The sequence below is a fragment of the Pseudochelatococcus contaminans genome, from assembly GCF_014195635.1.
Classification (GTDB): Bacteria; Pseudomonadota; Alphaproteobacteria; order Rhizobiales; family Beijerinckiaceae; genus Pseudochelatococcus; species Pseudochelatococcus contaminans.
In genome coordinates, this window is record NZ_JACICC010000005.1 from 1 (window position 1) to 230,686 (window position 230,686).

Genomic DNA, 230,686 nt, shown 5'->3' on the forward strand with positions numbered 1-230,686 from the left:
CAGTTCACAAACATGGAACCACATCTATGCGCGCAAGCCATTGTTCGGACTCATGTCCGCTCTCACGCCGATTCACGAAACCTGGAAAAACGACAAACTCGGCAGAAGGAGCCCCAAAAAGCCTGATCGCGGATGCCGATCCGGCTCCGAAACAGCCCCCGAGTGGCCAGTCAGCTCCTTCCCCGAAACGGGGGCGGCCATGATCGCCACCATCCTTAGGGCTTGTGGAGAAATAAATGAATCGGGTTTTCCGGCGGGAGCCCGTCGGATGCTCAGATTCCGGCTCCGATCTGGAGCATTTATTCTCCCACGGACCCTTAACGATTCCATTCAAACCGAGTGGCTCACCTTGGATATCGAGCGGCCAGGCACCGGGAGGATCGCGCCATGACGATCCTCACCGGCGACTGCCGCGATATCATGCCCTGGCACGCGCCCTTCGACATGATCCTCGCCGATCCACCCTACGGCGACACTTCGCTCGCATGGGACCGACGTGTCGAGGGTTGGGTGGCGCTCGCGCGCTCGGCCGTCAAGCCGACCGGCTCGCTGTGGGTCTTCGGCTCGCTGCGCAGCTTCATGGCGACCGCCGACCGGTTCGCCGATGCCGGCCTGCGCATTGCCCAGGAGATCGTCTGGGAGAAGCAGAACGGCACCGGCTTTCATGCCGACCGCTTCAAGCGAGTGCATGAGCTGGCGGCCCAGTTCTATCGCGTCGAGACGCCATGGCGCGACATCTACAACGATGTCCAGACCACTCCTGATGCGACGGCACGCACTGTGCGCCGCAAACAGCGGCCTCCCCATACCGGGCATATCGATGCCGGACACTATCTCAGCCGTGACGGTGGCCCGCGCCTCATGCGCTCGGTCATCTATGTGCGCAATTGCCACGGCCGGGCGATCCACCCGACCGAAAAGCCGTCGGCACTCACCGAAATCCTGATCCGCACGAGTTGCCCTCCGGGCGGCCTCGTCGGCGACTGGTTCGCCGGTTCCGGCGCGGCCGGGAAAGCCTGCCGGCTGTCTGGCCGGCGCTACATCGGCTGCGAGATCGATCCCGAGATGACTGAGCGCGCCCGCGCTCGTCTGGCCATGGTTCTGCCATTTCACGACGGAGGCCGACCATGACCATCCCATCCGACCTGCGCGTCCTGCTCACGCGTGAGTTTCCGCCCTATGACGGAGCAGTGCAATGAACGACGGATTTTCCAGCCGTCATCTGGACGGCCATGCGCTTCCCGATGACGCACCACCTTTCACCACGCTGGTCCATCTGACCTGGCAGGAAGGCAGGATCGAGCATTGGATTCGATTCGGACGCCAAAGTTATCAACGCAACCTCGACCGCCACAGCCGCATCGTCGGATTTGCGCCGGGCAGCATCTTTGCCTTCGTCAGATGGGCCGCCAACGACTACGGCACGATCATCTCCCGCATCGATATCCTGCGGACCATCGGGCGCGGCGAGCCGTTCCAGACGCTTCCATTCGTGCGCCCCGGCGGCGACATCCTGCTCAAGCTCAATGGCTGGCCAAAGGTCGAGCGCGTGCTCCAGTTCGTCGATGCTATCGAGGCGCTCGACATCCATCCAGTTGACGCAGCTCCCGATTACTGGCGGCATGTCCATAACCGCCTGACCGTCGGGACAGAGCCACGCTTCTATTCGCTCGACCAGCATCGCGCCTGGCTCGCGCGGCGGACCATCCTGTCATGAGCACGCGCCGTCTCACGCTCGTCGCGATGCTCACCGGCCTCACGCTGATCGCCGCTCCCGCTGTCACCGGCCACGCCCCGCGGTTGATCTGGAATGCCTCAGCCAGCGTTCCAATCGGACTCTATTCTCTCGCACCTGTCGAGGCGGTCGAGACCGGCGATCTGGTCGCCGTTCGCCCGCCCGAGGCTCTCGCAGCCTTTCTCGACGCACGCGGATATCTGCCGCGCGGCGTGCCGCTCATCAAACGCGTTCTGGCGCTGCCCGGCACCAAGGTCTGCCGGCGCGGTGCGACCGTCATCGCCTATGACCACGCCTATGGCGAGGCACAGATGCGCGACCGTTTGGGCCGTGATCTGCCGCAATGGCAGGGCTGCCGCGTTATCGCCCGCGATGAACTCTTTCTCATGAATTGGGACGCGGCCGACAGCCTCGACGGGCGGTATTTCGGGCCGCTGCCGCTCTCCTCCATCACTGCCCGCGTGACACCGATCTGGGCCGATGAGGCCGGCGACGGGCGCTTCGAATGGCGGGCGTCGATGCGGTGAGCGCCCCCCCCCTCGTCGGTCAGCGCACTGCATGCCGGCCGACACCGTCACCGCTTTTGAAAGGACCAGACCATGCCCCAGATTGGCGAATTCACCCGCGAAGAAACCGGCTTCTCCGGCCGCATTCAAAGCCTCACGCTCGACCGTGAGATCGTCATCGTCCCGGTCGAACCTTCGGATGCCGAGAATGCACCCGACCATCGCGTTCATCTCGGCTCGGACGCCGACGGACCGGAGATCGGTGCGGCCTGGACGCGCACTGGCGAGAAGGCCGGCGAGTATCTTTCGGTGCTGATCGACGATCCGGTCATGCCGCATCCGTTGCGCGCCAATCTATTCCAGAACGGCAATGACGCAACCGCCTGGTCGCTGCATTGGAACCGTCCGCCCAAGCGCAACGGAAAGGACTGAACGATGCCGTTTTCATGCAGCCGGCAGCATCATTCGCATGCGTTCGGGCAGCCTCGCGCCGCCCGGCGCATCACCTTCCTTCTCCTTTCCGGCCTTTGCCTCGCCGCCGTGCCGACCGTCGCTGCTCATGCTCAGGAGATGCAGCAGGTCGGACAGGCCGCACGCGATCCTCTTGCGGCCCATGTGACGGCAGCCGCGCAACGCTTCGGCATTCCCGAACACTGGATACGCACCGTGATGCAGGCCGAAAGCGCGGGTGATCGCACCGCCGTGTCCTCGGCTGGCGCCATGGGCCTGATGCAGGTCATGCCCGACACCTGGGCAGAGCTGCGCATCCGCCACCGGCTCGGTGGCGATCCATTCGAGCCGCGCGACAACATTCTTGCCGGCACCGCCTATCTGCGCGAGATGCTCGACCGCTACGGCAACATTGGCGCGATGCTCGCAGCCTATAATGCCGGGCCGGGACGCTACGACGAACACCTCTCCGTGGCGCGCGAACTGCCAGCCGAAACACGCGTCTATGTCGCCACGCTCGTCCCTCTTCTCGGCGGCGACCCGCTCCCGCCTGGCGCTCTCTCCGGCACCGCGCGCATCACCGATTGGCGCGAAGCTCCGCTCTTCGTCACGGTCGCCGGCCGCGCAAATCCTGCATCGGAAACGCATGACGAACACACCGCGAGCGCCTCGCTAAATGCACTTGCCGCGCAGGCGAATCCGCTCGCGCCAGCCTCTTCGGAAGCGCTGTTTGTAGGCCGTTCCCCCTCGGGAGACGCGCCATGATGGGTATCGCGGGGTGTCGCAGCTTGGCGGGAAACTGGAAAGGAAGGGCGGAGGGACAGGCCAAGGCTGGAGAAACGACGGGATTACGGCAAGATAAAAGCGCCAGCGCCAAACACCCGCAAGCCATTGGAATGGCTTGGTGTTTTGCGCATATGGCGATCGGTCGTGCATACGCATCAGTGATTTTCTCTGCAAAATCAACAGAGTTTTGTATGGGCAGCGCCATCGCACCCATCCGGAGGCGGTCATGAGCGGTGACGAGAACGAATTCCGCATCCGCCCCGGCAAACCCGGTTCCACGCGTGCCCCGCGCACAAAGACCTTCATCAATCAGGTGCTGCGCGCAGCCAAACACGCCCGCACAGTGGATGGCGGCGGGCTTTCACCGCGAACACGCGGCGGTTCCAAGTCGGGAGGCGGATCGACCTTCGGGCGCGGCCGCAATGTCTTTTCGCGCAACAGGCTCTTCGGGTCGCAGCGCCGCGTTATCGTCGCGGCGCGCATCGCCCGTCACAAGGGCCGCGCCTTCCGGGCCGCACCGGTATCGGCGCATCTTTCCTATCTCAAACGCGAGGGTGTCAGCCGGGAGGGAGAGAAAGGCATCATGTTCGATGCCGAGACCGATCGCGCTGACGATCTCGGCTTTTCCGAACGCTGCCGGGACGACCGGCATCATTTCCGCTTCATCATCTCACCCGAGGACGCCGCCGAGATGGAAGACCTCAAGGGCTTTACCCGCGATCTGGTCCGCCAGATGGAAGCCGATCTCGGCACCAGGCTCGACTGGGTGGCCGTCGATCACTGGAACACCGACAACCCGCATATCCATCTGCTCGTGCGCGGTGTCGATCAGACCGGCGCCGATCTGGTCATCGCACGCGACTATATCAGCAACGGTTTGCGATCCCGCGCCGAGGAGTTCGTCGAAATCGAGCTTGGCCCCAAGCCCGAACACGAGATCCGTCACGGGCTCGAACGCGAGATCACGGCCGAACGCTGGACGCGGCTCGATCGCGAGATCCAGTACCGCGCCGATGATGTCGGCTATATCGACCTGCGCGCACAAGCGAAAGGACCGGCCGACCCGGAAATCCGCCGGCTGATGATCGGCCGCCTCCAGCATCTGCGCAGGATGGACCTCGCCGCCGAGGGCAATCCTGGCGAATGGGTGATGGGCCAAGATGCCGAACGATCGCTGCGCGATCTGGGCCAGCGCGGCGACATCATCAAAACCATGCACCGCGCCTTTGCCGGACGTGGTGAGGATCGCGGATTCTCCGACTTCGTGATCGATGGTGGAAAAGACGGACCGCCCATCATCGGACGGCTGATCGACAAGGGCCTGCATAATGAACTGACTGGCGAAGCCTATGCCGTGGTCGACGGCGCCGATGGCCGCGCCCATCATGTTCGCCTGCGTGGCATCGAGGCGTTCGAGCACGCACCTCCCGTCGGCGGGATCGTCGAGGTTCGGCGTTTCGGAGGACCGGAAGAAACTCGTCCGACGCTGGTTCTCGCCAACCGCTCCGACCTCGATCTTCAAAGCCAGATCACCGCGCCCGGCGCGACCTGGCTCGACCATCGACTGGTCGAACGCGAACCGATGCCGCTCGCCATGGGTGGCTTCGGGCGTGAGGTTCGCGACGCAATGGACACGCGCGCCGAGCATCTCGCCGAAGAGGGTCTCGCGCGGCGTGAGGGCCAGCGCATCGTCCTGCAACGCAATCTTCTGACGACGCTCCGCCGCCGCGAACTCGATATGGTCGGCGATCAGCTTTCGACCGAGACCGGCCTGCCGCATGTGACGGCGAAAGTCGGCGAGCATGTCGCCGGCGCCTATCGCCGCCAGCTCACCCTTACATCCGGCCGCTTTGCCATGATCGAGGGGCCCGGACCCGACGGGGGCCTTGGTTTCCAACTCGTGCCCTGGTCGCGCGAGATCGACGACAAGCTCGGTCAGCACGTCTCCGGTGTCGCCAGATCAGGCGGCGGCATCGACTGGTCGCTGGGTCGCAAACGCGACCTTGGCCTCTGAAGAAAGGAACCTGCGATGTCCGGCACGAAAATTCTCTGGGGCCAGATCACAATCGTCTTTCTGATCGTGCTGATCGCGGTCTGGAGCGGCACCCAATGGGTGGCCTGGCGGCTCGGCTTCCAGCCTCAGCTCGGGCATCCCTGGTTCGAGCTGTTCGGATGGCCGGTCTATTATCCGCCGTCGCTTTTCTGGTGGTGGTATTTCTTCGAAGCCTATGCGCCGCGCATTTTCTGGGAGGGCGGCATCATCGCGGCCTCGGGCGGATTCCTCGCCATTGCCGTGGCCATCACGCTTTCGGTCATGCGCGCGCGGGAGGCGAGCGACATCGACACCTATGGCTCAGCCCGATGGGCCGCCAGGAAAGAGGTGCAGGCGGCGGGACTGCTTGGTCCTGATGGCGTGGTGCTCGGCAAGCTCGATCGCGAATATCTGCGCCATGACGGGCCGGAGCATGTGCTGTGCTTCGCGCCCACCCGATCCGGCAAGGGCGTCGGCCTTGTCGTACCTTCTCTCCTGACCTGGCCAGGTTCGGCCATCGTCCATGACATCAAGGGCGAGAATTGGCAACTCACTGCCGGCTTCCGGGCAAGGCACGGCCGCGTGCTGCTCTTCGATCCGACCAATGCGAAATCCGCCGCCTACAATCCGCTGCTCGAGGTCCGTCGCGGCGAATGGGAAGTCCGTGACGTCCAGAACGTCGCCGACGTGCTGGTCGATCCCGAAGGTTCGCTGGAAAAGCGCAATCATTGGGAGAAGACCTCGCACTCCCTGCTCGTCGGCGCGATCCTCCATGTCCTCTATGCCGAACAGGACAAGACGTTGGCCGGGGTCGCGGCCTTCCTTTCCGATCCACGCCATCCGATCGAGTCGACGTTGAAGGCGATGATGACGACGCCGCATCTTGGGCCGAGCGGGCCACATCCGGTCGTCGCCTCGACGGCGCGGGAACTGCTGAACAAGTCGGACAACGAACGTTCGGGCGTTCTTTCGACCGCCATGTCCTTCCTCGGCCTCTACCGCGATCCTGTCGTGGCGGCGGTGACCTCGCGCTGCGACTGGCGCATCGCCGATCTGATCGCGGACGAAAAACCCTCGACGCTCTATCTGGTGGTGCCGCCCTCCGACATCTCGCGGACCAAACCGCTGATCCGGCTCGTGCTCAACCAGATCGGCCGGCGCCTCACTGAGGATCTGCATATGAAGGACCGCCGACATCGCGTCCTGATGCTGCTCGACGAGTTTCCGGCGCTTGGGCGGCTCGACTTTTTCGAGAGCGCGCTCGCCTTCATGGCGGGCTACGGGATCAAATCCTTCTTGATTTCGCAGTCCCTGAACCAGATCGAGAAAGCCTACGGCCAGAACAATTCGATCCTCGACAATTGCCATGTCCGGGTCAGCTTCGCCACCAATGACGAGCGCACCGCCAAACGTGTCTCCGACGCCCTCGGCACCGCCACCGAAATGAAGGCCATGCAGAACTATGCCGGCAGCCGCCTTGCGCCCTGGCTCGGGCATATCATGGTCTCGCGCTCCGAGACGGCCCGCCAGCTCCTTACCCCCGGCGAGATCATGCAGCTTCCACCCGACGACGAGATCGTCATGGTTGCGGGCACGCCGCCGATCCGGGCGAAGAAGGCACGCTATTACGAAGATCCTCGCCTCAACGAACGCATCTTGACGCCGCCCGATCCCGCCAAGGTCACGGTCACGATCCGCCCCGATGGGTGGTCGGCGCTGAAACCCGTTCAACCGGATGCGACACTCGTCACAGCCGCCGAACAGGCTGGGAAGAGGAGCGAGGACAAAGCCAATTCCAGCCTGCGACGCGAACCGGAACTGCCCGAGCATGTCGAGATCGTCCACGAAAAGAAGGAGCTGTCCCCGGAAGGTGAATTCGCGATGATGCTCGACGAGACGCCCGAAGACACCGCCCGCCAGCGCCAGGCGCTCCGCCGGCAGATGGGCCGCGTCGCCCGGCAAGCATCCCTCAATCCCGATGATGGCATCGAACTTTGAAAGGACCGACCATGCGCGAACGCCTGTCCCTGACCCTGCCGGCCGAGATGCTGCGAAAACTCGACGATCTCACCGAGCGCAAGAAATTGAAGCGATCCGCCGTTATCGAGGCAGCCGTGGCCTCGTTTCTGTCCCCCGATGCCCAGGACATGCGCGAAGCAGCCTTCACCCGCAGGCTCGATCGCCTGTCGCGCCAGACCGCGCGACTCGAACGCGATATGCGTGTTACCGCCGACACGCTGGCGCTCTTCATCCGCTTCTGGCTGTCCATTACGCCGCCGCTGCCGCCCGAGGATCAGGCCGCCGCCCAGATCAAGGGGCGCGAACGTTTCGAGGGGTTCGTGCAGACTCTCGGCATGCGCCTCCAGCAGGGAAACAGCTTCCTGAGCGAAATCCCCGATGACATCCCGGAACGAGCGATGGAGGGTGCGGATGATTGACGGTGCTTGTATCAATGCCGCCGAGGGAGTATATACGCGTGAGTATATACAGGAGGCGGCCATGCCCCATATCGCCAAAGTCTTCCAGTCCGGCAATTCCCAGGCGGTCCGCCTGCCCAAGGACTTCCGCTTCGAAGTCGATGAGGTCGAAGTCTCGCGGGAAGGCGATGCCGTGATCCTGCGCCCGAGACATGACGCCACCGGGCGGTGGGCGTCCTTGCGCGCTGCCGTCGAACGCGGTTTCAGCGCCGACTTCATGGCCGAAGGACGTGAACAGCCCCAAGACCAGCACCGGCCCGATCTCGACCAGGCGTTTCAATGACGCTCTGGCTGCTCGATACCAACGCCGTCATCGCCCTGGTGACACGCCGGTCCGAGGCGTTGCTCCGGCGAGTCGAAGCCTCCGAGCCAGGCTCGCTCGCCGTTTCCGCCGTCGTTGCCCATGAACTCTACTATGGCGCCTATCGCAGCCAGAAGGTCGAATTCAACCTGGAAACACTTCGCCTGCTCTTCGCCGACCTTTCCATTCTCGACCTTGACCGTGAGGACGCCCGCGTTGCCGGTGAGATCAGAGCCGATCTTGCCCGGCTAGGAACGCCCATCGGTCCCTATGACGTGCTGATCGCCGGCCAGGCCAAGGCCCGAGGGCTCACGCTGGTCACGAACAATATGGGGGAGTTTACCCGCGTTGCGGATCTACGCGTCGAGGACTGGTCCTCGGCCTGACCCTGGCGCAAGTGAGAACGCTATTCCCCAATTTCCGGCTGCGGCCACCAGACTGATTCGTGCCTGACCAATCGCCTGACTGTGCATGCGTCTGGTACGATTCCGCCGATCACCTGTATTTGCGCGCCACACTACTACTACGACCGAAACTTGTTGAATCGGCCCATTTTGTGGCTCTCTTAGTCGTCCTCATCCGGGGACCGTCATTTGCCTTCCCGGTGAAACGGGGACGAGATGGCAGGCTTCGACGACAGACAGGCAACGACTCAACGCGGTGCGCGGATGCTGCGCACCGCACTGGGCCCGGCCATCTCCCGGTTTCTGGAAGATCCCACCATCGTCGAGGTAATGCTGAACCCGGATGGCCGCATCTGGGTGGACCGGCTATCGGAAGGTCTGGCCGATACGGGGGAAATGCTGTCGGCTGTTGATGGCGAGCGCATCGTGCGGCTGGTCGCCCATCATGTCGGTGCAGAGGTCCACGCCCGAGCCCCGCGCGTCTCGGCTGAACTGCCTGAGACCGGCGAGCGTTTTGAAGGCTTACTGCCGCCCGTGGTCGCAGCTCCAGCCTTCGCCATCCGCAAGCCCGCCGTGGCAGTGTTCACGCTCGACGACTATGTGGCCGCTGGCACCATGATGGTCGACCAGGCCGCGATTTTGCGTGCGGCCGTCGTAGCCCGCGCCAACATCCTTGTCGCGGGCGGCACCTCGACCGGCAAGACCACGCTGACCAATGCTCTGCTCCGCGAGGTCTCCAAAGGATCGGATCGCGTCATCCTCCTGGAAGACACGCGCGAACTGCAATGCACGGCCAGGAACAAGGTGCCGATGCGCACCGTGGATGCGGTTATCGACCTCACGGAACTGTCCCGTTCGTCCATGCGGCTGCGGCCTGACCGTATCATTGTCGGTGAGGTGCGCGGGCCGGAAGCTCTCGGCCTCCTGAAGCTTTGGGGCACCGGCCATCCCGGCGGCATTGGCACCATCCATGCCGGCTCCGGCATCGGCGCTTTACGCCGCCTCGAACAGCTCATTCAGGAAGCCGTCGTCACCGTCCCGCGCGCGCTGATCGCCGAAACGATCGACCTCGTTGCCGTCCTTACCGGGCGCGGTTCCGCGCGCCGGCTCGCCGAACTCGCCCGCGTCGATGGGCTCGATCCTGACGGCGACTACCGCATCACCCCAGCAACCTCCAACAACGGAGAGCCTTCATGATCAGCGCAACCTCGCGCCTCCGCCGCTCCGCCGCGACAGCCATCGCCTTCACCTACGTCAATCTCATCCTTGTCCCGACCGCCCATGCCTCCGGTTCCTCGATGCCATGGGAAGCACCGCTGGAATCGATCCTCGAATCCATCGAAGGGCCGGTGGCAAAAATCATCGCGGTGATCATCATCATCGTCACCGGCCTGACGCTTGCCTTCGGCGACACCGGCGGCGGTTTTCGTCGCCTCATCCAGATCGTCTTCGGCATCTCGATCGCCTTCGCGGCGTCAAGTTTCTTCCTGTCCTTCTTTTCTTTCGGCGGTGGGGCGCTGATCTGATGGCGACCGCGTTCGAACAACTCGATGGCGTGCCGGGATTCACCGTTCCGGTTCATCGCGCCCTGACGGAGCCGATCCTGCTCGGAGGCGCCCCGCGTTCTGTGGCCATCCTCAACGGCACGCTGGCCGGGGCCATCGGCCTCGGCCTTCAGCTCTGGCTCGCGGGCATCCTGATCTGGGCCATCGGTCACATCGCCGCCGTCTGGGCCGCGAAGCGTGATCCTCTCTTTGTCGAGGTCGCACGCCAGCATCTGCGTGTGCCCGGACATCTCTTGGTGTGAGGACGCGGCCATGATGAACCTTGCCGAATATCGCCGCACAGCAGCCCGTCTTGCCGACTATCTGCCCTGGGTGGCGCTGGTCGCATCGGGCGTCGTCTTGAACAAGGACGGCAGCTTCCAGCGCAGCGCGAAGTTTCGCGGACCGGATCTCGATTCCGCTGTCGCGGCCGAGCTGGTCGCCGTCGCCGGGCGCCTCAACAACGCCTTCCGGCGGCTCGGTTCCGGCTGGGTGATCTTTGTCGAGGCACAGCGATCCGAGGCCGCGACCTATCCTGACGACCTGTTTCCCGATCCGGCCTCCGCTTTGGTCGACGCCGAACGCAAGGCCGATTTCGAGGAGGCGGGCAGCCATTTCGTCTCTGCCTACTATCTGACCCTCCTCTGGCTGCCGCCTGCGGAAGACGCCGCGCGCGCGGAGAGCTGGCTTTACGAGGGTCGCGAAACCTCCGGCGTCAACCCCTGGGAACTGGTTCGTGCCTTCATCGATCGCACCGACCGCGTTCTGGCGTTGCTCGACGGATTCATGCCGGAATGTCGCTGGCTCAATGATGCGGAAACGCTGACCTATCTCCATTCGACGATCTCCACCAACCGGCACCGCATCAGTGTGCCGGAAACCCCGATCTATCTCGATGCGCTGCTGGCCGATCAGCCGCTGACCGGAGGGTTGGAGCCGCGCCTCGGCACGGCGCATTTGCGCATCCTCACGGTCACGGGTTTCCCGAGCATCACGACGCCGGGCATTCTCGACGATCTCAACCGGCTGGCCTTTCCCTATCGCTGGTCCACCCGCGCCATCCTGATGGACAAGGTGGATGCGACCAGGCTGCTCACGAAGATACGCCGCCAATGGTTCGCCAAGCGAAAATCCATCGCCGCCATCCTCAAGGAGGTGATGACCAACGAGCAATCCACGCTCGTGGACACGGACGCCGCGAACAAGGCGCTTGATGCCGACATGGCGCTTCAGGAACTTGGGGCCGATGTGGCGGGCCTTGCCTATGTCACCGCGACGATCACGGTCTGGGACGAAGATCCCCGCCGTGCCGACGAGAAGCTGCGACTGGTCGAGAAGGTCATTCAATCCCGCGATTTCAGCGTCATGGTCGAGACGGTCAATGCCGTCGACGCCTGGCTCGGGAGTTTGCCCGGACATGCCTACGCCAATGTCCGCCAGCCCCCGGTCTCGACGCTCAACCTTGCCCACATGGTTCCTTCGTCCGCCGTGTGGGCGGGGCCGGAACGGGACGAGCACTTCGGAGCGCCCCCGCTGCTTTACGGCAGAACCGAAGGCTCGACCCCGTTCCGGTTTTCCCTTCATGTCGGCGACGTTGGGCACACCCTCGTCGTCGGCCCGACCGGCGCGGGCAAATCCGTCCTGCTGGCGCTGATGGCGCTCCAGTTCCGCCGCTATTCCGGAAGCCAAGTCTTCGCCTTCGATTTCGGCGGCTCCATCCGCGCCGCCGCGCTCGCCATGGGTGGCGACTGGCATGATCTGGGCGGGGAACTGACCGCAGGGGCGGACGCCTCCGTCTCGCTCCAGCCTCTCGCCCACATCCACGACACCTATGAGCGAGCCTGGGCCGCAGATTGGATCGCGGCGATCCTCATGCGCGAGGGCATCACGATCACGCCCGAAGTGAAGGAGCACCTCTGGACCGCATTGACCTCGCTCGCCTCCGCGCCGGTCGGGGAACGCACCATCACGGGCCTTGCCGTCCTATTGCAGTCCAACGCTCTGAAGCAGGCGCTCAGGCCCTATTGCGTCGGTGGCGCACATGGTCGACTGCTCGATGCCGAGACCGAACATCTTGGCTCGGCCGACGTGCAGGCCTTCGAGATCGAGGGCCTTGTCGGGACCGGCGCAGCGCCGGCCGTGCTCGCCTATCTCTTCCATCGCATAGGCGACCGGCTCGACGGACGGCCGACGCTGCTCATCATCGACGAAGGCTGGCTGGCGCTGGACGATGAAGGTTTTGCGGGCCAGATCAGGGAGTGGCTGAAGACGCTGCGCAAGAAAAATGCCAGCGTCGTCTTCGCCACGCAGTCGCTTTCCGACATTGACGGCAGCGATATCGCGCCCGCCATCATCGAAAGCTGCCCGACGCGGCTCCTCCTGCCAAACGAGCGCGCCATCGAGCCCCAGATCACGGCGATCTATCGTCGTTTTGGCCTCAATGACCGCCAGATCGAGATACTCGCGCGGGCGACACCCAAGCGGGATTACTACTGTCAGTCCCGGCGCGGCAATCGCCTGTTCGAACTCGGACTATCGGAAGTGGGGCTCGCGCTTTGCGCCGCATCCTCCAAATCCGATCAGGCCCTGATCGCCGAGATCCTCGCTGAGCATGGCCGCGAGGGTTTCCTGACGGCCTGGCTCCGGGCACGCGGTGTCGAATGGGCCGCCGACCTGATCCCGGACCTCACCAATCTCGCGCCGCAAAGCGAGGACCTGTCGCCCATCGTCCCTGCCGGCGGCGATGTCGAACTCACCCTGGAAGAAGAGGAGATCATCCCATGACACGCAAGACAAATTCTGTCGCTCGCTTGGCGGGCGCTTCGGCATTGGCCGTTACGCTCGCCGCACCGCTGGCGTTGGCCCCGGTCTTCTTCACCACCCCGGCCCATGCCTTCTTCGGTGGCTTTGGCCGTATCGTCTATGACCCGACCAATCATGCCGAAAACCTGCTGACTGCAGCCCGAACGCTGGAGCAGATCAACAACCAGATCACCTCGCTGCAAAACGAGGCGCAGATGCTGATCAACCAGGCCCGCAATCTGGCGAGTCTGCCACATTCCTCGCTCCAGCAGTTGCAACAGAACGTCCAGCGCACCCAGCAACTGCTCGGGCAGGCTCAGAACATCGCTTTCGATGTGCAGAACATCGACCAGATGTTCCAGCAGGATTACGGCAATCTGTCTTTGACCTCGACCGATTCCCAGTTGGTCGATGGCGCCCGATCCCGCTGGGAGACTACGGTGGGCGGTCTTCAGGACGCGATGCGCGTACAGGCTGGCGTTGTCGGCAATATCGACACGAACCGCACCGAGATGTCCGCCCTCGTCGGCGAAAGCCAAGGCGCCGCAGGCGCGCTTCAGGCCACACAGGCTGGCAACCAGTTGCTCGCCCTGCAATCGCAACAGCTCTCCGACCTGATCGCGGTGATTTCCGCCAATGGCCGGGCCGAAGCCCTCATGGAGGCGGAACGCTCCACGGCCGCCGAACAGGGCCGCATCCAGCGCGAGCGCTTCCTGACCCCGGGGAGCGGCTACCAACCCGGCAACGCACAGATGTTCAACAACTGAACGGCGAGCAGAACCGGAAGGGGGACCTCATGGACGGCAAGATACTGGCCCGGCTCGGGGCAGTCGTGTTTATCGCTATAGCCATCACCGCGACCGCAATCGATTTGGCGCGGAAGGACGAACCTTCCGCGCCGCGTTCCGTGCCGGTCCTCCAGCCTCCGACCGACCCGCTGCGCGAAGGCCAGCGTCGGTGCCAACAACTCGGCGAGACCGCCGCGAACGACGCCGACTGCCTTCGTATCTGGGCCGAGACCCGCGATCGTTTCCTCGACCAGACGCCCGCGCCGCAGGCCCCCGCTGCGGACGAAGGGGAGTGAACGATGGGCGGCACCGGCGTCATCGACAACTTCCTCGGCATCTTCACCAGCTATATCGACTCAGGTTTCGGCCTGCTTGGCGGTGAAGTTGCATTCATCGCCACCACGTTGATCGTCATCGACGTGACCCTCGCCGCCCTGTTCTGGGCCTGGGGCGCTGACGACGACATCATTGCCCGGCTGGTCAAGAAGACCCTCTTTGTCGGGATCTTCGCCTATATCATCTCCAACTGGAACAATTTGGCACAGATCGTCTTCGACAGCTTCGCGGGTCTCGGCCTCATGGCGTCCGGCACCGGCTTTTCCGCCGCCGACCTCATGCGGCCTGGCCGGGTTGCACAGACCGGTCTCGATGCCGGGCGACCGCTGCTGGAATCCATCTCCGATCTCATGGGCTGGATCGCCTTTTTCGAGAACTTCATCCAGATCGCCTGCCTGCTGTTCGCATGGGCGCTGGTCGTCCTCGCCTTCTTCATCCTCGCCATTCAGCTCTTCGTCACCCTCATCGAGTTCAAACTCACCACGCTCGCCGGGTTCGTGCTGATCCCCTTCGGCCTGTTCGGCAAGACCGCCTTCATGGCCGAACGCGTTCTCGGCAATGTCGTCTCGTCCGGCATCAAGGTGCTGGTGCTTGCCGTCATCATCGGCATCGGCTCGACGCTCTTTGGCCAGTTCACCGCAGGCTTCAGCGGCGCGACCCCGACCATCGACGACGCCATGGCGATCGTCTTGGCGGCGCTTTCTCTTCTTGGCCTCGGCATCTTCGGCCCCGGTATCGCCACCGGCCTCGTCTCCGGCGGCCCGCAGCTCAGTGCGGGCGCGGCGGTCGGAACCAGCCTCGCGGTCGGCGGTGCTGCTGTCGCGGGCGGCGGGGCCACCATGCTGGCGGCGCGCGGCGCGGCAGCAGCCCTATCCGGAGGTGCGGCCCTCGCACGCGGCGGCGCTTCGGCGGCCGGCGCGGCATCCTCGGCCTATACGCTGGGCTCCATGGGAGAATCCGGGCCATCCGGTGTCGCCGGCGGTCTCGGCGGTGTCGCCCGCGCCGGCGTGTCGGCTGCAGCCTCACCTCTCAAGCGCGCCGCCTCTCGCGCCGCCGACAGCATGAAATCCAGCTACGGCAACGGCATGAAAGCCGGGGTCACTGCCAGCGGCGGTACGTCCTCGATGGGAACAATCGGAGGAGCCGCCGCCCCTGCTGCACCATCCCCTTCATCCACCTACGGCGCACCGGCCTGGGCACAAAATATGCGCCGTGGCCAGGCCATGAGCCATGGCGTGACGGCTGCCGCCCATGCCGTCCGCTCCGGTGACAGTCATGGCGGCGGCTCCTCCGTCAGCCTTTCCGAAAGCAATCGCACATGAACATCTTCAAACGACCCACCACCCATTACGGCAAGACACCCGAGCCGGTCACACCCTATCAGAAAGCGGCGCAAATCTGGGACGAACGCATCGGTTCGGCCCGCGTGCAAGCTCGCAACTGGCGTTACATGGCCTTCGCCTGCCTGATCCTTTCGGCCGGATTTGCATCCGCTCTGGCCTGGCAATCAACCCGCGGCACCATCGTTCCCTGGGTGGTGGAGATCGATCGCCATGGCGAGGCCCGCGCTGTCGAGGCGGCCACCGCCGACTTTCGCCCGACCGATCCCCAAGTGGCGTGGCATCTGGCGCGGTTCATCGAACAGGTTCGTGGACTGCCTTCCGATCCGATCGTCGTGCGTCAAAACTGGCTGCGCGCCTATGAATTCACCACCGATCGCGGCGCCGTTGCGCTCAACGACTATGCCCGTGCCAATGATCCCTTCACCCGTGTCGGCCGCGAGCAGGTCTCGGTCGAGGTCTCTTCGGTCATCCGGGCCTCACCCGACAGCTTCCGCATCGCCTGGACCGAACAGCGTTATGAGAACGGGCAGCTTGCCGGCACCGAACGCTGGACCGCGATCTTCACCACCGTCATCCAGCCACCCCGCACCACTGAGCGGCTGCGTGCCAATCCCCTTGGAATCTATGTCAACGCGATCAACTGGTCGCGGGAGATGAGCCAATGAACCGCGACTTTCCCAAGCTGCCCGCCGGCTGCGGGAACACGTCCCGCCGTAAGCCCGTATTGGCGGCTTGCCTGATTGCCGCAACCGCACTGGCCGGCTGCGCGACCAACCGCGCCCCGCAGTTCAGCTATGACGACAATGTGCCGCCACTGCCTGTTGTGCGGGCTTCCGCCACCGACGACACGCCCCGACCGCTGCACACGCCGCCAGCCTGGACCGTTGCACGCGGTGGAGCCGCAGCAGGCACGCCCGCAGGTCGGGTTGAAAACGCAAATGTCGCCGCCCGCGTCGAACCGCGCCGCGAAGGCTACTACAACGCCATCCAGATCTACCCGTGGTCCGAAGGGGCGCTGTTTCAAATCTATGCCGCTCCCGGCCAGATCACCACGATTGCGCTTGAGCCGGGCGAGAGCCTGACCGGCGCAGGACCGATCGCGGCCGGCGATACCACCCGCTGGATCATCGGCGATACGACAAGCGGCGCAGGACCGAACCGCCGCGTCCATGTGCTGGTCAAACCGACGCAGCAGGATATCTCCACCAATCTCGTCATCACCACCGACAGGCGCACCTATCTGATCGAGCTGCGCGCCAGCGAGGAAACCTGGATGCCGGCGATTGCCTGGACTTACCCCGCGCCGCCGCGGGGAAGTCGCATCACTGTACCTTCCGCCCCAATCATCCCGGCTGAAGCCGCGCGCAACCACCGCTACGGCTTGCAGGGTGACAATCCGCCCTGGCTCCCGGTCTCCGTCTTCGATGACGGCCGCCGCGTCTATGTGGTTTTCCCGCAAGGTATCGTCCAGGGCGAGATGCCGCCGCTGTTCGTCATCGGCTCCGATGGCGAACCCGAGATCGTCAACAGCCGCATCCATCAGAACGTGCTCATCGTTGATCGCCTCTTTGGCGCGGCCGAGCTGCGCCTCGGTTCGGGCAACCGGCAGCAGACGGTGAGGATCGTGCGCCTGCAACCTGCGCAGACTGCCGCCACGCCGGCAGATGGAACGCCCACCGCGTCAGGGTCGCAATCATGAGTGAGGACCGGAAGAAGGATGAGATGGAGCAAACCGGACCGTCCGGCGACAAGGCCCCGCCCATGCGGCTGCGCGCCGAAACTCCGCGGGTCACCCGTATCTCGCGCAAGGTTCTGATGGGTGTCGGCGTCGTGGCCGGGATCGGCATTGGCGGCGCGCTGATTTACGCGCTTCAGACCGCCAATCGCGGCGGCGACCAGCAGGAGCTGATCTCGACCGAGCGCCGCCAGACCGCCGACGGCTTGCAGGGCCTGCCCGGCAGTTATGGCGATGTGCCCGTACTCGGCCCACCGCTGCCCGGCGACCTTGGCGGGCCGATCCTGCGCGCGCGTGAGGAAGGCCGACCCATTCCGGCCACACCGATGCCGATGCCCGCCACCGATCCCGACGAAGAACGTAGGCAGGCGGAAATGGAAGCCGCGCGGACCAGCCAGCTCTTCTTCCAGGTCCGGCCGGGACAGGAAACAGGCACGCCATCCATGCAACCTGTCGCCGACCTAGCGGGTCTCGCCGGCGCGGGAACGCAGGACCGGCACCTTGCTTTCCTCAACGCCGAGGTAGACCGCCGCACCGTCGCACCGGATCGCGTCATGCCGCCTGCATCGCCCTATGTAGTCCAGGCCGGGTCGGTGATCCCGGCCGCGCTCATCACCGGTATCCGTTCCGATCTGCCGGGTCAGATCACCGCCCAGGTCACGCAGAACGTCTATGACAGCCCGACCGGCGCGCTGCTTCTCATCCCGCAGGGCACCCGCATCATCGGCGAATACGATGCCGGCGTCACCTTCGGCCAGCGCCGCGTCCTTTTGGTCTGGAACCGTCTGATCCTGCCCAATGGACGATCCATCGTCCTTGAGCGCCAGCCGGGCGCCGATGCCTCCGGCTACGCCGGTGTGGAGGATGGTGTCGATTATCACTGGTGGGATCTGATGAAGGCCGCCGGCTTGTCCACCTTACTGGCGGTAGGTGCGGAACTGGCGACGAGCGACGAGGATCGCCTGGTCCGCGCCATTCGTGACGGGGCGCAGGACACCGTCAATCAAGCTGGCCAGCAGATCGTCCAACGCCAGTTGCAGGTCGCCCCGACGCTGACTGTCCGGCCAGGCTTCCCGGTCAGGGTCATAGTCGCACGCGATTTAGTCCTCGAACCGTATGGAGCCCATTGATGACCAGCCTCAAACTCGGTCCCCTCCCGAAACACGGCACCGTCCGCGTCACCGTCTCGATGCCCGAGCCGCTCAAGGAAGAACTCGACCTCTATGCCGCCGAATACAGCCGCGTCCACGGTGAGGCCGGTGCGGCAACGCTCATCCCGCATATGCTGGAAGCCTTCTTGCGGTCGGATCGAGGTTGGCGCAGTCGGAAGGTTGCGGCGCAAGCCCGGTCACGATCCACCGAGACATCGGTCAGGTCCAATTCCGCAAAAAGCCATGGGCCACAATCCGATCAATGACCAGTTTGACCTTAAGGCCGGTTCGAAGCCAGCACTTTCGCAAAGCTGATAAACCGTCGCAACGCTGGATTGTCATTGCGTTGAGACCAGACCGCACTAAATGGCACGATATCCTCCATCGCGGTCAACGGAACCAACGCAAGGTCGGGAACTGGCATGTATACCCATGCCTCGGAAACGAGTGTGATCCCCCTTCCAAGCCCCACAGTGTGCATCAGCGTCTCCTGTATTGCTTTGCGATATTGAACGGCGGGGTAGGTGCTATAGTCGGCAATGCGCCTGACAATGTAATCACGCACGTCCGGACCTGGCGCATAGCGTGAGACAACGAACAATTCTTCTCGGAGATCTGACCAGTCCAGCCGCTTCCGTCCCGAGAGTGCATGTGCTTTCGACATCGCGACATAGACCCGCTCGCGCCACAGTTCCAAGGTTTGGCAATCTGTAACGTCACCGCTACCGGTGAGGAAGGCCACATCCAGCTGGCGCCCCCGAATGGCACGCAGATGCTCACGGCGACCACCATCCCGGATGTCGAGGTCGACTCCCGGATGCTCCTGCTCGTATTCCTGAACGAGTTTCCGCAAGAACCCGCCGGCCAAGGTGCTGATGATGCCGACCCTCACCGTTCCTGTTTCTACCCGGCCGGCCGCGCCAGCAAACTGGATCGCGTGCTCGATCTGAAGCATGGCCGGGAGGATATCGTCGAGAAAGTGTTTGCCGGCATCAGTCAGTCGAACACCGAAGGGTCCACGTTCAAACAGGCTTACTCCGATCCTGTCTTCAAAATCGCGCACGGCGCGGCTGACGCTCGACTTATCGATGTTGAGGATACTAGCAGCCCTGCTAAAACTGAGATGTTCGGCGGCCGCCACAACCAGATGCAAGGGGCGTAGGTCCAGCCAGCGCCTGTCCGGAACTTGGTTCGCTCTGTTCACTTTGGCGAACAGAGACCTTGGCGGACGCGCCATGACGTTTCTCCCTTACAGCCTTACAGCCTTCCTCCCAACCTCTTTTTCGAGTATCTGGCGCGAGTACGTTCTATCCTGCCTGCTTCGCAACAACGTTCAGGCAATAACCACGACGTCTGCAAAGAGTATCGTCCGAGCAGATGGATGATATTCCACCTCAAAGGCTTGACGTATTTCTCGTCGGAGAAAGCACGCTTGTGGCGCCTGGCACAAACGAAGTGAATCTGAACCTAGTCATAGATCTGCGCTGGCATCAGCCCATCCCAGCGGCACCAACGCGTTGTACCACCGCCAAAGGCTGGGCGGCGTTTATGAGGCACCTCCTGATCTGGCTTAGAATTGGGTTCCGTTGAGGTCGATACTGTTCCTTGCCAGCCAAACGACACCAAACATGATAAGCAGAATCACCGCCACACGGACCGCGATCCACCATGAAGGCACTTGGCACGGCTGGGGCGATTGCGGATTTTTTCGAGCAGCCATCTCTTGCACTACGTGAAGTTCGTTTTGCGCCTGCATTCCAAGGACGATCATAGTAGATTACTTAAAAGAAGTCAGTCTTTTTCAAGAAAGAATTTATAATTAATAGCAACTGTTCCGAGGTATTCAGGAATATAAACATCCGCGTTCACCGATGTTCATTATGCTTAACATGTAGTATTTTGAAGAACGCGTCACCGCGCCTACCCTCAGAGGGTAATTAGTCAACGATATCAATAATATTATCCGCCATTATCGCCAACATTTCGAAACTGGCATGGAAGCTGCAATGAAGTTTTCGTCAACGAAAGCTTCATACGATGATCCTGCTCGCCCTAGTCATGTTCGCCTTCGCTCTCGCTCCCTTCGTTGGAGCCATAGGCGGACGTTCCTCACCGTTCGTAGCAATCATTCCTTTGCTGCTTTTTGTCGCCTTCTGCGTCCTGTTACCCGAGATCGCAGAGGGGGGCACCTTGCTGGAGACGCATCGCTGGATTCCGAGCATCGGGATCGCGGCCGCGTTCCGGCTGGATGGTTTGTCGCTCACTTTCGCCCTTTTGATTTCTGGCATCGGATGCGCGGTGTTCCTCTATGCTTCGGCCTATCTGCGAGGTGAGCCGCGTCTTGTGCGCTTTTACACCATTATAACTCTGTTCATGGCCTCGATGCTCGGCGCTGTTCTTGCCGACGACCTCGTGCTTCTGGTCGTATTCTGGGAGCTGACCAGCATCACCTCGTTTCTGCTGATCGGCCATACGCCCGAACAGGAACGGTCACGGCGCTCGGCCCAGCAAGGCTTTCTGGTCACGGTTGCGGGCGGCCTGGCGATGCTGGCCGGCGTCATCCTGCTCGGCTCTGTGGCTGACACCTTCTCGATCACGGAGATTCTTGGCAAGGGTGAGATGATCGCGGCAGATCCCTTGGCACCCGCGATCATCATCCTGATCGCGGCCGGCGCATTTGCCAAGTCCGCGCAAGCCCCACTTCATTCGTGGCTGGCCAATGCTATGGTCGCACCAACGCCGGTCTCGGCCTATCTGCATTCCGCGACGATGGTGAAGCTCGGCGTCTACCTGCTCGCCCGCTTCGACCCGGTCTTTTCTGATCATGCGCTCTGGATCGCGCTGCTGACAGGATTCGGAGCAGCGACGATGCTGACGGGCTCCGTACTGGCAATGCGTGAGACGGATTTGAAACGGGTGCTCGCGTATTCGACCATCGTTTCCCTCGGTACGCTGATCATGCTCATCGGCATTCCGGGTGAGCTTGCCGCGGTTGCTGTCGTCACCTTCCTGATCGTACATGCGCTCTACAAGGCGTGCCTTTTCCTCGTCGCCGGCATCATCGACCACGAGACGGGCACACGGGATTCTTCCGCGCTCGGCGGAATGCGGCACTTCATGCCGATCACGGCGGCAGTTGCTCTGATGGGTGGTCTGTCGATGGCCGGCCTGCCGCCTTCCATCGGCTTCGCGGCCAAGGAACTGGTTTACGAGACGGGGCTGGCAGCGTCCGCCGGATGGGCGCTGGTTGCGGTCGCACTTCTCGCCAACGCCGCTATGGTCGTGGTCGCAGCCGTAGTTGCCGTACGCTGCTTTTCTGGCGACCTGTCGGCGACACCCAAAACCCCACATGACCCCGGTTTCGCCATGTTGGCCGGCCCCATTGTTCTGGCTCTTCTCGGCCTTCTTTTCGGGATTGCGCCATGGCTGGTCGGCAATGGTCTGATTGTTCCAGCCGCCAGCGCCATTGCTGGAGAACCGATCACTTTCACGCTGTCACTCTGGCACGGCTTCACACCGATGCTCGCCTTGAGCGTGCTGACCCTGGTGCTGGGCGTGTTCGCCTATCGGCGTTGGAGCACCATCCGCTCCCGCATGGCGGGGATTCATCAGATCGACGATTGGGGACCGGACAAGCTCTACGACCGCCTCATCATAGGTCTGCAATCCGTCTCCACATGGGTGACACACCAAATCCAACCTGGAAGCCTGCGCAGCTATGTCGCGCGGACGCTGTTCATCATGTCTCTGGCGGCCTTCGTCACATTGATCCTGCGTGGCGGGTACGAACTACCTTCTTTTGCAAATAGCCTGGGACCGGACCTCGTCATTGCAATCCTGCTGATCGTGTCCAGCCTTGCCGTCGCACGCGCCCGCAACTTTGTATCGGGCATTGTGGCAGCCGGCATGGTTGGTTTCACCGTGGCTTTGTTGTTCCTGTTTCAGGGCGCGCCCGATCTCGCCTTTACCCAGTTCTCGGTCGAGGCGCTGGCAATCATCATCATGCTCGCCATCGTCGGACGGATGCCATTTCGCGATCGCGACAGCCGCATACATAAAGAGCGCCTGCGCGACCTCTTCATCGCCGGCGGCACCGGCGTGACCGCCGCCCTGGTTCTGCTTGCGGTACTCGCTCAACCCTTCGATGGGCGATTGTCTGATTTCTTCCGGGCAGCAAGCGTTCCGGAAGCCCATGGGCGCAACCTTGTCAACGTCATCCTCGTCGACTTCCGCGCTCTGGACACGCTGGGCGAAATCACGGTGCTTGGCCTTGCCGCCATTGCCGCTGCGGCCGTTCTGGCTGGCTTGCGGCGCGCCACTGCGGAGAAAAGCAAATGAACTCCATCATCCTTCAAACAACCAGCAGGCTGATCCTGCCGGCCGCTCTCGTCTTCTCAGTCTATGTGCTGTTACGCGGCCATAACGAGCCCGGCGGCGGGTTCATCGGTGGGCTGATCGCAGCGGCAGGCATCGCCGTTCACGCCATTCCGCGCGGGCGCACCGCCCTGTTCGCCATGCTGCGGGTGTGGCCAAAGACGTTGATCGGGGCGGGCATTCTGCTCGCGATCATCTCGGGTATGCCGTCGCTACTGCTTTCCGAACCGTTCCTGACGCATCAATGGCCGTTCGCTTCGCTGCCTATCGGCACCACGCTCGTTTTCGATGTTGGTGTGTATCTCGTCGTAATCGGCTCCGTGCTGACCTTCCTGTCCTACTATCTGGAGCGCTGAGATGGAGCCTGTCTTTGCCATAGCATTCGGCGTGATGGTGGCCGTGGCCGCCTATCTTCTGATGTCGCGCAACGTGCTTCGAATCGTTCTCGGCCTGCTTGTTTTGGGTAACGCGGCGAACCTTTCGATCTTCACCGCGGGCCGGTTGGAGAGCCGCGTGCCACCGCTGGTTCCCGCCGGTGAAGCGGCATTGGCGGGCGGAGCCAACCCTCTGCCCCAGGCACTAATCCTGACGGCGATCGTGATCTCCTTCGCCCTGGTCGCATTCACCGTCGTTCTGTTCGAAAGCGCGCATCGCCGCCTCGGCACGCTCGACGCCGACGCCATGCGGGAAGCCGAGCCATTGCCACAGGCCACGACCAAGAAGTCCCGTAAGGTGGAGGAATCCGCCTGATGAGCGCGCACATCCTGCTAACGCTTCCCATCCTGTTTCCAGCTCTCGGAGTCGCTCTCTGCGCGCTGTTCTGGTCCAACAAACCTGTGCAACGCATCGTCAGTTTGGTTGCGAGCGTCGGGCTTCTTGGTTCGGCACTAGCACTCACGGCGGCGGTTTATGACGGGACCGTGCTCGCAACCAGTTTCGGTAATTGGGATGCACCGTTCGGCATAGTCTTCGTGGCCGATATGTTCGCGGCCGCAATGGTGTTGATCACCGGCATCATGGCCGTCGCCATTGGCATCTACGGTCTGAATGGCGATATCGAGCCCAGGGAAAATGCCTTCTATCACTTGCTCTACCAAGGCCTGCTGCTTGGCGTAACCGGCGCGTTCCTGACGGGTGATATTTTCAATCTCTATGTCTGGTTCGAGATCATGCTGATCTCGTCCTTTGGCCTGCTGGCGCTCGGCGGCACGCGCGCCCAACTCGATGCAGGCATCAAATATGTCACGCTGAACCTGATCGCGACGACGTTCTTTCTCATCACCGTTGCATTCCTCTATGGGATCACCGGCACGCTCAACATGGCAGATTTAGCCCGCGTGCTGCCGACTTTGGAAAATCAGGGGCTGGTCACGACGCTCGCCGTCATGTTCCTGATGGCCTTCGGTTCCAAGGCGGCGGTGTTCCCGCTCTTCTACTGGCTGCCGGCTGCCTATCACACCGCATCTGCTCCGATCGTCGCCATTTTCGCGGCTTTGCTCACCAAGGTCGGTGTCTACGCCATCATCCGCACCTTCACGCTGCTATTCGACGGCGATGCGGGCTATACGGGGCCGATCGTGGCGGGTATCGCCATCTTCACCATGGTGACGGGTGTTTTGGGCGCGGCGGCGCATTTCGACATCCGCCGCATCCTCTCCTTCCACATCATCAGCCAGATCGGCTACATGCTGTTCGGCATCGCCGTCGCTACACCGCTCGCTGTCGGCGGCTCGATCCTCTACGTTATCCACCACATCATCGTTAAGGCGAACCTGTTTCTGATCGCAGGGGTGATCGAGCGCGCCGGAGGCTCGTTCGATCTGAAAAAACTCGGCGGTCTCTATGCGAGCTTGCCGATGCTAGGTGTTCTTTTCCTAATCCCGGCACTGTCGCTCGCAGGTCTGCCGCCGCTCTCGGGCTTTTGGTCGAAATTCACAGTCATCAAGGCCAGTCTAGATGCCAACCATATCGCACTTGCCGTGTCGGGCCTGCTGGTCGGGCTTCTGACACTCTACTCGATGTTGAAGATCTGGAACGAGGCATTCTGGAAGGCCGCGCCAGCAAGTTCGGCTGAGCCCCTCCGCGCCTGGCAAGCCGATCGCAAGACCCGGCTCCTCATGCTCACGCCGATTGTGGCACTCGCCGCCATCACGCTTACCATCGGACTGTTCGCCGAACCCTTCGTGGACTTTTCGATGCGCGCCGGCGCTCAGCTCCTCGACAAGACCAGCTACATAGATGCCGTCTTCGGCCCTTCCCAAAATATCACGGAGGTAAACCCATGAGCGCGCTCCTCGCCTGGTTGCGGCTGACCGGCCTGTTCTTCAGAGACCTGGCGCTTTCGGTCAAGGACGTCGCCATCACCGTGATAGATCCGCATCGGCCAATCCATTCGGCCATTCTTGCTGTTCCACTTGATGTCAAAAGCGATGCGGGGATCACGCTTCTTGCCAACATGATCACGCTGACGCCCGGCACCACCAGCCTGCATGTCAGCGAAGACCGCAAGACGCTCTATTGCCATGTGCTCAACGCCTCCGATCAGAGCGTGGCCGACATCAAGAACGGCTTCGAACGCTGCGTGAAAGAGGTGCTGTCATGATGATCGAGACCGTTCAAACAGTCGGCACCGTCCTTACGGTCGCTCTGTTGCTCGCCGCGATGGTCTGCGCCGGCATCCGCATCGTGCGGGGACCGAGCGGGCCTGACCGCGTGGTCGCACTGGATCTGCTGGGGATCCTTGGCGTGAGCGCCGCCGGAATGGCCGTGATCGTATCGGGCTCAACCGCATTTATCGATATCGCGCTCGGCGTCGCTCTGGTCAGTTTCCTCGCCGCTGTCGCCTTCGCCGGCTTCATCGAACATGGCTCCATTGAAGAGGAGGAGGAACAATGACCGCCCTTCTTTCGGTTTTCTTCACTGTCTCCGGAGCGGCCATCTGCCTTCTCGCCGCTGTGGGGGTCCTCCGCTTGCCGGATTTCTTCATGCGCCTGCATGCCGCCACCAAGGCAGGCGTGGCTGGTTGCGGGCTTATCCTGGTCGGTGTCGCTTTCGCCGAGCCGTCTCCCGGCATGTGGATCAAGGTGGCGATCGCGGTAATTTTCCTGCTCATGACAACGCCGGTTGCCGGGCACCTACTTGCGCGCGCCGGCTATGTCGGCGGAGTGCCACTGTGGACAGGCACGCGAAAAGATCAGCTCCAAGGTGAACTTCGCCGAGGCAATTTCGACCGCCTGCCCGGCATCGAACCTCTTTACACAGGGTTCGATCAGGAGGTGTCAGGTCGGGAGCAAACACAGGCTCGTCTCCCCGCCATCAAAGACATCAGATTCGGTGTCATCCGCGATCAGGTGGATTTTGTTGCATCGCGAGCCCTTGCACTGGCCGACACGACAGGGATTAGGCCATCCGCACATGTCATAATCGATGAAGGCATGGTGGACGCGACCCGTGATCCGGCCAACACCCACGACGTCGTCGAGCGGTTTGCCCAACAGGCGCTTGAACAGCTCAATGCTCTGATCAGTCACGCAGGCCAGTCTGTCGATATCCGTACCGAGGAAGGCGATCCTGAAGATTTGCTCGCCGTAGCCGGAGGGGCCGACGTGCTGCTTCTCATGCCGTCGGAGGGGTGGTTCCATCATGGCGCGGACCTGCCCACGCCAGGTATGAGCTGGGGTCCTGATGGTCTTCTGCGCTTGCCCAGCCTGCACGGCGGCCCCGTTCTTTTCGTCGGCTCCCGTCCCGCTCCCGTGGACAATCAGCAGGTTGTAATCCGCGACGACGGGGCCGCGCACATTCTCGATGTCATCGAGTGGGCTCTGTCTAACGGGCTGTGGCGCAATCCGAAACTTCATCTGGTTTGGCAGGGAGACGAACTGCGTCAACAAGAGGTCGCGGCGATCGCCGTCAGATTCGGCGCTACGCTAACACTTCATCAGATGGCATCCGTCAAGCCAGGCGATTCCGAAATACCGGAGCACCTTGCGGGCGCTGATGCACTCATTTTGGGAAAGACGCCAAGGCCGTTGCGCACAAAATGGTACGGCCACAAATGGACCGAGAGAATCTCCCCCGGCTGGAAGGGAGAGGTTCTTCTCTTTGAAGACGCACTGGACGAAAGCACATTGCAGACGCGCTTTCGACTATCGGACGTCGGCATTGGACCGGCAACCCGCGTAACACAAAGGCTCGGTGAGGCGCTCAGCTTCACCGAGAACGAACGGCGGGCCATGCGACGGAATGGCGGTCAAAATGACAGTCCCGCCAGTGTCTCGGAAATCGTCGTAACATTGGCTAACGGCGCACATGCCGATGAGACTATCGATCAGGCCATAACGCTTGCAAGGACGCATCGTATTCCGCTGGTCGGGCTTGCTGTCGTCGACACGAAGATGTTGCGCTATGCCGGGCCCCTGCCTGTCGGAGGCATCTCCTACGCGGCCAATCTGAGACGCAACCTCCTCGAGAAAGCACGACGTTCTCTGGCGGACACCGTTCAGTCGTTTGAACAGCGCGCTCAAACAGCGGGCGTTTCCTTCTCCCTTTTCATGGAAGAAGGCGATCCGGTGAAAATATTGCGGACCAGGCAACGTCCGCGAACGCTCATGCTTATCGGCCGCGATAGCTGGTTCGACCATGGCGTCGGTGAAGGCCGCGCCAATCCGCTGGAATATCTCGCGCGGCGAGGAATATATCCGCTCATCAGCGTCGCGAAATCACCAGACGAAGTCCAGACGATCAGTTTCGTTCATGATGGCACCCCACACAGTGACAGGATGTTGCAGTGGTTTTTAGCTACCAACCCATGGCCGGAGGCCAAGCTGCGCCTGCTTCCGGATCCAGCCATTCGTGACGAGGAAATCGACGCGGCGCGCAAAATTTCAGCTGCAACCCTCGAGATGGAAGAGGAACGCGGAGACGTATTCTCTAAACGCTCACAGCGACCGGACGTCCTGATTTTTGGAAATGAAGGACATGTCGGATGGATCAATCGTGCCCGAGCGATTTCCCGTCCCGATTATTCCGACATTCCCATAGTCGTTTTCGGTTGAGTTGATGCCATGAGATTGCGACTCTCCAGTGAACGAATTCGCTTGGAGAGTGATGGCGTGCGAGAACGATCGACAGGATTGCCCGTTGCGGTCCGGCTGCCAGTAATCGCGGCGGCGATGATCTTCTTCGTCGCTGTCGCTTCAACGCAAACCGCGATCTTCTTCATGGGCCGACAAACTGATCGACAGGTCGAGACGTTCGGACAGATTTATCTGGACGGGCTTTCCGCATCACTGTTGCCTCACGCAACTGCGAACGATGGGAGTTCCATACGCGCGACCTTGGAACGGGCGCTGATGTTCCATGAAGGCATAATCGATCGGCGACTGACATTCATCGACAGCCGCGCGGGAACGGTCATCGAAGCTATGCGCCCCGAAATCAATGCCGCCGAAACTGTCCCTGTCGACGTGCTTGCGGATGGGAACGGCTTTTCCAGATCTGACGATGGTACAATCTGGATCTGGCGACAGTTGACGGGCAGCGAGGGAAAACGCCTCGGAACCATTCTGGCAAATCTGGACATATCCTCATTCGAGGACGAACGATCGTCTATTCGGTGGCTATTGCTTATCATTGATCTGGTGTTCAGCGGTGCATGCGCGATCATCGGCTTCTTCATGGTTCGGCGTATGCAGCGCCCCATGGCAACGGTCGCGCAGCATCTCTACGATGCCGCTCTTGGCATGCCTCGGCCCATCGCTCTGCAAGAGATTCCTGGCGACGACGTTCAAGCCGAGCGCATGATGCACGCCTTCAACGCCTTGGCGCACGCAGCGAGCGAGAGAGAGAGCTTGCTTGCCCATCTGGCGGATCAGCAGCGTGAAGCCGATCTCGGCCGGCTGACGGCCACGATAGCGCATGAAGTGAGGAACCCGCTTGGAGGAATGCGTACAGCCATCAGTACGCTGAAGCGTTTCGGTGATCGAGACCAGCCGCGCGGTGAAGCAGTCGAGTTCCTCGAACGGGGCATTGTCGCGCTTGAACACGTGGTTGACGCAACATTGGAGAATTATCGCGCCCGGCCTGAATGGCGTCCGCTTTCGAGGCAGGATTTCGAAGACCTCCATCTGCTTGTTGAAGCCGACGGTCGATCCCGAGAGGTGGCTGTGGCGCTAAACATTCACATGCATGAAACCGTCGCGGTCGCGGCGCTGGAGGTGCGCCAGGTTGTCCTGAACCTGCTCCTCAACGCGGTGCGCGCGTCATCGAAAGGCGATACAGTGACGTTGGATGCGCGGATCCATGAGGATGAGCTTGTCGTAACTGTCGAAGACCAGGGCAGCGGCCTAGACTGCGGCATTGCGCACGCAATGGAAAGTGGCGTAATCGAAACCGATGGTCCCGGCCTCGGTGTGGCCGTGATTATACGTCTCGTCGAACGTCTTCAGGGCCATGTTGCCATCGCTTCCACCCCTAACCAAGGCACCCGAATTACGCTCCATTTTCCCCTGCAGGACAGGAGGACCAACACATGAGCGCGACAAGCTCAAAAATACTGATCATCGAAGACGACCCCATCCTGGGCGGCGCGATCTATCAACGACTGGAACTTGAGGGCTTCGAGCCTGTGTGGGCGCAGAGCTGCGCTGAAGCGATTGCTGCTCTGAAACGAGGCAAGCCCGATTTTGTGTTGTCGGACATCGTTTTGCCGGACGGGTCTGGCGAGGACGTCTTCAGGAAGGCGCAGCCTTGGCTTGGCGACACGCCGATCTTGTTCGCGACCGCCTTCGGCGAAATCGATCAGGCGGTGCGGCTGGTCAAGGCTGGCGCCGATGACTATCTGACAAAGCCCTATGACGTGGACGAACTCGTTGAGCGCATTCGGCAACGCCTAATCCATCGAGCCAGCCGCTCGGAGAAAGCGGAAACGGATGCGTTTGCGCTGTCACCGGTAACCACAACGATCGCGGAACAATTGCACAAGGCCGCCGCTACGAACCTTCCGATACTGCTCACCGGAGAAACCGGCGTCGGGAAGGAGGTCGCCGCGCGATATCTTCACGCGCACTCGTCCCGCTCTGGCTCGCCTTTTGTCGCAGTCAATTGTGGTGCAATCCCTCACGACCTTCTGGAGAGCCAGTTTTTCGGTCACGAACGAGGCGCCTTCACCGGAGCCGTCCATGGGCACGTTGGCTACTTTGAAGAAGCGGCGGATGGCACACTCTTGCTGGACGAAATCGGCGAGCTCGATGCGCGTCTTCAAACAGCCCTGTTGCGTGTGCTCGAAAACGGACAATTTCGGCCTGTAGGAGCGAGGCAGGACAAGACATTCGCCGGTCGTGTCATCGCAGCTACCAACGCCGACCTTGGCCAGTTGCGCTTGGACCGCAAATTCCGCGCCGACCTCTATTATCGACTGTCGGTGATCGAGATTCCGTTACCCCCGCTTCGTGAGCGACGGGGCGAGATCGAGCCCTTGGCACAGCGGTTCCTAAAGGAGTTTTCTTCGGAAAGCGGTCCTGATCTCAAATTGTCCAGTAACGCCTTGCAAACCCTTCTACGCCACGGCTGGCCAGGGAATATCCGAGAGTTACGCAATCGACTCCAAAGAGCCGCCGTATTTGCCAGAAGCGACATGCTGGAAGCCGCAGAGATTTTCCCGGAAACACGATTGAACGAGACCGAAGAGGAAGAAGACACGCTTGCTGATGTGAGGCAACGTGCGGAAGCCGAATTGATCGAACGGGCGCTGCTTGCGTCTCACGGCCGGATCGGCGAGGCCGCAAAGCAACTGGGCATTTCGCGGACAACGCTTTGGAAGCGGCGAGGAAAATCGAAGCAGTGATGTTTGGCCACGATTGATCTGGTGGCCCTTCATTACACATTCCCATCCAATGCGCACTCGCCAAAGCCCACAACTGGAGCCGAGTTGGAAATGATGCCTCACGAGCGTCATCTCGGAAGGGCATGTGCGACGCTCAGTCAGAACTTGTCCATTTGGCGACGACCTCGGCCGACGGCGACGTATGCCCCCCCTGATCCGCGTCGCTGTGAATATGGACCGGCCTATGATGCACACAGATCACCGTCAGATAATGCATCGCGCCGTCATAATCTGCGGCAATCCGGTCTCCGGGCGATGGAAGAGAGACAAAAGTGTACTCGCCCCAATCTTGCGATTTGTCCCGAATGGACCCTCTCTCAACCATCAATCTGGCCGCAAATGTCATCTTCCGGTTCCTCGATCATGTTCGCGCCTGCAAACCCCGTCTGATAATATGCACGATAGCGCAGCCGACAATCTTCGCCAACAGGCTCAGCTTAATGCCATGCGCTCGGACGTGACCACGGCTGATCTGCCATTTCGATTGGTCATCCAGACCTCAATATTCAAAACAACAGCGGGTTTCGCAAACAAGATGGGCTGCGAAGAACGTACGGTGTACGGATACGACTAAACAATATTGGGAGTCCGACAATGAGAGTAGTCATTTGCGGCGCTGGTCAAGTCGGCACGACAATAGCCAAGCACCTTGCAAGCGAGGGTATGAACGTCACCGTTGTTGACACGGATCCAGATTTGATTCGGCGCGTCGACGAAAGCTACGACGTTCGTGGCGTGGTAGGGCATGCCTCGCATCCCAGAACGCTTCGCAAAGCAGGCGCCCAGGAAGCCGACATGCTGATCGCCGTCACCCGGTCGGACGAAGTCAATATGGTTGCCTGTCAGATGGCCTATTCGCTGTTTGGCGTCAAACGGCGGATCGCAAGACTGCGACACGCCGGCTATCTTGAACAAGATAAGTCGGGTCTCTACGCCGCCGAACACCTTCCGATCGACATCATCATTTCTCCCGAAATAGAGATCGCTGAAGGCATTGCGCGCCGGCTCCGCACACCGGGAGCTTTCGATATGGTCCCGATGGCGAACAAGCAAGTCATATTGCTAGGCATACACGCCGAGCAACCACATTGCCCCGTCGTTGGTCAACGCATTCTCGACATTTCGGAAGGTGACCAGTTCGACGGCATGTCGATTGTCGCGGTTGTCCGCAAGGGTCGCAGCTTTGTACCCGATGAGCATGACCGGATCGAGATCGGCGACGATGTTTATGTGATCGCCAAGTCAAACAAAGTGACAGATGTCATGGTGGCCTTTGGCCACAAGGAGCGGGAGGCCAGAAGTATCGTGATTGTCGGCGCGGGGAATATTGGCCTGCATTTGGCAAAAAAAATCCGGAAGGCCTCCCCGAAAATCGATATCAAGATCATCGAGCAAGATCGCGAACGCGCAGAGCATGTGTCGGCCGAGCTTGGGTCTGGAGCGATCGTTCTGCACGGCGATGCATTGGACGGGGTGCTTCTCGAGGATGCCCAAGCAGGCCTCGCAGAAACCATCGTCGCGGTCACGAACGACGATGAGGTCAACATTTTCGCTTCTGTTTTGGCTAAGCAGGCCGGTTGCAAGCGCGCCATCAGCCTCGTTAACAAGCGAACCTACGAGACCCTGATCCCGACGCTCGGCATAGACGCGGTAGTGAATCCAAGCGCGGTGACAATTTCCACCGTTTTACGGCATGTCCGTCGCGGCTCCATCGCTGCCCTATACACATTACGTGAGGACTTTGGCGAGGTCATCGAAGCGGAGATTACCGAGCAATCGAGACTTTTGCTCCGCCCGCTTGATCAACTGGGCCTGCCGCGAGGAATGAAAATTGGGGCGGTTGTCAGAGATGGCGAGGTCTTGATCCCAAGAAAGGATACTCATTTGCAGATCGGTGATCATGTAGTGGCGCTTGTCACCTATAGCTACCTCCAGCTCGCCGAGGCATTGCTTGGTGCGGAGACGAAGCGTGCCTGATACTCAATCCCGCCGTCTAAAGGCGCCTCTTCACACCGTCTCAGGCTTTGGAATCCGGCCTATCCTGTTTCTAATCGGATGGGTGCTAATGGCTACGGCCGGAATGATGGTGTTCCCGATGCTCGTCGATGTCTACTCTGGCAGCCCTGCCTGGCGGGCCTTCGCTGTCGCATCTGTATTTTCCGCAGGGATCGGAGCTTCACTCACATTCAGAAACCGCGGATCACTGAGGGCAGGACTGACGCTGCGGCAAGCGTTCATGCTGACCCCGCTTAGTTGGTTCAGCGTTGCCGCGGTCAGCGCGATGCCGTTCTTTTTCTCTGATTATGGCATCGTCAGTCGCAGCCTCGCTGATTCCGTGTTTGAGGCGGTGTCCGGAATAACGACCACCGGCGCCACAGTGATCGCTGGGCTGGACGACGCGCCTCCCGGATTGTTGCTTTGGCGCGCAATCCTTCAATGGATGGGAGGAATTGGGATCATCGCAACCGCGATTGCGATCCTACCCGCCCTGGGCATCGGTGGAATGCAACTTTTCCGCACGGAGTCATCCGATCGTTCCGAAAAGGCAATGCCGCGGGTCCGCCAAATCGCGAAGACCATCGGTGCAATCTATCTCGGGCTGACGTTGCTCGCTACACTCACTTATTGGCTTGCAGGGATGCAGTTGTTCGATGCGGTTGCGCATGCGCTGACCTCGATTGCAACCGGCGGCTATTCCACGTCGGACGGCTCATTCGGGACCTGGGAAGCGAATGGCATCCAGTGGTTCGCAACCGCCTTCATGCTTGCGGGAAGCATCCCATTCGTTCTCTATGTCCGTCTCGTCGCTGGCGACCATATGGCGCTTTGGGATCGTCAGGTCAGAACCATGCTGACATTTCTCGCGTTGGTGATCCTGCTGATGGGATTATGGCTTGCGCTTTCAGGTCAGTACGCGATTGAACCCGCCTTCCGTCATGCCGCGTTCAATGTGGTGTCGGTTGTAACCACGACCGGTTATGCCACCGTGGACTACGCCGCCTGGGGTAACGTAGCGATAGGTGTTTTCTTCGGTCTTACCTTCATTGGAGGTTGCACTGGCTCTACGGCGGGTGGGATTAAGATTTTCCGCTTCGAAGTCATGGCGGTAATGCTGAAGGCGCACTTCATGCGCCTTCTTTTTCCGCGCGGTGTTTTTCCTCGTTCCTACGCGGGACGCCCTCTCGACGACGAAATAATCGGCTCAGTCGTCGCGTTCTTCGCAGTGTTCTTCATGTGTTATTTGTTCCTTACCATAGGATTGATGGCCTTCGGCCTTGATTTTCTGACAAGCGCTTCAGGCGCCGCGACTGCCTTGTCTAACGTTGGACCGGGCCTGGGCGATATCATCGGCCCCGCTGGCAATTTTTCTTCCTTGCCTGATGGCGCAAAATGGCTCCTTTCGTTCGGGATGCTCCTCGGGCGTCTTGAGCTCTTTACCGTGCTGGTTCTGTTTGTTCCTCGATTTTGGCGAAGCTAGTGTCCCAACGTAGATTGCGAGTGGCCTTCTGCTTTGGCATAGTGGTCACGCGAACTCTCTCAAGAGGACATGCAACCCCGCCGAGGCAGCCACCAGCCAAAGTGCTTCGTCCCAATAATTGAACCCGCGGGTCGGGAACCTGTCCCTCTTGAACAGGGCTATGGCGGCAGAAAGAAGTGCGGACAGGGCCAGCCAACCGTCCGGGCCGACTGTGCGACCAACCTCGCTGAACGACCCCAGAATGACCGAGATGACCAGCTTAAGCCCAAACCGGCCGACCGTGGCACGGGATTTCTGATCGAGTTGGTTACTCATTATCGATTAGATCCACCTCGTGATTCCAACAACGGCAGGGTCATCACCCGCACCAGCACAGCGAGCCCGATCAGCAGCCGTGAACCTCTTTGACGTCTCTGCCCCAGCTCGGTACGGCCATCACTGCCTTCGCGAACTCCGGCTCAAAGAACGCCGTTGTGTCGTCGGGAATCCCGAGGACGCCGCGGTCAAACTCCAACAAGGTTCTGCTCTATGAAATCAACGGCGGTTCTTGTGCTGTCCTCCGATCGAATGGCGGCACCCAGCTCGGCTGCGCGGACGCGCATCGCGGGATCGTCCATGAGGCGGAAAGCGGCGGCGAGATCATCGGCGCTCATGGCGCGCTTGTCGAGCGGCTTCGGCCCCACCCCAAGAGCGACCACCCGGCGGGCCCAGAAGGGCTGGTCGCCGAAGAAGGGGCAGACTGCCGTCGGCTTGCCGGCTCGCAGCGCAGCCCCCGTGGTCCCGGCGCCGCCGTGATGGAGCGTGGCATGCATGAGCGGAAAAAGCCGGTCGTGCGGCGCGCCAGTGATGACGTGGATATTTTCGCTCGGCTCGATCCGCCCGAGCGCGCCGCCCACGGTGGCGAGCAGGCCCCGTTTGCCCGCTAGCCGCAGCCCCTCGACCACCAGACTCGCCATCCGTTGCGGATCAACGCCCGGCATGCTGCCGAAGCCGACATAGATCGGAGGCTCGCCGGCCGCGAGGAAAGCGGCAAGCTCGCCGTCAGCGTTCCAGTCCGGCGTGTCGAGAAACCAGTAGCCGGTCACCGCAACACTTGCACCCCAGTCGTGCGGCTTCGGCAGGACGTGCGGGCTATAGCCGTAGAGCGTGCCGGCGAGTGATGCGGCCTTGCCGCGAGCGGGAAGTCCGAGCCTTTCCGCTCGCCATTTGCGAATCGTCTTCGCGAACATGATGCTGCCGCCATGAATCATCAGTGAATGGCTCGCCCGATTGAGCGGGCCAAGCGAGGCAAAGGGGAGAACCGGCGTCGGAAAGGCCGCAGTCGGAGTGAAGCCCGGCAAAGGCGACGCGAGGAAGAGGGGGACGCCGAGCTTCGCCGCGATGTGAGGGGCCCCTAGCGCCTTGGGGTGGAACAGAATTGCGTCGGGAGAGTGCGACCGGGCGGCTTCCCACTCGGCGTCGAGCAGTCGCCGGCTGATTTCTCGGTAGAATTTCAGCAGCTTGAAGCCTGCGCCGAAGCCGGTGCCGGACTTACTGATCATCCTTTTCGCCTCGGCCGAGTCGAGCACTGCGAGAAACTCGGCTGGCAGCGGCGCGAAAGGTACACGTTCCGCTTCCGCCAAGTCTTTGAATTGAGCCGGCGCGACGATCAACACCTCGTGGCCCCGCCTCTGAAGCTTGCTGGCGAGCGCCAAATAGGGCTGCGTGTCGCCGCGCGTGCCCAACGTATGGATAGCAAAGCGCATCTGCTGCCTTTCCGACCTATACCGATACCGGCTGCAATGTTCGCCGGCCGGCGAAACATGATTCAGCTCGATCTGTCGCGGCCGCTGCTGGAATTAGTCACAAAGCCGACGACACCGAAGAGAAAGAAGACACGCTTGCCGATGGGAGGCAACGTGCGGAATCCGACGCCGCTGTCGTCGGATCAGGCGGCGCGGTGGCGGGATGACGTGACGATCACCTCACGTTTGGCGAATTCGGTCTTGGCGCGGAGTATCGACCGACGGGTCGCGCCCTTTCCGAGCCAGTCTCGCAAACCGGCGTCCTTCGTGACGGCATCGCCAACTGTCTTGAGGATGATGTCGCTGATGGCCTGCTGCTGTGCGCGAAGGTGATCTTCCAGGAGCTTGTGCCGGGTAATGTAGCCAGCGTTCACACCCGGAATGGAATGATTCATGAGCATGCGCGCGTCCAGTTCGGACACACCCGCAGGCGTGGCAACGGTGCGGAAAGTCTGGCGCAGGTCATTGCCCCACTTCGACAGCGTTGCTCGATCCTCCTTCTGTTCGACAAGATGACCGTCTGCGCTGTCGGCGGGGAAAATCCACTCCTTAGCCTCAAATGGATGCATCTGCCGGCCAAAATGCATGGCCCGCATTAGACACAAGATCATCTGTCGCGACAGCGGAATGTCGAAGGCGCGATCCGCGCCACCCTTCGGTCTTGGGACCTGGAGGACGCGGCGGCGCAGATCTAGGTGGATCGGCTTGGCTTCCTTAAGCGCGGCGGGCCGGCAAGCGGAGAGCAGAGTGAAGAGGTGGAACTCGCGACGGATTGGATTGTCGATCGCGCCGAGCTCGATGAACCAGCCTTTGAGATCAGTAAGGCCCATGCCCGTGTCGCGGCGCTTCTCTCCGTTCCAATCGATGCTGCCAACCGGATTATCAGCGGGCAATTCACGATTGGTCTTCCGGGCATGATTATAGATCGCCCGCAAAGTGCGCATGCTGCCGTTGGCGATGTAAGGGCCGTTCTCGGCCGTGATCGCATCATGCTTGATTGCGACCTTCGCCGGATCATTGCCCAACTCGATCAGTGGCGTGTCTAGCCACTCCGTGAATATCCGCTCGACATGATCGCGATAGCTCTCGATAGTGCGCTCGCTACGGTTCTTGCGTGCCATGTAAACCTTGTATCGCGCCCACGCCTCGCGAAGCGTGACGCCTAAGATTGTTTGAGCTTCGGCCCTCTCGACGTCGGCGGCAGTCGAGGCTTTCACGGCCCGCTCTTCGCTCTTGGGGTGCTGACCTCGGCTGATCTGAGCGAGGTATTCTCTGGCTATAGCGCGCGCCGCTCGCGTGGAGAATTCGGTCGTGTCTCCGACAGCCACCCGAATCGTAGAGGCTCGCTTGCCTTGCTCGCGTAGATCACCCTGAACGGTGAAGGTTTTCTTCCGAGCGCCGACGACAAGGAAGAACCCCTTTAATTCGGTGTCTCGGACAATGTAGCGCCCGTTATCGGGCGGCGGCAGCCGTTCGATGGTTTTGTCGTTGAGGAGGATGCGGAGGTCGGCCATAGCGCTGCTGCCAATTTCTGAAACGGTTTTTGAAACGGTTTTGGTGGAACGATTGATCTACAGGTCTGCGCTCGCCACAACCCGACAATATCCGATAAGCGCATGTGTCTCAACATATTTTCAGAAATTAGGGAAAGTTAGGAGGGCTGTAAAGCACAGCCGCGTGGACGTATCTCTAAACTACGAATCTGGGGGTCAGAGGTTCGAATCCTTTCGGGCGCGCCATTTTTAAAATTGATTAAGCAAAACCAACACGTTACAAGGCGGATTGTCAAATTACCCTATGGGATTTGGCAGGTTTTGCTCACCCTAAACCCTTGCCATTGCCTTTGCGGGAAGTTCCTTCAATCCGGCCGCCATCGTGTAGTGTGTGACCTCGGCGAGCGTCTTGTGACCGCTGATAGCCATGATCTCTTGCGGTAAAGCCCCTGACTCGGCGAATCGCCTGCAAGTCGTCTTGCACAATCCTCGCGCCATGCGGCGACAGTCTGTCCGGCAAATCGACCACGATAACTTCCTCCCGGAACCTGTTGCCAAAGCCTGCCGCCGTGAAGTCTTCCCCTGCCCGGTCATCAAAAACACCAGCGTATCCTTTGACGTCTGCGCCAATGGGCTTGTAGCCAGGGATGCATGGGAATCATGGCCTCCTGTCCGGTCTTCTCTTGCGTGTCCGCAAGGCACTGGTCATCTCATTGACCGATGGAGGGCAGGATGCTGTGCGGCTCGGCCTGCGCGTTTCGGGGCTTCCCAACACCTTGCAACAGGAAGTGCAAACACTTGAGAAGCAAGGTGCGCGCGTGGCATTGAAGGTGGTCGGACTGGTGCCCGGCGCCGACCGGGTGGACAGCATCATGAACCCCAAATGGATCAAGCCCTGTCTGGAGAATGGTCGCCAGCGCGGTGAAGCTGATGTCGCCGAAATGCGCACTTTCTGGAACGGCTGACAAGAATCCTGCGTTGCCATATCCGGTGAACAACGGCGAATTGACAGAGTAATATCCCCGGCCGGCGGAAACCGGCCGGGGATATTTGTTGTTATCAGAACTTGATCGACATACGGCCGATGGCGTCGTGACGAACGTAGTCCTTGGCGATCTTGGCGTTATATTCGGCACGCAACTCGATCTGGTCATTGCTGAAGAACTGCACGCCGGCGCCAACATTGAGGTACCGATCCTCCATCTTGTGAGTGGAGGTGAATTTCGGCGTGCCCATGCCGAAGCCGACCTTTGTATCCAGATCAGGATTACTCAGGAACGTCGCTCCGATCGAGGCGAAGGGACGCAGCCACGTCTTCTCGTCGATGTCGATGCGCGTGCCGACTTCTACGGACGGGGTGCCGGCGAGCGTCCAATTTTTCATCGTACCGAAGTGGATCGGGAGCATGAAGCTGCCCTGGCTGACGAAGCTTGGACTGTAAGTGTGAATGACGTCCAGATCGAGAGAGGGACGGACGTAGAACCGCCCCATCGTCAGTTCGTAGGCAGCGCGGGCGCGGGCGGCGCCGACCCACACGTCCCTGTTGGAGGAAGCGAACCCGTCATGATGGGCAATGGTGATGTGGTGATTGGTGTCGAACGAGCCGTAGCCGAGATGCCCCGAAACCGAGAACAGCCACGGACCCATCTGACGCTTCAGCGCCGCCGAAACATCGCCCCCCTTGCCATCGCTCTTCAGGTGGCCGCTGTTGCTGCGGGATTCGCTGGAGGAATAGGCCCCGGTCACACCGAAGAACCAGTCCTTCGCCACTTCAAACTGCCCGCCGATGCGGTAGGAGAACTGATCCTGCTTGAAGCCATCCGTCCCCCGGTCCGCGGTCTTCTTCGCGAAGGAGCCGGATACGCGGCCCCACACGCACTGCGTCTCCCCAATGCTCACGCCGCTGTCGATAAAGACGGGGCAACTCTGGACGGCATTCAGCGAAACGAGAGCGCCATTCGTCTGTGCGGCAGCCACCGTGGCGTATTTGGATGGATCAAGGGTGGTTATGGCCGTCTCATACTGCTGCTTCGACTGGATGTGGGCCACAGCGCCGAAAAGGTTGGCCAGCGGCGCAGCATGCGTTCCATCGTCCCATATCGTCTGGAAGTTGTTCAGCATCGCACGATGCTGGGAATCAAGCGCGATGCCCTGGCTGTCCGCGCTGGCGGAAAAGTTCGCCACCGGAGCGATGGACTGGCCGCCTTCCGTAACCTTCCATGAAATCGGACTGGCCGCGTTTGCAGTAACAGAATAAGCATTTTCACTCAGTTTTACGCCGAATATCCTGTAATTGCCCGGCAGAATACCATTTATGACATTCGGTTTCACGGCTCCTTTTATGTGCAGTTCACCGAAGCCCGACGCCACTGTCATGGTGTCATTGCTGAGCTGCCCATCGGTCGTGGCGTTGACATCGACAAGCAACGTGCTGCCTGCAATCATGTTTACCGCACCATAGACCGTAAAACCCGTGATATTGTTCACGCCGCCGATGTCCAGTGTGCCGCCTTGAAAGATATCCAACCAGTTAGAACCAGCATCAGCGTTCTTGACGCCCAGATTGACGGAGCTATTGTTTCCGGTCTGATAGTAACCGCCATTCTCCACCCGGACCTTATTTTGTCCGTTAGGATCGCTGTAATGCGCAAGATCGATGCCGCCGATCACCTTGCCATGGATCGTGACGAACTCGGACCCGCTGCGGCCGGCAATGGCGAGGCCCGAAAGCGCCGAGACGGTGGCTCCACTCTCAATGATGATATTGTTCCGATTGGCCTCATCGTTGATTGATGCCCCATGGACGCCGCCGTCAACCCGGATACCAGCGCCTCGCTCGCCGCCGCCGCCGACGAACTCGCCGCCGTCCAGCCTGATATAGATGGGGCCACCGTTTCCATCTTTATCGATCGCGCCCCCGGTATCCTGCTTGCCGCTCTGGGCCAGGATTGCATAGGCGTTCTCGCCCGTGGCGTGGATCGAGCCCCGGTAAAGAATATCGATCCTTCCGCCGCTGCCGGTTGAATCGGGCCGCTTGGCGTATTCTCCCCTGGGAACAGTATAATTCTCGGCATTTGTCCAAGCGCCGCCACCGCCGCCGAGCGATTGCGCATAAATGCCGTGCGCGCCCTTGCCGGTCGTCGTGATCGAAGCCCGGCCGTTGTTGTCCCATGAACTGACCGTGACGTGCCCGCCATCGCCGTGGGCGTTCCCATTGCTCACCATTGTTCCGGTTGAGGATTCCGGAATACGACCGAGGTAGCCGCCGCCACCGCCGACCGACTGCGCGAAAATACCGACTGCGCCATCACCCGATGTCTTGATGCTTTCCCAAGTGTCATACAAGATGACGTGAACGTTACCGCCATGGCCGCCGACCCCGTTCTTACCGCCGAGGGAAAACGTATGGCCGTGATCCTTGTCGAACTTGCCTGTCTTGCTGAACAGACCGCCGCCCGCGCCAACCGATTGCGCGAAGATGCCAAAAGCAGCCTCACCGGTGGTCTCGATACGGCCACTATGGTTTACATCGACCTGCCCGCCATCACCACCAGATCCGCCCGAGCCGCCTATATTGACAGTGAAGCTGGCTTCCTCAAGCACCGCATCGAGAGCCTTTTCGTTCTTTTTTTTCTTATCTTTGTCGGTTCCGACGCCGCCGGCGCCACCCTCGTTAATCAGTATATCCTCTTTATCTCCTTTGTCGTTGGTCGTGCTGCCGACCGTGTTAATGCCACTGATCACATTCGCGCCGGCCGCGCCCAGGATTTTGGAAATCTTCTCCGCTAAATCCATTGAGGTCTTTAACGCGTCATTGTCGTCTTCCGTGTTCTCGCCGAGATTGACCTTCGCCGCACCGCCGCCGCCGCCGATGGATTGGGCGACAATCGCATGGGATTCGATGCCGGACGTAACCACGGAAGAACCGCCATCAGCGGTGACCTGGACCAAGCCGCCATGGCCGCCGGAACCGCCGGAACCGCCAAGACCAATATTGGCGGTGAATTTCTTTGTTTCAGGACTGGTCGCGCCTGCGCCAAGGCCACCGCCGCCGCCAACCGCATGCGCGAAGATGCCCCAGGAAGCATCGCCCTTTGTCTCGATGCCGGCTTGATTGAGAACCGTTACATGGCCGCCGTCGCCACCATCGCCCCCGCTGCCGCCGATGGTAAGATTGATATTGTATTTATTCGAGCCCTTCTTGGTCGATGACGCACCGTCGCCACCGGCGCCGCCACCGCCGCCAATCGATTCCGCGAAGATGCCATAGGACAAATTGCCATATGTGATGATGTGGCCACTGGGGTCATTTTGGATGTTTACGTCACTGCCGTTGCCGCCATGGCCACCATGGCCGCCGAGCGTGAAATCGACCGAGAATGAAGGGTATTCCTTCACGTCTGGATTCTTGAGGTTATCCATCAGCTCATTGTAATCCTTAATGAGCTTTGATCCCTTGAGCCCGTTGAGGATCGGATCAAGACCACCTGTATTATCAATGATTTCTGCGAACTTTGAAATTACTTCGTAGTCGTTTTTGAGGTTATGGTCTTCAACCCATTTATTGAAATCATCATAATGAATGACCTTCTTGATCTCATCCAGGAACTGCCCGCCGATATCGGGAATATCATCTTTCTTCGCCGTTAACGTGCCACCCGTGCCGCCGCCGCCGCCGACCGATTGCGCGAAGATGCCATGCGAGCCATCTGCCCAGGTGCGGATCGTGCCGCCAATATTTTTGACAGTGACTGCCGCGCCACTGCCGCCGCCGCCGCCCTCGCCGCCAACACTAATCTTGAGGCTTTGGTTGCCATCGGCGGCTGTGTAGTAGCCGCCGCCGTCACCGCCGCCGCCGCCGGTCGACTGCGCGAAGATGCCGTGAGAATTCGCACCGTAGGTCTCGATCAACCCCTTGTTCTCTATATACATGTTACCATCGACGGACCCGCCGTTGCCGCCCTTGCCGCCGACGCTGACAGAAGCGGCCGCCAGATCGGACAAGGGCAGGTTCTTCATCAACTTGCTGATGGTATCGCCGAACAGGAGCCCTGTGCCTGCACCGGTATCGGCCTTGCCGCCGCTACCGCCGCCGCCGCCGACCGACTGCGCGTAGATGGCTGGCGCGAAGGTGCCGCGTGTCGTGATGCTGCCGCTGTTGCGGACCTCAACCGGCCTGCCTGCGCCGCCAGAGGCGCCCGAACCGCCGATCGCAACGGCGACTGCTGCCGTGACCGATTTGCCGAAGCTGTAGATATCGACACGGGACGTTGCATCGCCGCCGGAGCCACCGCCGCCGCCGACCGATTGCGCGAAGATGCCGCTCGCACCCGCCCCCGAGGTTTCAATATGGTTGGTATTGCTGACAAGAACATCCCGGCCGTGACCGCCGCTGCTACCAGAGCCGCCGATCGAGACGGAGCCGCCGCCTGCATAGCGGGCCGCGGAAACCGTCCAGCTCGTCGCGCTGCCGCCATCTCCGCCGCCGCCGCCGACCGATTGCGCGTAGATGCCATGCGCGTTCACGCCAAGGGTGGTGATATCGGCATAGTTGTCGACGAAGACCTTGTTGCCGTCTCTGCCAGTGCCGCCCTTGCCACCGATAGCGACGGCGGCGGTAACGGCAGGAAACTCTCCGGCGCCGAACGCGGCAGCCGCGGAGAAGGCGTTGCCGGCAGCGCCGCCGCCGCCGCCAATGGCCTGCGCCTGAATACCATAGGAGTTGCCGCCGGTTGTCTTGATAACGGACTTGTTCTTGGCGTGAACTTCGCCAGGGCCGCCGCCGTCGCCGCCCGAACCGCCGATAGCAACGGAAACCGCCCCGACGAAGCCGGCCGAAATGGAAGTCGCGCTGCCGCCACGTCCGCCGCCGCCGCCGATCGATTGCGCCACGATAGCCGGAGCCGATTCACCGGTTGTTTCGATGCGGCCTGCCGGGCTGCCGCCCGCCGTGACCCCTTCGTTAATGACGACCTGCCCGCCACCGCCGCCGTTGCCGCCATTGCCGCCCAAGGCAACGGCGACGAAGATGCCGGACGCCGTGCTATCGCCGCCGGTTCCTCCTAGACCACCGATGCTATGGGCGGAGATGCCGGGCGCGCCATCGCCCCGTGTGATGATCGTGCCGCTGTTTGCGGCGTAGACGTCGCGGGCCAAGCCGCCGCCGCCGCCGTTGCCAGCGTTGTTATGAAATATGCCATGGCCGTCGCCGCCTTTTGCGTCGCCGCCGCCGACACCGAAGTAGCCGCCTCCCGATCCGCCGCCGAGGCTGGCGGCCAGAATACCGGCAGCCCCTTGACCTTCCGTCGTGATGTAGCCGGCTCCACGATGACTGCCGTTGTCATCGCTGAATTCCGTGGCATTGACCACCTTGACCCACTGTGCATCGCCGCTGTGACCGCCGGAACCGCTATGGTTGATACCGGCGTAGTCTACACCGCGGCCACCGGCTCCCCCCACCGAATAGGCGGCGATGCCATGACTGTTGGTGCCATATGTGTGAATGGTGCCGGAGTGCAGCACCTCGGTTACCTGCTGGATATTGCCCCCGTGTCCGCCAGACTGGTCGCCGGCGCTTATGTTGCCGTTGTTTATCGACCCCACACCGCCCAGATTCTGCGCAACGATCGCCGGAGAGTCATTCCCCCTGGTTGTAATGGTGCCGGAAGCGTGGACCCATACCCCGTTGGCATCGCCACCCGGAGAGGGATGCATCCCACCGGTGCTGACGTTATGAACGGTTCCGGCATAGGCGCCGACTGATTCAGCAACGAGCCCGGGCGCATTGTTGCCTTGTGTGGAAATGGAAGGATTCCCGGCGCCGTAGAAATTCACATGAACGGGCCCGCCATTTCCACCGTATGGATTTCCGCTGGTGTTTCCACTACCGGCATCACCGCCGGCGGACGAGGCCCAGAAGCCCGCAAAATTATTGCCCTGGGTCGATATCGAAGCATTCAGGTTGACTATAACCTCCTGGCCACTTGCGCCTTCTGCGCGGAAAGTTTGGTAAGTATGTCCGCCGGGCCAACCATCCATACCGTGACCGCCCTGGCTGTAGACCAACACAAGCGGAGTAACCCTCACACTCCCGAAACGCTCCTCATTCACATTTTTTGTCTGCCCCCACTGGTTGGTGGCGACGATATCAAGCCCTTTCGAGAGGTCCCTGTCTGCCGCAGTGCCTGCAATATTGCCTGTCAGGCTCAGGTTGATTTTCCCGCCCAAGCCCGGAGCAATGTCGTGCGATCCGCCTGTGGACCAGACCACAAACACCGGCCAATGTGTGCTATTTCCATCGCTGTTGAAATTCTCACCGATATTAAAGTCCACACCGTTTCGATGCGATCCATCCTTGGTTAAAGCTTGTCCATAGCTAATATAACGGTTAGGGTCGTGCGTATAGTTAGCATCTGTCGCATATACTGGTGTCGCGATATGCGCAATTCCCAACATAAGAGCTATCGTACTGACTCCAGAAGAATTAACACCGAATAATTTTCTGCAAACTTGAGGATTTTGCATATTATATCTCCATTGCCTAAATATTGGCATCAACTTCGCGGCTATTTCAGGAAAACGTAATACCGCATGGTAATTTTTCCCTAACATCGAAAAATTTCACATCAATGACTTTCATTGACATTGATGAATAACGATCAATTTGCTTTTAAAATTGACGGAAATAGATTATTTTTGAGATACATAAACATTAAATTCAATTACAAATTTATTATTATACTATTATTTATTCATTCTACTTATGGGAGATACTTTTAATCAATAAACAACAATGCAGCGCGAATGACTGTGAGCTCCAGAAATAACATGATTTAGGGATGCCATGCCGATGCAAATGAAACACAATGCCGAAATCTGCCGGCAAAAGGTCGTTATCAGAACATCATTTTCATGATGGAAACCAAGGCAGTCTCTCAGTTCACGGCCCAGCCAGACCAAGTGAACGATTCTATTCGATCGAAAACCACTTCGTCATAAACGAGAGGCCTCCAGGACACTCTCAACGCCGCGTTACCCCTCCTCGACAATCTGAGCGCGGAGATCGGCATAATAGGTGACCAGATCCAGGTGACCCTCTTCATTGCTTTTCCGCAGGATCACTCTTTCTTCCCGCGCCTGACTTGGCGTCATACCGAAACGCGCCCGGAAGGCTCTTAACAATTGATTGCTGCTGGAAAAACCAAACCTATAGCTGATTTCCGTGATGGAAAGGGCAGCCGCGTCCTTGCGCGTCAGTTCGACAAACGCAGCGTCTAACCGTTTGTCACGAAGGACTTTCGCTATACCGCCATCATCGGCAAATGTCCGATACAAATGAGAGCGAGAGACGTGAAAACGGCTCACGATGAATTCCGGCGATAACTCCGGCAGATTGAGGTTTTGATCTATAAAAGCAAGGATTCGCTGCCGAAGCGCGAGCTTCAGCACGGAATTTCCTGCAAGATCATCCAAGGCATCTTCTTTCAGGGCGGCCACTATCAGTGTCACAGCGGCCTCATGCGTGGCATCGGCCTGCATTGGCGATAGCTGACCGCCAACAGAATACAGGCCTCTCAGATAGCCCGTCACCAGCTTGGTCACGGGCCACTCCCTTCTGAGGATCAGACCATGCAAATTCTTGCCATTCATGGCTTTTTCAAGCGGTTGTCGCGGAATATAGAAACTAAGGCGCGAGCCGGCCGTCGCCTGATTGCGAAATGTCTGGGTCAGGTCCATGATCACGATATCTCCGGGACGAATGGAAACATCGAGGCCATTGAAATCACCCGTCAGCGATCCGCCGGTCATGATCTGCACAAGATAGTTGTCAAGCCCGCTTTGCAGAACCGTGCGGCGATCTCTGACGTATATCTTCCTGCTGAATTTTGAATACGCCAAGCCTATTGAGCCGATTGGACGCGCTATAAGCGTACCTTCAGTTGATATTACTTCATCATCTGGATATGGCATCGCATCAAAAAGTGGCTTCGTAGCCTCTCGCCATAAATCAGCACGCCGATCAACATCAACCAGATCGGTTGAAATAAAAATATCGCCCGCCATCAAAACCTCCACTTGAAAATATATTAACTATAACATGACCCCAAATAAAAGAAAATATTTTTGCATTTTTCAAAGAAAAACATAACAGTATTTTTGATATATACAAAATATATAATATTTTTTCATATTTATATAAAATAAATATTCTTTAATAATATTATGTTATAAATTTTTCAAATAAATAAATAATATATATTTTTATTAATCCAAAATATCAAATACTAAAAACAAATATGAGAATAAATCTATTAATTATATAACGAACAACATAAGAAATATACACATAATCATGAAATTATATAGCTATAACACGGCATAAATATTCGCATAATTACCCTATCTTGCATAAATATACTTAGAACGTCTTTAATTTTTCTGTTTTGCAAAATCCGTCGACAATATGTTCTCGAATATAGCAAGGGCATTGTCAGCTATCTAGCTCGTCCATAAGAGATAATAGCGAGGAAAAAATAAACATGCTTCAGGCGCGCGTCGTCGGCACGGAATAGCCCATTTCCATCAAAGAGCGTCAGAGCCACTCTTCAACGCCAATTGATACCGGAAGCTATGGAGCGCTCAGTGCAACGGTACGAGGTGTCTTGCTCAGTGTGCTGAGAGCGGTGCTGAGATGATGAGGCTCTGTTAGCAGGTCACTCCGGCCGAACGACATGCGATCAGGCTGGGCATTACACAGGTTCGCCTCAATGCGATTGATACCAATCCCCGTGCCGCGCTCCCGTTATGAGTGGCGGGATTACAGCGAGCATTCGGTGATTTCAATCGGTCCGCTCCGCAAGATATTCGATTTTACGAGCTCAGCTATCACGCGATTCAGCTCATAAAAAATAAATCGAGATTGCTTAAGTCAGACATTCAGCGTGTGAATTTCGCAATATACTTATTCAGGTGCCTTCCGTTTTTATTCTAAAACGGAAGGCACCCGGTTATTGCTTTAAGGCATAGCCTTATCAATCAACATCGATGATCGCTCAGTAATGAACTGACAGGGAATCGATCGGGGTCGTTTTGGGCGGTGCGAACTTGGTCAGGTCGATCCCTTCGACAGCGGTCCGGTATTCTTCCATGCTGGGGGTGCGGCCAAGAATAGCCGACAGCACCACAACCGGGGTCGAGGCCAGCAGCGACTCGCCCTTCTTCTCGGCAGTATCTTCCACGACGCGGCCCTGGAACAGGCGGGTCGAGGTTGCCAGAACGGTGTCGCCCTTTTCCGCCTTCTCCTGATTGCCCATGCACAGGTTGCAGCCCGGGCGCTCAAGATAGAGGATGTTTTCATACTCGGTGCGCGCTTGGTTCTTCGGCACGAGATCGTCGAACTCGAAGCCCGAATACCTTTGCAGGATTTCCCAATCCCCTTCGGCCTTCAGCTCATCGATGATGTTGTAGGTTGGAGCTGCGACGACGAGCGGCGCTTTGAACTCCACCTTGCCCTCATTTTTCTCAATGTTGCGCAGCATTTGCGCGACGATCTTCATATCGCCCTTATGCACCATGCACGAACCCACGAAGCCGAGATCCACCTTCTTGGTGCCGCCGTAGTATGAAACCGGGCGGATCGTGTCATGGGTGTAACGCCGGGATACATCCGCGTTGTTCACGTCCGGGTCGGCGATCATGGGCTCGTCGATCAGATCGAGATCGACAACGACTTCCGCGAAATATTTCGCATTCGGATCGGGGGCCAGTGCCGGCCTCTCGCCCGAACGGATTTCCGCAATGCGCTTGTCGGCCTTTTCGATCAGGCCGCGCAGGGTCTGGGCGGCATTGTCCATGCCCTTGTCGATCATGATCTGGATGCGGCTTTTCGCGATTTCCAGCGACTCGATCAAGGTTTCGTCCTGCGAAATGCAGATCGAGGCCTTGGCCTTCATCTCGGCGGTCCAGTCGGTGAAGGTGAACGCCTGATCGGCCAGAAGCGTGCCGATATGGACCTCGATCACGCGGCCCTGGAATACGTTATCGCCGCATTGCTTGAGCATCTGCGCTTGTGTCGCATGGACAACGTCACGGAAGTCCATGTAGCTTTTCATGGTACCCTTAAAGGTCACCTTGACTGACTGCGGGATCGGCATGGTTGCCTCACCGGTGGCCAGCGCCAGCGCGACGGTGCCAGAGTCCGCGCCGAAGGCAACGCCCTTGGACATGCGGGTGTGGCTGTCGCCGCCGATGATGATCGCCCAGTCATCCACGGTGATGTCGTTCAACACCTTATGGATCACGTCGGTCATCGAATGATAAAGGCCCTTGGGATCGCGCGCGGTGATGAGACCGAAGTTGTTCATGAACGCCATGAGCTTCGGAATGTTGGCCTGCGCCTTCTTGTCCCAGACAGATGCCGTGTGGCAGCCGGACTGATAGGCGCCGTCGACCAAGGGCGAAATGACCGTGGCCGCCATGGCCTCAAGTTCCTGCGCGGTCATCAGGCCGGTGGTGTCCTGCGAACCGACGATGTTCACCTTCACACGCACGTCGGAACCGGCGTGCAGCACCTTGCCCGGCGTCACGCCGACGGCGTTGCGGTTGAAGATCTTCTCCACCGCCGTCAGGCCCTGCCCCTCGATGGCGATTTCCTTGTTCGGCGCGAAAACCGGGGTCGGCTCGACACCGAGGGTTTCGGCGGCGAAAGTCTGGAGCTTCTTGCCGAAGACGATGGCATAGGAACTGCCGGCCTTCATGAACTCCACCTTCTGCGGCGTGAAAGCGGAAGCTACGTCCACAAGCTCATTGCCGCCCTCGTCGCGGAGCTTCTTGTTCTTCGCGTCGATTTTCAGAATGGTGCCGGTCTCGACCGAGAATTTCTGTTCAAGGACGGGATTGCCGTCATTGTTGAGGATCGGCTTACCATCCTCGTCGGTCTTCTTGGTCCAGTTTTTCAGATTGATGCCGATACCGCCAGTCACGTCGACGGTGGTGGCGAAGATCGGCGAAATTCCGTTGGTGCCGGCGACAATCGGAGCATAATTGACGAAAGGCACATAGGGGCTGGCCTGCTTGCCAGTCCACAGCGCGACGTTGTTCACGCCGGACATGCGCGACGAGCCGACGCCCATCGTGCCCTTCTCGGCGATCATCATCACGCGTTTGCCGGGGTGCTGCTTCTGCAGCGCCACGATTTGCTGCTGCGCTTCCGGCGAGATCATGCACTGGCCGTGCAACTCGCGGTCGGAGCGCGAATGCGCCTGATTACCGGGCGACAGCAGGTCGGTCGAGATATCACCTTCGGCCGCGATGAAAGTCACCACCTCAATCTCGTCCTCGACATCGGGGAGCTTGGTGAAGAACTCGGCTTTGGCGTAACTTTCCAGAATATCCTTGGCAACGGCATTGCCGGCCTTGTAGGCATCGCGCAGGCGGAACAAGTCGGCGTCGTAGAGGAATACCTGCGTTTTCAGCACCTCGCCGGCCTCAGCGGCAATCTCCGCATCATCGCCAAGAGCGATGTCGAGCAGCACCCTGACCGAGGGACCGCCCTTCATGTGCGAGAGCAATTCGAGTGCAAAAGCCGGAGAAATTTCGGGAACGACCGTTTCACCGAGGATGATCTTCTTCAAAAAAGCGGCCTTCGCGCCAGCGGCGCTGGTTGTGCCCGGCAGCGTGTTGTAAATGAAGAAGTTCAGGGCATCCGCCCGGTGCTCGTTACCGGCATCCTCGATCAGCGCAATGATCTCACCAACGAGGCCGCCGTCGTCGATCGGCTTGGGGGCCAGTCCTTGGGTTTCTCTGCTTTTGATCTCAGCCAGGTAATCCGAGTAAAGGTTCATCGCAATCCCAACATCGTAAAGTGTATGACGCTGAAACGCAGCGCCACGCAGCGGTATTGTCAATCGGTCCGGCGCGGCTTGCGTTCAGTTCGATCCATCGATTTGAGCGCAAATCGCCGTTCAATCAAGATCGCCGTACAATCAAATAAACTGGAGCGCGCTTTCCGACGCCGTCAGAATGTCTGACGCTCCGGTACCTTACGGGCTTCCGAGTACGTCAACCGCAGGCGGCTGGCAAGATACCTTATTTTAGAAAAAAGTAGTACTGCCGATTCACCATCTTGCGGCGCTCAGGTCGCGAAGCGCCCAATCCTGGCCCTTCCGCCCGCTGATCATCGCGACAAACTCAGCAAAATTATCAAGGCCAGAGCCGCGTTTCCGAAGGGGGACTGGCCGGGTCACGCCGCGCTTCGGGCTGCCCACGGAAATCGACATCGACCAGCCTTGATTTCATCAAAAGTGAGGACGAAATAGCTTACAGCGCCAACAGATGATGAAAAGACGATTCGGGATTTGGCTTGCCTCCCCCGCTGTCGGTCTGTTTTGCAAGCGCAACATGCCTTCAAATCGACCCGTCGGTTGAATGCAGGTTGCTATGAAATATGGAAATTAGAGCGCACGTTCTGACTTCGCCGGAACGTCTGGCGCAGGAGCATCAGCCATGTCCGATCAACGCCTTGATCCCGGGGGGACTGCCCGCCCGGAGGATGCTCTTGCTCCCGGAAAACCCACCTCCCAGAAAGCGGACGCCGTACCAAGCCAGAGTTTTCGTGAAACGCTGCGTGGATTGTGGCCATATCTGTGGCCGCATGATCGCGCTGATCTGCGGCGGCGCGTCTATTTCGGTTTCGTGCTGCTGCTGGCAGCGAAGATCGTCACCGTTGCCATGCCCTATGGCTTTAAATGGTCCGTCGATGCGCTGACCGGAGAGGTCCAGGGCGATCCGGCAGGGCTGCTCATGATGGGCGCCGTCTCGCTCACGGTGCTTTACGGCGGCATGCGTGTTGCCATGGCGTTGTTGACGCAATGGCGTGACGGGCTGTTCGCTTCCGTTGCGATGAACGCCGTGCGGCGTCTGGCGCTGGAAACCTTCCGGCATATGCACCTTTTGTCGCTTCGGTTTCATCTGGAACGCAAAACTGGCGGCCTGACGCGCGTATTGGAGCGCGGGCGGGAGGGCATCGAGGAACTGGTGCGCATGTTCGTGCTCAACCTGTTGCCGACCATCCTCGAATTCGCGCTGGTTCTTGGCGTACTGTGGTGGCAGTTCGACTGGCGCTTTGCCGCCATCGTCTTCGTTATGGTCACGGCTTATCTGGCCTTTACTTACCGAGTGACCGAATGGCGGATCGACATCCGCCGCCGCATGAACGCTTCCGACAACGAAGCCAACACCAAAGCCATTGACTCGCTATTAAACTATGAAACGGTTAAATACTTTGGCGCGGAGAAGCGCGAGGCCGAGCGCTATGACACGTCGCTCGCGCGCTATGAAAGCGCCAGCGTTGATACTTATGTGTCGCTGGCTTATCTCAACAGCGGACAGGCCGTGATTTTCTCTCTCGGCCTCGTTTCGGTGATGATCCTGGCCATCGGCGACGTGCGCTCCGGAAATACGTCCGTGGGGGGCTTCGTCATGGTCAACGCCATGTTGATGCAGCTCTATTTTCCGCTCAACTTCATGGGCACGCTTTATCGGGAAATCCGCCAGTCGATGATCGATATCGGCGAGATGTTCTCCATCATGGCGCGTGATCCCGAAGTCAAGGACAAGCCCGGCGCCAGTCCGCTGAAGGTGGAGGCCGGCGAGTTGCGGTTCGATGACGTGGTGTTTGCCTATACGCCTGAGCGCCCTATCCTGCGCGGCGTCAGCTTCACCGTGCCGGCTGGCCGCACTGTGGCCGTGGTCGGTCCGTCGGGGGCGGGGAAATCCACGCTGTCACGTCTTATCTTCCGCTTCTACGAGCCGCAGTCGGGGCGTATTCTCATCGACGGGCAGGACATATCCGAGGTGCAGCAGGAGAGCCTGCGCGATGCCATCGGCATGGTGCCGCAGGATACGGTGCTGTTCAACGATACCATCGAGTATAACATCCGCTACGGACGCCCCGATGCGCTGCATGCCGAGGTCGTCGAGGCCGCCCGGCTGGCGCGGATCGATACCTTCATTACCTCTCTGCCGCAGGGTTATGATACGCAGGTTGGCGAGCGCGGCCTCAAGCTTTCCGGTGGTGAAAAGCAGCGCGTGGCTATCGCCCGCACCATCCTGAAGGCACCGCGCATCCTCGTGCTCGACGAGGCAACGTCCGCGCTCGACAGTTTCACCGAGCGCGAGATTCAGCAGGCGCTGGAGAAGGTTTCAGAGGGGCGCACAACGCTCGTCATCGCGCATCGCCTGTCCACGATCGTCAACGCCGACGAGATTCTCGTCTTCGACCGGGGAACGATCGCCGAAAGGGGAACCCACCTGCAATTGTTGGCCAAGGGCGGCCTCTATGCAGCACTGTGGAATCGCCAGCGGCAAGTCGATGCCGCGCGAGAAACACTGGCCCTGGACGCAGACACGGCTTCTCCGCCGCCGGTTAGTCAGGATGTGCATGAATATGATGAACGGAACGAACGCGTATAACGCATTTGCGGGGACGCCGACATAACGGATAAAATGCAGGATGCTTTAAATAAAGCGTCTTGCTGAACGGCGGATGGCATGACCAGGGAGGGGCGATGACGGTCACGATCTATCATAACCCGCGCTGCGGCACGTCGCGCAACACGCTGGCCATCATCCGGCAGGGCGGCATTGAGCCGGTGATCGTGGAGTACTTGCAAACGCCGCCGACGCGTCAAATGCTGGCGTGGCTCATTGCCCAATCCGGCTTGACGGTGCGGCAGGCCATCCGCGAAAAAGGCACGCCCTTTGCCGAACTCGGACTGGACGATCCGGCATTGTCAGATGACGATCTTCTCGATGCCATGAGCGCGCATCCGGCGCTCATCAATCGGCCGTTTGTCGTCACGCCGCGCGGCGTGCGTTTGTGTCGCGCCGCGGAGGTGGTTCTCGACATTCTACCCATTGAGCGGGATGGCGGCATTGTTTACAATCCTGATCGCGGGTCTTCAACGGGCGGCTAATCTCCTGATGAGCAAATGACGATGCCAGATCCGCAGCAGCAGCCCTCCCCGGCCCGTGTCAGGCCAGCGATCCCGACCACCGTCTGGGCACTTGGCTTTGTCAGCCTGCTGATGGACGTATCGTCCGAGATGATCCAGACGCTGCTGCCGCTTTATCTGTCGGCTGGCCTTGGCGTTTCGGTTCTTGCAATCGGCTTCATCGAGGGGTTGTCCGTTGCCATTGCGACCGCGACCAAGTTTTTCTCCGGCGTACTCGCTGACATCAGCCAACGCAACAAACCGCTTGCCGTGCTGGGATATGGCCTTGGCGCACTGTCGCGGCTGATTTTCCCCATTGCCGGAACCGTCGATCTGGTTGTGATGGCCAAGGCTATGGATCGCGTTGGCAAGGGTATCCGTGGTACGCCGCGCGACGCCCTCATCGCCGCTGTCAGCCCGCCCGACATCCGTGGGGCGAGCTTCGGCTTGAGGAAATCCCTCGATACGGTTGGCGGATTTCTGGGGCCTCTGGTCGCGATTGCGGTGATGATGCTGATGGCAGGCGATATTGTCGCTGTTTTCTGGATCGCCGCTATTCCGGCTGCGTTGGCGATCGTGGTTTTGCTTGTTTTCGTGCACGAACCGAAAACCGCTCAACCCGCCAACCGGCCGCGCTTTCACCTGTCTCAAAGCCTGAAACTGAACCGCGCCGTATGGGCCGTGATCGGCATCGCTGCCCTCATCATGCTGGCCCGGTTCAGTGAGGCATTCGTGCTGCTGAAATCGCTCGATGCCGGATTTACGCCGACATGGGTGCCGCTATCCATGGTGATCATGCACGTCGCATATGGCTTGACCGCCTATCCCGTCGGACGCCTGTCCGATCGCGTCGGCCGCGATGGACTGTTGATATGCAGCCTGGTTTTTCTGATTGTCGCCCATCTGACGCTCGCATTTGCGGATAACGTCGCGCTTTATATTGCCGGGACTGTGCTATGGGGCCTGCACATGGGCTTCTCGCAAGGACTGCTCGGCGCAATGATTGCTGACACCACGCCAAATGCCTTGAAAGGCAGTGCTTTTGGTACCTTTAATCTGGTTACTGGCGTGGTTGTGCTTGCCGGCAACACAGCCGCTGGCTGGTTTTGGGAAAGTTATGGATCGGCGATGCCATTCCTGATCGGCGCAACAATATCAGCCGTGGCAATCGTGCTGCTGTGCATCAAGATGCTGCGCGCCGCTCGCTCAGTATAACTCTTGATATCTGACAGTTGGATTTTACCGAAAAACAATCAAGCTCTTCCTGCATTCAATACAATGCAGGAAGAGCTATGTCTTGATGTCAGAGCGCGGATATCAAAGTGCGATATCCGGCACCTTCGGCACATCGGCTTCGTTGCCATGCACCGGAACACCGGGCGCATTGACGATTTTGGGCGATCCGATGGCCAGTTGCAGCGCTGCTTCGGTCGCCGCCCATTCCTGTGCAAGCAGTTCCGGGTTTTCGTTGAGCTTCACACCATAGCTCGGAACGATCTCGCGCAGCTTCGCCTGCCATTCCGGGGTTGCGACCTTATCCGGGAACACCTTGTTGATCAGGTTGAGCATGATCGAAGGCGACGTGGACGCGCCCGGAGACGCGCCGAGCAATGCCGCGATGGACCCATCCTCAGCAGCCACGACCTCGGTTCCCAGATTAAGGACACCGCCGCCATCGGGCTTCTTCTTGATGATCTGGACACGCTGCCCAGCCTGCCACAGACGCCAGTCTTCATCCTTGGCATCCGGGAAATATTCCCGCAGGGCATTCATGCGGTCATCTTGCGACATCATGAGCTGGCCGGCAAGATACTGGATCAGGCTGAACTCGCTCAGGCCGACGGACAGCATCGGCGCAACGTTATCCAGTGTCACGGATGTCGGAAGATCGAAGTACGATCCGTTCTTCAGGAACTTGGTCGAGAATGTCGCGAACGGGCCGAAAAGCAGCACCTGCTTGCCGTCGAGAACGCGTGTATCGAGATGCGGCACCGACATCGGCGGCGACCCGACAGATGCCTTGCCATAGACCTTCGCCAGATGGCGATTGACGATTTCCGGGTTCTCCGTCACCAGGAACGATCCGCCAACAGGGAAGCCGCCATAACCCTCGGCCTCGGGAATATCCGCGAGTTGCAGCAGCGGCAGTGCGGCGCCGCCCGCGCCGATGAACACAAAACGGGCGTCGACGGTATCCACCGACTTGCCGGTCTTGATGTCGAAGGATGACACGCGCCACGTCCCGTCATCGTTGCGGGTAATCGAGCGAACTTCATAGCCGGTCAGGACAGTCAGCTCATTCTGGCTTTTCAGATAGTTGATGAACTGGCGCGTCAGCTCACCGAAGTTGACATCCGTTCCCAGCGGCGACCATGTCGCGGCGATCGGCGTGCCAACCTCGCGGCCTTCCATCATGATGGGCACCCACTCGGCGATCTTGGCGGGATCTTTCGAGAACTCCATGCCGGAAAACAGCGGGCTGGCCTTCAAAGCCTCGTGGCGCTTCTCAAGGTAATCAACGTTGTCATCACCCCACACGAGGCTCATGTGCGGCGTGGAGTTGATGAATGAGCGCGGGTTTTCCAACACGCCCTGCTGAAGCTGATGGGTCCAGAACTGGCGCGAGATCTGAAACTGCTCGTTGATATCGATGGCGCGCACGATCTGCACATTGCCGTTGACGTCGACGGGCGTATAGTTCAACTCGCAAAGTGCCGAATGGCCGGTGCCTGCGTTGTTCCAGCCGTTGGAACTCTCCTCGGCGACGGTATCGAGACGTTCGATCATCTCCATCGTCCACGAGGGTTCGAGTTCATGCAGCAGAACACCGAGAGTGGCGCTCATGATGCCGCCGCCGATCAGCAGGACATCGACCTTGCGATCAGCCTTCTCGGCGCGATACTGCCCGCTGCTCAGGGCATACGTGCCGACGCCGACAGCGCCGACCGCAGCAACCGTGCCCAGAAGGAGCTGACGGCGGTTGAAAGAAGACCGCCCCTTCCCACCACCGCCGTTTGCAGGTTGCGTTGCGTTGTTCGTCCCGTTCAAATCAGCCATGATGACATCTCTACAATTTTAAACACATATGCGAATTAAGCAGCGGGAACATAGCACATGAGACAGAACCAGCAAATAAAATAGCTTAGAATCAATCAATTCAATTTCATTGGAAACAATTCATGGATGCAAGAAATAAAAATGACACAAATATATATCATATATGGAATTATAAATCGTAGAATATTTCTTACAAAAACGCATAAATTTAAAGAAAATACTTTCTCTCTGATGTTATTGTCTTTGTGAAAATTTCCATTGATGAAGTGTCCCCATGGTGCAAACGGTTTGATTTGAATCAAATAACTTCATGAAACCAGTGATATTCGGGCCGTTTTTCGGGAGCCACGGTTAAATCCAAAGTCGATAGAGCCGTTGCCAAAAAAATAAACCATAATCGCGTTCATCCGGAACACGATTATGGTTTATCTGTTTCACGTCGCGCTCTTCCCAGCCGCCTGCGGTTGTGTCAGACGTCAGGAACAAGCGGCCGTTATTCGACGGTGACGGACTTTGCCAGATTTCTGGGTTGATCGACATCCTTACCCATGACACGCGCCGTATGATAAGCAAGCAACTGAACGGGAATAGCATAGATTAACGGCACAACGACCGGATGAACAGGCGGCATTTCGATGGCAGTTTCCCCGGCAATACCAACCTCGCTTGCCGCACTTCTGTCGCCTATCAAGATGATATTGCCGCCACGTGCCGCGACTTCCTGAATGTTCGATACGGTTTTCTCAAACACACCGTCTCGCGGTGCGATGACGATGACGGGTATTGTTTCGTCGATAAGCGCGATCGGGCCGTGCTTGAGTTCGCCTGCGGCATAGCCTTCGGCATGGATATACGACAATTCCTTTAGCTTCAGCGCGCCTTCAAGCGCCAGCGGATAGGACAAGCCACGCCCGAGGTAAAGCACGTCAGTAGTGTGCGTGAGATCGCGCGCCACAACCTCGACGTCTGTCTCGTGCGCCAGCACACGGTTCATCAATGCGGGCACGCCAACGAGCGCTCCCACCAGTTCCTGCTCCCGCTCAGCGGACAGCACACCACGCACCCGGCCGGCATGGATGGCCAGCGCCAGCAGCACGGCAAGCTGGCAGGTGAAAGCCTTGGTCGACGCCACGCCGATTTCAGGCCCGGCAAGCGTCGGGGCCATCATCGTGCTTTCCCGCGCGATGGTGGATGTTTGCACATTGACGACAGCGAGCGACGGCCATCCGCCCTGCTGGGTGTAGCGCAACGAAGCCAGGGTATCAGCCGTTTCGCCGGACTGCGAAATGAACAGCGCCAGTCCACGCCCGGAAAGTGGCGGCTCGCGATAACGGAACTCCGAAGCGACATCGATTTCCACCGGCAGCCCGGCGAGTTGCTCAAACCAGTATTTGGCGATGGCGCCAGCGTAGAATGCCGTGCCGCAGCCAACCACGACAAGACGGTCGATGGCTGCGAAATCGATGTTCACGGTATCGGGCAGCGCCACAACACCATTAGCGAGATCGACATAATGCGCAATCGTGCGCCCCACGACTTCCGGCTGTTCGTGAATTTCCTTGGCCATGAAGTGGCTGTAATTGCCCTTGTCCGCCAGCAGAGCGCCTTGGGGCACAACGGTTATCGGCCGCACCACCTCGCGGTTGGCGGAGTCGAAAAACATGACCGCGCCCCGCGATAAAACCGCCCAGTCACCATCCTCAAGATAGCTGATGCGATCCGTAAAGGGTGCAAGTGCAAGCGCATCGGAGCCGAGATAATTCTCGCCCTGCCCATACCCGACAGCCAGCGGCGCCCCTGCCCGCGCACCGATTAGCAGATCGTCCTCGCCAGCAAACAGAAATGCCAGTGCGAAGGCACCGCGCAATCTTGGCAGCGTTTCACGAACCGCCTCAATCGGCGCCAGCCCGTTGCGCAACGCCCGGTCAACGAGCAGCGCCACCACTTCCGTATCCGTCTGCGATGAAAACGTCATGCCATCGGCGGCCAGTTCGTCGCGCAGCTCGCGGAAATTCTCGATGATGCCGTTATGCACCACCGCGACCCGTTCAGTTGCATGCGGATGGGCATTGTTTTCGGTCGGCCGCCCGTGCGTGGCCCAGCGTGTGTGTCCGATACCTGTTTTGCCGTGCAGGTGATGGTGCGACAGGCGCTCTGCAAGATTGCGCAACTTCCCCTCCGCGCGCACCCGCGTCACCACGCCATCCTCAAGCGTGGCCACACCGGCAGAGTCGTACCCCCGATATTCCAGCCGCCTGAGCCCGTCGACAAGATCGTTCGCTACTGCCGCTTTACCGAGGATGCCAATGATTCCGCACATAGATTCTGCCCGTCCAAAAATGAAGCGCCGGAAAGAGATATCGTCGGCAAAAGGTCTAGCCCAACCGCACCAGAGAACCCAATCACGTTGCGTGACTGTTTATGTCCCCAATGCTGTTCACCATCAGGCTTGCGTTTTCATGACTGCCCCTTGTCAGCGGCATGGGCTTTGCGCCAGCGCATGGCCCAGTCATCCTTCACCACCTGCCGGCTACGCCCCAGCGCCAATGCGTCGCCGGGAACGTCGTTTGTCACCACCGAGCCCGAGCCGGTATAGGCCCCCGCCCCCACACGGACAGGCGCGACCAGCGACGTGTTGGACCCGATGAACGCCCCCGCGCCAATGTGCGTGCGATGCTTGCGAAAACCGTCGTAATTGCAAGTGATTGTGCCCGCACCGATGTTCGCCCCGGCGCCCACATCTGCATCGCCGAGATAGGTCAGGTGCCCCACCTTGACGCCCTGCGCAAGCGTCGCGTTCTTGATCTCGACAAAGTTGCCGACATGCGCCCGCTCCCCAATTTGCGCACCGGGCCGCAGGCGGGCAAACGGCCCAACATCCGCGCCGCGCGCAACCGTCGCCCCGGCAAGATGCGAAAATGCATGCACCACCGCACCGTCCTCAACCACCACGCCGGGGCCGAAAACCACGTTTGGCTCCACCACCACGTCGCGCCCCAGAACGGTATCGAACGACAGGAACACCGTTTCCGGCGCAACCAATGTCACGCCCGCACGCTGCGCTGCAAGCCGCAGCCGAGCCTGAATGACAGCCTCTGCCTCGGCAAGCTGAACGCGGTCATTGATACCAAGCTGCTCCGCTTCGTCAGCCACCAGCGCGGTTGCGGCAAGTCCCGCCTTTCGCGCATGCTCGACCACCTCGGTCAGATAATACTCACCCTTGGCATTGTTATTGTCGACGGCATCGAGAAGCGCCAGAGCATGCGCACCGTCGAGCGCCATGATGCCACCGTTGCACAGCCGAATAGCGCGTTCCGCTTCGGTTGCATCCTTGTGCTCCCGGATGGCGACCAGTTCATCGCCCTCGATCAGCAGGCGTCCATAACCTGTCGGGTCGCGCGCCTCGAAGCCGAGCACGGCAACCGCCGCACCGGCGGCAATCGCTTCCCTCAGCCGGCGGATTGTTTCCGGCCGAACCAACGGTGTATCGCCGAACAGCACGATCACGTCATCCGCACCAGCCTCCAGCGCTTCGCGCGCGGCAAGCACCGCGTGAGCCGTGCCAAGCCTTTCGCGCTGCACATGCAGACTGGCCTGCGGCGACGTGCGTCGCACCTCAGCCTCGACGTCCTCGCGATCCGGCCCGATGACAACGGCCACTGCATCCACGCCCGCATGGGTGACGGCATCAAGGACATGCGAAACAATGGCGCGACCTGCAACCTGATGCAGCACCTTCGGCATCCGGGACAACATGCGCGTGCCCTCACCCGCGGCAAGCACCACCGCAAGCGCGCGGCGCACATCATCTCCGGCTGTCGCGGCCGAAGGGGCATGCGAAGATACACGATTATCAGACATCGATCGCCTCTGTGTCCTGAACCATCCGGCACTGCGTTGCGTTACCGACCACCAAACTCGCGATCTGTTTTACGTCGAGCAAGTTAACGAAAATCGACCGTCAAGCGCTGGTATGCTTGCGGAACGTCAGGCGGCTGTGTCCAAAATAATTCAGCACCGGGCCAACGACAACGGTGAGCGCCAATGTCGCCAAGGGCGGAAAGGCAAGCATTTCGCCGATCAGCGCCGCGACAACGCTCCATATCAATACGATGGAATTCGCAAGCTGGAAGCGCACGAAACCCCGCCACGACAACGCGGCAGAAAACGTCCACAGGCAATTGGCATAATACGACCAGATGCTCGCCACCCCATAGCCAAGGCAGTTGCCGGCAAGTTGGGAGCCCCCCACATGGATCACGAGCAGAAAAACAACGGCATGAATGCCTGTCGCCACACCGCCGACGAGGCAGAACCTCAAAAAGGGGTGACGAAGCACCTTCTCCGTCAAATGATGCAGGTTGCTCACCTCGCGTCAGGCCTCATCAAGCAAATCCCTGGCAGCGGTTGGCCGCTCGTGAACCGTGCGGATGATGAACACCGGCCGCTGCTTGCTCTCTATATATGTCCGACCGAGATATTCTCCGAGCACGCCGATGCCGATCAGTTGCACGCCGCCCATGAACAGGATCGCGGACATCAACGAAGCATAACCCGGCACGTCGCGGCCACCGATCAGCGTGCTTATTATCAGGATAACACCGTAGAGAAACGCCAGCCCGGCAATACCTGCGCCCAGATAGGTCCACACCCGCAACGGCCAAGTGCTGAAGCTTGTGATGCCTTCAAGCGCGAGGTTCCACAACCGCCATTTATTCCATTTCGTGGAACCAGCCACGCGCGCCTCGCGGACGAACTCAATACTGGTGCGCCGAAAACCGACCCACGCGAATATGCCCTTCATGAAGCGCTGGCGCTCCGGCAGGGAGTTGACCACATCGACGACCTGACGCGACATCAGGCGAAAATCGCCGGTATTCTGCGGGATTGGATGCTGCGAAATCGCATTGTGCAGTTTGTAGAAGGCTTCGGCGGATACACGCTTCATCCGGGTGTCGGAACTGCGGTCAGCCCGTTTTGCCTCCACAACGTCATATCCCTCTTCGGCCCAAAGCCGAACCATTTCCGGAATGATTTCCGGCGGATCCTGCAAATCGGAGTCGATGGGGATAACGGCATCGCCGCGTGCGACGGTAAGCCCCGCGGTCAGCGCCGCTTCCTTGCCGAAGTTGCGCGCCAGTTCCACAACACGAATACGAGGGTCGGCGGCGGCGCGCTGCGTGAGCAAAGCCAGTGTCCTGTCAGAACTGCCGTCGTCAACGCATACAAATTCAACATCATATGTCGGCAGATGATCGGCAAGGATCTTCGACAAACGCGTAAAAAAGGCGTCTATGACAGCCTCTTCATTATAAAAGGGGGCGACGATGGATATAAGCATGCCGACTTTCCCGCCACGATGGCTTTGACCGGATTACCCGGCAACGATATCCAACGTCACATATATCCTTTGCTGACCACGCACAATTTCTGTGTCACAGAATCCAATAAATTATCGATAAATCCTTTCTGACTGCTGTTTATCAGCAGCCAGAAAGGCTGACTTCACTCACGCAACGGTATTCATATTATTTTATCCGGCACCGACCATCCGCACGCCATGGAATATAAACGCGCCAGAATTCGAGCGGGCTGGACGGAGGATGCAATTCCACCAATGCTTCGGGATCGACAGTTGCCATGAAGGCCGGTTCATCGCCAATCAGTTGCGGGGACGCACACGCCACAGTCTCACCTCGGTTCCAGACGGCATCATAGCGCCGCATGTCATCGGCAACGACCGCGTTATGCAGGAACACAAGCGTCGCAACAGCGCCTGTTGCAATACAGACCGCACCGATAAAAACGCGTCGAAACGGCAACTGTCCGATGATGGCGATGATACCCATCAAGGTTGCCACCGCCGGAAGGTACGACATCCGGCTATCGAGATAGCCGCATTTGCTCCAATCCATGCACTCGATCTGGTACTTCGCGCTGATGGCGATGGGAAGACTGACATAGATCGTCAAAAGGAATGCCACAACGGCCACGGCCCACGGCGTGCGGATACGCAGAACAGGCCCGGACAAGTAATAAAGGCAAGCGGCCACGACAATGCCGAAAGCAACTGCAACCCAAACGTCTGGGCCTTCAAGCGGCGGCAATGGCTGGTCGAGAAAACGCAGCGGCGTCCCTTGCTTGATATGCCCGAATGCCGTTCCTAAAAGCCGCCTGATGTGGAGCAGAGAGCCGACCGAATTGCCCTCATAGAGGCTCGGATTGAACCAACGGAAAATGCCGTATGGCACCAGCACGATAAAAACCGCCAGCCCGTCCGATACAAGATAGCGGCGCGCAAACGCCGAACGGAGTGCAGCTTTCCACCCTGATCCCGCTTCTCTGCCCCATTGAAACCGCGCGAGATATTCAGCAATCAGCAGCCCTGTTCCAAGAGCTACCACGAATTCGCTGACAAACATGCCGATCATGAATGCTATCTGCGCAAACAGAATCTGCGCACGCGAAGGTACTTCCCTCTGTCGCTGGCGGATAACGATCAATCGCGCCGCCAGAACAACGATAAACGGAAGAGTATTCTGAAGCGGATAGGCATTCGGAGGCATATTTTCGAAAGCCAGTGGATGCAAAGCGACCAGCAGCAGGAAGAGGAAAAGCGTTATATCTTGCCGCAACAGCCGGGATACAAAAATCGCAAACAACAGCAGCTGGAGAACATACAGCGCGAGAAAAGCGACACGCCACGCGGGATCGCCCACCAGAAACGCCCCAAGAACATTGAGCGGCAGCATAAAAATCTGGCCGATGCGTCCCTGGTCGACAGCGACTGATGAGGCGTGATCCCAAACCTTCCAGAACCCTTCGGTACTGGCCATGAAAAACCAGACGTCGTCCCGTGAAAGCCGATAGCCGAAATAATAAGGCTGGAAAGCGACAATAACGATGGCTGCAACGACGATAAGCACAAGAATACTGTTCAGCGAACGCTGTTTTTCGCCGGCCGGAGTGTTCATCATAGTCATGCTCAATCCTCGACCTCAAGACCATTCAAGATTGAACGGCACGGAAGACATCCCGTGCCGCTGACAGCGATTGAATGGATTGCAGTGGCGGTATCAGTTCGCGAAGCGGAAATGCAGGACGTCACCGTCGCTGACGACGTAATCCTTGCCTTCCAGACGAAACTTGCCCGCCTCGCGCGCCCCTGCCTCGCCCTTGAAGGCGACATAGTCATCGTAGGCGACCGTTTCGGAACGGATGAAGCCTTTTTCAAAGTCGGAATGAATGACCCCAGCGGCCTGCGGCGCACGCGTGCCGGCGGTAATCGTCCAAGCACGGGCCTCTTTGGGGCCGATGGTGAAATACGTCAGCAATCCCAACAGACTGTAACCGGCACGAATGACGCGGTTGAGGCCCGGTTCCTCAAGGCCGATGGCATCGAGATACTCCGTCTGCTCATCTGGCGGCAGCACCGCGATCTCACTTTCGATCTTCGCCGACACAACCACAGCCACCGCGCCTTCTGCTTTGGCCCGCTCGAAAACCTTGGCCGAAAAGTCATTGCCGGAATCAGCGGCGCCCTCCTCGACATTGCAGACATAAAGTACTGGCTTCGACGTCAGCAGGCCAAGCTGCGAAAACGCACGTTCCTCTTCCGGCTTCAACTCCACGAGACGCGCCGGCTTGCCATCACGCAGCAGCGGCAGCGTGCGGTTGATAAGATCAAGCGTTTCCTTCGCTTCCTTATCCTGCCCGCGTGCGCGCTTTTCCAGCGCGACGACGCGCTTCTCAAGGCTGTCGAGATCGGCCAGCATCAACTCGGTTTCGATTGTCTCGATATCGTTGATCGGATCGATCCGTCCCTCGACGTGCGTAATATCGCCATCCTCGAAGCAGCGCACGACATGGGCGATCGCATCCACTTCGCGGATATTGGCGAGAAACTGGTTGCCAAGCCCCTCACCGCGCGAGGCGCCGCGAACAAGACCGGCAATATCCACAAATGTCAGGCGCGTCGGGATGATCTGCCCCGAACCAGCAATCTTTGCCAACACGTCAAGACGCGAATCCGGCACGGCGACATCACCGACATTCGGTTCAATGGTGCAGAACGGATAATTCGCCGCCTGTGCTGCCGCTGTTTGCGTCAGAGCGTTGAAAAGAGTGGACTTGCCAACATTCGGCAGTCCGACAATGCCGCATTTGAAACCCATATTGCCTCGCAAGCGGCGCGATCCGAACGCCGCATCCCCTGATAGCCAAGCTCCCGCAAGGAGCAGATGATGCCGGGCGCATGCTTGCCCCAGAGCACAACCGGCGTCAACCGGCCACGATCAGTCTGGCCGCTTGCCTCCAGCCGAAGCGCCGGGAACAGACTCGGCCGCGCGCGCGTCAGTCCACCCTCTGGCCTCCATGCCAAGATGAACCTTGTTCTGAAATGATGCATCCTCGCCGCGGGCAAGTAACGGCGCGTTATCGGCGCCAAGACGAACAAGGTCGTCGACCCACTCCATCTCGGCCTTCGAAAAGTCGCCCAGAACATAGCCATGCACGCGGGCTTTGTCGCCCGGATGACCAATGCCGAGCCGCACACGGCGATAATCATTGCCGAGATGCGCGGTGATCGACCGCAGGCCGTTGTGACCGGCATTACCCCCGCCCGTCTTGATGCGCAGCTTACCGGGCGCAAGATCAAGCTCGTCATGAAGGACAGCGATATCAGCCAGCGGTATCTTGTAAAACTGCACCGCTTCGGCCACCGAGCGGCCGGATTCATTCATATAGGTCTGGGGCAACAGCAGCAGCACGCGTTCGTTGCCGATCATTGCCTCAGTGGCGAGCGCCTGAAACCGCTTGCGCCATGGCGCTGCACCATGAGCACGCGCGATGGCTTCAATCGCCATGAAGCCGATGTTGTGACGGTTCCGCGCATAACGATCACCCGGATTTCCCAGTCCGACAATGAGCTTCATCGCACCCGCCGTTTCTCGTGCAAAAACCGGAGCGGCCCAGCATGTGGCCGCTCCGGTCAATCATCATGCCTCAGCAGGCGCTTCTTCGGTCTCTTCAGAAGCAGCCGGCGGCACAATCGTCACGACAGCTTCGCTCTCGTCGACGCCGGGAGCGAACTCGATTCCGGCGGGCAACGCGATAGCAGTGAAGTGAATCGAATCGCCGATTTCCAGTTTGCTGACGTCGATCTCGATCGAGCCCGGGATCTTCTCCGGCTCAACCAGAATGGCGACCTTATGGTGAACGATGTTCAGCGTGCCACCGTTCTTGACACCGGGAGCGTCTTCGTCGCCAACGACGTGCAGCGGCACTTCGACTTCGATCTTCGCACCCTTCGCGACGCGCAGGAAGTCCACGTGCAGCGGGAAATCCTTCACCTTGTCGAGCTGGTAGTCACGCGGAATGACGCGCGTCTTCTTGCCCTCGACCTCGATCTCGAAAAGCGTGCTGAGGAAGCCTCCGGCGTAGATCAGACGCTTCGTTTCATTGAAATCGAGCGAAATCGGCTGGGCAGGAGCACCGAGACCGTAGATGACGGCGGGCACGCGGCCCTGACGGCGGATTGCACGGGCGGCCCCCTTGCCAACTCCCTCGCGCGCCGTAGCATTGAGCTGTTTTGCAGCGGACATGTCTAATAACCTCAAAAATCCAGCGCGCTCCTGAGTCGATAAACTCCGCAGGAGCGCGATACAATGACGAATACCGAAATACAAACAGCCGCGCACGATGCACGGCCGCAACCTTTCGGTCCATGAATACGCCCGTGCCTCCAAGGGTGTCACGCGGACGATGGGGCTTTATAAAACGTCCGCCGGAAAATACAACAGCATTGTCCGTTCAAAAGCGGGCAAACCAGATGCGCAGATGGGATAACACTTCAATCCCGGGATGCGATATCGGACATCTCACCCTCAGGCGTCAACGGGAGCCGGCGCATCATGAAGCACGCATCATTATCATCATAACTTTGTAGCGCCAAAGAGAGGCCCCGGCTTTCGATGACCTCGAAGCCCTGACGCAACCAGAAAGGCCGCGACGCATTCACCGACACCAGTGACAAATCGGCAAGGCCGATGGCTTCCGCATGTGCGACGAGATAGCTGACGGCAAGCGCTCCAGCGCCACTGCCTCGCGCCACGGGCATCAAGGCAAGATCGTGAATATAGAAAGTTGCTGGGCTTGTCGGCATGGCCACCAGCAGGCTGTCCAGTTTGGGGGGGCGCATCGGATGCCATGGATGGCTGATGACATAGCCTGCCATCTGTCCATCAGCCTCCAGCACCCGACATCCGGGTGCATAGAGCCTTAGCCTCTCGGTAAAAACCTCGATCCGCTCCGGAAAACCCGGATGCACCTGCTCGCCGATGGCGTGTACCGTTTCCAGATCATCCCGCTCCATTGCGCGCCAGACGAACTGCTTGCGGGTCGGGGCGAAGGCTCCGGCCTCCTGTCCACCTGCCTCGTTATCCGCCACGCTCTCGGAAGACGTCATATCCCACTTATACTCCGGTTTGAATCATAGCTCGTCGTGCCGCTCGTCCGCGTCGGCCTTCAGATCATTTGCGCCACGACCGGCGGATTTTGCGGCCTTGGCAAACCTGCGGTTAACCCTGTCGCGCTTGAGCCTCGACAGGTGATCGATGAACAGCACGCCATTCAGATGATCAATCTCGTGCTGCAGGCACGTAGCAAGCAGGCCGTCGGCATCTATTTCCTGCGCGGCCCCTTCCAGATTCGTAAATCTGACGCGGATTCGCGCCGGGCGCTCCACTTCCTCGTAATACTCGGGGATGGACAGACAGCCCTCCTGATGGATACGAAATTCGTCATCCGACGCCCAGAGGATCTCCGGATTGATAACGACAAGCGGCTGCTGGCCATCTTCGCGGCTGCCGATATCCACAACAAGCAGACGTTTCGCCACGCCGACCTGAATCGCCGCCAACCCGATGCCGGGTGCGTCGTACATGGTCTCGAACATGTCGTCCACGAGCTTGCGGACATCGTCAGTGATCGCCTCGACAGGCTCGGAAACGAGTTTCAGGCGGGAATCGGGAATAACAAGGATGGGAAGGATCGTCATGCTGGCTTTACCTCGGAGTCACGCCACTTAATCAATCTCGCGCCGCAGGTCAATATGTTCTTTTTTTGTTCGACGGATGAACCGAATCGGCTAGTGTGCCGTCATGAATGACAGCATTGTGCTTTTTGGCCAAACGCTGCCACCGGGGCATCTTATTGCGGCCGCCGGTGCGGCTGTTTTCGCGCTTCTCGCCGCCCTTCTCTGGCAGGTGGGCGCGCTGTCGCGCCGGCGCCGGGACGAAGCGCAGGAACTGGACGCCCGCCTTATGGAAATGCAGGCCCTTCAGGCGCAGCTCACGGGGCGGATGCAGACTGTCGCCGAGATTTTCGGCACGCGGCAGAACGATCTCGCGCGTTTTGTAGCTGAGCGTGTGGAGGGTTTGCAACAACGGGTCGGGCAAAACCTCGATGCCTCGACCCAGCGAACGGCGGTGCATCTGGCCAGTCTCAATGAGCGACTGGCCGTCATCGACGCGGCGCAAAAGAATCTTGGAGAGCTGACGGGACAGGTGGCCGGTCTTCGCGATGTGTTGGCCAATAAGCAGGCGCGCGGGGCTTTCGGACAGGGCCGGATGGAAGCCATCATCCGCGACGGCCTGCCATCCAGCGCGTATCAGTTCCAGCCCACGTTATCCACCGGCAAACGTCCCGACTGCGTTGTCCACCTGCCGGGCGACACTCCCCTCGTCATCGACGCCAAATTCCCGCTGGAAGGCATGACGGCTTTCCGGGATGCGAGAGACGCGGAATCACGCAAGCGGGCGGCACAGCGTGTTCGCATTGATATCGGACAGCACATCCGCGACATTTCCGAAAAATATTTGATACCGGGCGAGACGCAGGATATCGCGCTGCTGTTTGTGCCCTCCGAATCCATCTACGCTGATTTGCATGCCGCATTTGAAGATGTCGTGCAGCGGGCGCATCGGGCGCGTGTCGTCATCGTATCGCCCTCGTTGCTGGCGCTCGCCATCCAGCTCGTGCAGTCGCTGGTGCGTGATGCGCGCATGCGGGAAGAGGCGCGCGTCATACAGGTGGAAGTGCGCCGCCTCCTTGATGACATCGGCCGGTTGCGCGACCGTGTGGACAAACTCGATACCCACTTCCGGCAAGCACAGGAGGATGTTGGACATATCCGCATTTCAGCGGAAAAAGTCACACGACGGGGAGAAGCCATCGCATCCCTTGAATTCGACGATTAAATGCGCATTGAAATCCGAAAATCGTAGAAGAAAATTGATCTGGCAAGATACATAAATTCTGATTCCAATCTGGAACCAAAACATGACGTATGATTTTGGTATGTATATGCTAATCTAAAATGGACATTCTCACTTTCATACAACAGATAATGACCCGCCCAGAAAATTTGAAAGCAAATTGTCTGGAATTCATATAACCCCGACTTTAGACATAGACGGAGTGGAAAATGGGATTCACTGAGGCAATTAGAACTGTTCTGACAAAGAAATACGCGACCTTTTCCGGCCGCGCATCACGTTCCGAGTATTGGTGGTTTCAACTTTTCTACTGGCTGGTGCTCGTCGCGGTTTCACTTTTTGCCGGTTTGCTGCTGGCGCTGTTTTCCAGCGACAATGACGAACTGTCGGCCGTGCATATCTCGATCGGACTTCCGATCGGTATTATCTTCCTGGCCCTGATTGTTCCTTTGATCGCTCTTCAGGTCCGTCGCTTTCATGATCGCAATATCTCCGGCTGGTGGTATCTGGCGCTGGCCGTGCTCAGTCTCATTCCGTATATCGGCGCTGTCGTCGGCATCGCAATTCTCGTTATTTCGGTGATGCGCGGCACCGATGGCGCGAACAAGTTCGGCCCCGATCCGCTACGCCCAGAGGCAACGGCAGACGTTTTTGCCTGAGCAATGATCATCCGCCTCGCCTGCGTGCTGGTGCTGAGTCTGTTTTTGGCTGTAACGCCACAACTCCTGTCAGCACTGGCACAGAATGTCGGCCCTGTTGCCAATGAAGCTGCTCTTCAACTCGGGAGCGCAACAAACGCCGAATATACCACTCAATGCCGGCGGGAGGGGCTGAGTTGTTCGCTCGTTTATGCCGAGAGCTCATCGGAGCGGGCGAAGATAACCGACACGCCGCAGATTATTCCGAACGAGCCCGTCATTAGCGGGCCGCTTGCGATTATCGTGGTGGTCCTGGCTTTGGTGGCAATCATCGGTTTATGGCTGCGTTTTGGCGGCGGCGGTGTTCTGCTGTCTTCCGCACCGCGCGTGATGAAACGGCCGCAGGGAGAGGCTCCGGAAAGTTGGCGCACGTCACTGCAAGAAGAAGATGAGAAGCCGGAGCAATTTCTGCGGCGGATAGCCGTCATGGAAGATCGACGGCAAGCGCTTATTCAGTTGCTGCGGCGTTGCCTTCTTCATGCAGCCGACATGACTGGAACACGGCTTTTTCGCGCGGATACCGAACGCACCGTCATGGGCCGGTTGCCCGCTGACATGCCGGGAAGAAACGGTCTCGAAACGCTGCTGCGCGACACGCAACTTGTTCATTATGGCGGGCGCGTGCCAGGCGAAAGCCAGTTCGCGGCGCTGCTCGCAACTGCGCAAGACCTGCTCCTGAACGGGGGACGTGCCGATGCATAGAAGTGGCCCGCTCCTCTTTGTGCTTTTGCTGCTTGGTCTGGCAGCATTGCTGTTGGCTGCGCCATGGCAAAATGTGGCCTATGACCGTTCTGCCGTTGGCAGCAAGGGACTTGAAACATGGTTACAGTCCAACGGCATAGCCGTCAGCCGTTCTGGATCGCACGTTTCGCAGGCTCGATCTGAATTATCCTTTCGCATCTTGCCGTTGCGGCCACCGCTGACGAATGCCGGCACGGATGACGCCTCGGACACCGGCACGCCGATCGAAGCGGAGACCATCGAGGAAAAGCTGCACGAATTGCCTACGCTGATCGTGCTGCCCAAATGGCGGGACGCTATCGTGAAGGAAGGCATCGCACGTGGTTCGATGCTGGCTTCTGCTGACGGCATTTATCGCATGCTTGATGATCTTTATATCCCGGAATTGCGCATCAGACGTATCGGGCCTGTGTTTACGGAAACCAGTCTTTCCCTTGCGCAGGAACCTCCAGCGAAGGTTTCGCTTTATCGGGCGCAGCTATTTGACCGGCCTGGCGTGCCGGAGTTCTGCAAGGAGTTGGCGGGATTTTCGTCCGGTGCGCTGCTGTTGCAGTGCGAGGACGGAATTACGTTTTACCTGCTGTCCGATCCGGATATCCTGAATAATCACGGGCTGGCTTTGGCCGAAAATGCCAACTTCGCGCTGTCGCTGATCCGCAACCTGCGTGGCCTCGAAGATACCCGCCCCATCTATCTGGATACGGATTCACGCCTGCTGGATGAAGAAAAGCCTGTTGACGAAGGGCGAACCTACGAGCGTTCGATTTCGGACGTAGAGCGGCTTTTCGATTATCCACTGACGGCCATCTGGGTCTCTATTTTGCTCGTAACGGCGATTTGCTTCTGGCGAGGCGCTTATCGTTTCGGCCCACCGCTTGATGAAGCCGCCGGCCAGTCGTCCGGCAACGTCGAGATATCGAAGACGGCGGCAGTCGACGCCATGGCGCGGTTGCTGCGCATTTCCGGCAATGACGGCCGTATGGTGGCGCAATTCGTCCAGCATCTGCTTATGGACGCGGCTGTGCGGGTGTTCGGCTCGGGTGCGGGCAATCAGGCCGGCGTGGAGCGGCTGTTTCAACGCCTGTCCCGCCGGGATGAAGCACGGGCGAGCGAATTGCGGTCCGTGTCGCAAACGCTGATTGAGCATGGACCCACGATGCAGCCTTCGGAATTGCATCATAATCTTGAGACATTCAGGCAATTAATGAGGAGCACCGACCTTGGATCTGGATGAATTTCGTAACCTGATCGCCGCCGTGCGTGGCGAAATCGGCAAGGCGGTTCAGGGGCAGGAAGCGCTCGTCGACCTCGTGCTGATCTCGATCTTCGCACGCGGCCACTGTCTGGTGGAAGGTCCGCCGGGCACGGCAAAGACATTGCTCGCGCGTTCCGTTTCGGCGGTGATGGATCTGGAGTATCGCCGCATCCAGTTCACACCGGACCTGATGCCCGGCGACGTGCTGGGCGTCAACCTCTTCAACTTCCAGACGAGTCAGTTTCATCTCACCAAGGGGCCGGTATTCACCGATATCCTGCTGGCCGACGAAATCAATCGCGCCCCGCCGAAAACGCAGTCGGCATTGTTGCAGGCGATGAACGAGCGAACCGTGACCATCGACGGCACGGACTATTCGCTTGGGCCGAATTTCTTCGTGCTGGCAACGCAGAACCCCATTGAGCAGCAGGGTACTTATCCCCTGCCCGAGGCCCAACTCGACCGCTTCCTGTTCAAGCTGGTGGTTGATTTTCCGGATCGCGACATCGAAATCGCCATTCTATCGAAACACGCCGCGCAAGCCCTGCAATCCGATCTGCGCAACGCCGGCATTCAGCAACTCGTCTCCGCCGAGGCGCTGGCTGCCGGGCGGGCATTGGTGGATGAGATCCGTCTGGATAACACGATCCTCACTTACATCGTCGACCTCATCCGCGCCACGCGATCAGACCCGGATATCCTGCATGGCGCCTCGACCCGTGCCGCCGATGCGCTGGCCTCGGCGGTTCGCGTCCGCGCGGCGTTTGAAGGCCGGGACTATGGCTTGCCGGATGACGTGCAGGCATTGCTGGCACCGGCCTTGCGTCACCGCATCGTGCTCTCGCCATCGGCGGAGATCGACGGCCGCACGGCGGAAGACGTGTTGTCCAACATTAAAAACCGCGTGGACGCGCCCCGCTGATGCGGCCATCGTCGAAACTCGTTGCCGCCGTTCTGGTCCTCACGGGCGCGACCGTCATCGTCAGCATCTGGCTGACGGCGGCAGGCTGGCTGCTGTATGTCATATGGGGCGGTCTTGCCGCGCTCGTACTCGCGGATCTGGTGCTGTCCATTCCGTCGAGCAGGCTGAACGTGACTGTCGATCTGCCGGAACGTGGTTTCGTCGGACAAACGGTGCCTGTCACCGTTGAGATCCTGCCGCGCAGGGGTGCCCTGCCCCAGCGGATCGCCGCGCGGCTCGACGTGGCGCACGAACTTGGCGCGGGGGACAACGACATGTCGCTGCTCGGTCCTGACGCCGGACGCAAGAGCGCGACCGTATGGACGAAACTGCACCTGAAGCAGCGCGGTCAATATAGGGTGCGCGCGCTGTGGCTTATGTGGCAATCGCGTTTGGGGCTGCTCGATATCATCACCAAGACACCGGTCGAGCGCGAATTAACCGTTCTGCCAGATATATCGCCGGTTTTGTCGGGCGCCATCAACACACAGATGCTGCCGCTTGAAAGCGGCCAGAAAGACATGCGCATACGCGGCGACGGCTCGGAGTTTCACCAGCTTCGTGATTTCGCACCGGGCATGGACCCGCGCAGCATCGACTGGAAGCGCTCGGCGCGGATGCGCGATCTGGTGGTGCGCGAAACGCGGGCGGAGCGCAACCATCAGATTATCCTGTGCGTGGATAGCGGACGGCTGATGGTGGAGCGCGTGGCGGGCCTGCCCAAGCTCGACCGCGCCATTAATGCAGCATTGGCAATGTGCTGGGCCGCCGGGCTCGCGGGTGATCTTGTCGGGTTCTACAGTTTCGACAGCCGCCCGCGTGTGTTCGTGCCCGCATTTCCAGGGCGCTCGGCCTTCGCACGGTTACAGGCGGTGTGCGCGCAGTTGCGTTACGAGACACAGGAAACCAACCATACGCTGGGGTTGACGCACCTTTCCACCCGTCTGAAGCGCCGCTCGCTCATCGTCATATTCTCGGATTTTGTCGACACCATCACAGCCGAGTTGATGATCGAGAACATGCAGGTGCTGGCCCGGCACCACTTCATCATCTACGTCGCGTTGCGCGATCCCGTACTGACGGCGCTTGCGGAACCTGCCGAGATCGACCTCGACAGCATCGCCCGATCCGTGGCTGCCCGCCAGATCCTGCAGGAACGCCGTGCCGTGCTCGAAAAGCTCGCGCGGCTGGGCGTCATGTGCCTGGACAGCACGCCGGAAGCGCTCACCTCCGATCTGATCGCGCGTTACATCGAAATCAAATCGCGGGAGATGATATGATGCCTGCCGCCGTCGCCGAGCCAATGAACACCGGCACGCCGCTGGATAAAGATGCCAGTCAGGCAGATTTGCTGCGGTCTGCGCGCTTTCGTATGGAGCGCGAGGCGCATTGGCGGCGTCTTGATGCGCTCGTGACCCGCGCCGAAAAGGGCGGCATAATCTCGCTGAGCTATGACGAAACCCGCGATCTCGTCGAGCAATACAGGCAGGCCATGAACTCGTTGAGCGTGGCGCGGGATATTTCGCTGGATCGCGCGTTGGTGGCCTATCTCGAAAGCCTCTGTTCGCGTGCCTATCTCGTCGTTTACGCGCCACAGGAAAGCCTCGGCGGCCTGATGGGGCGGCTGCTGACACGCGGCATTCCGCAGGCGGTGCGCCGCTCCGCCCTGCCTTTGTTCATCGGTTTTCTGGCGCTGTTGCTGGGGATGGCGGCGGGATACAGGCTGTTTATCGAAGATGCGAGCTGGTTCTATACGTTCGTGCCGCCGGACCTCGCCGATATGCGCACACCGGAAGCATCGGCCAACTATCTGCGTTCGACGATCTATGGCGACGAACGGCATGAAGGCAGCCGGCTGGCGGCATTTTCCTCGTCACTTTTTTCGCATAACACCCGGATCGCCATTCTGATTTTCGCGCTCGGCATTTTCCTCGCCGTGCCGAGTTTCGTCCTGACCTTCTATAACGGCCTCGTCCTAGGGGCATTTTTCGGGATGTTCGCCCAAAAGGGGCTGGGCTACGATCTGTTTGCCTGGCTGTCGATCCACGGCGTCACCGAGCTGGCGGCCATCGCCATTGCCTGCGCTGGCGGTGCAAGGCTTGGCCTCGCCATTTTGCTGCCGGGACGACGAACCCGGCGAGCGGCATTGCGTCATGAGGCCCATGATGCCGTCAAGCTGGTCATTCTCGCAGGATTGATGCTGATTGCGGCAGCGTTCATCGAAGGGTTTCTGCGGCAATTGGTGCAATCGCCGATATTGCGATTGACCATCGGCTGGGGCATGGGGCTGTTCTGGCTTGGCTGGCTGCTGTTTTCCGGCCGCGAGAAGAAAATCAGGCGCGGGCGCTCGTGATGACAAAAAAACGGACCAGAAAAAGCGGCCCGCGTATCGAGCAATTTGTGCCCCCGGAGGGTGTGCCGGTCAATTTCACCATCGCAACGCTCGGTTCGCGTCTTGGCGCGCAACTGCTCGACCTCATCATCACTTACCTGATCGTCTTCATCTGTGCTGCCGGGCTGTTTTATGGCGGCATGCTGCCGGTTGAGGCGGAAACAGTGCTGATCGTACTGCTCGCGTTCCTGTTCCGCATTCCCTACTACATCATCTCGGAGCTGGTGTGGAATGGCCGCACTCTGGGCAAGCGGATCGCGGGCATTCGCGTCATCAATATAAACGGACGGCGCCTTACGCCGCATCAGGTGACGGCGCGTAACCTGATGAAGGAGGTGGAGTTTTTCACACCGCTGACAATGGTCTTTGCCGCCGCTGCGATGTCGAATTGGGGGATCGCGCTGCTGCTGGCGTGGGTGCTGGCAATCACCATCGTTCCGCTCGCCAACCGCCGCCGGCAACGGCTCGGCGACATGGTTGCCGGCACGCTGGTAGTCAACAATCCGCGCTCCGTGCTGCTGCCCGATCTGGTCGTGGCCTCAGCAGCGTCTGTGCCGGAGGCGGAGATGTTCGATTTCCTGCCGGAGCATCTCGATATCTATGGCACCTACGAATTGCAAACGCTGGAAGAGGTGCTGCGAGACCCCGCAAGGCGCGCCGTCACTGCGGAAATCGAGAGTATCGCCCGAGCGATCGTCAGGAAAATCGGCTATACCGACCCTGTGAAATCGGGACAGGAACTGGCATTCCTGAGCGCGTTTTACAAAGCCCAGCGCGAACATCTGGAAAAGCTGCGTCTGTTCGGCACAAGACGCGAGGACAAGTTTCATCACGCCGAGGGCGCAAACGCCGATACTGCCGCCGATCCTGTAAAAAGTTGACGCGCAAACACGAGTGTTCAGGAATCGAGACGCTGGATGAGATCCAGCATCACCGGCGCGCCGGGCAAAGGTAGCGTGGCGCTGACTTCCGGAATCAGCAGTTCCGCCAGTCCCGGCAAAGTGGTCGCGGTTTGCTCGCCGAGCGGGCCGCGGAAGCCGTGATCCGTCCAGGCAATGGCCTGAAGTTCAGGCGACAGCAAAGCGTCGATCAGCGGTGTGGCTTGCGTGCCGAGTGCAAGCAGGGGATGGGCAGAGTAGACCGTGGGGCGCGGATAGATCAAGACTGGCTTGGTTCCCCTGCCCGACTGAATGCGCTCCCAACGCTTGGGATCGGCCTGCGCCCATTCAACGAGCTGGTTTTCGTAGCCGACGATCATCGGCTCGCTGCCGGGGCCGCCGGCGATGTATTGATCGAACAGCTTACCGGAGCTGGGCGACTTGAAGCCCATTTCATCGAACACGGTTTTGACCGTGTTGAAATGCGCGTTGAGGTCGCCGGCATCCGGCACCGAGCCGGTGAGCGCACTCAGCACCAGCCCCGCGAACATGAAACCGGAGTTGGAGCGGTTGGGATCGGTCGAGGAAATCCGGATTGCGCCATACAGTGATGGCACGCCCAGATCCTTCCATGGCGTGCGGGCCGCGATGGCGGCGATCAGCGCGCGGGTGTCGATTTCGTAGTGACCGTCCGGCGTGCGGGTGACGAGGCCATTGGCCACAAGTCCGTCAACGATGTTGCTCCAGGAATAGATCACAATCGGTGTGTTGAGGATGGTCTGATCCCGGACGACAGGCAGGCCGTTCATCTTCGCCATTTCGGTCATCACGGACGACGACGGCCAGAGAAAATCCGGCTGCTGGTCGATCAATGATTTCTGCCGCACCATTTCAACTGAGCCGGCGATGGTGCTGTGCAGCGTTATGCCCTGCTTTCGCAGAAGATCGGCCACGCGCGGATTGGCGAGATAAGGCTGCTTCTCGCCGCCGACGAACCCCTTGAGTTCCGTGGCATTGCCGGTGAGACCGCGCAGAAGCGGGTTATCCTTGAGCGCCACATAGGCGCCGGTTCCGGCAATAGCGCCACCGATCAGGACGCCACCGAGAGCGCGACGCGATAATGTCATTGCTTGATATCCTGCTTGAGTGAGGCGTCTATCAGGCGAAGCTGCACATCCAGTGCCGAGAGTTCGTTTTCGACAAGCGTATCAGCATATTGATCGAACACGGTATCGAGCCGATCCACGACGCTCGACAACTCACGCAGGCGCTCAGGGTCGGGCCGGGTGCGGCCATGCAACACGAGATAGCCCTCGGCGATGCGCACGGTTTGGGGCAGATAATAGCTGACGAAACGCCCCACCGACGACGCCTTGCGCGGCTTTTTCTCGATATCCGCCAATATCCGCGCGCCCGTCTCTGCCAGATGGTTGAGACGTCCTGCCATTTCGCGGCCGGGCATGTCTCGCGCCAGCGCGCGCAACTTCCGCACGTGGGCGTCGCCCTCCTTTATGAGATCGCGGGCAAAGTCGAGCTGCCCCTTGCTGACCCCCGTGAAGGACAACCCCTCGAACAATCGTCTGGGAGACAGCAGCAACGTCACGCCCAGAAAGAGCACGACGCCAATGGCCGCGGAGACGAAAAGTGGAAAGCCCACGCCGACGGTGAGCAGCGGCACGCTGAGTGCCCCAACGACCCCGCCTGCAAGCCATTGCCAGTCGTTGCGCGAGAGCGCCGCCATCAGTTGTAACCCCGCATCGACCGGAAGGCGTCGATCAGGTCGCGCCGGCCATCGAAGACACGTCCGCCGGTGGCCTCAGCCAGTGCGTCGAGCTGGCGTTCGTCCGCATCCGCGAAAGTGATGCCGAACACGGGCGGCTTCGTGCTGTCCTCCCACGCACGCAGGAATTCATCCACGTGTCCGCCGCTTTTACCGTCCGACATGATGACGACTGCCGGCAGATATTCCTCGTTGCTGTTGATGTCGTCGATGTATTTCAGCGCCAGGGTCGCGCAGGCGTAAAGGTTGGTCCCACCGGCGGCGGAGAGGTTCTTGACGGCGGATAGCATCGCCTCCTGCTCCTCCTCGACGCCCGTCGACTGGAATTCTTCACGCGGGCGGGAGTCAAAGGGGATGATGACGATGCGATCCTGCGGCGACCACTGCACGAGCTGCCGTTTGGTCTGCTCCGGCGTCAGCAGGAACGTCATCGCCTCACGCAATTGCTGCACGCCTTCCCCGCTCATCGACCCGGAATAATCGAGACACATGGCGGTGACGGAGGGGCGGCGCAAGGCGCTTTGATAAAGATCCAGCGCCTGCCTGATTACATCCGGCTCCGGCATCCGGATGGTCGAGATGAGCTTTTCCGGATTGAAGTTCCATTCGGGCTCGGCTTGCGGGGTGGCGTTGGAGGCTGAGCCGAATGGCAGCCGGCGGCCAGTATCCGCGATGCGCTTCTGGATATCCGCCGATGTCAGATGAGATTGCAGCTTGAGGAAGAAATCTTCCGTGTCCGACTGCCCGGTGCGGTCGACAAATCCTAGCGGCGAGTCAGCGACGGCAACGCCTTCGCGCGGATAGATGGCGTAAAGCAGGTCTTCGCCCTTGTCCCGAAGCTGGTTGTTGGCGTCGCGGATCGTGACCTCGTAGTTCCACATGCCGTCATAACCTGCCCCGCGCTGCGCCGAGGCGACGTAGAGATCCGCCAGCCAGCCCGATGAACCGGCTGAACGCTGGATGCCCTTGAGCAGGGTTCTCACAGTTTCGGTGGTAGCGGGATCGTCGAGATCCTGCCGCCTGATCGTGTCGCCGTGGGTGACGGCGGCGGAGAGCATGGCGAGGTAAGCGCTGGCACCAGAGTTGGACTGGGTTGCGGACGTCATCACGTAACCCAGCTTGCCGTCCCTGATGGCGTTGACGATATCGGCCATCGACACGTCGCGACCGACCCAGCCAAGCTCACGCGCCAGAGGTTCGCGGACGCCAAGGACGACCGGATTCTGGGCGATTGAAGCCAGATGACGGACCTTGCGATCCTGATCGAAGATGTTGATCCAGATGCTGGCAGCCGGCCATACTGCGTCATACTTCTGCTCGGCATCGGAGAGCGACAGCCCGATATCGAGCGAGCCCAGATATGTGACGGCGCACTCGCGCTTCTGCGCGGCGCAGAACTCCTGCACGATCGGCTCCAGATCGCGGTTCTCGGAGCCCGCGACGATGGTGAACGTGTCCTTGGGCGCAGTGTCGGAACATGCACCCAGCGTCAGCAGGCACAGACAAGCCGCGATGAATTTGCGCATATCGGTTTCCTCAGGAGGATGTCAGGGCCTTCTTCAGGTCGTCCGTCATGTGCTCAAGCTGCTTTTCAGCCTGGGCCCGCTTTTGCTGCCCTTCCTGCTGAATCCGGATAACCGACTGGATGGTATCCACAAGATCCTTGTTGGCGCTCTGCAATGCCTCGATGCTGACGATGCCCTTCTGGGACTGCTTCTCGATGGCGATGGCCTGATCCTTCATCATTTCCGCCGCCTGCTGGATCATCCTGTCGGTGGCGTCGGTCACGGCTTCCTGCAACTCCAGCGCCTTGCGCTGGCGGTGAAGGCCGAGCAGGATGACCATCTTCTGCTTCCACGCCGGCACGGTCAGCGTCGTCGTTGCCTGAAGATTCTCGATCAGCGTCTGGTCGCCGGACTGGATGATGCGGATCTGCGGCAGTTGCTGGATCGCGATCTGGCGGGCCTGCTGCAGGTAATACACCCGCTTTTCCAGCCGGTCGATGGACTGCACGGCATCCTGATATCTCTGCGCGGCAATGGCATCGCCGGAATCGGTCGCCGCCTTTTGCAGTTGCGGCAGCGTGGTGGCGCGGTATTCCTCTGCGAACGACTTACCGGCCTCGATATGCACGTCGAGACGCCGCAGGGAGGTCAGGGTGCGGTCATAAAGGTCATCGAACAGGGCTATGTCCTGCGTCAGCACATCCTTGTGCTTGTCAAGTTCAAGGCTGATGCGGTCGATCTGGCTGGCGACATCCTGAAACTGCATCGAGAACTTTTCCAGCTCCCGCTCGGCGGAACCGAAAATGCGCGACAGGAAACCCCGCTCCTTAAGGGATGCCGGGTCCAGCCCCTTCGATTTGAGCAGGATCTCACTCAACAGCGTCCCGGCCTCGCCGATGTCCTTGGATTGGATCTGCGCAAGGATGTTGTCGACATACCGGGTGACGTCCCGCTGCGCCCCGTCGCCGTAGGTGGCAATGGCCGCACGGTCGCCGATGTCGATGGATGCCGCGATGCGCGCGACTTCAGCCGGATCGGCCACGGGAACCGGAAGCCCCTCCGCCCGTGTCTGGAGACTGTTGCGGGTGTCGGGACTGTTGGATGACGCCATGATGCAAACCCTGTCTGGAAAGCGGGAAATCGACCGTAATCGTTGTGAACAGTTAATATGACGATTTTGTTGCAAATCCCCACGCGGCAGCGTCGAAGAGCAGCCGCGCGGGGCATATTGCGTTAGGTTTCGTTCCAGATTGCCTTGGCGACGGTGACGACGAGTTCGAGCTTGCGCCGCTGCTCGTCCTCGGTCAACGCGTTGCCGTGCTCGGTCGATGCGAAGCCACATTGGGGCGCGATGCCGAGCTGGTCGATATCGACGTATTTCGTCGCCTCGTCGAATTTGCGCTTGATATCGTCAAGGCTTTCCAACGCCGGCGTCTTGGTGGTGATGAAGCCGGGCAGCACGCGCTTCTTGCCCTTGGGCAGCAGGCGCAAAGGTTCCAGACCACCGGAGCGCTCGTCGTCGTACTCCATGAAGTAGACGTCGACATCCGCCTTGTTGAAAATCGCGTCCGCCGCCGCGTCGTAGCCGCCTTCCGCAGCCCAGGTGGACTTGAAATTGCCCCGGCACATATGCATGCCGATGACCATATCGGCCGGACGATCCTTGATGGCCTCGTTCAGCATCCATGCGTAGCGGTCGATCAGCCAGTCAGGGTCCATGCCCTCGGCCTGCTTTTCCGCTCGGTGTTTGGGATCGCCAAGGAAGGCGAAGTAGATGTCGTCCAGTTGCAGGTAGCGGCAACCGGCATCGTAAAAAGCCTTCACAGCGTCCTTATAGGTGTCCGCGATGGCCTGAAAGAAAACTTGTGGGTCTTGGTACGGCGCGTAGCCGTTCGTCTCCTTCGTCACGCGGAAATGCACGCATGACGGACCGGGAATCGATATTTTCGGGCAAACGTGAGTGTGCGCGGCGACGAAACGGAAATGTTCGATCATCGGATGATCGGCAGGGAAGCTCAGCGGCCCGGTCACCTGCGGATAATAGGGCGGCAGATGCGTGCCGGCAAAGCTCAGGCCCTCGCCTTCGCGCCTGACGATATCGTAACCGTTCAGCAGCCCCATGAAATCGTAGTGCCAGAACGAGCGGCGAGCCTCGCCGTCCGTCACCACCTTGAGGCCGACGTCTTCCTGCATACGGATCAGAGCCGGTATCTCACGATCCTCGACGGCTTTGAGCGCATCTCCGGTCAGGCCTTGATGACGGGCCTCGGCAATCGCCTTGGGGCGCAGCAGGCTGCCCACATGGTCGGCCCGGAAAGGCGGGTGCTGATACGTCGTCATGAAACGTCCTTTCTTCGGCATTGCCGGAACCATGCATGGTCCCGGCGCGCGTCGCCAGTCGCGGTAGACCGGCGACCCCGAAAGGCGACTGCGCATCCGCAGGTGGCCGGCGTGACTCAATCAGATAAGGTCACGCATACCACCTTGACGCTGCCGTGCAATACGAACGTGTCAGTATCAGCGTCTGCCTCCCCCATTATTGCAGCAGATGCAGGTTTTAGCCTGCTGAGGATTTTACTCCGCCGGAGCCGCTGACAACGCGCCTGCCCCTCTGATGCCGTGCCGTTTCGGCCCGATGAAGCAGACAATGCCCAGAATGATGCCGGAGACCGTCGCGATCATACCGGCGGCGCTGACGCTGGATGTCGCGCCGATCCACAACGGGCCGTAACCCGCAAGGATATAGCCGAACACCGCCGAGAGGGTTGCGAAAACCACGCTCCACGTTATCTGGGCTGGCATGCGATCCGTCATCAGACGCGCGGCGGATGGCGGGCAGATGAACATGGCGATGACGATGATCGACCCCACCGCGTCGAAGGCCGCAACGGCGGCAACGGCAACCATCACGATCAGCCCGAAGCCCACGCCCTGCGGCCGCGCGCCGATGCTGTCCGCAAAGGCCGTATCGAACGTGCCGATCACCAGTTCCTTCCAGAAAATGGCGATGAAGGCCGAGACCGCGACCAGCACAATGGCGAGCCGTGGAAGCTGCGGCGGGATTTCGGCAAGCGCCTGCGGATCGAGCAGCGATCCCCAGCTATCGCCCGCCAGCCAGATCAGGCTTTCGAGGTTGCCGTAAAGCGCGTGCTCCACGTCCAGATGCACCTTGCTGGTGTCGGTTTGCTCAAGCAGCAGCACGCCGCTCGCGAACAGGGTTGTGAGCACCACGCCGATGGCCGCGCCCGGCTCGACATTGCCAACCTTGCGCACCAGCTCGATCAGCAGCGCCGCGACGATGGCCGCCCCCGCCGCGCCCACCAGCATGGGGCCGACATCGAGCGTGCCGGACAGGATGACAGCCAGCACGATGCCGGGCAGCGCGACATGGGACACCGCGTCGCCGATCATACTCTGGCGGCGCAGCACGAGGAAGTTGCCCAGCAGCGCGCAGGCTATGCATGCCAGCACGCCTATCGCCAGCGGCATCAGGGAGAGTTGGACGAAATCGTTGCTCATGGACTTGTGCTCACGGCTGGGCCTGTTGAAGCGAAAGGCGGCGGTCGAGATCGGCAATCAGATCGGGCGGCAGCGCCTCCTTGATGGCCGTCACACCCTGATGCGTGGTGCCCGCCGCTTCCTCCGGATAGAGGCGGCAATAGAGCGCCCAGCGGGCTTCGTCCCGTACAACCTCGGCCCCCGCCGCCTGCCCCTGGGGAGTCGCCACGCCATCACGGCGCACGAGGCCCTTCCGCTGCAGAATGCGCAGCGTCACGGGATCGCGGATGCGCTTGCCACGCGCCAGCGCCAGCATGCCCTGCCGCTCGTGGACGTCATGCCGGAACGAGAGCTTGCGCAAATTACCGGCGAACAGCCCGCTGCGCGGCGAGAACAGCATGGAGGCGATGAATACACCGAACGCGACGAGCACGATCAGCGGGCCGGTCGGCAACCCGCCGTCCAGCGACGAAATGATGGCACCGAGATAAGCCGATACCGCGCCGATGGCCGCCGCGATGATGGGCATCGGCTCCGGCCTGTCGGTCCAGAACCGGGCTGTGACCGGGGGAATGATGGTCATGGCCACGATGAGCACGAGGCCCGCGACCTTGAGGCCGATCACGGTGATGGCGAGCAAGAGGCCGAGCATCACGAGATCCGTCAATCTCACGTTGACACCCCGCACGGCGGCATACTCCTGATCGAAGCAGACCAGCGTAAACGAGCGGCGCATGACGAAGATCACCGCGCCAACCACCAATGCCGCAATGGCGATGGTTTCATCCTCGGAGCGCAGCATTCCGGCCGTCGAGCCGACGAGATAATCGGAAATGCCCGCCTGCCTCCCCGTTTCCATGGACTGGATGACGGTGAGGAGCACGATGCCGAAACCGAAGAACACCGACAGCACCGAACCGATGGCCGCATCCTCGGCAAGGCGCGTATGGCGCACCATCCATTCCACCACGACCAGACCGATACCGGCACTGATGGCGGCGCCGATCATCAGCCCGCCGACCCAGCGGCCATCCCCGGTGACGAGGGCCATAAAAATAAAGGCCAGCGCGAGACCCGGCAGCGTTGCATGGCTGATGGTATCGCTGACGAGCGAGCGCTTGCGCAGCAGCACGAATGCGCCGATAGCCCCGGCGCTGGCACCCAGAATGGCCGAGCCGATGGAAACGACCGTGGTGTTATACCCCGCCTGAAAGACGAGAGCGGAGAGAAATGCGTCCATGAGCTGACTCCGACAAACTGGATTCCGTGCCTTGCACCCTGCCCGCTCAAGACCCGGTGGCCGCGAACTGGGCGACCTGCCCCATCTGGAGCCTGCCACCATATGCGGTCTGCAGGTTCTCATGCGTGAACGCCGTCGCGACGGGGCCGTCGGCGATCTTGCGCACGTTGACCATCAGTACATGGGTGAAGTACTCGGGCACCGTCGCCAGATCGTGGTGGACGCACATCACCGTGTTGCCGGCCGCGTTCACCTCCTTGAGCACGGAGATGATGGCGCGCTCCGTCGCCGCATCCACACCGGCGAAGGGCTCGTCCATGATGTAAAGGTCCGCGTCCTGCGCCAGCGCACGCGCCAGAAACACGCGCTGCTGCTGACCGCCGGAAAGCTGGCCGATCTGCCGGTGGGCGAAACTTTCGAGGCCGACGCGCGCAAGGCACTCCATAGCCTTGTCACGGTGTTTCCTGCCGGCGAAGCGCAAGAAGCCGATCTCGCGATAAAGCCCCATGATGACAACATCGAGAACCGTGGCGGGAAAATCCCAATCCACGCTGGCGCGCTGCGGAACATAGGCAATGCGGTGACGCACGTCGGCATAAGGTTCGCCGAACACGGTGACGTCACCGGAAATCCGCGGCACGATGCCGAGGGACGCCTTGATCAGCGTCGACTTGCCGGCTCCGTTGGGTCCGATGATCGCCAGCATAGCGTCCTTCGGCGTGACGAAATCAACGGAAAACAGCACCGGCTTCTCGCCGTAGGACACCGTCAAGCCGCTGATCGACAGAGGGCTTTCCGGATGGCCGTGAGCAGACGCGACACAATCCAGCGCCACGAGCTGCGGGTTCACGAGCTGCGGGTTATTGTCAATCGCCATCTCTGCTCCTTTATGAAATGGGCATAAGCAACTCTGCTGACCGGGACGGCTCACCCGTCCCGGTTCCGGCTGGCCCGGCAAACCGCGGGGCCAGCGTGTCAGAAGCAGTGCATCAGTGTGCGAGCTTGCCGTTGAGACCCGTTTTCGGAGCCTCGCCGCCAAGGGCGCGTGCGATCACGGTGGCGTTGTGATCGATCATGCCGATGTAGGTGCCCTCATAAGTGCCGGGTGCGCCCATGGAGTCGGAGAACAGTTCGCCGCCGACGATCACCTTGTGGTCGCGTGCCGCAGCACCCTCGGTCAGCGCCTTGACGTTGCGATCCGACACGGAAGACTCGACGAAGATCGCCCCGATCTTCCTGTCCACCAGCAGATTGACGAGATCCTCAATGTGCTTCAGGCCGGCCTCGCTTTCGGTCGATACGCCCTGAATGCCCATCACTTCATAGTTGTACGCTTTGCCGAAATAGCCGAACGCGTCGTGCGCGGAAATGAACACGCGCGAGGCTTCCGGAACCGTCCCCAGAACCTTGTCGGAATAAGCCGCCAGCGCATCGATTTCAGCGATATGACGCTCCGCATTGGAAGCAAAGTCAGCCTTGCCGGCGGGGTCGAGCTTCGTCAGTTGATCGCGCGCGGTGTTGACGACGATCTTCCACAGACGGGGGTTCATCCAGACGTGCGGATCGAAGCGGTTTTCATATTCCTCGCTGGGCAGAAGCTGGTCTTTTGGCAGATTTTCCGCCAAAGCGATCACCGGCTTGCGCTTTGCCAGATCCTCAAGAAAACCTTCGAGCTGTGCCTCAAGATAAAGACCATGCCAGAATACGGCGTCGGCCTTGACCATGGCGGCGATGTCGGAACGGGTCTGGCGGTAGACATGCGGATCGACGCCGGGCTTCATCAACGCCTTCACTTCAACCCGGCCGCCGCCCACCTGCTTTACAGCATCGGCAATCATACCGGTCGTGGCGACGACATTGATCTTCTTGTTCTGTGCGGAAGCCGGAGCAACTGCCACCACAGCTGCCAATGCAGCACCCATCACGCCGCCCACGACAGCGCGCTTCAAAAAGTGAAACATGAAAACCTCTCCCTGCCGGCGCGCCAGCATGGCAACGCCCAAGAAATTAAAATACAGATTTTAAAAATTTTAATGTATTTATGCGCATACAAGAGAATTTTGCATGAAAATACAACAAAAATTTAACAAAATTTCTTTGCTGTTGGATATTTTTTACATTATAAATTATTGATTATTTTTCACGTAAGCTTGAATTTTATTTTTCAATTTTCGTCAATTTATAATATTGCCATTATTTTTATATTTAATGTTATACATATATACATTTTATGCAAAGGATGATGTCCCGTTGAGTAGACATCCGGTACGGAGCGGGGGCAAGAATTGATCCTTGCGGGAAAGTGTCGGAGAATTGCCGTGCTGATAGCGCAAACGGTCGGGTCATATCGAGATGGATGAGATCAAAGCTTTCCGTACCTTCCTGCTGGCAGCGCAAAAACGAAATTTTGCCCAGGTCGCGCGCGAACTGGACACGACTCCCGCGTTCGTCACCCGCACCATCGCGGCGCTTGAGGCGCAACTCGGGGTGCAACTGTTCGTCAGAACGACACGGCGTGTATCGCTGACCACGGACGGCGCACTGTTCGCCGCCCGCATCGACCCCGCGATGCGCATGCTGGTGGATGCGCGCACCGACATGATCAATGCGCATAAGGCAGATGAAGGCCGCTTGCGGCTGAACGCGCCGATGTCGCTAGGGCAGCGTGTTTTGCCGCAAATTCTGGGCAGCTTTCGTAATCTTTATCCAAAGATCGCCATCGAACTGTCGCTGACGGACCGGCTGGTCGACATGGTCGAGCAGGACTTCGACCTTGCCATCCGGATCTCGGGGCCACCTTCGGACAAATTCACGATCTGGCGCAAGATCTGCGAGGTCAGGCGCATCCTCGTCGCCGCACCCGGCTCCACCTGCTCCGCTGCAATGCATCCAAATGAACTCAACCCCGACGCCTGCCTCGCCTATAGCCCGGACAGCCGGCTAGAAACGTGGGAGCTTTCAGACGGCAAAACCACGGTGACCGTCTCCGCCGGCCGTTCGGTCAGCGCCAACAACGGCGAATTGCTGGCCCGGATGGCAGCCGATGGCGCGGGCGTCACGCTGCTGCCGGTGTTCATCGTTGCGGACCATCTCAAGGCCGGGCGCCTCGTCCCGATTCTGTCCGGCTGGCAACCGCCACAGCTCTGGCTGACGCTCTACTACCCGCCTTACCAGAAACTACCGCCGCGCATCGATGCGTTTTCCAACTTCGTTGAACAAAACATTCCGGCGCTGATGACAACGCTTGAATAGAGCACCCCGCGGTCAAGTCATTTCCAGGTCATTTCCAAGTCATTTCATTGAATTGAACGCAAATTTCATCAGACAACGAAACCTCTCCGGCCGATATTTTATGCCGTCTAATCAATAATAAGCCGGTTGCCTGTGCGCAGCCGCGCGTAATCGCGTCTGGTAAAAGGCACGGTAGGGAATCGTTAACCATTTTAATTGACATATATGTCGTGCAATGCGACATCATCAGCGCGCGGATGCACTGAAAGAATCGGCGACATCAAGACTTTCCCGATTCTTTCACGAATATTGATAGCTGCAATCATATCAACGGCTTAACCGTCTATGATTGCCTCATAATCGTGAAGCCGAAAGGCATTGGTGAAACATGTCATCCGGTCGATCGCGCCATTCCCCGCATTTTAAACCGCATCGTACCTTCACGACGACCCGATATGCGTCGTATATGCGGACAATAATGGCACTTGGCATCGGCTTGTCCTGTATGACGGCCTGCGCGCCGCGTTTCGATCCTCAGTCGCTTGAAATCATCAGTGAAACAAGTCAGGTGTCGCTCAGCCGCGCCATGCTCGTTCCATCCATCGGCACGACGCCGATCATCGGCGTGCTCGAAAGCCGGTACACCAACGCCTATGTGCAGGAACTGATCCTCCAGACCGACTCACGCCGGCCCGGACAAAGCCGCTATCACGTTACCTTCATGCTGCCGGGGGAAACCGGCGGCCCCGGCACCCGGGATCTCGAAGTGAGGCGTATCGATCCGTTCTTGATCCAGAAAGAGCTTGCGGAACGCTTCCCCGATGTCGCGATGGAGATGTCGGCTTATTTCGTCCAGAACCGCTTCGGGCCTTTCGGATTCGCCACGGGCCGGACGACTGCGGGCGACACGTGCATCTATGCATGGCAGACGATCACCCGCAGCCGGGCGGCATCCCTCATCGACGGTGTCGGCGGAAGGATCGATATTCGCCTGGATATGTGCGACTCCGGCGCCAGCGTCGGCGATCTGCTGGAGATGATGTACGGCTTCACCATCAATGCCTATCTCGCGCGCTGGAACTGGCAACCTTATGACGGCACGCCGTCGCTCAATCCCGATATCGGCACGCCTGGCGAGGATATCCGGCCGCCCGTACTGACCCCGCCCGATCCGCAGCCGCTATCGCGCTCTCCCGTCAGACCGGCTGCGGCAAGGGAAGCTGCGGCAAGAGAGGCTCCCGCAAGGTCGGGCCGGCAAGATGCGCCGCTTGAACTAATCGATTTCCTCGACGTGCCACCCCCTGCCACGCGGAACACCGCCACCGGGCGGTGGCCTGCCGAAAGCCGGGGCGACGATCCCGTCGATCTGCGCAACTACCCCACCATTCCACTGCCTCCGCCCTGACCTGTCCGCGAATTTCGTCAGCCGCCTGCTCCGAAGGAAAATGACATGAACAAAGCCGGTGCCGGACTGTTATGGGCAAGCGTTGCGCTGATCGTCGCCGCCCTTGCAATGCTGCCCATCAGCGTGCAGGCCCACCTCGTGTATTCCTGCGCGGTGATCATCGTCATGAGCGTGCTGAAGGCGTTCAGGGCACAGGGGCCTTGGCGGCTGATTTTCATCGTGCTCGGCGTCAGTATCATCATGCGCTATGTCTACTGGCGCACGACAAGTACGCTTCCCCCCACGGGTGAGTTGCACAACTTCATTCCCGCCATTCTGCTTTATTCGGCAGAGATGTACGTCATCTTTACTGTCGGGCTGAACCTGTTCATCGTGTCGCTTCCCCCACGGCCGCGCGAGTGTCCGGTCATCGCCCGCGACGATCTGCCGACGGTCGATGTCTTCGTGCCAACCTATAATGAGGAACGCGCGCTGCTCGCAGCCACGCTCGCGGCAGCGCGGGGCATGGACTATCCCGCCGACAAGCTGACGATCTGGCTGCTGGATGATGGCAGCACCGATGAAAAGACCAATTCCGACGACGCCCTCACCTCGATAGCGGCCAGACGCCGGCGCGAGGATTTGAGCCGGTTGTGCGAAGATTTCGGCGTGCGTTACCTCACCCGCGCCGAGAACAAGCATGCCAAGGCCGGCAACCTCAACAACGGCCTGGCCCATTCCACCAGCGAACTCATCGCCGTCTTTGACGCAGACCATGCGCCGGCGCGAAATTTCCTGATGGAGACCGTAGGCTTTTTCCCTGGCGACAAGAAACTGTTTCTTGTGCAGACGCCGCACTTCTTCATCAATGCCGACCCGATCGAGAAGAACCTCGATACTTTCAGGAAGATGCCGTCCGAGAACGAGATGTTCAACAGCATCATCCTGCGCTCGCTCGACAAATGGAATGCGGCATACTTCTGCGGGTCGGCGGCTGTGCTGCGGCGTGAGGCCATCAACGACATCGGCGGTTTTTGCCACAGCAGCATCACGGAGGATTGCGAAACCTCGCTTGCCTTGCACGCGCGGGGCTGGTCCAGCGCTTATGTCGGCAAGCCGCTGATCGCAGGGCTTCAGCCTGAAACGTATACCAACTTCATCGGGCAGAGATCGCGCTGGGCGCAAGGCATGATCCAGATCATGCTGTTCAATTTCCCGCTGTTCAAATCCGGCCTGACGCTGGCGCAGCGCTTTTGCTACATGTCGAGCGGCTTCCACTGGATGTTCCCCGTGACGAGAGCCATATTTCTCGTCGCGCCGCTGCTGTTTCTTCTGTTCGATATGAGAGTTTTCGTCGTCTCCGGCGGAGAATTCATCGCCTATGTCTTGAGCTATATGCTCATCAGCCTGCTGATGCAGAACTACCTTTATGGCAGTTGCCGGTGGCCGTGGGTTTCGGAGCTGTATGAATATGTGCAGATGATACACCTGCTTCCGGCGGTGTTTTCGGTGCTGGCCAACCCCCACAAGCCCTCGTTCCGCGTCACGGCCAAGAACGTGACACAGAGCGAGGACAGGATCGCCGATATCGGCAAGCCGTTCTTTATTCTGTTCGCCATTCTGGCCGCCACGCTGGCGGTGTCGATATGGCGCGTGTTCGACTCTCCGCACGTCGCCGGGCTGGTATTGACCGTCGGCGGATGGAACCTGCTGAACCTCATCATCGCCGGCTGCGCGCTGGGCGCGATCTCCGACCGTCGCAACTTGCGCGGCTTCCATCGCATTCCGATCACCCGCAGATGCGAGATCACCACGGCCACCGGCGAGGTGCTGGCCGGCACCGTGGAGGATGTTTCGATCAGCGGCGCCGGGGTGCGGATCGTCAATGCCGACGGACAACCCTTGGCCGGCGGACAGCCCTTGGCCGGCGGACAACCCTTGCGACCAGGTGACGCTCTGTCGATCACGTTCAGGATGTGCAGCGGCGAGGCCGGCACTCCCCTGCCGATGAAAATCCGCAGCGTGAAAGCGGGGCCGGAGGCGGTTTACGTCGGCTGCGCATTTGTCGCCACGCAAGCGGCCCATTACGCGATGATCGCCGACCTTGCCTACGCCAATGCCGATCAATGGGAGCAGTTCCAGAAGGAACGCCAGAGCAATATCGGCCTCATGCAAGGCACGATCTGGTTTCTGAGGATGGCTCTTTATCAAACGCGGCGCGGCCTGTCCTTCCTGCTGGCGCGTTCCCGGCCGGAACGAAATCTCGCGGAGGCCGGGTCATGAAAAGGCTTGTCATCTCCCTGCTGACGCTGGGCATGGCGGTGTTTTCCGCCCTCACTCTGCACGCACAACTGGCTCCTGACGCTGGCGAACGGGCAGCATCACCCGCGCCGTTCAATATCGGCGGAAACGGAGCGCCCCCGGCCACCCGGCAGAAGGATGACACCGCTCCGTCTTCTCCGGACATGCGCGTCGGCAGTGGCGGTGAGGCCCGCTCCCGGACAAGCAGGTATCTTCTGCCAATGGGCAACCTGCGCCTTGACGGCGAGCGCAACACCCGCGCGTGGAACATCTTTTTGACCGGCGACGAGGCGGAAACCGCTACCGGATTGCAACTGGCCTACATCAATGCCGTGTCGGTGATGCCGGAAGCGTCGCGTCTCAAGGTGGAGATCAACGGGCGATCCGTTCTCGACGTCGCCATCGACTCGTCCGACGCGCAGCGCATCGTGAGGGTTCCGGTCCCCGCTGGATTGCTGCGTGCGGGGGCGAACACAATCGACATCACGGCCGAGCAACGTCACCGCGTTGCCTGCACCGTGGAAAGCACATATGAGCTATGGACCGATATCGACGCCGCACGCACCTATCTGACATTCGCAAGCGGCGCCCGTCCCGGACGGCTGCAATCGTTGGACGATATTGCCGCCGTGGGCTTCGATGCCTTCGGCGAGACCACCCTGACCATCGTCGTGCCATCGCCGCGCGATTCCGTGCTGGGCGAAGAGATCTTGTATCTGTCACAGGCTCTGGCGGTGCGGGGGCGCTTCGCTCATCCGGTCGTATCCATCACAGGTAACCTGCCGGGCGGCTCCCGCCCAGGTGAACTGGTGGTGCTTCTGGCGCCGTCCCCACAACAATATGCCGCGACGGGCCCCGACGCGCCCGTTCTGCCGCACGCCACCTTCAGGAGTCTGCGGGACGGGAGCACCGCACTCGTCATCGCCGGCGAGACGCCGGAAGAGATCTACAGGCGGATCGCGCTCATCGTGCCGCAGAACATCCGCGATCCGAGCCCCTCGTCCACCGTCGACACAGCTTCGCTTTACAGCCCCGAGACGACCTTCAGCAAAGGGGCAAGCAAGCTTGCGTTCGGCATGCTTGGGGTCGAGACGCAGGAATTTTCCGGCCGGCGTTTCACCACATCGATAACCGTGGCCCTGCCGATGGATTTCTACACGCAAGCCTATGGGGAGGCGCGGCTGCTTATCGACGCCGGTTTCGCTGTCGATATGCAGCCGGGGAGTTACTTCATCGTGTCGGTCAACGGGCGCACATCCTCCGTGCTGCCGCTCGATATGACAGCGGGCAAAATGGTGACGCAAATGCCGATCCGCATTCCAATGCACCATTTCCGCCCCGGCGTGAATACCATCGAACTCAGCGGCGTGTTCAGAACCGCTCAGGATGCCGACTGCGCACCGGGAACCACACTGCAACGCGATCCGCGTTTTGCGCTGTTCGACAGCAGCAGCCTCGTCATTCCGGATTTCGGCCGCATGGGCACCACGCCCAATCTGGCGGCATTCAGCGCACGCGGCTTTCCTTACTGGCGCAAGGAAAGCACGCTTTACGTCTATCTTGCCGATCAGGAAAGCGCCACGGTCGCCGCCGCGGCAACGCTGTTGGCCAACGTCTCCTTTCATGCGCAGCGCGTCATGCCGGTGGATATCGTGCCGCACATCAATGCCATCCAGCAGCAGAATGCCCTGCTGATCGGCGCGGCGGGAAAGCTGCCGCCGGTGGCACTGGCCCAGACAGGGCTGGCGTTTGATATGCCGTCGCTACAGGAAAGCGCCGATACTCTCCTGCCCGGCAGCGGAACGGTCGACACGGACGCGCCCTTGAGCCGGCCCGGCATCAACCCGGCCAACGCCGAAGATATCCGCGAGCGCTGGCAGAAGCGCACCGGGCCGGAGGGGGATGCGCCCGGAACCTTCGCAGCCTTTCAGCAATGGCTCCGTTCCACTTTCAACCTGACGGTCGACGCCGTTTTCCCGCGGCTGAACACCCCTCCTTACTCACCGCCCAACGGAACGCTGATCGTTCTGGCGCAGGGCCACAGCATGCTGGGCAATTATACGTGGACGGTGATGACAGCAGGCTCAGCCGAGGCTCTGGAAGTCGGCATCAAAGAGCTGACGGAGCCGGTGATGTGGCCGCAAGTGGACGGGAAGATCACCGCGTTCCGCCAGTCGACCTACACAGTCGACGTGGTGATGCCCGCATGGGTGGATTTCATCCCCATGCATCCGCCGGAGTTGTTCAACCTGCGCATGGTGGCGGCCAACTGGCTCTCCTCCAACCTGTCCAGCTACGCGCTTGTCATGCTGCTTGCCTGTGCGCTGCTGGGCCTCGCCAGCTATCTGGTTCTGATCCAGGTGGGGAGGCGATAATGCATCGTCATCGATCTCGTCTGCGCTACGGGCTGAAGCGTTTTCAAGCAAAGCGGATACCGCTTTTCTTGGAGAAAACGCGTAAAACCAACAAGATAGAGCATTTCCGCGTTTCAACGAAATGCCGAAATGCTCTGGTCATGGCTCTCTCTGCCTTTCTGGGTGCCGGTCCGATGTCTGGCGCGTTGATGTCTGGCGCGTTGATGGCCGCCCCGCCCGGCGCCACATCGCAACCTGCGGAATCCACGGTCGTCGCAGGGCTGATCCGCGCCGACGAATGGGCGCAGTATCGCGACCGCTTCATCATTTCGGGCCGGGTCGTCGACAATGCCAACGGCGATATCACCCACAGCGAGAGCCAGGGCTACGGCATGATGCTCGCGGTGATGGCCGATGATTCAGCCACCTTCTCCGCGCTCTGGGGCTTCGTGCGCTCGCAGATGATGGTGCGTGACGACGGGCTGACAGCATGGCGCTGGCACCCCGCCACGCGGCCGCATGTCACAGATATCAACAACGCCACGGACGGCGACATCCTCATTGCCGGCGCGCTCCTTCTCGGAGCAAATGCCTGGGAAAAACCCGAACTGGCAGCGGCGGCACGCACCATCATGAATGCCGTGGCGGGCAATACCGTCATCCGTGCTGGCGGGCAAACCCTGCTGCTTCCCGGGGTCGAGGGGTTTCATCGCGGCGCGCGCCCGGATGCGCCCGTGATCAACCCATCCTATTGGGTTTTCGAGGCACTCGCCCTGTTCGCAAAGCATCGACCGCAACAGCCGGTCTGGCAAAAGTTGACGGAAAGCGGCCTGATGCTGATCGACCATACCAGCTTCGGCCCTGCCGGCGCCCCGTCCGAATGGGTGTCGGTGCGCGATGCCGCACGGCCGAGGCCCGCAGCGGGTTTCAACGCCGAATATGGCTATAATGCATTGCGCATTCCGCTCTACCTGATGCGGGCGGGTATCGACGACAGGCCCCGCCTTGCCCGCTTCAGAAAGCTCTGGAGCAGGAACGGACAACACGCGCCCGCCATCATCGATATTCATAGCGGCCGCTCCAGATACGACCTCGACGACAGCGGCTATGCAATGATCGTCGCAAGCCTCGACTGCGCCCTCGACGGCACGCCCATTCCGGAAACGCTGCGACGCTTCAGCCCGGCGCTCTACTATCCTTCGACGTTGCATCTGCTCGGCCTGTCGCTCGTCCGGCAAAGGTATCCTCAATGTCTCTGAAAGCGCTTCTTCCCTACGCACTGGTGGCGGCGGCCGGCGCATTTCTGCTCCATCAGGCAGGTTGGCTGTATCCCGCGCCGGAGACGAGCGCGCCCGTGGCCGAAACAACCCCTGGGCCGGCCAGATCGCGCGCTGCCACCGACCGGCGCGTCGATGAAAGCGCCATTTATTATTATGCCGCGCAGGGAGACCGGGAGCGAATGCTGGCCGAGATCGCGCGGCTGAAGGCGCTTTACCCCGGATGGGTGCCCCCGGAAGATCCGGAGGCTGGCCCCCACCGTCAGGATACCGATACCCAGCAATTGTGGACGCTGTTCTCGGAAGGCCGCTTCCCCGAAACCCGGGATGCCATCGCAAGACGCCGCCAGAGCGATCCCGCCTGGTCGCCGCCCGCCGATCTCGTCGCCAAGCTGTCCGACGGCGAAATGCGGGTTCGCCTGATCAACGCGGCGGAGGCCCGGCAATGGGAAACAGTGCTGAAAGCGGCCAGAGAAAAGCCGGACATTTTGGTATGCGACAACATGGAGGTGCTCTGGCGCGTCGCAGAAGCCTTCATCGAAACCGGCAATACAGAACGCGGACGCGATGTCTATAAATATATCATCGACAATTGCCGCAACAGCAACGAGCTTTCCGCCACGGTCGCGAAGGCCATGGCGCTGCTACCCTTGCAGGACGCCGCGCAGTTGCTGGCCAACTATGACGGCGATGGCGCGGCAGACGCGCACGATACGCTGGTGCGGCGTCGCATCGGCGAAGCGGCGCGAACTGACACACCCGAAGGCGCGCAAACAGTCGTGACCGACGCGGATGTCACCCGCATGGAGCAACTCGCCACAGCCGATGCCGCGACACCGGACGACGCCATGCTGCTGGCCTACTACCTTCGCAAGGACGGCAAGACAGAGCGTGCGGCGCAATTGTTCAAATCCGCTCTGGATCGGGGCGCCGGCGCCAAGGCGGCGGAAGGTTATGTACTGAGCCTCAACTCGCTGGGACGCCACGCCGAGGCAGAGCCGATCGCGTTCGAATGGCACGACAAGAGCGAGGATAATCTCAAAGCGTATCTCGACACCATGACGGCCTTGCTGACACAAGACCCGCCGCCCCGCCTGCAGGAAGCGACCATCGCCCGTTTCGTGCCTCTGGTTTTGCAGGAACGGTCAGTGGAGGCCGCGCAGGCTTTGGGCTGGTATGCCTATAACTCGGGCCAGACAACCGCCGCGGAACGCTGGTTTATCCAGGCCCTGCGTTGGGACAGGGATAGCGAGCCTGCCGCATATGGCCTCGCCATCGTGCGCCAGCACCTGCGGGACCGCGACGGGATGATGGCCGTCATGAATGCGTGGTCCGGCCGGTCGCAGCGCATCGCTGAAATCGAAACCCCTTCCGCTCGTCGGCGCACGGCATCGGCAAGCCCACAGACTGTGCGAACAACCAGCCGCGATGATCGGGAGCTGTTCGGGGGTGCAGCCCCCGCAACTGCCCGCGACAATGCGAGACGCCCCTCCAGCAGTAGCGTCGGTGGCAGTATGGGCACGCGGTCTTGCGCGTCGTCACAATCGTTGCAAGGACTGTCGCGTCTGTCCGGCGACGCGGCGCTGGCGCTCGGCTGGTGTTTGTTGACGCTCGACCGACCGCTGGATGCCGTAAAGGCATTCGAGGTCGCTATGAACAACGCCGCCGGCGCACAAAAGCGAAGTGACGCCGCTTACGGCAAAACTCTCGCCTATCTGCGGTCCGGGCTGACAAGCGAAGCTGCCATCGCCGCCTCCGAAGCACGTCTTGGCCCACAGAAGAAGAAGGAACTGACGGCGATGTTGCTCGCGCAGCAGGCCATCGCCGCCTTCAACGGCGGGCGCTATGCGGAAACGGTCTATTCGCTCGACGCGCGGCTGCGGTACGCGCCCGAGCAAACCGACCTCATGGTGCTGCGCGGATGGAGCTACTTTCACCTTGGGCAATATTCGCAGGCGGAAAAGGTGTTCAGCGCGCTGAAACGCGCCGGCACGTCGGCCGACGGAGCCAAGGGCCTGAATGCCGTCGCAGAACGCCTCAATCGTTACAGGTATTAAGCTGTATCATGGAATGGCAAAGCATTTATAAGCCAAGCAAGCGCTTTGCCACGCGGGCAACATCATCAGGGCCACCAGCCGTCTCAAGCCTGTGCCATGTTACATCGCCATAATCGTAATCTGCCTGTCTGCGCACAACGCGGGCATCAGCATCCGATGCATCACCAACACGCGCGGTAACACGCGATTCAAGCGTCTCCAGCGGCGCTTCCAGCCACACCCCCGCGAAAGGTACTCCGGCCTCGCGGGCAACGGCTTCCAGCGCCTCGCGTTCGTCCGCACGCGCATGCACTGAATCGACGATGACGCTCTGCCCTGCCTGCAAGGCCAATCCGGCCAACGCTCGCAACTTTGCATAAACGCGCGCACTCATTTCCGGTGTGTAGGACTCGGGGGGAAGACGCTGCGTTTCGGCGACACCGGCGATATTCTTGCGAATGATGTCGGAAGGCAGGTGCACAGCTCCAACGCCCCCAGGAATGCTCGCTGCAAGTGTCCGCGACAACGTGCTCTTTCCGGTGCCGGACAGTCCTCCAATCGCAATCAATCGTGGCGGTGGCGGGGCAATGAACTCTTCCGCCAGCTCCACGTAGCTGCGCACTTCGTCTCGCGCCCGCGGCAAGTGTTCCGCCGTGAAATGTTTCAGGCCGCTTGCCGTCACCATGGCACGCACGCCTGCACGCAGACTGAGGAACAAAGGCATCGCAGCAAGGCCGTCGATATCCTCGTCGCAATTCCGTGCCCAGAGATAACGGTTGAACACTCCATTCGCGACGGCCCGCAAATCCCGCGCCCATAAATCCATCAGCAGAAAGGCGAGATCGTAAAGCAAATCAATGCTGGCGATGCTTTCGTCGAACTCGATAGCGTCGAACAGAACCGGCTTGCTATCGATCAGCACGATATTGCGCAAGTGCATATCGCCATGACATCGCCGCACGAACCTCTGTTGCGCCCGCGCGATCAGGAGATCACGTTGGCGGGCATGCGCCGAAAGGCTGGCCTCTTTCAAGGCCAGAACCCGATCAATCGAGACGATATCAGGACAGGCACCTACGCCTTCAGCGTTGCGCCTGATATAACGTGCAAGCTCACCCACACTGGCCACAGGATCTTCAACGAGCGGCGCGGCGGCGTGCGCGCGCACCACCATTTCAGCCAGCCGGCGCGTGATATCGGCGGGAAGAGCGCCGCGCTCGGCCAACCTGTCGAGAGTGGCGTCCTCATCAAAGCGCCGCATATGGACGGCCCACTCGACGACTTCATCCGGCGCGACGTCAGCAGCACCCTGCCCATCCTTGCCAAGCGCAAGCCGCCCCTTCATCGATTGCCGCTCGTCGGCCGCACCGCCGAAAGCCCGCCGGATGATTGGTACAACGCCCAGATACAGATCCGGCGCATTCACACGGTTGACGGCGATTTCCGCTTCACAAATCCTGTGCCGCTTGTCCAACGTGGACATGTCCATAAACGAATAGAGCACGGCGCGCTTGACCTTATAAACATGGCGGCCATGCAGAAAAACCGCCGCGCCATGCGTGTCGATTCGCTTCACCGGCGCATCATCCTCATGAAGCCCTTCCTGCGCGAGAAATGCGAACACCTCTTCCTGATCGCCTGTCTCATTCATTGCTTGAGCCTCCACGGAAATCGCACGCACCTCAAATAACACAACAGCATGACACCCGCGTCTAGCAATCCGATCACCCTGACGACGTGGAAAACGCGGCAGGCACCCTTTACAATGTTCATTGCATGTTCTAGTTATAAGCGCAATATGTTCTTGGGCGTTTCCATCTGAGCGGCCATCACCGTATGAGATGAAAACGTTTCATATCAAAATCTTATCGCTTTCCAACCTTCTATCGAAGGTTAAAAGCTGCGCCAGGTGCCGCCCGCCATGCAGATGTCTTCCGGATCCGGGTCATCCCGCCGTCCACCCGCCCATCCGGATGCGCTTGCCGGCCAAATGCGGAGTGCAGGCGAGGATATGGATGAAGCGCCGCCCCCCGATACGCCATTGGGTATAGATCCGCGCCGCCGGCGGGGACGTGGTGCGGTCTCCAATTCCACCGGGCGATTTGAGCCAACGCAGCACGAAGCGATGGATGACGGCTGGGGCGAGCCGGATGAACTGCCGCCCCTGCGCACGGAAGTACTGATCGACAAAGCGCGCAGCGTCATCGCCCGCAACTCCTCGCCGGATATTCCTTTCGATCGTTCCATCAATCCTTATCGCGGCTGCGAGCATGGCTGCGTTTATTGCTTTGCCCGGCCGACGCATGCCTATCTTGGCCTTTCGCCGGGGCTGGACTTCGAAACGCGTCTCTTCGCCAAGCCAGATGCGGCTGTATTGCTTGAAAAGGAATTGATGCGCCCCGGCTACACACCGCGCACCATCGCCATCGGCACCAATACAGACCCGTATCAGCCTATCGAGCGGCAGTACCGTATCATGCGGCAGATTCTGGAAGTGCTGTCCCGCATGGGGCATCCGGTCAGCATTGTAACGAAATCGGCACTCGTGGCGCGTGATATCGATATTCTGGCGCCGATGGCCGAGCGCGGACTGGCCTGTGTCGCGTTGTCAGTAACAACTCTCGATCCGCACCTCTGCCGAACCATGGAGCCGCGTGCCGCCGCGCCTCACAAACGGCTGGAGACGATCCGCAAACTGAGCCAGTCCGGCATTCCGGTGTCGCTATTGGTCGCTCCCATTGTGCCAGCCATCAATGACAGCGAAATCGAGGCCATTCTTGAAGCTGGGTATGAGGCCGGGGCGCGTGAAGCGGGATACGTCATCCTGCGTCTGCCGCTCGAAGTGCGCGATCTCGTGGTGGAGTGGCTGATGGAGCATTATCCGGGCAAGGCACGCCACGTATTATCACTGCTGCGCGAAATGCGCGGTGGCAAGGATTATGACGCGCGCTGGCACGAACGGATGACCGGCAACGGTCCCTATGCGGAGATGATCGCCCGCCGCTTTTCACTGGCGCTGAAACGGATAGGCTATCTCAAGAGGCACCCACGGCTGCGGACAGACCAGTTTCAAGGTGCGCCGAAGCTGGCTGAACAATTGAGTTTGTTCTGATGTCAACAGTAATATATCGCCAACCTGACAGCGCCGTAGCAGGAAATGACCGTGGCAGGACATTCTCATTCCAGCCACGGTTTCGCGATCAGACCTTGCCGCGCTCGATGAGGAATGCTTCGTGAGCGCGCTTCAATTCGCCGGAAAGACCAGCCTCGATCAGTGCCCGGGTTTCAGCCACACCGTAAAGCGCGACGAAGGAACCGAAGCGAGGGCCGCGCTCCTCGCCGAACAGAATGCGATAGAGCGTCGCGAACCACGTCTGCGACACGCCGGGACGACCGTCGGGGCTTTTCGTCTTGCCGCTGGTATCGGGAAAATGCGTTCGGCCGATTTCATAAACGACGTTCTGCAACTCCTCGGCGTCGGTCGAACCCTCATGCGCCGCCAGTTCGGCTGCCAGATTGGCCAACGCTGCTCGTTCGGCTTCGGTGGGCTCGGCATAGGTCTTGGCCGGCTTGACGAAATCGCGGAAGTAATTGATCGCGTAGCCGACCAGCTTGTCCAGTTGCGGGTGCGTCTGCGGCGAAGCGCCCGGCGCATAACGACGGATGAAGCCCCACAACACGGCCTTGTCCTCGGAATTGGCGACGGCGGCAAGGTTCAGAAGCATCGCAAAACTGAGCTGCGCGCCGCCCTGCCCGGCAGAAGCGGCAATCGTCTCGGGCGCTGGCGGGTTGCCTGCGTGCAGATGCCAAACCGGGTTGCCAAGCCTGTGCTTCCACTCCTGCCGGCCATAGTTGCCGAGAAAGGCAAGATAGTCGTCGACGTGCCGCGGAATGACGTCAAAATAAAGCCTCTTCGCCTCACGCGGCTTGTTATACATGAAGAGAGCCAGACTTTCCGGCGTGCCGTAAGTCAGCCACTCATCGATGCTGAGTCCGTTGCCCTTCGACTTCGAGATCTTCGTTCCGCTCTCATCGAGGAACAATTCGTAGTTAAACCCTTCCGGCGGCTCGAAACCGAGGGCACGCGTGATCTGGCCGGACAGCTTGACCGAATCGATGAGATCCTTACCGGCCATTTCGTAATCGATGCCCAGCGCCATCCAGCGCATGGCCCAGTCCGGCTTCCATTGCAGCTTGACATGCCCGCCGGTGACGGGAGTCTCGAAACGCTTGCCCGTTTCCGGATCGCGCCACACGATAACCCCTTCATCAGGCCGCACCTCATCCACGGATACCTGCATCACAACGCCGGTATCGGGATGGATGGGCAGGAACGGCGAATAGCTCTGCGCCCGCTCGGACCGCAGGCTTGGCAGCATGACTTCCATCACCCTGTCGTAATTGCGCAGGATGAGCAGCAGCGTCTCGTCGAAAGCGCCGCTGCGATAGAATTGCGTGGCGGATCGGAATTCATAATCGAACCCGAATGCATCGAGAAACGTCTGCAGTCGCGCGTTGTTATGCGCGCCGAAGCTGTCGTGCGTGCCGAACGGATCGGGCACCTGCGTCAACGGCCTGCCGAGATATTGCCCGACCAGTTCCTTGTTCGGGATGTTGTCCGGCACCTTGCGCAGACCGTCGAGATCGTCGGAAAATGCAATCAAGCGCGTGCGGATATGATCCTGCGTCAACACGCGGAACGCATGGCGCACCATGGAGGTGCGCGCCACTTCGCCGAACGTGCCGATGTGCGGCAGGCCCGATGGGCCATATCCGGTTTCGAACAGCACTTCGGTATCGCCAACCGGGGCGCCATCGGCGTCAACACGCTTCTGCCGCTGCAACCGCGCCACGAGTTTTCGCGCTTCCTCGAATGGCCAGGCAGCCGAGGTGCTGGCAGCCTCGACGAGCGCGGGATCGAGATCGAGCGGAGCGGTCATGACATATCTCTTTCGGCAGGAAGCACCCGTCGATTCCGGCGGGCGTATGGTCGGATGGCATCATCAAAGCTGGCAGGATGCAGAAACACGAGCGGAGGGCGTTGTTTCCGGATTGCGGAGTATTCTTCAACCCGCTCACGTTTCTATATTTTCCTGCAACTTGCGGACACTTTGCAAACAGGTCTAACACGAATTGCTATAGAAACTGTGCGCCGCCGCGTCAACGCACATGCAACATCAACCGTCATCGAATCCGGCCGGGGGGTGCCCGTCGCGGAATTATCGGAGTAGGTTTCTCCGGTGTCAGGAAAACGAATCGTAGCAGGAAGCCATTCCAATGAGCAGCCTCTTCCAGTCTTTTGACGAGCCCGCTTACGCGTCGTCATCCGCATCGGCAGGCCGCATTGCGGCCTTGCGGCAAGCCCTTTCCCAGCAGGGGCTTGCCGGTTTCATCGTGCCGCGCGCGGATGAACATCAGGGCGAGTACGTGCCCCCCGGCGCTGAACGGCTGGCGTGGCTGACGGGCTTCACCGGCTCTGCCGGGACGGCGATCGTATTGGCAGACGAAGCGGCAATTATCGTCGATGGGCGTTACACCATTCAGGTGCGGGAACAAATCGACGCGGCAGCTTTTGCTCCGGTTACTCTGTCCGACACCACGCCCGACAAATGGCTTGCGCGGCATCTGCCGCATGGGGCTTCTTTCGGCTACGATCCATGGCTGCATACGGATGCACAGGTCAAACGCCTGCAGAAAGCCGTTGCGGAGGCTGGTGGAAAGCTCGTTGCCATCGCCAGTAATCCTGTTGATGCCATATGGGAGGATCGCCCCGCGCCTTCCCGCAACCCTGTCCGCCTGCACCCGCTGTCGGTCGCAGGGGAAACGGTAGCGGATAAACTGGCGCGATTGCAGAACGAACTTGAGAAGGCTCAGGTCGATGGGCTGATCGTCAGCGATCCTCACAATATCGCGTGGCTGTTCAATATCCGGGGCAGCGATGTGCTCCATACGCCTATCGCGCTGGGATATGCGCTTCTACCGGCTAAGGGCCGCCCGACGCTGTTTTTCGCTCCCGACAGGTTCGACGCAAGCGCGCTTGGGGGCGTTGCGCAAATTGCGGATATTGGCGGGGAAGATCATGCGTTGTTCGCGGATGCGATAGCCGCGCTCGCCAGCAAAAGCGACAAGCCCGTCAAGCTACGGATCGATCAGGACACGGGTGCCTCTGCATTACAGAAAGTAGTCACGTCTGCCGGAGCGGCATTCGACATCGGACCAGACCCGATCACGCGCCTCAAGGCCGTCAAGAACAGCCGCGAAATTGAAGGCGCGCGTGCAGCCCACCGCCGCGACGGTGCAGCGGTCACGCGCTTCCTCGCCTGGGTTACACGTGAGGCGGCGGGTGATGGGCTCACCGAAACCTCGGTCGTTGAGGCGCTTGAAGAGTTTCGTCGGGAAACCAACCTGCTGGTGGATATATCGTTTCCCACAATCGCAGGCGCAAATGAAAATGCCGCACTGCCGCATTATCGTGTCACCCGCGCCAGCAGCAGGCCTGTGTCTCGCGGTATCTTGCTGGTCGACTCCGGTGCCCAGTATACCGACGGCACCACGGATATCACGCGCACCGTCGCCATCGGCAAGCCAACGGCTGAAATGCGAGATCGTTTCACGCGGGTTCTGAAAGGCCATATCGCCATTGCCACCGCCGTCTTCCCGGCTGGCACGACGGGAGCGCAGCTTGATCCGTTCGCGCGCCGGGCGCTGTGGGAAGCCGGCCTCGACTTCGACCATGGCACCGGCCACGGTGTCGGCTCGTTTCTCTCCGTGCACGAAGGGCCACAGCGCATTTCGCGGCTCGGCCATGTCGCACTTGAACCGGGCATGATCCTGTCAAACGAACCGGGATATTATCGTGAGGGCCATTTCGGCATCCGCATCGAGAATTTGGTTGTCGTTGAAGAGAGGCAGATCGAAGGTGCCGAGCGCCCGACGCTGGGCTTCGAGACGCTGACGCTTGCCCCCATCGACCGAACGCTGATAGACCGCGCTCTGTTAAACAGGCAGGAGATCGAATGGCTCAATGCCTATCACGCCCGCGTGCACAGCGTGATCGCCCCACTTGTCGATGAGGATACCCGCAACTGGCTGGGCAAGGTCACCGCTCCCATAGATCGTGCATCCTGATAAACAGAAACATAAATTAAGAATATCTCAGAGAAGGATACGCATGTTTCCGAAGAAATTGAGTGAAGGATACTTATCGTTCATCAACGGGCGCTTCAGCAATGAGCGGTCCCGCTATGAAACGCTGGCGAGCAGCGGCCAGAAGCCGGAAATCATGGTGATAAGCTGCGTCGACTCCCGCGTTTCGCCGGAAGTCATTTTCGATGCTTCTCCCGGTGAGCTGCTGGTCGTGCGCAACGTCGCCAATCTCGTTCCCGGTTATGAGAGCGGCAGCGATTCCCAGCATGGCACCAGTGCGGCTCTGGAGTTTGGCGTGCTGGCGCTCAAGGTTCGGCACATTATCGTATTGGGACACGAATCCTGCGGCGGCATCCGTGCTTTTGCGGACGAAAGCAAGCCCCTCAGCGCAAGTGATTTCATCGGCAACTGGATGTCGCAGATTGCTCCGGCGGCTGAATCGATCGAGAAGTCGGAAGGGCTGGATCTGACGGCTTTTCTGCGTCGACTTGAACTGGCCTCTGTCGAACTCAGCCTCAAGAACCTGATGACTTTCCCCTTCGTCGCCGCGGCCGTGGCGCGGGGCGACACCGCACTGCACGGTGCCTATTTTGGCATTCGAAACGGACAATTGCTGATTCATAATCCGGACACAGGAGCCTTCGAGCCTCCTTCAGGCATGCCGGAAAGGGTTTCTCCCTTTTATTGCTCTCCCTGAGCGCGATCAGCGTTTGATTGGATAGACAGGCGTCAACAGGAAAATCCAAAAAACGATTTTTATCAATTACATATCATCGAATGTGAAGAAGTAAATCTAGCGCAAAACAACCGGCTTTATCCACCATGCAGGACGATGGTGATGCATCATGCGTGCGGCACGAGATGCATCTTCACGGCTGTCGAAGAGGCCAAATACCGTTGCGCCGGAGCCGGACATGCGCGCCAGTCGGCAGCAGGCTGCGGCCCGAAGCAACGATAGTACCTCTGCGATGATGGGAGCATGCCGCAATGCCGGGTCTTCCAGATCATTGCCTGTATCGGCCAGCAGACTGGCCAATTCCCCGCGCGAAAGCCCAGCTCTTACTGGCGTGTGAGCGACGCCGGAGATGGTTTCGCCCTTCGGCAAAGCCAGAGTCTTGAAAATATCGGCGGTCGAAACCGCGACACGCGGGTTTATGAGCACGGCAAACAGGGGGGGCAGATCGAGCGCGGGGCCAATCCGCTCCCCGGCACCAGACATCCGCCGGGCACGAGGATGCAGGCAGACCGGCACATCGGAACCTGTGGCACGGGCAGCGTCCTGCAGGACAGGATTGTCTGGCGCAATGCCATTGACGCGAGCCAAGAGCCTCAAAGCCGCGGCGGCATCAGAGGAACCACCTCCTATCCCCGCCGCAACGGGCAGCAGCTTCGTAAGTTGGAACGCTCCGGTCTTCAGCCCATGATGCCGGGCCTGCAAAGCGCGCGTGGCACGCAGGACCAGGTTATCCTCACCATCCCCCGCCTGCGGCGCGGTGGGACCGTCGACAACGAGCGACAACCCTGCGCCCGGGATTAAACGAAGCCAATCTCCGGTGCCCGTAAATGCAACAAGGCTGTCCAACTCATGATAGCCATCAGCCCGCCGGCCAATGACGCGCAACGTCAAATTGACTTTTGCCGGAGCGCGTTCCGTGAGCACGGTCATCATTGGATGCGTATTGGGATGAAAGCTGCGTTGCCGTCAATCCGCCGGCGCCGGAGACTTTTCCGGTTTGGGCGGGTTTTCAGGTTTTGGAGCGTCGGCTGGGGTTTTATCCCCTGACGGCTTTACCTCGTCGGCAGGTTTGGGCTCGCTGGCAGATGCAGGTACCTTGTCCGAAGAACCCGGCTCTTTCGGCGGCGTGTTTACATTCGCCGGCTTGCCTTGATCGCGCTCGCCATTGTCCGTCTTTTCGGACTTGCGCGACTTGTCGCCAGCGGCATTTTCGACCTTGATGATCTTGTCGGTTTTCTTGCCGCCAAGGCTGCCTTCCTTGTCATCCTCGTCGGGAAGGCCATTCTTGATTTTCTCAAGGATCTTGGGCAGATCTTCCGGCTCCGGATTAAGGTCGCGGGCGTGGTTCCACTGGAATACGGCCTCGATGCGCCGACCGACGCGCCAGTAAGCATCGCCAAGATGGTCGTTGATGACGGACTCTGACGGTTGCAACTCTATTGCACGCTCAAGCTCCTTGACGGCGTCGTCATAGCGCCCGATGCGGTAGTAAGCCCACGCAAGGCTATCTACGATGTGCCCGTCGCGCGGGCGCAACTCTGCCGCGCGCTTGAGCATGCCGAGCGCCTCTTCCAGATTCTCGTTTCGGTCTACCCACGAATAACCGAGGTAGTTCAGAATGTGAGCGCGGTTGCTACCGATGGAATCGCCGGCAAGTTCCAGCGACTTCTTGAGGTCGGCCTCGGCCTTCGGCCATTGCTTGGAGCGCTCGTAGGCAGTTCCGCGAGAAAAGAAGAGTTCCCAGTGGCTTGTATCGGGTTTTTCAATCAGATCAATAGCGCGGGTGTAGGTTTGCGCAGCATCTGGAAACAGCTTGCGTGCGCGCTGCACGCCACCGAGCGCGGAGAGCAGATCGATGTTATCAGGCTCGCGTTTCAACACATCTTCGAGAAAGGCGATGGCATCGTCGTAACGCTCGCGTGCGCTCAACGCCCCGGCGATTTGCACATCAGCAACGACGCGCATCGGCGAATCCAGTGGCACCTTGTTGAAAGCCGACACCGCGGATTCCTGCTGGCCAATGCGGGACAGGATGTCGCCGCGCGTCATGGAGGCGAACGCGTGGTCAGGGTCCAGCGCCAAGGCCAGATTGAGATAGATCAGTGCGGCAATCTCATCACCCTGCCCGTTTCCGGCTGCGCCGAGGCCGTACAACACCTCCGCCGCGCCCTGCTGAGGCGACGACACCAGCGGCGTCAACTTGCGGCCCGCATTCAGTTGCGCCAGCGCATCCCGCACCTGCGGATGGCGGGGCAGCAACTCCTCGAACCGCTGATAAACAGCTTTTGCCTCATCCTGCTTGCCGCGCCGCGAGAGAATGCGACCGAAGGCATCGACAACCCGCAGAGTGGTGTTTTCGGCTTGATGGGCGGCGCGCAACCGCTCTTCCCCCTGACGGACGCTGCCGAGGTATGACGCGATCAGCCCCGCGTGGAAATCGCGAAATACGTTGTAAACGTTGTCGCCGCTGAGGCGGTCGACGGTGCCGATGGCTTCGGGAAAATTCTTCGACCCCGCCCAGCTCCACGCATTGAGAAGCGTGGCGGTGATATCGGCGGAATTGCCACGCCCGCCCCGATCGAAAAAGCGACGGGCGGTTCCGTATTGCTTCTTCTTCAGCGCATCGACGCCGAGAACGAGCTGGGCCAGTCCGTTATTGCGATCGGCGCGGGCGATATCGCGCGCCACATCGACGGCTTCCTGAAACGATCCATTGGCCAGAAAGGCCACGAAAGCGCGCTCGCGCAGTTCCGCATTGCGCGGATCGGAGCGCAGCGCCTCGCGGAAATAAACCGCAGCCGCCTCTGGATTGCGAGACGAGCCGGCGATGTTCGCGGCAAGGAAATTGCCATCCAGCGTCTCGGCCGGGACATATTCCGGTATGATTTCTTCGATAATGGAGGTTCGTGCGGCGGCATGAGGCACGCTCAGACCTGTCAAAGCGGACGCAAGCAAAGCAAGACGCGCAACGCGCGCAATAGTCATCCCAGACACCGGCAACTTCCCCGATAACGAATCCGGCGAAGCGCCGATCCGAACACCGTTGACCAGAATGGCTCTTTCCGCGCTTGCGAGCAAGCCACTACCGGCGCAACACACGAAAAAGTGGCCTCGGCGCGCAGATTGTGGTGAGCGCGCCGTTAAGAACCGTCGAGTGATTTGTCATCACTCAGGATGCAGCGGCCACGGCGGAGATTTCAGGGGCGCGGATTTCCGGCTTGGCGGAAAGCGCCGCAGGCCGTGGGCCGCCGTTGGCCCAGTCCAGCAATTCTATCGTATGCAGCACGGGCGTTGCTGCGCCTGAAAGGGCCATTCCCTGCCTGATCTGGGTGATGCAGCCGATGTTGCCGGTGACGACGATGTCCGGGCGGGTTCTGGCGATATTCTCCACCTTGCGGTCGCGAAGGCGGGCGGAAATCTCCGGCTGAAGCATGTTATAGGTGCCCGCCGAGCCGCAACAGATATGGCCCTCCGGAACATCCTTAACCTTGAACCCTGCCGCCTTCAGCAGCAGCTTCGGTTCCTCGCGTATCTGCTGGCCGTGCTGCATGGAACAGGCGGAATGATAAGCCACCGTCGCCTTGTTAGCGGCTGAAAAATCTAGGTTGAGTGACCCCAGATATTCCGTGATGTCCCGCGCAAGTGCCGATACACGCGCGGCTTTTTCGGCCCATGCCGCATCGTCGCGGAACATGAAGCCGTAATCCTTGATCGTGGTGCCGCAACCGGACGCGGTGATGATGATCGCGTCCAGCCCCTCGCCGTCGATCTCGCGCGTCCAGGTGTCGATCGTCGCGCGGGCCAGCACATGCGACTGATCTTCCCGGCCCATGTGATGCACCAGGGCACCGCAGCAGCCTTCGCCCGCCAGCACCACCTCGATGCCGTTGCGTGTCAGCAGCCGGATGGTGGCGGCGTTGATGCCGGGATCGAGCACCGGCTGGGCACAGCCGCCGAGTAGCGCCACGCGCCCTCGCCGCTGCCCATGCGCCGGAATGACCCGCCGGCCCGCCGCTTCCGCCGGCGGCAGATGCGTGGGAGTAAGCGCCAGCATCGCGCCAAGCCGCTTTCCAACGCCCGGAACGCGTGCAATCACCCGTGAAAACGGGCGCGCCAACGCCGCCGCCCTGACGGCGAAACGGAAGCGCTCACGATACGGCAATACATGCGCGATCAGCGTTCGCGCCAGCCGGTCAGCCCATGGCCGCCGCCAAGTGGCCTCGATATGAGCGCGGGCATGATCGACCAGATGCATATAATTGACGCCCGAAGGGCACGTCGTCATGCATGACAGACAGGACAGGCAGCGATCCACATGCTTGACCACCGCCTCGGTGGCCGGCTTGCCGCTTTCCAGCATGTCCTTGATCATATAGATGCGCCCGCGCGGCGAATCCGCCTCGTCGCCCAGCAGCAGGTAGGTGGGGCAAGTCGCCGTGCAGAAACCGCAGTGAACGCAGGTGCGCAGGATATTATCCGATTCCTGCATGCGGGGAGTGTCGAGTTGTTCGGGCCGGAAATTCGTCTGCATGTCAAACTCCCGCAGCCATGCGGCCGGGTTCGAGAATGGCGTCGGGATCGAAAGCGCGCTTGAGGTCGACCGAGATTCGCGCCAGCGGCCCGGAAGACGGCTGGAAGACCGGCACGCTTTCACGCACGGACATCGGGGCGCGGATCAGCGTTGCATACCCGCCGTGCGCGGCGACCGCCTGCCTGACGATGGCCTCGCCGGCATTGCCCTTGGACGACGTCGATACCCACACGAGACCGCCGCTCCAGTCATAAAAATGGCGGATATCCAGTTGCGACGCGATAGCGTGAACCACATCCGGCCCACGCGTCGGCGCGGTGGAAATGCGCCAGATGGCGCGATCTTGCGGCCGCGCGATTGGAACGCAATCACGGACACCCACCCACATCGCGCGGCTGTCGTCGGCATCCAGTAGCGAATGGCCGTTATGGTTTGCCGGGTTTTCCGCCAAGTGCTCGATCAGGTAATCGGTGAGCGCGCGGATGCGGTGGGCGACGGAAAAGGCCGATCCTTCCAGCCGTATCAACGTCAGCGCATCGGCAGTGCCCTCGCCGGGAACATGGGCCGCGCCGGACACGCCATAGGGCGACCCCATTGCATGACACATTGCCGCCACCGCGCGGCGATCATCCAGACCCGCGAGCACCAATGTCGTCTCGGCTTCGGCAACAGGCGCAACCTTGAACGTGACTTCGGTGATGAAACCAAGCGTGCCCCACGAGCCAGCGACCAGCTTCACCAGATCAAGCCCGGTCACGTTCTTCATCACCCGCCCGCCGGTCTTGACCACCTCGCCGCGCCCGTTGACGAAACGGACGCCGATCAGGCTGTCGCGGCAAGCTCCGGCCTGGATGCGGCGCGGTCCGGACCAGTTGGCAGCGACAATACCGCCCACCGTCTGCTCGCCGTCGTTGCCGAAAAGCGCCGCCGGGTTTGGCGGCTCAAACGTCAAGCGCTGGCCGCTGGCGGCCAGATGCGCCTCCAGCTCGGAAAGCGGCGTACCGGCATGAGCAGCGATCACCATTTCCGACGGCTCATACAACGAAATGCCGCTCAACCCGGCTGAACTCAGCCGCGCACCGGCCGTGGCCGGATGCCCGATGCCCGCTTTGGATGCCCGTCCCGTTATCGTCAGACGCACACCCGCATCGCGCGCCGTGCTTATGATGTCAGCCGCCTCGGCTTCCGACGCGGGTATGCCAACTGTTTCGTTGTCCACCTTGCGTTCCCGTCCCTTATGCCGGCCGCTTTGCCCTTCATGCCCCAAGCAACGGATGGAAGATCACGGGCCGGCTGTTCAATTATCGTTACGCATCAAAACAATGAGATAGTGCTTTGAAGTTTATCCATTTTCTATCGGATAGCTCTCCAGCTCCTACGGCTGAAACCGACCTTCCAATGGAAACACCTTGGCGGGGTTGAGCAGCCAGCGCGGATCGAAAACGGCGCGCGCCCGCATCTGTTGTTCGAGGTCCACCGGGTTGTACTGGTAGGACATGAGATCGCGCTTTTCGATGCCCACGCCGTGCTCGCCCGTGAGGCAACCGCCGACGTCGACGCATAGTTTGAGAACTTCCGCCCCCGCCACTTCGGCCCGTTCGAGATCGCCCGGTTTGGCTGCCTCGTAGAGAATCAGCGGGTGCAGGTTGCCGTCGCCCGCGTGGAAAATGTTGGCCACACCCACGCCGTTCTCTGCGCAGATTTCGGCGATGCGCCGCAGCACCAGCGAAAGCTGGCCAGTGGGAATGGTGCCGTCCATGCACAGGTAATCGGCGATGCGCCCCATCGCGCCGAAGGCGGATTTCCGGCCTTTCCAGATAGCCGCGCTCTCGGCAGGCGATTGCGACACACGCAATGCCAGCGGGTTGAACTGACGCGCGATGGCCTCGATCTTCGTCAGTTCGTCTGCGATTTCAGCCTCGGAGCCTTCAACCTCGACGATCAGCAGCGCTTCGGCTTCCACGGGATAACCGGCCTTGGCGAAATCCTCACAGATACGAATCGCCGGGCCGTCCATAAATTCCAGGGCCACCGGCACAATGCCGGCTGAGATGATGGCGGTGACGCATGCGCCCGCAATCTCGCTGGACGCGAAACCGATCAGCAACGGCCGCGCGCCCTCCGCCTTCGGCAAAATGCGCACAGTTGCTTCGGTCACGATGCCGAGCTGCCCCTCCGAGCCGGTGAATAGGCCCAGCAGATCGTAACCGGGCGAATCGAGATAATCGCCGCCGATGTCGACGATGCTGCCGTCCATCAACACCACCCGCAGCCCCATGAGGTTGTTTGTGGTCACGCCATATTTAAGACAGTGCGCGCCGCCCGAGTTCATGGCGATGTTGCCCGCGATGGTGCAGGCAAGCTGGCTCGATGGATCGGGGGCGTAGAAAAAACCATCCGCCGAAACGGCGTCGCTGATCGCCAGATTGGTGATGCCGGCTTCAACGCGCGCGGTGCGGTTTGGATAATCCACCTCCAGCACACGACGCATGCGCGACAGGCCGATGATGACTGCATCCTCCTGCGGGATCGCCCCGCCGGCAAGCGACGTGCCAGCGCCGCGCGGCACCACTTTGACGCCCTCACGGTTGCAGTAGGCCAGCACGGCTGACACCTCCTCCGTCGAGGCAGGCAGCACGACCGCCAGCGGCACCTGCCGGTAGGCGGCAAGGGCATCCGTCTCGAAGGCGCGCCGTTCTTCCTCACTGGTGATCAGGCCACCAGCGGGCATCAGCCGGGCAAGATCAGCCCAGATGGCCTCGCGGCGTGCAAGGATAGCGGGATCGGGAGCGGGAAAGGCGATTGTCGACATGGTCCTGCCGTCTTGTCTGTGTTTCAGGCTTTTTGCGCCGATGCGCCGAAGTCTGTAACGATTCAAACAATGAACAGCGCCCGCCCGTGCAAGTCAATGCACGGGCGGGCGATGGACCTTTAACGAAAACGGAATGATTACGGCGCGGGCGCAACCGGCTCGGCGGCGGGCAGAGCATCGCCGGTGGGCGCAGGCGCGGCGGGTGCGCCGCCTGGCGCTGCCTCGGCGGCAACGAGCGCCACCTTGAGGTAACCTGCCGAGCGCAGCAGGTTCATTACTTCCATCAGCTCGCCGTAAGGCACTTCCTTATCGGCGCGCAGGAAAATGCGTTCTTCGCGGTTGGAGCCGGTAAAGCGATCAAGCTCAACCTGCAGGATATCGCGAACGACAGTCTGCTCGCCCACTGAAAGCGTGAGGTCGCCCTGCACGGTGAGATAGAGCGGCTTGTCCGGCCGCTGCTGCGGCTGGGCATTGGAGGCAGGCAGGTCCACCTGCACATCGACCGTTGAAAGGGGCGCGGCGACCATGAAGATGATTAGCAGCACCAGCATCACGTCGATAAAGGGGGTGACGTTGATCTCGCCGTTTTCGGTCAGATCGTCGCCGTCATCGAGACGTCCCGCCATAAGCTTTACTCCGCTGCCGAACGCAGGTTCGACACACGCGGATTGCCCGGCTGATGGCCGGTCGCGGCACGGTCGAGATCGCGCGACAGGTGACGCTGGACTTCAGCCGAGGCATCGCCAAGCAGCGCCCGGTAGCCGGAGATGGAACGCGCGAACATGTTGTAGATCACCACCGCGGGAATAGCGGCTACGAGGCCGATGGCGGTGGCCAACAGTGCTTCGGCGATACCAGGCGCAACGACGGCAAGGTTCGTGGTGTTCGACTTGGCGATGCCGATGAACGAGTTCATGATGCCCCACACCGTGCCGAACAGACCGACGAACGGCGCGACGGAGCCGATGCTGGCGAGAACGCCCGTGCCAACCCCCATGCGCCGGCCGGCGCGCGCTTCAATGCGCGACAACAGGATTTCCGCGCGCTCCTTGATGCCTTCCGCCGGCAGATCGGCAGAGCGCTTCGCCTCGTCGATGGCGCCGCGCACCAGTTGCGGCACCGTGCCACCCGCCCGGTTGATGCGGAAAGTGGCTTCGGATTCGCCTAAGGTCTGCGCCTGGCGCAGCACCTCGATCCCCTTGCGCACACGCCGCCGCGCGAAGAACAGTTCCAACGATTTGGCAACCCAGATCGTCCAGGTCGCCAGCGACGCCAGCACGAGGCCGATCATGACCGCCTTGACGACGATATCAGCCTGCTGGTACATGCCCCACGGGGACAGGTCGTGCAGCCCCTGCTCGCCTTCCGGCGGGGTCAGCGGCGGCAAGTCTGGCAGGATTTCGGTTTCGGATTCCGTGATGACAACGCTCTCTCCTGCCGGACCGCCCAGCGGCGCGGATGGCAACACCGTCTGTGGCTGGGGCTGGGGCTGAGGCTGCCCCGCATCACTCCCGAAGGGTGCGGCGGCTGCCGGCGATGCAGGCTGCTGCACCGATCCGGCCGGCTCCTGCGACGCGGGAGCGGCGGGCGCTGCGCCCGGTGCGGGGGCCTGAGACGGAGCCGAAGGCTGAATCTGGGGAGCCTGAACCTGTGGGGCAGGTGTCTGCGCGGCAGGGTTCTGCGTCGCGGGGGCCTGAACCGATGCGGGCTGCGTCGTCGTGGTCGGCGCGGGCTGAGTCTGAACCGGCTGTGCGGGCGTGACTTCAGGAGCCGCCACCTGCGCCATGACAATCGACGTACAGACCGGCGACAGGCACATCCCTATCGCAGCCGCAAGGGCGGTGCGGCGCAGAGAAGGAGCCGCGCGCGACACGCGCAGGCAGGAAGCCGGTTTTGTAGCCATCGGTTCGGTTCTCACTCTCATTTCTTACAGCACAGACGCACTGGATATCCATGTCCACTGGATACACACGACGACATACAGATGCCCGGCACCCTGAGGCAGAGATCCTCCTGATCGCCGGTATTGGTGAACCAAGTCTTCGATATGTCACTGTCGGGGTTGTACGCGCAAGAAAAGCAGCAATCAACAACGATCTATTTTAACTATTCTAATATAAATATACATTCTGCCACTCACTTCATGCCTCGGAGTAACGACAGAAGGTATAAGCGACAGAGCTATCGATTGCATGTGAAAGATTATGCTGGAGCCATTTCCGCTCAGATGAGGGCCACTGATCAACAGACCCCTATCAAGATCAAAAAGTTAAACGCCTACCACCTTTCAATGCCGCGCGATTATTATGTAACGGCATGTTGTTGCCGGATAAGAGAGGTGCAATGGCCGAGACTGATCAATTGAGCAATATTGCGAGGTTTATTATCCTCCGCGCTTGCCCTATAAGCACGGCATTGTTTCTCGTGCTTTGGATATCACCATGCTGCGCCTTGTTTCCGTGCTCTCTCTCGCCCTCATCACCGGCGCACTTGCAGGCTGTGCCGGCCTTACATTGACACCGCAGCAACGGGCGGAGCGTCAGGCTGGTGTGCCGGAATACGTTCAGGTGCAGACGCGCACTGCAGGCCCGACCGATCCGTTCAGGTAAAAAGCTCCGGACGCCTGATCCGCAAGGTCTGGATGCAGGCAAAACTCTTCATGTCCATGAGTTTGCCGCTGTCGGCCATCGCCGCAAGCTCTGCCAGCGGCAACTCGATGATCGTGATGGCCTCGTGCTCGCTTGCAAGCCCGCCACCATCGCCTACATGATCGCGAATCGTGTACGGAGCCAGATAGAGCGTTATGCGCTCCGTCGAAATGCCGGGTATGGGCAGCGCCTCGACAAGCTTTTCGAGCGTTCCAAGGCGCAGGCCACCCTCTTCCATGGCCTCGCGGCGGGCGCATTCTTCCTGGCTTTCGTCTTCAAGGCAGCCGGCAATAATCTCAAGCACCGCCTCGTCGCCGGATGTGAGATAGGCCGCCGGCCTGAACTGGCTGACGAACAGCGCCACGCGCCTTTCCTCGTCATAGGGCAGCACCGCAACCGCCGAGCCGTGATCCTCGATCTCGCGGCGGATGATCTGCCCGTCCGGCAGGCGGATGGAAGCAATCAGGAAGCGCCCCCAGCCCTCATGAACGATCCGGGTCTCGACGACTTCAAACGACATGGATAACTCCCTGTGGGGGGCAAGCCCCCACTTCGCTGATGAGTCTCGTCGGCTGAGCTTGCCGGTTAGCTATTGCCGGTTATTTGCGCCTTGCCAGAGCGCCCTCGACGTCTCGCACCGCACCGCGCGCGGCGGATGTCGTCATTGCAGCATAAGCCTTCAACGCCGCTGTGACATTGCGCTTGCGCGGGCCGGGATGCCACGCGTCCGCACCGCGCGCGTCCATCTCGGTGCGGCGGCGTGCAAGCTCTTCATCGGATATCGCCAGATGAATGCGCCGCTTCGGGATATCGATCTCGATGGTGTCGCCTTCTTCGACCAACCCGATGGTTCCGCCTTCCGCCGCCTCAGGCGAGACGTGGCCAATGGACAGACCCGACGAGCCACCGGAGAAGCGGCCATCGGTGATGAGCGCGCACGCCTTGCCCAGCCCCTTCGATTTCAGGTAGCTTGTGGGGTAAAGCATCTCCTGCATGCCGGGTCCGCCGCGCGGTCCTTCATAGCGGATCAGCACGATGTCGCCCTTGTTGATACGCCCGCGCAGGATGGCATCCACCGCCGTATCCTGACTCTCGAAAATGCGGGCAGGACCGGAAAACACCAGAATGGATTCGTCCACGCCCGCAGTCTTCACGATGCATCCGTCTTCGGCCAGATTGCCATAGAGCACCGCAAGGCCGCCGTCCTTCGAAAATGCATGCTCCGCGCTGCGGATAACACCATTTTCGCGGTCGGAGTCGAGTTCGTCCCAGCGCGATTCCTGGCTGAAGGCGACCTGCGTCGGCACTCCGCCCGGCGCGGCGCGGTAAAACTGGTGCACGCTCTCGCTGTTGGCGCGGGTGATGTCCCAACGATCGATAGCCGCGCCCAGCGTCGGGCTGTGAACCGTGGGATTACCCGAACGCAGCAACCCGGCCCTTTCGAGTTCACCGAGAATGGCGAAAATGCCGCCCGCCCGGTGAACATCCTCCATGTGCACGTCTCCGACAGCCGGAGCCACCTTGCACAGCACCGGCACCTGACGGGACAGGCGGTCGATATCGGCCATAGTGAAATCCACGCCGGCCTCGTTGGCCGCCGCCAGCAGGTGCAGCACGGTGTTGGTGGAGCCGCCCATCGAAATATCCAGCGCCATGGCGTTCTCAAACGCCTCGAACGTGGCGATGGAACGCGGCAGGACGGTATCGTCATCCTGCTCGTAATAACGACGCGCCAGATCCACGATGAGATGCCCCGCCTCGACGAACAGCCGCTTGCGGTCCGCGTGGGTGGCGAGCGTGGAACCGTTTCCGGGGAGCGACAGGCCGAGCGCCTCTGTGAGGCAGTTCATCGAGTTGGCCGTGAACATGCCGGAGCACGAACCGCAGGTCGGGCATGCCGAGCGTTCGATTGCATGCACATCGGCATCCGAAACGCTGTCATCGGCGGCGGCGACCATGGCATCGACGAGATCGAGCGCCTTCGTCACGCCGCGCAGCACCACCTTGCCCGCTTCCATCGGCCCGCCAGACACGAAAACCGACGGGATATTAAGGCGCAACGACGCCATCAGCATGCCGGGGGTGATCTTGTCGCAGTTGGAGATGCAGACCATCGCGTCGGCGCAGTGCGCGTTGACCATATACTCAACCGAATCGGCGATGATCTCACGCGAAGGCAGGCTGTAGAGCATGCCGTCATGCCCCATGGCGATGCCATCATCGACAGCAATGGTGTTGAATTCCTTGGCGACGCCACCGGCCTTTTCGATCTCGCGCGCCACGAGCTGGCCGAGATCCTTGAGGTGCACGTGGCCCGGCACGAATTGCGTGAACGAGTTGACCACCGCAATGATCGGTTTGCCGAAATCCTCGTCCTTCATGCCTGTCGCGCGCCAGAGACCGCGAGCGCCCGCCATGTTGCGTCCATGGGTGGTGGTTCGGGAACGATAGACAGGCATTCTGACCTCACAAAAGACATGCACGCCCAAAAAGTGTCTGCCTCACGGCGACATTGATGGCGGCATGGGTGCATACGCACGATACGTCTGATCGGCAGCGCCAGCTTGTCATTTGTTTTCGGGCGTGGCGTGCCGGCAATGGCTCGATTGCCGTTCCTCCCCGGTCAGGCGCATCGAAACATGCTGTTTATAACAATTTCATCGTAACGGAAACCGGCAGTTGAGGAAAACCAGCCATGCGCCAATGCTGCAGGCTTAAGCGCTGCAGACCACTTCCCCATTTCTCGGAAACGCGGAAGTGGCCCGGTTTTCCATTCCTCGGCGTGAGCAAAATGGCGGCCGGCGCAGATGTTTCCATCCGATCGAACACACTTCACCCACCAGGCATGCCGTATCAGTCCACAAGTTCCCACGTGACTTCGACGGAGGCGCGGAATGATTGCTCTCCCGCCTCTACAGGCACCGGCGCGCTGGGGGACAGCGAGTCCGCCCGTGCGGCCAGTGCAACGCCGCGCGGCTGAGGTGTCCAGCGGTGCGGGCCGGTTTCGATGGCCAATACCCGGCCAAGCTGGACGCCCGCGGCCTTGGCGAAGATGTCAGCCTTGCGGCGCGCGTCGGCAACGGCCTCGGCGCGGGCCTGATCCAGCAGCGGGGCGCTGTCCGCCACATCGAAGCTGATGCCGCCAATCTGGTTCGAACCTGTCGTGACGGCCGAATCGAGAATACCGCCGAGTTTCGACAATTCACGCACTCGCACGTTCAGCGTGTTGCGAGCCTCGTATCCCTCGATCTTCGGAGCCTCGCCGCCGTTGCGGCTGTAATTGTAGCGCGGCTGAACGGAGAACCCGCTCGTCGCGATGTCGCGCTTCTCAACAGCGGCCTCGCGCAGCGAGTTGATGACGGCTTCGGTCGCGGTGGTGTTTTCGGTCACGGCCTCACGCGCGGTTTTGGCCTGCGTGACCACGCCGATCACGATGCTGGCCGTATCCGGAACGGCTTCCATGATGCCTTCACCCGAAACGCTGATGACCCGCGGCGCGGAGGTGGTAGCTGCGGCGCTACCCTGCTGGGCCAGCGCCGCCAACGGCAGCGCGGCGAGCCCTACGATTGCGCCACCGGCGAAAGCAGCCAATGTCGCGGCGCGGACTCCGCGCGGCTTGCGTTCCGATCGAACCGTGAAAGCCATGAGACATCCTTCCTGCATCTGTTGCAATTCCCGCATCTGAGGCTTTGCCGTGCGGGGTGCGAGTCGCGCTTATCATGGCGCAAAAAGCCGTCATCGTCATCATTGCGCAGCGCCTGAACGGAACTGGCGCACGCGCGTTGATATGGAAACATCCTCATGCAAGGCAAAGCCCTTTTATGCGAGGAAAGCGCTTTATATCAACACTATGCAGCATTTCAGCGTTTAATGGCAATTTGGAGACGCCAACCTATTTCGGTGTAACGCGTTTTCTTCACGCAAAGCGGTATCCACTCTGCTTGAAAACGCTTTATACCCCTCCGAAGATGCCAATCGGCGGAAATCCTGAAAACGTGCGGGGAAATTGAAATGTCGCGCTGGCAATGGATATTGTCGCGTATCACGCGGCGCTTGTGGGTGCGGGCATCGCTGATTGGCGCGCTCGGAATCGTCGCCGCCGTGCTGTCGGCGGTTGTCGAGCCTTATATACCGTGGCAGCTTCCGGGCACGATCGGCGTCCATGCCGTTGACAGCATTCTGACGATCATCGCATCGAGCATGCTTGCGGTCACCACCTTCTCTCTCAGCGTTGTCACGTCGGCCTATGGCGCGGCGGCGAGCCAGGTGACGCCGCGCGCCACGCGGCTGTTGATCGAGGACCGGGTCACGCAGAACGTCCTCTCCACCTTCATTGGCTCATTCCTGTTCGCCATCGTCGGCATCGTGGTGCTGAAGACGGGCGCTTACGATGCGCGCGGGCGTGTGATTCTCTTCATCGTCACCATCGCCGTCATCGCGCTCATCGTGGTATCGTTGCTGCGCTGGATCGATCACCTGACGCGGCTTGGCCTCGTGCCGGAAACCACCAGCCGGGTGGAAGATGCAACACGGCGCGCCATCCGCAGTCGCCTCAGCCAGCCGTATCAGGGCGGCAAGCGGCTGGAAGGACTTCCGCCTTCCGCCGTTTCCGTTCTGGCGGGCGACGTGGGATATGTGCAGCATATCGATATGGCCGCATTGGCGGCACAATGCGAGGATGTCGACGCCGACATCTACGTGACCGCCCTGCCGGGTGCATTCCTTTATCCGGACACGCCGATTGCCTGGATCGGCTCATGTGCCAGCGCGGAAACCGATCAAAACGACGAGGACTTGCACGAAGAAGTGCGCAGTGCCTTCAGCATCGGGGCCGAGCGCAGTTTCGATCAGGATCCCCGTTTCGGGCTCGCCGTCATGAGCGAAATCGCCTCGCGGGCGCTGTCCCCGGCCACCAACGATCCCGGAACAGCCATTGACGTCATTGGCCGCCTGACGCGTCTTTTGACATTATGGGCCAAAGGCCCGCCCACCATTCCAGAGGACAAGATAGCCTATCCGCGCGTCTACGTGCAGCCGCTGCGGTCGCAGGACATGTTCGAGGACGCCTTCATGCTGCTGGCACGGGACGGTGCGGAACACGTCGAGGTGCAGATACGGCTGCAAAAGTCGCTGGGTGCGCTTGCACGGACGGGCGACAGCGACTTCCGCGAGGCCGCTCTCCAGCAGGCGGGACTGGCTTTGAGCCGCGCCGAAGCCGGTTTGTCCCTCGACTTTGACAAGCAGCGCGTCCGCGAAGCCGCGCATCGGGGCGGCGTGCTGGAAGGGCTGAACCACGCAAACGCCGCCGCCAACGGACAATAACGCGTTCCGGTTAGCGGTCTGCTCTTTGCGGCAAGCGGGTTATGGCACAGCGCGTGGAAGTGCGCTATTTCTGCCGCGAATGGTGGCTTTCTTCGCCCTGTTGCCGGCAAACTGGTGCATTGGCAACGAGTTCGTGGCATTGAAGCCTCTGGAGTGTCGTCGTCTCGGGCCGGGCGCTCGATGTTCTGGCTGCGCAATGCCGTGGCCGTGTTGACCGGATCGTGCCCGCTGCCAGCAGACGGACTTCCGATGAGCACATATAATCTGGAACACCTGTTTTCTCCCCGCTCCATCGCCATCGTTGCTGACGAGGGAGCCGACGCCGGGCTTGTCGACAAGCTGGCGCGCAACATTGCTGCCTCCGCATTCTCCGGGCAACGCGGGTTCGTTGGCCACGAGATCGATAAATCGGTCAACGGCAATCTGGCGGATTTCGAGCTGGCGCCATCACTCAAGGCGCTGACGTTCACTCCGGACCTCATCATTATCGCGTCGCCTGTGGGCGAGGTGCTGAACCGCGTCGCGGAAGCCGGCGCGAAAGGGGTGCATGGGGCGGTGATCGTGACGGAAGCGCTGGCGCACGACGCGGAGCTTCTCGCACGGGTGGAGGCGGTTGCGCGCAGCCATAGCCTGCGCCTCGTCGGCCCCAACAGCATCGGCATTATCGCGCCGCACGCGAAGTTGAATGCCAGCTTTGCCGGCAGCACACCCATCCCCGGCGATCTCGCGCTCATTACGCAATCCGGCGCGCTGGCGGCGGGCGTGATCGAATGGGCGACGACCAACGCCATTGGATTTTCCGCCGTCGCTTCCATAGGCGGACAGATCGATGTCGATTTCGGCGACCTGCTGGATTATTTCGCGCTCGACCGGCACACCCGCGCCATCCTGCTTTATGTGGAAACCGTGGAGGACGCGCGCAAATTTATGTCCGCCGCGCGCCTTGCCGCCCGTGCCAAGCCGGTGGTGGTGATCAAATCCGGCCGCCATGAAGACCGTCAAAAGGTGGCCGATACGCACACGGCTGCGCTCGCCACGCCGGATGCGGTCTACGACGCCGCGTTCAGGCGCGCGGGTCTGCTGCGCGTCATTGATCTTGACGAGTTGTTCGCCGCCGCCGAAACGCTGGGCCGGGTGCGGCCTTTCCTGGGCAAGCGGCTGGCCATCGTCACCAATGGCGGCGGCATCGGCAAGCTCACCGTCGACAGGCTGATCGATTTTGGCGGCGCGCTGGCGGAAATTTCACCCCTCACCCTTGAGGCGCTGGACAAGGATCTGCCACCCGGACGCTGGTCGCGCTCCAACCCCATCGATCTGGGCGGGGATGCCGACGCGGCGCGTTACGCCACCACCCTCCAGCACGTTCTTGCCGACCGCGCCAATGACGGCGTGCTGGTGCTGAACGTGCCGCTTGGGGCGGCATCGTCTGTGGATGTGGCGCGCGCGGTGATCGAGGCGGCCGCCACTTATCGCCGCCAGCGCCATTCCGCCAAGCCGATCCTCACCGTGTGGTACGGCGATGCAGGTGAGGCCAGCGACCAGTTCGCCGCGGCGCGCATCCCAAACTACGCCACGGAGGCGGAGGCCGTGCGCGGCTTCACCCATCTCGTGCGTTACCGGGAAGCTCTGAACCAGCTCATGGAGACGCCGCCGAGCCTGCCGGCGGACTTCAACCCCGACACCGCAGCCGCTCGCGGCGTCATCGACAGCGTGCTTGCGTCCGGACGAAACTGGCTTGACCCTGTTGAAACCGAAGCCCTGTTCGACGCCTATCAGATCCCGATCACGCCGGTACGTTCGGCGAAAAATGCCGATGAGGCCGTTGAAGCTGCCGAGCATTTCTTCGCGCAGGGCCTGCCGGTGGCGGTGAAGATTCTGTCGCCCGATGTCGTGCACAAGTCCGATATCGGCGGCGTGCGCCTCAACCTCGTCAACGGGCAGGCGGTGCGCGCGGCCACTGAGGAAATCCTTGAGCGCGCCGCGAGGCTACGTCCCGAAGCGCGTATTCACGGCGTCACCATCCACCCCATGATGGTGCGGCCCAAGGGCCGGGAGCTGATCGCGGGCATTGCCGACGATCCGGTGTTCGGGCCTGTTGTCGTGTTCGGGCGGGGCGGCACCGCCGTCGAGGTCATCAACGACCGCGCCATCGCCCTGCCGCCGCTCGATCTGCGGCTGGCGCATGACCTTATCTCCCGCACACGCGTCTCCCGTCGCCTCAAGGCGTATCGCGACGTGCCAGCGGCAGACGAGCGCGCCGTGGCTCTCACGCTGGTTAAGCTGGCGCAACTCGCCGCCGACCTGCCGGAGGTGCGTGAGATCGATATCAATCCCCTGCTCGCGGATCACACCGGCGTCATCGGCGTCGATGCGCGGGTGAAGATCGCTCCTGTGGTCGGCAAGGCCAAGGGGCCGTCGGGGCATCCGCGCTTCGCCATCCGCCCCTATCCGCAGGAGTGGGAGCGCCTGATGCGCCTGTCTGACGGCACGCCGATAACCATGCGTCCCGTGCGGCCAGAGGACGAGGAAATGTTCCGGCACTTCTTCACACAGGTCACGCCGGACGATCTGCGGCTGCGCTTCTTCACACCGATCAAGGATTTCAGCCACACATTTATCGCCCGGCTGACGCAGCTCGATTATGGCCGCGCCATGGCCTTCGTGGCGGTGGACAAGGCAACCGGCGAGATGCTCGGAGCCGTCCGCCTGCATGCCGATGCCAATTATGAAGCTGGCGAATACGGCATCATGACCCGCACGGATATGCGCGGCAAGGGTCTGGGCTGGCTGCTGATGAACTCCATCATCGAATATGCCCGCGCCGAGGGGCTAAAGGCGGTGGAAGCGCAGGTTCTGCGCGAGAACACCATGATGCTGGCGATGTGCGCCCAGCTCGGGTTCAAATCCCGCCCGGACCCGGACGACGCGGGCGTGCGGCTGGTCAGGCTCGATCTGTAAAGCGTCGCTGCCCACAACTGCTCTGGTGACAAACCGGCCGGGACAATGGGATAAGAAAGGGACGATCAACCGAGGTGACCGTCTCATGTCTCGCCCCTTTCAACTCGTGGATGTTTTTGGCTCCGGTGCATTCTCCGGCAATCCGCTTGCGGTCATCGCCGCCGCGCAGGATCTGACGACGGATGAAATGCAGCAGATCACACGCTGGTTCAACCTGTCGGAAACCACGTTCCTGCTACCGCCGACACAGCCGCAGGCTGACTATCGCGTCCGTATTTTCACGCTGGCACATGAGCTGCCATTTGCCGGTCATCCCACGCTGGGCAGCGCCCATGCATGGCTTGAGGCGGGCGGCACACCGCACAATGCCGATGTCATCATTCAGGAATGCGGTGCTGGCCTCGTGCCCATCCGGCGCGGACATGGCCGCCTCACGTTCGCCGCCCCGCCCCTGTTGCGCAGTGGCGAGCCGGAAGAGGCAGACCTCGCCTTCGTCGCCGAGGTGCTGCGCATACCGCGCACGGCGATCCGCGATGCCGCATGGGTGGACAACGGCCCCGGCTGGGTCGGTATCCTGCTTGACTCCGCCGAAGCCGTTCTCGCAATCGAGCCGGACCGCAATCCGTCACGTCGGATTGACGTTGGCATCGTCGGCCCGCACCCGGATGGCAGCGACGCGGCGTTCGAGGTTCGGGCGCTGTTCAGCGACGCCCATGGCGCGTTGATCGAAGACCCGGTGACCGGCAGCCTCAACGCTTCGCTCGGCCAGTGGCTGTTTGCGAGCGGGCGGGCGCAAGGCGCCTATGTCGCGGCGCAGGGCACGAAGATTGGCCGCAAGGGCCGCGTCTATGTCGAGCAGGATGACAGCGGACAAGTGTGGGTCGGCGGCTACAGCCACACCCTTTTCAGCGGCCAGCAAACGTAAAAAAATCCCGCCGGACGTTATGTCCGGCGGGATGCTTTGGCGGATAGGCGTGTCGATCAGTTGCGCGACTTGTCGACCAGCGCCTTTTCCTGAATCCACGGCATCATGGAACGCAGCTTCGCGCCGACTTCCTCGATCTGGTGGGCGGCGTTGCGGGCGCGGGTCGCCTTGAACGAGGTCTGGCTGACCTTGTTCTCCAGCATCCAGTCGCGCGTGAACTTGCCGGACTGGATGTCCTCAAGCACGCGCTTCATCTCGGCCTTCGTCTCCGGCGTGATGATGCGCGGGCCGGTGACGTACTCGCCATATTCAGCCGTGTTGGAGATGGAGTAGTTCATGTTGGCGATGCCGCCCTCGTAGATGAGGTCGACGATGAGCTTCGTCTCGTGCAGGCACTCGAAGTAAGCCATTTCCGGCGCGTAACCGGCTTCCACCAGCGTCTCAAAGCCGGCACGGATCAGTTCCACGAGGCCACCGCACAGCACGACCTGCTCGCCGAAGAGATCCGTCTCGCACTCTTCCTTGAAGGTCGTCTCGATGATGCCGGCGCGGCCGCCACCGTTTGCGGAAGCGTAGGACAGCGCGATGTCATGCGCGTTGCCGGTTGCGTCCTGAGCAATAGCGATCAGGGTCGGAACGCCGCCGCCGCGCTGGTACTCGGAACGCACGGTGTGGCCGGGGCCCTTGGGCGCAACCATCAGCACGTCGAGATCCTTGCGCGGCTCGATGAGGTTGAAGTGCACGTTGAGGCCGTGGGCGAACAGCAGCGCGGCGCCTTCCTTCAGGTTGTCGTGCAGGCTATCGTAGTAGATCTCTGCCTGCAGTTCGTCCGGCGTCAGCAGCATGACGACATCGGCCCACTTGGCTGCCTCGGCGGGGGTCAGCACCTTGAGGCCTTCTGCCTCGGCCTTCTTTGCCGAAGCGGAGCCTTCACGAAGGCCGACAGCGAGTTCCTTCACGCCGGAATCGCGCAGGTTGAGCGCATGGGCATGACCCTGGCTGCCATAGCCGATGATCGCGACCTTCTTGCCCTTGATGAGGTTGATGTCGGCGTCACGATCGTAATAAACACGCATAGTCTGCCCTTTCCCTGGCATTTTCGTCATGGAACCGCGCCTCCCGGGCCGGCTTCCATCCGCGGCTGGTCTTATTGTCCCGCCCTGCTGATAATGAGGCAGAGGCGGGACGGTCAAGAGGATTTCCGCGACCCGAAACAATCCGGTGACGCGGACGTGTTAGAATCTCCGTCATGCTGGTGCGGAACGGAAACCCGGTTGAAACGTCACCCCGCACCATCCATTGTCGATGCATGGATCAGAATGTGGCCAACGGCCGCAGGACCATGCTCAAGGGAGACAACAACATGACGGAAAACGCGGCCATCGGCACGCCTGAAGACATCCTCGCCTTCTGGCGCAACGCGGGACCGAAGCTGTGGTTCGCCGGTGACGACGCCTTCGACGCCGCCGTCCGTGAACGCTACCAGCCGTTGCTTGAAACGCTGGCGGACGAGCCGCATCTGCTCGAACGCGGTCATCCGTGGGAAACGCGCCCCGATGGTGCGCTGGCGCTCACCATCGCGCTGGACCAGTTCCCCCGGCAGATTTATCGCGGCACCGCCCGCGCGTTCGCAACCGATCCGCAGGCGCGCGCCGTGGCCAACCGTTCCCTCGCTGCCGGCTACGACCAGCGCGTGGAAACCGACCTGCGGGCGTTTTTCTATCTGCCGTTCATGCATTCCGAAAACCTTGCGGATCAGGATCGCTGCGTGGCGCTTTATGAGGCGCTCGGGAACGCGGAGGGGCTGGACTACGCACACATCCACCGCGACATCATCGTGAAGTTCGGCCGCTTCCCCCACCGCAACCCCGCGCTGGGCCGCGAAACGACGCCGGAGGAACAGGCGTTCCTCGACGCCGGCGGTTTCAAGGGCTGAACCTGTCTGGGCAAATTACAGCGCGTCGGCGCCGCGGCTCAACGCCGCGATGCCGGTGCGCGACACCTCGGCCAGCCCGCATTCGGTCATCAACTCGATGAACCGGCTAACCTCGTCCGACGAGCCGGTCAGCTCGAACACGAACGATTTCAGCGTCGCGTCAACGGTGCGCGCGCCGAAAGCCTGCGCCAGACGCAGCGCTTCCAGCCGCTGCTCGCCCTGCCCCACGACCTTGAGCAGCACCAGCTCGCGCTCCACCGCATCGCTTTCCACGGTGAGATCCGTCACCCGGTGAACCGGCACGAGGCGCGACAGTTGCGCCTTGATCTGCACGATCACCGCTGCCGTTCCAGCCGTGACGATGGTGATGCGCGACAGGTGCTTTTCGTGCTGGGTTTCGGAAACCGTCAGGCTCTCGATATTGTAGCCGCGCCCCGAAAACAGACCGGCAATGCGTGCCAGCACGCCGGGCTCGTTGTCGACGATCACCGCCAGCGTGTGGCGAAGAACCGGGGTCGGCGGCGGTGCGTCGGAATAGATCGATGACATGGGAAGGATTCCGGAAAGATGACTGCCGCCCGCAGGCCGGCTTGATAATGGCGATGGCACTCTGGAAGATGACATCTGAAACGATGTCACCTTGGGAGGCGTGATATGCTTCATGGCATTACCCTATCGGATCTGGCTCGCACAGGTCTCAGACCAGCGCCTTCCCCTTGTCGTCGATGACGGAGCCGATGTCGGCCACCGCGTCGCCGAGCAGGATTTCGTTGTGCGCCTTGCCCGAAGGGATCATCGGGAAGCAGTTTTCCGCCGGATCGACAAGGCAATCGAAAATAACGGGGCCGGGCGTGTCGATCATCCGGCGGATGGCGTCATCCAGCTCTTCCGCCTTGTCGCAGCGAATACCCGTGCCGCCGAATGCCTCCGCCAGCTTGACGAAATCAGGCAGCGCATCGGAATAGCTCTCCGAATAGCGCCCGCCATGCAGCAGCTCCTGCCACTGGCGCACCATGCCCATGTATTCGTTGTTCAGGATGAACACCTTCACCGGCAGGCGATATTGCAGTGCCGTCGACATCTCCTGAATGTTCATCTGGATGGATGCCTCGCCCGCCACATCGATGACGAGTGCATCGGGATGCGCGATCTGCACGCCGATGGCCGCCGGCAAGCCGTAACCCATGGTGCCAAGGCCGCCGGACGTCATGAAACGATTCGGCTCGTCGAAGTGCAGGAACTGCGCCGCCCACATCTGATGCTGCCCCACTTCCGTTGTGATGTAGCGGTCGCGGCCCTTGGTCAGCGCCTCAAGCCGCTCCAGTGCATACTGCGGCTTGATGAATTGGCCATCCTTGCGATAGGCGAGGCAGTTGCGCGCCCGCCAGCGGGCGATGTCTGCCCACCACGGCGCATGGCGCGACTTGTCGATGACCGGAGCGGTCTCCTTCCACACGCGCACCATCTCGTGCAGCACGTGGGCGCAGTCTCCGACGATGCCGATGTCCACCTTCACCGTCTTGTTGATGGAGGACGGGTCGATATCGATATGGATCTTGCGCGAGTGCGGCGCGAAGGCATCCAGCCGCCCCGTGATGCGATCGTCGAAGCGCGCGCCCACGGCAATGATGAGATCGGAATCGTGCATGGCGAGGTTGGCCTCGTAGGTGCCGTGCATGCCCAGCATCCCGAGGAACTGCGGATCAGATGCGGGAAACGCACCCAGACCCATCAGCGTGGACGTGACGGGGAAACCCGTCAGCGCCGCGAGTTCCCGCAGCAGCTTCGTCGCGCCCGAACCGGCATTGATGACGCCGCCGCCGGTGTAGAAGATGGGCCGCTGCGCCCGGGTCATCAGCTCGACCGCGGCGGCGATGCGGGCGGGATCGCCCTCCACCTTCGGCCGGTAGGTCTTGTGCTGATTGTCAGCCTGCCGCGCGTATGGGCCGCTTTCAAACTGGATGTTCTTCGGGATGTCGATCACCACCGGCCCCGGGCGGCCATTGCTGGCGACATAAAACGCCTCGTGCAGGATGCGCGGCAGATCCGCGATGTCCTTCACCAGATAGTTATGCTTGGTGCAGTGGCGCGTGATGCCAACGGTGTCCGCCTCCTGAAAGGCGTCGGAGCCGATGAGGTAGGTGGGCACCTGCCCCGTGATGACGACGAGCGGGATAGAATCGAGCATCGCATCGGTGAGGCCGGTGACGGCGTTCGTGGCACCGGGGCCAGACGTCACCAGCACGCAGCCGACCTTGCCGGTGGACCGGGCATAGCCCTCTGCCGCATGGACAGCCGCCTGCTCGTGACGTACGAGGATGTGATGAACCTTGTCCTGAAGGAAGAGCGCGTCATAGATCGGCAGGACAGCCCCGCCCGGATAGCCGAAAATGTGTTCGACCCCCTGATCCTGCAACGCACGGATGACCATCTCGGCCCCGGTAATCGTCTCACTCATCGCCGTCCTCCAAATAATTTGCCGGCGCAGGCTTGTTTGCTCTGGTGCGGCGCCGTCGTGGCTGGCGTCGTTCCGTTATTTTCGTTGGGTGTAACGTCTGATTGAGGCAACAAAAAAGGGCCCCGAAGGACCCTTGTGCGCCACCAACCGGACCTGCGGGTTATTCCCGCTCCGTCGATGGCGCTCCCGATACGATAAGGACGAACTGCATCACGTGCACACCTTCCTGAAAATTTCTAGAAACGTATTCCAGACGAAACGAACGGTCAAGCACGAACCTGCGAAAAATTCGAACCAAATGAAATTATCTTGCCGCGCCATGATCCAATCCGATGTCCACGGCAGGCGCGGACTGGAATGGACGGCTCGTCGAGATGAAGTCCACACCGGTTTCAGCCACAGTGGCAATCGTGTCCAGACGGATGCCGCCAGAGGCCTCCAGTCTGGCGCGGCCAGCCACGCGGCGCACAGCTTCGGCCATATCGGGAATGCTCATGTTATCGAGCATGATGACATCCGCCCCCGCCTCGACGGCCTCCGCCACCTGATCCAGACGGTCGCATTCCACCTCGATCCGGGTCAGCACCGGGGTTTGTTCGCGCGCGCGCCGCACTGCGTTGGCAATGCCGCCGCAAACCGCGATGTGGTTGTCCTTCAGCATCACACCGCTATCCAGCCCCAGCCGATGGTTGAGCGCGCCCCCGCAAACGGCGGCGTGCTTTTCCAGCATCCGCAGGCCAGGCGTCGTCTTGCGCGTGTCGAGCAGACGCGCCCGCGTGTGCGCGATGGCGCGCACGTAGCGCGCGGTTTCCGTGGCGATGCCGGACAGCCGCTGCACGATGTTGAGCGCAGTGCGCTCGGCCGTCAGCAGAGACCGCGCCGGACCGGAAACGACCGCAAGAGGCGCACCTGCCTCGACGGTTTCACCATCGCGGACGAGAACCTCGACTGTGACCGCCGAGTCGTAGTGCGTGAACACCAGCGCTGCGACCTCGATACCCGCGACGATCATCGGTTCACGCGCATTCATGTGAAATGTCGCGACAGCGTCCGAATCGATCATGAGCTGGGCGGTCAGATCGACGTGGCCGATGTCTTCCGCCAACCAGCCGTCAATCTGCTTCAGAACGCTGAACTTGTCGTACATGGCTGTATTCCGGCTTTTATCGTTCAGAATCACGCATTTCACAGGCCATAACGCTGCCGGGAATGCTGCTATGAGGCTCGCTAGCGTGCTATCTATAGCATCATCGTTTTTCATGCACTCGCCAATTCATACACCGGCCAAAAGACGACGCGTTCCCCGAACATGCCTGCCTCACCGCAAGATGCCTCACAATCCAGACACGACGCGCGCCACTCGCCCGCCCGCGACGAAAGCCTCACAATCGGGCTGAGTGCGGTGATTGTCGCCGTCACCGGGGACGATCCGAAGGTGCTTGTGGTGCGACGTCATGGCGGGCGTGATGCGCTGCCCTCCGGCCCGTTGGAGCGGGGCCACCGCACGCTGGAAACCGGCCTGCGCAATTGGGTGGAGCGCCAGACTTTGCAGAAGCTCGGCCACGTCGAGCAGCTATACACCTTCGGCGACCGAGACCGCAGCGAAACCGACGGCGACCACGCCACGAGGCGTTTGTCGGTGGCGTACCTTGCCCTTGTGCGTGAAGCACGCCCCGCCGGTGACGCCGGCACGGCCGGTGCCGATGCGGTGTGGACGAGCTGGTATCGCTTCTTTCCGTGGGAGGACTGGCGCGATGGCCGCCCGGCCATTCTCGATGTTCTGGAGCCTGCCTTGCGCACGTGGGCTGCCGCCGATGCGCGACATGCAACGAGGCGGTTGGAGCGTCTGTCACTGAATTTCGGCCTTGGCGACGAAGCGGAAGAGCGTACCGGGTGGAACGATGAGCGCACGCTGGAGCGCTATGAACTGCTCTACGAGGCCGGCCTTGTCGCCGAAGGGCGGCGGGATCGGGACAGCACGCCAGCCGTGCGCCACCAGATGGATACGGAAATGGCTGTCGATCATCGCCGCATGCTGGCGCTCGCCATCGCGCGACTGCGGGGAAAGATCAAGTACCGCCCCGTGGTGTTCGAGCTGATGCCGCCGAGTTTCACGCTGCTTCAGTTTCAGCGGACGGTCGAGGCGCTCTCGGGCGTGCGGCTGCACAAGCAGAATTTTCGCCGGCTGGTGGAGCAGCAGCGGCTCGTCGAGGAAACCGGCGAGACATCCGCCGAAACAGGCGGAAGACCGGCGCGGCTGGTGCGTTTTCGCCGGGAAGTGGTGTTGGAACGCCCTGCCCCCGGCGTGCGGCTGCCCATGGCAAGCAGCAAGCGCTGAACGCTCGATCTGATTTAGAACATTTCGGCATTTCGTTGAAACGCCGAAATGCTCTATCTTCTTGGTTTGACGCGTTTTCTTCACGCAAAGCGGTATCCACTTTGCTTGAAAACGCTTTAGAAAAACCAAAGCCGCCTCAAAAAAATCATGACGTTCTGTTGACAAACCCTTATGCTCAATTTTAGCATAATGGGGTGAGGCAGATTCTGACGCTCCGAATTCACCCATCAACGCAGCGCCATATGGCGGTGTGACACGTTCAATCACGTACCGGGCACTTCAGCCCGGTGTTTCTTTGACCCTAATTATGCTCAAATTGAGCACAAGGAAAAAATGCGATGGCCAATCTCAACTTCGCACCGCGTGAGGAAATCGCCCCTGTTTCTGTCCCCGCAAGACGGGATGACAATGTTTTTCCGCTGCCACACCTTTATGCGCGGGTTTCGAAACACCTGCTGCCAGGCGAATGGCCAGCGATCGCCCGCGACGTCGAGGCCATCGAGCGGCTGAAAAAACAGCGCAACGCGGTCGTGCTGGGGCACAACTATCAGGCGCCGGAAATCTTCAACACCGTGGCGGATATCGTGGGAGATAGCCTGGCGCTGGCCCGGGAAGCCGTGACGGTGGACGCCGATGTCATCGTGCTGGCGGGCGTGCACTTCATGGCGGAAACGGCCAAACTGCTCAATCCGTCGAAGACAGTGCTCATACCGGACTCCGATGCCGGCTGCTCGCTGGCTTCTTCCATCACAGGCGCGGATATTCGCCTGTTACGCCAGCGTTATCCGGGTGTGCCGGTCGTCACCTATGTCAACACGTCCGCCGAGGTCAAAGCGGAGAGCGATTATTGCTGCACATCCGGCAATGCCGTGAAGGTTGTTCGCCACGTGGCACGCGAATGGGGCGTCAACCGCATCCTGATGCTGCCGGACGAGTATCTAGCGCAGAACGTGCAGAAGGATGTTCCCGAAATCGAGCTGATCGCATGGAAGGGCCGCTGCGAGGTGCACGAGCGCTTCACGCCACAGGATATTCGCGACCTTCGCGACATCCACCCGGGTCTGGTGGTGCTGGCTCATCCCGAATGCCCGCCGGATGTGGTTGCGGAAGCCGATTTCGCCGGCTCCACCGCCGCCATGGCGGATTATGTCGGCGACCATAAACCCGGCCGCGTGGTGCTGATCACCGAATGCTCGATGGCTGACAACGTCTCCGTGAACCACCCGGACGTCGAATTTGTGCGGCCGTGCAACCTTTGCCCGCACATGCGGCGCATCACGCTGCCGAAAATCCGCCATGCGCTTGAAACGCTGGAAGGCGCGGTAGAGATCGACGCGGCTGTGGCCGACCGGGCGCGCGCCGCCGTGGAGCGCATGCTCGCCGTCCGCTAAAGCGTTTTCAGGCAAAGCAGATACCGCTTTTCGCGAAGAAAACGCGTCAAACCAATTAGATAGAGCATCTCTGAGCTTCAACGAAATGCTCTAATGGGAGAGATCACAATGCATAACGCTGATCGTGTGATCGTCGTCGGCGCGGGTATCGCCGGATTGGCGACCGCGCTGCGTCTTGCCCCCCTGCCGGTGACGTTAATCGCCGGCAAGCCGCTGGGTGAGGGCGCGGCGACCGCACTGGCGCAAGGTGGCATCGCGGCAGCCATCGGGCAGGACGATTGCGCCGCACTCCACGCCGAAGACACTGTGGCAGCGGGTGCCGGATTATCACGCCCGGATGTCGCGCTGCGCGTGGCCGAGGCGGCGGCCCCGGCGATCGACTGGCTCATCGGTCTATCCGCGCCCTTCGATCGAAACGACCGGGGCGAGCTGGCGCTTGGCCTCGAAGCCGCCCACTGCCGCCGTCGCATTGCCCATGCGGGCGGAGACAAGACCGGGCTGATGGTGCTGCAAGCGCTCATCCGCGCCGCCCGCGCCGCGCCGCATATCGCGATTATGGAAAACCTGCGTGTCATCGAACTGCTTCGCGATGACAGCGGCCAGATCGCAGGCATCGCCGCGACCACGGCGAACGCGGAAATCGCGCGATTCCCGGCGCGGGCGCTGGTGCTCGCCACCGGCGGCATTGGCGGTCTTTATGCCTCGACGACGAACCCACCCGGCGCCGTTGGGTCAGGGCTGGCGCTGGCGGCCCGTGCCGGTGCGGTGATGCGGGATATGGAGTTCGTGCAATTTCACCCCACTGCCATAGCGGCAGGTGCCCACCCCATGCCGCTGGCGACAGAAGCACTGCGCGGCGAAGGCGCAATCCTGATCGACGAGCGCGGCGAACGCTTTATGCAGGGCATACCGGGCGGCGAACTCGCCCCTCGGGATGTCGTGGCGCGCGCCATTCATCGCCAGATCGCGGCGGGGCACAGTGTTTCTCTCGATGCGCGCATCAGCGGGCTCGAACGCCGCTTCCCCGGCGTGGTCGCGCTGTGCCATGCAAACGGGATCGACCCCACCCGTCACCCGATCCCGGTGCGACCGGCGGCGCATTATCATATGGGCGGCATCGCCGTGAATGCGGCAGGTGCAAGTTCCGTTCCCGGCCTGTGGGCCTGCGGAGAGGTGGCTTCCACCGGCCTGCATGGAGGCAACCGCCTTGCCAGCAATTCACTGCTGGAAGCGCTCGCCTTCGCCCGCTGGATTGCCGAGGATATTCGCAGCGCCCCCAGCCGGCCGGCATCCGCACCGCTGCGGCTGAGCCGACGCGATGGGCCCGGCACAAGCGCCTTCGACGCATTGCGTGCGCTGATGGATTCAACCGTAGGCGTCGAAAGATATGCGGAGGGCTTAACGCATGTAGCAGGGTGGCTGCATCAGCTGGCCACGCAAGGCGACGACCGCGCAATCGTGGCCCTGATGATCGCTACCGGCGCGCTTTTGCGCGAAGAAAGCCGGGGCGGACATTACCGCACGGACTTCCCGCATCCCGCACCGGGTGCCATGCATAGCGAAACAACGCTGGATGCTACCTTGCGCATTGCCGCAGACATATCGGAAGCGAATACGGACCTGCGCGTCGCCTGATGGATAATCTTGCGTGACGGATCAAGCGTCCGATGCGTCCTCGTCCGGCGCATCGGCGTCCGCCACGTCGGTTTCGGCCGCCTTGCCTCGATAGCCTATGGCCAGCACATAAAGCTCGGATGAATCGCTACGGCTCGCCGCCGGTTTGACGTGACGCACCACGGCGAAGTCGCGCTTCATGTCGTTGAGCAGCGAGCCTTCCGTGCCGCCCTGAAGCACCTTGGCGAGAAAGATACCGCCCGGAGCGAGCACCTGCCGCGCAAAGTCGAGCGCGGTTTCGGCCAATCCCATGATGCGGAGATGATCGGTTTTCTTGTGCCCGGTCGCGTTGGCTGCCATGTCGGAGAGCACGACATTCGCGGGGCCGCCAAGCAACTCGATAAGCCGTGCGGGCGCTTCCGGCGCGAGGAAGTCGAGCTGGATGAAGTCGATACCGGGCATCGGCTCAATTTCCAGAAGGTCGATGCCGACGACCCGGCCTTTGCCGGTTTCGATACCAACCTTTTTCGCCGCTACCTGCGACCAGCCACCCGGCGCTGCTCCAAGATCGACAATGCGCTGCCCCGGTTTCAGCAGGCCGAATTTTTCATCGATCTCGATCAGCTTGAACGCCGCGCGCGAGCGATATCCTTCACGCCGGGCGCGCGCCACGTAGGGATCGTTCAACTGGCGTTCGAGCCAGCGTGCGGACGCGACGGAGCGCTTGGCCGCCGTCTTGACGCGCACTTTCAACGAGCGCGCTCCACTGCTGGAGGTGCCTTTTCCCGAACCGCTTTTGCCCTTGCCGCTGGCGCTCAACTCCACGGCCTCCTGTTCCAGACGTTATCTTCCCGCATCAGGTTGAGAAGGATGCCCTCGCGCAATCCCCTGTCCGCCACGCGCAGGCGCGGCGTGGGGAACGTCAGGCGAATAGCCTCCAGAATAGCGCATCCGGCCAGCACGAGATCCGCCCGATCCACACCGATGCAAGGATTCTCCACCCTTTGCGCATACGAACACGCAGCCAGAAAGTCGATGACATTGGACACGTCCTTGTCATCCATCCACAGCCCGTCCACCTGCCGCCGGTCATAGCGCGGCAGATCGAGATAAACCCCCGCAACGGTGGTAACCGTGCCGGACGTGCCCAGCAGATGAAAACCCGGCAGACGCGTCGCATGCCGCGCCTTGCGTGCGAAGGGTTCCAGCCCGGTTCTGACTTCCTCGACCATGGCGGCGAAGATATCCGGCGTCACCTCCACGCCTCCGAACCTCTCGGACAGCGTCACCACGCCGAGCGGCAACGATTCCCACGCTCTGACACGATGATCCTGCCCGGCCTTGGTGCCGGCGGCAGCATTGGTGGGGCGGTTCTGCTGCTGTCCGCCCCGGCGGCGCGCCGTGGTCCAGACCAGCTCCGTGGAGCCGCCGCCGATGTCGAAAACGATGACGCTTTCAGCCGAAGGATCCGCGAGGCCGGCGCAGCCCGCCACCGCCAGCAGCGCCTCGGTCTTGCGATCCACGATTTCCAGCGACAACCCGGTTTCGCTCGCAACGCGCTGCACGAAATCCTGCCCGTTGATAGCGGCGCGACATGCTTCCGTCGCGATGAGACGGGCGCGCCCGACACGGCGGGCATCCATCTTCGCCCGGCAAACTTTGAGCGCTTCGATGGCGCGGGCGATGGCGTCGTCGCCAAGGCGGTTGTAGCTGGTCAGCCCCTCGCCCAGCCGAACAATGCGGGAGAATGCATCAACCACGCGGAAACTGTCACGCGTCGGTTCCGCCACCAGCAGGCGGCAGTTGTTCGTTCCCAGATCGAGCGCCGCGTAGGCACGCGCGCCCCGCATGCCCCGGCGCTGCGCATGCGTCTTCTGCTGCCCGGGCGACCTCGCACCGGGCACATGTTTATCTACAACCGCGACCACACCGCGCTTCTGACAGTCATCAGCCAGCTCGGCCGTGGTCGCGCTATAGCTGCGAACAGCTTCATCGTCGACCGTCACGGCCCAAAATCCCGTCGAGGTGCGTCCAGGCCATCGAATCGGCCCTGCACCCCCAAATGGCAGGGAAAATCCCCACGTTCATCGTTGAAATCAGCGTACCAGCATGGACACAGGATGCAAAGCAGGAAGTTGCCGCACCCCGCCGCGCCAGGCAGCCTGAACCTCAGCGCGACGCGGCGTAGGTGCGCGCGGCTCTGCCGAAGGCGGCGAACAGCGCCGATGAGAGCGGATCGGACCATGCCCGCCATTCCGGATGCCATTGCACGGCAACCGCAAAGTGCCCTCGTGCGGCCGCAGCCTCCACATGGAAAGCCTCGACGAGACCATCCGGCGCACGCGCCTCCACGGCAAGCCCCGGCGCGAGCCTGTCGATTCCCTGATGGTGCAGCGAGTTCACGCGCGCGCGGGCGCTGCCAAGCAGCCCATTCAGGATGCCGCCCTCCACGAGTTCCACCTCATGGGCGGGGCCATACTCCGTTTCCACGTCGCCGTCCGGTTCCCGATGGTCGCCATACCCCTCAATGTCATGGACGTGCTGATGCAGCGTGCCGCCGAGAGCGACGTTCATCTCCTGAAACCCACGGCAGACGCCGAGCAGCGGCAGTCCCCTGTCCACTGCGGCGCGGATGAGCGGCAAGGACAGGTCATCGCGGCTCTGGTCCAGCAGTTTGTCATCGAAGTCCAGCCCGCTGCCGTAAATGGCCGGGTTAACGTTGGACGGGCTGCCCGGCAGGAAAACGCCGTCCAGCACCGCGAACAACCGCTCCAGATCCGGGGGCACCGCCGGCTGGCTGGCATCGACGGCCGAGAGCGTTCCGGGGAGAATAACGACCTGCGCATCCGCACCATGCGCCACGGCATAGAGGTACTTTTCCTGCACCCTGTGCCACACATGCTTGTGGCTTGGCTTGACATCGGCAATTGCCCCGATCAACGGACGCATGGCCAGCTCCCTCAGATTACAGTCATCACCCCCTGAACGAGGGCCAGAACGAAGCCCGCACTCAGGCTTACGCTGATCGCACCCATCACGAGGCCGCACGCCACCACCAACCCGTCCCGCTCCGCCAAACCGAGGCCGATCAGACAGGTGGCAATTCCCGGCGGTATCTGACCGACGAACGGGGGCGCCGTCAACACGCTTATCGACACCAGCAACAGCGCTATGCCGACAAGACGCAGGCGGAACGGCGTGCCGAAAAACACCATCCGCCGCCGCGACCATTGCTCCAGCCGCTTGATGTATGGCAACGCCTTGCTGACGGCGCGCGCCACATCAGCCCTCGCAACCGATTTGCCCAGCAGGCGCGCAGGCACCCACGGCGCGGTGCGCCCCACGACGATCTGCAACGCCAGCGCCACCAGCAAAAGCCCGCAGATGGTTGGAATGGGCGGCGGCATCGGCAGGCAATTGGGCAACCCCAGAAGCACGATCAACACGCCGAACGTCTGCGGCCCGAGAGCCTGCATCAATTCGTCGAGTGTCAGCCGCTCGCCCTCGCCATGCGCGAGCGCGACCAGAACGGATGAGGTGCGGAGGCCATTCCGGGACAGGACGAACACCAGTGTTGGAAAAACATGGAACCGGTGCAAACCGGAAGCGAGATGCATAGACCATGCCGCGACAACGGCCAAGACATATCATACAAGAGAGATCATATCAGAACGCGCATGATTCACGAGAACCGTCATCGCGGCTGACCGCATTGGTTATTACGGGTCGGTCACTGCATTCGCTGTCGCTGCTGCCATGGTGAGGTCGGCGACTGAAATTCGTGGTATGTCCGGCTGGCCGATTCATCAAAATACAGAGATCGCATGTCCGTCAGCACCGTCCATTCCCGCCGTCTCGAAAGTGTTTCTCTGGCACTGCTCGCTGCCCTTCCGGTGCTGATGGCAATCGCCAACCGTTCGGCGGCAGCCGTGATAACCATCGCGGGCGTGCTGTCGCTGGTCGCTTTCGTCGCGCGGGGCGAACGGCTGCGTGATGCATTGCCGCCGCGTGGACCGGCGCTTTATGCCGGGCTCGCCTTTATCGGCTGGGCCATCGTATCGCTGCTCTGGAGCCATGCGCCTCGCACATCGCTGTTCGTGATGGCTGAGGCAGGTTTGCCGTTCATCGGCGGCGTCCTGTTGCTGTTGACGCTGCCGGCGCAATGGCCCGCAAGGTTCATCAAAGCGGCGGCATTGGCATTCGCGGCAGCGTGCATTCTCATCATCGTGGAACTGTTGCTCGGCCTTGCATCGCGCGAGGCGCTGGGACTTCGCGCACAGACATTCATCTTCAACCGCCCTGTGATGCTGCTGCTTATGCTGTTCTTCCCCCTGTCCATCCATATGGTGCGTGCGGGCTGGCGAGCGTGGGCTTTCGTGCTGGGTGCGTTGCTGATCGTCACCATTGAAATCGCAACATCCGGCGCGGCGATGCTGGGGCTACTGCTATCCGCGCCGGCTTTTCTCGTCGCCCTCTGGAGCAGGCGTCTGGGCATGATCATCGCGGCGGCGATGCTGGGTGGCAGCCTGCTCCTCGCACCTGTGAAGGGAGACCTCCTCGATGCGCTGATGCCTCCCCGGCTTATCGAGCGTCTCGAATCCGTCCATGCCGCGGATCGCATCGAGATCTGGCAGGATTTTGCCGCTGCCCTGCACCAGCGCCCGCTCACCGGCGCAGGGTTCGGAACCAGCGCCAGAATGGCGGAGGCCCCCTTCGCGGCCGACCTGCCGCCAGACCGCGGACGGCTGCTGGCCGCCGGCCACCCGCATGACGGCTTCTTGCAGATATGGGCTGAACTTGGGTTTATCGGCGCCATCCTCGCAGCACTGTGCGGCTATTTCATATTGCGCGCCCTCGCCCGCCGTGACGACCGCATGGTGGCTGCCGGTGTCGCAAGCATGGTTGCGGCGGCGGCAGTGGTCAGCGTTTTTCACGGCGCGTGGCAGGGGTGGTGGGTCGGCGCGCTGATGGCAACCACCGTTTGGTGCAGCCGGCAAACCGCTCCCTCGCCGGCATCACGCCAACCGAAAATCCCATAAAAAAACCCGCCGACAACATCGGCGGGTCCAGTCGATCATAAGTCGTTATGACGGCAAAAGCGATCACAACCCTTCGAACAGCGGCGTCGACAGATAGCGCTCGGCGAACGACGGGATGATGATCACGATGGTCTTGCCGGCAAGCTCCGGACGGACGCCGATCTCCACAGCCGCCGCAATCGCCGCACCGGACGAAATACCGACCGGAATGCCCTCAAGCCGCGCCAGCAGACGGGCGTGATCGAATGCCGTCTGGTTGCCCACGGTCACGACTTCGTCGATGACGCTGCGGTCCAGAATCGGCGGCACGAAACCGGGGCCGATGCCCTGAATCTTGTGCGGGCCCGGCGCGCCGCCAGACAATACCGGCGAATCTTCCGGCTCCACCGCAATAACGCGCACTTCCGGCTTGCGGCCCTTCAGCACCTGACCGACGCCCGTGATGGTGCCGCCAGTGCCGACACCGGACACCAACACATCGACGTTGCCGTCGGTATCGTTCCAGATTTCCTCCGCCGTCGTGCGGCGATGGATGTCCGGGTTGGCGGGATTGGCGAACTGCTGCGGAATGACGGAACCCGGAATAGCCGCTTTCAGCTCCTCGGCGCGGGCGATGGCGCCCTTCATGCCCTGTGCGCCCGGCGTCAGCTCAAGCTCGGCGCCAAGCAGGGAAAGCATCTTGCGCCGCTCGATGGACATCGTTTCCGGCATCACGATGATGAGGCGATAGCCGCGCGCCGCCGCGACGAAAGCCAGCGCGATGCCGGTGTTGCCGGACGTCGGCTCGATGATGGTGCCGCCCGGCTGCAGAACGCCAGCCTGCTCCAGCGCGTCGATCAGCGCCACGCCGATACGATCCTTGACGCTTGAGATGGGGTTGAAGAATTCGAGCTTGGCCAGCAGATGCGCCTTGACGCCCTTATCGGCCTCAAGCCGCTTGAGACGCACGAGCGGGGTGTCGCCGATCGTCTCGGTGATGGAGCCGTAAACGCGTCCCCTGCCGGGTTTTTTGTCGCCGCTTGTGTTGTCGGTCGAAGCCATGCATCCCTCTCCTGTTGATAACCGGCCATTGTCTTGCGCTCACAGCCCGTGTTCGGAAAACCGGATGCGCATGATGAGCCTGGCGGGATAAAACGATATCCGATGGTTGAAAATTCGTGCCGATCAGATGATGAAGTCGCTCGCCAGCTCGGGCGTGGATACCTTTTCGGCCTTCTCCGCATTCCGGCAGATATCTTCCACGCTCACCGAATCGAGCTGGGCCAGAAACACTTCGGAGGCGCTGCGCACCACGGGGCCGATGACCTGCTCCACAAGCGCCGAATCCGGCACTGGCGGCAGGCTTTCATCGGAGGAAGCCGCCATGGCGGCGCGCACGATATCGCCTGCGCTGATGCGGCGGCGTTCGCGCGCCAGCTCATATCCGCCGCGCGGACCCCGCACACCCTTGAGGATGCCGGCCCGAACAAGCTGTTGCAGCACCGTTTCCAGATGCCGGGGCGGCAGATGATGACGGGCTGCCAGAAATTTGGCCGCCACAGGAGTAGGCCGCGCATGGATGGCGACATCCACCACAGCCGCGATGGCCAACAGACTGCGACGGGATAGCAGATACATCGGGTTTCCTTGCCTCTTGCCTATCGACGCTTTCCGGGGCACCCCGCGATGGGGGAATGAAGACCGATGCACCGGCACGTCGCGTAACGATCGCCCGGTCAAATTTATCGGAGTTATAGGGAATTAAAAGCCTTTTCCGGAATTTTTCTGTAAGTATTTCACAAAGCACGGACAATACGTTACCGCGCGGGCCTGTTTTTCCCAATTATGGGAAATCAGACACCTGTCGAGCCGAATCCGCCCGTTCCCCGTTCTGTCTCGCCGAGATCGTCAGCCAGCTTCACCGTCACACGCGTCACCGGAGATACGATGAGCTGGGCTATGCGCAAACCGCGCGTCACTGTGAAAGGTTCCGTGCCCGTGTTGATCAGGATGACGGCCACCTCGCCGCGATAGTCCGAATCGATTGTGCCGGGCGCATTGAGCACGGTCACGCCGTGTTTCAGCGCCAGCCCGGAGCGCGGACGCACCTGCCCCTCCGTTCCCGGCGGCAGCGCGATCACCAGCCCGGTCGGCACCAGTCCCCGTCCGCCCGGCGGAATGACCACCGGCGCATCCGGATCGACCGCGGCGGACAGATCAAGCCCTGCCGCTTCCGTGCTCGCATAAGCCGGCAGCGGCAAGCCGTCGGCATGGGGCAACTGGCGCAGTTGAAGCACGAAGCTCATGGTGTGTCCTCTCTCAAGCGTTCTGCCGCACGGGCGACGAGCCTGCGCGCGACTTCAGATTTGTCCATCGTCGGCCAGCTTTCGATACCTTCCTCACTGATGAGATGAACAGTGTTGCTGCCGCCGCCCATGACGCCCGTTCCCTTGCCGACATCGTTGGCGACAATCCAGTCGCAACCCTTGCGCGCGAGTTTTGCACGGGCATGCTCAAGCACGGTATCGGTTTCGGCCGCAAACCCCACCACAAGGCGCGGGCGCGGAGACCCCTTGGCGACAGTGGCGAGAATATCCGGGTTCTCAACCAGCGAAAGCTGCGGCACCGGCCCCTTGCCCTTCTTGATCTTGGCGTCCGCCTCCTCGGCCGCGCGCCAGTCAGCGACGGCTGCGGCGAAAATTGCGAGATCGACCGGCAGATTTTCAAGCACCGCTGCCAGCATTTCCCGCGCGGTCGACACCCGGCGCACGCGCACACCCGGTGGATCGGGAAGATTCACCGGCCCGCTGACGAGGATCACTTCCGCCCCTGCCTCGGCCGCCGCTGCTGCGATGGCGTGCCCCTGCTTTCCGGACGAGCGGTTGGCGATGTAACGCACAGGATCAATCGGCTCATGCGTCGGGCCGGAGGTGACGAGGACGCGCTTGCCGGCCAAAGGCAGTAGCGCCAATTTCCGCGCCGCATCGTCTGCCGGCGACAGCAACAACCTGGCGGGTGACAGCAGCGACTCAACGGCCGCCAGAATTTCCATCGGTTCGGCCATGCGGCCCAACCCCGATTCCCCGCGCTCCGCCATCGCGCCGCTATTAGGCCCGACGAAATGCACGCCGTCGCCACGCAAGGTCTCGACATTGCGAACCGTCGCCGGGTGCGCCCACATGCGCGGGTTCATCGCGGGCGCAACCAGAATTGGCGTGTCCGTGGCCAGCAGCGCGGTAGAGGCAAGATCATCGCCAAATCCGTTGGCCGCCTTGGCCAGCAGATCAGCGGTAGCCGGTGCAACGACGATCAGGTCGCTCGACCGCGACAACGCGATATGGCCAATATCCGCCTCGTCGGTGAGCGAGAACAGATCGGTATAGGCTTTCTCACCGGAGAGGCTAGCCACCGACAGCGGCGTGACGAATTCGGTCGCGGCTTTCGTCAGAATGGCGCGGACGGCAAAGCCGCGGTCTTTCGCGCGGCGGATCAGCTCCAGCACCTTATAGGCAGCGATGCCGCCGCCGATAATAATAAGCAGGCTTTTCCCTGCGAAGGGCTTTGCGTCCTGCGTGGCGCCATCGTTTGGCGCTTGCTCGCCCGAAAGGTGTTCGTCTGACATATCCGGCTCCCCCTGCGCTTGTGAGCGTTTCCGTGGTCCATTTCAATCAGGACGTGCACTCTCAATTCTATATTTTACCGCAACGTGCGTTCAACGCGATGGATCGGCTTGAACGCAAACCGCTCTAAAACAGCGAGATCAGCAGCAACACCGCGATGACCCACAGCGCGGTCGTGATGCCACGATTGCCCCGCGCTTCGGCCTTGCCGATGGAACGCGTGCTTTCCGGCGACAGGCGAAAGCCATGATCGACTGCGTGCTCGAACCTCGCGAAAACACGCTCGCCGCGCGCCAGCAGGCTGGGCAACCGCGTAACGACTCCGCCCAGATCCTGCGCGCCGCGCCCTGCATCGGCGATGATGCCGGCGGGGCCAAGGTTGCGCTCGATCCACTCGCGCACCACCGGCTCGGCCGTTCCCCACATATCGAGATGCGGATCGAGCTTGCGCGCCACGCCCTCCACGACGACCATGGTCTTTTGCAGCATGACGAGTTCGGTGCGGGTCTCCATGTCGAACAGCGCCGTGACCTCGAACAGCAGCGTCAGCAGCTTAGCCATCGATATTTCGTCGGCGCGGCGGTTATGGATCGGCTCGCCGATGGCGCGGATGGCCTGCGCGAAATCATCCACCGAATGGTGCGGCGGCACATAGCCGGCCTCGAAATGCACCTGCGCCGTGCGGCGATAGTCCCGGGTGATGAAGCCGAGCAGGATTTCCGCCAGAAAACGCCGTTCACGCCGCCCCAGCCTGCCCATGATGCCGCAATCCACGGCCACCAGCCGCCCTTCCGGGTCAACGAACAGGTTGCCGGGGTGCATGTCGGCGTGGAAAAAGCCGTCGCGCAGCGCATGTCGCAGGAACGACTGGATCACCACCCGCGCCAGCGCAACCTTGTCGTGCCCCGCCGCCTCGATGGCCGGGATGTCGGACAGCGGAATGCCATCCACCCAGCTACTGGTCATCACATCGCGGCCGGTTGCATCCCACTCCACAAGCGGCACGCGGAACTCGGGATCGTCACGCGTGTTTTCGCCCATCTCGGAGAGCGCGGCGGCCTCCAGGCGCAGATCCATCTCCATGGTGACGGAACGGGCCAGCGTCTCCACCACCTCGACCGGCCGCAGCCGGCGCGTATCCGGCAGCACGCGCTGGATGAGATCGGCGGCAAAACGCATGGACCCGAGATCGCGCGCGAACCGCTCGCGCACGCCGGGCCGCAACACCTTCACCGCCACCTGCTCCTCGCCCACCGTCAGCCGGGCACGGTGCACCTGCGCGATGGAGGCCGCGGCAATCGGAGGGCCGAATTCCAAAAATGCCTTGGAAACCGGCACGCCCAGAGTATTCTCGATGATCTTCTCGGCGACCTTTTGGTCGAAAGGCGGCATCTTGTCCTGCAAGGACTCGAGATCGCGCGCCGCCCGTGTTCCGACCACATCGGGACGCGTCGCCAGGAACTGTCCGAACTTCACATATGACGGCCCGAGACGCCGCAATGCCACCGCCAGCCGTTCAGCGCCGCCGCCGGCGTTGCGCCTTTCGATGATACGAGCGGCGCGGATGCCAAACCGCGCGAATGGCGGCAGGTCATCGGTCTCGACGAGGCCGAGCGCTCCCTCGCGGGCGAGCACGAACCCCACCCGCGAAAGGCGCGTCAGGTGGACGATGGCGCTGATCATGCGGGGCTCATACCTTCCAGCCGGAGTGAATGGCGACGATGCCGCCGCTTAACGGGCGATAACTCGCCCGCGCGAAACCGGCCTCGGTGATCATGTCCGTGAAGGCATCCGGCGTGGGGAACTTGCGGATCGACTCCACCAGATAGCGATAAGGCTCACCGTCTCCGGTGACGAGGCGGCCAAGCCCGGGAATCACGTTGAATGAATAAGCGTCGTAGAACGCATCCAGCAGCGGCACGTCGACGCGGCTGAACTCAAGGCACAGGAAGCGCCCGCCGCGCCGCAGCACGCGATAGGCCTCACGCAGCGCAGCCGGAATGTCGGGCACGTTGCGGATGCCGAAGGCAATCGTATAAGCGTCATAGGTTGACGAAGGCAGCGGCAAGGTTTCGGCATTCCCCTGCACGAAACGCAACCGCTCACCGTACTTGTCGCCCGCTCGCTCGCGGCCCACGCGCAGCATATCGCCGTTGATGTCGAGGATGGTTACCGCGGTGCGCGGACCACCCGCCTGCAGCACCCGGAATGCGATATCGCCGGTGCCGCCAGCCACATCCAGATGGTGAAATGCGTGGTGGTGCGGCGGCCGCAGCATGGAGATGAGCGCGTCCTTCCACAGCCTGTGCATGCCGGCGGACATCAGATCGTTCATCAGGTCATAGCGATCGGCCACCTTGTGAAACACGTCGTCCACAAGGCCCTGCTTGCGCGCCAGCGGCACATCCCTGAAGCCGAAATGGGTCGTCTCTTCGCTCGTCATTCCATTCATCCTGCTTCGCCAGCCCCACAGCCGCCGATCCATGCTGTCGCGGACCATAGCGAATGCGTTACGGCTTCGCTATGGTCATGTCGATAACCGAGAATGCGGCATTCTACAAATTTGGCCGATATATCCCATTATCATCCTGCCACTCGCCACCCCGTTCACGAAGAGTATCCCCGCCATGCCGGAATTGCCGGAAGTCGAAACCGTCCGACGCGGCCTTGAACCTGTGATGAAGGACGCGCGCTTCACGCTGGTAGAGCAGCGCCGCCCCGATCTGCGCTTTCCCTTCCCCGATCAATTCACCCAGCGCCTGCAGGGACGCACGGTCACGGCGCTGACACGGCGGGCGAAATATCTGGTAGCGGATATGGACGGCGACGACCTGCTCGTCATGCATCTGGGCATGAGCGGCCGCTTCCTGATCGAGAACGGATCGGATGACCGGGACGGCCCCGGCCATTTCCACGCCGAGACCGGCGGCAATTCGGCGCACGACCATGTCGTGTTTCACCTCTCGAACGGCGCGCGCATTACCTATAACGACACGCGGCGATTCGGTTTCATGCTGCTTGTGCCCGTTGCGGAAAGGCTGACGCATGCCGTCTTCCGCCATGTCGGAATCGAGCCTCTCGGCAATGAACTGGGAGCGGAAACGCTGGCGCGTCTTTTCGCAGGCAAGCGCGCACCACTGAAGGCCGCGCTGCTCGATCAGCGTCTCATTGCTGGGCTGGGCAACATCTACGTTTGCGAAGCCCTGCATAGGTCTGGCCTGTCTCCCGAGCGCGCCGCCGGCTCCATTGTCATGCCTGATGGACGACCCACGGACGACGCGCGGCGCCTGGCCACCGCCATACGCGACGTATTGACCGACGCTATTGCCGCCGGCGGCTCCACCCTGCGTGACTATGCGCAGGCCGATGGCTCACTTGGCTATTTCCAGCACACATTCCGCGTCTACGACAGAGAGGGCCTGCCCTGCCCGACGCCCGGATGTTCGGGCCATGTGGAACGCATTGTGCAATCCGGCCGTTCAACGTTCTTCTGCCGCTCCTGCCAGACATAAAGCGAGTGCAGAGTATGCTTTCATAATGCCGGAGACAGCTTAAATCCGATATCGAAGATGGCTTGTTTCTCAGCAGGGGAAGCCGAAAAGCTGTAACCGTCAAGCTTTCACGGAACCCCTGCCTTTCAAGAACGTTGACCTGTCAGTGAAGCAGCGCAAAGCCGCACAGAACGGGATGACGAGTGACAGCAATGCCTAAATCCAACAGCAGATCTGCTACGAAGCACAACGATTCGACAGAACCGGCAAACAACCGTTCAATTGCGAGTTCAGCAGCAGCAACCGACAGGCCGGTAAAAACCGCAAAATCCACCGCTACACGGGGATTTGCCTCTATGGACCCGGAAAAGCAGCGCGCTATAGCGTCCAAGGGCGGTCAGAGCGTGCCGGATGAAAAACGCAGTTTCTCGCAGAACCGCAAGCTGGCGTCCGAAGCCGGCCGCAAGGGCGGTCGCAGCGTACCGGACGAAAAGCGCAGCTTCTCCCGCGATCCAAACCTCGCCGCTGAAGCAGGCCGGAAAGGCGGCCAGTCACCGGCGAAAACGGAATAGACTTGTTTCATCTAAGTCAGAAAAACCAAAAGGCAGAATGATCGCAGACAGGATGTTTGCAGATTTTCGGTTCGTAAAGGACTCTCTAAAAATCTGCAAACCTGAATTCGTCATGCTGGTTTACTGTCCAAGGCGCTGGCGGTTCATCCTTATTTCAACGACAAGGCCGTCCGCCTGCCAATCAAACTGCACCGCCCCCTCAAGTTGACCGAGGATCGTACGTTTGATGAGCGTCGAACCGAATCCAAAATTCTGCGGCGGGGCGCTGAGGCATGGCCCACCACCTTCGCGCCATGACAACACACAGTCGCGGCCCTCGAATCGGCAATCGATGCCGACGCGGCCGCCGGGTATCGACAGTGCACCATATTTAACAGCGTTGGTCGCCAGCTCGTGCAGTACAAGCCCCAATGCCGTGAGACTGCCCTGCCCCAAAACCGGCTGATCGTTCGGTATCAGCATCGTGTCGGCAAGATCGATACGATCATCACCATCGCTGTAAGGCGCGGCGACCACCTTCACCAATGCCCTGAACTGGTCGGAGAACGATACAAACGTGTGCCCGACAAGATGATCGCTCGCTCCCTGATGCACGATGCCCTGCGCGCGGCCCAGCGCTTCAAGCCGCCCCCGCACCTTGAGGGCCATTTCCTGCGGTGTGGCGGCCGTGCGGGCTGACGCGCTGACGATGCCGCTGGCCACCGTGAGAATGTTGCCGATACGATGACGCATTTCGCGCACCAGAAGCTCCTGCACCTCCAGGGCCTCTTTGAGCGCACGCTTGTCACGGATCATTTTCAGGGCAATGCCGGCAAAGCTGGCCAATTCGCCCAGCACCCGTGCGTCGACACCATCGAACTGGCGATCTTCATCATGGGAAATCACCCACAACGCACCGAGCGGCCGATCCCCCGCCAGGTAGATCGGCACAAGCAGGGCCTCATGGTTAACGATGCCCGGCAGCGCGTAGTCAGCACAGATCAGTTCGGGAAAGGCGATCAGGATCGGCCCGCCCTCATCGATGCATATACCGCAAGGGCTGGCCTGTCGCGGTGTCGTGCGCCCGATAAACGGCTTGCACGCGCCTGTCACGTAGTGCCAGCGGAAAACGTCCCCCTCCGGCGAGTCAGGTTCGTGCAGGCTGATCCCGGAAGAATGCGCGCCGCTGATGCGCAATGCCTTGTCGACCAGATATGTCAGGAACGAATCCGGTTGCTCCAGCATTTGCCATGCCAGATCTTGCAACGCATGAACTTCTTCGCGCGGGTCCAGCGCCCTGCGCGGGCGCGTCATCAACTGGTGCGTGATGACGGCCCCGACATGAAACGGCTCGATCCCGGGCGACAGCAACGACGCATGACCGGCGCCCATACTTTTCTACTCCGCCCCCGCACGCATGCCTGTGGAGCAATGATTTGCTACCATGGCATTCCATCCGTTTGCACGGGGGCTGTCAAGAGACACCTTGTATCAGGCAACAATGCGGCCCCGGTGTCAAATCTGCAGACCGCCATCCTGCGTCGGCGGCTCCGCATGGCCGACCACCCGCAGGATATGAGGCAGATCATGCCGCACCAGCCGCTCGACAGTATCGACCTGCGCATGAACATCCGCGATATTGAGCATAGGATCGGCAAGGCAGTGATAATTGACGACAAGACCACCCGGTGTCTCACGCACCCTGACCTGATGAACGTCATGGATTGAACGCGTTTCCGCAGAGCGGCGGCGCAACGCTTCCGTCACCACCTCCACCACGTCGGCGGAAGCATCCTGTCCTTCGAGCGGCTCGATCTCCAGCGGCTCGATATGCGTCTCGACTTCGGTTTCCGCCCCGAACTCTTCCCGCAACGCTGCTTCCAATCGGGTAGCGACCACATGAGCCTCGCCCAGCGTGGCGCGACCGTCGATCTCAAGGTCGAGGCTGATCGAAAGCCGCCCGTTGATGCTCTGCACCGTGACGTGATGCACGGGAATATGGTTGCGATGCGCGATGAGCCAGACGCGCTCCTGCACGGTTTCGGAATTAAGCTGCACGGGATTGGCCGTGACGGTAAAGGCCGACCCCGGCAACTCCCGCGCCAACACGTCCGTCACCTGCTCGCGGATGGCGCGCACGCGTTCCAGCGGCAGTGTGCGCGACACGTCAACCTCGACATCACCAAGAAAGCCGGAGCCGGACGGACGCACCTTCACCCCATTCACGGCGACCACACCCGGCACCTTGAGGCTTATCGCCGAAACATTCTCCGCCACGCCCTGCGGCGCGGTATCCAGCAGGTTCGCGATGGTGCGACGGGCCAGCCCGAAGCCGGCAATGGCGATATAAACCGAAACACCGATAGCAATCAGCGCATCCGCCGCCTGATAACCGAGCGCGGCAAGGCCAAGTGCAATCAGCACGAAAATGGAGTTTACGAGGTCGGAAGAGAAGTGCAGCGCATCGGCTTCAAGCGCCTCGCTGCCGGTTTCCTTCGCCACCTTTTTCAACGTCCACCAGCGCCAGCCGTCCACAATGATCGCACCGACAAGGATGCCCGCGGCAAGCCAGCTCGGCTGCACATCATCGGCTCCCGACGCCAGACGGCGCACACCCTCAAAAGCCACGACGCCGGATAACAGAAAGAGAAACGCCGTCTCGGCAAGCGCCGACATGGATTCGAACTTGCCGTGACCATAATGGTGCTTGTCATCGGCAGGCTTGTGCGCCTCACGCAACGCCAGCCACGTCAATGTTGTCGCCCCGACATCCAGAAGGCTGTTGGCAGCATCGGAAAGCAGCGCCAGCGAACCCGTCATAAAACCGGCAATCGCCTTGGCGACCATCAGAAGAGCGCTGACCAGAATCGAAATGAATGCAACGCGTTCCTTGCGTCTTTCAAGCGCCGCCCGATCATCGATCTGCTGACCGTTCGTCATACTTCTTCTCCCGCCAACCAATGGCCTGCTTTTACCCGGAACCGCCGGGACGCCGACAGACAACACCGAAAACATCGCCCAGAGGCGCTCGAAACAAGGCTGCTCAAGCAGTAAGGCGGCGCTGGGTGCGCCGCCATCTCATAGTCCATTCTCATGCGGCCGGATCATGCATTCGAACTCAAACGAACAGATGACGCTACATTCTTTCGAAGAGGCAATTATGGGAGATTTTTTTGCCCTCGGTCATCAGTTGTCCACCGGAATTGGGTTAATTGAACGCCGGTTCGATTTCATAAGAACGCGCGCTATGCCCATTTAAGCTTGAACGGGCTCTGGACCGATGCAGGAAAGGCAACACTGATGCGTTATGTTCACACCATGGTTCGCGTGCGCGATCTCGATGCGGCGCTGGATTTTTACGTCGGAAAATTCGGGCTTGTGGAAACGCGCCGCGTTGAAAACGAGGCCGGTCGTTTCACCCTGATTTTCCTCGCCGCCCCGGGCGATGTCGAAAGCGTGCAGGAACGCCGCTCCCCGGAGTTGGAGCTGACATGGAACTGGGACGACGAAGAGTATACAGGCGGCCGCAACTTCGGTCACCTTGCCTATCGCGTCGACGATATCTACGCGACCTGCGCCAAACTGGCGAAAGCCGGCGTCACCATCAACCGCCCACCCCGTGACGGACACATGGCCTTCATCCGCTCGCCAGACGGCATCTCCATCGAAATCCTGCAGGAAGGCGATGCCCTGCCCCCGCAGGAGCCGTGGACAAGCCTCCCCAACATCGGCGAGTGGTGAACCGCCAGCGCTATCGAGCAGCGAACGGATCGTTGTCCGGAGTGATCAGCGATCCGGGCCTGTTATGGCCACTGTAGACCACCGCAGCCTGCTCCGGCGGAGGCTTTCCGACGCCGCGGCTGCGACTCTGTTTTTGTGGCGCGGCGCATCCGGCCATGGCAGCAGTCATTAAAACAACCACCGCAACAGTGAGAAAGCGCCTTGCGCCAAAGCTGGACCGGCTGCAATTGCGCGAACGTTCAAAAGTTGAAGGCATATCCAACCCTTCTTGCATTTTTCTGCGATCTCCCTGGATCTTCCGGCCTTTCATTCGGAAAAGAGGATTCACGTCCGGCACCAGCCTCGACCACCGACGATTCAGGCACCTTTCGCGAGCTGTATGTCATGACATAGGTAAACGATCATCGAAAGCGTGGCATTAAGCCCATCAAGCAAGGGCCTGGCTTCTCCACAGCGCAAGGCGCTACGTCAACATCGAAAACCCATTTCCGACAGAAACTTATGGGCGCATCCCCTGAAGTCAGCAATCGACAGCCAGGCCAGTTTTACACAGCAAACGAGTTATCCATCGTTCTTCGGCAAAAAAATCCCGCATAGCGCTTGACGGGCGATCCAGTCCCATCTAATTAAACCCCGGTCAGACGGAGCGACGTTGTCGCTTCCAGCGTGTATTAAGTGAAGGTATAGAATCTTCAGACACATGCTGATTGTTGGGGAATAGTTTAACGGTAGAACTGCGGACTCTGACTCCGTCAGTCCTGGTTCGAATCCAGGTTCCCCAGCCATCTTCCTCCTAAGCAATTGAAATCATTAAAGTGCCTCGCGCCACCTGAGGCGGGATGAAGCATTTTGCTACAAACCGCTGCTACAAAGAGAGCGAAGCGGCGTGGCAGCTCCTTCCAATATCGTCCGGCGCGGACGCATATTTCATTTCCGACGAGCCGTCCCGGCAGATTTGCGCGACAGGCTGAAACGACGCGAATTGGTTCGCAGCCTCGGCGCTTGCGGTCCCAAGGACGCGCGGCTACGAGCAGATGAGCTATATTGGCTCTCCGAACAACTCTTCGAAACGGCCCGCGCAAACCCCATGCTTACCCAGGATCAACTCGCCCTCCTTGCCCAGAGTTTCTACAACCACGTCCTGGAACGAGAACGCACGGTGCGAGCATCCGGCATGTATCTCACCGAAGATGGTCGGGCCGCCCGCGCGAGGTACTGGGGTGATGTCGCCCAACAGACGAAGAAGTCGCTTGGTGGCAATATGCTGGATCACGGCATCACCACCGCGCAGATGACGGCGCGGATGGTCGGGCTGACCTGGAGCGATCTTGACGAAGCAGAACGGCATCAATGCAAGGAAGTCGTTCACCGGGCCGGAATCGATCTCGCAGAAGCACTGAAAGCCCGATATGAAGGCGACTTCGAGTTCGAGCCCAAGAGCAAGCTGCTTCGCCAAGCTTTGGTAGAAGTTCCTCCTACAGCCTCACCCCCTCATCAGATGCAATCGGGGGCGCAGGCAGAGCCACTATTTTCGACGGTCTATCCCGGCTACATCGAAGATCAGATTCGTCGCGGCGACTGGCGTCAGCAGACAGGCAACCAGGCCCATGCCACATACCGCCTCTTCGAACAGATTTGCGGAAACAAGCCGGTAAACCAGTACACGCGGGCGGATGCCGCCCAATTCCGCACCACGGCGGAACGTATGCCTTCCGACTACGGCAAGGCCGCTTCCTACAAGAATTTTACACCCGAAGATATCATCCGCGCCTATGAAAAACTGCCGGACGAGCGGAAACAACCGCTGCTGACGCAGAAAACCATCAAGCGCCATTTCTCAGCTCTTTCCGCGATGTGGAGTGAGGCAATCGCAACCGGTAAGGCCACGGAAAACATCTTCTCCGGCTTCAGATTCGCCGCTGTGAAAAGGGCCGTCGATGAGCGGGAGCAGTGGTCCGGCACCGAACTCAAGGCTTTGTTCGGCTCCCCCGTCTGGTCTGGGTGCTTGTCCGCAGGCCGTCGCTCACAGCCTGGTCAGCAAATCATCCGGGACGATAAGTTCTGGATACCGCTCATCACCCTATTCAGCGGCATGCGGCTGGAGGAAATCTGCCAGCTTCGCACCGATGATATCCGGGAAGAAAATGGCACTCCATTTTTCGATATCAACGACCGTCCGCCGCGTCAGTTGAAGAACAAGAATGCCGTTCGGAAGGTGCCGATCCATAGCGAGCTGATCCGCATGGGCTTCCTGACCTACATCAAAACGCTTGGAAAGGGATCACAGCCGGTGTTTCCGGCCCTGAAACCCGGCGGAGCGGACGACAAGCTCGGCCATGGCTTTACCAAATGGTTCACCCGCTACCGGCAGGACATCGGCGTTTATCGCAAGAACCTCGATTTCCATTCCCTTCGGCATACTGCGACGACCTTGATGCACCAGGCTGACGTTTCGACGCTCGTCATCGATCATCTGACAGGTCACAGCACACCTGGGGAAACGGCGCGATACACCAAGGGATCAAGCCTGCAACAGCTTGCCGCCGCGATAGAGGCCATCAAGTCGGGACTTGCCCTGGCACACCTTTATAACGACTGTTGAAATTGCACGTGGAACCCGAAACGCTCCGGGTGTAGGCAAAAAGTCGGCTGGCGAAGCTGGCCGCTCCTGACTTTATCCCGAAGGGAAGAACGATCGATCCCATCGATCCAATCATTCTCTCTTCCCTCTCCCTCCATTCCCTCTCTGCATACCTTGATCCTTCAATCAGGAAACAAATCAAAAGCAGGGAAACCAACCCAGGAGAGAAGCCCATGCCAGCCAAACGCCGCATCGACGCCACCCAGGCCATGGCCGAAGCCGAGGCCGCGCTGACCCGCGCCGGGGTCAAGTTCGTGCGCCATTCGCCATTTCATCTCAAGGTCCAAGTCTTCAATTTCTGGCCCTCGACCGGCAAGGTCAGTCGCGACGACAGCAGCAAAAAGGGCGCCAACCTTGGTCTCGCTGTCTTCATCCGCATAATCCGGGAGGCCGGCCTCGCAAAGGGCCAGCCTCTCGATGCCGTCGATGATTCCACCACCTTCATCGTGCAAATGCCGTCGCAGGAGCCGGGTTTCGAAACCTATTAAGGCTCGAAAATCTGAGAGCCGGCTCAAGCCGCCATTAATCTCAAATCGGATGTGCGCCGTCAGCCCCCAGGCACCTTCATCCTGCGGGACGAGATTGCGCAGATAGTCACAAATGCTTGATTCAGGAAGTCACTTAAATACCTATAAATAAACGCTTATTTCGACTTGCCGAAACCCCTTGATCTGCCAAAAATGAAACTGGCAGACTAAGCAGCCAAGCCTACCTGCCGTAATGATCAGTTCGTCAACGGTACAGGTTCAATCGGTCTACGAAATCCTGCGGATACAGCTCGCGAACGTCGCGGCTCCCCCGTTCATAGGCAGATTGAAACCGCTTTGGCTTTGCTGGGCGTCGATCCGCTTTCATCCAACTCTCCAGATCGGAGCATGCCGTGCCAAGATCAACAGCAGATACCCCCGCTAGCTTCAAGTCGCCTCTAAGTTTCACCGGATCGGCATAGAACCGCTCCAGGCCACCTGGCACACCCGTTCGTCGCTGGGTTGGCCCCAAACTCTGCGAGACGCCGCACCGCTTCACGCTGACGGGACCAGGGTCTCGCCATCGGAAAGGTATGAGGTCTCCCAGGAAAACATCACGACAATCGGGGGCATACTTCGCAGATTGGACCAAGACACCACGCTCGAAGCCTTTCGTCATGTAGCCGAGACGAAGGAACGCAAGCCAAGGCTGCTCCACCAAGCCTCCTGTGGTCCGGACAGCACCTTTGACGACACCCCCGAACCGCCGCTCCACCCACTTCTTCAAGTAGGCCTTAAACTGCCGCCTGGGATGCTCCATGGCGGACAATTGCTTCAAGCCGAGCGACGAACGTCCGGCCACGGTGCCGCCCGGCACATGCAGCGCGATGTGCGAATGAAGACCGAGCATAGCGCTGTTCTCGTGGCAATAGATGTATGCGCACGGCCAACCTCGCTGTCCCAACCAATCCCCAATGCATTTTAGCAGCGCTTGAAAGCCTTTCTTCACTTCGTCGTCGCTCCGGCAACCCAAGAGCGACCATGTAACGGTGATCATCGTATCGAGCGGCAGCCCAAACTCATGTGCGAACTCGCATGCGGAATACAATTCTGCAAACTCGGCCTCATCGATCAGCCGTGACGCCTGGTCTGATTTCGGCATGATAAGAACTTGCCGGGCCGCCCCATCAGCGTTGTGGCGAGTTTCCAGAACGGTTTCAGGCAGTGCACTGGCCTTCAGATAGCCGCCCCGGAGGCGACCCTTCCATTTTTTCACAAAGACATGGGGCCGGTCCCCAATCTCCCTTGCAAGCTCTGCTTGGAAAAGCTCTTGCCTGTCATCGCGATTGACCCCATGGATCGCCTGCAAAAGACGTGTATGTTCTCCTAATCCATCCGCAACAAACCGTTCATTTGGCCCAGGTCCTCCGGCTTCGTGGACCGCCCGCGCATAATCGTCATTCGAAAGAAAATCGCTCCGTCTTATGCCGGAGTTTCCTATGCCAAAGGTTCCTGATTGGCCATCGCGACGCGGCTTTTTCGGCTTATTGCTGTCCCGGCTTACTGGCATCAGATACCTATTCACTGCTCAATCGTAGCGTACTCGATTAGTGTCAATTCGGCTACTTCATCAACGATTCATAGCAACTTGCATCTGGCTCGTCTGAATCATCCTCGTTCATTTCCGAGATCGAGGATTTTCCCACCATGCCGAAGGCCACTGTCAAGCCCGCCCATGTCATCGAAGACGACGTCAACGAAACCATCCCGTTGATCCCTGAGGACATCCTGCGCCAGCATCACTGCCTGGAGCCCGATGCCTCCAGGTTCACCGCCGCTGCCCGCCTGCTGCAATCCCTCTGGCGGCAGGACCAGAACCTGCCCGTCGGTCGCCACCGCAGTCCGTCAGGGGAAACGCGCCAGATCGGCTCCCGCCTCACCATGTCGGCAGGCCGCGCCGGGGCCAACTTCCTCGATCCGGCCATTGCCTCCCTGGTTCGTCGCGAACTGGTCTATCGCGAGATCGGCGCACTGATCGACGCCGACCGTCTCTTCCGCAATCTGCTTTCATCCATGCCGCTGGTCTTCAATCTCTTCGGCCCGCTCAAACGCGATCTGGAGCTTGCCACCAGCGTCATGCGGCTGGTGCTGCCAAGCTTCACCGGAACCGTGACCAACATCCTCTTCGAGCATAGCCCCGGACGCGGCAACCCGGCCTTTTCCGCCGACTACACCGCAGCCGACGCCCTGGTTCGCTACCGCACTGAGGATGGCCGACGCGGGTTCGTCTTCGTTGAGCAGAAATACACCGAAACCCTCCAAGAAACGACGCAGCCGACCCGGCCCCATCTCGACAGGCTTTCCGAGCAATCAGGCCTGTACAAAGACCCCAATGCTTCTGGTCTGAGGTCCAGCCCATGCCAGCAGCTATGGCGGGAGCACCTGCTTGCAGCTAGCATGATCCAGCGCGGCCATTATGATGAGGGCCACTTCATCGTCATCGCACCCCGCCTGAACTGGCATGCCCAGAACGGGATCGCGGCCTATGCCCGCCACCTCAAGAAACCGGAACTGGGTCAGCCTCCCTTTGCGGGCATCTTCCTGGAGCGCTTCATCGAAGCCATCGGCACTGCCGGAGAGGCTGATTATGCCCAGCGCCTTCATCAGCGCTACGCCGATTTCGCCCGAATCGATCAGCTGATCGACGCCTATCTCGACGCCGAGGATCAGGCCGGGATCGAGTTGCTAACGACACCGGAGATCAGTTCTTCCAGGAGTACTACCGCGGCCACGGTCGCCGCCTGATCAAGATCGGTGGAGCCCATCCCGCTCCACCGCCCCATCTTTCATCGCCACATTCTCGCCCCTTGTCCCGGAGCATCGCCATGCCACGTTCCACATTGCTGACCGTCGCCCTTCGTCGCCAGCTTATCCTCAACGGTCACAAGAGCCGCAGCCAGCCGGGCTTCGATCCGATCCCCGTCGTCAAGCTCTTCACCCCCGACGCCAGTGCCACCTGGCTGCTTACCGAACTCAACCCCGACAATCCCGATCTCGCTTTCGGTCTTTGCGACCTTGGGCTTGGCTCGCCGGAACTCGGCTATGTCTCACTTTCGGAAATTGCCAGCATCCGGGGCCGTCTAGGGCTCCCAGTCGAGCGGGACCGCTTTTTTGCCCCGACCGAGCCGCTGTCTGTTCATCTCCAGCACACTTGGGAAAAGGGTCGGCCTTCAACGTGCTGAGCTACTTTCTTGCTCAAGCAGCCTTGTAGGCACGGGTCACTCCTTTCTTCGCCCACTCCGTAGCGGCTTCGGCGGCTGTTCATCCGGCCCCGGCATCGAAAAAAAATCGCTCACGGACACAGCCAACGCGGCGGCCACCTTGTCCAACAAGTCAACGGTCGGGTTTTCCGCCTGCCGCTCTAACCCACCCAGATATGCACGATCAACGCCAGCGTCGGCGGCCAACTTCTCTTGCGAGATGCCTTGGCCGACTCTTATCCGCCTGAGATTCCATGCGACCAGCGCCCGTCCGTTCATCGGACGATGACAGCATTCATGTTGCCAAAGAAACCACTGGCTATAGCCACATGAATATTTTAGGTTGCGCCCGACCAAGCGGAGCGAACTATCACTAAGCCATGTCCTCCCTGGTTGAACGGGAGGGTAAATGCGGGTCAAAGTTCATCGTGGCACGAAGGAAATCGGTGGTTCATGCATCGAGCTAGAAGCTGGTGGTGAAAGGCTTTTGCTTGATCTGGGCTTGCCCCTGGATGGCGATCCAGAGGATATTTCCGTTCATCCCGCTATCGACGGCCTGGACGGACAAGACTCTCTTCGGGCGCTTGTCCTGTCGCATGGGCATCTCGATCACTGGGGGCTGGCGCATCTTGCGGGCAAGGAACTGCCCGTCGCCTTGGGAGCCGCAACCCATCGCATCTTTCAGGCGGCGGCACCGTTCTTGCCGCGAGCCTATGTCCCCGAAAACACCCTGGAGCTTCGCGACCGGACACCCATGTCGTTCGGCCACTTCAAGGTGACACCTTATCTGGTCGATCACTCGGCCTATGACGCCTATGCCTTTGAGGTCGAGGCTCACGGCAAGAAGCTGTTTTATTCCGGCGACTTCCGCGCTCATGGGCGCAAGGCCGCCCTATTCGAAAAGCTGGTCGCGAACCCGCCTCGCAACATTGATGCGCTGTTGATGGAAGGTTCGACACTTGGGCGGCTGGATGCCGAGCATAAATTTCCAACCGAAACCGAGATCGAGTTAAAGTTTCTTGAGCTTTTCAAGGCAATACCCGGCATGGCGCTTGTGGCGGCATCCGCGCAGAACATCGACCGGATGGTAAGCCTGTACCGCGCCTGCAAGCGGACAGGCCGCACGTTGGTTATCGATCTGTATGCAGCCGAAGTGCTACGTGCGACCGGCAATGCCAACATACCGCAATCGGACTGGCCGAACATGGCCGTCTATGTGCCGCATTACCAGCGTGTGCGCATCAAGCAGACCGAGCGCTTCGACCTCCTCGAACCTCACAAGACCAACCGCATCTTTGCGGAGGATTTGAAAGCGCTCGCTCCTAAAGCCGCCTTCCTGTTTCGTCCTGCCATGCTGTCTGATCTCGACAGGGCCGAATGTCTGGAAGGGGCGGTCGCCATCTGGTCGCAGTGGGATGGATATCTGAAGCAAGAAAAGGGCATGCAGGTATCCGAAGCGCTGAATGCGCGCGGCATCCGCCTCGAACATGCCCACACTTCAGGCCATGCCAGTATCGCCGACCTCAAGCGCCTCGTCGGAGCAATAGCCCCCCGGATGCTGGTGCCGATCCATACGTTCGAACCACACCGCTTCCCTGAACACTTCGGAACCATCGCACAACAGAAGAACGACGGCGATTGGTGGGAGATCGCCGCATGACGCCTGTTGTTGCTCCGCACCGCACCCTCGAACAGGCCTTCCTGGATGCGCTGGAAGAACTGGCGAACGATAGCACAGGCAGTTGGTGGCGTGACGTGCTCCAGCATCCCGACCTTGTTCTTGCCGTCCGGCGCAACTCCATCAACGCGTATCATAGAGGCGCGTCCATCTTTCGTATCGACTGGAAAGCCGGACAGGTTATCCCGTTCACCCACGCGAAATATCTCGTCAAACCCGCGCAGACCTATGTTGCGTTGGAGCGAGGTGAGTTCCAGTTCGATGCCCGCGACCTGCTTCAACAAACGTACTTGGGCATGGAAACTCTGAACGACATGTGCAGGGCCGCATCACGATATGCGGGGATGGAAAAGGCTGGCCTTCATCCCATGCTCGTTGGCAATCCCGATGTGATCGATGTAGAGATCGCCCTCACGCGCCTGTCCTCGCCGGGTGATGATGGCGATGAAGAGGTCGTTTCGTCAGACCGTACGCAAGACCGCATCGATGCGGCAATCGCAATGACGGACAAGAACGGTGTCCCGACAGTCCGCTTTTACGAAGCCAAGCACTTCACCAACTCGGCGCTGCGGGCCAGCGGCGACAACTTTCCTGATGTGGTTCGCCAGATCGCGGATTACGAGAAGGCATTGAAAGCTTACCAAGCCCAGCTATCGGCAGGGTATCTGGAAACGGCAAAGGCGCTTATTCGCTTCAACGAGATGCGTGCCCAGGCATTCGGGGACAACTCCGTCCGTAGCCTTGCACCGGTTATCCACCAGATTGCCGAGACCGGACAAGCACCCGTTGTCGACACGCTTCCCCATCTCATCATCTACGGGTTCGACAGGGCGCAGCGGGATGACGATACATGGCAAGTGCATCTCGGGAAAGTGGAGAAGGTTCTTTCGCGCTCAAGGGTACGGGCCATCGGCAATCCAACCCGAGCGACTGTGTTCAATCGGTAACAGTGGGACTTTCTTGCAATTTCGAGTCAATTCAAAACGGGCTGACGTGAATACGTTGGGCGGTTCATCATCAGAGGGGGCCGCATTATGAGAAATCACGATGGGAAGCCCATGAAAGTTGTCGTCTATTTTCGTCAGGCAGGTGGTGCCGTCGCCGAGACATATCCGCTCATCACCCATTGGGCCGAAGACGAGGCTGAACAGCCCGTTCCCTTGTTTAGCCAGTTCGATACGGACGGGATGTCCGATGCGGGACCGGATATTCTTGTCCAGCTTCACTCAGCCAATCGGTGGCTGAAGGAAAAGCGGGGTGTTGTCGTCGCAATCTTTACGGAATTGGAGGATGGTTCAGGCCGTCGCCCGTCCTATGGCGCTGCCCGGAAGGCAGCTGGCCGCGAGCGAGCCACTGTGCTGATCGCCACGACCAAGGCGTTCGCCGGACAACGTTTTTCGCCTATCTCGCAAGACGGGCTGGAAGTTATCCGTCTTGAAGACCCCGAAGAAGCAGCCCGAGACAAGTGGGCAAGGTCTAAGAACGTCGTGGTCTACCTTCGTGCACTCAGCAATCCGGTTGAAGCGCAAGCGATTCTGGAAAAGCAGCAACGCGAAATCGGCAAAATGCTGCGATCCGCTAATGTGCTGGCCGAGTTTGTGGAAACCGAACCGCTTGCTTCGGCAGAGCGCCCGCAACTTGAGCAGGCGCTTGCGCTTTGCCGTGAACAGAAGGCCCGGCTTTTCATCGGCACGACGGACGCCGTCGGAAACGGCGAGGCATTCATGCCGGATTTCACCGACGTCCCCTATGAGGTCGCCTACCGAAAAGCTTATGAGTGGCCTGAGACAATCCCTCTGATGAACTGCCCGTTCCCCGTCGCCCTCTACTTCGGCAAGCAGTGGACGCATGGCTATGTGCCGCTCTACCTCGCCAATGCGACCGGGAGCGAACTGTTCGAGGTTGAGGTATCCGGCATCGGCACGACCGTCATCGACAGAGAGCATGTCGAAACCACGCCATCGAAGAAGGACATCGATTGCGTTTCATCCGGCACAGGCCGGCTGATCGAGGCTTATGACGTCTATTTCGACGGGGACTTTCTGGTTTTCTACACCGTCGAGGCACGCGCCAGTGACGGCACCCGCTACAGGGGGCAGGCCGCGACCAAGGGCGTTCCCGGCAATCGTTGGCTTCGGATCGACCATTGGAAGCCGATTTCCGGCTGAACCCCTTCATTTCAGGATATCTCCATGAACGTCCAGTTTATTCAGTCCTGGCGCGGGGCTTTGCTCATCGCCGCCATCGTTACCATTGGTGCTTCCGGTTATAAGGCCGTCTTCGGTCCGGATGCTGCTACGCGCATCGCCCAGGTTCGCGCTTCCAATATGCTTCCCGGAGGTCAGCCGACGCAGGAAATGTTCAGCAGACAGGTTGCGGCGGCGACCCCCTATGTCAGTGCGCGCATCACGCTTCGGCAGATGACGCAGTATCTGGAAGGGCTGAACTACGAAATTTCCTGGGAGCCCGTCGATGTGGGTATTTTCGTGATGCGGGCAGGCGGCAAGGACCCTCTGACGCAGCAAAACGAAGAGTTTTCCATCCAGTTCATTGCCCTAGACGGACCGACGAAAAACGGGCGGGTCATCGGGTCATTTAACGGTCCCGCTGTTGGGGTCGAGGGGATGGCCTATAATCGGGCCATCATGTCGGAAGCAGAAATCGTCCAGTTCCTTCTATCGGTCGTTTCCGGCGTCTCACCCGCTCCGCTCCAATAGGACAGCATCATGCTTGGCAACATCATCGATCACCGAACGGATCGCAGCACCCCAGAATGTGATGCCGTTTTTGAGCCCTCTGCCCATGACAACGCCAAAGGCCCGCACGGGCACCTCTGGTTCGTGTTAGAGGAAGCGGAGGCCGACCCTGCCTATTTCCATGTGCTGGATTCAGTCGATACGACGGTGCGGGAGGCGCTGCTGAGAGCCGAACGAGACTGGCAGTTTGCCGTCACCGTCTACCTCTACGACAAGGGAGCCAGACCTTTGGGATAGCGATCAACGACATGCGCATACACGGCAATTCAAACAAGACGGACGTGAATACGTGGGCGCGGGCATTGCCTGAACGAGCCATACCACGAGAAACCATTGCAACGAGCGAGTTAACATGAGTTTGCTACGGAACCCGATGACAAGAATGCTACCGGCCAAAGCGACCGGCTTGGTGGGAGCCCTGCTAGCCAGCGTGTTCATAGGCGGTCCGAGCACAGCAATGGAGCAACTGCCATTCAACGACGGCCTCTATGCCGCAGACACCAGGTTTTGCCTTTTGAGTGAGAGCGACGATCAGGCCGGTGAAGCTTATAGCGGTTGGATCGGGGTTTGGACCCGATCAATCTCGAAGAGCACCTACACCAACAATTTTGAGCTTCTTTGCGGAATACAAAAAGTCTCCCGAACAGGGCAAAGGGTCAAAGCGGTCGCTGAGTGCTCGGGAGAAGGCGACGACAGCCGTACAATCCTGGAGTTCAAAGCCGTTTCCCGCAACAGCTTCGTGATTGACGGCAAACGTTTCGATAGATGCGGTTCGGATGCGTCGATAGACACTCAAATCCCCACAACGGCTGAATTGGTCAAGCTGGCGGTAGAGGCGAATGCCGACTGTAGAGGGCTGGGCTCCCCGGAGGCAGACATTGCTTGCGCCAAGCGTGATCTACTTGATGGGTTCTTGTACGATCGGGGCATGTGCTCAACTGAGCCAGACTGGCCAGCTTCTCAGGAGATATGGCACGTATGCCACGACATCCTTCGGAAGAGCGAGTAGCCGTTGATCATTACCGATGTGCTGGGCAAAATCGTGATGCGATCCTTCGCCCCTCTGGTTCCAGACGAGACAGATTGATCAGCCAGCCTCTTGCAGTGATCCAATTGACTGCTACAATTCTCAAACCATTTCCTATCGTGATGCACTGATTTCATTGAGTTTTTCAGACTTGAAAGCTGGCTGTGCAGGGTCCAGGTTCCCCAGCCAATTCTCGCCAAATCCCAAAACTGCCTTTTTCGGACGTACCCTGGTGGCTATTCTTGTCTGCATTCTCCACGAATGCGGAACCAAGTATTGAAGCTAGGTTCGGAATCGGGATTTACAGCTCCGTTCGGTCGTAAGCGCGCCTGTGTGCCTTGATGACGTTCAGATTATCGTGAACCCAGAAGTTGAATCCCTCAAGAGCGCGCAAAGCTCCGTGGCCGATCTCCGTCAGCTCATACTCAACACGCGGCGGCACTTCGGGGAAATAGTGGCGTGTAACAAATCCTTCGCGCTCAAGATTGCGCAGCGTGAGTGTCAGCATGCGCTGGGTGATTGTGCCGACCTCTTTTCTCAATACTGAAAAGCGGAGCTGATGGCCTTCCGCGAGGGAAAGACGCCAAATAACCGGCAAAGTCCATTTATCACTCAGCAGGCTGCAGACCCCGTTTGACGGGATGGGTCTGAATTGTCTGCCGTTCTCCGGTTCGCGCAGTGTGGCGGCATCGATCTGTTCGTCCAAGGGTATCATCCTTGTGCCTGAAGCTGAAAAATGTGCCGTCTTCCGACGGAGCTGCATTGGTATATATGGATAGCCCTTGTTCAACGCGAGGGTTTCCAAGTGACCAATAGCAAGCACCCCATTTTGGTTTTTGGCGCGACCGGAAGGCAGGGAGGATCTGTCGTTAAAGCCTTGTTGAAGGCGGGATGGCCTGTTCGCGCACTTGTTCTGGATTCCACGAAAGCTGCGTCCCTGCAATTGCGGAATGCAGGCGTCGAGCTTGTGCAGGGTTCATTTGAAGAGACCCATGTTATCCGCTCAGCGATGAAAGATGCCTATGGTGTCTTTAGCGTGCTGCCAGCCAATCTGACTGCCGAGAATGAAGTCCGGCACGGTATTTCGATTGCGGATATCGCTGCACAAACCAACATCAGCCATTTTGTATATTCGTCGGGCGCCAGTGTGGGGAGTGAACTGACAGGTGTTCCGCGTTTCGATGCCAAGCCTCGTATCGAAGCGCATGTCCGAGAACTCGCCATGACTACGACTATCATCCGGCCGATGATTTTCATGGAAATGCTAGTGCGACCCGGCCTCGGTCTGGATGAGGGCCGGCTGATGTCATTGATCCGACCTGAGCATTCTATTCAGCTAACCGCCGTGGAAGACATCGGTAGGTTTGTTGCTGCCGCTCTTGCCGACAAACCCCGCTTTGGCAGCAGGACGCTTAAGCTCGCAAGCGACCGGCTGACCGGGCGCGAGCTTGAGGTCATCATCAGCGAAGCAGCCGGCCGCCCTATAACCTATAAACGTTTTCCCGACGATGTTCTCGCGGCAAACACGGATCTCGCGCATATGGCGAAAAGCCTGGAAGATGGGCCGCTTGCCGAGCAGGTCGACCTGAAACTCATGCGCGAAATAAACCCCGACCTGCTCACTTTTAGGTCATGGCTCGCTGGCAATGGCCGCAAGTCGCTTGATGAAGCCTTGCGAACATCAGCCTAATGACCCGCCTTCATCCTCTTTAAAGTGATAGCGTTTCATAGCCGACTGGCGGGAAACCAACCGCAAGTCCTGCTGCTCAAAGTCGTACTTCGGGACATAGGGGCAGCCGACTCCATTGTCGCCAAGGTGAAGCAGCCCTGCTCTGAGCATGCGCGCATGCCGGCAGTTTTTATGGCTCTGTCGAGGCTTCGGTTTACACCGGCCAGGAGTCGGATTGACTCTCATGCAAAGATGGAACAAATAATGAACATTGTAGTAGGATTTGCCTTTGGATAGACTCGGAATTTCCCCTCGGCATGAACGAGCGCGTCATCAATCCAGCCCTTGCGGCCCTTCGCGCGCGCGTCTCGCAGCTTGAGGGAGGCGGCGCGCGTATGCGCGAAGTGATGCCTTTCGGTATTCCCCGGCTGGACCTGAGGCTGCCGGGCGGCGGGTTGGCGCTTGGCTGCCTGCATGAGATTGCGGGCGGCGGCAATGGTGCATTGGATGGTACGGCAGCCGCGTGTTTCGTCGCTGGCATCGCCGCGCGGACGCAGGGCAAGGTGCTGTGGTGCGTCCTCCGGCAGGATCTCTTTGCGCCCGGCCTCGAACAGTCCGGCCTCATGCCTGACAGGGTGATCCATGTCGAGGCCGGAGACGACAAGTCCGTTCTGGCCTGCATGGAAGAAGGGTTGCGCCATGGCGGACTTGGAGCGGTCGTCGGTGATATCGCGCGACTGCCGATGACGGCTTCGCGGCGGCTGCATCTGGCCGCGAAGCAAAGCGGCGTCATCGGCCTTGCCTTGAGGCGCTGGCAGAGACAGTCCGAGGCCAGCGACTTTGGACAACCGACCGCGGCGATGACGCGATGGCGCATCTCGGCCCTGCCCTCGGCAGCCCTGCCGGTGCCCGGCGTCGGGCGCGGGCGCTGGCTTATCGAACTCATTCGGGCGCGGGGTGGTGAATCTCTCGAATTAGAAGTGGAGGCGTGCGATGGCTCGGGTCATCTCGGTCTTCCTGCCGACATGGCCGACAGACCGGCTGCGGCGGAAGGCTGGCGACACAGCGCCGCCGGCTGAGGCGCCGCTGATCATTGCGGGGCGGGATCGCAACCGCCGCGTGGTTACGGCGGTGGATGCGGCTGCGCGAGCGCTCGGATTACGGGTCGGCATGCCCGTGACCAAGGCGCAGGCGCTGGTGCCGGGGCTGGCGATTGAACCGGCCAATCCGCGGGCCGATGCGGAAGGCCTCGAACGGCTGGCGCTGTGGGTGTTGCAGCGGATCGCGCCCATCGTCGCAGTCGACGCACCGGACGGGATCGTCATCGACTCGACGGGCGCCGACCATCTGCACGGCGGCGAGGCCGCGATGCTGGAGGCGCTGGTCGGGCGGCTTGCCATGTCCGGTGTCCGCGCCCGCGTAGCCATTGCCGATAGCTGGGGAGCGGCCCATGCACTTGCGCGCTATGGGGCGAATGCTATCGCCATCGCACCGCCCGGTGAAACTGCTTCCGTTCTCTCGCCATTGCCGCTGGAGGCACTGCGGCTTCCGGCTGCCCTCCCTGCCGGCCTGCGCGATCTGGGAATCGTTGCCATCGGCGACGTTCTCGCGCAGCCGCGCTCGCCGCTGACCCGCCGCTTCGGACCCGAACTCTGCCGCCGGCTCGATCAGGCTCTTGGCCATGCGGCCGAGCCGATCATCCCTCTGCGGCCCGACGACATGATCGAGGTGCGGCGCAGTTTTGCCGAACCCATCGGTGCTCCCGAGACAATTGCGCGTTATATCGGCAAGCTGGTCATGGTGCTCTGCGCCATGCTTGAAGAGCGGGGTCTTGGTGCGCGCCGTCTCGATCTGCTCTGCCACCGGGTCGACAATCGCGTTGAGACCGTTCGCATCGGGCTGGCGCGGCCGGTGCGCGACCCCAAGCACCTGAACCGCCTGCTCTGCGACAGGATCGAAACCATCGACCCCGGTCTCGGCATCGAGATCATGACGCTGGCGGTCCCCCTTGCCCAACCTCTGATCGCGAAGCAGGCACCGAACAGCCTGATCGCACCGGCAGAGCCCGACCTGTCTGGCCTGATCGACACGCTCGCCAACCGCGTCGGCGCAAAAGCGATCTATCGCTTCGCCCCGGTCGCCAGCGACGTGCCGGAACGATCGGTTCGCCGCATCCCGGCATTGGCCGAGGACACCGGCGCAGGCTGGCCGGACCATTGGCCGCGCCCAGCGCGTCTTCTGCCCCGTCCCGAGCCGATCGAGACCATGGCGCTATTGCCCGACCATCCGCCGAACTGGATCGCATGGCGGGGCGTGCGCCGGCGCGTCAAGCGAGCCGATGGCCCCGAGCGAGTATTCGGGGAATGGTGGAAAAGCGATGCTGAACTCGTTGCGGTGCGCGACTACTTCCGCCTCGAAGATGAATCTGGCCAGCGTTTCTGGGTCTTCCGCGCCGGCGATGGTGAGAATGCGGCCACAGGCTCACATCGCTGGTTCCTGCATGGAGTTTTCGGATGACGAGGGCTCAGCGGAATGGCCTGCGTTACGCAGAATTACAGGTGACAAGCCATTTCTCCTTCCTGCGCGGCGCGTCCTCGGCCGAGGAGTTGTTCGCCACTGCTGCCTTGATGGGGATCGAGGCGCTGGCGGTGGTCGATCGCAACACCTTGGCGGGGATCGTCCGCGCGCATGAGGCGGCGAAGGAAACAGGCGTCCGGCTGATCCCCGGCTGCCGGCTCGATCTTGCCTGCGGCATGTCGGTGCTGGTCTATCCAACCGACCGCGCGGCATGGTCGCGGCTGTGTCGTCTCCTGACTCTCGGCAAGGGGCGGGCCGGCAAAGGCAAATGCCATCTCGAATGGGCCGATCTCGTTGCCTATGGCGACGGGCTGATCGTGATCATGGTGCCGGAGCTGGCCGACGATGAGTGCGGGTTGCGCCTGCGCCGCCTGCGCGATGCCTTCGGCAACCGTGCCTATCTGGCGCTGACCCTGCGCCGGCGGCCCAACGACCAGATGCGATTGTGGGAACTATCGCAACTGGCGCAGAGGATCGGCGTAGCGACCATGGCCACCAACGATGTGCTGTTCCATGAACCCGGCCGCCGCATGCTGCAGGACGTGGTGACGGCGATCCGCCACAACACCACCATCGAGGCCCTTGGCTTTCGGCGCGAACGCCATGCCGACCGCTACCTGAAGCCTCCGGCCGAGATGCATCGCCTGTTCGCCCGCTGGCCCGAAGCTGTGGCGCGCACGATGGAGATCGCCAAACGTTGCCGTTTCTCGCTGGATGAACTGCGCTATCAATATCCTGAGGAGCGCGACGATCCGGCACTGAGCCCGCAGGAAACGCTGGAGCAACTGACGTGGCATGGCGCGGCCAAACGCTATCCCGAGGGCGTCCCGGACGAGGTGGCGGCGACGCTGCGCCATGAGCTGGGCCTGATCAGCAAGCTCGATTACGCACCGTATTTCCTGACCGTCCACAGCATCGTCCGCTTTGCCCGGTCGCGCGGCATCCTTTGTCAGGGAAGAGGATCGGCCGCCAACAGCGTCGTCTGCTACGTCCTTGGCATCACCGCCATCGATCCCGCCCGCAACGATCTGCTGTTCGAGCGTTTCATTTCCGAGGAAAGGCGGGAGCCGCCAGACATAGACGTCGATTTCGAGCATACACGGCGCGAAGAAGTCATCCAGTGGGTCTACAACCATTATGGCCGCGACCGCGCCGCGCTGACAGCGACCGTCACCCGCTATCGATCCAAAGGCGCATTGCGCGATGTCGGCAAAGCGATGGGCTTGCCGGAAGACCTGATCCAGACGCTGTCCACCCAGTTGGGCCGTTGGAGCGACGGCATCACCGATCAGGACCTGCGCGCGCTCAACCTGAACGCCGAAGACCGACGGCTGCGGCTGACGCTCCAACTGGCGGTGCAGCTTCGCGGGGCACCGCGGCACCTGTCGCAGCATCCCGGCGGTTTCGTCCTCACCCATGACCGGCTGGATGACCTTGTGCCCATCGAGCCTGCGGCCATGGCGGATCGCCAGATCATCGAGTGGGACAAGGACGACATCGATACCCTGCGCTTTATGAAGGTCGATGTGCTGGCGCTCGGCATGTTGACCTGCATGCGCAAGGGGCTCGACCTCATTGCGGAGCATAAGGGTGTTGCACTCGATCTGGTGACGATCCCGGCGGAAGATCCGCCCACCTACGACATGATTTGCAAGGCCGACACGCTCGGCACATTTCAAATCGAGTCCAGAGCGCAGATGAGCATGTTGCCGCGTTTGAAGCCCCGCACCTATTACGATTTGGTGGTGCAGGTTGCGATTGTCCGGCCCGGGCCGATCCAGGGCGACATGGTTCATCCATACCTGCGCCGTCGCGAGGACAAGGAGAAGGTCGACTACCCGACTCCCGAACTGAAAAAGGTACTGGGCAAGACCCTCGGCGTGCCGCTGTTTCAGGAACAGGCAATGCGCGTCGCCATCGAATGTGCGGGCTTCACCCCGGGTGAGGCTGATCTGCTGCGCAAATCCATGGCTACCTTCAAGATGACGGGCGGTGTCTCGACCTTTCGTGACAAGCTGATCGCAGGCATGGTCGCCCGCGGCTATGAGGCTGACTTCGCTGCGCGTATTTTCAGGCAGTTGGAAGGCTTCGGCAGCTATGGTTTTCCCGAAAGCCACGCCGCATCATTTGCATTGCTCGCCTACGCCTCGGCATGGCTGAAGTGCCACCACCCTGACGCCTTTTGTGCGGCGCTGTTGAACAGCCAGCCTATGGGCTTCTATGCCCCTGCCCAGATCGTGCGGGATGCCCGCGACCACGGCGTCGAGATCCGGCCCGTCTGTGTCAACACCTCCCGCTGGGATTGTACGCTGGAGCCGACAGGTGACAATGCCCACCTTGCGGTCCGCCTTGGATTGCGCATGGCCAAGGGGCTGTCCAATGCCAATGCCGCCGCTATCGTCGCGGCGCGAACCGGCGATCCCTTCACCTCGGTCGAGGATCTGTGGTGGCGGGCCGGTGTTCCGGTCGCCGCTCTGACGCAGCTTGCCGAGGCCGATGGCTTCCACCCTGCCCTCGGGCTGGCCCGCCGCGAGGCACTCTGGGCGATCAAGGGGCTGCACGACGAAGAATTGCCGCTCTTTGCCGCCGCGTCTGCGCGCCAAGGCGTCACAATCGCGGAGGCCGATGAACCCGCCATCGCCCTGAGACGCATGACGGCCGGGCGCGAAGTGGTCGAGGACTACAGACACACCGGTCTATCGCTGCGCCGACATCCGATCGCCTTTCTGCGCGCCGATCTTGGAAGGCGTCGGATCGTCACCTGCGCTGAGGCCATGAAATCGCACGATCACCGCTGGCTGGAGGCCGCCGGGATCGTTCTGGTTCGCCAGCGCCCCGGCTCGGCCAAGGGCGTGATGTTCATCACGCTGGAGGATGAATCCGGCATCGCCAATATCGTGGTCTGGACAAAGGTGTTCGAGCAGTTCCGCAGAACGATCCTGACGGCCTCTATGATCGCAGTGAAGGGCCGCATCCAGCGCGAAGGCAATGTCGTGCATCTGGTGGCATATCGGATCACAGACCTGTCACGCGACCTTGCCAGCGTCGGCAAACGCGACGAATTCCGGCATGGTTCACCCTCGCCGGGCTCGCAAAGCCGGGGGATCACGGTCAAGACACGGGATTTCCGCTAAAGTGCCATACGCGCCGGAGAAAACATTGAGACGAGGCCGCCAGAAAAATAGTTTTCTCGATCAGGAGGGAAGATGACGAACACGAGCCATGTTGTGCATCTGACCATCGATGCCGCGCACTTCGACGATATTCCGGGTTTCTATGCGGAAATCAATCGGGTGTTCATGGCCAACGAAGACTGGACGCTCGGCCACAGCCTCGATGCGCTGGATGACCTGCTTTACGGCGCGTACGGCACTGCGAAAGGCGCCGGACTTGTTCATCTGCACTGGATAAACATTGAAAAGAGCCGTCACGACCTCGGGCTGGCTACCACACGCAAATGGCTTTCACAAAAACTCGATGGGCCGGGAGGCTTCAACAGGAAACGGATCGCCGATCAATTGCAGGCACTCGAAGACGGGTCCGGACAGACGTTCTTTGACATCGTACTTGAGATTTTTGCCAGCCACTCGTCCCTGAAGCTCATTCCCGCGTGAGCCGGTCACGAAGCGCTTCACGGACGGCTGCCGTTTCAAGCGACGCATCAATGCGAATGCAAGGAGGCCACCAGCTCTGCCTTTGCAGCAGAGTCTGGCGAACCAACCTGAAGGACGTTATCTTCCTACCTTGTCTATGGTGATGCTGACGCAGTATCCTGACCGCGGTCGCTGGCTTCACGGCGAAGCGTGCAACTTTCTGGGGGGCAGTCGTGGTCGGTGTGCATCGGATGTCGTGGTGTGCCCTACCCGAAAGTTGCAACAGATCTTATAAAACAGGCTGCGGAGTAAATTTTTTTCTTTGACCGATATAACCATCGTTCCGAATGCTTAAATACACCACGAGATATAAGTTTTATCGACTATTGAACCGGGGAGTGCTGCATTGAAAGCTATTACTGTTTTGAAGACAGGCTCAGAAATCAGCCTCGTTCTGGCCGAACATGCCGAGCCGGAAGCGGGGCCGGACGAGGCAATCGTCGCAGTGCACGCTTTCTCACTGAATAATGGTGAAGTTCGCGGTGCGCTCCATGACGGTATCGATGGCGATCGGCCCGGATGGGATTTATCCGGTGTGGTACAGACGGCTCCGGAAGGATCCGGCTTCCGCCAGGGTGATCGCGTGGTTGGCCTGGTATGGAGCGGTGGCTGGGCTGAACGGGTGGCCGTGCCGACCAGCCGACTCGCCAAAATTCCCGACGATGTAAGCTTCGAAGCGGCCTCGACCCTCCCTGTTGCAGGCCTGACCGCGGCCGTAGCGCTGCAGAAGAAGACAATCGGCCCCGGAAGCCGTGTTCTCGTCACGGCGGCTACGGGTGGCGTTGGCATTTATGCAATCCAGCTTGCGGCAGCTGCAGGTGCCCACGTGACGGCCTTTGCGCGGGATGGCTCGACTGCGGAGTTCCTGCGCAACCTTGGCGCGGACGAGATTGCAGTCGGCGTCGAGGCCGGCGAAAAGAGCGGGCCCTACGACCTCATTCTGGAGGGCGTCGGCGGCTCGCTTTTGGGTGCGGCGTTGACGTGGCTGGCACCGCGCGGTGTCTGCGTTCTTTTCGGCGATGCTTCGGAGGATGCACTCACGACCTTTGACTCCCGTCGCTTTCGCCTTCAATCCGGGGGGGCATATGGCGGTACGGTTCTCTATGGCTTCTTCCTCCTTGAGGAATTGACGCGGCCGGAGGGCGCGGCTGATGGGTCAGCTATTCTTGCCGATCTCGCGCAGCGCCTGTCCGATGGAAGTCTCCGTCCGATCATCGGAAGAACCGCACCATGGGCCGACATCGATGCGACGGCGCGAGACCTTCTGAAAAGAAAATTCGCAGGAAAGGCCGTCCTTACAGTGGGTGGATAAGCTGATGCCGCAGGATTAACCTGCTTTCCGGCACGCGTTCAACCACCTTTATCTAAATATAAAAACCCGGACATCTAGTTTATTCCAGCGTCATCCCAGTTATAATAAGGCGGTTTGGTGAGAATAATCCGCCAAACCGCCATGATATTTACGATCCGAGGCGATTCAACTGGTCTCCGCAACTGCTATTGTGCTCAGATCATTAAACTACCGCTAAAGTGTAGGCCAGCAAATTGGTCCATAGATGTTTTCAACTTCCGCGCGGCGCATTGCCTCGACGGTGTCTTTCGCCACGACGAAATTCAGCATCATGCCGTGATCTTCATGTTCAAGCTTATGGCAGTGCAGGAGATAACGGCCTTCGTAGCTGTCAAAGCGTATAAGCACGTCAACAGTTTCATGGGTTCGAACGAGGACGGTATCCTTCCAGCCGCGCTCCCACGCGTAGTCGCGACGCGGATTGCCATTGGTGTGCTGCCCGCCGATGATCTGAAAATGTGCGCCATGAACATGGACCGGATGGGGCGCGCCGCGAGCACTTGCGAAACGCCAGCGCTCTACCTTACCTTGCTCAACGGCGAAGGCTATCGTCTTCATGTCGAAACGCTCGTCATTGATGCGATCCGTTTCCTGAAACACGAAGGTACGCTCAGGTTCTCCGCCCCCATGTACGAGAGGCTCGATCTCGGACAAGCGCTCGGGGATATCCCAGCTCGTGGGTTCGGCCGCCACGACATTGATTTCCAAGAGCTTCCACTCTGCGCTGGCGCAGTTCAAGCCCACCCTTGCGCCGGGTGGCACACGACGCAGGTCCATCAATAAATCGACACGCTCTCCGGGGGACATCTCAACCATATCCACCGGGTGCGGCTTGTCGATGAGGCCCCCGTCATTCCCGATCACGATCATCGGCGCTTTGGACGTCAGCTGAAATACCCGCGCGTTCGCGCCGTTCAGGATTCGCAGCCGCACCAATCGGTTATTCAGCGTCGTGCGCGGCCATGCCACGCCATTGACGACTGGAAAGTCACCCTCGTGTCCGTCCGGGTTCAACTCATAGATCAACCGGGTCAGCCCTTGCACCTTCGCATCACGCAGGACAAGGATCAGTTCATCCTCTCCCGACGGCAGGTTCAATGCGTTCTCTTCATCATCCTCAATGATGAAAAAACCAGCCATGCCGTTCCATGCCTGACGTCCCGTATGGCCATGGGGGTGCGGATGATACCAGTTCAACCCCGCGCGCTGGATAATGGGAAATGCGATTTCCGTCGAAGCGCCAGCGGCCAGTGCGTCCTGTGGTTGACCGTCCATCAGCGTGGGCACGGTCAGTCCATGCCAATGAAAGCTGGTTTCCTCCGTCAGCCCGTTGCGAACGACCTTCCGGAACATCTCATCTTTACGAATGCGGATCAGCGGCCCAGGAGTGCTTCCGTTATAACCGTAGGCCTCCGCCTGCGGGGCAAAGGCAGGGTGCGCCGGAGTTGCGACAAGCTCGTCCCCAGCCGCCAGCAGAACCGGACGCGGAAACAGGGGACGCTCGACTGGAGGAGATGCCTGAGCCAGCGCGACGGAAATATCAGAGGCAGTAAAGCCGGCCCAGCCAACGACACCAGCCGTAAAAAATCCCCCCAATGCCTGCCGTCTATTAAGACTCATCTTATTAATCCTGTTTATCCAGCGGGAGAATGCCAGTTTAATCCAGATTATTGAATCTACGCTGCGGACATCAGTGCTTTATTACCGTTTCATTTTCATTGTTTATGATGAAATTTCTTCAATTGAATACATCTAAAAAAGCATGCCATGCTGCATATTTCCCTATCTCAACTTCAATACTAAATCCATTGCAATTATCATGGGCTTTCCGATTTGGCGGCATACTATTCAGCATGAATACGAGCGATTACATCAACTCCCGGAATAGGAAGAATCCCGATGGTGCCCGCAGTGCATGGCCCGGGCTGCGATATTCATTTCAGGAACGCCCTGAACCTCCGCAAAGACAGAGAGAAGAGCAATGCACCGATGACGAGGAGCGCCACGAGCTGCGGCCAGACGACATCGATGCCCGCCCCGCGAAATAAAATTGCCTGCGCGAGAATGACGAAATGCGTGTTGGGCGCGGCAAGCATGATGTATTGCACAAATTCCGGCATGCTCTCGCGCGGCGTGGATGCGCCAGACAACACCTGCAACGGTAGCAGCACCAGCATCAGCCCGAACTGCGGCATGGAGCCGGAAACAGTGGCGAGGAAGATGCCAAGCGACGTCGTGGCGAAGAGCAACAGCACAGTGCCCAGCAAAAACAGCGCCAGAGAACCCTGAAGCGGGATCTGCAAGATACCCTGCGCGATCACCACGAGCGAGAAGGTTGAAGCGACAAGCACGACAAGGCCCGTCGACCAGATTTTGCTCACCATGATTTCCATCGGCGTTACCGGCATGACAAGCAGGTGCTCGATGGTGCCATGCTCGCGCTCGCGGATCAGCGCCGCGCCGGCCAGCACAATGGCCAGCATGGTGATGCTGTTCATGATACTGGTGATAGCCCCGAACCAGCCTTTGTTCAACTCAGGGTTGAAACGCGCGCGCAATGTGAGATCCACGGGAAGCTCCGTCGAAGCGCGGTAACGCTGCAGGAACTCGCTCACCTCGCCCGAAACGATGCTCTGCACATAGCCGCCACCGCTGAAGGCCTGCGTCATACGCGTCGCGTCTACATTCAACTGGATGACCGGCGACTTGCCGGCCAGCAGATCGCGCTGGAAGTTTGGCGGAATGCTGAGCGCGAACGTATCAAGCCCCTCGTCCATCCGCCTGTCCATTTCGGCATGCGTAATCATGCCTGGCTTCAGGAAATATGGCGGATAGAACGACGTGGCGATGCGGCCGGACAGCGGCGACAGATCCTCGTCAATGATGGCGATCGTTGCGCGGTTGAGGGTCTCGGGGGCGGAGGTCGCCGCCGAATAAACCGAGAAAGTGAAGGAGAAAATAATCAGAAACAGCATCACGACATCGCGCGACAAACCGCGTAGTTCCTTGATGCCAAGCTGGACGACAGTCGACGACAGCATTGCTCACGCCTCCTGCTTTTTGAGAAGTAAAGTGCCAATGCAGATCAGCACCGGCACCGCGATTGCCAACGGCACAAGGGCGCTCGATACGTCTCCAAACCCGAGCGCCTTCGAGAACGTGCCGCGCGACACGATCATGAAATAGGTCGTCGGATAGAGCTTCGAGATGAAAGCCCCTGCTCCCTCAAGCGACGAAACGGGATCGGTAAGACCGGAAAACTGTACCGCCGGAAGGATGGTGATCAGCGTCGTGGCGAAAACGGCGGCCAGTTGGCTCTTCATGAATGAGGAGATCACAAGCCCGAGCGCCGTGGCGGCAGAAACATAAAGTAGAGCTGAAAGAGTGAACACGGCAAAACTGCCGGTGAACGGCACACGGAAGATAAACACCGCCATCGCAGCCAGCAGGAAGAAGTTTAACATCGCGAGCACGATGTAGGGTATCTGCTTGCCGACAAGGAATTCGAACCGTGTTACCGGCGTCACGTAAAGATTGGTGATCGAGCCAAGCTCCTTCTCGCGCACCACACTGAGGGTGGCGAGCATCGCCGGGATCATCATCAGCAGGATGGGAATGACAGCCGGCACCATCGCAACAAGGCTCTTGATATCCGGATTGTAGCGATAGCGGATTTCGAGACCGAAATCGCCCTGCGTCACATTTCGGCCCAGAGCCTCGCGAGCCTGCGCGGATACCCATGCCGCGTGCATGCCCTGAACGTAGCCGCTGACGGTTTCAGCACGCTGCGGATTCGAGCCGTCGATCCAGCCGCCGATGTCGACGCCCCTGCCCCGCAGCACGTCGCGGCCAAAGCCTGGCGGAATCTCGATGACGAGATTGAGTTCTCCATTCCGCATCCGCCGGTCCATATCCGCATCGTTGCTGATCGGCTCCTTCTCTATGAAGTAGCGCGAACCGGCTATCTGGAGCACGTAATCCCTGCTGATGCTGGAATCGTCCCGGTCGAGCACCGCGAAGGTGAGATCCTCGACATCCATATTGACGCCGAACCCGATCACGAACATCAGAATGACGCTGCCAAGCACCGCAAGCGTCGCGCGAATGGGATCGCGGCGGATCTCCAACGCCTCGCGCATTGTATAGCTCAGCATGCGGCGCGGATCGAAATAGCGGCTGACGAACGATGACGGTGCAGGTGCGATTTCATCTTTAGCTGGCGGAGCTGCCTCCTGTGGCTGCGGTCTCACCTCTGCGGACTGGTCGCGGGCATCGCCAATGGCCTCCTCCAGATAGGCGATGAAAGCCTCTTCGAGGGTCGAAGCGGACCGCTTCTCCTTGATCGCCTGCGGCGTGTCGCTGATCAGCACCTTGCCGGCGTGCATCAACGAGATACGGTCGCACAGTTCCGCTTCGTTCATGAAGTGGGTTGAAACAAAGATGGTGACGCCGTCTTTACGGGACAGGTCGGCAAGGATTTGCCAGAAGCCGTCGCGCGCGACCGGATCGACGCCCGATGTCGGTTCGTCCAGAATGAGGATGTCTGGCGCGTGGATCATTGCAACCGCCAGTGACAGCCGTTGCCGGACGCCGAGCGGCAGAGCATCGGGCAGGACGTCCATGACGTCATCGAGATCGAAGCGCTGCGCCATCTCGTCAATCCGGCCCGGGATCGTCGCCTCGTCAAGCTTGAACAGGCGCGCGTGCAGATCGAGATTCTGCCGCACCGTGAGTTCGCCGTAGAGCGAAAACGCCTGGCTCATGTAACCAACACGCTTCCGCACCGCCATGTCGTTGGGGTCGACTTCCTTGCCGAACAGCTTCGCCGTGCCTTCCGTGGCCGCGAGCAGGCCGGTCAACATCTTCATGGTCGTGGTCTTCCCGCAGCCATTCGAGCCGAGGAAGCCAAAGATCTCGCCGCGCGGAATCTCGAAACTGACGTTGTCGACAGCGGTGAAGTCACCGAAGCGCATGGTCAGATTCCGTGCCTCGATAGCATAGTCGCCATGCGCATCTTTTTCGAAGGGCGGAATCTCGACCTTGTGGTGGTCCTTGCGGTCTGCCTCCGGCAGCAGTGCGATGAAGGCCGCGTCGAGATTCTCCGTTTCCGTTTGCTGCAGAAGCTCTTGCGGAGTGCCGGTCGCAAGGATTTGGCCCGCGTTCATGGCTACCAGCCAGTCGTAGCGCGCCGCCTCCTCCATATAAGCTGTCGCGACCAGCACGCTCATGCCGGGCCTGTCGGCGCGAATACGGTCGATGAGTTCCCAGAATTGGCGGCGCGACAACGGATCAACGCCGGTCGTCGGCTCGTCTAGGATTAACAGGTCGGGATCATGGATAAGGGCGCAACAGAGTCCAAGCTTCTGCTTCATGCCTCCCGAAAGCTTGCCCGCTGGCCGGTCCCGAAAGGGAGCAAGGCCCGTACTTTCCAGCAGGTCCGCGATACGCGCCTCGCGTTCTTCGCGATCCTGCCCAAACAAGCGCCCGAAGAAGTCGACGTTCTCGAAGATCGAGAGCGTATGATAGAGATTTTTGCCCAATCCCTGCGGCATGTAAGCAATGCGGGGGCATACGTTTCGACGATGGCCGGCATCGCGCATATCGCCGCCGAGGACATCAAGCGCGCCCTCCTGCATTGCACGCGCACCGGCAATCAGCGACAATAGCGAGGATTTTCCCACGCCGTCCGGCCCAATCAGCCCGACCATACGCCCGGCCGGAATTGCCAGCGAGATGCCGTCAAGCGCCACGGTTTTGCCGTAGGTCAGCGTGAGCCCTTCGAAGCTGACAGCCGGAGATGAGCGCGTTTCATTCATTGGATAACGTTCGCCTCAAGGAAATCCGGCCAGGGCGCATCAGGATCCAGGCGCACGTAGGCCATCCCCGGCAGGCCCGTTTTCACGTGCTCCAGATACTGCCGAAGCAACTCCGGCGGAATCTGTGCACGCACCCGAAACATCAGCTTCTCACGCTCGACTTCCGTCTCAACGGTCTTGGGCGTGAACTGTGCGACATCGGAAACGAAGGACACTTTTGCGGGAATCGCGACATTTGGCGCGGCATCCATGACAAGGCGGACATCGGTGCCCAGTGCTATCCGCCCGGCCTGCTGCGTCGGCAGGAAGAAGGTCATGAAGACGTCGGAGACATCGACCATGTTCACGACCCGCCCGCCGCTCGACAGAACCTCGCCGGGTTGGGCGACACGATACTGGACGCGTCCGTCCCTCGGCGCCCTGAGCGTGCTGTCATCAATATCGGCCTGTAAACTCTCGATAGCGGCCTTGGCCGCATCGACGGCTACTTCGGCATCGATGACCTGCGCTTTCGATGCACCGATTGCCGCTTCAGAGGCGGCGAGCGACGCGCGTGACGCACTGAGAGCAGCGGTCGCACCGCGCTGGGCTGCCCGGTCATCATCGAGCACTTGCTGCGAGACCGTGTTGTTACGAATGAGTTGTTCCGAGCGCGCCAGCTTGCTCTCGGTGGCGTCCAGCTCAGCCTGACGCTGCTCGATAACAGCTTGCGCCGTCTCATGCTCAGCCTCACGTTGAGTGACGAGACTTTTGGCCGTATGGATGCCGATTTCCGCACGGCGCAACTGCGCCTCCGCCTCGCGCTTCTTGGCGGAAAGCTGGGTGATATCCATCTGTGCCAATACTTGCCCCGAGGTGACGAAATCACCTTCGCGGACGAGAATATCCTGCAACCTACCGGCGGTTTTGGCGGAAATATCGATCTCGACGGCCTCAAGGCGGCCATTGCCGCTGGCAATGCCTTCGGGCAGACCGTCTGCTGTCGAATGTTGCCAGATCTGGTAACCGACGAAGCCGGCAACGACGACAACCCCCGCGAGCAGCCACCTCCTGCTGTGCAAACTCATTCAATACCTCTCTTGAATGGACAACCGATCACGCGGATGAATAGGATCTGGATGCTTTCGAAGCAGGAAAGCATGCGGCACCTTATGTCAACGATTGTTGACTTACAATCCAAATGTCCGTCATTGTCCCCGGCGGCTGTTCAGGAAAGTCGATAAGAATATGTCAGTGAAAAAGGTCGTCCGGGGTGAAGGCGAGACCCGGCAACGTATTCTCAAGGCAGCGATCGAGCATTTCGAGAAGGCGTCCTATGACGACGTCGGGCTGCGGGACATCGCCGCTGATGTCGGTGTGGATGTTGCCTACGTCCATCGCAGTTTCGGATCGAAAGAAGGGCTGTTCCGTGAGGTGTTGTTGACCGCCGGCAAAGCCGAAAGCGTTTCCGAACTAACCGTCGACGAATTGCCTGCCGCATTTGCACGGCAGCTCTTTCAACGGGAACATGACGCTGACGGCGACATCGAACCACTGCTCATTCTCGTTCGCTCGCTGACAAGCCGCAAAGCCGGCGGGCTGGTCAGCGAACGTCTCAGTGCGGAACTCATCGACCCGCTACAGGCCAAGTTCGGAGATTCCGACCCGTTCCGCGCTGCGACGATTATCTCCCTGCTGATCGGCCTCAGCGTCATGCGCAACCTTCTCAAATTGCCTTCCGTGAGCGAGGCCGATGTCATAAGCAGTGAAAAGCTGGTTGCCAGAGCCATCGAAGGGATCATAAACAGCACAGATACGTCGCAAGCTCATGAGTCCGGCAAAAATGTATTGGCGTGAACCTCTTCGGCGACGTTCCGGAATCTCGGTGCTTCTCAGAAGCTGCCCTGTCGTTCTCTTCATCGCCACCAGCGGATGCGCAGCAAGACCGGGGCCAGAGGTGCTTGCGACAGTTTCATCCCCTGCCCCGGAAAGCTCAAGGCAGCATCGCGTCTATGCCGCGACGACGCGGGCCAGAGCGGCAGAAGGCACCAACGCTTACACGGCCAGCCGGTCGAAACAGATGAATTACGCACGCTTCGACGTCTCCGTTCCCCCAGGTCACGTCGCCGGCGAAATCGAATGGCCGAAAGGGGCCCTGAACCCGCAAACGAGCTTCGCCATTGTCGATCAGCGGACACTTGATGAACGCACGTTCTTCCGAACGATCTCTGCCCAGGCGGCACAGGGCGATGTTGGCGTCTTCATTCACGGCTATAACGTCAATTTTCAGGAGGCGCTGTATCGTCTCGTTCAGATGGTGGCAGATGCCAATATCGACGGTGTTCCCGTTCTCTTTTCATGGCCTTCGCAGGCCGCTATTTCCGGTTACGTCGCGGATAAGGAGGCCGTGACCTATTCGCGGGACGATCTGGCTTCCTTACTTGTCCGGCTTGCAGCGAGACCGGGCTCTGGTGAGACGGTGGTGCTCGCGCACAGCATGGGAAGCTGGCTGCTGATGGAGGCGCTCCGCCAGTTGAAACTGCAAGGGCGCGACGATGTGCTTGCCAGGCTGAAAGTATTTCTGGCCGCGCCGGACATCGACAGCAACGTATTCGAAACACAACTTGCAGTCATTGGCCGGATGCGCAAGCCAATCACCATTTTTGTATCAAAAGACGACGTAGCACTTCAGGTGTCTGAATTGCTTGCAGGCGACAGCGCCCGCGTAGGCAAACTTGACGTCAACGATCCCAAGGTCATGGACGCAGCACGGGAAAAGGGCGTGCAGGTCATCGACATCTCGGCCATCGCCACAGACGACAGCCTCAAGCACGGCCGTTTCAGCGCCCTCGCAAGTATGTCGCCACGGTTGACCAAGGACAGCCGCAAGCAGGGCCTCGTCGATGAAGCGGGAGCATTCGTGTTCGACGTCGCCAGTGCCGCGATTAAAGCTCCCTTCCGCCTCGCCAGCAAGATCGTCAGCCCATAAACGACGCTGAACTGCTTAGCGATACAGCGCAAGAGGTATGTCACGCTGCCGCCTGTTGCATCAGTTCTTTGTAGCGAGGGTTGAACCGCCGTAGTCGCCGACTGCGAACTCATTGGGAACCGCTTCACGCAGGCCCTGTCGGTCCGGGTAGATGCCCAGATGCGGGAAAAGCAACTCCGCCACCCGGTAAGCTTCCTCCAGATGCGGATAGCCGGAGCCGACGATGGTATCGATACCCACGGCCCGGTATTCGGCGAGACGTTCGGCAATCTGCTCGCCGGTGCCGACAAGCGCCGTGCCGACACCCGTCCGCACCAGCCCAACGCCTGCCCACAGATTAGGGGCGACGACCAGCTTATCGCGCCGCCCGCCGTGCAGTTCCGCCTGCCGACGCTGACCGACCGAGTCCATTTCCTCAAGGAAGCGCCGATAAGTCCGTTCAATCTGCTCGTCGGAAATATGGCTGATGAGCCGATCTGCCGCCCGCCATGCTTCCTCCTCCGTCTCGCGAACGATGAAATGCAGCCGCATGCCGAAGCGTAGCTTGCGGCCCTTCGCCTCGGCCTTGCGGCGCACGGAATCGAGCTTTTCCTTAACCTGCGCCACGGGCTCGCCCCATGTCAGATACAGGTCGGTGGCGGCAGCGGCAAGTTCCTGCCCGGCCTCCGACGAACCGCCGAAGTAGAGTGCGGGACGGGGCGACTGTACCGGCGGAAAATCAATACGCGCACCTTTAAGCTTGTAATATTCACCGTCGAAGTCGACTTCCTCGCCGGTGATAAGCCGCGTCCAGATGTCGAGGAACTCGGCCCCTTGCCTGTAACGCTCGTCGTGGCCGAGGTAAATGCCATCGCCGGCAAGTTCCGTCGGATTGCCTCCAACCACCACGTTAAGCAGCAACCGGCCGCCACTGAGACGGTCGAGCGCCACGGTCTGCCGGGCTGCAAAGGCCGGCGAGGTGACACCCGGACGCAGGGCGACAAGAAATTTCAGCCGCTCCGTCACCGTGGCAAGGCCAGTGGCCGTGATCCAGGAATCCTCGCAGCTCTGGCCCGTGGGCAGCAACACGCCCTTGAATCCGAGCTGGTCGACAGCAATGGCGATCTGCTTGAAGTAACCAAATTCCGGCCGCCGGCTTCGCTTGTCGGAACCTAGATAGGTTCCATCGCCATGAGTTGGGATGAACCAGAAGAAATTCAGCGGATCACTGGGCGAAAGGGCGATGCTCATCGGATTCCTCATGCGCTGGCAACAAGTGTCTTCGTTTCATTCAGAAACAGCCGTGTTTCAGATTGCGTCTACGGGGGCGGGCCTGAAGTGGGAGAGACTATGCCTCGCATTCAGCAGTTCGCGGGTGTACGGCTCCTTGGGGGAGCTGAAAATGGCGTTCACGTCACCATGTTCGACGACCCGACCGGCCTTCATGACGACGACGGAGTCGCTGATGTGCTGGACGACGCCGAGATCATGCGAAATGAACAGGATCGACAGGCCAAGCTGTTTCTGGATGTCACGGAGAACATCCAGGATCTGCGCCTGAATGGACACGTCCAGCGCCGAAACGGCCTCGTCCGCCACCAGCAGACGCGGCTCCACCGCCAGCGCCCTTGCGATGGCGACCCGCTGCCGCTGACCTCCCGACAGCTCCCTTGGACGCCTGAGAGCATGCAACCGCTCAAGGCCGACCAGCTCCAGCAGTTCATATGACCTCGCATCCCGCTTCGCCGTGTTGCGATAGGCGGGCAGCGTCCCCAGCGCATCGCCGAGCAGCCGCAGAACGGTGTGGCGGGGATCGAACGAGCCCAACGGATCCTGGCTGATGAGTTGCACCAGATGACGGCGCGGCCGGCGCTTTGTCTCAGGCAATGCGCTCCACGGCTTTCCGTCTATCAGCACCTCGCCGGAATCGGCGTGTTCGAAGCCGAGGATAATTCTCGCAACTGTACTTTTGCCAGAACCGGATTCACCGACGATTCCGAGCGTCCGACCATACTCCAGCGAGAACGAGACGTGATCGACGGCAACTCTCGGGTGGCGGGTTGAGGAGTGGAAAGTCTTCGTCAGGTTGCGCACTTCCAGAATGTCGCCCCCGTCCCCGCCCGACGCCGAAGGCGGCCGCAGCCGGACAAGATCGAGCGGCGGCAGGGGCGAGAGACGCTTGCCCCTCGTCTGCTGTCCGGGAATGGCTTGCAGCAGCGCTTTCGTGTAGGCGTGCCGGGGGCGCGACAACACATCCCCTGCCGTCCCGCGCTCCACCACCTCGCCTTGCCGGAAAACCAGTATCTCGTCGGCGAAAGTCGAAGCCACGGTCAGGTCGTGGGTGATGAGGAGAATGGCGAGTCCCTTTTCCTGACTCTGTTTCAGCAGCCGGAGCACCTGCACCTGAATGCTGACGTCGAGAGCGGTCGTCGGCTCGTCCGCGATCAGTATCCGGGGTGCGGCTGCTATGCCGGCCGCGATCAGCGCGCGCTGCCGCAACCCACCCGACAACTGGTGCGGATATTCATCATAGCGCCGCTCGCCATCAGGAATGCCAACGCGCCCCAATATGTCGACGACATGGCTTCTGATCTCCCGCTTCGTTTTTAGCCGGTGTTCGAGCACAGTCTCGCCCACCTCGAAGCCGACCGTCTTCAGCGGATCAAGCGACGTGAGTGCATCCTGCAAGACATAGCCGATCCCTGCTCCCCGGATACGCCGCCAGTCAACCTGGGTGGCATTGGAATAGTCATGATCGAGTATGCGCAGGCGCTCGTGTCGGACCTGGGCGTTATCACCGACGAGGCCGAGAAGCGCCCTGGCGGTGACGCTTTTTCCGGAACCGGATTCGCCCACGAAGGCCAGCACCCTGCCCGGATGCAGGGTAAAGGATACGTCGCGCACGACATGACGCCCTTCTCCGCCGGCTGGGAAAGAAATGTTCAGGTTCTCCACCTCCGCGATGGCGGCGGGAACCGCAGACGCGGGAGCGATTGCGCTCTCCCGGGCGCGCAGGAGGGACATAAACTAACTCTCTTTCTGCAGATATCGCTTCTGAAGGCTTTTGCCGACGACGGTGACGGACAAAACCGTGAGCGATATCGCGATGCCGGGAAATACCCCCAGCCACCAGGCATGCTCGATCACACTGCGACCCTCCGACAGCAACAGCCCCCACTCCGGGGCCGGCGGCTGGGGACCGAGCTTCAGGAAACTCAGCGTGCTGCCGGCGAGAATGGAGCCGCCGATGGATATCGTCGCCAGCACAAAAACAGGATGAATGGCGTTGGGAATGACATGCCGGCATACGACCGCGGTCTTGCTGAAGCCGAACCCGACAGCGGATTCCACATAGCCGGCATTGCGAACGACGAGAACCTCCGCCCGCACGAGCCGGGCGAATTGCGGGATGAGGCCGATGCCGATCGCCCACAGTGTGTTGACGAGGCCCGTCCCCAGCAGGGCCACGACCACGAGAGCGAGCAGAATGGACGGCAAGGCCATCAGCACATCATTGAACCGCATCAGGGCCTGATCGAGCCACCGCCCGCCAAAACCGGCAAGCGCGCCGAAAACGATACCGCCGGCAAGCGCAATCAGCGTTGCGCCGAAACCGATCGACACCGAATAAGCGGAGCCGTGAACGACGCGGGAGAACAAATCCCGCCCCAGATTGTCCGTGCCAAACCAGTGCTCGCGGCTCGGGGGCTGCAATGCCGCCAGCGGATCGATCGTTATGGGCGAGTGCGTCGCAATAGCCTCGGGAAAGAGAACCTGTATCGCGATGAGCACCAAAAAAACCACGGACAGGATGACCGCGACAGACAAACGCTTGGGGCGCGCAGACAGCCGGTTCGTAACGGCATTGTTCGTATTGTCCCGGCTCATCAGACGCTCGACCCTATGCGTTTGTCGACGAGGCCATAAGACAGATCGACCAGAATGTTGACGAGCACGAAAAACGCCGCCGACACGATGACGACGCCCAGCACCAGCGGGATATCGTGCGTGGTGATGGCCGCGACGGTGATGGTGCCCAGCCCCGGTCGCCCGAACACGGTTTCCGTCACGACGACGCCGGTGAGCACGTTGCCGGCGAAGGTGCCGGTGATGGTCGCCGCCGGAATGTAGCTGTGCTTGAGCGCATGGCCCCAGCGCACCGAGCCGTCGGACAGCCCGCGGCTCCTTGCGGTGAGAATGAACGGCTCCTTGAGCGCCCGCTCGATACTCTCTCGCATCACCTGCGACAATTGGCCGACGAGGCCAAGCGCGATGGTGGCCGCCGGCAGCACCAGCGACAAGGGATTATCGAGTGCGACGATGGGAAACCAGTTGAGCGTGAACGAAAACACGAGGATCAGGATGATGCCGATCCAGAACGACGGCATCGAGATCGTCACCAGCTCGAACACGAAAGCGAACCGGCGCAGCAGGGTCGACGACCCGGCCGTGAGCGTCGCCAGCGGGACGGATATGACCACGGCGAGCACCAATCCCGCCACTGCCAGAATGACGGTGGACCACACACCGGAATAAAGCAGCGTCGCTACTTCCGTGCGCTGCTGGTACGATCTTCCCAGATCCCCATGAACGAGACGTTCGATGTAAAGCAGATACTGCTCATGCACCGGCCGCTCTAATCCCCAGTCGCGGCGCACTTCCTCAAGCTGTTCTTCGGTCGGAATTTCATCGCCGCCGAAGAGAAGCGCGGCCGGATCGCCGGGAACGATCTGAAGGAACGCAAAGGTGAGCGTGACCGTGAACCACAGGACCACGACGCCCAGCGCCACCCGCCTCGACAAGGATACGAGAATGGATTGAAGCGGCATAAACTGTCAGAACTCTTTTTGCATTATGTACTTCGGCACCGGCAGCCCCGGATGACAGCGCATTACTGCAATGCGCCGACTATTCTCGGGACACCCGATGCCTATCGCTTCACGCTTACTTGGCGACCCAGACATCGTAGACGCCCTCGGGCGAGCCGATCTGGTTGATGAAGCCAAGGCCGTTCACCTTGTTGCTGGCAGCAATCTGGTATGCCTGCACGAGCAGCGGGATGTAGGTCACATCGTCGATGACCGCCTTGCGCTGAAGCTCGTGGAAGATTTTGATCCGTTGCGCGTTGTCAGATGTCGCGAGCGCCTCGGCCGCAAGATCCTTCAACGGCTGGATCGACGGATCAGCCTTGTTATCAGTGGCGAGCGCGCCGCCATTGGACAGGCCATTCAGTGATTTCCGCACATCAGAATGCAGCCATGTCGACGGATAGATATGGACGGCCCCGGAGGCGACTTCCTTCAAGTAGGTGCTGGAAGGCGTGAGGTCGACGATGAACTCCAGTCCGATATTCTGCTTCAACTGTTGCGAAATGCCTTGCAGCAGCGTGCTGCGCTGTTCGCGGTCGAGCTGGGTGGGATAGAGCACGCGAACGGAAAGCCGCTTGCCATCCTTGACACGAAAACCCTCGCTGTCACGCTCTGTCCAGCCCGCTTCGTCGAGCAGCTTGTTGGCGTTCTCGACGTTATTGCCCCATGCGCCCTCAAGGCTCTTGTCGTAGAACGGACTGACGGGGCTGGTGTGCGACCATGCGCGCCGGATTTCACCCCGATAAAGGGACTTCACGAGCGCGTCGAGATCGAACCCGTCGCGCAGCGCCTGCCTCACCCTGACGTCATCGAGCGGCGACAGAAAAGCATTGAGCGAAAGCTTGAACGTATCGCCGTTTGCGTCGTTGCTAAGGTAGACGAAACCGTCGCGGTCCTTGAACTTCGATACGTCGAGCGCGGAAATGCCTTCGATCACGTCAACCTGCGCCGGCAAGGCTCCAACGCGGCTCGATGGCTCCGCCAGGAAGCGGTAGGTCACCTTGTCCAGATAGGCCTTGCCCTGATGCGCCTTGGTTTCCGGCGCCCAGTTGTAATCGTCGAAACTCTCCAGCACCACCTGCGCGCCCTTCTGATACGAAGAGATCCTGAACGGACCTGTGCCCGCCAGATTCTGCCCGCCGGAAGGCAGATCGTTCAGATGCTCGGTCAACGACTTGGGCGAGATGATGCCCCAGCCGATATAAGCGATTGAATCGAGAAAGCTCGCATCGGGCTTCTTCAGCCGCACCTCGACTGTGCGATCATCCACGACAGTCGCAGAGTCATAGTTGGGGAAAGCGTAGATCGAGTAAGGGGTCTCGTTTGCCTTGTCGAGATTGAGTTTGACCGCCGCCGCATCGAGCTTCTCGCCATCGTGGAAAGTAACACCGTCGCGCAGCCTGAATGTATAGACGGTGCCATCGTCGCTCACCGAATAAGATTCGGCCAGCGAAGGCACGAAATCACCATTTTCGGTCTTCTCCAGCAGTGTATCGAATATATTCCGCAAGTAGAGGAATGCGTTTGCCTGATTGTTCTGATGCGGGTTCCAGTTTACCGGGTCGGTCTGGGTGCCATAGGTGATTTCACCGCCGGACACCGGCTCGGCTGCCGCATGACGCGGGGCTGCCACCCCGATTCCGCCGAGGACGAGAATTCCGGCGAGGGCGGAAACGATGAACTTCTTCTTGGCCATTTTGCTATCCCGAAACTGTTTCCCGCGCCACAACTGCTGCGGCAGAACAAGCGCGAATCGAATGAGTCATCCAAGAAATATCATAATTTCTATATTTTTAGTGATTTAATGCGCTATCACGTCCATAGTCTGTTATTCCGTTGAATCGGGATGGAAAAGCCATTCTCCATCAGACTGTTCGCAATCATGACAGGAAGCAGGTTCGTCATCTTCGAAAGGTTTCGGCCGCATCAGACGGGCGCTTCATGGCTGGCGGCTCACGGCTGGCGACATGCCGTCGCCGGCCAGGTGCGGTCGCTGCACCGAGTTCAGAACGCGTATCCAAATTTGTGAAACACCAGGACGCACAATTATGTCTGCCTATCATCTTCCGGATGCCGAAAAGCTGGCCGCCGCCCATAAGACGCTTCACTTTTTTGCCTATCTCGTCGGCGCCGGGCACCATATCGCCGCGTGGCGGCATCCTTCGGCAAATCCCGCTGCCGCCATCTCGTTCGACCACTATCGATCCCTTGCGGACATTGCGGAACAAGGGGTTCTCGATGCGGTTTTCTTCGCCGATTCCTTGGCCGTAAACGAACAGTCGCACCACGGCATCCTCGACCGTTTCGATCCGGTGGGGCTGATTACCGCCCTTGCGCCCGTCACGAAAAACGTCGGGCTCATCGCAACAGCCTCCACGTCATACGACGAGCCTTACAATCTGGCGCGCGCGCTTCTTTCCGCCGATCGCATCAGCAAGGGGCGCGCCGGCTGGAACATCGTGACGACGCGCGATCTGACCAACACCACCGCCCGGAATTATGGCCGGCCGGAACATTACGAACATTCGATCCGCTATGAGCGCGCGGAAGAGTTCGTCGATGTCGTACGCGGTCTGTGGCGCTCGTGGGAGCCCGATGCATTTACATATGACAAGGTGTCAGGCCAGTTCTTTGACCCTGCAAAATTGCACCGCATCAATCATCGCGGCAACCTCTTTCCCCAGGTCGACGGGCCGTTGAACATCGCGCCTTCCGAACAGGGCGAACCCCTTCTGGTGCAGGCCGGATCATCTGAGCCGGGCATCGCGCTGGGCGCACGTGTCGCCAATGCGATCTTCACTTTTCAGCCGGATATTCCCGCCGCGCAGCAGTTTCGCGATAAAATTCGCGACAAGGCGCGCGCATCCGGACGCAACCCGGATGAAGTCTACGTGCTCGGCGGCATCTCGCCCATCGTTGCTGAGACCGAAGCGAAAGCATGGGATCTTATTCGCGAGCTTGACGATCTGGTCGAGGAACCCAAGATCCTCAGCTTCCTGGATGATTACTTCGGTCACGCGATCGACTTCCGCCAGTTTACCCAGGAAACGAGCGTCGCCGATTCAGGAATCCTTGCCCTTCCGGAGCTTCGCAAAGATTTCTGGAAAACTCACGAGCGTATTAGCGGTCGGGAAAAGTCCGTCACGCTCAAGCAGCTCTACTCCCACCTGACGGGTGTCAGCTTCCTCCCCGATTTTGTGGGCGAACCGGAAAAGGTGGCAGACAACCTCATCCGATGGTTCGAAGCAGGCGCTTTCGACGGCTACATCCTCATCAACCCGCTGCTGCCGCGCGACCTGAGCAACTTCGTGGAGCAGGTCGTGCCCATCCTTCAGCGTCGAGGATACAGCCCCAAGAGCTATTCGCATCCCACGCTTCGCGGACGATTGGGACTCATAGACGGCTGATATCCACATCCGCTTTTTGAGGCGCAGGAGACGTTGAACGTGCCCCTCCGCCCCAAGGTGGCGTGGTGCAGCTTGAGAGCAGCCAGTCAGCCAAATCAGAAAAGGTGCCCTCGGATCACGTCGCGTCTTCGGAATGCTACGCTCTGACGACAATGCCCCCTTGCCGTGCGGCGATATTCGATGAGATTCATCACAGTTGAATCTCCCGGCGTGGAGTTATGTGGAGCACAGAATGGACGACGACCTCGACGGCATGGACCGCGCATCCCTGATCGCGGAAGTGAAGCGTCTGCGCGCCGGTATCCGCGCCCATCGCGACAGTTCGGGGCATGACCTTTGCTGGTTTCATCCCCAGCTTTGGGGGTTGCTGCCCGAACCGATTGCGCCGGACGTGGCGGTTCCGCCCTGGCCGAAGTTTATGCGCGGCTGCATCGCCTACCGGGAATCACTCGAACGAGAGCTTGCCGATGCGCCCGTCCATGACAAAGAATTTGGTGAAGACTGATCTGACCTGGCGCGCCATTCGCCAGATTTCTTATGGAGAAGCATCTCGTCGACCACACTGGCGCCCTGCGGCGAAGGTCAAGACATAGACGCCCTCTCTCGCCGGCCTGATGTCGAGGGCCATGAGCTGGATGCCAAGCTGCCGGTCCGATACCGACCTCAAACCGCTTCCGCATGGTCTTCGGAGGTCTGGAGCCGGGCGATATCCTGTCGCGGCGGCGCGCCGAAAAGGCGGCGATATTCGCGGCTGAATTGAGACGGGCTATCATAGCCCACTGCGAAAGCGGCAGACCCCGCACTCACACCACTCACCAGCATCAGGCGCCGCGCTTCCTGCAAACGCAACTGCTTCTGATACTCCAGCGGAGTCATTCGCGTGATTGCCTTGAAATGGTGGTGAAGCGATGAGGGGCTCATGCCCGCAGAAGCCGCTATCTGGTCTATCCTCAACTGAGTCTGAAAGCCCTTGCGGATCGTGGCGATGGCACGGTTGACCTGCGCCAAATGGCTGTCGACGCAGGCCATCTGGCGCAGCAGCGCGCCGTGCGGCCCGGTGAGTAGCCGATAGAGGATCTCGCGCTCAATCAGCGGCGCCAGCACGGCGATGTCACGGGGACGGTCGAGCAGCCCGACCAGCCGACAGGCGGCGTCGATGAGGTCCGGATCACCCGGATAAACAGCCAGAACCGGAAGATCGTGCCGGGGCACCGCACCGCGCTCGTCAACCAGAAGATCGGCGAGCGCCGAAAGGTCGAGATCGATCTTGCAGCACAGATACGGCAAGTCCGCGCTTGCCTCAAGCACATGACCGACCAGCGGCAGATCGACCGAGACGAGCAAATAGCGCGAGGCGTCATAGACCACGCTGTGCTCACCCAGTGATACACGCTTGGCCCCCTGGGCGATCAGACAAAGCGAGGCTTCGTAGATTGCCGGCACGGGTGCGCTCGGCTCGTTGCTGCGTATCAGCGACAGCCGTTGCATCGGGGTGCCGCACATGCCTGATTCCGGGGCATGGCGCATGATGAGCTGTGCGAGTTTTGCGATTGCGTTCATGTCACCTTGATCGACCATGACCAGCTGGTCCGCAAGCCTAATCCGCCATGGCTGGAGGATTGTGCAAGAAGTCCGGGCGATCGCGCTACCGCAATCTCCCCCGTCCGCACCAGAATGATGCCCGTCATCCCAAGTGATCCCAAGCAAAAGTGATCCCAAAGCAAAAGGAACGACCATGACCGGAATCAGCGAGAAGATCGTACTCATCACCGGCGCCTCCAGCGGCATAGGCGAAGCGACGGTACGCGAATTGGCAGCAGCCGGGGCCAGGCTGTTCATCGGCGCACGCCGTGCCGATCGGCTGAAGGCTCTCGCCGAAGAGCTGGGCGAGCGCGTCGCATGGCGCGAACTCGATGTCACCGATGCAGCGAGCTTCGAGGCATTCGCCGACGCTGCCGAGGCGCGGTTCGGAGGCATCGATGTGCTTGTCAACAATGCAGGTGTGATGCCGCTTTCGCCGCTGGCCGCGCTCAAGCGTGACGAGTGGAAGCGGATGATCGACGTCAACATCCACGGCGTGCTCAACGGGATCGCCGCGGTGCTGCCGCGCTTTATCGCGAAGGGTAATGGCCACGTGGTCAACGTTGCCTCGGTCGGTGCGCATCTCGTCTTGCCGACTGCCGCGGTCTATTGCGGAACGAAATATGCCGTGTGGGCCATCACCGAAGGGCTGCGGCAGGAGCATGAGAACATCCGCTCCACGATCATCTCCCCCGGCGTCACCGCGACCGAGCTTGGCGATGACATCAGCGATCCGCAGGTCGCCGCAGCGCTCAAGGACTGGCGGCAAAAGTCGCTGACCCCGGACGCGATTGCCCGCGCCATACGCTATGCGCTTGAGCAGCCGGATGGCGTCGATGTGAACGAGATCATCGTGCGGCCCACCGCCGCCAATATGTAATCTGCGACGAAGTCATTATAGCGGCTTTCGGGCGAGCACATTTGTTCCCCGAAAGCCGCCATGGCGGGGCCAAGCGGACGACCTCAGCGCAGATTGTCGACCAGAAAATCCACGAAGACCCGGATTCGGGCCGGAATGTTTCCGCCGCCGACAAAGACGGCATGGATATGCTCGACATCGCCGGGGTTATACTCTTCAAGCAGCGGGACAAGACTGCCGCTTTCGAGTTCCGCGGCGACGCTGAACTTGCCAACGCGTGTGATGCCGACCCCCTGCACGGCAAGCTCACCCAATGTCTCGCCATTGTTCGCCTCGATCGTGCCCTTCACCGAAAGCGCGAAGTCCTCGCCGCCACGGCGGAATGGCCATGTCGGCTCAACACGGCGGAAATTGAAGTTGAGGCAATTGTGATCATGCAAATCCTCCGGCACACATGGCGTGCCGGCGCGCCGCAGATAGTCCGGCGAGGCAACGATCACCCGGCCTGTCTCCCCCAGCTTGCGCGCCATCAGACCGCTGTCGGCGAGCGGCCCGAAGCGGATCGCCACATCCGCCTGCCCGCCCGCCACGTCGACGAGCGTGTCCGTCAAAGCGATATCGACCAGGATGTTCGGGTAAAGCCGCATGAATTCGCCGAGCAACGGCACCACGCATAGGCGGCCATGCGATTGCGCCGCGCTGATCCGTAACCGTCCGCGCGGTGCCCCCTGATCGGCGATCTGCTGCTCGACGTCGTTCAGGTCCGTCAGGATACGCCGCGCAGCCAGAAGATAGGAGCGCCCCTCCGCCGTCAGGGTCAGGGCGCGCGTCGAGCGCAGCAGCAACCGCACGCCGAGCCGTGTCTCAATCCGGTCAATCGTTCGGCTGACGGCGGATGGAGTGAGATCGAGCGCCCGCCCGGCCGCCGAGAAGCTGCCAAGATCCACCGCCGCCATGAATATCTCAAGAGCGCGGGCGCGATCCGCGCCGTCCGTCGTCTTTGCGTGCATGGCAAAAATCCTTCGTTCCAAGACACTCTATTCTCGTGCGGTTTCGTCGTCCATCTATGCGTTTGCATCGCAAGCGAAAAGATGGACCCGGAAAGGTAGACCATGGAATACAGGCAATTGGGCGCATCCGGCCTGCGGGTGCCCGCGCTGAGTTTCGGCACCGGCACCTTCGGCGGCACGGGGCCATTGTTCAGCGCCTGGGGACAGAGCGACGCCGCCGAGGCGCGGCGGCTGATCGATATATGCCTCGACGCAGGCGTCACGCTGTTCGACACCGCCGATGTCTATTCGAACGGCGCATCCGAAACGGTGCTGGGCGAGGCTGTTCGCGGGCGGCGCAATGCGGTGCTCATTTCGACCAAGACCGGCCTGCCGATGGGCGATGGCCCGCAGGATTGGGGCGTATCCCGCGCGCGGCTGATCCGTGCGGTCGAGGACGCACTGCGGCGACTGGACACCGATTATATCGACCTGCTCCAGCTACACGCTTTCGATGCCTCCACCCCTGTCGAGGAGCTGATTGGCACGCTCGACATCCTGATCACTGCCGGCAAACTGCGTTATGCCGGGGTTTCCAATTATTCCGGCTGGCAGCTCATGAAGGCGCAGGCGGTCGCGGATCGGCATGGCTTGCCGCGCCTTGTCGCGCATCAGGTGTATTATTCGCTGATCGGACGTGCCTATGAGGCGGAGTTGATGCCGCTCGCAGCCGACCAGGGGGTGGGTGCGCTGGTGTGGAGTCCGCTCGGCTGGGGCCGCCTGACCGGCAGGATCGGCCGTGACCGCCCGATACCGGAAGGAAGCCGCCTTCACGAAACCGCGCAGTTCGCGCCGCCTGTTGAGGAGGAGCATCTCTACCGGGTCATCGATGCGCTGGAAGACATCGCCCGGGAGACCGGCAAGACCGTGCCGCAGATCGCGATCAACTGGCTGCTCCAGCGCCCGACCGTCTCGTCGGTCATTGTCGGCGCCCGCAACGAGGCGCAGCTCCGCCAGAATCTCGGTGCCGTGGGTTGGGCTCTCACCCCCGAACAGATGGCGGCGCTCAATAAAGCAAGCGATTTGCTGCCGCCCTATCCCCTCACCCCTTATCGGCAGCAGGAGGGCTTCGCCCGCCTCAACCCGGCCATGGTCTGACTAGAACCTCCAACCGTGGAAATCCAGCCATGAAACTCAATTCCGGGTTGATCGCCCTGTCTGTCGGCGCCTTCGGCATCGGCGTGACGGAATTTGCTCCGATGGGACTGCTGCCGGTTATTGCGACCGACCTCGGCGTTTCCATCCCGACCGCGGGGCTGCTGATCAGCGCCTATGCACTGGGCGTAATGATCGGCGCGCCGCTGATGACGCTTACGACCGGCCGGGTGCCCCGCCGCACGCTGCTGATCCTGCTTGCCGGCATCTTCACATTCGGCAACCTGCTGGCGGCGGTTTCCAACGACTACGGCATGCTTCTGGCAGCGCGGATCGTGACCTCTTTGAACCACGGCGCTTTCTTCGGCGTCGGTTCAATCGTGGCGGCCAGCCTTGTGCCGCCCGAGCGCAGGGCCGGTGCGGTCGCGGCCATGTTCATCGGGCTGACCATCGCCACAATCGTCGGCGTGCCGCTCGCGACTTGGGCCGGCGAGCACCTTGGCTGGCGAACGGCGTTCTGGGGCATTGCCGGGCTTGGCCTCGTCACCATGGTCGCGCTGCGGCTGACATTGCCGGGTCTGCCGGCACCGAAGGGCGGCAATGCGCTCGCCGAACTGCGCGTACTGACGCGCGGACAGGTACTCGGTGCGCTCGCACTCACCGTTATCGGTTCAAGCGCGATGTTCACCGTCTTCACCTATATCGTGCCGATCCTGCGCGAAGCGACGCATGCTTCGCTCGGCTTCGTAACGGCAATGCTCGTCACCTATGGCGTGGGGCTGACCGTGGGCAACTGGCTGGGTGGCCGCTTTGCCGACCGATCGGTCGACCTCACGCTGATCGTGACGATGGGCGGCCTGACCGCCGTCCTCATCGCCTTCGCATTGCTGATGTCTTACATCGCGCCGACGCCGATCATCATCTTCCTGTGGGGCGTAGCGAGCTTCGCGCTGGTGCCGCCGCTTCAGGTCCGGGTCATGACCGCTGCGGCGGACGCGCCCAATCTCGCCTCGTCGGTCAATATCGGTGCATTCAATCTGGGCAATGCGATCGGTGCAGCCCTTGGCGGCGGTGTCATCGCCTCCGGGCTGGGCTATCCCGCCGTGGCGCTGGCCGGCGCGGCGACCTCGGCCATCGGGCTGGGCGCTGTCCTGATCGCGGTTCGCAGGACACCTGCGCCAGACAATCCGCAGGCGTGCTGATAGCGGAGGTTGGAGATGGTGACGCCGGCTGAACGCTTGGTCTCCGGCTTGCGAGGCCAGAAGAGTTGCCGCACAGCCGGAGATCATTGCCCGCGCACTTGTCAGTCTAAAAAGAAGCGGACCATTTCATGAGAGGCATTTGGTCCTGACGGATCAGTGTACGATCCGCTCGCGTGGCCACCAGACCAGGCGTGCCCGATGCCGTCGATCAGCCAGTATTCCACGACCGGCATTCCGTCTGTGTCGGTGATGATCGTCCGCGTATAGTTTCGTCCATTCGGCGCGCTGGCGCTTTCATGGGACGCTGCATTTCGTCCTCCAGGAGGGCTGACCTGTGTGACGATCCGCTCGGCGTTCGAGGGATGGACGGTCCGGTCTGCCTTGCCCTGAAAAATGATGGTGCGCGTCGGCGGTCCGCCGGCAACGGTGCGTGAACTTGCACGCGGCGTGATGCCGGCATCCCCCCGCATGGCGGAAAAGGCGGAAATAACGTCATTGGCCGATCCATAAGCCAGCCCGGAATGGATTCCGGCGGCTGCATAGAGATCGGGATACGTCTCGCCCATGATTGCCGCCATCGCACCGCCCGCAGAGAGACCCGCCACGAAAACACGGCTACGATCCAGACCAAACTCCGCCATGATCTCTCCGGTGATGCCAGCGATGATTGCGGGCTCTCCGGTATCACGCTTCTGATCGGCGGGGCGAAACCAGTTCCAGCAGGACGACGCGTTGTCAGCACTTGGCTGGCCGGGATACGCCACCAGCAGCCCATGCGTCTCAGCGACGATATTCATGCCGGTGCCGGCAGCAAAATCCTCGGGATTCTGCTTGCAGCCGTGAAGCATGACCACGAGACCGCGCGGCTGTTCCGATGCGCTTGCGGGAACATAGAGCCTGTAACGCCGCGTGCCGGCCGCGCAGGTAAAAGAGCGCGCCAGGAATTGCGCTCCGTCCGGAACGGACACATCCGGAGCCGGCCTCGTCATGCCGGGCAAATCCAGTCCGCGCAAATCCAGTCCGGAGAAGTCGATCCCTGGTAAGTGAGCCCCTGGCAAGCTGATGTCTTTGAGGTTGATACCGGGTGCGCCTTCAGAACCAGCCGCCAGGCGTCCTTCGTGAAGGATCCGAAGGGCATTTCCAATAGAATGGCGCAGTCTCGGCAGCGCTGCGGCATCCACTGTGGGCGCGGATTGCGATGGCGCCGAAGCTGACATGACTTGCGCCTCCGGTTCGCCGGGCAGATGGCGCAGATATTCCGGCGGAGACATCGTCTCCGCGTCGGCCAGAATGGACCCGTGTGGAGGCGCCTGCCCTGCAAGCACGCTCTGGATCATGCGCGTGGCCTTGGTAAGGCTTGTGACGTGCGGGGACAGTGCCGCTCGGCGCATGGCCGCAGCAAAATCGTTGTTCATGAATGTATTCCTTGTGAAGTGTACCGGCCTGTTGGCGCACCGCCCGCCTTAGACGGACGGTGAACGACCGGCTGGATCTACCGAATGCGGTCTGCGAGTGCTGATTTCAGTTCTGCGCTGGCCTGAAGCGCGCCGAGCACGGTGATGGATGCGATGGTTGCGAGCGCAAGCTCAGGCGTCACGTCGGCGGCGATGCGCGCCAATCCCACCACCTTGATGTGGAGTTTCTCGCCGGCATCCCTCACCGCCTCCAGATCCGCCCGGCTATAGTCGCGCAGTCCCAGTTCCAGCGTATGCCGCTCTATCGACTGTGCAACAGTTTCGGCATGAGTGGCGAGCTGATTGCGGATCGCCGTGCGGATAAAGTCGGTGCGGTTGGAATAAAACCCCTCCTGCACCAGAAGATCGACCCGGCCAAGATCGACATAACCGAGGTTGATGGTGATCTTCTCGGACTCACCGCCCTTGTCGCGTAGCCTGTGAACGTTATTGGTCATCGCACTCTCCATCTGCATGGATGGTATATGGATGCCAAGGAGATGGCTTTCAACGTGCGGCTATGACTTTTCTCACCTTGTTGAGCAATTTATATTGATCGCAATATTGGCCGCGGCCGCGACGAAAAGACAGCGGCGCGATATCCGTTTGTCGGATACCGCGCCGGCTTTTATTCGCAGTTGATCGATCAGGCGCGCTCTGGAACTGGCAGGCCAAGCCAGTCCTTGTAGAAGGTCTCGATATCCGGCTCGAAATCGTGGATCACCGGATACCAGGGCGTTGGGGCTTCGACATCGAGAAGATCTCCCGAGAGCGGGCAGAAGTACTCCCGAATGACCTGCCATTCCGGGGATGGAGCCATGAGGCGCGGATAGAGTTCTTCAAGCTGCGCGGCGGTATTCCTGATCCGGATGCGGGCGTGGAGCTTCCAGTTCTGATCCCACTCACAGAAGTCGTGGCCGGCAAGCGAGCGGATCACCCATTTCTTGTCAGCGAGGCGCTGGACGATGAAAAGCTTTGGCCCGAGCGGCAGTATAATGGGGTCATCCCACGCAACTTGTTCCTGCAAGATTTCCAGATAAATCTGGAAACGTTCCTTGTCTTTGGGGGTGGAGAGCATCGTGTGCAACGTGTCGCGGTCGATCTTGCCGTCCACCAGATCTTTTATTTTTGCTTTGGTATAGGCCATCGGTTCCTCCCTGGATTGGCCTTGAGCATATGGCCCGTATCCCGGAGGACACGGGCCCGGCGCACTTACTCCTCGACGAACTGAACTGTTTTGACATCCGGCAGTTCGGAGATATCCATGGAATACTCCCGCCCGTAGGATGGGATCGGCAGATCGGCCTCCAGGAGCTTCCAGTCGTCCGGCAGTTGCCAGAATTGACGGAACGACTGCTCGAAGCGCGGCCCCAGCTTGAACGAAGCCGCGAACATCTGCTGTACATGGACGCCTGCATCCTTGGCCAGAATGCGTTCGCGCTCCTGCTTGATCCACTCACCCGTTGGAACCGACTCGGCCAGTCGCGCCTTGCGGATCGACTTGCGTTTCGCCTCCGTCGCGGCAGTGTCCACGCCTTTCCGGCCGTCCCCGGCATTCGACAGGATCACGCCATAGACGCTTTCGGCGAAACGTTCGAGCAGATAACCACCATTCACGTCATCAGCCACCGCCTGTGGCTCGCGGTCGAGCGGATCGCCGAAGCCGGGGCCACCACGCATGTAGTTCAGATAAAGGTCATAGTCCTTGAACATGGCCTCGGTGGTGATGGCCTGCTTGTCACGCTTGATCCGGGCATCCGGCAGAAGACCATCGAAAACCGGGCTTTGGGGATCGGTGTCGCCGCCATGCGGAATGTCGCCGCCCGCCGCGATGATCTCCTTCAACCGGGTGTCATGCGCCTCGAACCGATAGCCCGAGGCCGCCGGATAGCCGCCCATAAGCCCCCAGTCGGATGAGATATGGCCGTTGCCCATGAAGAACATCGTCCAGTCCTTGGCATTCCAGACCATACGGAGACTCTCGAAGCCGCAGCCGCCGCGATACTTGCCCGCACCGCCAGAGGATGCCTTGATCTGGCGTCCCAGGTAGACAAGCGGTTCGGCCAGCTCCCAGATTTCCATGTCACCCATGTCGCCTTCCGGGTTCCAAACGGCGGCGGCGTGACTGATGCCATCCTTGTGGGCGGAAGCGCCGACGCCGTTGGCCGCGCATTCGAACGAGTTGACGGCGTGGATCTCGTCATACTGATTGAAGCCGCCGCCCTGCAGCCAGTTCGAGGTGTTGGCGTTGCCGGCATTGACCTCCTCCAGATAACCGCGCCCAAAGTAGCTGCGCGACAAGCCACGCCACAGCGCTGTCCAACTGGATACGAGGAAGTGCCATGAGTAGCTGAAGGCCACTCGCCGGTCATCGGGATTCATCCACGTGCCTTTGGGCAGGCGGAATTCCGTTCCGTAGGCGGCGCCGTCATTGATCATCTCGGTCGGGATGATCGACTGGGTCATCATCACCCAGATGCCCGATGTGAAGCTGACCTGATGGGCGTTGTAGGTGTGCCAGCCCCAGCGCGACGATCCCTCGAAGTCGAGCCGCCACGTGCCGTCGCCGCGAATGGTGATTTCCGACGGCGTGTGCATAATTGTGTCGAGCTTGGCGAAGTCGGACGGCACGCGGACATCCTCATGCGCATAGGGCACGTCCACAAAACCCACCTGGCGATACTTGCCGGGAATGGTCATCGCCTTGATGCGCGCCTGAAGGCCGACCCGGCCATGCTCGACTGACTCGTAGGCGAACTTCCAGTAAGCATCGATGCCCTCGTCGGCAATCACCTCCTCAACCAGCTTGCGGATCATGTGGCAGCCGGCAACGCGGGTGCGCTCATCCAGCATCCAGTAGCGCGTCGTGCGCACCATGCGCTGCGATTCATGCAGCCAGTCGCGTTTAAGAACGTCGTCCTCACCGATTTTGCGGCAGGTGATGGAGTATCCGTCGCCAAACCGCTGCACCTGCCCGGTGGACATCGAACCGGGACCGACCGATCCGGTATCGATGACGTGTGTCACGCCCCCGACCCATCCGATCAGCTCTCCCTCATGAAAAATCGGTACGATGGTGTGAATGTCGCAAGGATGGACGTTGCCAATGAGACTGTCATTGTTGCAGAAGATGTCCTTGTCCTTGATGCCGGGATTTTGCTCCCATTCGTTCTCGATCATGTATTTGATCGCGGCACCCATCGTTCCAACGTGGATGATGATGCCCGTGGACGTCAGTATGGAATCCCCCGCCGCGTTATAAAGGGTGAAGCACAGTTCGCCTTCTTGTTCCACGATTGGCGATGCTGCGATCTTCTTGGCGGTCTCGCGCGCATCGACGACGCCTGCCCGCAGCCTCGAAAACAGCTTGTTGTATTTGATCGGGTCACTGTCGCGCAGTTCCATCCGCTCAAGTCCAGCATAGTGCTTTGTTCGCTTAGTGGCCTCCATCAGCCTGTCACGGTGCTGTTTGAGCGTCTCGCCGCCGCGCACGATGCCGCGGGTCTTGACTGAAGTTTGAATGTTCATTGTCTCTCTCCTCCCCGAGAAATCAGACTTCTTTCAGGTGGAACAGGCGGTGCCCATCGAGGAACGTTTCAAAGCCGCTGGGAACGACGAAAGTCGTGGCATCGGATTCGATGATTGCGGGGCCGGTGATGCGATTGCCCGGTCGCAGCGTCTCCATCTGGTAAAGCTGCGCATCGACCCATTTCTTGTGACGATAGAACTTGCGGACTCCCAGTTTCGCCTCTTCTGGCGGGGCTTCAGGGCCAAGTTCTTCCTTCGGGATCTTTGGCTTCGGGATCGGCACCGTGCCGCGCATGATCGCCCCGGTGACGGAATAGCCAAGCTCCGGCGACCGCGCCGCGGCCGCATAGACACGGCCATAGGTTTCGTTGAAAGCTTCAACCAGCTTGTCCCAGTCCTCGGCCGTGCGGGCTTCCGTGATCGGGGATTCGATTTCCAGATCGTTCAACTGTCCACGATACTGCATGCGGAAACCCGGCTGCAGCTTGACCTTGTCGGGGGTGTAGCCGTTGATTTCGAATTCTTCGAGCACCCGCTCCTTCAACTCCTGCCAGGCGGCCTGCAAGGTTTTGGACTGGGCCACCTTCAAGTCGTCGGAGGCATCGACCGCGATGTTGATGTCGAGCGACTTGTCGTAACGGTATTCGAAGTCCGCCGCCGCGCAGCCAAAGGCGCTGAACCCGGCTGCCCAGGCCGGCACTATGACATCCTCAAAGCCCAGCCCTTCGGTGTAGCCATAGGTATGGACTGGCCCCGCGCCGCCATAGCTGAAACAGACGAAGGCCTCTGGCGTCGAGCCCTTGCCCGAGATCATCGAGCGCAGGTAGTCGCGCAGGTCGCTGTCGAGAAGCTCGATCACGCCCGCTGCCGCTTCTTCGACTGACAGACCGAGCGGATCGGCGATCTGCTCCTTCATTGCGTTCCATGCACGTTCACGATCCAGCTTGATCTGCCCGCCGAGGAAGTTATCCGGGTTGAGGTAGCCGAGGATGACGTGGCAATCGGAAATCGTCACTGTCTCGATGCCCGACTCCGCCCAGCAAACGCCGACGCGGTAGCCGGCGGAATCCGGCCCCAGCTTGATCGCTTTCGTATAAGGATCGAGACGGATGTATGAGCCCGCCCCTGCGCCCACAGTGTCCATGGCCACCAGCGGCAACGACAGCACCAGCCGGGCCATGTCCGGATCGTTGCGAATGGTCAGTTCGTTCTGGGTAATCAACGCCACGTCGAAAGATGTGCCGCCGATATCCGAGCAGGCGATGTTGGAATAGCCCAGCACTTCGCCCAGATATTTCGCACCGATCACGCCGCCGATCGGCCCCGAGGAAATGGTGCGTGCCAGCTCCTTGGCTTTCCAGGAAATTGTGCCGCCATGTGTCGCCATCACCCGGAAATCGAATTTCGATCCATGATCCTTGAAGGCCGAACTGATCTTGTTCAGCGTCAGGCGCGATGGCTCGGCTGCGTAGGCTTCAAGGATCGTGGTGTTCGTGCGATGGGTTTCCTTGCGCACCGGATAGTAGTCTGTCGAGGCAAAGACGGGAATCTTCTTGCCGGATTTCTCGACCTCTTCCAGCACGATATCGCGCACGCGGCGCTCATGGTCTGGATTGCGGTAGCTATGGAGCAAGGAGATCACGATCCCCTCGACATCCTGCCCGATCAGGTCACGCGCCGCCTGCCGGGCGGTTTCCTCGCGCAGCGGAATAACCACAGTGCCCGACATGTCCACCCGCTCCATTACGCCGCGGGTCAGATGCCGCGGCACCAGCGGCTCGTCATAGTAGTGAGTGTTCAGGTGGATGCGATCTTCATAGGCAAAGCCGAGATAGGCCTGGATCGCGCGCCCCATGCGATGGAAATCTTCCATTCCCGCATTCACGATCAGCCCGCACCGCAGCCCCTTACGCTGCACCACCCGGTTAAGCATGGCGGTGCCGGAATAGACGCCGGTCTGAATCTCGCCAAGCGCGTCCTCCAGCGTGAGGCCCCAGTGTTCCAGCCCCTCTTTCGCGCTGGCGATCAGGCCGATCGCTTCGTTCTGAGGCGTCGATTGCGCTTTGCCGACGACGAAGTCGCCATCGCTGTCGACAAAGAAAGTATCAGTCATCGTTCCGCCGGCGTCGATGCCCAGCACCTGCACGCTGCGATTGGATTGATTGCCCAATGACACAGTTTCTTCCTCCCCTTTCGCCATCTGTCCGTGGCGTCAGGAAAGGATGCATTCTGGGAGCATAGCCGTGTTGTCCGGTTTTCGAACATTTCGTCGGACATGCTGCGGACGCAATGCCGCGCCGCAAACGACCGCACTCAACGACGCCGGCGCGCTACGCCATATTGATCGAGCTTGAGATAGAGCGTCGAACGCGAAATCCCCAAGCGGCGCGCGACTTCGGACATGTTGCCGCCCGCTGCGGCGACGGCATCGAGAATATCGGCCCGCTCGCGCTCGCGAAGAGAATCTTCACGGCGCGTTGCAAGCGTCGTAATCTGCGGGGGCAGGTCCGGCACGTCGATCAGCCGGTTGAGGGACGTTGCGGAGAGCGATTCAATCAGATTGCGCAACTCCCGCAAATTGCCGGGCCATGTGTGTGCCCGCAGCCGCATCATTGCCGCCGGGGTGAAGCGCAGCGGTTTGCCATGGCGCTGGACGGAGTAAAGCGCTGCGAAGTCACGCACCAGACTGTCGATGGAATCCCGGCGCTCAGCCAGGCTCGGCAATCGCAGGGTGGCTGCCGCAATGCGAAAGTGCAACTCACTGCGCAACTCTCCGCTGGCCATTTTCTCATCCAGACAGACAGACGATAATGTCAGTACCTGCAACGGCGCTGCCGCCGTGCGAACCAGATGCGCAAGCGCCTGCGCAACGAGGGGCTGCGCCATTTGCGGCGTCTCAGCGGGTTCATCAAGACAGAGCGTGCCGCCCATTCTGGCAAGGCGTGCGAGGCGCGCGCTGAAATCTGCCCCCGCGCGCAGGGTCTCGCAATCCAGCAAGCTGCAATCGAAGATTTCAAATGGCCGCGTCGCGAGCGGACCGTGAGCGTGCAGCGAACGAGCAAGTGTTTCCTTGCCGCTGCCGACAGCACCCTCAATCAGCAGCGGCACCCCGCTTTCGACGATCCGCACGGCTTTTGCGCAAAGACGCTCCATCTCCGGATCGGTATCGGCAATCTGTCGCAGGCTGATTTCCGGGTTAGAAAGAGGTCTGCTTCTGCCCCCGGAGCGGCGCATCGAGACCAGAACACCGAGCGGCCCACCTTCGCCGTCAAGAACCTCGACGCCGGCATCCGGCAACGCTTCCTGCATTCTCTCGGCAAGCTGGTGAGGATCGTCTCCGGTTTCTTCGGGCAGCTCGCGAAGAATGGCACAGCCACCAAGAGCGCTCTTCGTCGCGTCGCCCGCACTTGCGCTCGACCAGACGGGCCGGCCAAAGCGGTCGAAAAGCACGACCGCATCGCCGGAAAGCGAAGGCTTGCGCGATAGCAGTTGCTCCAGCATGAGGCTCTGCTCCCGCAACCCCGTGCTTCGCAGCGCCTCCTCGATCTGCAAAGCCAGCGTGACGGACAATATCGCAACCTGGGCGAAAGCCTCACCTGACGGCCCGGAGATATCCACCACGCCGAGCCTGCGACCAGTGAATGGGTCATGGATCGGCGCCGCGGCACAGGACCAACGCTGGATGGCCTCGCAGAAATGCTCGACACCGCTAATGGTCACGGGCTTGCCCAGATGGAGCGCAGTGCCGATAGCGTTGGTGCCGATGGCTCCCTCGTCCCAGTGCCCTCCGGGATACAGGTGGTTTTCCTCACCACGGGACAAAATCCGGACATCGCCAGCCGCGTCCGTGACGATGCCATCTGGATTGCACAGGAGCAGGATTGCCCCCGCATCGTTGAGCATGTAACCGGCACGCCGAATGGCCGCCTGCGCCGCGTTGCGCAGGCGTGCATTGCGCGCTCTAATGGCTTGCAACTCGTCCTGGGCAACACTCGGTGCGCGTTCGCGGGTCTCGATCTCTCTGATGTCTCGCGATCTGACCCAGGATCTGAGCACGATCTCCCGGATGCTGGGGGGTACACTCCCCAACGCACGGAATCGCTCCCAGTCCTCCTTCTGGATGCTTTCCGTCATTCTTTTTTTGCGCCTTTCATTGAGGCCTTCCAAACATAAGACGGTATGGGGCCTGCAAGTCAAGTGCGTGCGATAGCTTCCCCTGCCCACATCGGCGCTGGCGGGACGTTTTGGGCTGACAGGGATCGGAAGTGTTTAAGGCTTGACGTGGTACCCGTTGAAATTCGGCACCGTCATGTTCTGGCTCATGTAGCCGGTCTGGTCAGTCATTGTCCTGCATATTCCAACCCGACACTGGTCATGACCCAGAATGACTGCCCGCAAGAGACGATTGCAAAGGTTATCCACTCTTTGAAGCACAGGCGACTGCAAGATGACGTCTTGCATCGACTGGTTTCAGGCAACGCCGTCCTTGCGGATATGTCGATAAAACCATCCCGGGCCGGAGGTCGGCCCGGGAGAGAGTTTGGCCTCAGCCCCTTTGCGGGCCGCGCAGCCAGCCGAGGGCCAGAGCCGCAACCGGGATTGCGGCCAGCGCGATGCTGATGCCGAGGCTGCCGCCGGTGATCAGAGTGAAGTTCGAGATCACCAGCCAGAGGCAGCCCGCAAGGCCGATACTGGCCAGCGTCGGCGCGATACGCGTCTGCCAGACCCGGCCTTTGACGAGGTCAGGGCGCTCACGGAAAAAGCCCAGCACTGACAACGAGGTGGTCAGCATCAGAATGATCATGCCCAGCGTCGCCACCCCGGCCATCGAGCCGAAAACCTCGACCAGCGGATCTAGCTGCAAGAGGGCAAAGATTGCAATGATCACCGCCGCCGTAGCGCTTTGCACCAGCGACGAGGCATGCGGCGAGGCATGCGTATCGTGCACTGCGCCAAGCCGGGCCCACAACAGCCCCTTGCGCGCCAGCGCATGCTGATAGCGGGCAATCACGTTGTGGAAGGACAGCACACAGGCCAGAAGGCTGGTCAGCAACAATACATTGACACAATCCTGCCCGATCTTGCCGAGCCAGAGTTGCGACTGATCCAGCAGCAGATTTGCCTCGCCCGCAAGCGTGGCCTCAGCCGCGCCACGAACATTATCGACGCCCGAACCAAGCACCAGCGCCCAGGTCGAAAGCGCATAGAAGCTGCCGATCAGCAGCACCGAGACATAGGTCGCACGCGGGATCGTCACCGCCGGATCGCGCGCTTCATCGCGGAAAATCGCGGTGGATTCAAAGCCGATAAAGCCGGTCATCGAAAAAAGCACGGCAATCCCGAGAGAGCCGGACGTAAAGACCGCCGGGCTGAAAGATTGAACGTTAATCCCGTCATTGCCGCCAGAACCGAAGATCACAAGATCCATGACCACGACAATCAGCACCTCAAGCACCAGCGCGAGACCCAGCACCTTGGCGCTAAGATGGATGTTGCGGTACCCCAGCCACGCCACCAGCGCCCAGGCAAGGAACGACCAGACCGGCCAGGGGATATTGGGGCCGTTATAGATCCGCATCGTATCGTTCATAGCCCAGCCCAGATAGCCGTAGATGCCGACCTGAATCGCCGTATAAGCCACAAGCGCCACCGCGGCGATGCCAGTACCAAGACGCGCGCCAAGTCCTTCCGTCACATAGGAAAAGAACGCACCCGCATCGCGCACATACGGGGTCATTGCAACAAAACCGACCGAGAATAGCAAAAGCACCGCCACGGCGACCACAAAGCCGACCGGCGCACCGGCGCCATTGCCCAAGCCGATCGCCAGCGGCACATTGCCCCCGATCACCGTCAGCGGTGCGGCGGCTGCCAGCACCATAAAAACAATCGCTCCCACCCCGAGATTGCCTTGTAGCGACTTGCTACCTCCGGCAATGTCGGCGACTCCCGCACTCCCGTAGGATTGACGGGTTACTTCATCCCTCTTCATGGTTATTACTCCATATGTTATTTTTTATTATGAGCCGCGTCTGCGCGCGGCCGTTTGTTTCACGCTTCGCCAGCAGGTGCGATCAGCGCGCGCAGCCTCTCAGGATCAATCGCCCGCACCACCCGGCCCCGACGCCCGGTCATGGTTTCAGCGCGGCAGATTGCGTTGAGAATTGCCTCATCGACGCAGGTCACCGTTGCAAGGAAGACCGCGTCCATCTCTTCATCACCAAGCGCGCGCATCCCGATCTCGGGGGCTGTCGGTGGCTCGCCTGGGTCATTCGCCGTTGAAAAGGCGAGGAAAATATCGCCGGAATTGTTGCCCGATGGCGTGCCAGCGCGGCCCATCCCCAGCCCGATACGCTTGGCGATCCGGTTTAGCTGTGTAGGTGTCAGCGGCGCATCGGTGGCGAGGATCACGATGATCGAGCCGCGCTCGGTATCGAACACCCTGTCCTCAGTGATCTGATCGCCGACGCGAAAACCGCAGACCTCCAGCCACGGCCGCAGCCCATGATTGGCCTGCACCAGCACCCCCAGGGTGAAATCCCCCGCCCGCGTTTCGATGATGCGCGACGCGGTGCCCGTTCCGCCCTTGAATTCATAGCTGATCATGCCGGTGCCGCCGCCGACATTGCCTTCAGGCACCGGCCCGGTGGTGGCATTGTCCAGCGCATGAAGGACATGCGCTTCGGTGACATGCTGGCCCGCGATGTCATTCAGCCAGCCGTCGAAGGTTTCACCGACCACCGGGAGCGGCCATTGGGTTTCGCCCATCTTTTTGGGAAACTCACGGATCATCCAGCGCGCCACGGCATGATGCGCAATGCCAAACGAGCAGCTATTCGTGATCACCACAGGCCCGTTGAACCAGCCTGATTCCTGTATCCAGTGGCAGCCGCTCAGCTCGCCATTGCCGTTCATCGAAAACGTTCCGGCCCAGCAGGGGTGCAGCAGATCGGCCGCAGGGCGCGGCAGGATGGCCGTGACGCCGGTGCGGATCGCATGTTCCCCCTCGCCAGAGATCAGCGTGGTTAGTCCCACACTCAAGCCCGGCACATCGGTGATGGCATTCAGCGGTCCCGGTTTGCCTTTCAGAGGCAGGCCGAGTTCTCTGGCGCGTTTGCGAATGGGTTGTTCGGCGGGCATTATTCCTCACTCTGTTATGAATTGGCCTGCCGGGCTTGACCTGCGGCGAGCCAAAGGTTTTTCTTCATGTCAGAATGATCACAAGGGCGCATAAATCCATTCCCCCACCGGGGTAGAAATGTAGCCCCGCCTACCGCCTAAAGGGGAGGTGCATGAATTTCACGGCCTCGGATCTGAGCTTTCATCAAAGGCTTGGCCATGTGCTGGCCTATCTCGGACGTGATGAATTCTGGCCGGTTTTCGCGGCTTTCCTGCGCGAGCAAATCGCCTTTAACTCCTGGGTTCTGCTTATTTTCCGCCCGAGTGAGCCGCCATTGCTGGTGCATGAAGGCGATGCGAACGATCTGGAGGATGCGCTATTCCGAGACTACCTTCTGCGGCTTTACAAGGATGATCCGTTTTATATTTTCGCGAACCAGCCCTTCGCCAGCGGACCGCACCGCCTTGAAGAAGTGGTCACGCCGCAGTTCCGTCAGTCCGAGTATTTCCACACCTATTTTGCTAAAAATGTCGTCGAAGATGAAGTGCAGTTGCTTGCTCCGTTCTTTCAGGGAGCTGAACAGCACGGGGTTCTCTCGCTATCCCTTGGCTTTGAGAGGCGATTTACTGCCGAAGAATACGGATTATTATCACTAATCAGCCCGTGGGTTCTGCCACTGCTGGCCCATGCGGCACGGCAAACTCTGGGTGAGTTGCAGACACCGGCGAAACGCCCCAATCACGGCGAGCTGGAAAGACGCCTGCGCGCGCTTGAAGGGGTGCGCCTGACCGAGCGCGAGGTGCAGACTGCCCTGCTGTTGCTGTCGGGACAAAGCACACGCGGCATCGCTGCCCACCTCGGCATCGCACCAGAAACGGCCAAAGTGCACCGCCGTAACCTCTACGACAAACTGGGCGTGAACAGCCAGATTGAGGTCTTTGCGCTTTTTGCCTCGTTACCAGCCTGATGCCTGTGACTTAAGATTTTTCTCATCGGAGTCCCAAAACCGTCTCGCCAATCGTCATCCCACTGAACAGGTCATTTGAACGCAGACCGTAAAGGGGATGCAGCGCCTCGAACGCTGTGTGATTGGGGGATGTCGTGGCGACAAAAATATTAACCGGCGCGGTTTTCAAAGATGTCAGCAAGTGCGGACGCAACGTTTTACTCGCAAGTACGATCCTTGCGGCAAACTGGGCCGTGCCTGCCATGGCGCAGAATACGCCCGTTGCCCAGGAGGCTCCGCGAGCCATATCGATTCCTGCCGGCCCCCTCACACCGGCCTTGAACCGCCTGGCGGGATTGACCGGCCTTCAGATCCTGTTCGATGCGGATCTGACGCGCGGCAAGACCACAAGCGGAGTGACCGGCACCTTGACGCCCGCACAGGCGCTTGATCGCGTGCTCGCCGGAACCGGCGTCACCGCCCGCTTCACGGGAGCCGGACAGGTAGCGCTGAGCGGCGTTCCCGCCACATCGCCCATCGTGAACGGTGCTGTCGAAAACAGTCTCGTGCTTGACGAGATTACCGTTCAGGGCGAAAAAGTCAGCCGTGATTACTTCCGTACATTTACCAGTATCGGTGTCGTCACAGAACAAGACCTGCGCGACTTCAATATCACCACGCTTACACAGGCGTTCAACGTTCTGGCAAATACGCGCTCATTCGTGACGGCGGATGGCAACAACAGTTTTGCCGTTCGCGGCCTCAATGCGGAAGGCGTGACGCAGCCCAGCCGGGCCGCTCCCATCATTTCCGTAATCATCGACGGCGCTCCGCAAAACGTCGAGGCCATGCGCCGCGGCAGCCGTGGCCTCTGGGATGTGGAGCAGGTCGAGGTGTTGCGCGGACCACAGTCCACACTCCAGGGCCGCAACTCGCTTGGCGGCAGTGTGTTGATCAAGACCAAAGATCCCACCTTCACGCCCGAGGCCATTATAGACGGCTCCGTCGGCGGGTTATCGACGCGTTCCGGCGCGTTCGCCGTGTCCGCTCCGCTGGTTGACGATCAGGTGGCGTTCCGCATCTCCGGGCAGATCTCGCGCGAGACAAAGGACATCACCTACACCGATCCCACCGTGAAGGATCTGCGCGAGGATGAGTTCGAGCAGATCAGGGCCAAGCTGCTGATAAAGCCGCATGCGGTTCCCGGTCTCAAGGCCTTGCTGAGTTTCAGCCGCACCCACGACAAACCTGGCTGGAACGCCGTCACCGGCCCCGACTTCTTCGCCCGCCGCTTCGACCCGACGGTGGGTTACGCCGCAGAGTTCCGCGATACATACGTGAACCGCTACGGCGCTGATATTTCGTATGAAATCGCACCCGGCTGGACGCTGACATCCCTCTCGACCCTGTCGGATACCGATCTGAGCATCAAATCACCAGCCGGCGCGATCCTCCAGCGCGGCGACAAGCGCGACGGACGCGATTTCTCGCAGGATCTTCGGCTGAGCTTCGATCCGCCGGGCTCCAAGCTCTCCGGCGTCGTGGGGCTGTTCGCCGGTCGATACACCACTGACATCGACTCTTATCTCAGCACCAGTGCCCTGCTGCCTTATGGCATTCCAACGGCAACGGTTCAGGATCTGAAGGCGAACACGGCAACGACATCGCTCGCCGCCTATGCCGATTTGCGCTATCGCGTTCTGGACCGCTGGACGTTGCTCGGCGGTGGCCGCCTCGTCCATGACAGGGTTGCGGGTCGCTACACCGGCGAGGCTCTCGATCTGGCGGCGACACAATACAATGTCGGCATGTGCATGGTGCTGGGCTGCGTCCCAACGCCGGTCTATGGCCGCCTCGACGAGCGAAGCTCCGTGACAAATCCGGTGTTCCTGCCGAAAATCGGTATCGCCTTCGACATCACCCCCGACCAGACCGTAGCAGCCACCGCAACACGAGGTTACCGTTCCGGATTTTCCGAGGCCGTGGCAGGCACCACCACGCTTCGCACCGTCTCGCCGGAATATCTGTGGTCGTATGAACTGGCCTACCGCTCGAAATGGTTCGACAACCGGCTGCAGTTCAACGCAAACGCATTCTACTACGATTACAAGAACCAGCAGATCCTGACCTACAATCCGAGCTTCCCGGGCCAGACGGTGACGGAAAACAGCGGCAAGTCGCACGCCTACGGCGCGGAAATAGAAGCACGCTGGCGGCCGATCGAGGAACTGACGCTCTTCTCCTCGCTCGGTCTGTTGAAGACGCGGTTCGACCGGGCCGTGACGGCCGTTGGCGACCTCAGAGGCAATGAATTTCCGGAGGCGCCAGCCGTCACCTTTGCCGCCGGTGCAACATGGCGGCACCGCTCCGGCTTCTTCATCGGCGCCGATGCATCATATACGGATGGTTTCTACAGCGCGGGCGACCTCACCAACACACCCAGCCGCCACATCAAATCCTTCATGCTGGTCAACGCGCAAGCCGGTTATGAAAACGAATACGGCACAGTCGCACTGTTCGCCCGCAACCTGCTGGACAAGCAGTATCTGACCAGCATCGACGAGACCGGACTTTCCGCCACCATCGGCGACGGCCGCCTTGTCGGCGTGCGCGGCACGTTGCGGTTCTGAGCGGTATGCGCGCGTTCATCTCACTTTGCTCCGCTGCTGTCATCGCATCATGTGTGCTGATGATACCCGCCTTCGCCTCGCAGGCAGTCGCGTGCGAAGGGCGCAGCTATGACGGGCCGGGCGTGATGGGCGCGCCCCTATGCCTGCCGTCCACGCCGCAGCGGATCGTCACACTCGATCCGACTTTCAGCCTCGGCATGGCGCTGGAACTCGGCCTGCCCGTCGTCGGCGCGCCGCTGTCGGGCATGAGCGACGCCAGCTTGAAGAACAGGGCTGAGGCCGCGGGTGTGGCGGACCTCGGCACCTTCGCGCAGCCCAGTATAGAGCGGATCGTTGCCTTGCAGCCCGATCTGATCGTCGGCAGCGGTTTTCTCGGCGATGGCGCTTATGAAATGGCCTCGCGGATCGCGCCGGCACTTTTCGTGACGCCGGAGGACTGGAAGGACTTCTTCCACGTCCTCGCCGCTGCGACAGGGCGGGCCGATGCCGCGGGAGAGGCTTTCGCCGCCTATGACCGACGCGTCGCGGATATCCGCGCGAGAGCGCCGGATGTCAGGGTGTCGGTGGTGCGCATCACGCCGTGGGACTTTCAGGTTTATCCCGACACACCCGGCGCTTATGGCCCATTCGCGGTGCTGCGGGAAGCAGGCATTCGCCGCAGCGCATATGAGACGACCCATGGCGATACGACTGTCAAACGCCCCGATTGGGAGGAACTGGCCAACCTCGATGGCGACGTGCTGCTTTACATCGTTGGCGGAGCCAATGACTCCGATCGCAGCGGCCGCCATAAGGAAGTCATCTCCAACCCCCTATGGCAGATGCTGCCAGCCGTGAAAGCAGGGCGGACGCATCGGGTAGACGCGGCGACATGGATGGAGTTCAGCGGATTGTCTTCCGCGAACAAGGTTCTCGACGATATCGAGCGCCTGTTGCTGACAGAGCCTTAAGCGTGATCGGATCATGATTGGCGGCTGCGTCCGGTGCGGGGACAGTGCGAAGGTTCTTCTGCTCATGGCGTTGGTCTGCCTGCTGGTGCTGGCAGCCATAGTGTCAATCACACAGGGCGCGGTGCAGATGCCGCTGCGGCAGGTCGTCGGCGCAATCATCGACTTCGACGGCTCGCGCGACCATCTCGTGATCATGACGGTCCGCATGCCGCGCGTGCTGGCCGGACTGCTGGCAGGAGCGGCCCTGGGGGTTGCGGGCGCGATCATGCAGGCGCTCACCGGCAACCCTCTCGCCTCTCCGGATCTGCTCGGCATCAATGCAGGTGCGGCCTTCGCCGTTGTCGTGGCACTTACTTTCATGCACGCAACTTCCGGGGCAGCCTATGTCTGGTACGCTTTCAGCGGCGCGGCGGCAGCAGCGGTTCTGGTTCACGCGTTCGGGTCCGCAGGCATATCAGGAGCAGTTCCTCTCAAGCTGATGCTCGCCGGAGTGGCGCTGACCGCGTTCCTGACATCGCTCACAACCGCAATCCTGATCTGGAATCAAGGCACGCTCGACACCGTTCGGCTGTGGACAGCCGGTTCGCTTTCCGGCCGCAGCATGCCCCAGGTGGCGGCAATTGCACCCTATATCCTGTCGGGACTTGCCGCTGCGCTCATCATGCGGCGGCAGTTCATGACTCTCAGCCTCGGAAGGGAAACCGCGCGCTCCATCGGCCAAAGCCCGCTGCTCTGGCACGGCATCGCCATCGTCATCGTGACGCTGCTCGCCGGCGGGGCCGTGGCGCTGGCAGGGCCAATCGGTTTTGTCGGCCTCGTCGTGCCGCATATCGTGCGCTTTGGCATCGGCGTCGACTATCGCTGGATCATTCCTTTCAGCGCATTAGGCGGCGCATTGTTGCTCGTACTGGCCGATACGGCTGGTCGGACGTTGCTCGCCCAGCAGAGCTTTCCCGTCGGCGTCACCATGGCGCTGATCGGCGGACCGTTCTTCATCTGGCTTGCCCGTCGCAGCGCTGGAGGACGATCATGATCGCCATCCTCACGAGCCTTATCCTCACGATTGTCGCCTTGTTGATGGCAAGCCTGTCCATCGGTGATGTGCCGCTGTCGTGGCGCGATATCACGGCTGCTCTGTTGCACACCGGATATGCCCCCCAGACGGAAACCATCGTGCTTGATCTGCGCCTGCCACGCGCGCTGCTGGCATTGCTCGTTGGCATGGGCCTTGGCGCCGCCGGGGCTCTTGTGCAAACGGTGATGCGCAATCCATTGGCAGAGCCCGGTATTCTCGGCATCAACGCGGGTGCGGCACTGTTCGTCACCGTGCTGATCGTGGCGTTTCCCGCCGTTTCCATCGCTTTCCTGCCCTGGGCCGGCTTTGCGGGCGCGAGCGCCACGGCTGCGCTTGTCTATGCACTGTCGTGGCGTCAAGGAACCTCATCGCTGCGTGTCATTCTCATCGGCATCGGTGTGGGCTCCGTTGTCGGCGCGGGCACGACTGTTCTCATGGCCTTCGGCGACATCCGCTATGTGCAGCGGGCCATGATCTGGTTGGCCGGGAGCGTGCATGACGGCGATTGGCACCGTGTGCGCACCCTGTTGCTCTGGATTGCGCCGCCGCTGGCATTGGCCTGCATGTTCTGGCGCGAACTCGATCTCATCCGTCTGGGCGATCAGACAGCGCGCGCGCTGGGCCAACGGGTGGAGCACGCACGCGGCATGGCGATCGTTCTGTGCACGCTCATAGCCGGCGCTGTGGTCGCATTTGCGGGATTGATCGGTTTCGTCGGCCTTGTCGCGCCGCACATCGCGCGATTCATCGCTGGCCCCGGTCATTCCCGCTTGCTTCCGGTCGCCGCCCTCACCGGCGGTGTTCTGGTGATGGCAGCCGACCTGCTGGGCCGTACGATCGTCGCGCCGGCGCAACTCCCAGCCGGGCTTGTAGCGGCGCTGATCGGCGCTCCCTTCTTCGGCTGGCTTCTATGGAGGCGCCGCCATGTCCCGGCCTGACGCCGAACGCCCGCCAGACCTCACGGCCTCGAACCTGACAATTGCCTATGGCAACGAGATCATCGTCGATGATCTGGCGCTGTCTATTCCAGGCCAGGCGTTCACGGCGCTTATCGGCCCGAACGGCAGCGGTAAATCCACCATCCTGCGCGCGCTCGCGGGGCTTCTCAATGTCGGAAACGGGGCGGTCATGCTCGATGGGCAGTCTATCGCCCGTCTGGGCGTCAAGGATCTTGCCCGGCGCATCGGCATGCTCGCTCAAGGGCCTGTTCCACCCGAGGGCCTTACCGTGCTTGATCTCGTGAAACAGGGTCGCTATCCGCATCGGTCACTGTTCGGCCGCTGGCGCCGCGAGGATGACGACGCATGCGAAGAGGCCTTGCACCTGACCAACATGGAAGAACTACGCAACCGCGCGCTGGAAAGCCTCTCCGGCGGGCAGCGCCAGCGGGCATGGATCGCGATGGCACTGGCGCAGGAAACACCAATTCTGTTGCTGGACGAGCCCACGACATTTCTCGATCTGGCGCATCAGATCGAGGTCATGGAACTGATCGCCGATCTTGTCGACCGGCGCGGCAAAACGATTGTAGCTGTTCTGCACGATCTCAATCAGGCTGCCCGCTACGCCGATTATATGGTGATGTTGAAAGCCGGATCTATCCTCGCCAAGGGCGACCCGAACGAGGTGATGACAGCATCAATGATCGAACGCGTCTTCGGAGTGGTAGGCAATATCGTTCCCGACCCTGTTACAGGCACGCCACTATGCATTCCCCTCGCACCACGGCGGGATAGAGCGCGCAACCGGACGGGTAATATGTTGCGTAGTGACAACAGTGGCGGACATTTAACATGACATCGCTCCCGTCGCATACTCAGCCGCTATCGACGCCAAGCCCACTGCAACAGAAAATTCCGATGAAAAACAAATGATAAAGCAGATGTGCAGGCCGGACTTCAGTTTTAGTCAGCACGGAGCATCCACACATCTGGATCTATTATAAACTGTTGCGATTGAACGACTTATTTCGCTTTGATAGCTTCATTGCATCTGCCGTGCATGCTTCAAACTGTACAGGCAGCGACCGTCGATGTCCGATAGAGCGTCGCGGGTGGTTCTGGATATATCCCGGCAATGCCAACACTGATCGCCTCTTCTCCCGGCTTGACTGACGTCGACAGCAACGAGCTGCTGAATCGCGCGATCGAAGCTCATTATGAAGAGATCGTCGCGGCTGTCGGGCGGCGCGGCCACTCGCGGGGCGCATCGCTTGATATTGTTCACGATCTCTACGTCAAGCTTGCCGCAAAGCCCGATGTGCTGCGCGAAAAGCGCTCGGTGCGAGCATTTCTCTGTCGGGCTGCCATCAATCTTGGCATAGACCGCTTCCGCCGGGAAAGCTTTGAGGCGCGGCTTTTCTCCGGTACCGAGCATGAAGCCCATGCGGTCGTTGCCGAGGGACATGCGCCGGATCACGCGCTGGCGACGGAGGCACGGATCGCTATCCTGCGCGATGCAATCCGCGCGCTGCCACAGCGCCGCCGTGCGGCCTTCATCCTGCATAGGTTCCACCACCTCTCTCCCGACGAGATTGCCGTGAAGCTGGGAATAACCCGCAACATGGTGGACCGCCATCTGCGCCGCGCCCTCGCGCACTGCCTCGACTGCCTGATGCAAATCGACAACTAAACGCGACTTCGGATGACTTCAGCGTTCGGAAGAGAGCGTAAAGGCGATGTCACCAGCATGTTCAGGTAGCCGCAGAAGTGCGATCCGCCGCATGGAATACGTGCCGCAGATCGCACCAGTCTGGCCGTCAGACGCAGGATGTGTGGTCACTCCTCGGCGGCAAATGTCTCCAGAGCCGCGTTGAGAGCGTTGATCGCCGCAGGAAACCCGCCATAGAGCGCCATTTGCCAGATGACCTCGGCAATCTCCTGCCGGCTCAACCCGGCTTTACGGCCAGCTCTGATATTGATTTGTAATTGCGGGCGCGTTTGTCCGCCTTGTGCTGTCAGTGCGGCAATCGTTGCCAGATAGCGGTCGCGAAGCGCAAGGCCGGGACGGGCATATTGCCGACCCTAAGCAAAATCCACGACGCTCTCGGCCATGCCGGGCAGAAGATGCCCGTAGCGGCTTTCAAGCGTCTCCTCCACACCCGGATTGAGGTTTTCCGCCAACGCACGGCCGACATCTGTTGTGTCGCACCTCAAAGCCGAAGCCCTCCAAGCGTGAAACCGCCATCGACCGTGATTTCCTGCCCGGTTACAAAGGCTGCGTCGTCGGACATAAGCCATGCCACGGTGCCGGCAATATCGTCAGGCGCTCCGTTTCTTCGCAGCGGCGTATGTTCGGCAAGTTTTGCCAGTAGTGCAGGATCAGAAATATCTTCGGCCATCGGCGTCAGGATGATGCCGGGATTGATGGCATTGACCCGGACACCGCGAGGCCCCTGCTCCACGGCAAGGGTGCGCATCAGCGCAAGGAGCGCGCCTTTCGTGCTGGCATAAGCACCGACCCAGGGCATCACACCACCCGCAGTCCACGACGCATTGATGAGGATCGCGCCGTTTTTGATCGCGGGCAGGCAATGCTTGATCGTCAGGAACGTACCTTTGAGGTTGATGTCGATCAGGGCATCGAAATCATCGGTTTCGGTTTCTGCCAATGGCTTGATGTTTCCCAATATGCCGGCATTGGCGAAAAGGCCATCGATGCTTCCAAACCGGGTCAGCGCCTGCGCGACTGCTGCCGACACCTCTTCATTGCGAGATATGTCGCAGGTAATGGCCAAGGCTTTGCCCCCGGCGCTTTCTATCTCCGCCGTCAGTTCTTCCAAAGGCGCGGGCCGTCTGCCGATGAGCACGAGTTGTGCTCCCTCCTGCGCCAGGCGCAGAGAGGCGGCGCGCCCCATTCCTGTGCCTGCTCCTGTGACGAGAATGGTTTTTCCGCTGAAACGCGATTGCGACACGTCTTGCTCCTTAGGCTGATGGCGTCACAAGCGTTGTAATCCATCGCATTTTTCATGATAATTTGCGGATGATTGTGATGACTTGAAAGAAAAACTATCGAATGGACATCTTCCGCGCCATGCAGGCTTTCGTTGCGGCGGTACAGACTGGCTCCATGACCGCCGCCGCCGCGCAACTCGGCGTGTCGCCGGCCATGGTCGGCCAGCATGTCGCCGCGCTCGAAGAACGGTTAGGCACGCGCCTTCTCAACCGCACAACCCGCCGCCAGCACCTGACAGATTTCGGCGCAAGCTATTTCGAGCAGTGCCGGGATATTCTCGATCGGGTCGCGCTTGCAGAACGAGAAGCCGAAACATTGCACGCAGCGCCGCGCGGCAACCTGCGGATCACCACACCCACGACATTCGGGGCTGAAGCGCTGATGCCGGCATTGAAACGCTACCGCGAGGCAGCCCCTGACGTGACGCTGGATGTGGTTCTGACGGACCGGAATGTCGATCTCGTGGAAGAAGGCTTCGACGTTGCCTTTCGCATCGGCACGCTTCCGGACAGCCGGCTGATTGCGCGCCCGCTCATGCCATACAGGATGATGATCTGCGCATCGCCAGACTACCTGAGCCGTCGTGGCACGCCTGAACATCCAGAGCAGTTGAGCACGCATGAGACAGTCGGATTCACTCGGGCATCGAGATCGCGCTGGCGGCTTTCGAGAGGCGATGAAACCGTGGAGATTACCCCTTCGTGTTCCGTCACCGTGAACAGCGGTCAGGCGCTTCGGACGGCAGCGCGCGCGGGTCTGGGGATCATCATGCAGCCTGCCATTCTGCTTAGCTCTGATGTCGAGGCCGGTCATCTCATACAGTTATTGCCTGATTGGCATATGGGGCAACGTCCGATGTCACTGCTGTATTATCGCGATCAGCGCATGACGCCACGTCTGCGCAGCTTCATATCTTTTGCCACGGAGGAATTTGGGGCGAATACATAAAATCGCAAATGCTTGTTGGCGAGCAGCGGAAATCCTGTCGCGCCGACGATGTGGCCGCTTAGCCGCAATGCCCTATCTTGTGATAACGCTGCTCGACTGGTTTTGACGGTTTCCAACATCAAACCTGCCGGGAACTGGTATAGATGTCCCAAATCCGCTAGCAGGTTCGTCTATTAAGTGAGACTTGAGTATTTTGGGAATTCCGATGCCGGACAAGTCAGCGATCCGCGCCCGGCGCAAGCGCCATGAAGAAGCCGCAGGGTGGATTTTACGCAACCGTGAGGCCGAGCGATCCGCTGCGGACGAGGCAGCCTTTCAGTCGTGGCTGAATAGCGACCCAGAAAACGTTCGTGCCTATCGCGCGGCGGAACTCCTGATGGGTGAAGCCGGGGCGGCCATCGCATCTGATCCCACGTTGCGGGATATGGCCGTCAAACCGCGCACTGTGGCCAAGCCCGCCGTTGCTATCTTGCTGGCAGCAGCCGTAACCGGAGCAATGTTCATCGCCGCCGATGGGCCAATGCGCCTGCGGGCCGATGCCATATCCGGAACCGGGGAAATGCCCGTTCTCACGCTCGCGGACGGTTCGACAGTTCAGCTCAACGCATCCTCGGCCATCGCCTATGATTACAGCGGCAATAATCGGGTCGTGCGGCTTCTGCGCGGCCAAGCCTACTTCGAAGTTGCTCACGATCCGACACGCCCCTTCAGCGTCGACGCCGGCGACACCCGCATCACCGCGCTAGGCACCGCGTTCGATGTCCGTCTCGGCCAGACGGAAACAGACGTGACGGTTACGGAAAATGCTGTGCTGGTGACCTTCAAACACACGGAAAAGCCGCCTGTTCGTGTCGCAGAGGGAGAGCGACTGGCTTACGATCCCGCAACCGGCGTCAGCCAGGTGAACCCCGACGACGATCTGGCGGCAGTTGCATGGCAGCGCGGGCAACTTGTTGTCGACAACGCACCGCTGTCAAAAATAGTCGAGGAAATCAACCGTCACTTTTCCGGACATATCGTAATCGCAGGCAAGGACGTGTCGCAAAGGCGCGTCAGCGGCACGCTCGCCGTTTCCGATACAAATGCCGCACTGGTCTACCTGGAACAAGCGCTCCAAATCAAAGCGCAAAGGATCGGCCCGCTCATCATCATCCGCTGAAGGCTATGCATGACTCGGATGTAAAGGTGCCTCACCCCCTCTTCCATGAAGTGTCCAACTAGTGGTTGCTAAGTTCCCGCGGTGAACAGACGCTTTGCTGTTGAATGTCGCTGAGAACTGACCGGGGTTTGTCATCGAGAACTGACCCACCCTTCGGTTATGTTCTGCGGGTCATGTCTGGGTCAATGCATTTGAGGCTCCCTTCTTTGGTTTGGCGGCCGCGGTGCTGGCCCTGAATCTGAAGCTGTCGTTTCCGGTTTCCAGAATGTGGCAGCGATGGGTGAGGCGGTCGAGCAGCGCAGTAGTCATTTTGGCATCGCCGAAGACCGTGGCCCATTCGGCGAAGCTGAGATTGGTGGTGATGACAACGCTTGTGCGCTCGTAGAGCCTGCTCAGCAGATGGAAGAGCAGCGCCCCGCCCGAGGCGCTGAAGGGCAGATATCCAAGCTCATCCAGGATCATCAGATCAAGGCGTGTCAGGTTCTCAGCGATCTGCCCGGCCTTGCCGCGCATCTTTTCCTGCTCAAGGGCATTGACCAGTTCGACGGTCGAGAAGAAGCGCACCTTTTTGCGATGGTGTTCGATGGCCTGGATGCCGAAGGCGGTCGCGACATGCGATTTCCCCGTGCCGGGGCCTCGGATCAATACGACATTCTGGGCGCCATCAAGGAAGTCACACCGGTGGAGTTGCCGCACCAGGGGCTCGTTTACATCACTGGCAGCGAAGTCGAAGCCCAACAGATCTTTATAGGCGGGGAAGCGGGCGATCTTCAGGTGATAGGCGATTGAGCGGACCTCACGTTCAGCCATTTCGGCTTTCAGAAGCTGCGAGAGCATTGGCACTGCAGCCTCAAAAGCAGGTGCGCCTTGCTCCACAAGGTCGGCAACGGCTTGCGCCATCCCGTGCAATTTCAGGCTCTTGAGCATGATGACAATGGCAGCTCTGGCAGGATCATGACGCATGTCGCGCACCATTCAATTGGAGGCGCAGGCCGTCATACCGTGCGACATTGGCTTTTGGTTCTTCCCGAAGCGCCAGAGCCCGCGGCGGATCCAGATCAGGCGTTGCAATGGGTCCGTCATCCACCAGGCGATGCAAAAGATTAAGCACATGGGTTTTGGTCGGCACGCCGGCCTCAAGCGCCATTTCGACGGCGGCCAGGACATCATGCTCGTCATGCTGCAGCACAAGCGCCAGGATCTCAGCCATTTCCCGGTCTCCGCCGCGCTGCTTGAGCAGATGCTGCTGAAGTAGCCGGAAGGCTTCTGGCATCTCGGCAAACGGGGCGCCGTTGCGCAAGGCGCCAGGCTTGCGTTGGATCACCGTGAGATAGTGCCGCCAATCGTAAACCGTGCGAGACAGCGCGTGATGGGCGCGCTCAATGACCCGATTATGCTCGCACAGGATCTGCCCCTCAGCCGCGATGACAATTTTCTCTGGGTAGACCCGCAGGCTGACCGGATGGTTCGCAAACGAGGCGGCAACGCTGTAGCGGGCACGTTCAAACGTTACCAGACAGGTCGGGGAGACGCGCTTGCCATGTTCGATGAACCCATCAAATGCGGGGGGAAGGGCCATCAGCGCCTCCCTCTCCGCTTCCCAGATATCGGCGATCGTGCCCGGCAAGGTGCCGTGCGGCGTCTCATGCCAAAGACGAACAGAATTCTCCTCCAACCAGGTGTTCAAGCTTGCCAGATCCGCAAAGGCCGGCATTGTCTGCCAGAGCTGGTTCCGGCCATCCTGAACGTTCTTCTCTACTTGCCTCTTTTCCCAGCCCGCAGCCCGGTTGCAGAAGTCGGGATCAAAGACATAATGGCTGGCCATCGCCATAAAGTGCAGGTTGACCTACCGGTCCTTGCCGACCAGCACCTTGTCGACAGCTGTCTTCATGTTGTCATAGATGCCGCGGCCGGGCACACCGCCGAAGACGCGGAACCCGTGCCAGTGGGCGTCGAATAGCATCTCATGCGTCTGCAGCAGATAAGCCCGCAGCAGGAAAGCACGACTGTGTGCGAGCTTGATGTGGGCAACCTGCAGTTTCGTGCGAACCCCGCCGATCAGAGCACAGTTCTCACTCCAGTCGAACTGGAAAGCCTCCCCCGGCGCAAAGGCCAGGGGCACGAAGACGCCGCGACCAATGGACTGCTCATCGCGCAACCGATCCGCGCGCCAGGAGCGGGCGAAGGCCGCAACCCGCTCATACGAGCCGCCATATCCCAGTGCAGAAAGGTCCTTGTAGAGCAGCTTCACCGTCTTACGTTGCTTGCGCGGCTTACGTGCTTCTCGCAGCAACCAGCCCGAAAGCTTCTCCGCAAACGGATCCAGCTTGCTCCGGCGCTCAGGGATACGGAACTTCGGCGTGACGTCGCCGGAGCGCAGATACTTCCGGATCGTGTTCCGCGACAGCCCGGTTCGGCGCGCAATCTCGCGAATGGAAAGTTTGTCACGCAACGCCCATCGCCGGATGACACTCAAAAAAGCCATGTCGATCACTCCATTGCCCCCTGCCTGATGCAGTCGGGGCGAGCCAATCACATGGGTCAATTCTCAATGAAAATTTCCGCAATACCCGGGTCAGTTCTCAGCGACATTCAACAGCGGATAAGATAGCTCATCAGGAGCCCCCCTTGCCGTCAAAACCTGAACAGCAAGGAATTACTCAATATCGGCAATAAGTTGATTAAGTCCCAATCCTAGACCGGGGATGTGTTCATATTGAGCCACATCCCCGAGCTAACTTCCAGATATTGCGGTCACGCAGCTCGCAGGGCGTCAGTCACATCACCCGCCCTGCTGGTGAGACGGTCGAGCGGAATAATGCGCGGCGCATCCACACCGGACAGCGACGCGAGATCAATGCTGATAAAGTTGAGGCCACTGTAATCGCGAACATAAAACTGCTTGCGATCAAGGTCGCTCATGATGGTCCAGCATGTATATTCTGTTTGATAAGGCGCGTTATTGTCCCCAAGCCCCTGAACCTCAATACCGCAGGCATCTTCCCCGGGGAGGTCGATGGTCACGCCACGCGGACGATCGAAATTGTTCATGATATGCGACAACGTGCACACCGCAGTATCGGGACTGGCGGCCTTTTCGGCAAACTGCGTGTAATAGACAGCGCGGACAAAACGCCCGACCGAGGTGTTCGAGGATGGCAGCCCTGCCGTCGCGATGCCCGAATCCGGCTGGCTTACCTGCAAGGAGCCAAACGTCGCGCTTGAACGATCGACATTGTTGAGGAAGGTATAATTGCCGAGATTAGTCAGATGCCAGTCGAATACCGGGCCATTGGTCATTACCCCAACCGGATTGTCGAACAGATGCATGACGCCCTTGTGGAACTCGATCACAAGCCCCGCGCCTGACGGATCATGCACGACGTAGTGAAATGGTGACACAGTACCGCCCAGCACCTTCAGCGGCTCTAGCAGCACCGGCTGTTTCTCGATGGCGGTCCGGACCTCGGCGACCGTGGTGAAGCTACCAAGAATCCATGCCCCCAGATCGGATGCCGCAAGAGCGGCGCGGGTCATCTGCGAGGACTGAGCGCCAGCGGCGGACGGGTACGCCAACAGGCTGAAGGTCAGTCCCACATCGTTCAGACCCTCTATAACCTTCAGATCTTCAGGCTTTATCTGGTCCGCCGCCGTCGGCATCCGGTCCGGCATGGTGATGGCGATGACGTCGTGCAGACGCTGGTAGGCAACCTCCGGATGGCCCTCAACGCGGGATGAGCACTGTGCGCCTTTCGGGAGCAGAGCAAGCTGGTATGGCAAAGCCACGGTTAGTTCCATTGTCCGCCCGAAATAAGCCTTGCCAGCGGCATCCTTGTAGACAAGTGACGTACACATACCTGTATCTCTCCCGATCGGATAAAATTCCAGGGCAACGCCACGGCGGCGCTCCCATATGCGAAGTTGCATAGCTATGAATATATGTTTTTCGGTAAATTTCTAATGACTATGACATGATTGTGCGTTGAAATTGCGATTCGCATAAATTTTATGTCAAGATTTTAATTATTAATATTGTAGATATACTTATTTTGCAAAGACGATGGTTCATACAATGATATTGACCTCATTTATTCATAATCAGAATAAATATTAGGGTGCATTTTTTAAAAAATTTATCATATTGGTTGGGCTATATAATTTTATAGATGCCAGAAAGCGCTGTTTATCGCGATTAACTTATTATTTTCGCTGTTTCTGTTCGTGCTATGAACCGATCGTCCATCGATGAAAGTCACGTTATGCGGGACGTGTTGCCTTATGGCGCTTTGCACTCTTACGAATAATTTTTTCATATGAACCTGCATCGGTTCCATTCCGGTCTTCTGCGAGCGATGCTCTGCAACAAGGAGACTGGATATGGCAGTGATACACAGCGCTGGTTGCGTGCCGGCTGCTTCGAGGCGCTTGCCGAGGATCTGCGCATGCTTTTGCGTCTCGCCGCCGGTCAGCCGGAGCAGCCGACGGCCGCACCCTGCGCTCGACGTCGGAAAGCGGGGCCAGGGCCGGTTATAACGGCGCGAAGTGCAAGAAGGGCTCGAAGCTGCATCTGGCGTTCGGCACGCTCAGCCATATGCTTGCCATGCACGTCACGCCTGCTGATGTCGGAGACAGGGCCGAGGCGATCCAGGCGGCCACCGATCAGGGCTATACGGGTGAGAAACCTGAAAAGGCGGCCGTCGGACACGGTATTCGGCTTGAGGTCGCCATGCTGCCGGAGGCCAGGCTCGGCTTTGTCCTGCTGCCCAGACGATGGGTTATCGAACGATCCTTCGCCTGGACAACGTGGTTCCGACGTCTCGTCAGGGACTACGAACGATGCGCCAAAACCCTCGCCGATCTTCATCTCGTAGCATTCGCATATATCATGCTCAAAAACGTCGCTGTACTCGCCGCTGGTTCATAACAACCTCTAGGCTTCGATGTTATTCAGTTCAGAGGGGAATGGCTTTCCAGCCCGGTCATTACGTCAGCACGGAAGACGCGCACGACCGCCACAGCTAACCAAGGCCCCCCACAACTGACAAAAGCTCCCGCGAGCGCCCTACTCCGGCGGCGCTGGCCAATCGAGGTCCGCCAGCTCGGACGTATCGTAAGCGATGAGGCGGCTGTACAACTCATCGCGCATCTCGTTCAGGAACGAGCGCGACAACGCGCGCACCAAGCGCCCGGATGCCTCACTCAACCCGGACACGCCGGATGTTATCTTCCCGTGGTTGAGAACCGCCTGGAAGTTGTAACAGTAAAGCAGCTTCAGCCCCGGACATGTGCCAGGCTTCTTCTCCTGAAAAGCCAATCCTTCATCAAGATAAGGGGTGCTTAGAAGCGACCTGTCAAAAGCACCGTCACGCTGGCTAGGCAGGATGTCATCCCACGTCAGAATTTTATCCGCTATCGCGTCAAACTCCGGCCGCAAGGAGAGATCGACCTCAAAACCCGTCGCCAGCACCAGCCTGTCGAGGTGATGGACGCATTTGGGTGTCTGCACGGCCAAATGGCCCTCGCTCTCATGGGCAGATAAAATCGGGCTGCCAGTGTGGAGGAAGACGTTTTCATGCCTAAGCACACGTTCCACGCTATGCCGTGGCGGTGGAATCTGCTCGGCCATGCCGTAGCGTAAGATCTTCCACTTCCACTCATCGGGCAGACCAGAGAAGCCCAGCTTCAAGCCTTCATGGGAGATTGCCGTAAACTTGTCGACGTGAGGCATTTCCTTGCGTCGCACGAAGATATGCACGCGTCGCGCACCCTTTTCCAGCGCCTCAGCCGCGTTATCCATCGCGGATGCACCTGCGCCGACAATGCCGACATCAAGGCCGCGAAACGTTGCAAAATCACGCTCATGCGCCGCATGAAGCCAAAAACGACGGTCTATGTTGCGGATGAATTCTGGTATGGCCGGCCCGCCCAATCCGCCAAGACCGGTGGCGAGAACGACACGTCGCGCGCTCACATTTTTGGTGCCGTCCCCGGAGCGGAACGTCAGGCGGACACTCTGATCGTCGGATGGATCGAGGCCGGTCAGCTCAATGCCGTTCAGCACCGGCAGACGCAGAATACGGCGATACCATATCAGATAATCCATCCACATCGCACGCGGGATGAAGCTCAGCTCGTCCCACGCACGCGCGCCGAAACAGGCGGTGAACCAAGCCCGGAATGTCAGTGACGGAACTCCGAGGGCCGGGCCGGCAGCCTCTTTGGCGGTGCGCAGCGTTTCCATCCGCGCGAAAGTCACCCACGGCCCTTCAAGACCTGCTGGCGACTTGTCGAACACGGCGATCCTGTCGATACCGGCGAAGATGAGCGCCGCCGCAACCGTCAATCCCGCCATGCCGCCGCCGATGATGGCGACGTCCAGCAGCTCGTCGCCGCTGTCATCACGGCGCGGTGTCACCCATGATGCAGCCGGCAACTGGAGAAACAGAAGATCTTCGGCAACACGCTCTTCAAGTTTTGCCAGCGCGTGCCGATCCGCTTTGTCCGCGGTCAGGAAACTATCAGCCATAGTGGCGTCATCCGAATGAGAGAACCGAAGCAGCGATATAGCGTTCAGGCCCCGCCGCATCGTTGAAGTAATAGACCGTCACCACGCAGCCATCGTCACCGACAACGAGGCGCGGATAGCCCAGATCCGGCAGATGGCCATCGTCCCGCAAAACGATCTCGTCGCCCCAGGTCGCGCCATTATCCAAACTCGTTCGCGCTCGTATGCCGTAAGGCGGATCACGAAAACCGTAAACGATGATCAGGCGCCCGTCCGGCAGCAGACCAAGAGCAGGCGGGTTGCCCATGAATCCGGTGTTGTCAACGGCCCGACTCACCACATGCCAGCTTTCGCCCTGATCGTCCGAACGGTAGATGTCAATCCATGAACTGTTCGGCGCGGTTTTGTCCGGTCCGGAGCAGCGAATCGCCGCCAGAATTGCCCCGTCCGGCAGCTTCAGGGACGATGGCATGATCGAAAAACCGGCAGGCTCCTCGCCGACGAACGATGTGAACCGAAACGATGCTCCGCCGTCCTGTGTCCGGGCGCAGAACACACGGCCCTCGCGCCCGTTCTGCTTGGCTGTGGTGAGCAGAAACAACGCATCGTGGTCGCCCAGTGGCACGACATCCGTTCGCGCGGCAATGCCACCCGCGATAGGAATCGCGATGGGATGAGGCCCGGTCCACGACAGCCCCCTATCCCGGCTGACGTAGAACCAACTGATGGCATCGGTATGCAGCCCCGTGCGGGCGCAGAGGATGATGGTTTCCGGATCGAGGAAATTGATCGGCTCCACCGGCGTCTCGAAATCTTTCCCCGGATCGATGGCGTGACCGGCTTGCAGCAGGGCGACGACATGCTCATCACCGGACAGGATGGCGCTGCCGGGCAGTTTTCCCGTAAACGGTTCAACGATCCAGGTTGCGCCGCCATCCCGGCTGCGCGCCTGCCGCGGCGTGAACGGGCGCTCCCTGTCTCGCGCGTGAAGCTGTTCAGCAGCACCAAGATGGCCCTGCAGGAATATGACAAGGATCTCGTCACCCCACGCCCACAAGCCATAGTTTGCCGGCCAGCCGGCGAACGCGTCCTGCTCGCGGAACACGATGTGATGCTTCACACCCGCCGGTGAATGAACGGTTCTGTCCATCGTCACTAACAACCTCTGGAGCGGTTCGCGCGCAAGTCGATCCATCCACTTGAACGCAAGTTGCGGTAAATTAAAGGGTTACGGCGCTCTGCCCGGAAAACGCTTTAACCCTTGAGACCTGTGCTGGCGAAATTCTGGATGAAATGACGCTGCGCACTGAGAAACACGATAATCATGGGGGCGGTAATCAGCGCCGCCGCGGCCATGACGACATTCCAGCGTGTGTCAGGCCCGCTGTGGAGCAACTGCAGCCCCGTCTGAAGCGTCCCCATGTCGCGCGTCGATGTCAAAATAAGCGGCCAGACGAAGTCGTTCCACGCCTGCTGAAAGCTGAGTATCGCCAGCACCGTCAGCGCCGGGCGGGACAGCGGCAGCAGGATTTTACGGAAGATGGCGAAACTCCCCGCACCGTCCAGACGCGCCGATTCCTCATATTCAGGCGGCACCCGGATGAAGAACTGGCGCATCAGAAAAATGCCGAACGGAGTTGCCGCATTGGGCAGGATCAGGCCCGCATAGGTGTTCAACAAACCCGTGCCGCCATTGCCAAGCCAGTCGTTGCCGCCCGCAAACGGAATGTGCTTCACAATGAGAAACACCGGTATAATCTGGCTTTGCGTCGGCACCATCAAAAGCGCCAGCACAAGCGCGAAGAGCGCATTGCGCCCGCGAAACTCCAGCCGCGCAAAGGCGTATCCTGCCAGCGAGCACAGGATCAGGTTGGCCAGCGTGGTGCCGCCCGCGTAGATGAGGCTGTTGACAAGCTGCTGCCCTGCATAAGGCAGTTGCAGCACCTCGATGTAATTGCCCAGATTGGGCGCGGTTGGCAGCCAGGTTGGCGGAAACACGTACATTTCCTGCCCGGTTTTGAATGACGCCGATAGCATCCAGAGATACGGAGCGATCGTGACAGCCGCCGCGAACAGCAGCAGGGCCGCTGCAAGAAACCGCTCCGCTCCGGATTGGAACAACGCGCCGCCGGTGTGTTTTATCGTAGCCATCAAACCCTCAGCTTCCTGGCGACCCATGCGCCAATCAGCGAGAACAACAGGATTGTAAAGAAGAGCACGGTCGACATCGCCGACGCATATCCGAACCGCGTAAACCCGAAGGCGGTCTGGTACATCTGGAAAACGATGGTCGAGGTGGCGTTCAGCGGCCCTCCCCCTGTCATGGCGTAGATCAAGCCGAAAACCTGGAAGGACTGAACGATCAAAATGATCAGCAGGTAGAACGTGACGGAAGACAGCAGCGGAATTGTAATCCGGAAGAAGATGGTCAAACTGCCTGCGTCGTCGATGCGCGCCGCCTCATAAACATATTCGGGAATATCCTGAAGGCCGGCAAGGTAGATGACCATGGCCGTGCCGAAGTCGCGCCAGATCGACACGACCATCAAGGCGCCAAGCGCGATATTGGGATTTTGCAGCCATAGCTGGCGGGGCAACCCGAGCGTGCTCAAAAGCCCGTTAAGCGGGCCTGCGTGCGGTTCATAAAGATAGAGCCACACCGTTGCGCACGCTATCAGCGAGGTCAGGGCGGGCAGATAGAAGATCGTGCGTACCGCAACCCGCCCTGTGAAACGGCGATTGACGGCAACCGCGGCCAGAAGGCCGAGGAACATCGTCGGAATGGTCACGCCGACCGTGTAGACGATCGTGTTCCACACTGCCTGATGAAAACGGTAATCGTTGAACAGCGTGATGTAGTTCTGAAGTCCCACCAACCGCGTCGGACGCAGAAAGGTAACATTGGTGAAGCTCATCCCAATGGTCAGCACCGCCGGCAAAAGCAACGTCAGAACAAGAATAAACAACGCCGGAGCGATGAACAAATACGCCGATGTGGCAGTGGAACCTCTTTGCATGATCCCCGATCACGCTCCCCTTGCATGTATGCCGGATTTCGGCCTCGCGAATAGTAGTCGTGCGGTCCGCGAGAAAGCCGGAGCGCGTCCCCATAACAAACGGACGATGCGCATTGGCAGCGCGCAACGAGCGTGGGCTTGCCGATGAGGCATCGGCAAGCCCACGCAACATGGCGTCAATCAGCCTTACACGTCCAGAAGCGGCTCGACTTCGCTGGCAGCCGCTTTCAGCGCCTGCTCCGGAGATGCCTTCTGATGAACAGCCTGCTGCACAGCCTGGGCGATGATGTTGTAAATCTCCGCCGCCGTCGGCACGACAGCCGGATGATCGGGCGCATAGGTCGAGAACTCGGCGAACTGTGCGAGCAACGGATCGGCAAGGAAGCGAGGATCCTTCTGCGCGGCCTTGAGCGCCGGGACATTCTTGCTTTCCAGCGCGAAAGCCACCTGCCGATCCAGCGACAATGCAAACTGGATAAAGGTCAGTGCGGCGGGGCGGTTCGTCGCGGAAGCCGGAACGGCGAAGCTGAACGGATCGACGAAGGAGGTAAAGCCATCCTGCTCCTTCGGGAATCCGGAAATGCCAAGATCAATCCCTGCGTTCACAGCATGGTTGATACTGTAGTTACCGGCCACATAGGAGGCGGCACGCTTCTGGTTGAAGATGTGGTTTGTGCCCGTGCCGCCGACGCCGAATCCGACATCCGAAACACGATCCACGTGAATGAGATCGTAGATGAATTGCAGGGCCTTGACGCCTTCCGGTCCCGCGAAAGTGGGCTTCTTGAGATCCTGGCTGAGCAGCGATCCGCCGGCACCTTGCAGCAGCAACAGGAAGAGGCTCCACGCGGCCTCATCGTTGTTGAAGGGGTTGAATCCCGCCACTTCCAGCTCACCGCGACTGTTGCGCTTCGTCAGCTTGATGGCCCAGTCGCGCAGCTCCTGCCAGTTACGCGGCGGCTTTCCGGCGTCGAGACCCGCTTCCTTCACGTAATCGCGGTTGAACGCAAATCCGCGAGAGGTGCCATACAGCGGCACGGAATAATGATCGTCACCGATCGCGCTATATGCCAAAAGCGTCGGGTCGACGTCCTGCACCAGATCGAGGCCCTCAATCGCGCCGTCGAGCTTGAGCAGTTTATCGCCGTAAGCATAGGCCAGCGAGTAATCCCAGTGCTGAACGAAAAGGTCAGGCGCAGTGTTGCTGCTGATCGCGGTCAGCAACTTCTGGTGCAACTGCACGGGGTCGCCAAACAGATTGCTGTCGAGCGTGATGCCCGGATACGCACTTCTGAAAGCGGCCTCAAGGCTGTCGCCCGCGGCCTTCTTGCTGCCCGCAAGCTGCGACCAGAAAACAAGCTTGCCTTCAGCAGCCTGTGCCACACCGGACAGCAAGCCGCCCAGAGATGTGGACAGGAACACCGCGCCCGCTGCCGCGCCGGACAGTTGCAGGAATTGCCGGCGCGTGGACGATGGAACTGAAGGCGAGGACTTATCGATGCTCATGACATATTCCTTGTTGGCATAATGAGAAACGGATTGCTTGCGCAACGTCTCAGCCGAGTCTTTTTCCAGCATCATCAAACAGATGAATGCCCGTTTCAGCGACTGACAGTTTCAGCAGATCTCCGGTCGACGTTCTGAAATCACCGGGAAAGAGGCAGATTGTTTGCGCGGCGGCAGGAAAATCCGGTATTCGCCCATGGACAAGCGTTTGAACGCCGTGCCGCTCGACAGACGATACCTCTACATGGACGGTGATCGCCTTATCGTTCGCAGGGTCTGAGAACAGCCTGAAAGCTTCCGGCCGAATACCGACGAAAGCTGGGCTTTGCCGGGAAATGGCCTCGCCTCCGGCAGTGCGCAGACGATGCAGCAATTCATTGCTCTGTTGTCCGCCGGTATTTGAAATATCGAAAATGTTCATTCGCGGGCTGCCGATGAAGGCGGCGACGAAACGGTTGACCGGCTGCTGATAAAGATGCATCGGCTCGCCCGCCTGCTCGATGACGCCGTTGCGCAGCACGATCAGATCATCCGCCATGGTCATTGCCTCGGCCTGATCGTGGGTGACGTAAATCATCGTCGTGCCAAGCTTCTGTTGCAGTTCACGAAGCTCCTGCCGCATCTCCATGCGTAGCGAGGCATCGAGGTTCGATAGAGGTTCGTCCATCAGGAAGATTTCCGGCTGGCGGACTATTGCCCGGGCGATGGCGACACGCTGCTTCTGACCGCCGGACAGGCGCACAGGCTTTTCGTGAAGGCGCGATGTCATCTGCACGAGTTCCGCGACCTTCTCGACCTCCCTGCGCACCGTCTCACGGGGCACCTTGCGTGTGCGCAAGGGAAAAGCAATGTTCTCAAAAACGGTGAAATGGGGATACAGCGCGTAGGACTGGAAGACCATCGCGACATTGCGCTTGCCCGGTGCAACACCCGTGACGTCCCTGTCACCAAGCCGAATGCGGCCGGAGGTCGCCGGGTCCAGCCCCGCGATCAGACGTAGCAGGGTGGACTTGCCGCAGCCCGACGGACCAATGATCGCGGCCAGCGCCCGATCCGCAACGTGGAAGGAAATGTCGGCCAGTGCGGTGAAGCCGTTGTTATGTATTCTTGTGACACTTTCGACCGTCAGCGAAGACATTGATCATCCATATTCAGAATTTTTCGCGGCCGTTGCAGGCCCGAAAAACCACACCTGCGTCAGCGTTGATCCGGCCGAAACGCGGATCATGCAACACCTTGCCACGGCACGACGCAGGACCATACAGACACGTCTGTATATTGTCTACAAAAACCATTGATATACAAATGACCTGAATTTGTGGATTATAGAAAAACACAGGGCAATCGTCGCCCACCCGTGAAAACTCTGCTCTCCCTTGGAATAAAACGCCTCATAGCCCCCACGGCCCATGAGGCAAGCGCATAAGGCATCAAGCCCATCAAGCGCTTGCATCATTCTTTAAGTTAGTTGACTATTTCTATAGATTATTTTAGAGACAGACCTGTCTAGTGATTTTGATTCTCGTAAAGCCGCGCAGCCGGGCCGACGCGACCGACAGGCCCCCAGCAGGGCAATGCCCAAGGAAAGGTTTAGACATGACCCAGGACACCGCCCCCCATTCGACGAAAACGCCGCGCCCCAGCCGCCGCACAGTGCTGCGGGCAGCCGCCGCGCTTGGCGGCATTGCGAGCATCGGCCCCTGGTACGTCAAAAATGCCCTGTCCAGTTCCGGCGAGATCACCCTGCTGAACTGGGCCGACCAATTGCCCGATCCTGTGCTGCCGAATTTCACCGCGAAGACCGGCATCAAGGTCAACACCACGCCGTTTTCGCGCATCGACGAAGTGCTCAACAAATTGCAGGCCACGGATGGCGAGGGTTTCGATCTCGTTCAGAACGCCCTGCCCCGCGCGCCCCAGTTCCGCGAGCAGGGTCTTCTGCAACCCTGGAACACGGAAAAGCTGAACATCGATAACCTGGAGGCCCCGCTTATTCAGTCCTCCATCGACCGTTGGAGCTGGGACGGCGGCCTCTACCACATTCCGCATGTCTGGGGCACAGAAGGGCTGGCATGGCGCACGGATGCCGTGGACCTGACCCCGCAGGATGCAAGCTGGGGCCTGCTCTGGGATGAGCGGTATCGCGGCAGGGTGACTGGCCGGACCCAGTCGCTGATTACCATCATCGGCCTGTGGCTCGACGCAAACGGCAGCGTGCCGTCCAACCGCCTGCTCGACACCTACACCGACGAAACGAAGGCCCGCGAGGTTTTCGACAGGGTTCTGGCGTTCGCCATCGAGAACAAGCCGGCGATCAAGCAATTCTGGACCAGCAGCGACAGCATCAAGTCCAGCTTTGTCGAAAATGGCGCCGTCATCGGCGGAACATGGGACGGCCCGATCAGAACTCTCGCCCTCGCCGGCACGCCTGTAGGCTTCGGCCTGCCCAAGGAAGGCGCGTTGACCTGGATTGACGGCTGGTCCCTGCCGAAGGCGTCC

General features: G+C 60.4%; 191 protein-coding genes, 1 tRNA gene and 3 pseudogenes (1 of these 195 cut by a window edge). 103 read left to right on the forward strand and 92 right to left on the reverse strand.

The window, feature by feature from the left end:
* The 22 genes from FHS81_RS18690 to FHS81_RS10745 all read left to right on the forward strand — a co-directional run.
* Positions 1 to 391, forward strand: a 391-nt coding sequence (locus FHS81_RS18690) for a hypothetical protein (protein ID WP_210281649.1), incomplete at its 5' end; no start/stop codon positions are given.
* Positions 388 to 1,131 (forward strand): DNA-methyltransferase, encoded by a 744-nt coding sequence (locus FHS81_RS10645; RefSeq protein WP_183752808.1) that lies wholly within the window; start codon positions 388 to 390, stop codon positions 1,129 to 1,131. The genes FHS81_RS18690 and FHS81_RS10645, both read left to right, overlap by 4 nt.
* A gap of 64 nt (positions 1,132 to 1,195) precedes the next feature.
* Positions 1,196 to 1,717: a DUF2840 domain-containing protein gene (locus tag FHS81_RS10650; protein ID WP_183752810.1), complete on the forward strand. Its 522-nt coding sequence runs from the start codon at positions 1,196 to 1,198 to the stop codon at positions 1,715 to 1,717.
* A complete protein-coding gene (locus FHS81_RS10655; protein ID WP_183752812.1) occupies positions 1,714 to 2,262 on the forward strand; it encodes a S26 family signal peptidase in 549 nt (182 codons plus the stop codon). The genes FHS81_RS10650 and FHS81_RS10655 overlap by 4 nt, the downstream gene beginning before the upstream one ends.
* Positions 2,263 to 2,334: 72 nt before the next feature.
* Positions 2,335 to 2,673 (forward strand): DUF736 domain-containing protein, encoded by a 339-nt coding sequence (locus FHS81_RS10660; protein ID WP_183752814.1) that lies wholly within the window; start codon positions 2,335 to 2,337, stop codon positions 2,671 to 2,673.
* Positions 2,674 to 2,676: 3 nt separating this feature from the next.
* Positions 2,677 to 3,456: a lytic transglycosylase domain-containing protein gene (locus FHS81_RS10665; RefSeq protein WP_183752816.1), complete on the forward strand. Its 780-nt coding sequence runs from the start codon at positions 2,677 to 2,679 to the stop codon at positions 3,454 to 3,456.
* A gap of 247 nt (positions 3,457 to 3,703) precedes the next feature.
* Positions 3,704 to 5,491 carry a relaxase/mobilization nuclease domain-containing protein gene (locus FHS81_RS10670; RefSeq protein ID WP_183752818.1) on the forward strand — a complete coding sequence of 596 codons (1,788 nt, stop codon included), beginning with the start codon at positions 3,704 to 3,706 and terminating at the stop codon, positions 5,489 to 5,491.
* A gap of 15 nt (positions 5,492 to 5,506) precedes the next feature.
* Positions 5,507 to 7,507 (forward strand): conjugal transfer protein TraG, encoded by a 2,001-nt coding sequence (locus FHS81_RS10675; protein ID WP_183752820.1) that lies wholly within the window; start codon positions 5,507 to 5,509, stop codon positions 7,505 to 7,507.
* 11 nt (positions 7,508 to 7,518) lie between these two features.
* Entirely contained in the window at positions 7,519 to 7,947 is a 429-nt protein-coding gene (locus FHS81_RS10680) for a ribbon-helix-helix protein, CopG family (protein WP_183752822.1), read from the forward strand.
* A 61-nt stretch (positions 7,948 to 8,008) separates the two neighbouring features.
* Positions 8,009 to 8,269: an antitoxin gene (locus FHS81_RS10685; RefSeq protein WP_183752824.1), complete on the forward strand. Its 261-nt coding sequence runs from the start codon at positions 8,009 to 8,011 to the stop codon at positions 8,267 to 8,269.
* Positions 8,266 to 8,673, forward strand: coding sequence for a type II toxin-antitoxin system VapC family toxin (locus FHS81_RS10690; protein WP_183752826.1), 408 nt, complete (start codon positions 8,266 to 8,268; stop codon positions 8,671 to 8,673). Before FHS81_RS10685 ends, FHS81_RS10690 begins: the two co-directional genes overlap by 4 nt.
* A 234-nt stretch (positions 8,674 to 8,907) precedes the next feature.
* The gene (gene trbB, locus FHS81_RS10695; RefSeq protein WP_183752828.1) at positions 8,908 to 9,888 is read left to right on the forward strand and encodes a P-type conjugative transfer ATPase TrbB; all 981 of its coding nucleotides are present in this window, start codon (positions 8,908 to 8,910) and stop codon (positions 9,886 to 9,888) included.
* Positions 9,885 to 10,217, forward strand: a complete 333-nt coding sequence (locus FHS81_RS10700) for a TrbC/VirB2 family type IV secretion system protein (protein ID WP_183752831.1) — start codon at positions 9,885 to 9,887, stop codon at positions 10,215 to 10,217. Before trbB ends, FHS81_RS10700 begins: the two co-directional genes overlap by 4 nt.
* Positions 10,217 to 10,498, forward strand: a complete 282-nt coding sequence (locus FHS81_RS10705; protein ID WP_183752833.1) for a VirB3 family type IV secretion system protein — start codon at positions 10,217 to 10,219, stop codon at positions 10,496 to 10,498. The genes FHS81_RS10700 and FHS81_RS10705 overlap by 1 nt, the downstream gene beginning before the upstream one ends.
* A 10-nt stretch (positions 10,499 to 10,508) precedes the next feature.
* Positions 10,509 to 13,019, forward strand: a complete 2,511-nt coding sequence (gene trbE / locus FHS81_RS10710; protein ID WP_183752835.1) for a conjugal transfer protein TrbE — start codon at positions 10,509 to 10,511, stop codon at positions 13,017 to 13,019.
* Positions 13,016 to 13,804 (forward strand): P-type conjugative transfer protein TrbJ, encoded by a 789-nt coding sequence (gene trbJ / locus FHS81_RS10715; protein WP_183752837.1) that lies wholly within the window; start codon positions 13,016 to 13,018, stop codon positions 13,802 to 13,804. The genes trbE and trbJ overlap by 4 nt, the downstream gene beginning before the upstream one ends.
* Positions 13,805 to 13,833: 29 nt before the next feature.
* Positions 13,834 to 14,121, forward strand: a complete 288-nt coding sequence (gene trbK-alt, locus FHS81_RS10720) for a putative entry exclusion protein TrbK-alt (RefSeq protein WP_183752838.1) — start codon at positions 13,834 to 13,836, stop codon at positions 14,119 to 14,121.
* A 3-nt stretch (positions 14,122 to 14,124) separates the two neighbouring features.
* The gene (trbL, locus tag FHS81_RS10725; protein ID WP_183752839.1) at positions 14,125 to 15,483 is read left to right on the forward strand and encodes a P-type conjugative transfer protein TrbL; all 1,359 of its coding nucleotides are present in this window, start codon (positions 14,125 to 14,127) and stop codon (positions 15,481 to 15,483) included.
* Entirely contained in the window at positions 15,480 to 16,169 is a 690-nt protein-coding gene (gene trbF, locus FHS81_RS10730; RefSeq protein ID WP_183752840.1) for a conjugal transfer protein TrbF, read from the forward strand. Before trbL ends, trbF begins: the two co-directional genes overlap by 4 nt.
* The gene (gene trbG / locus FHS81_RS10735; protein ID WP_183752841.1) at positions 16,166 to 17,203 is read left to right on the forward strand and encodes a P-type conjugative transfer protein TrbG; all 1,038 of its coding nucleotides are present in this window, start codon (positions 16,166 to 16,168) and stop codon (positions 17,201 to 17,203) included. Before trbF ends, trbG begins: the two co-directional genes overlap by 4 nt.
* Entirely contained in the window at positions 17,200 to 18,369 is a 1,170-nt protein-coding gene (locus tag FHS81_RS10740; RefSeq protein ID WP_183752842.1) for a TraB/TrbI/VirB10 family type IV secretion system protein, read from the forward strand. Before trbG ends, FHS81_RS10740 begins: the two co-directional genes overlap by 4 nt.
* Entirely contained in the window at positions 18,369 to 18,656 is a 288-nt protein-coding gene (locus FHS81_RS10745; RefSeq protein WP_183752843.1) for a DUF2274 domain-containing protein, read from the forward strand. Before FHS81_RS10740 ends, FHS81_RS10745 begins: the two co-directional genes overlap by 1 nt.
* Positions 18,657 to 18,667: 11 nt before the next feature.
* Here the strand turns inward: FHS81_RS10745 and FHS81_RS10750 are convergent, their stop codons facing one another.
* Positions 18,668 to 19,627 (reverse strand): LysR family transcriptional regulator, encoded by a 960-nt coding sequence (locus tag FHS81_RS10750; protein WP_183752845.1) that lies wholly within the window; start codon positions 19,625 to 19,627, stop codon positions 18,668 to 18,670.
* A gap of 800 nt (positions 19,628 to 20,427) precedes the next feature.
* On the opposite strand from FHS81_RS10750, the gene mbhE reads away from it, so the two are divergent.
* From mbhE to FHS81_RS10795, 9 genes are read left to right on the forward strand one after another with little or no spacing between them, the layout of a single operon-like run.
* On the forward strand, positions 20,428 to 22,728 hold the full coding sequence (gene mbhE / locus FHS81_RS10755) for a hydrogen gas-evolving membrane-bound hydrogenase subunit E (RefSeq protein WP_183752847.1): 2,301 nt from the start codon (positions 20,428 to 20,430) through the stop codon (positions 22,726 to 22,728).
* Positions 22,725 to 23,120: an MnhB domain-containing protein gene (locus tag FHS81_RS10760; RefSeq protein ID WP_183752849.1), complete on the forward strand. Its 396-nt coding sequence runs from the start codon at positions 22,725 to 22,727 to the stop codon at positions 23,118 to 23,120. The genes mbhE and FHS81_RS10760 overlap by 4 nt, the downstream gene beginning before the upstream one ends.
* A gap of 1 nt (position 23,121) precedes the next feature.
* Positions 23,122 to 23,514 carry an NADH-quinone oxidoreductase subunit K gene (locus FHS81_RS10765; protein ID WP_183752851.1) on the forward strand — a complete coding sequence of 131 codons (393 nt, stop codon included), beginning with the start codon at positions 23,122 to 23,124 and terminating at the stop codon, positions 23,512 to 23,514.
* Positions 23,514 to 25,049: a proton-conducting transporter transmembrane domain-containing protein gene (locus tag FHS81_RS10770; protein ID WP_183752853.1), complete on the forward strand. Its 1,536-nt coding sequence runs from the start codon at positions 23,514 to 23,516 to the stop codon at positions 25,047 to 25,049. Before FHS81_RS10765 ends, FHS81_RS10770 begins: the two co-directional genes overlap by 1 nt.
* Complete coding sequence (locus tag FHS81_RS10775) at positions 25,046 to 25,366, forward strand: Na+/H+ antiporter subunit E (RefSeq protein WP_183752855.1); 321 nt, start codon at positions 25,046 to 25,048, stop codon at positions 25,364 to 25,366. Before FHS81_RS10770 ends, FHS81_RS10775 begins: the two co-directional genes overlap by 4 nt.
* Positions 25,363 to 25,659, forward strand: coding sequence for an MrpF/PhaF family protein (locus FHS81_RS10780; protein WP_210281650.1), 297 nt, complete (start codon positions 25,363 to 25,365; stop codon positions 25,657 to 25,659). The genes FHS81_RS10775 and FHS81_RS10780 overlap by 4 nt, the downstream gene beginning before the upstream one ends.
* Positions 25,656 to 27,818 carry a monovalent cation/H(+) antiporter subunit G gene (gene mnhG, locus FHS81_RS10785; RefSeq protein ID WP_183752857.1) on the forward strand — a complete coding sequence of 721 codons (2,163 nt, stop codon included), beginning with the start codon at positions 25,656 to 25,658 and terminating at the stop codon, positions 27,816 to 27,818. Before FHS81_RS10780 ends, mnhG begins: the two co-directional genes overlap by 4 nt.
* Positions 27,819 to 27,875: 57 nt before the next feature.
* A complete protein-coding gene (locus FHS81_RS19270) occupies positions 27,876 to 29,297 on the forward strand; it encodes an ATP-binding protein (RefSeq protein WP_183752859.1) in 1,422 nt (473 codons plus the stop codon).
* A complete protein-coding gene (locus FHS81_RS10795; protein ID WP_183752861.1) occupies positions 29,294 to 30,607 on the forward strand; it encodes a sigma-54-dependent transcriptional regulator in 1,314 nt (437 codons plus the stop codon). The genes FHS81_RS19270 and FHS81_RS10795 overlap by 4 nt, the downstream gene beginning before the upstream one ends.
* A 133-nt stretch (positions 30,608 to 30,740) precedes the next feature.
* Here the strand turns inward: FHS81_RS10795 and FHS81_RS10800 are convergent, their stop codons facing one another.
* The gene (locus tag FHS81_RS10800) at positions 30,741 to 30,992 is read right to left on the reverse strand and encodes a hypothetical protein (protein WP_183752863.1); all 252 of its coding nucleotides are present in this window, start codon (positions 30,990 to 30,992) and stop codon (positions 30,741 to 30,743) included.
* A 248-nt stretch (positions 30,993 to 31,240) separates the two neighbouring features.
* Between FHS81_RS10800 and trkA the strand changes: the two genes are divergently transcribed.
* Together trkA and FHS81_RS10810 are read left to right on the forward strand one after the other, a co-directional pair.
* Positions 31,241 to 32,623, forward strand: coding sequence for a Trk system potassium transporter TrkA (gene trkA / locus FHS81_RS10805; protein WP_183752865.1), 1,383 nt, complete (start codon positions 31,241 to 31,243; stop codon positions 32,621 to 32,623).
* Between the two features lie 88 nt (positions 32,624 to 32,711).
* Positions 32,712 to 34,124 (forward strand): TrkH family potassium uptake protein, encoded by a 1,413-nt coding sequence (locus FHS81_RS10810; protein ID WP_183752867.1) that lies wholly within the window; start codon positions 32,712 to 32,714, stop codon positions 34,122 to 34,124.
* Between the two features lie 45 nt (positions 34,125 to 34,169).
* Here FHS81_RS10810 and FHS81_RS10815 read toward each other — a convergent pair whose 3' ends face one another.
* From FHS81_RS10815 to FHS81_RS10825, 3 genes are all read right to left on the reverse strand, one after another.
* Positions 34,170 to 34,439 (reverse strand): hypothetical protein, encoded by a 270-nt coding sequence (locus FHS81_RS10815; protein ID WP_183752869.1) that lies wholly within the window; start codon positions 34,437 to 34,439, stop codon positions 34,170 to 34,172.
* 188 nt (positions 34,440 to 34,627) lie between these two features.
* Positions 34,628 to 35,869, reverse strand: a complete 1,242-nt coding sequence (locus FHS81_RS10820; RefSeq protein WP_183752871.1) for a glycosyltransferase — start codon at positions 35,867 to 35,869, stop codon at positions 34,628 to 34,630.
* Between the two features lie 182 nt (positions 35,870 to 36,051).
* Positions 36,052 to 37,422 (reverse strand): integrase arm-type DNA-binding domain-containing protein, encoded by a 1,371-nt coding sequence (locus tag FHS81_RS10825; protein WP_183752873.1) that lies wholly within the window; start codon positions 37,420 to 37,422, stop codon positions 36,052 to 36,054.
* A gap of 626 nt (positions 37,423 to 38,048) precedes the next feature.
* Here FHS81_RS10825 and FHS81_RS10830 point away from each other — a divergent pair.
* Positions 38,049 to 38,366: a hypothetical protein gene (locus FHS81_RS10830; protein ID WP_183752875.1), complete on the forward strand. Its 318-nt coding sequence runs from the start codon at positions 38,049 to 38,051 to the stop codon at positions 38,364 to 38,366.
* 94 nt (positions 38,367 to 38,460) lie between these two features.
* On the opposite strand, the gene FHS81_RS10835 is transcribed toward FHS81_RS10830, so the two are convergent.
* The 3 genes from FHS81_RS10835 to FHS81_RS10845 all read right to left on the reverse strand — a co-directional run bounded on the left by FHS81_RS10835 (position 38,461) and on the right by FHS81_RS10845 (position 50,243).
* On the reverse strand, positions 38,461 to 45,012 hold the full coding sequence (locus tag FHS81_RS10835) for an autotransporter outer membrane beta-barrel domain-containing protein (protein ID WP_183752877.1): 6,552 nt from the start codon (positions 45,010 to 45,012) through the stop codon (positions 38,461 to 38,463).
* A 420-nt stretch (positions 45,013 to 45,432) separates the two neighbouring features.
* Positions 45,433 to 46,464, reverse strand: coding sequence for a helix-turn-helix domain-containing protein (locus FHS81_RS10840; protein ID WP_183752879.1), 1,032 nt, complete (start codon positions 46,462 to 46,464; stop codon positions 45,433 to 45,435).
* A 989-nt stretch (positions 46,465 to 47,453) separates the two neighbouring features.
* Positions 47,454 to 50,243, reverse strand: a complete 2,790-nt coding sequence (locus FHS81_RS10845) for a bifunctional aconitate hydratase 2/2-methylisocitrate dehydratase (RefSeq protein ID WP_183752881.1) — start codon at positions 50,241 to 50,243, stop codon at positions 47,454 to 47,456.
* 661 nt (positions 50,244 to 50,904) lie between these two features.
* Between FHS81_RS10845 and FHS81_RS10850 the strand changes: the two genes are divergently transcribed.
* The 3 genes from FHS81_RS10850 (at position 50,905) to FHS81_RS10860 (ending at position 54,608) form a co-directional block, all read left to right on the forward strand.
* Positions 50,905 to 52,872: an ABCB family ABC transporter ATP-binding protein/permease gene (locus FHS81_RS10850; RefSeq protein WP_183752883.1), complete on the forward strand. Its 1,968-nt coding sequence runs from the start codon at positions 50,905 to 50,907 to the stop codon at positions 52,870 to 52,872.
* A 95-nt stretch (positions 52,873 to 52,967) separates the two neighbouring features.
* On the forward strand, positions 52,968 to 53,375 hold the full coding sequence (gene arsC / locus FHS81_RS10855) for an arsenate reductase (glutaredoxin) (protein WP_183752885.1): 408 nt from the start codon (positions 52,968 to 52,970) through the stop codon (positions 53,373 to 53,375).
* A gap of 15 nt (positions 53,376 to 53,390) precedes the next feature.
* Positions 53,391 to 54,608, forward strand: coding sequence for an MFS transporter (locus tag FHS81_RS10860; RefSeq protein WP_246374972.1), 1,218 nt, complete (start codon positions 53,391 to 53,393; stop codon positions 54,606 to 54,608).
* Between the two features lie 102 nt (positions 54,609 to 54,710).
* Here the strand turns inward: FHS81_RS10860 and mqo are convergent, their stop codons facing one another.
* The 9 genes from mqo to FHS81_RS10905 all read right to left on the reverse strand — a co-directional run bounded on the left by mqo (position 54,711) and on the right by FHS81_RS10905 (position 66,052).
* Positions 54,711 to 56,450: a malate dehydrogenase (quinone) gene (gene mqo, locus FHS81_RS10865; RefSeq protein WP_183752887.1), complete on the reverse strand. Its 1,740-nt coding sequence runs from the start codon at positions 56,448 to 56,450 to the stop codon at positions 54,711 to 54,713.
* Between the two features lie 493 nt (positions 56,451 to 56,943).
* A complete protein-coding gene (gene glmS, locus FHS81_RS10870; RefSeq protein ID WP_183752889.1) occupies positions 56,944 to 58,770 on the reverse strand; it encodes a glutamine--fructose-6-phosphate transaminase (isomerizing) in 1,827 nt (608 codons plus the stop codon).
* A 137-nt stretch (positions 58,771 to 58,907) separates the two neighbouring features.
* On the reverse strand, positions 58,908 to 60,311 hold the full coding sequence (glmU, locus tag FHS81_RS10875; RefSeq protein WP_183752891.1) for a bifunctional UDP-N-acetylglucosamine diphosphorylase/glucosamine-1-phosphate N-acetyltransferase GlmU: 1,404 nt from the start codon (positions 60,309 to 60,311) through the stop codon (positions 58,908 to 58,910).
* 100 nt (positions 60,312 to 60,411) lie between these two features.
* Positions 60,412 to 60,819, reverse strand: coding sequence for a GtrA family protein (locus FHS81_RS10880; RefSeq protein ID WP_183752893.1), 408 nt, complete (start codon positions 60,817 to 60,819; stop codon positions 60,412 to 60,414).
* A 6-nt stretch (positions 60,820 to 60,825) separates the two neighbouring features.
* The gene (locus FHS81_RS10885; RefSeq protein WP_183752895.1) at positions 60,826 to 61,791 is read right to left on the reverse strand and encodes a glycosyltransferase family 2 protein; all 966 of its coding nucleotides are present in this window, start codon (positions 61,789 to 61,791) and stop codon (positions 60,826 to 60,828) included.
* A gap of 187 nt (positions 61,792 to 61,978) precedes the next feature.
* A complete protein-coding gene (locus FHS81_RS10890; RefSeq protein WP_183752897.1) occupies positions 61,979 to 63,202 on the reverse strand; it encodes a hypothetical protein in 1,224 nt (407 codons plus the stop codon).
* Positions 63,203 to 63,526: 324 nt separating this feature from the next.
* Positions 63,527 to 64,624, reverse strand: a complete 1,098-nt coding sequence (ychF, locus tag FHS81_RS10895; RefSeq protein ID WP_183752899.1) for a redox-regulated ATPase YchF — start codon at positions 64,622 to 64,624, stop codon at positions 63,527 to 63,529.
* Positions 64,625 to 64,744: 120 nt separating this feature from the next.
* A complete protein-coding gene (pth, locus tag FHS81_RS10900) occupies positions 64,745 to 65,383 on the reverse strand; it encodes an aminoacyl-tRNA hydrolase (RefSeq protein WP_183752901.1) in 639 nt (212 codons plus the stop codon).
* Positions 65,384 to 65,446: 63 nt separating this feature from the next.
* Complete coding sequence (locus tag FHS81_RS10905) at positions 65,447 to 66,052, reverse strand: 50S ribosomal protein L25/general stress protein Ctc (protein WP_183752903.1); 606 nt, start codon at positions 66,050 to 66,052, stop codon at positions 65,447 to 65,449.
* A 97-nt stretch (positions 66,053 to 66,149) separates the two neighbouring features.
* On the opposite strand from FHS81_RS10905, the gene FHS81_RS10910 reads away from it, so the two are divergent.
* Positions 66,150 to 66,296, forward strand: coding sequence for a hypothetical protein (locus FHS81_RS10910; RefSeq protein WP_183752905.1), 147 nt, complete (start codon positions 66,150 to 66,152; stop codon positions 66,294 to 66,296).
* Between the two features lie 4 nt (positions 66,297 to 66,300).
* Here FHS81_RS10910 and FHS81_RS10915 read toward each other — a convergent pair whose 3' ends face one another.
* Together FHS81_RS10915 and def are read right to left on the reverse strand one after the other, a co-directional pair.
* The gene (locus tag FHS81_RS10915; RefSeq protein ID WP_246374973.1) at positions 66,301 to 66,915 is read right to left on the reverse strand and encodes a GNAT family N-acetyltransferase; all 615 of its coding nucleotides are present in this window, start codon (positions 66,913 to 66,915) and stop codon (positions 66,301 to 66,303) included.
* 24 nt (positions 66,916 to 66,939) lie between these two features.
* A complete protein-coding gene (def, locus tag FHS81_RS10920) occupies positions 66,940 to 67,506 on the reverse strand; it encodes a peptide deformylase (protein WP_183752907.1) in 567 nt (188 codons plus the stop codon).
* Positions 67,507 to 67,609: 103 nt separating this feature from the next.
* Between def and FHS81_RS10925 the strand changes: the two genes are divergently transcribed.
* From FHS81_RS10925 to FHS81_RS10960, 8 genes are all read left to right on the forward strand, one after another.
* Positions 67,610 to 68,707 carry a DNA recombination protein RmuC gene (locus tag FHS81_RS10925; protein ID WP_183752909.1) on the forward strand — a complete coding sequence of 366 codons (1,098 nt, stop codon included), beginning with the start codon at positions 67,610 to 67,612 and terminating at the stop codon, positions 68,705 to 68,707.
* A gap of 227 nt (positions 68,708 to 68,934) precedes the next feature.
* Entirely contained in the window at positions 68,935 to 69,384 is a 450-nt protein-coding gene (locus tag FHS81_RS10930) for a DUF805 domain-containing protein (protein ID WP_183752911.1), read from the forward strand.
* A 3-nt stretch (positions 69,385 to 69,387) separates the two neighbouring features.
* Entirely contained in the window at positions 69,388 to 70,125 is a 738-nt protein-coding gene (locus FHS81_RS10935) for a hypothetical protein (RefSeq protein ID WP_183752913.1), read from the forward strand.
* The gene (locus FHS81_RS10940; RefSeq protein ID WP_183752915.1) at positions 70,118 to 71,398 is read left to right on the forward strand and encodes a hypothetical protein; all 1,281 of its coding nucleotides are present in this window, start codon (positions 70,118 to 70,120) and stop codon (positions 71,396 to 71,398) included. Before FHS81_RS10935 ends, FHS81_RS10940 begins: the two co-directional genes overlap by 8 nt.
* On the forward strand, positions 71,385 to 72,341 hold the full coding sequence (locus FHS81_RS10945) for an AAA family ATPase (protein ID WP_183752917.1): 957 nt from the start codon (positions 71,385 to 71,387) through the stop codon (positions 72,339 to 72,341). Before FHS81_RS10940 ends, FHS81_RS10945 begins: the two co-directional genes overlap by 14 nt.
* Positions 72,341 to 73,660, forward strand: coding sequence for a DUF58 domain-containing protein (locus tag FHS81_RS10950; protein ID WP_183752919.1), 1,320 nt, complete (start codon positions 72,341 to 72,343; stop codon positions 73,658 to 73,660). The genes FHS81_RS10945 and FHS81_RS10950 overlap by 1 nt, the downstream gene beginning before the upstream one ends.
* Positions 73,660 to 74,733 (forward strand): stage II sporulation protein M, encoded by a 1,074-nt coding sequence (locus tag FHS81_RS10955; protein ID WP_183753258.1) that lies wholly within the window; start codon positions 73,660 to 73,662, stop codon positions 74,731 to 74,733. Before FHS81_RS10950 ends, FHS81_RS10955 begins: the two co-directional genes overlap by 1 nt.
* Positions 74,733 to 75,653, forward strand: a complete 921-nt coding sequence (locus FHS81_RS10960; protein WP_183752921.1) for an RDD family protein — start codon at positions 74,733 to 74,735, stop codon at positions 75,651 to 75,653. The genes FHS81_RS10955 and FHS81_RS10960 overlap by 1 nt, the downstream gene beginning before the upstream one ends.
* Before the next feature lie 17 nt (positions 75,654 to 75,670).
* Here the strand turns inward: FHS81_RS10960 and FHS81_RS10965 are convergent, their stop codons facing one another.
* From FHS81_RS10965 to FHS81_RS11005, 9 genes are all read right to left on the reverse strand, one after another.
* Positions 75,671 to 76,777, reverse strand: a complete 1,107-nt coding sequence (locus FHS81_RS10965; protein ID WP_183752923.1) for a hypothetical protein — start codon at positions 76,775 to 76,777, stop codon at positions 75,671 to 75,673.
* On the reverse strand, positions 76,774 to 77,391 hold the full coding sequence (locus FHS81_RS10970) for a 5-bromo-4-chloroindolyl phosphate hydrolysis family protein (RefSeq protein WP_183752925.1): 618 nt from the start codon (positions 77,389 to 77,391) through the stop codon (positions 76,774 to 76,776). The genes FHS81_RS10965 and FHS81_RS10970 overlap by 4 nt, the downstream gene beginning before the upstream one ends.
* Positions 77,391 to 78,956, reverse strand: a complete 1,566-nt coding sequence (locus tag FHS81_RS10975; RefSeq protein ID WP_183752927.1) for a VWA domain-containing protein — start codon at positions 78,954 to 78,956, stop codon at positions 77,391 to 77,393. The genes FHS81_RS10970 and FHS81_RS10975 overlap by 1 nt, the downstream gene beginning before the upstream one ends.
* Before the next feature lie 10 nt (positions 78,957 to 78,966).
* Positions 78,967 to 80,046 (reverse strand): toxic anion resistance protein, encoded by a 1,080-nt coding sequence (locus FHS81_RS10980; protein WP_183752929.1) that lies wholly within the window; start codon positions 80,044 to 80,046, stop codon positions 78,967 to 78,969.
* Positions 80,047 to 80,168: 122 nt separating this feature from the next.
* Positions 80,169 to 81,275, reverse strand: a complete 1,107-nt coding sequence (locus FHS81_RS10985) for a 5-methyltetrahydropteroyltriglutamate--homocysteine S-methyltransferase (RefSeq protein ID WP_183752932.1) — start codon at positions 81,273 to 81,275, stop codon at positions 80,169 to 80,171.
* Positions 81,276 to 81,509: 234 nt separating this feature from the next.
* Positions 81,510 to 82,454, reverse strand: a complete 945-nt coding sequence (locus FHS81_RS10990) for a metal ABC transporter permease (RefSeq protein WP_183752934.1) — start codon at positions 82,452 to 82,454, stop codon at positions 81,510 to 81,512.
* A 10-nt stretch (positions 82,455 to 82,464) separates the two neighbouring features.
* Positions 82,465 to 83,673, reverse strand: coding sequence for a metal ABC transporter permease (locus tag FHS81_RS10995; RefSeq protein WP_183752936.1), 1,209 nt, complete (start codon positions 83,671 to 83,673; stop codon positions 82,465 to 82,467).
* Between the two features lie 46 nt (positions 83,674 to 83,719).
* On the reverse strand, positions 83,720 to 84,550 hold the full coding sequence (locus FHS81_RS11000) for a metal ABC transporter ATP-binding protein (RefSeq protein ID WP_183752938.1): 831 nt from the start codon (positions 84,548 to 84,550) through the stop codon (positions 83,720 to 83,722).
* 112 nt (positions 84,551 to 84,662) lie between these two features.
* Positions 84,663 to 85,634, reverse strand: a complete 972-nt coding sequence (locus FHS81_RS11005) for a metal ABC transporter solute-binding protein, Zn/Mn family (RefSeq protein ID WP_183752939.1) — start codon at positions 85,632 to 85,634, stop codon at positions 84,663 to 84,665.
* 391 nt (positions 85,635 to 86,025) lie between these two features.
* Here FHS81_RS11005 and FHS81_RS11010 point away from each other — a divergent pair, with 391 nt between their 5' ends.
* From FHS81_RS11010 to FHS81_RS11035, 6 genes are all read left to right on the forward strand, one after another.
* On the forward strand, positions 86,026 to 86,925 hold the full coding sequence (locus tag FHS81_RS11010) for a LysR family transcriptional regulator (RefSeq protein ID WP_183752941.1): 900 nt from the start codon (positions 86,026 to 86,028) through the stop codon (positions 86,923 to 86,925).
* A gap of 484 nt (positions 86,926 to 87,409) precedes the next feature.
* Entirely contained in the window at positions 87,410 to 88,309 is a 900-nt protein-coding gene (bcsN, locus tag FHS81_RS11015; protein WP_183752943.1) for a cellulose biosynthesis protein BcsN, read from the forward strand.
* A gap of 45 nt (positions 88,310 to 88,354) precedes the next feature.
* Positions 88,355 to 90,571, forward strand: a complete 2,217-nt coding sequence (gene bcsA, locus FHS81_RS11020) for a UDP-forming cellulose synthase catalytic subunit (RefSeq protein WP_183752945.1) — start codon at positions 88,355 to 88,357, stop codon at positions 90,569 to 90,571.
* Positions 90,568 to 92,964 (forward strand): cellulose biosynthesis cyclic di-GMP-binding regulatory protein BcsB, encoded by a 2,397-nt coding sequence (locus FHS81_RS11025; RefSeq protein ID WP_183752947.1) that lies wholly within the window; start codon positions 90,568 to 90,570, stop codon positions 92,962 to 92,964. Before bcsA ends, FHS81_RS11025 begins: the two co-directional genes overlap by 4 nt.
* Before the next feature lie 140 nt (positions 92,965 to 93,104).
* Positions 93,105 to 94,202: a family 8 glycosyl hydrolase gene (locus FHS81_RS11030; protein WP_183752949.1), complete on the forward strand. Its 1,098-nt coding sequence runs from the start codon at positions 93,105 to 93,107 to the stop codon at positions 94,200 to 94,202.
* Entirely contained in the window at positions 94,193 to 96,277 is a 2,085-nt protein-coding gene (locus FHS81_RS11035) for a CDC27 family protein (RefSeq protein ID WP_183752951.1), read from the forward strand. The genes FHS81_RS11030 and FHS81_RS11035 overlap by 10 nt, the downstream gene beginning before the upstream one ends.
* 25 nt (positions 96,278 to 96,302) lie before the next feature.
* Here FHS81_RS11035 and FHS81_RS11040 read toward each other — a convergent pair whose 3' ends face one another.
* The gene (locus FHS81_RS11040) at positions 96,303 to 97,907 is read right to left on the reverse strand and encodes a bifunctional aminoglycoside phosphotransferase/ATP-binding protein (RefSeq protein WP_183752953.1); all 1,605 of its coding nucleotides are present in this window, start codon (positions 97,905 to 97,907) and stop codon (positions 96,303 to 96,305) included.
* A gap of 276 nt (positions 97,908 to 98,183) precedes the next feature.
* On the opposite strand from FHS81_RS11040, the gene FHS81_RS11045 reads away from it, so the two are divergent.
* Positions 98,184 to 99,368 carry a PA0069 family radical SAM protein gene (locus FHS81_RS11045; RefSeq protein ID WP_183752955.1) on the forward strand — a complete coding sequence of 395 codons (1,185 nt, stop codon included), beginning with the start codon at positions 98,184 to 98,186 and terminating at the stop codon, positions 99,366 to 99,368.
* 88 nt (positions 99,369 to 99,456) lie between these two features.
* Here FHS81_RS11045 and FHS81_RS11050 read toward each other — a convergent pair whose 3' ends face one another.
* Positions 99,457 to 101,196 (reverse strand): lysine--tRNA ligase, encoded by a 1,740-nt coding sequence (locus FHS81_RS11050; RefSeq protein WP_183752957.1) that lies wholly within the window; start codon positions 101,194 to 101,196, stop codon positions 99,457 to 99,459.
* A gap of 337 nt (positions 101,197 to 101,533) precedes the next feature.
* On the opposite strand from FHS81_RS11050, the gene FHS81_RS11055 reads away from it, so the two are divergent.
* Together FHS81_RS11055 and FHS81_RS11060 are read left to right on the forward strand one after the other, a co-directional pair.
* A complete protein-coding gene (locus tag FHS81_RS11055; protein ID WP_183752959.1) occupies positions 101,534 to 103,384 on the forward strand; it encodes an aminopeptidase P family protein in 1,851 nt (616 codons plus the stop codon).
* On the forward strand, positions 103,374 to 104,099 hold the full coding sequence (locus tag FHS81_RS11060) for a carbonic anhydrase (RefSeq protein ID WP_343052476.1): 726 nt from the start codon (positions 103,374 to 103,376) through the stop codon (positions 104,097 to 104,099). Before FHS81_RS11055 ends, FHS81_RS11060 begins: the two co-directional genes overlap by 11 nt.
* A gap of 96 nt (positions 104,100 to 104,195) precedes the next feature.
* Here the strand turns inward: FHS81_RS11060 and FHS81_RS11065 are convergent, their stop codons facing one another.
* From FHS81_RS11065 to exbB, 7 genes are all read right to left on the reverse strand, one after another.
* A complete protein-coding gene (locus FHS81_RS11065) occupies positions 104,196 to 105,068 on the reverse strand; it encodes a 4-(cytidine 5'-diphospho)-2-C-methyl-D-erythritol kinase (protein ID WP_183753262.1) in 873 nt (290 codons plus the stop codon).
* A 36-nt stretch (positions 105,069 to 105,104) separates the two neighbouring features.
* A complete protein-coding gene (locus FHS81_RS11070) occupies positions 105,105 to 107,123 on the reverse strand; it encodes a tetratricopeptide repeat protein (RefSeq protein WP_183752961.1) in 2,019 nt (672 codons plus the stop codon).
* Between the two features lie 184 nt (positions 107,124 to 107,307).
* On the reverse strand, positions 107,308 to 108,669 hold the full coding sequence (gene glcF / locus FHS81_RS11075) for a glycolate oxidase subunit GlcF (protein WP_183752963.1): 1,362 nt from the start codon (positions 108,667 to 108,669) through the stop codon (positions 107,308 to 107,310).
* A gap of 1 nt (position 108,670) precedes the next feature.
* Positions 108,671 to 109,888, reverse strand: a complete 1,218-nt coding sequence (locus tag FHS81_RS11080; RefSeq protein WP_183752965.1) for an FAD-binding protein — start codon at positions 109,886 to 109,888, stop codon at positions 108,671 to 108,673.
* Positions 109,889 to 110,044: 156 nt separating this feature from the next.
* Positions 110,045 to 111,481, reverse strand: coding sequence for an FAD-linked oxidase C-terminal domain-containing protein (locus FHS81_RS11085; RefSeq protein ID WP_183752967.1), 1,437 nt, complete (start codon positions 111,479 to 111,481; stop codon positions 110,045 to 110,047).
* A gap of 137 nt (positions 111,482 to 111,618) precedes the next feature.
* On the reverse strand, positions 111,619 to 112,107 hold the full coding sequence (gene exbD, locus FHS81_RS11090) for a TonB system transport protein ExbD (protein ID WP_183752969.1): 489 nt from the start codon (positions 112,105 to 112,107) through the stop codon (positions 111,619 to 111,621).
* Positions 112,108 to 112,112: 5 nt separating this feature from the next.
* Entirely contained in the window at positions 112,113 to 113,384 is a 1,272-nt protein-coding gene (gene exbB, locus FHS81_RS19190) for a tonB-system energizer ExbB (RefSeq protein ID WP_281374468.1), read from the reverse strand.
* A gap of 538 nt (positions 113,385 to 113,922) precedes the next feature.
* On the opposite strand from exbB, the gene FHS81_RS11100 reads away from it, so the two are divergent.
* The gene (locus tag FHS81_RS11100; RefSeq protein ID WP_183752971.1) at positions 113,923 to 114,090 is read left to right on the forward strand and encodes a hypothetical protein; all 168 of its coding nucleotides are present in this window, start codon (positions 113,923 to 113,925) and stop codon (positions 114,088 to 114,090) included.
* Here FHS81_RS11100 and FHS81_RS11105 read toward each other — a convergent pair.
* The 3 genes from FHS81_RS11105 to FHS81_RS11120 all read right to left on the reverse strand — a co-directional run bounded on the left by FHS81_RS11105 (position 114,083) and on the right by FHS81_RS11120 (position 117,774).
* Complete coding sequence (locus FHS81_RS11105; protein WP_183752973.1) at positions 114,083 to 114,649, reverse strand: NUDIX domain-containing protein; 567 nt, start codon at positions 114,647 to 114,649, stop codon at positions 114,083 to 114,085. The genes FHS81_RS11100 and FHS81_RS11105 overlap by 8 nt on opposite strands.
* Before the next feature lie 79 nt (positions 114,650 to 114,728).
* Positions 114,729 to 116,588 carry a dihydroxy-acid dehydratase gene (ilvD, locus tag FHS81_RS11110; protein WP_183752975.1) on the reverse strand — a complete coding sequence of 620 codons (1,860 nt, stop codon included), beginning with the start codon at positions 116,586 to 116,588 and terminating at the stop codon, positions 114,729 to 114,731.
* A gap of 394 nt (positions 116,589 to 116,982) precedes the next feature.
* Complete coding sequence (locus FHS81_RS11120; protein ID WP_183752979.1) at positions 116,983 to 117,774, reverse strand: SIMPL domain-containing protein; 792 nt, start codon at positions 117,772 to 117,774, stop codon at positions 116,983 to 116,985.
* A 74-nt stretch (positions 117,775 to 117,848) separates the two neighbouring features.
* On the opposite strand from FHS81_RS11120, the gene FHS81_RS11125 reads away from it, so the two are divergent.
* From FHS81_RS11125 to FHS81_RS11140, 4 genes are all read left to right on the forward strand, one after another.
* Positions 117,849 to 118,139 carry a hypothetical protein gene (locus tag FHS81_RS11125; RefSeq protein WP_183752981.1) on the forward strand — a complete coding sequence of 97 codons (291 nt, stop codon included), beginning with the start codon at positions 117,849 to 117,851 and terminating at the stop codon, positions 118,137 to 118,139.
* A gap of 1 nt (position 118,140) precedes the next feature.
* Positions 118,141 to 119,451, forward strand: a complete 1,311-nt coding sequence (locus tag FHS81_RS11130) for a DUF2254 domain-containing protein (RefSeq protein WP_183752983.1) — start codon at positions 118,141 to 118,143, stop codon at positions 119,449 to 119,451.
* 249 nt (positions 119,452 to 119,700) lie between these two features.
* Positions 119,701 to 122,409, forward strand: coding sequence for a bifunctional acetate--CoA ligase family protein/GNAT family N-acetyltransferase (locus FHS81_RS11135; RefSeq protein ID WP_183752985.1), 2,709 nt, complete (start codon positions 119,701 to 119,703; stop codon positions 122,407 to 122,409).
* Positions 122,410 to 122,494: 85 nt separating this feature from the next.
* Positions 122,495 to 123,334: a PhzF family phenazine biosynthesis protein gene (locus FHS81_RS11140; protein ID WP_183752987.1), complete on the forward strand. Its 840-nt coding sequence runs from the start codon at positions 122,495 to 122,497 to the stop codon at positions 123,332 to 123,334.
* 56 nt (positions 123,335 to 123,390) lie between these two features.
* Here FHS81_RS11140 and ilvC read toward each other — a convergent pair whose 3' ends face one another.
* Entirely contained in the window at positions 123,391 to 124,410 is a 1,020-nt protein-coding gene (ilvC, locus tag FHS81_RS11145; protein WP_183753266.1) for a ketol-acid reductoisomerase, read from the reverse strand.
* Positions 124,411 to 124,697: 287 nt separating this feature from the next.
* Here ilvC and FHS81_RS11150 point away from each other — a divergent pair, with 287 nt between their 5' ends.
* A complete protein-coding gene (locus FHS81_RS11150; protein WP_183752989.1) occupies positions 124,698 to 125,270 on the forward strand; it encodes a DUF924 family protein in 573 nt (190 codons plus the stop codon).
* A 15-nt stretch (positions 125,271 to 125,285) separates the two neighbouring features.
* Here the strand turns inward: FHS81_RS11150 and ilvN are convergent, their stop codons facing one another.
* The 3 genes from ilvN to nadC form a co-directional block, all read right to left on the reverse strand.
* Positions 125,286 to 125,819 (reverse strand): acetolactate synthase small subunit, encoded by a 534-nt coding sequence (ilvN, locus tag FHS81_RS11155; RefSeq protein ID WP_183752991.1) that lies wholly within the window; start codon positions 125,817 to 125,819, stop codon positions 125,286 to 125,288.
* A gap of 148 nt (positions 125,820 to 125,967) precedes the next feature.
* Entirely contained in the window at positions 125,968 to 127,728 is a 1,761-nt protein-coding gene (locus tag FHS81_RS11160; protein ID WP_183752993.1) for an acetolactate synthase 3 large subunit, read from the reverse strand.
* Between the two features lie 304 nt (positions 127,729 to 128,032).
* Positions 128,033 to 128,875 carry a carboxylating nicotinate-nucleotide diphosphorylase gene (gene nadC, locus FHS81_RS11165; protein ID WP_183752996.1) on the reverse strand — a complete coding sequence of 281 codons (843 nt, stop codon included), beginning with the start codon at positions 128,873 to 128,875 and terminating at the stop codon, positions 128,033 to 128,035.
* 162 nt (positions 128,876 to 129,037) lie between these two features.
* Here nadC and FHS81_RS11170 point away from each other — a divergent pair, with 162 nt between their 5' ends.
* The 3 genes from FHS81_RS11170 (at position 129,038) to FHS81_RS11180 (ending at position 133,092) form a co-directional block, all read left to right on the forward strand.
* A complete protein-coding gene (locus FHS81_RS11170) occupies positions 129,038 to 130,066 on the forward strand; it encodes an NUDIX hydrolase (protein ID WP_246374974.1) in 1,029 nt (342 codons plus the stop codon).
* A gap of 338 nt (positions 130,067 to 130,404) precedes the next feature.
* Positions 130,405 to 131,457 (forward strand): quinolinate synthase NadA, encoded by a 1,053-nt coding sequence (nadA, locus tag FHS81_RS11175; protein WP_183752998.1) that lies wholly within the window; start codon positions 130,405 to 130,407, stop codon positions 131,455 to 131,457.
* Between the two features lie 108 nt (positions 131,458 to 131,565).
* On the forward strand, positions 131,566 to 133,092 hold the full coding sequence (locus FHS81_RS11180) for an L-aspartate oxidase (protein ID WP_246374975.1): 1,527 nt from the start codon (positions 131,566 to 131,568) through the stop codon (positions 133,090 to 133,092).
* 21 nt (positions 133,093 to 133,113) lie between these two features.
* Here the strand turns inward: FHS81_RS11180 and FHS81_RS11185 are convergent, their stop codons facing one another.
* The 4 genes from FHS81_RS11185 to FHS81_RS11200 all read right to left on the reverse strand — a co-directional run bounded on the left by FHS81_RS11185 (position 133,114) and on the right by FHS81_RS11200 (position 136,688).
* Complete coding sequence (locus tag FHS81_RS11185; protein ID WP_246374987.1) at positions 133,114 to 133,824, reverse strand: RlmE family RNA methyltransferase; 711 nt, start codon at positions 133,822 to 133,824, stop codon at positions 133,114 to 133,116.
* 62 nt (positions 133,825 to 133,886) lie between these two features.
* Positions 133,887 to 134,921: a Ppx/GppA phosphatase family protein gene (locus tag FHS81_RS11190; RefSeq protein ID WP_183753270.1), complete on the reverse strand. Its 1,035-nt coding sequence runs from the start codon at positions 134,919 to 134,921 to the stop codon at positions 133,887 to 133,889.
* A gap of 319 nt (positions 134,922 to 135,240) precedes the next feature.
* On the reverse strand, positions 135,241 to 136,020 hold the full coding sequence (locus FHS81_RS11195; RefSeq protein ID WP_183753006.1) for a gamma-glutamyl-gamma-aminobutyrate hydrolase family protein: 780 nt from the start codon (positions 136,018 to 136,020) through the stop codon (positions 135,241 to 135,243).
* Between the two features lie 11 nt (positions 136,021 to 136,031).
* Positions 136,032 to 136,688, reverse strand: coding sequence for an exopolysaccharide biosynthesis protein (locus tag FHS81_RS11200; protein WP_183753008.1), 657 nt, complete (start codon positions 136,686 to 136,688; stop codon positions 136,032 to 136,034).
* Positions 136,689 to 136,895: 207 nt separating this feature from the next.
* Here FHS81_RS11200 and FHS81_RS11205 point away from each other — a divergent pair, with 207 nt between their 5' ends.
* Positions 136,896 to 138,110, forward strand: coding sequence for an O-antigen ligase family protein (locus FHS81_RS11205; protein WP_183753010.1), 1,215 nt, complete (start codon positions 136,896 to 136,898; stop codon positions 138,108 to 138,110).
* A 63-nt stretch (positions 138,111 to 138,173) separates the two neighbouring features.
* On the opposite strand, the gene cysK is transcribed toward FHS81_RS11205, so the two are convergent.
* The 6 genes from cysK to ubiE all read right to left on the reverse strand — a co-directional run bounded on the left by cysK (position 138,174) and on the right by ubiE (position 144,152).
* Positions 138,174 to 139,151 carry a cysteine synthase A gene (cysK, locus tag FHS81_RS11210; protein ID WP_183753012.1) on the reverse strand — a complete coding sequence of 326 codons (978 nt, stop codon included), beginning with the start codon at positions 139,149 to 139,151 and terminating at the stop codon, positions 138,174 to 138,176.
* A gap of 123 nt (positions 139,152 to 139,274) precedes the next feature.
* A complete protein-coding gene (locus tag FHS81_RS11215) occupies positions 139,275 to 139,727 on the reverse strand; it encodes an RrF2 family transcriptional regulator (protein ID WP_183753014.1) in 453 nt (150 codons plus the stop codon).
* Between the two features lie 215 nt (positions 139,728 to 139,942).
* A complete protein-coding gene (gene dut, locus FHS81_RS11220) occupies positions 139,943 to 140,395 on the reverse strand; it encodes a dUTP diphosphatase (RefSeq protein ID WP_183753018.1) in 453 nt (150 codons plus the stop codon).
* A complete protein-coding gene (gene coaBC, locus FHS81_RS11225; protein WP_183753020.1) occupies positions 140,392 to 141,711 on the reverse strand; it encodes a bifunctional phosphopantothenoylcysteine decarboxylase/phosphopantothenate--cysteine ligase CoaBC in 1,320 nt (439 codons plus the stop codon). The genes dut and coaBC overlap by 4 nt, the downstream gene beginning before the upstream one ends.
* A 124-nt stretch (positions 141,712 to 141,835) precedes the next feature.
* Positions 141,836 to 143,392 carry a 2-polyprenylphenol 6-hydroxylase gene (ubiB, locus tag FHS81_RS11230; RefSeq protein ID WP_183753022.1) on the reverse strand — a complete coding sequence of 519 codons (1,557 nt, stop codon included), beginning with the start codon at positions 143,390 to 143,392 and terminating at the stop codon, positions 141,836 to 141,838.
* A 7-nt stretch (positions 143,393 to 143,399) separates the two neighbouring features.
* A complete protein-coding gene (ubiE, locus tag FHS81_RS11235; RefSeq protein WP_183753024.1) occupies positions 143,400 to 144,152 on the reverse strand; it encodes a bifunctional demethylmenaquinone methyltransferase/2-methoxy-6-polyprenyl-1,4-benzoquinol methylase UbiE in 753 nt (250 codons plus the stop codon).
* A 184-nt stretch (positions 144,153 to 144,336) separates the two neighbouring features.
* Between ubiE and mutM the strand changes: the two genes are divergently transcribed.
* Positions 144,337 to 145,221: a bifunctional DNA-formamidopyrimidine glycosylase/DNA-(apurinic or apyrimidinic site) lyase gene (gene mutM, locus FHS81_RS11240; protein ID WP_183753026.1), complete on the forward strand. Its 885-nt coding sequence runs from the start codon at positions 144,337 to 144,339 to the stop codon at positions 145,219 to 145,221.
* Positions 145,222 to 145,363: 142 nt separating this feature from the next.
* Here the strand turns inward: mutM and FHS81_RS18695 are convergent, their stop codons facing one another.
* Entirely contained in the window at positions 145,364 to 145,534 is a 171-nt protein-coding gene (locus FHS81_RS18695) for a hypothetical protein (protein WP_210281652.1), read from the reverse strand.
* Here FHS81_RS18695 and FHS81_RS18700 point away from each other — a divergent pair.
* Entirely contained in the window at positions 145,482 to 145,772 is a 291-nt protein-coding gene (locus FHS81_RS18700) for a con-10 family general stress protein (protein WP_343052482.1), read from the forward strand. The genes FHS81_RS18695 and FHS81_RS18700 overlap by 53 nt on opposite strands.
* Positions 145,773 to 145,892: 120 nt before the next feature.
* Here FHS81_RS18700 and FHS81_RS11250 read toward each other — a convergent pair whose 3' ends face one another.
* Entirely contained in the window at positions 145,893 to 147,143 is a 1,251-nt protein-coding gene (locus tag FHS81_RS11250) for a sensor histidine kinase (RefSeq protein ID WP_183753031.1), read from the reverse strand.
* A gap of 123 nt (positions 147,144 to 147,266) precedes the next feature.
* Complete coding sequence (locus FHS81_RS11255; RefSeq protein ID WP_183753034.1) at positions 147,267 to 148,691, reverse strand: cation diffusion facilitator family transporter; 1,425 nt, start codon at positions 148,689 to 148,691, stop codon at positions 147,267 to 147,269.
* A 360-nt stretch (positions 148,692 to 149,051) separates the two neighbouring features.
* On the opposite strand from FHS81_RS11255, the gene FHS81_RS11260 reads away from it, so the two are divergent.
* The 4 genes from FHS81_RS11260 to FHS81_RS11275 all read left to right on the forward strand — a co-directional run bounded on the left by FHS81_RS11260 (position 149,052) and on the right by FHS81_RS11275 (position 152,621).
* Complete coding sequence (locus tag FHS81_RS11260; protein ID WP_183753036.1) at positions 149,052 to 149,492, forward strand: VOC family protein; 441 nt, start codon at positions 149,052 to 149,054, stop codon at positions 149,490 to 149,492.
* A 711-nt stretch (positions 149,493 to 150,203) separates the two neighbouring features.
* Positions 150,204 to 150,277: transfer RNA gene (locus FHS81_RS11265), tRNA-Gln, on the forward strand.
* Between the two features lie 101 nt (positions 150,278 to 150,378).
* Positions 150,379 to 152,094 (forward strand): tyrosine-type recombinase/integrase, encoded by a 1,716-nt coding sequence (locus tag FHS81_RS11270; RefSeq protein WP_183753038.1) that lies wholly within the window; start codon positions 150,379 to 150,381, stop codon positions 152,092 to 152,094.
* 212 nt (positions 152,095 to 152,306) lie between these two features.
* Positions 152,307 to 152,621, forward strand: a complete 315-nt coding sequence (locus FHS81_RS11275; protein ID WP_183753041.1) for a hypothetical protein — start codon at positions 152,307 to 152,309, stop codon at positions 152,619 to 152,621.
* 244 nt (positions 152,622 to 152,865) lie between these two features.
* Here FHS81_RS11275 and FHS81_RS11280 read toward each other — a convergent pair whose 3' ends face one another.
* Positions 152,866 to 154,170 (reverse strand): hypothetical protein, encoded by a 1,305-nt coding sequence (locus FHS81_RS11280; protein WP_183753043.1) that lies wholly within the window; start codon positions 154,168 to 154,170, stop codon positions 152,866 to 152,868.
* A 137-nt stretch (positions 154,171 to 154,307) separates the two neighbouring features.
* Between FHS81_RS11280 and FHS81_RS11285 the strand changes: the two genes are divergently transcribed.
* Together FHS81_RS11285 and FHS81_RS11290 are read left to right on the forward strand one after the other, a co-directional pair.
* Positions 154,308 to 155,405, forward strand: a complete 1,098-nt coding sequence (locus FHS81_RS11285; protein WP_136542336.1) for a PGN_0703 family putative restriction endonuclease — start codon at positions 154,308 to 154,310, stop codon at positions 155,403 to 155,405.
* 80 nt (positions 155,406 to 155,485) lie between these two features.
* A complete protein-coding gene (locus FHS81_RS11290) occupies positions 155,486 to 155,842 on the forward strand; it encodes a DUF2958 domain-containing protein (protein ID WP_136542337.1) in 357 nt (118 codons plus the stop codon).
* A gap of 36 nt (positions 155,843 to 155,878) precedes the next feature.
* Here FHS81_RS11290 and FHS81_RS11295 read toward each other — a convergent pair whose 3' ends face one another.
* Positions 155,879 to 156,139: a helix-turn-helix domain-containing protein gene (locus FHS81_RS11295; RefSeq protein ID WP_136542338.1), complete on the reverse strand. Its 261-nt coding sequence runs from the start codon at positions 156,137 to 156,139 to the stop codon at positions 155,879 to 155,881.
* A gap of 130 nt (positions 156,140 to 156,269) precedes the next feature.
* Between FHS81_RS11295 and FHS81_RS11300 the strand changes: the two genes are divergently transcribed.
* The 6 genes from FHS81_RS11300 to FHS81_RS11325 all read left to right on the forward strand — a co-directional run bounded on the left by FHS81_RS11300 (position 156,270) and on the right by FHS81_RS11325 (position 161,303).
* On the forward strand, positions 156,270 to 157,520 hold the full coding sequence (locus FHS81_RS11300; RefSeq protein WP_136542339.1) for an MBL fold metallo-hydrolase: 1,251 nt from the start codon (positions 156,270 to 156,272) through the stop codon (positions 157,518 to 157,520).
* Positions 157,517 to 158,485 (forward strand): hypothetical protein, encoded by a 969-nt coding sequence (locus tag FHS81_RS11305; RefSeq protein ID WP_136542340.1) that lies wholly within the window; start codon positions 157,517 to 157,519, stop codon positions 158,483 to 158,485. The genes FHS81_RS11300 and FHS81_RS11305 overlap by 4 nt, the downstream gene beginning before the upstream one ends.
* Positions 158,486 to 158,572: 87 nt before the next feature.
* Positions 158,573 to 159,706 (forward strand): hypothetical protein, encoded by a 1,134-nt coding sequence (locus tag FHS81_RS11310; protein ID WP_183753045.1) that lies wholly within the window; start codon positions 158,573 to 158,575, stop codon positions 159,704 to 159,706.
* Between the two features lie 24 nt (positions 159,707 to 159,730).
* Positions 159,731 to 160,255 carry a hypothetical protein gene (locus tag FHS81_RS11315; protein ID WP_136542342.1) on the forward strand — a complete coding sequence of 175 codons (525 nt, stop codon included), beginning with the start codon at positions 159,731 to 159,733 and terminating at the stop codon, positions 160,253 to 160,255.
* 9 nt (positions 160,256 to 160,264) lie between these two features.
* Positions 160,265 to 160,531, forward strand: a complete 267-nt coding sequence (locus FHS81_RS11320) for a hypothetical protein (protein ID WP_136542343.1) — start codon at positions 160,265 to 160,267, stop codon at positions 160,529 to 160,531.
* 115 nt (positions 160,532 to 160,646) lie between these two features.
* Positions 160,647 to 161,303 carry a hypothetical protein gene (locus tag FHS81_RS11325; RefSeq protein ID WP_183753047.1) on the forward strand — a complete coding sequence of 219 codons (657 nt, stop codon included), beginning with the start codon at positions 160,647 to 160,649 and terminating at the stop codon, positions 161,301 to 161,303.
* 319 nt (positions 161,304 to 161,622) lie between these two features.
* Here the strand turns inward: FHS81_RS11325 and FHS81_RS11330 are convergent, their stop codons facing one another.
* Positions 161,623 to 162,036: a winged helix-turn-helix transcriptional regulator gene (locus FHS81_RS11330; protein ID WP_183753272.1), complete on the reverse strand. Its 414-nt coding sequence runs from the start codon at positions 162,034 to 162,036 to the stop codon at positions 161,623 to 161,625.
* Positions 162,037 to 162,126: 90 nt separating this feature from the next.
* On the opposite strand from FHS81_RS11330, the gene FHS81_RS11335 reads away from it, so the two are divergent.
* From FHS81_RS11335 to FHS81_RS11360, 6 genes are all read left to right on the forward strand, one after another.
* A complete protein-coding gene (locus FHS81_RS11335) occupies positions 162,127 to 163,011 on the forward strand; it encodes an NmrA family NAD(P)-binding protein (protein WP_183753049.1) in 885 nt (294 codons plus the stop codon).
* A gap of 296 nt (positions 163,012 to 163,307) precedes the next feature.
* Complete coding sequence (locus FHS81_RS11340; RefSeq protein WP_183753051.1) at positions 163,308 to 164,069, forward strand: ImuA family protein; 762 nt, start codon at positions 163,308 to 163,310, stop codon at positions 164,067 to 164,069.
* On the forward strand, positions 163,984 to 165,507 hold the full coding sequence (locus FHS81_RS11345) for a Y-family DNA polymerase (protein WP_183753053.1): 1,524 nt from the start codon (positions 163,984 to 163,986) through the stop codon (positions 165,505 to 165,507). Before FHS81_RS11340 ends, FHS81_RS11345 begins: the two co-directional genes overlap by 86 nt.
* Complete coding sequence (locus FHS81_RS11350; RefSeq protein ID WP_183753055.1) at positions 165,504 to 168,701, forward strand: error-prone DNA polymerase; 3,198 nt, start codon at positions 165,504 to 165,506, stop codon at positions 168,699 to 168,701. The genes FHS81_RS11345 and FHS81_RS11350 overlap by 4 nt, the downstream gene beginning before the upstream one ends.
* A 72-nt stretch (positions 168,702 to 168,773) precedes the next feature.
* The gene (locus FHS81_RS11355; RefSeq protein ID WP_183753057.1) at positions 168,774 to 169,181 is read left to right on the forward strand and encodes a barstar family protein; all 408 of its coding nucleotides are present in this window, start codon (positions 168,774 to 168,776) and stop codon (positions 169,179 to 169,181) included.
* A 403-nt stretch (positions 169,182 to 169,584) separates the two neighbouring features.
* Positions 169,585 to 170,532, forward strand: coding sequence for a zinc-binding dehydrogenase (locus tag FHS81_RS11360; protein ID WP_183753059.1), 948 nt, complete (start codon positions 169,585 to 169,587; stop codon positions 170,530 to 170,532).
* 213 nt (positions 170,533 to 170,745) lie between these two features.
* Here FHS81_RS11360 and FHS81_RS11365 read toward each other — a convergent pair whose 3' ends face one another.
* From FHS81_RS11365 to FHS81_RS11380, 4 genes are all read right to left on the reverse strand, one after another.
* Positions 170,746 to 172,191, reverse strand: a complete 1,446-nt coding sequence (locus FHS81_RS11365; RefSeq protein ID WP_183753061.1) for a multicopper oxidase family protein — start codon at positions 172,189 to 172,191, stop codon at positions 170,746 to 170,748.
* Between the two features lie 314 nt (positions 172,192 to 172,505).
* Positions 172,506 to 173,612, reverse strand: a complete 1,107-nt coding sequence (locus tag FHS81_RS11370) for an ABC transporter permease (RefSeq protein WP_183753063.1) — start codon at positions 173,610 to 173,612, stop codon at positions 172,506 to 172,508.
* Between the two features lie 3 nt (positions 173,613 to 173,615).
* The gene (rbbA, locus tag FHS81_RS11375) at positions 173,616 to 176,387 is read right to left on the reverse strand and encodes a ribosome-associated ATPase/putative transporter RbbA (RefSeq protein ID WP_183753065.1); all 2,772 of its coding nucleotides are present in this window, start codon (positions 176,385 to 176,387) and stop codon (positions 173,616 to 173,618) included.
* Positions 176,384 to 177,454, reverse strand: coding sequence for an HlyD family secretion protein (locus FHS81_RS11380; RefSeq protein WP_183753067.1), 1,071 nt, complete (start codon positions 177,452 to 177,454; stop codon positions 176,384 to 176,386). The genes rbbA and FHS81_RS11380 overlap by 4 nt, the downstream gene beginning before the upstream one ends.
* A gap of 160 nt (positions 177,455 to 177,614) precedes the next feature.
* Between FHS81_RS11380 and FHS81_RS11385 the strand changes: the two genes are divergently transcribed.
* Both FHS81_RS11385 and FHS81_RS11390 read left to right on the forward strand, forming a co-directional pair.
* Positions 177,615 to 178,223: a TetR/AcrR family transcriptional regulator gene (locus FHS81_RS11385; RefSeq protein ID WP_183753069.1), complete on the forward strand. Its 609-nt coding sequence runs from the start codon at positions 177,615 to 177,617 to the stop codon at positions 178,221 to 178,223.
* Positions 178,224 to 178,251: 28 nt separating this feature from the next.
* Positions 178,252 to 179,355: an alpha/beta hydrolase gene (locus FHS81_RS11390; protein WP_343052478.1), complete on the forward strand. Its 1,104-nt coding sequence runs from the start codon at positions 178,252 to 178,254 to the stop codon at positions 179,353 to 179,355.
* A gap of 60 nt (positions 179,356 to 179,415) precedes the next feature.
* Here FHS81_RS11390 and ssuD read toward each other — a convergent pair whose 3' ends face one another.
* From ssuD to FHS81_RS11415, 5 genes are all read right to left on the reverse strand, one after another.
* Positions 179,416 to 180,585: an FMNH2-dependent alkanesulfonate monooxygenase gene (ssuD, locus tag FHS81_RS11395; RefSeq protein ID WP_183753072.1), complete on the reverse strand. Its 1,170-nt coding sequence runs from the start codon at positions 180,583 to 180,585 to the stop codon at positions 179,416 to 179,418.
* Positions 180,586 to 180,642: 57 nt separating this feature from the next.
* A complete protein-coding gene (locus FHS81_RS11400) occupies positions 180,643 to 182,358 on the reverse strand; it encodes a dipeptide ABC transporter ATP-binding protein (RefSeq protein WP_183753074.1) in 1,716 nt (571 codons plus the stop codon).
* A gap of 3 nt (positions 182,359 to 182,361) precedes the next feature.
* Positions 182,362 to 183,222, reverse strand: a complete 861-nt coding sequence (locus FHS81_RS11405; RefSeq protein ID WP_183753076.1) for an ABC transporter permease — start codon at positions 183,220 to 183,222, stop codon at positions 182,362 to 182,364.
* Positions 183,222 to 184,163 (reverse strand): ABC transporter permease, encoded by a 942-nt coding sequence (locus FHS81_RS11410; protein ID WP_183753078.1) that lies wholly within the window; start codon positions 184,161 to 184,163, stop codon positions 183,222 to 183,224. The genes FHS81_RS11405 and FHS81_RS11410 overlap by 1 nt, the downstream gene beginning before the upstream one ends.
* 115 nt (positions 184,164 to 184,278) lie before the next feature.
* A complete protein-coding gene (locus FHS81_RS11415) occupies positions 184,279 to 185,898 on the reverse strand; it encodes an ABC transporter substrate-binding protein (protein WP_183753080.1) in 1,620 nt (539 codons plus the stop codon).
* Positions 185,899 to 186,250: 352 nt separating this feature from the next.
* Here FHS81_RS11415 and FHS81_RS11420 point away from each other — a divergent pair, with 352 nt between their 5' ends.
* Positions 186,251 to 187,609, forward strand: a complete 1,359-nt coding sequence (locus tag FHS81_RS11420) for an NtaA/DmoA family FMN-dependent monooxygenase (RefSeq protein ID WP_183753082.1) — start codon at positions 186,251 to 186,253, stop codon at positions 187,607 to 187,609.
* Positions 187,610 to 187,841: 232 nt separating this feature from the next.
* Positions 187,842 to 188,114, forward strand: coding sequence for a hypothetical protein (locus FHS81_RS11425; protein WP_183753084.1), 273 nt, complete (start codon positions 187,842 to 187,844; stop codon positions 188,112 to 188,114).
* Positions 188,115 to 188,272: 158 nt separating this feature from the next.
* Here FHS81_RS11425 and FHS81_RS11430 read toward each other — a convergent pair whose 3' ends face one another.
* Complete coding sequence (locus FHS81_RS11430) at positions 188,273 to 189,187, reverse strand: AraC family transcriptional regulator (protein ID WP_246374976.1); 915 nt, start codon at positions 189,185 to 189,187, stop codon at positions 188,273 to 188,275.
* A gap of 157 nt (positions 189,188 to 189,344) precedes the next feature.
* Between FHS81_RS11430 and FHS81_RS11435 the strand changes: the two genes are divergently transcribed.
* Positions 189,345 to 190,070, forward strand: coding sequence for an SDR family oxidoreductase (locus FHS81_RS11435; protein WP_183753086.1), 726 nt, complete (start codon positions 189,345 to 189,347; stop codon positions 190,068 to 190,070).
* 83 nt (positions 190,071 to 190,153) lie between these two features.
* Here FHS81_RS11435 and FHS81_RS11440 read toward each other — a convergent pair whose 3' ends face one another.
* A complete protein-coding gene (locus tag FHS81_RS11440) occupies positions 190,154 to 191,059 on the reverse strand; it encodes a LysR substrate-binding domain-containing protein (protein ID WP_183753088.1) in 906 nt (301 codons plus the stop codon).
* Between the two features lie 102 nt (positions 191,060 to 191,161).
* On the opposite strand from FHS81_RS11440, the gene FHS81_RS11445 reads away from it, so the two are divergent.
* Together FHS81_RS11445 and FHS81_RS11450 are read left to right on the forward strand one after the other, a co-directional pair.
* Positions 191,162 to 192,196 carry an aldo/keto reductase gene (locus FHS81_RS11445; RefSeq protein WP_183753090.1) on the forward strand — a complete coding sequence of 345 codons (1,035 nt, stop codon included), beginning with the start codon at positions 191,162 to 191,164 and terminating at the stop codon, positions 192,194 to 192,196.
* A gap of 29 nt (positions 192,197 to 192,225) precedes the next feature.
* Positions 192,226 to 193,395 carry an MFS transporter gene (locus FHS81_RS11450; RefSeq protein ID WP_183753092.1) on the forward strand — a complete coding sequence of 390 codons (1,170 nt, stop codon included), beginning with the start codon at positions 192,226 to 192,228 and terminating at the stop codon, positions 193,393 to 193,395.
* Between the two features lie 101 nt (positions 193,396 to 193,496).
* On the opposite strand, the gene FHS81_RS11455 is transcribed toward FHS81_RS11450, so the two are convergent.
* From FHS81_RS11455 to FHS81_RS11490, 8 genes are all read right to left on the reverse strand, one after another.
* Positions 193,497 to 194,810, reverse strand: coding sequence for an extracellular catalytic domain type 1 short-chain-length polyhydroxyalkanoate depolymerase (locus FHS81_RS11455; RefSeq protein WP_183753094.1), 1,314 nt, complete (start codon positions 194,808 to 194,810; stop codon positions 193,497 to 193,499).
* Between the two features lie 77 nt (positions 194,811 to 194,887).
* Entirely contained in the window at positions 194,888 to 195,307 is a 420-nt protein-coding gene (locus FHS81_RS11460) for a CopG family transcriptional regulator (RefSeq protein ID WP_183753096.1), read from the reverse strand.
* 188 nt (positions 195,308 to 195,495) lie between these two features.
* Positions 195,496 to 195,996, reverse strand: a complete 501-nt coding sequence (locus FHS81_RS11465) for an acetone carboxylase subunit gamma (protein ID WP_183753098.1) — start codon at positions 195,994 to 195,996, stop codon at positions 195,496 to 195,498.
* Between the two features lie 65 nt (positions 195,997 to 196,061).
* Positions 196,062 to 198,377: a hydantoinase B/oxoprolinase family protein gene (locus FHS81_RS11470; RefSeq protein ID WP_183753100.1), complete on the reverse strand. Its 2,316-nt coding sequence runs from the start codon at positions 198,375 to 198,377 to the stop codon at positions 196,062 to 196,064.
* Positions 198,378 to 198,399: 22 nt separating this feature from the next.
* On the reverse strand, positions 198,400 to 200,577 hold the full coding sequence (locus FHS81_RS11475) for a hydantoinase/oxoprolinase family protein (RefSeq protein ID WP_183753102.1): 2,178 nt from the start codon (positions 200,575 to 200,577) through the stop codon (positions 198,400 to 198,402).
* A gap of 113 nt (positions 200,578 to 200,690) precedes the next feature.
* The gene (locus FHS81_RS11480) at positions 200,691 to 202,511 is read right to left on the reverse strand and encodes a sigma-54-dependent Fis family transcriptional regulator (protein ID WP_183753104.1); all 1,821 of its coding nucleotides are present in this window, start codon (positions 202,509 to 202,511) and stop codon (positions 200,691 to 200,693) included.
* 412 nt (positions 202,512 to 202,923) lie between these two features.
* On the reverse strand, positions 202,924 to 204,369 hold the full coding sequence (locus FHS81_RS11485; protein WP_183753106.1) for an APC family permease: 1,446 nt from the start codon (positions 204,367 to 204,369) through the stop codon (positions 202,924 to 202,926).
* Positions 204,370 to 204,428: 59 nt separating this feature from the next.
* The gene (locus tag FHS81_RS11490; protein WP_183753108.1) at positions 204,429 to 205,517 is read right to left on the reverse strand and encodes a DmpA family aminopeptidase; all 1,089 of its coding nucleotides are present in this window, start codon (positions 205,515 to 205,517) and stop codon (positions 204,429 to 204,431) included.
* A gap of 152 nt (positions 205,518 to 205,669) precedes the next feature.
* Between FHS81_RS11490 and FHS81_RS11495 the strand changes: the two genes are divergently transcribed.
* Positions 205,670 to 206,464 (forward strand): helix-turn-helix transcriptional regulator, encoded by a 795-nt coding sequence (locus tag FHS81_RS11495; RefSeq protein ID WP_183753110.1) that lies wholly within the window; start codon positions 205,670 to 205,672, stop codon positions 206,462 to 206,464.
* A gap of 22 nt (positions 206,465 to 206,486) precedes the next feature.
* On the opposite strand, the gene FHS81_RS11500 is transcribed toward FHS81_RS11495, so the two are convergent.
* On the reverse strand, positions 206,487 to 206,708 hold the full coding sequence (locus FHS81_RS11500; RefSeq protein ID WP_183753112.1) for a hypothetical protein: 222 nt from the start codon (positions 206,706 to 206,708) through the stop codon (positions 206,487 to 206,489).
* On the opposite strand from FHS81_RS11500, the gene FHS81_RS11505 reads away from it, so the two are divergent.
* The 6 genes from FHS81_RS11505 to FHS81_RS11530 all read left to right on the forward strand — a co-directional run bounded on the left by FHS81_RS11505 (position 206,707) and on the right by FHS81_RS11530 (position 213,729).
* The gene (locus FHS81_RS11505) at positions 206,707 to 209,073 is read left to right on the forward strand and encodes a TonB-dependent receptor (protein WP_183753114.1); all 2,367 of its coding nucleotides are present in this window, start codon (positions 206,707 to 206,709) and stop codon (positions 209,071 to 209,073) included. The two genes, FHS81_RS11500 and FHS81_RS11505, sit on opposite strands and share 2 nt — an antisense overlap.
* Positions 209,074 to 209,132: 59 nt before the next feature.
* Positions 209,133 to 210,023: an iron-siderophore ABC transporter substrate-binding protein gene (locus FHS81_RS11510; RefSeq protein WP_246374991.1), complete on the forward strand. Its 891-nt coding sequence runs from the start codon at positions 209,133 to 209,135 to the stop codon at positions 210,021 to 210,023.
* Positions 210,024 to 210,087: 64 nt separating this feature from the next.
* A complete protein-coding gene (locus FHS81_RS11515; protein ID WP_246374977.1) occupies positions 210,088 to 211,056 on the forward strand; it encodes a FecCD family ABC transporter permease in 969 nt (322 codons plus the stop codon).
* On the forward strand, positions 211,053 to 212,036 hold the full coding sequence (locus FHS81_RS11520) for a FecCD family ABC transporter permease (RefSeq protein ID WP_183753120.1): 984 nt from the start codon (positions 211,053 to 211,055) through the stop codon (positions 212,034 to 212,036). The genes FHS81_RS11515 and FHS81_RS11520 overlap by 4 nt, the downstream gene beginning before the upstream one ends.
* Positions 212,023 to 212,895 (forward strand): ABC transporter ATP-binding protein, encoded by an 873-nt coding sequence (locus FHS81_RS11525; RefSeq protein WP_183753122.1) that lies wholly within the window; start codon positions 212,023 to 212,025, stop codon positions 212,893 to 212,895. The genes FHS81_RS11520 and FHS81_RS11525 overlap by 14 nt, the downstream gene beginning before the upstream one ends.
* A gap of 279 nt (positions 212,896 to 213,174) precedes the next feature.
* The gene (locus FHS81_RS11530) at positions 213,175 to 213,729 is read left to right on the forward strand and encodes an RNA polymerase sigma factor (RefSeq protein ID WP_183753124.1); all 555 of its coding nucleotides are present in this window, start codon (positions 213,175 to 213,177) and stop codon (positions 213,727 to 213,729) included.
* Positions 213,730 to 213,875: 146 nt separating this feature from the next.
* Here the strand turns inward: FHS81_RS11530 and FHS81_RS18705 are convergent.
* The 3 genes and pseudogenes from FHS81_RS18705 to FHS81_RS11540 form a co-directional block, all read right to left on the reverse strand.
* Positions 213,876 to 214,097, reverse strand: a pseudogene (locus FHS81_RS18705) (carboxymuconolactone decarboxylase family protein); the annotation flags it as partial.
* A gap of 24 nt (positions 214,098 to 214,121) precedes the next feature.
* Positions 214,122 to 214,253, reverse strand: coding sequence for a hypothetical protein (locus FHS81_RS19275; protein WP_343052479.1), 132 nt, complete (start codon positions 214,251 to 214,253; stop codon positions 214,122 to 214,124).
* Positions 214,250 to 215,011, reverse strand: coding sequence for a glucose 1-dehydrogenase (locus FHS81_RS11540; RefSeq protein WP_183753126.1), 762 nt, complete (start codon positions 215,009 to 215,011; stop codon positions 214,250 to 214,252). Before FHS81_RS11540 ends, FHS81_RS19275 begins: the two co-directional genes overlap by 4 nt.
* A gap of 101 nt (positions 215,012 to 215,112) precedes the next feature.
* Here FHS81_RS11540 and FHS81_RS11545 point away from each other — a divergent pair, with 101 nt between their 5' ends.
* Both FHS81_RS11545 and FHS81_RS11550 read left to right on the forward strand, forming a co-directional pair.
* Complete coding sequence (locus FHS81_RS11545) at positions 215,113 to 216,000, forward strand: LysR family transcriptional regulator (RefSeq protein WP_183753128.1); 888 nt, start codon at positions 215,113 to 215,115, stop codon at positions 215,998 to 216,000.
* A gap of 205 nt (positions 216,001 to 216,205) precedes the next feature.
* The gene (locus tag FHS81_RS11550; RefSeq protein WP_183753130.1) at positions 216,206 to 217,159 is read left to right on the forward strand and encodes a FecR family protein; all 954 of its coding nucleotides are present in this window, start codon (positions 216,206 to 216,208) and stop codon (positions 217,157 to 217,159) included.
* A 171-nt stretch (positions 217,160 to 217,330) separates the two neighbouring features.
* Here FHS81_RS11550 and istB read toward each other — a convergent pair whose 3' ends face one another.
* The 3 genes and pseudogenes from istB to FHS81_RS11565 form a co-directional block, all read right to left on the reverse strand.
* Positions 217,331 to 218,122 carry an IS21-like element helper ATPase IstB gene (gene istB, locus FHS81_RS11555; protein WP_183753278.1) on the reverse strand — a complete coding sequence of 264 codons (792 nt, stop codon included), beginning with the start codon at positions 218,120 to 218,122 and terminating at the stop codon, positions 217,331 to 217,333.
* Positions 218,112 to 219,644, reverse strand: a pseudogene (gene istA, locus FHS81_RS11560) (IS21 family transposase). The gene istB and the pseudogene istA overlap by 11 nt, the downstream one beginning before the upstream one ends.
* Positions 219,645 to 219,913: 269 nt before the next feature.
* The gene (locus FHS81_RS11565; protein ID WP_183753133.1) at positions 219,914 to 221,014 is read right to left on the reverse strand and encodes a linear amide C-N hydrolase; all 1,101 of its coding nucleotides are present in this window, start codon (positions 221,012 to 221,014) and stop codon (positions 219,914 to 219,916) included.
* A gap of 533 nt (positions 221,015 to 221,547) precedes the next feature.
* Here FHS81_RS11565 and FHS81_RS11570 point away from each other — a divergent pair.
* Positions 221,548 to 222,083: pseudogene (locus FHS81_RS11570) on the forward strand (transposase); the annotation flags it as partial.
* Between the two features lie 138 nt (positions 222,084 to 222,221).
* On the opposite strand, the gene FHS81_RS11575 reads toward FHS81_RS11570, so the two are convergent.
* The 6 genes from FHS81_RS11575 to FHS81_RS11600 all read right to left on the reverse strand — a co-directional run bounded on the left by FHS81_RS11575 (position 222,222) and on the right by FHS81_RS11600 (position 229,325).
* Positions 222,222 to 223,685 carry an FAD/NAD(P)-binding protein gene (locus FHS81_RS11575; RefSeq protein ID WP_183753135.1) on the reverse strand — a complete coding sequence of 488 codons (1,464 nt, stop codon included), beginning with the start codon at positions 223,683 to 223,685 and terminating at the stop codon, positions 222,222 to 222,224.
* A gap of 7 nt (positions 223,686 to 223,692) precedes the next feature.
* Positions 223,693 to 224,784, reverse strand: coding sequence for a sialidase family protein (locus FHS81_RS11580; protein ID WP_343052480.1), 1,092 nt, complete (start codon positions 224,782 to 224,784; stop codon positions 223,693 to 223,695).
* 134 nt (positions 224,785 to 224,918) lie between these two features.
* Complete coding sequence (locus tag FHS81_RS11585; RefSeq protein ID WP_183753139.1) at positions 224,919 to 225,815, reverse strand: carbohydrate ABC transporter permease; 897 nt, start codon at positions 225,813 to 225,815, stop codon at positions 224,919 to 224,921.
* A complete protein-coding gene (locus FHS81_RS11590; RefSeq protein WP_183753141.1) occupies positions 225,815 to 226,681 on the reverse strand; it encodes a carbohydrate ABC transporter permease in 867 nt (288 codons plus the stop codon). Before FHS81_RS11590 ends, FHS81_RS11585 begins: the two co-directional genes overlap by 1 nt.
* Positions 226,682 to 226,867: 186 nt before the next feature.
* Positions 226,868 to 228,187, reverse strand: coding sequence for an ABC transporter substrate-binding protein (locus FHS81_RS11595; protein WP_183753143.1), 1,320 nt, complete (start codon positions 228,185 to 228,187; stop codon positions 226,868 to 226,870).
* A 49-nt stretch (positions 228,188 to 228,236) separates the two neighbouring features.
* Complete coding sequence (locus FHS81_RS11600) at positions 228,237 to 229,325, reverse strand: ABC transporter ATP-binding protein (RefSeq protein WP_183753145.1); 1,089 nt, start codon at positions 229,323 to 229,325, stop codon at positions 228,237 to 228,239.
* A gap of 458 nt (positions 229,326 to 229,783) precedes the next feature.
* Between FHS81_RS11600 and FHS81_RS11605 the strand changes: the two genes are divergently transcribed.
* Positions 229,784 to 230,686 carry the 5' portion of an extracellular solute-binding protein gene (locus FHS81_RS11605; RefSeq protein WP_183753147.1) on the forward strand. It continues 252 nt past the right edge of the window, so 903 of the gene's 1,155 nt are visible here — the first part of the coding sequence; its start codon is at positions 229,784 to 229,786; its stop codon lies off the right edge, out of view.

Bases quoted from the DNA above. Each gene is read 5' to 3' on its own strand.
- FHS81_RS10645 (WP_183752808.1), top strand. From the start codon at position 388: ATGACGATCCTCACCGGCGACTGCCGCGATATCATGCCCTGGCACGCG.
- FHS81_RS10650 (WP_183752810.1), top strand. From the start codon at position 1,196: ATGAACGACGGATTTTCCAGCCGTCATCTGGACGGCCATGCGCTTCCC.
- FHS81_RS10655 (WP_183752812.1), top strand. From the start codon at position 1,714: ATGAGCACGCGCCGTCTCACGCTCGTCGCGATGCTCACCGGCCTCACG.
- FHS81_RS10660 (WP_183752814.1), top strand. From the start codon at position 2,335: ATGCCCCAGATTGGCGAATTCACCCGCGAAGAAACCGGCTTCTCCGGC.
- FHS81_RS10665 (WP_183752816.1), top strand. From the start codon at position 2,677: ATGCCGTTTTCATGCAGCCGGCAGCATCATTCGCATGCGTTCGGGCAG.
- FHS81_RS10670 (WP_183752818.1), top strand. From the start codon at position 3,704: ATGAGCGGTGACGAGAACGAATTCCGCATCCGCCCCGGCAAACCCGGT.
- FHS81_RS10675 (WP_183752820.1), top strand. From the start codon at position 5,507: ATGTCCGGCACGAAAATTCTCTGGGGCCAGATCACAATCGTCTTTCTG.
- FHS81_RS10680 (WP_183752822.1), top strand. From the start codon at position 7,519: ATGCGCGAACGCCTGTCCCTGACCCTGCCGGCCGAGATGCTGCGAAAA.
- FHS81_RS10685 (WP_183752824.1), top strand. From the start codon at position 8,009: ATGCCCCATATCGCCAAAGTCTTCCAGTCCGGCAATTCCCAGGCGGTC.
- FHS81_RS10690 (WP_183752826.1), top strand. From the start codon at position 8,266: ATGACGCTCTGGCTGCTCGATACCAACGCCGTCATCGCCCTGGTGACA.
- trbB (WP_183752828.1), top strand. From the start codon at position 8,908: ATGGCAGGCTTCGACGACAGACAGGCAACGACTCAACGCGGTGCGCGG.
- FHS81_RS10700 (WP_183752831.1), top strand. From the start codon at position 9,885: ATGATCAGCGCAACCTCGCGCCTCCGCCGCTCCGCCGCGACAGCCATC.
- FHS81_RS10705 (WP_183752833.1), top strand. From the start codon at position 10,217: ATGGCGACCGCGTTCGAACAACTCGATGGCGTGCCGGGATTCACCGTT.
- trbE (WP_183752835.1), top strand. From the start codon at position 10,509: ATGATGAACCTTGCCGAATATCGCCGCACAGCAGCCCGTCTTGCCGAC.
- trbJ (WP_183752837.1), top strand. From the start codon at position 13,016: ATGACACGCAAGACAAATTCTGTCGCTCGCTTGGCGGGCGCTTCGGCA.
- trbK-alt (WP_183752838.1), top strand. From the start codon at position 13,834: ATGGACGGCAAGATACTGGCCCGGCTCGGGGCAGTCGTGTTTATCGCT.
- trbL (WP_183752839.1), top strand. From the start codon at position 14,125: ATGGGCGGCACCGGCGTCATCGACAACTTCCTCGGCATCTTCACCAGC.
- trbF (WP_183752840.1), top strand. From the start codon at position 15,480: ATGAACATCTTCAAACGACCCACCACCCATTACGGCAAGACACCCGAG.
- trbG (WP_183752841.1), top strand. From the start codon at position 16,166: ATGAACCGCGACTTTCCCAAGCTGCCCGCCGGCTGCGGGAACACGTCC.
- FHS81_RS10740 (WP_183752842.1), top strand. From the start codon at position 17,200: ATGAGTGAGGACCGGAAGAAGGATGAGATGGAGCAAACCGGACCGTCC.
- FHS81_RS10745 (WP_183752843.1), top strand. From the start codon at position 18,369: ATGACCAGCCTCAAACTCGGTCCCCTCCCGAAACACGGCACCGTCCGC.
- FHS81_RS10750 (WP_183752845.1), bottom strand. From the start codon at position 19,627: ATGGCGCGTCCGCCAAGGTCTCTGTTCGCCAAAGTGAACAGAGCGAAC.
- mbhE (WP_183752847.1), top strand. From the start codon at position 20,428: ATGATCCTGCTCGCCCTAGTCATGTTCGCCTTCGCTCTCGCTCCCTTC.
- FHS81_RS10760 (WP_183752849.1), top strand. From the start codon at position 22,725: ATGAACTCCATCATCCTTCAAACAACCAGCAGGCTGATCCTGCCGGCC.
- FHS81_RS10765 (WP_183752851.1), top strand. From the start codon at position 23,122: ATGGAGCCTGTCTTTGCCATAGCATTCGGCGTGATGGTGGCCGTGGCC.
- FHS81_RS10770 (WP_183752853.1), top strand. From the start codon at position 23,514: ATGAGCGCGCACATCCTGCTAACGCTTCCCATCCTGTTTCCAGCTCTC.
- FHS81_RS10775 (WP_183752855.1), top strand. From the start codon at position 25,046: ATGAGCGCGCTCCTCGCCTGGTTGCGGCTGACCGGCCTGTTCTTCAGA.
- FHS81_RS10780 (WP_210281650.1), top strand. From the start codon at position 25,363: ATGATGATCGAGACCGTTCAAACAGTCGGCACCGTCCTTACGGTCGCT.
- mnhG (WP_183752857.1), top strand. From the start codon at position 25,656: ATGACCGCCCTTCTTTCGGTTTTCTTCACTGTCTCCGGAGCGGCCATC.
- FHS81_RS10795 (WP_183752861.1), top strand. From the start codon at position 29,294: ATGAGCGCGACAAGCTCAAAAATACTGATCATCGAAGACGACCCCATC.
- FHS81_RS10800 (WP_183752863.1), bottom strand. From the start codon at position 30,992: ATGACATTTGCGGCCAGATTGATGGTTGAGAGAGGGTCCATTCGGGAC.
- trkA (WP_183752865.1), top strand. From the start codon at position 31,241: ATGAGAGTAGTCATTTGCGGCGCTGGTCAAGTCGGCACGACAATAGCC.
- FHS81_RS10810 (WP_183752867.1), top strand. From the start codon at position 32,712: ATGGCTACGGCCGGAATGATGGTGTTCCCGATGCTCGTCGATGTCTAC.
- FHS81_RS10815 (WP_183752869.1), bottom strand. From the start codon at position 34,439: ATGAGTAACCAACTCGATCAGAAATCCCGTGCCACGGTCGGCCGGTTT.
- FHS81_RS10820 (WP_183752871.1), bottom strand. From the start codon at position 35,869: ATGCGCTTTGCTATCCATACGTTGGGCACGCGCGGCGACACGCAGCCC.
- FHS81_RS10825 (WP_183752873.1), bottom strand. From the start codon at position 37,422: ATGGCCGACCTCCGCATCCTCCTCAACGACAAAACCATCGAACGGCTG.
- FHS81_RS10830 (WP_183752875.1), top strand. From the start codon at position 38,049: ATGCATGGGAATCATGGCCTCCTGTCCGGTCTTCTCTTGCGTGTCCGC.
- FHS81_RS10835 (WP_183752877.1), bottom strand. From the start codon at position 45,012: ATGTTAGGGAAAAATTACCATGCGGTATTACGTTTTCCTGAAATAGCC.
- FHS81_RS10840 (WP_183752879.1), bottom strand. From the start codon at position 46,464: ATGGCGGGCGATATTTTTATTTCAACCGATCTGGTTGATGTTGATCGG.
- FHS81_RS10845 (WP_183752881.1), bottom strand. From the start codon at position 50,243: ATGAACCTTTACTCGGATTACCTGGCTGAGATCAAAAGCAGAGAAACC.
- FHS81_RS10850 (WP_183752883.1), top strand. From the start codon at position 50,905: ATGTCCGATCAACGCCTTGATCCCGGGGGGACTGCCCGCCCGGAGGAT.
- arsC (WP_183752885.1), top strand. From the start codon at position 52,968: ATGACGGTCACGATCTATCATAACCCGCGCTGCGGCACGTCGCGCAAC.
- FHS81_RS10860 (WP_246374972.1), top strand. From the start codon at position 53,391: ATGACGATGCCAGATCCGCAGCAGCAGCCCTCCCCGGCCCGTGTCAGG.
- mqo (WP_183752887.1), bottom strand. From the start codon at position 56,450: ATGGCTGATTTGAACGGGACGAACAACGCAACGCAACCTGCAAACGGC.
- glmS (WP_183752889.1), bottom strand. From the start codon at position 58,770: ATGTGCGGAATCATTGGCATCCTCGGTAAAGCGGCAGTAGCGAACGAT.
- glmU (WP_183752891.1), bottom strand. From the start codon at position 60,311: ATGTCTGATAATCGTGTATCTTCGCATGCCCCTTCGGCCGCGACAGCC.
- FHS81_RS10885 (WP_183752895.1), bottom strand. From the start codon at position 61,791: ATGCTTATATCCATCGTCGCCCCCTTTTATAATGAAGAGGCTGTCATA.
- FHS81_RS10890 (WP_183752897.1), bottom strand. From the start codon at position 63,202: ATGCTGCCGCTCAATGTTCTTGGGGCGTTTCTGGTGGGCGATCCCGCG.
- ychF (WP_183752899.1), bottom strand. From the start codon at position 64,624: ATGGGTTTCAAATGCGGCATTGTCGGACTGCCGAATGTTGGCAAGTCC.
- pth (WP_183752901.1), bottom strand. From the start codon at position 65,383: ATGAAGCTCATTGTCGGACTGGGAAATCCGGGTGATCGTTATGCGCGG.
- FHS81_RS10905 (WP_183752903.1), bottom strand. From the start codon at position 66,052: ATGTCCGCTGCAAAACAGCTCAATGCTACGGCGCGCGAGGGAGTTGGC.
- FHS81_RS10910 (WP_183752905.1), top strand. From the start codon at position 66,150: ATGCACGGCCGCAACCTTTCGGTCCATGAATACGCCCGTGCCTCCAAG.
- FHS81_RS10915 (WP_246374973.1), bottom strand. From the start codon at position 66,915: ATGACGTCTTCCGAGAGCGTGGCGGATAACGAGGCAGGTGGACAGGAG.
- def (WP_183752907.1), bottom strand. From the start codon at position 67,506: ATGACGATCCTTCCCATCCTTGTTATTCCCGATTCCCGCCTGAAACTC.
- FHS81_RS10925 (WP_183752909.1), top strand. From the start codon at position 67,610: ATGAATGACAGCATTGTGCTTTTTGGCCAAACGCTGCCACCGGGGCAT.
- FHS81_RS10930 (WP_183752911.1), top strand. From the start codon at position 68,935: ATGGGATTCACTGAGGCAATTAGAACTGTTCTGACAAAGAAATACGCG.
- FHS81_RS10935 (WP_183752913.1), top strand. From the start codon at position 69,388: ATGATCATCCGCCTCGCCTGCGTGCTGGTGCTGAGTCTGTTTTTGGCT.
- FHS81_RS10940 (WP_183752915.1), top strand. From the start codon at position 70,118: ATGCATAGAAGTGGCCCGCTCCTCTTTGTGCTTTTGCTGCTTGGTCTG.
- FHS81_RS10950 (WP_183752919.1), top strand. From the start codon at position 72,341: ATGCGGCCATCGTCGAAACTCGTTGCCGCCGTTCTGGTCCTCACGGGC.
- FHS81_RS10955 (WP_183753258.1), top strand. From the start codon at position 73,660: ATGCCTGCCGCCGTCGCCGAGCCAATGAACACCGGCACGCCGCTGGAT.
- FHS81_RS10960 (WP_183752921.1), top strand. From the start codon at position 74,733: ATGACAAAAAAACGGACCAGAAAAAGCGGCCCGCGTATCGAGCAATTT.
- FHS81_RS10965 (WP_183752923.1), bottom strand. From the start codon at position 76,777: ATGACATTATCGCGTCGCGCTCTCGGTGGCGTCCTGATCGGTGGCGCT.
- FHS81_RS10970 (WP_183752925.1), bottom strand. From the start codon at position 77,391: ATGGCGGCGCTCTCGCGCAACGACTGGCAATGGCTTGCAGGCGGGGTC.
- FHS81_RS10975 (WP_183752927.1), bottom strand. From the start codon at position 78,956: ATGCGCAAATTCATCGCGGCTTGTCTGTGCCTGCTGACGCTGGGTGCA.
- FHS81_RS10980 (WP_183752929.1), bottom strand. From the start codon at position 80,046: ATGGCGTCATCCAACAGTCCCGACACCCGCAACAGTCTCCAGACACGG.
- FHS81_RS10985 (WP_183752932.1), bottom strand. From the start codon at position 81,275: ATGACGACGTATCAGCACCCGCCTTTCCGGGCCGACCATGTGGGCAGC.
- FHS81_RS10990 (WP_183752934.1), bottom strand. From the start codon at position 82,454: ATGAGCAACGATTTCGTCCAACTCTCCCTGATGCCGCTGGCGATAGGC.
- FHS81_RS10995 (WP_183752936.1), bottom strand. From the start codon at position 83,673: ATGGACGCATTTCTCTCCGCTCTCGTCTTTCAGGCGGGGTATAACACC.
- FHS81_RS11000 (WP_183752938.1), bottom strand. From the start codon at position 84,550: ATGGCGATTGACAATAACCCGCAGCTCGTGAACCCGCAGCTCGTGGCG.
- FHS81_RS11005 (WP_183752939.1), bottom strand. From the start codon at position 85,634: ATGTTTCACTTTTTGAAGCGCGCTGTCGTGGGCGGCGTGATGGGTGCT.
- FHS81_RS11010 (WP_183752941.1), top strand. From the start codon at position 86,026: ATGGATGAGATCAAAGCTTTCCGTACCTTCCTGCTGGCAGCGCAAAAA.
- bcsN (WP_183752943.1), top strand. From the start codon at position 87,410: ATGACGGCCTGCGCGCCGCGTTTCGATCCTCAGTCGCTTGAAATCATC.
- bcsA (WP_183752945.1), top strand. From the start codon at position 88,355: ATGAACAAAGCCGGTGCCGGACTGTTATGGGCAAGCGTTGCGCTGATC.
- FHS81_RS11025 (WP_183752947.1), top strand. From the start codon at position 90,568: ATGAAAAGGCTTGTCATCTCCCTGCTGACGCTGGGCATGGCGGTGTTT.
- FHS81_RS11030 (WP_183752949.1), top strand. From the start codon at position 93,105: ATGGCTCTCTCTGCCTTTCTGGGTGCCGGTCCGATGTCTGGCGCGTTG.
- FHS81_RS11035 (WP_183752951.1), top strand. From the start codon at position 94,193: ATGTCTCTGAAAGCGCTTCTTCCCTACGCACTGGTGGCGGCGGCCGGC.
- FHS81_RS11040 (WP_183752953.1), bottom strand. From the start codon at position 97,907: ATGAATGAGACAGGCGATCAGGAAGAGGTGTTCGCATTTCTCGCGCAG.
- FHS81_RS11045 (WP_183752955.1), top strand. From the start codon at position 98,184: ATGTCTTCCGGATCCGGGTCATCCCGCCGTCCACCCGCCCATCCGGAT.
- FHS81_RS11050 (WP_183752957.1), bottom strand. From the start codon at position 101,196: ATGACCGCTCCGCTCGATCTCGATCCCGCGCTCGTCGAGGCTGCCAGC.
- FHS81_RS11055 (WP_183752959.1), top strand. From the start codon at position 101,534: ATGAGCAGCCTCTTCCAGTCTTTTGACGAGCCCGCTTACGCGTCGTCA.
- FHS81_RS11065 (WP_183753262.1), bottom strand. From the start codon at position 105,068: ATGACCGTGCTCACGGAACGCGCTCCGGCAAAAGTCAATTTGACGTTG.
- FHS81_RS11070 (WP_183752961.1), bottom strand. From the start codon at position 107,123: ATGACTATTGCGCGCGTTGCGCGTCTTGCTTTGCTTGCGTCCGCTTTG.
- glcF (WP_183752963.1), bottom strand. From the start codon at position 108,669: ATGCAGACGAATTTCCGGCCCGAACAACTCGACACTCCCCGCATGCAG.
- FHS81_RS11085 (WP_183752967.1), bottom strand. From the start codon at position 111,481: ATGTCGACAATCGCCTTTCCCGCTCCCGATCCCGCTATCCTTGCACGC.
- exbD (WP_183752969.1), bottom strand. From the start codon at position 112,107: ATGGCGGGACGTCTCGATGACGGCGACGATCTGACCGAAAACGGCGAG.
- exbB (WP_281374468.1), bottom strand. From the start codon at position 113,384: ATGGCTACAAAACCGGCTTCCTGCCTGCGCGTGTCGCGCGCGGCTCCT.
- FHS81_RS11100 (WP_183752971.1), top strand. From the start codon at position 113,923: ATGCTGCGCCTTGTTTCCGTGCTCTCTCTCGCCCTCATCACCGGCGCA.
- FHS81_RS11105 (WP_183752973.1), bottom strand. From the start codon at position 114,649: ATGTCGTTTGAAGTCGTCGAGACCCGGATCGTTCATGAGGGCTGGGGG.
- ilvD (WP_183752975.1), bottom strand. From the start codon at position 116,588: ATGCCTGTCTATCGTTCCCGAACCACCACCCATGGACGCAACATGGCG.
- FHS81_RS11120 (WP_183752979.1), bottom strand. From the start codon at position 117,774: ATGGCTTTCACGGTTCGATCGGAACGCAAGCCGCGCGGAGTCCGCGCC.
- FHS81_RS11125 (WP_183752981.1), top strand. From the start codon at position 117,849: ATGGCGCAAAAAGCCGTCATCGTCATCATTGCGCAGCGCCTGAACGGA.
- FHS81_RS11130 (WP_183752983.1), top strand. From the start codon at position 118,141: ATGTCGCGCTGGCAATGGATATTGTCGCGTATCACGCGGCGCTTGTGG.
- FHS81_RS11135 (WP_183752985.1), top strand. From the start codon at position 119,701: ATGAGCACATATAATCTGGAACACCTGTTTTCTCCCCGCTCCATCGCC.
- FHS81_RS11140 (WP_183752987.1), top strand. From the start codon at position 122,495: ATGTCTCGCCCCTTTCAACTCGTGGATGTTTTTGGCTCCGGTGCATTC.
- ilvC (WP_183753266.1), bottom strand. From the start codon at position 124,410: ATGCGTGTTTATTACGATCGTGACGCCGACATCAACCTCATCAAGGGC.
- FHS81_RS11150 (WP_183752989.1), top strand. From the start codon at position 124,698: ATGACGGAAAACGCGGCCATCGGCACGCCTGAAGACATCCTCGCCTTC.
- ilvN (WP_183752991.1), bottom strand. From the start codon at position 125,819: ATGTCATCGATCTATTCCGACGCACCGCCGCCGACCCCGGTTCTTCGC.
- FHS81_RS11160 (WP_183752993.1), bottom strand. From the start codon at position 127,728: ATGAGTGAGACGATTACCGGGGCCGAGATGGTCATCCGTGCGTTGCAG.
- nadC (WP_183752996.1), bottom strand. From the start codon at position 128,875: ATGTACGACAAGTTCAGCGTTCTGAAGCAGATTGACGGCTGGTTGGCG.
- FHS81_RS11170 (WP_246374974.1), top strand. From the start codon at position 129,038: ATGCCTGCCTCACCGCAAGATGCCTCACAATCCAGACACGACGCGCGC.
- nadA (WP_183752998.1), top strand. From the start codon at position 130,405: ATGGCCAATCTCAACTTCGCACCGCGTGAGGAAATCGCCCCTGTTTCT.
- FHS81_RS11180 (WP_246374975.1), top strand. From the start codon at position 131,566: ATGCATAACGCTGATCGTGTGATCGTCGTCGGCGCGGGTATCGCCGGA.
- FHS81_RS11190 (WP_183753270.1), bottom strand. From the start codon at position 134,921: ATGCGGGGCGCGCGTGCCTACGCGGCGCTCGATCTGGGAACGAACAAC.
- FHS81_RS11195 (WP_183753006.1), bottom strand. From the start codon at position 136,020: ATGCGTCCGTTGATCGGGGCAATTGCCGATGTCAAGCCAAGCCACAAG.
- FHS81_RS11200 (WP_183753008.1), bottom strand. From the start codon at position 136,688: ATGCATCTCGCTTCCGGTTTGCACCGGTTCCATGTTTTTCCAACACTG.
- FHS81_RS11205 (WP_183753010.1), top strand. From the start codon at position 136,896: ATGTCCGTCAGCACCGTCCATTCCCGCCGTCTCGAAAGTGTTTCTCTG.
- cysK (WP_183753012.1), bottom strand. From the start codon at position 139,151: ATGGCTTCGACCGACAACACAAGCGGCGACAAAAAACCCGGCAGGGGA.
- FHS81_RS11215 (WP_183753014.1), bottom strand. From the start codon at position 139,727: ATGTATCTGCTATCCCGTCGCAGTCTGTTGGCCATCGCGGCTGTGGTG.
- dut (WP_183753018.1), bottom strand. From the start codon at position 140,395: ATGAGCTTCGTGCTTCAACTGCGCCAGTTGCCCCATGCCGACGGCTTG.
- coaBC (WP_183753020.1), bottom strand. From the start codon at position 141,711: ATGTCAGACGAACACCTTTCGGGCGAGCAAGCGCCAAACGATGGCGCC.
- ubiB (WP_183753022.1), bottom strand. From the start codon at position 143,392: ATGATCAGCGCCATCGTCCACCTGACGCGCCTTTCGCGGGTGGGGTTC.
- ubiE (WP_183753024.1), bottom strand. From the start codon at position 144,152: ATGACGAGCGAAGAGACGACCCATTTCGGCTTCAGGGATGTGCCGCTG.
- mutM (WP_183753026.1), top strand. From the start codon at position 144,337: ATGCCGGAATTGCCGGAAGTCGAAACCGTCCGACGCGGCCTTGAACCT.
- FHS81_RS11250 (WP_183753031.1), bottom strand. From the start codon at position 147,143: ATGGGCGCCGGTCATGCGTCGTTGCTGTCGCCCGGGATCGAGCCGTTT.
- FHS81_RS11255 (WP_183753034.1), bottom strand. From the start codon at position 148,691: ATGACGAACGGTCAGCAGATCGATGATCGGGCGGCGCTTGAAAGACGC.
- FHS81_RS11260 (WP_183753036.1), top strand. From the start codon at position 149,052: ATGCGTTATGTTCACACCATGGTTCGCGTGCGCGATCTCGATGCGGCG.
- FHS81_RS11275 (WP_183753041.1), top strand. From the start codon at position 152,307: ATGCCAGCCAAACGCCGCATCGACGCCACCCAGGCCATGGCCGAAGCC.
- FHS81_RS11280 (WP_183753043.1), bottom strand. From the start codon at position 154,170: ATGCCAGTAAGCCGGGACAGCAATAAGCCGAAAAAGCCGCGTCGCGAT.
- FHS81_RS11285 (WP_136542336.1), top strand. From the start codon at position 154,308: ATGCCGAAGGCCACTGTCAAGCCCGCCCATGTCATCGAAGACGACGTC.
- FHS81_RS11290 (WP_136542337.1), top strand. From the start codon at position 155,486: ATGCCACGTTCCACATTGCTGACCGTCGCCCTTCGTCGCCAGCTTATC.
- FHS81_RS11295 (WP_136542338.1), bottom strand. From the start codon at position 156,139: ATGAACGGACGGGCGCTGGTCGCATGGAATCTCAGGCGGATAAGAGTC.
- FHS81_RS11300 (WP_136542339.1), top strand. From the start codon at position 156,270: ATGCGGGTCAAAGTTCATCGTGGCACGAAGGAAATCGGTGGTTCATGC.
- FHS81_RS11305 (WP_136542340.1), top strand. From the start codon at position 157,517: ATGACGCCTGTTGTTGCTCCGCACCGCACCCTCGAACAGGCCTTCCTG.
- FHS81_RS11310 (WP_183753045.1), top strand. From the start codon at position 158,573: ATGAGAAATCACGATGGGAAGCCCATGAAAGTTGTCGTCTATTTTCGT.
- FHS81_RS11315 (WP_136542342.1), top strand. From the start codon at position 159,731: ATGAACGTCCAGTTTATTCAGTCCTGGCGCGGGGCTTTGCTCATCGCC.
- FHS81_RS11320 (WP_136542343.1), top strand. From the start codon at position 160,265: ATGCTTGGCAACATCATCGATCACCGAACGGATCGCAGCACCCCAGAA.
- FHS81_RS11325 (WP_183753047.1), top strand. From the start codon at position 160,647: ATGAGTTTGCTACGGAACCCGATGACAAGAATGCTACCGGCCAAAGCG.
- FHS81_RS11330 (WP_183753272.1), bottom strand. From the start codon at position 162,036: ATGATACCCTTGGACGAACAGATCGATGCCGCCACACTGCGCGAACCG.
- FHS81_RS11340 (WP_183753051.1), top strand. From the start codon at position 163,308: ATGAACGAGCGCGTCATCAATCCAGCCCTTGCGGCCCTTCGCGCGCGC.
- FHS81_RS11345 (WP_183753053.1), top strand. From the start codon at position 163,984: ATGGCTCGGGTCATCTCGGTCTTCCTGCCGACATGGCCGACAGACCGG.
- FHS81_RS11350 (WP_183753055.1), top strand. From the start codon at position 165,504: ATGACGAGGGCTCAGCGGAATGGCCTGCGTTACGCAGAATTACAGGTG.
- FHS81_RS11355 (WP_183753057.1), top strand. From the start codon at position 168,774: ATGACGAACACGAGCCATGTTGTGCATCTGACCATCGATGCCGCGCAC.
- FHS81_RS11365 (WP_183753061.1), bottom strand. From the start codon at position 172,191: ATGAGTCTTAATAGACGGCAGGCATTGGGGGGATTTTTTACGGCTGGT.
- FHS81_RS11370 (WP_183753063.1), bottom strand. From the start codon at position 173,612: ATGCTGTCGTCGACTGTCGTCCAGCTTGGCATCAAGGAACTACGCGGT.
- rbbA (WP_183753065.1), bottom strand. From the start codon at position 176,387: ATGAATGAAACGCGCTCATCTCCGGCTGTCAGCTTCGAAGGGCTCACG.
- FHS81_RS11380 (WP_183753067.1), bottom strand. From the start codon at position 177,454: ATGAGTTTGCACAGCAGGAGGTGGCTGCTCGCGGGGGTTGTCGTCGTT.
- FHS81_RS11385 (WP_183753069.1), top strand. From the start codon at position 177,615: ATGTCAGTGAAAAAGGTCGTCCGGGGTGAAGGCGAGACCCGGCAACGT.
- ssuD (WP_183753072.1), bottom strand. From the start codon at position 180,585: ATGAGCATCGCCCTTTCGCCCAGTGATCCGCTGAATTTCTTCTGGTTC.
- FHS81_RS11400 (WP_183753074.1), bottom strand. From the start codon at position 182,358: ATGTCCCTCCTGCGCGCCCGGGAGAGCGCAATCGCTCCCGCGTCTGCG.
- FHS81_RS11405 (WP_183753076.1), bottom strand. From the start codon at position 183,222: ATGAGCCGGGACAATACGAACAATGCCGTTACGAACCGGCTGTCTGCG.
- FHS81_RS11410 (WP_183753078.1), bottom strand. From the start codon at position 184,163: ATGCCGCTTCAATCCATTCTCGTATCCTTGTCGAGGCGGGTGGCGCTG.
- FHS81_RS11415 (WP_183753080.1), bottom strand. From the start codon at position 185,898: ATGGCCAAGAAGAAGTTCATCGTTTCCGCCCTCGCCGGAATTCTCGTC.
- FHS81_RS11420 (WP_183753082.1), top strand. From the start codon at position 186,251: ATGTCTGCCTATCATCTTCCGGATGCCGAAAAGCTGGCCGCCGCCCAT.
- FHS81_RS11425 (WP_183753084.1), top strand. From the start codon at position 187,842: ATGGACGACGACCTCGACGGCATGGACCGCGCATCCCTGATCGCGGAA.
- FHS81_RS11430 (WP_246374976.1), bottom strand. From the start codon at position 189,187: ATGGTCGATCAAGGTGACATGAACGCAATCGCAAAACTCGCACAGCTC.
- FHS81_RS11435 (WP_183753086.1), top strand. From the start codon at position 189,345: ATGACCGGAATCAGCGAGAAGATCGTACTCATCACCGGCGCCTCCAGC.
- FHS81_RS11440 (WP_183753088.1), bottom strand. From the start codon at position 191,059: ATGCACGCAAAGACGACGGACGGCGCGGATCGCGCCCGCGCTCTTGAG.
- FHS81_RS11445 (WP_183753090.1), top strand. From the start codon at position 191,162: ATGGAATACAGGCAATTGGGCGCATCCGGCCTGCGGGTGCCCGCGCTG.
- FHS81_RS11450 (WP_183753092.1), top strand. From the start codon at position 192,226: ATGAAACTCAATTCCGGGTTGATCGCCCTGTCTGTCGGCGCCTTCGGC.
- FHS81_RS11455 (WP_183753094.1), bottom strand. From the start codon at position 194,810: ATGAACAACGATTTTGCTGCGGCCATGCGCCGAGCGGCACTGTCCCCG.
- FHS81_RS11460 (WP_183753096.1), bottom strand. From the start codon at position 195,307: ATGACCAATAACGTTCACAGGCTACGCGACAAGGGCGGTGAGTCCGAG.
- FHS81_RS11465 (WP_183753098.1), bottom strand. From the start codon at position 195,996: ATGGCCTATACCAAAGCAAAAATAAAAGATCTGGTGGACGGCAAGATC.
- FHS81_RS11470 (WP_183753100.1), bottom strand. From the start codon at position 198,377: ATGAACATTCAAACTTCAGTCAAGACCCGCGGCATCGTGCGCGGCGGC.
- FHS81_RS11475 (WP_183753102.1), bottom strand. From the start codon at position 200,577: ATGGCGAAAGGGGAGGAAGAAACTGTGTCATTGGGCAATCAATCCAAT.
- FHS81_RS11480 (WP_183753104.1), bottom strand. From the start codon at position 202,511: ATGACGGAAAGCATCCAGAAGGAGGACTGGGAGCGATTCCGTGCGTTG.
- FHS81_RS11485 (WP_183753106.1), bottom strand. From the start codon at position 204,369: ATGAAGAGGGATGAAGTAACCCGTCAATCCTACGGGAGTGCGGGAGTC.
- FHS81_RS11490 (WP_183753108.1), bottom strand. From the start codon at position 205,517: ATGCCCGCCGAACAACCCATTCGCAAACGCGCCAGAGAACTCGGCCTG.
- FHS81_RS11495 (WP_183753110.1), top strand. From the start codon at position 205,670: ATGAATTTCACGGCCTCGGATCTGAGCTTTCATCAAAGGCTTGGCCAT.
- FHS81_RS11505 (WP_183753114.1), top strand. From the start codon at position 206,707: ATGGCGCAGAATACGCCCGTTGCCCAGGAGGCTCCGCGAGCCATATCG.
- FHS81_RS11500 (WP_183753112.1), bottom strand. From the start codon at position 206,708: ATGGCAGGCACGGCCCAGTTTGCCGCAAGGATCGTACTTGCGAGTAAA.
- FHS81_RS11510 (WP_246374991.1), top strand. From the start codon at position 209,133: ATGATACCCGCCTTCGCCTCGCAGGCAGTCGCGTGCGAAGGGCGCAGC.
- FHS81_RS11515 (WP_246374977.1), top strand. From the start codon at position 210,088: ATGGCGTTGGTCTGCCTGCTGGTGCTGGCAGCCATAGTGTCAATCACA.
- FHS81_RS11520 (WP_183753120.1), top strand. From the start codon at position 211,053: ATGATCGCCATCCTCACGAGCCTTATCCTCACGATTGTCGCCTTGTTG.
- FHS81_RS11525 (WP_183753122.1), top strand. From the start codon at position 212,023: ATGTCCCGGCCTGACGCCGAACGCCCGCCAGACCTCACGGCCTCGAAC.
- FHS81_RS11530 (WP_183753124.1), top strand. From the start codon at position 213,175: ATGCCAACACTGATCGCCTCTTCTCCCGGCTTGACTGACGTCGACAGC.
- FHS81_RS11545 (WP_183753128.1), top strand. From the start codon at position 215,113: ATGGACATCTTCCGCGCCATGCAGGCTTTCGTTGCGGCGGTACAGACT.
- FHS81_RS11550 (WP_183753130.1), top strand. From the start codon at position 216,206: ATGCCGGACAAGTCAGCGATCCGCGCCCGGCGCAAGCGCCATGAAGAA.
- istB (WP_183753278.1), bottom strand. From the start codon at position 218,122: ATGCGTCATGATCCTGCCAGAGCTGCCATTGTCATCATGCTCAAGAGC.
- FHS81_RS11565 (WP_183753133.1), bottom strand. From the start codon at position 221,014: ATGTGTACGTCACTTGTCTACAAGGATGCCGCTGGCAAGGCTTATTTC.
- FHS81_RS11575 (WP_183753135.1), bottom strand. From the start codon at position 223,685: ATGGCTGATAGTTTCCTGACCGCGGACAAAGCGGATCGGCACGCGCTG.
- FHS81_RS11585 (WP_183753139.1), bottom strand. From the start codon at position 225,815: ATGGCTACGATAAAACACACCGGCGGCGCGTTGTTCCAATCCGGAGCG.
- FHS81_RS11590 (WP_183753141.1), bottom strand. From the start codon at position 226,681: ATGCAAAGAGGTTCCACTGCCACATCGGCGTATTTGTTCATCGCTCCG.
- FHS81_RS11595 (WP_183753143.1), bottom strand. From the start codon at position 228,187: ATGAGCATCGATAAGTCCTCGCCTTCAGTTCCATCGTCCACGCGCCGG.
- FHS81_RS11600 (WP_183753145.1), bottom strand. From the start codon at position 229,325: ATGTCTTCGCTGACGGTCGAAAGTGTCACAAGAATACATAACAACGGC.